At 71.9% G+C, this 186,149-nt stretch carries 149 protein-coding genes and 2 pseudogenes; 83 read left to right on the forward strand and 68 right to left on the reverse strand.

Annotated elements, in window-relative coordinates:
• The 4 genes and pseudogenes from ABZ342_RS15310 to ABZ342_RS15325 form a co-directional block, all read right to left on the reverse strand.
• Nucleotides 1-330: pseudogene (locus tag ABZ342_RS15310) on the reverse strand (ABC transporter permease); the annotation flags it as partial.
• Nucleotides 327-1,289, reverse strand: a complete 963-nt coding sequence (locus ABZ342_RS15315) for an ABC transporter permease (RefSeq protein WP_360473174.1) — start codon at nt 1,287-1,289, stop codon at nt 327-329. The pseudogene ABZ342_RS15310 and the gene ABZ342_RS15315, both read right to left, overlap by 4 nt.
• On the reverse strand, nt 1,282-2,847 hold the full coding sequence (locus ABZ342_RS15320) for a sugar ABC transporter ATP-binding protein (RefSeq protein ID WP_360473176.1): 1,566 nt from the start codon (nt 2,845-2,847) through the stop codon (nt 1,282-1,284). The genes ABZ342_RS15315 and ABZ342_RS15320 overlap by 8 nt, the downstream gene beginning before the upstream one ends.
• The gene (locus ABZ342_RS15325; protein WP_155544648.1) at nt 2,847-3,923 is read right to left on the reverse strand and encodes an ABC transporter substrate-binding protein; all 1,077 of its coding nucleotides are present in this window, start codon (nt 3,921-3,923) and stop codon (nt 2,847-2,849) included. Before ABZ342_RS15325 ends, ABZ342_RS15320 begins: the two co-directional genes overlap by 1 nt.
• A 153-nt stretch (nt 3,924-4,076) precedes the next feature.
• On the opposite strand from ABZ342_RS15325, the gene ABZ342_RS15330 reads away from it, so the two are divergent.
• The gene (locus ABZ342_RS15330; RefSeq protein ID WP_155544649.1) at nt 4,077-5,078 is read left to right on the forward strand and encodes a LacI family DNA-binding transcriptional regulator; all 1,002 of its coding nucleotides are present in this window, start codon (nt 4,077-4,079) and stop codon (nt 5,076-5,078) included.
• 3 nt (nt 5,079-5,081) lie between these two features.
• Here the strand turns inward: ABZ342_RS15330 and ABZ342_RS15335 are convergent, their stop codons facing one another.
• Both ABZ342_RS15335 and ABZ342_RS15340 read right to left on the reverse strand, forming a co-directional pair.
• The gene (locus ABZ342_RS15335; RefSeq protein ID WP_360473179.1) at nt 5,082-5,447 is read right to left on the reverse strand and encodes a hypothetical protein; all 366 of its coding nucleotides are present in this window, start codon (nt 5,445-5,447) and stop codon (nt 5,082-5,084) included.
• Nucleotides 5,448-5,717: 270 nt separating this feature from the next.
• Nucleotides 5,718-6,869 carry an AAA family ATPase gene (locus ABZ342_RS15340; RefSeq protein ID WP_360473181.1) on the reverse strand — a complete coding sequence of 384 codons (1,152 nt, stop codon included), beginning with the start codon at nt 6,867-6,869 and terminating at the stop codon, nt 5,718-5,720.
• 189 nt (nt 6,870-7,058) lie between these two features.
• Here ABZ342_RS15340 and ABZ342_RS15345 point away from each other — a divergent pair, with 189 nt between their 5' ends.
• The 7 genes from ABZ342_RS15345 to ABZ342_RS15375 are packed head-to-tail and all read left to right on the forward strand — an operon-like array spanning nt 7,059 to nt 16,121.
• Nucleotides 7,059-9,071: a CBM35 domain-containing protein gene (locus ABZ342_RS15345; protein WP_360473183.1), complete on the forward strand. Its 2,013-nt coding sequence runs from the start codon at nt 7,059-7,061 to the stop codon at nt 9,069-9,071.
• Nucleotides 9,049-9,936, forward strand: a complete 888-nt coding sequence (locus ABZ342_RS15350) for a sugar ABC transporter permease (RefSeq protein WP_360473185.1) — start codon at nt 9,049-9,051, stop codon at nt 9,934-9,936. Before ABZ342_RS15345 ends, ABZ342_RS15350 begins: the two co-directional genes overlap by 23 nt.
• A gap of 8 nt (nt 9,937-9,944) precedes the next feature.
• Nucleotides 9,945-10,823 (forward strand): carbohydrate ABC transporter permease, encoded by an 879-nt coding sequence (locus ABZ342_RS15355; protein WP_360473187.1) that lies wholly within the window; start codon nt 9,945-9,947, stop codon nt 10,821-10,823.
• Nucleotides 10,820-13,105, forward strand: a complete 2,286-nt coding sequence (locus tag ABZ342_RS15360) for a glycoside hydrolase N-terminal domain-containing protein (RefSeq protein ID WP_360473189.1) — start codon at nt 10,820-10,822, stop codon at nt 13,103-13,105. Before ABZ342_RS15355 ends, ABZ342_RS15360 begins: the two co-directional genes overlap by 4 nt.
• Complete coding sequence (locus ABZ342_RS15365) at nt 13,105-14,064, forward strand: acetylxylan esterase (RefSeq protein WP_360473191.1); 960 nt, start codon at nt 13,105-13,107, stop codon at nt 14,062-14,064. The genes ABZ342_RS15360 and ABZ342_RS15365 overlap by 1 nt, the downstream gene beginning before the upstream one ends.
• Before the next feature lies 1 nt (nt 14,065).
• The gene (locus ABZ342_RS15370) at nt 14,066-15,421 is read left to right on the forward strand and encodes a sugar ABC transporter substrate-binding protein (protein WP_360473193.1); all 1,356 of its coding nucleotides are present in this window, start codon (nt 14,066-14,068) and stop codon (nt 15,419-15,421) included.
• Nucleotides 15,422-15,449: 28 nt separating this feature from the next.
• Nucleotides 15,450-16,121: a GntR family transcriptional regulator gene (locus ABZ342_RS15375; protein ID WP_155544657.1), complete on the forward strand. Its 672-nt coding sequence runs from the start codon at nt 15,450-15,452 to the stop codon at nt 16,119-16,121.
• 60 nt (nt 16,122-16,181) lie between these two features.
• On the opposite strand, the gene ABZ342_RS15380 is transcribed toward ABZ342_RS15375, so the two are convergent.
• Both ABZ342_RS15380 and ABZ342_RS15385 read right to left on the reverse strand, forming a co-directional pair.
• Complete coding sequence (locus ABZ342_RS15380; protein ID WP_155544658.1) at nt 16,182-16,745, reverse strand: snapalysin family zinc-dependent metalloprotease; 564 nt, start codon at nt 16,743-16,745, stop codon at nt 16,182-16,184.
• Nucleotides 16,746-16,920: 175 nt separating this feature from the next.
• Nucleotides 16,921-17,412, reverse strand: coding sequence for a helix-turn-helix domain-containing protein (locus ABZ342_RS15385; RefSeq protein ID WP_360473196.1), 492 nt, complete (start codon nt 17,410-17,412; stop codon nt 16,921-16,923).
• A gap of 102 nt (nt 17,413-17,514) precedes the next feature.
• Here ABZ342_RS15385 and ABZ342_RS15390 point away from each other — a divergent pair, with 102 nt between their 5' ends.
• The 3 genes from ABZ342_RS15390 to ABZ342_RS15400 all read left to right on the forward strand — a co-directional run bounded on the left by ABZ342_RS15390 (nt 17,515) and on the right by ABZ342_RS15400 (nt 20,225).
• Entirely contained in the window at nt 17,515-18,216 is a 702-nt protein-coding gene (locus ABZ342_RS15390; RefSeq protein WP_360473198.1) for an SDR family oxidoreductase, read from the forward strand.
• On the forward strand, nt 18,182-18,931 hold the full coding sequence (locus ABZ342_RS15395) for a TetR/AcrR family transcriptional regulator (protein WP_360473200.1): 750 nt from the start codon (nt 18,182-18,184) through the stop codon (nt 18,929-18,931). Before ABZ342_RS15390 ends, ABZ342_RS15395 begins: the two co-directional genes overlap by 35 nt.
• A gap of 130 nt (nt 18,932-19,061) precedes the next feature.
• Nucleotides 19,062-20,225: a cytochrome P450 gene (locus ABZ342_RS15400; protein ID WP_360473408.1), complete on the forward strand. Its 1,164-nt coding sequence runs from the start codon at nt 19,062-19,064 to the stop codon at nt 20,223-20,225.
• Nucleotides 20,226-20,271: 46 nt separating this feature from the next.
• On the opposite strand, the gene ABZ342_RS15405 is transcribed toward ABZ342_RS15400, so the two are convergent.
• The 3 genes from ABZ342_RS15405 to ABZ342_RS15415 are packed head-to-tail and all read right to left on the reverse strand — an operon-like array spanning nt 20,272 to nt 24,243.
• Nucleotides 20,272-21,162, reverse strand: coding sequence for an aminoglycoside phosphotransferase family protein (locus ABZ342_RS15405; protein ID WP_230862646.1), 891 nt, complete (start codon nt 21,160-21,162; stop codon nt 20,272-20,274).
• Nucleotides 21,163-21,178: 16 nt separating this feature from the next.
• A complete protein-coding gene (locus ABZ342_RS15410) occupies nt 21,179-21,973 on the reverse strand; it encodes a siderophore-interacting protein (protein WP_360473202.1) in 795 nt (264 codons plus the stop codon).
• On the reverse strand, nt 21,970-24,243 hold the full coding sequence (locus ABZ342_RS15415) for an excinuclease ABC subunit UvrA (protein ID WP_360473204.1): 2,274 nt from the start codon (nt 24,241-24,243) through the stop codon (nt 21,970-21,972). Before ABZ342_RS15415 ends, ABZ342_RS15410 begins: the two co-directional genes overlap by 4 nt.
• Before the next feature lie 76 nt (nt 24,244-24,319).
• On the opposite strand from ABZ342_RS15415, the gene ABZ342_RS15420 reads away from it, so the two are divergent.
• The gene (locus ABZ342_RS15420) at nt 24,320-25,114 is read left to right on the forward strand and encodes a TetR/AcrR family transcriptional regulator C-terminal domain-containing protein (protein ID WP_360473206.1); all 795 of its coding nucleotides are present in this window, start codon (nt 24,320-24,322) and stop codon (nt 25,112-25,114) included.
• Here the strand turns inward: ABZ342_RS15420 and ABZ342_RS15425 are convergent.
• The 8 genes and pseudogenes from ABZ342_RS15425 to ABZ342_RS15460 all read right to left on the reverse strand — a co-directional run bounded on the left by ABZ342_RS15425 (nt 25,092) and on the right by ABZ342_RS15460 (nt 32,015).
• Nucleotides 25,092-25,844, reverse strand: a complete 753-nt coding sequence (locus ABZ342_RS15425) for a methyltransferase domain-containing protein (protein WP_360473410.1) — start codon at nt 25,842-25,844, stop codon at nt 25,092-25,094. The two genes, ABZ342_RS15420 and ABZ342_RS15425, sit on opposite strands and share 23 nt — an antisense overlap.
• Nucleotides 25,833-26,036, reverse strand: a pseudogene (locus tag ABZ342_RS15430) (ferrous iron transport protein A); the annotation flags it as partial. The gene ABZ342_RS15425 and the pseudogene ABZ342_RS15430, both read right to left, overlap by 12 nt.
• The gene (locus tag ABZ342_RS15435; RefSeq protein ID WP_360473208.1) at nt 26,033-26,263 is read right to left on the reverse strand and encodes a glutaredoxin domain-containing protein; all 231 of its coding nucleotides are present in this window, start codon (nt 26,261-26,263) and stop codon (nt 26,033-26,035) included. The gene ABZ342_RS15435 and the pseudogene ABZ342_RS15430, both read right to left, overlap by 4 nt.
• On the reverse strand, nt 26,260-28,368 hold the full coding sequence (locus ABZ342_RS15440; protein ID WP_360473210.1) for a phage holin family protein: 2,109 nt from the start codon (nt 28,366-28,368) through the stop codon (nt 26,260-26,262). The genes ABZ342_RS15435 and ABZ342_RS15440 overlap by 4 nt, the downstream gene beginning before the upstream one ends.
• On the reverse strand, nt 28,365-28,946 hold the full coding sequence (locus ABZ342_RS15445) for a VTT domain-containing protein (protein ID WP_155544666.1): 582 nt from the start codon (nt 28,944-28,946) through the stop codon (nt 28,365-28,367). Before ABZ342_RS15445 ends, ABZ342_RS15440 begins: the two co-directional genes overlap by 4 nt.
• Nucleotides 28,943-29,734, reverse strand: coding sequence for an MBL fold metallo-hydrolase (locus ABZ342_RS15450; protein ID WP_360473213.1), 792 nt, complete (start codon nt 29,732-29,734; stop codon nt 28,943-28,945). Before ABZ342_RS15450 ends, ABZ342_RS15445 begins: the two co-directional genes overlap by 4 nt.
• Before the next feature lie 75 nt (nt 29,735-29,809).
• Nucleotides 29,810-29,983 carry a hypothetical protein gene (locus tag ABZ342_RS15455; protein ID WP_155544668.1) on the reverse strand — a complete coding sequence of 58 codons (174 nt, stop codon included), beginning with the start codon at nt 29,981-29,983 and terminating at the stop codon, nt 29,810-29,812.
• Between the two features lies 1 nt (nt 29,984).
• On the reverse strand, nt 29,985-32,015 hold the full coding sequence (locus ABZ342_RS15460) for a germacradienol/geosmin synthase (protein ID WP_360473412.1): 2,031 nt from the start codon (nt 32,013-32,015) through the stop codon (nt 29,985-29,987).
• 202 nt (nt 32,016-32,217) lie between these two features.
• Between ABZ342_RS15460 and ABZ342_RS15465 the strand changes: the two genes are divergently transcribed.
• Together ABZ342_RS15465 and ABZ342_RS15470 are read left to right on the forward strand one after the other, a co-directional pair.
• On the forward strand, nt 32,218-32,511 hold the full coding sequence (locus ABZ342_RS15465; RefSeq protein WP_360473215.1) for a GNAT family N-acetyltransferase: 294 nt from the start codon (nt 32,218-32,220) through the stop codon (nt 32,509-32,511).
• Nucleotides 32,512-32,673: 162 nt separating this feature from the next.
• Nucleotides 32,674-33,690 (forward strand): S1 family peptidase, encoded by a 1,017-nt coding sequence (locus ABZ342_RS15470; protein ID WP_360473217.1) that lies wholly within the window; start codon nt 32,674-32,676, stop codon nt 33,688-33,690.
• A 60-nt stretch (nt 33,691-33,750) separates the two neighbouring features.
• Here ABZ342_RS15470 and ABZ342_RS15475 read toward each other — a convergent pair whose 3' ends face one another.
• Nucleotides 33,751-34,374 carry a methyltransferase domain-containing protein gene (locus ABZ342_RS15475; RefSeq protein ID WP_360473219.1) on the reverse strand — a complete coding sequence of 208 codons (624 nt, stop codon included), beginning with the start codon at nt 34,372-34,374 and terminating at the stop codon, nt 33,751-33,753.
• 76 nt (nt 34,375-34,450) lie between these two features.
• Nucleotides 34,451-36,031, reverse strand: coding sequence for a discoidin domain-containing protein (locus tag ABZ342_RS15480; protein WP_360473221.1), 1,581 nt, complete (start codon nt 36,029-36,031; stop codon nt 34,451-34,453).
• 173 nt (nt 36,032-36,204) lie between these two features.
• On the opposite strand from ABZ342_RS15480, the gene ABZ342_RS15485 reads away from it, so the two are divergent.
• From ABZ342_RS15485 to ABZ342_RS15500, 4 genes are all read left to right on the forward strand, one after another.
• Nucleotides 36,205-36,933, forward strand: coding sequence for an SDR family oxidoreductase (locus ABZ342_RS15485; RefSeq protein ID WP_360473223.1), 729 nt, complete (start codon nt 36,205-36,207; stop codon nt 36,931-36,933).
• A 97-nt stretch (nt 36,934-37,030) separates the two neighbouring features.
• The gene (locus tag ABZ342_RS15490; RefSeq protein ID WP_360473225.1) at nt 37,031-38,236 is read left to right on the forward strand and encodes a cytochrome P450; all 1,206 of its coding nucleotides are present in this window, start codon (nt 37,031-37,033) and stop codon (nt 38,234-38,236) included.
• A 10-nt stretch (nt 38,237-38,246) separates the two neighbouring features.
• Entirely contained in the window at nt 38,247-39,092 is an 846-nt protein-coding gene (locus ABZ342_RS15495; RefSeq protein ID WP_360473227.1) for a hypothetical protein, read from the forward strand.
• Between the two features lie 63 nt (nt 39,093-39,155).
• Complete coding sequence (locus ABZ342_RS15500) at nt 39,156-39,911, forward strand: SDR family oxidoreductase (RefSeq protein ID WP_360473229.1); 756 nt, start codon at nt 39,156-39,158, stop codon at nt 39,909-39,911.
• 44 nt (nt 39,912-39,955) lie between these two features.
• Here the strand turns inward: ABZ342_RS15500 and ABZ342_RS15505 are convergent, their stop codons facing one another.
• Nucleotides 39,956-40,363, reverse strand: a complete 408-nt coding sequence (locus ABZ342_RS15505) for a VOC family protein (RefSeq protein ID WP_360473231.1) — start codon at nt 40,361-40,363, stop codon at nt 39,956-39,958.
• Between the two features lie 72 nt (nt 40,364-40,435).
• Nucleotides 40,436-40,996 (reverse strand): TetR family transcriptional regulator, encoded by a 561-nt coding sequence (locus tag ABZ342_RS15510; protein WP_360473233.1) that lies wholly within the window; start codon nt 40,994-40,996, stop codon nt 40,436-40,438.
• Between the two features lie 112 nt (nt 40,997-41,108).
• Between ABZ342_RS15510 and ABZ342_RS15515 the strand changes: the two genes are divergently transcribed.
• Nucleotides 41,109-41,945: an oxidoreductase gene (locus ABZ342_RS15515; protein ID WP_360473235.1), complete on the forward strand. Its 837-nt coding sequence runs from the start codon at nt 41,109-41,111 to the stop codon at nt 41,943-41,945.
• Nucleotides 41,946-42,081: 136 nt separating this feature from the next.
• Here ABZ342_RS15515 and ABZ342_RS15520 read toward each other — a convergent pair whose 3' ends face one another.
• Nucleotides 42,082-42,645 carry a CGNR zinc finger domain-containing protein gene (locus tag ABZ342_RS15520; protein WP_360473237.1) on the reverse strand — a complete coding sequence of 188 codons (564 nt, stop codon included), beginning with the start codon at nt 42,643-42,645 and terminating at the stop codon, nt 42,082-42,084.
• Nucleotides 42,646-42,747: 102 nt separating this feature from the next.
• On the opposite strand from ABZ342_RS15520, the gene ABZ342_RS15525 reads away from it, so the two are divergent.
• Nucleotides 42,748-43,602, forward strand: coding sequence for an alpha/beta hydrolase (locus ABZ342_RS15525; protein WP_360473239.1), 855 nt, complete (start codon nt 42,748-42,750; stop codon nt 43,600-43,602).
• Between the two features lie 285 nt (nt 43,603-43,887).
• A complete protein-coding gene (locus ABZ342_RS15530) occupies nt 43,888-45,954 on the forward strand; it encodes a PQQ-dependent sugar dehydrogenase (protein ID WP_360473241.1) in 2,067 nt (688 codons plus the stop codon).
• On the opposite strand, the gene ABZ342_RS15535 is transcribed toward ABZ342_RS15530, so the two are convergent.
• The 5 genes from ABZ342_RS15535 to ABZ342_RS15555 all read right to left on the reverse strand — a co-directional run bounded on the left by ABZ342_RS15535 (nt 45,951) and on the right by ABZ342_RS15555 (nt 50,115).
• Nucleotides 45,951-46,352: a hypothetical protein gene (locus tag ABZ342_RS15535; protein WP_360473243.1), complete on the reverse strand. Its 402-nt coding sequence runs from the start codon at nt 46,350-46,352 to the stop codon at nt 45,951-45,953. The genes ABZ342_RS15530 and ABZ342_RS15535 overlap by 4 nt on opposite strands.
• Nucleotides 46,352-47,170: a heavy metal-binding domain-containing protein gene (locus ABZ342_RS15540; protein ID WP_230862648.1), complete on the reverse strand. Its 819-nt coding sequence runs from the start codon at nt 47,168-47,170 to the stop codon at nt 46,352-46,354. The genes ABZ342_RS15535 and ABZ342_RS15540 overlap by 1 nt, the downstream gene beginning before the upstream one ends.
• A gap of 9 nt (nt 47,171-47,179) precedes the next feature.
• Nucleotides 47,180-47,977, reverse strand: coding sequence for a heavy metal-binding domain-containing protein (locus ABZ342_RS15545; protein WP_360473246.1), 798 nt, complete (start codon nt 47,975-47,977; stop codon nt 47,180-47,182).
• A 387-nt stretch (nt 47,978-48,364) separates the two neighbouring features.
• On the reverse strand, nt 48,365-49,087 hold the full coding sequence (locus tag ABZ342_RS15550) for a heavy metal-binding domain-containing protein (protein ID WP_360473248.1): 723 nt from the start codon (nt 49,085-49,087) through the stop codon (nt 48,365-48,367).
• Nucleotides 49,087-50,115: a PfkB family carbohydrate kinase gene (locus tag ABZ342_RS15555; protein ID WP_360473250.1), complete on the reverse strand. Its 1,029-nt coding sequence runs from the start codon at nt 50,113-50,115 to the stop codon at nt 49,087-49,089. The genes ABZ342_RS15550 and ABZ342_RS15555 overlap by 1 nt, the downstream gene beginning before the upstream one ends.
• Before the next feature lie 113 nt (nt 50,116-50,228).
• Between ABZ342_RS15555 and ABZ342_RS15560 the strand changes: the two genes are divergently transcribed.
• Together ABZ342_RS15560 and ABZ342_RS15565 are read left to right on the forward strand one after the other, a co-directional pair.
• Nucleotides 50,229-50,972, forward strand: coding sequence for a DeoR/GlpR family DNA-binding transcription regulator (locus ABZ342_RS15560; RefSeq protein WP_155544686.1), 744 nt, complete (start codon nt 50,229-50,231; stop codon nt 50,970-50,972).
• The gene (locus ABZ342_RS15565) at nt 50,969-52,276 is read left to right on the forward strand and encodes a 6-phospho-beta-glucosidase (RefSeq protein WP_360473252.1); all 1,308 of its coding nucleotides are present in this window, start codon (nt 50,969-50,971) and stop codon (nt 52,274-52,276) included. The genes ABZ342_RS15560 and ABZ342_RS15565 overlap by 4 nt, the downstream gene beginning before the upstream one ends.
• On the opposite strand, the gene ABZ342_RS15570 is transcribed toward ABZ342_RS15565, so the two are convergent.
• Both ABZ342_RS15570 and ABZ342_RS15575 read right to left on the reverse strand, forming a co-directional pair.
• Nucleotides 52,237-52,965 carry a nucleotidyltransferase domain-containing protein gene (locus ABZ342_RS15570; protein WP_360473254.1) on the reverse strand — a complete coding sequence of 243 codons (729 nt, stop codon included), beginning with the start codon at nt 52,963-52,965 and terminating at the stop codon, nt 52,237-52,239. The two genes, ABZ342_RS15565 and ABZ342_RS15570, sit on opposite strands and share 40 nt — an antisense overlap.
• Before the next feature lie 10 nt (nt 52,966-52,975).
• Nucleotides 52,976-53,683, reverse strand: coding sequence for an SDR family NAD(P)-dependent oxidoreductase (locus ABZ342_RS15575; RefSeq protein WP_360473256.1), 708 nt, complete (start codon nt 53,681-53,683; stop codon nt 52,976-52,978).
• A gap of 205 nt (nt 53,684-53,888) precedes the next feature.
• On the opposite strand from ABZ342_RS15575, the gene kstD reads away from it, so the two are divergent.
• Entirely contained in the window at nt 53,889-55,619 is a 1,731-nt protein-coding gene (gene kstD / locus ABZ342_RS15580; protein WP_360473258.1) for a 3-oxosteroid 1-dehydrogenase, read from the forward strand.
• On the opposite strand, the gene ABZ342_RS15585 is transcribed toward kstD, so the two are convergent.
• From ABZ342_RS15585 to ABZ342_RS15605, 5 genes are all read right to left on the reverse strand, one after another.
• A complete protein-coding gene (locus ABZ342_RS15585) occupies nt 55,616-56,644 on the reverse strand; it encodes an LLM class flavin-dependent oxidoreductase (RefSeq protein ID WP_360473260.1) in 1,029 nt (342 codons plus the stop codon). The two genes, kstD and ABZ342_RS15585, sit on opposite strands and share 4 nt — an antisense overlap.
• A 39-nt stretch (nt 56,645-56,683) precedes the next feature.
• A complete protein-coding gene (locus ABZ342_RS15590) occupies nt 56,684-57,853 on the reverse strand; it encodes a Glu/Leu/Phe/Val dehydrogenase dimerization domain-containing protein (RefSeq protein ID WP_360473262.1) in 1,170 nt (389 codons plus the stop codon).
• 27 nt (nt 57,854-57,880) lie between these two features.
• Nucleotides 57,881-58,498 carry a TetR/AcrR family transcriptional regulator gene (locus tag ABZ342_RS15595; protein ID WP_360473264.1) on the reverse strand — a complete coding sequence of 206 codons (618 nt, stop codon included), beginning with the start codon at nt 58,496-58,498 and terminating at the stop codon, nt 57,881-57,883.
• Between the two features lie 50 nt (nt 58,499-58,548).
• The gene (locus ABZ342_RS15600) at nt 58,549-59,388 is read right to left on the reverse strand and encodes a hypothetical protein (RefSeq protein ID WP_230862650.1); all 840 of its coding nucleotides are present in this window, start codon (nt 59,386-59,388) and stop codon (nt 58,549-58,551) included.
• A 1,353-nt stretch (nt 59,389-60,741) separates the two neighbouring features.
• Nucleotides 60,742-62,487, reverse strand: coding sequence for a TIGR03086 family metal-binding protein (locus tag ABZ342_RS15605; RefSeq protein ID WP_360473267.1), 1,746 nt, complete (start codon nt 62,485-62,487; stop codon nt 60,742-60,744).
• 91 nt (nt 62,488-62,578) lie between these two features.
• Between ABZ342_RS15605 and ABZ342_RS15610 the strand changes: the two genes are divergently transcribed.
• Together ABZ342_RS15610 and ABZ342_RS15615 are read left to right on the forward strand one after the other, a co-directional pair.
• Nucleotides 62,579-63,208: a helix-turn-helix domain-containing protein gene (locus ABZ342_RS15610; RefSeq protein WP_360473269.1), complete on the forward strand. Its 630-nt coding sequence runs from the start codon at nt 62,579-62,581 to the stop codon at nt 63,206-63,208.
• Nucleotides 63,209-63,384: 176 nt separating this feature from the next.
• On the forward strand, nt 63,385-64,212 hold the full coding sequence (locus ABZ342_RS15615) for a DUF11 domain-containing protein (RefSeq protein ID WP_155544696.1): 828 nt from the start codon (nt 63,385-63,387) through the stop codon (nt 64,210-64,212).
• A gap of 63 nt (nt 64,213-64,275) precedes the next feature.
• Here the strand turns inward: ABZ342_RS15615 and ABZ342_RS15620 are convergent, their stop codons facing one another.
• Nucleotides 64,276-65,037 (reverse strand): serine protease, encoded by a 762-nt coding sequence (locus ABZ342_RS15620; protein ID WP_360473271.1) that lies wholly within the window; start codon nt 65,035-65,037, stop codon nt 64,276-64,278.
• A 91-nt stretch (nt 65,038-65,128) separates the two neighbouring features.
• On the opposite strand from ABZ342_RS15620, the gene ABZ342_RS15625 reads away from it, so the two are divergent.
• Nucleotides 65,129-65,908, forward strand: coding sequence for an alpha/beta hydrolase (locus tag ABZ342_RS15625; RefSeq protein ID WP_360473273.1), 780 nt, complete (start codon nt 65,129-65,131; stop codon nt 65,906-65,908).
• A 17-nt stretch (nt 65,909-65,925) separates the two neighbouring features.
• Here the strand turns inward: ABZ342_RS15625 and ABZ342_RS15630 are convergent, their stop codons facing one another.
• Entirely contained in the window at nt 65,926-66,582 is a 657-nt protein-coding gene (locus ABZ342_RS15630; protein ID WP_155544699.1) for a rhomboid family intramembrane serine protease, read from the reverse strand.
• Between the two features lie 184 nt (nt 66,583-66,766).
• Here ABZ342_RS15630 and ABZ342_RS15635 point away from each other — a divergent pair, with 184 nt between their 5' ends.
• From ABZ342_RS15635 to ABZ342_RS15645, 3 genes are read left to right on the forward strand one after another with little or no spacing between them, the layout of a single operon-like run.
• On the forward strand, nt 66,767-67,894 hold the full coding sequence (locus ABZ342_RS15635; protein WP_360473275.1) for a hypothetical protein: 1,128 nt from the start codon (nt 66,767-66,769) through the stop codon (nt 67,892-67,894).
• Entirely contained in the window at nt 67,891-68,802 is a 912-nt protein-coding gene (locus tag ABZ342_RS15640; RefSeq protein WP_360473277.1) for an ABC transporter ATP-binding protein, read from the forward strand. Before ABZ342_RS15635 ends, ABZ342_RS15640 begins: the two co-directional genes overlap by 4 nt.
• Entirely contained in the window at nt 68,799-69,641 is an 843-nt protein-coding gene (locus tag ABZ342_RS15645) for an ABC transporter permease (protein ID WP_155544702.1), read from the forward strand. The genes ABZ342_RS15640 and ABZ342_RS15645 overlap by 4 nt, the downstream gene beginning before the upstream one ends.
• Here the strand turns inward: ABZ342_RS15645 and ABZ342_RS15650 are convergent.
• On the reverse strand, nt 69,631-70,437 hold the full coding sequence (locus ABZ342_RS15650; protein ID WP_360473280.1) for a lipase: 807 nt from the start codon (nt 70,435-70,437) through the stop codon (nt 69,631-69,633). The two genes, ABZ342_RS15645 and ABZ342_RS15650, sit on opposite strands and share 11 nt — an antisense overlap.
• Nucleotides 70,438-70,571: 134 nt before the next feature.
• Between ABZ342_RS15650 and ABZ342_RS15655 the strand changes: the two genes are divergently transcribed.
• A complete protein-coding gene (locus tag ABZ342_RS15655; protein ID WP_155544703.1) occupies nt 70,572-70,754 on the forward strand; it encodes a hypothetical protein in 183 nt (60 codons plus the stop codon).
• Here ABZ342_RS15655 and ABZ342_RS15660 read toward each other — a convergent pair.
• From ABZ342_RS15660 to ABZ342_RS15670, 3 genes are all read right to left on the reverse strand, one after another.
• A complete protein-coding gene (locus ABZ342_RS15660; protein WP_360473282.1) occupies nt 70,751-71,944 on the reverse strand; it encodes a glycoside hydrolase family 64 protein in 1,194 nt (397 codons plus the stop codon). The genes ABZ342_RS15655 and ABZ342_RS15660 overlap by 4 nt on opposite strands.
• A gap of 109 nt (nt 71,945-72,053) precedes the next feature.
• Nucleotides 72,054-72,998, reverse strand: coding sequence for an MBL fold metallo-hydrolase (locus ABZ342_RS15665; RefSeq protein ID WP_155544705.1), 945 nt, complete (start codon nt 72,996-72,998; stop codon nt 72,054-72,056).
• A gap of 60 nt (nt 72,999-73,058) precedes the next feature.
• Nucleotides 73,059-74,321 carry a ricin-type beta-trefoil lectin domain protein gene (locus ABZ342_RS15670; RefSeq protein WP_360473284.1) on the reverse strand — a complete coding sequence of 421 codons (1,263 nt, stop codon included), beginning with the start codon at nt 74,319-74,321 and terminating at the stop codon, nt 73,059-73,061.
• Between the two features lie 397 nt (nt 74,322-74,718).
• Here ABZ342_RS15670 and ABZ342_RS15675 point away from each other — a divergent pair, with 397 nt between their 5' ends.
• Genes ABZ342_RS15675 through ABZ342_RS15690 form a run of 4 tightly spaced genes read left to right on the forward strand, consistent with a single transcriptional unit; the run spans nt 74,719 to nt 78,526 of the window.
• Complete coding sequence (locus tag ABZ342_RS15675; RefSeq protein ID WP_155544707.1) at nt 74,719-75,195, forward strand: PTS sugar transporter subunit IIB; 477 nt, start codon at nt 74,719-74,721, stop codon at nt 75,193-75,195.
• A gap of 6 nt (nt 75,196-75,201) precedes the next feature.
• Nucleotides 75,202-76,827 carry a PTS system mannose/fructose/sorbose family transporter subunit IID gene (locus ABZ342_RS15680; RefSeq protein ID WP_360473286.1) on the forward strand — a complete coding sequence of 542 codons (1,626 nt, stop codon included), beginning with the start codon at nt 75,202-75,204 and terminating at the stop codon, nt 76,825-76,827.
• Nucleotides 76,828-76,838: 11 nt separating this feature from the next.
• Entirely contained in the window at nt 76,839-77,222 is a 384-nt protein-coding gene (locus tag ABZ342_RS15685) for a PTS mannose transporter subunit IIAB (RefSeq protein WP_360473288.1), read from the forward strand.
• Nucleotides 77,219-78,526: a hypothetical protein gene (locus tag ABZ342_RS15690; protein ID WP_360473290.1), complete on the forward strand. Its 1,308-nt coding sequence runs from the start codon at nt 77,219-77,221 to the stop codon at nt 78,524-78,526. The genes ABZ342_RS15685 and ABZ342_RS15690 overlap by 4 nt, the downstream gene beginning before the upstream one ends.
• Here ABZ342_RS15690 and ABZ342_RS15695 read toward each other — a convergent pair.
• The 3 genes from ABZ342_RS15695 to ABZ342_RS15705 form a co-directional block, all read right to left on the reverse strand.
• The gene (locus ABZ342_RS15695) at nt 78,498-79,241 is read right to left on the reverse strand and encodes a hypothetical protein (RefSeq protein ID WP_360473292.1); all 744 of its coding nucleotides are present in this window, start codon (nt 79,239-79,241) and stop codon (nt 78,498-78,500) included. The two genes, ABZ342_RS15690 and ABZ342_RS15695, sit on opposite strands and share 29 nt — an antisense overlap.
• 60 nt (nt 79,242-79,301) lie before the next feature.
• Complete coding sequence (locus ABZ342_RS15700; RefSeq protein WP_155544712.1) at nt 79,302-80,069, reverse strand: GntR family transcriptional regulator; 768 nt, start codon at nt 80,067-80,069, stop codon at nt 79,302-79,304.
• A gap of 102 nt (nt 80,070-80,171) precedes the next feature.
• Nucleotides 80,172-83,255 carry a BTAD domain-containing putative transcriptional regulator gene (locus ABZ342_RS15705; RefSeq protein WP_360473294.1) on the reverse strand — a complete coding sequence of 1,028 codons (3,084 nt, stop codon included), beginning with the start codon at nt 83,253-83,255 and terminating at the stop codon, nt 80,172-80,174.
• Nucleotides 83,256-83,441: 186 nt separating this feature from the next.
• Here ABZ342_RS15705 and ABZ342_RS15710 point away from each other — a divergent pair, with 186 nt between their 5' ends.
• On the forward strand, nt 83,442-84,053 hold the full coding sequence (locus ABZ342_RS15710; RefSeq protein WP_360473296.1) for a thioesterase domain-containing protein: 612 nt from the start codon (nt 83,442-83,444) through the stop codon (nt 84,051-84,053).
• On the opposite strand, the gene ABZ342_RS15715 is transcribed toward ABZ342_RS15710, so the two are convergent.
• A complete protein-coding gene (locus tag ABZ342_RS15715; protein WP_360473298.1) occupies nt 84,002-84,265 on the reverse strand; it encodes a hypothetical protein in 264 nt (87 codons plus the stop codon). The genes ABZ342_RS15710 and ABZ342_RS15715 overlap by 52 nt on opposite strands.
• A gap of 47 nt (nt 84,266-84,312) precedes the next feature.
• Between ABZ342_RS15715 and ABZ342_RS15720 the strand changes: the two genes are divergently transcribed.
• The 3 genes from ABZ342_RS15720 (at nt 84,313) to ABZ342_RS15730 (ending at nt 86,519) form a co-directional block, all read left to right on the forward strand.
• Nucleotides 84,313-85,284, forward strand: coding sequence for a methyltransferase (locus tag ABZ342_RS15720; RefSeq protein ID WP_360473300.1), 972 nt, complete (start codon nt 84,313-84,315; stop codon nt 85,282-85,284).
• 618 nt (nt 85,285-85,902) lie between these two features.
• Complete coding sequence (locus ABZ342_RS15725) at nt 85,903-86,232, forward strand: hypothetical protein (protein ID WP_360473302.1); 330 nt, start codon at nt 85,903-85,905, stop codon at nt 86,230-86,232.
• Between the two features lie 23 nt (nt 86,233-86,255).
• Nucleotides 86,256-86,519 (forward strand): hypothetical protein, encoded by a 264-nt coding sequence (locus ABZ342_RS15730; RefSeq protein WP_360473304.1) that lies wholly within the window; start codon nt 86,256-86,258, stop codon nt 86,517-86,519.
• Between the two features lie 3 nt (nt 86,520-86,522).
• Here the strand turns inward: ABZ342_RS15730 and ABZ342_RS15735 are convergent, their stop codons facing one another.
• Nucleotides 86,523-87,434, reverse strand: coding sequence for a kelch repeat-containing protein (locus ABZ342_RS15735; protein WP_360473306.1), 912 nt, complete (start codon nt 87,432-87,434; stop codon nt 86,523-86,525).
• A 352-nt stretch (nt 87,435-87,786) separates the two neighbouring features.
• On the opposite strand from ABZ342_RS15735, the gene ABZ342_RS15740 reads away from it, so the two are divergent.
• From ABZ342_RS15740 to ABZ342_RS15775, 8 genes are all read left to right on the forward strand, one after another.
• A complete protein-coding gene (locus ABZ342_RS15740) occupies nt 87,787-88,761 on the forward strand; it encodes an ABC transporter substrate-binding protein (RefSeq protein WP_360473308.1) in 975 nt (324 codons plus the stop codon).
• Nucleotides 88,762-89,012: 251 nt separating this feature from the next.
• Nucleotides 89,013-89,834: an ABC transporter ATP-binding protein gene (locus ABZ342_RS15745; protein WP_155547216.1), complete on the forward strand. Its 822-nt coding sequence runs from the start codon at nt 89,013-89,015 to the stop codon at nt 89,832-89,834.
• Nucleotides 89,827-90,534: an ABC transporter ATP-binding protein gene (locus tag ABZ342_RS15750; protein ID WP_360473310.1), complete on the forward strand. Its 708-nt coding sequence runs from the start codon at nt 89,827-89,829 to the stop codon at nt 90,532-90,534. The genes ABZ342_RS15745 and ABZ342_RS15750 overlap by 8 nt, the downstream gene beginning before the upstream one ends.
• Nucleotides 90,535-90,569: 35 nt before the next feature.
• The gene (locus ABZ342_RS15755) at nt 90,570-91,421 is read left to right on the forward strand and encodes a branched-chain amino acid ABC transporter permease (RefSeq protein ID WP_155544722.1); all 852 of its coding nucleotides are present in this window, start codon (nt 90,570-90,572) and stop codon (nt 91,419-91,421) included.
• Nucleotides 91,418-92,488: a branched-chain amino acid ABC transporter permease gene (locus ABZ342_RS15760; protein WP_360473312.1), complete on the forward strand. Its 1,071-nt coding sequence runs from the start codon at nt 91,418-91,420 to the stop codon at nt 92,486-92,488. The genes ABZ342_RS15755 and ABZ342_RS15760 overlap by 4 nt, the downstream gene beginning before the upstream one ends.
• Nucleotides 92,475-93,788 (forward strand): ABC transporter substrate-binding protein, encoded by a 1,314-nt coding sequence (locus ABZ342_RS15765; protein WP_360473314.1) that lies wholly within the window; start codon nt 92,475-92,477, stop codon nt 93,786-93,788. Before ABZ342_RS15760 ends, ABZ342_RS15765 begins: the two co-directional genes overlap by 14 nt.
• Nucleotides 93,789-93,848: 60 nt before the next feature.
• Complete coding sequence (locus tag ABZ342_RS15770) at nt 93,849-94,415, forward strand: TetR/AcrR family transcriptional regulator (RefSeq protein WP_360473316.1); 567 nt, start codon at nt 93,849-93,851, stop codon at nt 94,413-94,415.
• 21 nt (nt 94,416-94,436) lie between these two features.
• Nucleotides 94,437-95,375: a helix-turn-helix domain-containing protein gene (locus tag ABZ342_RS15775; protein WP_360473318.1), complete on the forward strand. Its 939-nt coding sequence runs from the start codon at nt 94,437-94,439 to the stop codon at nt 95,373-95,375.
• On the opposite strand, the gene ABZ342_RS15780 is transcribed toward ABZ342_RS15775, so the two are convergent.
• On the reverse strand, nt 95,376-95,858 hold the full coding sequence (locus tag ABZ342_RS15780) for a hypothetical protein (RefSeq protein WP_360473320.1): 483 nt from the start codon (nt 95,856-95,858) through the stop codon (nt 95,376-95,378). It lies immediately after the preceding gene.
• 155 nt (nt 95,859-96,013) lie between these two features.
• On the opposite strand from ABZ342_RS15780, the gene ABZ342_RS15785 reads away from it, so the two are divergent.
• Nucleotides 96,014-97,051: an MFS transporter gene (locus ABZ342_RS15785; RefSeq protein WP_360473322.1), complete on the forward strand. Its 1,038-nt coding sequence runs from the start codon at nt 96,014-96,016 to the stop codon at nt 97,049-97,051.
• On the opposite strand, the gene ABZ342_RS15790 is transcribed toward ABZ342_RS15785, so the two are convergent.
• From ABZ342_RS15790 to ABZ342_RS15800, 3 genes are all read right to left on the reverse strand, one after another.
• Nucleotides 97,027-97,221, reverse strand: coding sequence for a hypothetical protein (locus ABZ342_RS15790; protein ID WP_360473324.1), 195 nt, complete (start codon nt 97,219-97,221; stop codon nt 97,027-97,029). The genes ABZ342_RS15785 and ABZ342_RS15790 overlap by 25 nt on opposite strands.
• Nucleotides 97,222-97,292: 71 nt before the next feature.
• A complete protein-coding gene (locus ABZ342_RS15795; protein ID WP_155544728.1) occupies nt 97,293-97,949 on the reverse strand; it encodes a response regulator transcription factor in 657 nt (218 codons plus the stop codon).
• Entirely contained in the window at nt 97,937-99,136 is a 1,200-nt protein-coding gene (locus tag ABZ342_RS15800; RefSeq protein ID WP_360473326.1) for a sensor histidine kinase, read from the reverse strand. Before ABZ342_RS15800 ends, ABZ342_RS15795 begins: the two co-directional genes overlap by 13 nt.
• A gap of 117 nt (nt 99,137-99,253) precedes the next feature.
• Between ABZ342_RS15800 and ABZ342_RS15805 the strand changes: the two genes are divergently transcribed.
• Both ABZ342_RS15805 and ABZ342_RS15810 read left to right on the forward strand, forming a co-directional pair.
• Nucleotides 99,254-99,994 (forward strand): ABC transporter ATP-binding protein, encoded by a 741-nt coding sequence (locus tag ABZ342_RS15805; protein ID WP_155544730.1) that lies wholly within the window; start codon nt 99,254-99,256, stop codon nt 99,992-99,994.
• A gap of 2 nt (nt 99,995-99,996) precedes the next feature.
• Entirely contained in the window at nt 99,997-102,522 is a 2,526-nt protein-coding gene (locus ABZ342_RS15810; protein ID WP_360473415.1) for an ABC transporter permease, read from the forward strand.
• Between the two features lie 100 nt (nt 102,523-102,622).
• On the opposite strand, the gene ABZ342_RS15815 is transcribed toward ABZ342_RS15810, so the two are convergent.
• Entirely contained in the window at nt 102,623-105,484 is a 2,862-nt protein-coding gene (locus tag ABZ342_RS15815) for a BTAD domain-containing putative transcriptional regulator (RefSeq protein WP_360473328.1), read from the reverse strand.
• 210 nt (nt 105,485-105,694) lie between these two features.
• Between ABZ342_RS15815 and ABZ342_RS15820 the strand changes: the two genes are divergently transcribed.
• Complete coding sequence (locus tag ABZ342_RS15820; RefSeq protein WP_360473330.1) at nt 105,695-106,288, forward strand: hypothetical protein; 594 nt, start codon at nt 105,695-105,697, stop codon at nt 106,286-106,288.
• Nucleotides 106,289-106,315: 27 nt separating this feature from the next.
• On the opposite strand, the gene ABZ342_RS15825 is transcribed toward ABZ342_RS15820, so the two are convergent.
• Together ABZ342_RS15825 and ABZ342_RS15830 are read right to left on the reverse strand one after the other, a co-directional pair.
• Nucleotides 106,316-106,522 (reverse strand): DUF397 domain-containing protein, encoded by a 207-nt coding sequence (locus tag ABZ342_RS15825; RefSeq protein WP_360473332.1) that lies wholly within the window; start codon nt 106,520-106,522, stop codon nt 106,316-106,318.
• Between the two features lie 34 nt (nt 106,523-106,556).
• Nucleotides 106,557-107,420, reverse strand: coding sequence for a helix-turn-helix transcriptional regulator (locus ABZ342_RS15830; protein WP_360473334.1), 864 nt, complete (start codon nt 107,418-107,420; stop codon nt 106,557-106,559).
• 149 nt (nt 107,421-107,569) lie between these two features.
• On the opposite strand from ABZ342_RS15830, the gene ABZ342_RS15835 reads away from it, so the two are divergent.
• The 7 genes from ABZ342_RS15835 to ABZ342_RS15865 all read left to right on the forward strand — a co-directional run bounded on the left by ABZ342_RS15835 (nt 107,570) and on the right by ABZ342_RS15865 (nt 115,411).
• Complete coding sequence (locus ABZ342_RS15835) at nt 107,570-108,289, forward strand: hypothetical protein (RefSeq protein WP_360473336.1); 720 nt, start codon at nt 107,570-107,572, stop codon at nt 108,287-108,289.
• A 127-nt stretch (nt 108,290-108,416) separates the two neighbouring features.
• The gene (locus ABZ342_RS15840; protein WP_155544738.1) at nt 108,417-109,070 is read left to right on the forward strand and encodes a glycoside hydrolase family 11 protein; all 654 of its coding nucleotides are present in this window, start codon (nt 108,417-108,419) and stop codon (nt 109,068-109,070) included.
• Nucleotides 109,071-109,073: 3 nt separating this feature from the next.
• Nucleotides 109,074-109,727, forward strand: coding sequence for a polysaccharide deacetylase family protein (locus ABZ342_RS15845; protein WP_155544739.1), 654 nt, complete (start codon nt 109,074-109,076; stop codon nt 109,725-109,727).
• Nucleotides 109,728-109,798: 71 nt separating this feature from the next.
• Entirely contained in the window at nt 109,799-110,026 is a 228-nt protein-coding gene (locus ABZ342_RS15850) for a response regulator transcription factor (RefSeq protein ID WP_360473338.1), read from the forward strand.
• A gap of 368 nt (nt 110,027-110,394) precedes the next feature.
• A complete protein-coding gene (locus ABZ342_RS15855; protein ID WP_360473340.1) occupies nt 110,395-111,324 on the forward strand; it encodes an ABC transporter ATP-binding protein in 930 nt (309 codons plus the stop codon).
• Nucleotides 111,321-112,661, forward strand: coding sequence for an ABC transporter permease (locus ABZ342_RS15860; RefSeq protein WP_360473342.1), 1,341 nt, complete (start codon nt 111,321-111,323; stop codon nt 112,659-112,661). The genes ABZ342_RS15855 and ABZ342_RS15860 overlap by 4 nt, the downstream gene beginning before the upstream one ends.
• A 5-nt stretch (nt 112,662-112,666) precedes the next feature.
• A complete protein-coding gene (locus ABZ342_RS15865; RefSeq protein WP_360473344.1) occupies nt 112,667-115,411 on the forward strand; it encodes an alkaline phosphatase family protein in 2,745 nt (914 codons plus the stop codon).
• A gap of 52 nt (nt 115,412-115,463) precedes the next feature.
• Here ABZ342_RS15865 and ABZ342_RS15870 read toward each other — a convergent pair whose 3' ends face one another.
• From ABZ342_RS15870 to ABZ342_RS15880, 3 genes are read right to left on the reverse strand one after another with little or no spacing between them, the layout of a single operon-like run.
• A complete protein-coding gene (locus tag ABZ342_RS15870; protein WP_360473346.1) occupies nt 115,464-116,831 on the reverse strand; it encodes a carboxylesterase family protein in 1,368 nt (455 codons plus the stop codon).
• The gene (locus tag ABZ342_RS15875) at nt 116,828-118,210 is read right to left on the reverse strand and encodes an FAD-linked oxidase C-terminal domain-containing protein (protein ID WP_360473348.1); all 1,383 of its coding nucleotides are present in this window, start codon (nt 118,208-118,210) and stop codon (nt 116,828-116,830) included. The genes ABZ342_RS15870 and ABZ342_RS15875 overlap by 4 nt, the downstream gene beginning before the upstream one ends.
• Nucleotides 118,158-119,612, reverse strand: a complete 1,455-nt coding sequence (locus tag ABZ342_RS15880; protein WP_360473350.1) for an FAD-dependent oxidoreductase — start codon at nt 119,610-119,612, stop codon at nt 118,158-118,160. The genes ABZ342_RS15875 and ABZ342_RS15880 overlap by 53 nt, the downstream gene beginning before the upstream one ends.
• A gap of 74 nt (nt 119,613-119,686) precedes the next feature.
• On the opposite strand from ABZ342_RS15880, the gene ABZ342_RS15885 reads away from it, so the two are divergent.
• The 3 genes from ABZ342_RS15885 to ABZ342_RS15895 all read left to right on the forward strand — a co-directional run bounded on the left by ABZ342_RS15885 (nt 119,687) and on the right by ABZ342_RS15895 (nt 122,627).
• Entirely contained in the window at nt 119,687-120,601 is a 915-nt protein-coding gene (locus ABZ342_RS15885; RefSeq protein ID WP_360473352.1) for an AraC family transcriptional regulator, read from the forward strand.
• 155 nt (nt 120,602-120,756) lie between these two features.
• Nucleotides 120,757-121,131, forward strand: a complete 375-nt coding sequence (locus ABZ342_RS15890; protein ID WP_155544747.1) for an STAS domain-containing protein — start codon at nt 120,757-120,759, stop codon at nt 121,129-121,131.
• 56 nt (nt 121,132-121,187) lie between these two features.
• Nucleotides 121,188-122,627, forward strand: coding sequence for a DUF222 domain-containing protein (locus ABZ342_RS15895; RefSeq protein WP_360473354.1), 1,440 nt, complete (start codon nt 121,188-121,190; stop codon nt 122,625-122,627).
• A 357-nt stretch (nt 122,628-122,984) separates the two neighbouring features.
• On the opposite strand, the gene ABZ342_RS15900 is transcribed toward ABZ342_RS15895, so the two are convergent.
• Nucleotides 122,985-123,386: an ATP-binding protein gene (locus ABZ342_RS15900; RefSeq protein ID WP_360473356.1), complete on the reverse strand. Its 402-nt coding sequence runs from the start codon at nt 123,384-123,386 to the stop codon at nt 122,985-122,987.
• A 179-nt stretch (nt 123,387-123,565) separates the two neighbouring features.
• Here ABZ342_RS15900 and ABZ342_RS15905 point away from each other — a divergent pair, with 179 nt between their 5' ends.
• The 3 genes from ABZ342_RS15905 to ABZ342_RS15915 are packed head-to-tail and all read left to right on the forward strand — an operon-like array spanning nt 123,566 to nt 126,073.
• Nucleotides 123,566-124,327 carry an alpha/beta fold hydrolase gene (locus ABZ342_RS15905; protein WP_360473358.1) on the forward strand — a complete coding sequence of 254 codons (762 nt, stop codon included), beginning with the start codon at nt 123,566-123,568 and terminating at the stop codon, nt 124,325-124,327.
• A gap of 49 nt (nt 124,328-124,376) precedes the next feature.
• On the forward strand, nt 124,377-125,900 hold the full coding sequence (locus ABZ342_RS15910) for an acyl-CoA carboxylase subunit beta (protein ID WP_230862930.1): 1,524 nt from the start codon (nt 124,377-124,379) through the stop codon (nt 125,898-125,900).
• Complete coding sequence (locus ABZ342_RS15915) at nt 125,900-126,073, forward strand: acyl-CoA carboxylase epsilon subunit (protein ID WP_360473360.1); 174 nt, start codon at nt 125,900-125,902, stop codon at nt 126,071-126,073. Before ABZ342_RS15910 ends, ABZ342_RS15915 begins: the two co-directional genes overlap by 1 nt.
• 7 nt (nt 126,074-126,080) lie before the next feature.
• On the opposite strand, the gene ABZ342_RS15920 is transcribed toward ABZ342_RS15915, so the two are convergent.
• Genes ABZ342_RS15920 through ABZ342_RS15930 form a run of 3 tightly spaced genes read right to left on the reverse strand, consistent with a single transcriptional unit; the run spans nt 126,081 to nt 129,183 of the window.
• Entirely contained in the window at nt 126,081-126,734 is a 654-nt protein-coding gene (locus ABZ342_RS15920) for a response regulator transcription factor (protein ID WP_155544751.1), read from the reverse strand.
• 17 nt (nt 126,735-126,751) lie between these two features.
• Complete coding sequence (locus tag ABZ342_RS15925; protein WP_360473362.1) at nt 126,752-127,861, reverse strand: sensor domain-containing protein; 1,110 nt, start codon at nt 127,859-127,861, stop codon at nt 126,752-126,754.
• A gap of 59 nt (nt 127,862-127,920) precedes the next feature.
• Nucleotides 127,921-129,183, reverse strand: coding sequence for a nucleotide disphospho-sugar-binding domain-containing protein (locus ABZ342_RS15930; protein WP_360473364.1), 1,263 nt, complete (start codon nt 129,181-129,183; stop codon nt 127,921-127,923).
• A 283-nt stretch (nt 129,184-129,466) separates the two neighbouring features.
• On the opposite strand from ABZ342_RS15930, the gene ABZ342_RS15935 reads away from it, so the two are divergent.
• Together ABZ342_RS15935 and ABZ342_RS15940 are read left to right on the forward strand one after the other, a co-directional pair.
• On the forward strand, nt 129,467-130,417 hold the full coding sequence (locus ABZ342_RS15935; RefSeq protein WP_360473366.1) for a proline iminopeptidase-family hydrolase: 951 nt from the start codon (nt 129,467-129,469) through the stop codon (nt 130,415-130,417).
• The gene (locus ABZ342_RS15940; protein ID WP_360473368.1) at nt 130,410-131,369 is read left to right on the forward strand and encodes an ACP S-malonyltransferase; all 960 of its coding nucleotides are present in this window, start codon (nt 130,410-130,412) and stop codon (nt 131,367-131,369) included. The genes ABZ342_RS15935 and ABZ342_RS15940 overlap by 8 nt, the downstream gene beginning before the upstream one ends.
• On the opposite strand, the gene ABZ342_RS15945 is transcribed toward ABZ342_RS15940, so the two are convergent.
• The gene (locus tag ABZ342_RS15945; RefSeq protein WP_360473370.1) at nt 131,362-131,607 is read right to left on the reverse strand and encodes a phosphopantetheine-binding protein; all 246 of its coding nucleotides are present in this window, start codon (nt 131,605-131,607) and stop codon (nt 131,362-131,364) included. The genes ABZ342_RS15940 and ABZ342_RS15945 overlap by 8 nt on opposite strands.
• A gap of 129 nt (nt 131,608-131,736) precedes the next feature.
• Between ABZ342_RS15945 and ABZ342_RS15950 the strand changes: the two genes are divergently transcribed.
• The 8 genes from ABZ342_RS15950 (at nt 131,737) to ABZ342_RS15985 (ending at nt 160,215) form a co-directional block, all read left to right on the forward strand.
• A complete protein-coding gene (locus ABZ342_RS15950; protein WP_360473372.1) occupies nt 131,737-133,191 on the forward strand; it encodes an AMP-binding protein in 1,455 nt (484 codons plus the stop codon).
• A 259-nt stretch (nt 133,192-133,450) separates the two neighbouring features.
• A complete protein-coding gene (locus ABZ342_RS15955; protein ID WP_360473374.1) occupies nt 133,451-134,899 on the forward strand; it encodes an AMP-binding protein in 1,449 nt (482 codons plus the stop codon).
• Nucleotides 134,896-136,104, forward strand: a complete 1,209-nt coding sequence (locus ABZ342_RS15960; RefSeq protein WP_360473376.1) for a type III PLP-dependent enzyme — start codon at nt 134,896-134,898, stop codon at nt 136,102-136,104. The genes ABZ342_RS15955 and ABZ342_RS15960 overlap by 4 nt, the downstream gene beginning before the upstream one ends.
• Complete coding sequence (locus tag ABZ342_RS15965) at nt 136,101-136,577, forward strand: cobalamin-dependent protein (RefSeq protein WP_360473378.1); 477 nt, start codon at nt 136,101-136,103, stop codon at nt 136,575-136,577. Before ABZ342_RS15960 ends, ABZ342_RS15965 begins: the two co-directional genes overlap by 4 nt.
• Nucleotides 136,574-137,845 (forward strand): methylaspartate mutase, encoded by a 1,272-nt coding sequence (locus ABZ342_RS15970; RefSeq protein ID WP_360473380.1) that lies wholly within the window; start codon nt 136,574-136,576, stop codon nt 137,843-137,845. The genes ABZ342_RS15965 and ABZ342_RS15970 overlap by 4 nt, the downstream gene beginning before the upstream one ends.
• Before the next feature lie 38 nt (nt 137,846-137,883).
• Nucleotides 137,884-139,041: a cytochrome P450 gene (locus ABZ342_RS15975; RefSeq protein WP_155544762.1), complete on the forward strand. Its 1,158-nt coding sequence runs from the start codon at nt 137,884-137,886 to the stop codon at nt 139,039-139,041.
• Nucleotides 139,042-139,150: 109 nt separating this feature from the next.
• Nucleotides 139,151-154,936 (forward strand): type I polyketide synthase, encoded by a 15,786-nt coding sequence (locus tag ABZ342_RS15980; RefSeq protein ID WP_360473382.1) that lies wholly within the window; start codon nt 139,151-139,153, stop codon nt 154,934-154,936.
• Nucleotides 154,933-160,215, forward strand: a complete 5,283-nt coding sequence (locus ABZ342_RS15985; RefSeq protein WP_360473384.1) for a type I polyketide synthase — start codon at nt 154,933-154,935, stop codon at nt 160,213-160,215. Before ABZ342_RS15980 ends, ABZ342_RS15985 begins: the two co-directional genes overlap by 4 nt.
• A gap of 171 nt (nt 160,216-160,386) precedes the next feature.
• Here the strand turns inward: ABZ342_RS15985 and ABZ342_RS15990 are convergent, their stop codons facing one another.
• Together ABZ342_RS15990 and ABZ342_RS15995 are read right to left on the reverse strand one after the other, a co-directional pair.
• Nucleotides 160,387-160,653, reverse strand: a complete 267-nt coding sequence (locus ABZ342_RS15990) for a hypothetical protein (protein ID WP_230862656.1) — start codon at nt 160,651-160,653, stop codon at nt 160,387-160,389.
• Between the two features lie 117 nt (nt 160,654-160,770).
• Nucleotides 160,771-161,490, reverse strand: coding sequence for an alpha/beta fold hydrolase (locus ABZ342_RS15995; RefSeq protein WP_360473386.1), 720 nt, complete (start codon nt 161,488-161,490; stop codon nt 160,771-160,773).
• A 211-nt stretch (nt 161,491-161,701) separates the two neighbouring features.
• Between ABZ342_RS15995 and ABZ342_RS16000 the strand changes: the two genes are divergently transcribed.
• Together ABZ342_RS16000 and ABZ342_RS16005 are read left to right on the forward strand one after the other, a co-directional pair.
• The gene (locus ABZ342_RS16000) at nt 161,702-164,287 is read left to right on the forward strand and encodes a LuxR C-terminal-related transcriptional regulator (protein WP_360473388.1); all 2,586 of its coding nucleotides are present in this window, start codon (nt 161,702-161,704) and stop codon (nt 164,285-164,287) included.
• Entirely contained in the window at nt 164,284-164,481 is a 198-nt protein-coding gene (locus ABZ342_RS16005; protein ID WP_360473390.1) for a hypothetical protein, read from the forward strand. Before ABZ342_RS16000 ends, ABZ342_RS16005 begins: the two co-directional genes overlap by 4 nt.
• A 37-nt stretch (nt 164,482-164,518) precedes the next feature.
• Here ABZ342_RS16005 and ABZ342_RS16010 read toward each other — a convergent pair whose 3' ends face one another.
• From ABZ342_RS16010 to ABZ342_RS16020, 3 genes are read right to left on the reverse strand one after another with little or no spacing between them, the layout of a single operon-like run.
• Nucleotides 164,519-165,481, reverse strand: a complete 963-nt coding sequence (locus ABZ342_RS16010) for an NAD-dependent epimerase/dehydratase family protein (protein ID WP_360473392.1) — start codon at nt 165,479-165,481, stop codon at nt 164,519-164,521.
• 13 nt (nt 165,482-165,494) lie between these two features.
• Complete coding sequence (locus tag ABZ342_RS16015; protein WP_155544768.1) at nt 165,495-166,787, reverse strand: nucleotide sugar dehydrogenase; 1,293 nt, start codon at nt 166,785-166,787, stop codon at nt 165,495-165,497.
• A 34-nt stretch (nt 166,788-166,821) separates the two neighbouring features.
• Entirely contained in the window at nt 166,822-167,505 is a 684-nt protein-coding gene (locus ABZ342_RS16020) for a PIG-L family deacetylase (protein WP_360473394.1), read from the reverse strand.
• 292 nt (nt 167,506-167,797) lie between these two features.
• Between ABZ342_RS16020 and ABZ342_RS16025 the strand changes: the two genes are divergently transcribed.
• Nucleotides 167,798-178,621, forward strand: a complete 10,824-nt coding sequence (locus tag ABZ342_RS16025) for a type I polyketide synthase (protein ID WP_360473396.1) — start codon at nt 167,798-167,800, stop codon at nt 178,619-178,621.
• Between the two features lie 69 nt (nt 178,622-178,690).
• Here the strand turns inward: ABZ342_RS16025 and ABZ342_RS16030 are convergent, their stop codons facing one another.
• Nucleotides 178,691-179,416, reverse strand: coding sequence for a TetR/AcrR family transcriptional regulator (locus tag ABZ342_RS16030; protein ID WP_155544771.1), 726 nt, complete (start codon nt 179,414-179,416; stop codon nt 178,691-178,693).
• A 76-nt stretch (nt 179,417-179,492) separates the two neighbouring features.
• Here ABZ342_RS16030 and ABZ342_RS16035 point away from each other — a divergent pair, with 76 nt between their 5' ends.
• The 6 genes from ABZ342_RS16035 to ABZ342_RS16060 form a co-directional block, all read left to right on the forward strand.
• Complete coding sequence (locus ABZ342_RS16035) at nt 179,493-179,924, forward strand: hypothetical protein (RefSeq protein ID WP_360473398.1); 432 nt, start codon at nt 179,493-179,495, stop codon at nt 179,922-179,924.
• Between the two features lie 110 nt (nt 179,925-180,034).
• Nucleotides 180,035-180,271: a hypothetical protein gene (locus tag ABZ342_RS16040; RefSeq protein ID WP_155544773.1), complete on the forward strand. Its 237-nt coding sequence runs from the start codon at nt 180,035-180,037 to the stop codon at nt 180,269-180,271.
• A complete protein-coding gene (locus tag ABZ342_RS16045) occupies nt 180,268-181,035 on the forward strand; it encodes an ABC transporter ATP-binding protein (RefSeq protein WP_360473400.1) in 768 nt (255 codons plus the stop codon). Before ABZ342_RS16040 ends, ABZ342_RS16045 begins: the two co-directional genes overlap by 4 nt.
• Complete coding sequence (locus ABZ342_RS16050) at nt 181,032-183,587, forward strand: ABC transporter permease (protein WP_360473402.1); 2,556 nt, start codon at nt 181,032-181,034, stop codon at nt 183,585-183,587. The genes ABZ342_RS16045 and ABZ342_RS16050 overlap by 4 nt, the downstream gene beginning before the upstream one ends.
• Nucleotides 183,588-183,685: 98 nt before the next feature.
• The gene (locus ABZ342_RS16055; RefSeq protein WP_360473404.1) at nt 183,686-184,519 is read left to right on the forward strand and encodes a nucleotide disphospho-sugar-binding domain-containing protein; all 834 of its coding nucleotides are present in this window, start codon (nt 183,686-183,688) and stop codon (nt 184,517-184,519) included.
• Between the two features lie 125 nt (nt 184,520-184,644).
• Nucleotides 184,645-186,149, forward strand: a 1,505-nt coding sequence (locus ABZ342_RS16060; RefSeq protein ID WP_360473406.1) for a polyketide synthase, incomplete at its 3' end; no start/stop codon positions are given.

A 186,149-nucleotide genomic window follows, 5' to 3' on the forward strand; every position in this document is an offset into this window, starting at 1 on the left:
CAGCGAACACACGGCCAGCGGCAACAGGATCGCGACGACCAGGCCGTACTGCGCGCCGTACGCGGCGAGGACGCCACCGAGCGCGTAGTTCGAACCGACCGAGAGGTCGATGCCGCCGGAGATGATCACGAACGTCATGCCGAGCGCGATCACGGCGAGGAACGAGCCCTGCAGCACGAGGCTGCGCAGGTTGTCCGCGGTGCCGAAGTGCGGGAACGCGAACCACGCGGCGGCGACGCCGAGCACGAGCACGACGGCCGCGCCCTGACGTTGCAGGACACCGGCGAAAGCGGCGTTGCGCGCGTTCGTCTGAGTACTGGTGGCGGTCATCGGCTGCTCCGCTCGCGCGCGACGTAGACCGCGACGACGATGATGGCCGCCTGGACCATCTGCGCGGTGGAGTCCGGCAGGTTGTGCTTGATCAGGGTGGCCTGGACGAGCTGCATGAGCAGCGCGCCGAACACGGTGCCGAGCACGCGGACCCGGCCGCCGGTCAGCGGCGTGCCGCCGACGACGACCGCGGTGATCGCGGACAGCTCCATGAGCAGGCCGACGTCGCTCGGGTCGCTGGCGGCCAGCCGCGACGTCGCCAGCACGCCGGCCATCGCGGCCAGTGCCCCGGAGATGACGTAGACGCTGATGAGCACGCGTTTCACCGGCAGCCCGGCCAGGGTGCTCGCGGCGCGGTTGCCGCCGACGGCGACCAGGTGCCTGCCGAACGTCGTGCGCTGCACGACCAGCCCGGCCAGCACCGCGAGCACGCCCGCGACGATGACCATGATCGGCACACCCAGGAAGTCACCGGTACCCAGCTCCAGGAACTCCTGGTTGTGCAGCTGGACGAGCTGGCCGTGGGCGATCACGAGCGCGAGCCCGCGGCCGCCGACCAGCAAGGCGAGTGTCGCGATGATCGGCTGGATCCCCAGGTACGCCACCAGGTATCCGCTGAACAGGCCGGAGACCACACCGGCGATGACGGCGACGACGATCGCCGTCAGGGGGCCGGCGCCGAGGTAGAGCGGGATGAGCGCGGCCGAGATCGACATCACCGAGCCGACCGACAGGTCGATGCCCTCGGTGCCGATCACCAGCGCCATGCCGAGCGCGACGATGCAGACCGGCGCCGCCTGCACCAGCTGGGTGCGGAAGTTGGCCGCGGACAGGAAGTTCTCGGTGAAGAAGACGTTGAACAGCAGCAGCACGACGACGGCCAGGTAGACGCCGTAGTTCTGCAGCCACGCCGTGACTTTCGCGCGGTCGGGGGTCTTCGTCAGGGTGGCGCTAGACATCGTTGTCAGCCTCGGCTGCTTCTGCTGCGATCGCGGTCAGGACGTTCTCCTCGGTGATGCGGTCGCCGGTCAGCTCGCCGACGACCGAGCCGTCGCGCAGCACGACCACGCGGTCGGAGCCGTCGATCAGCTCTTCCAGCTCGGACGAGATGAGCAGCACGCCGAGCCCTTCCTGCGCGAGCTCGTCGATCAGCGCCTGCACCTCGGCCTTGGCGCCGACGTCGATGCCGCGCGTCGGCTCGTCGAGCAGGAGGATCTTCGGACCGGTGGCGAGCCAGCGGGCGAGCAGTACTTTCTGCTGGTTGCCGCCCGACAGCTCCGACACCTTCTGCTCCGGGCTGGACGCCTTGATCCGCAGGCGTTCCATGAAGATCTTCACGACCTTGTCCTGCTTGGCCTTGCTGACCAGGCCGAACGGCGAGAGCGACGGCAACGCGGCCAGCACGATGTTCTCGCGCACGGACAGGTTCGGGATGATCCCGTCGGTCTTGCGGTCCTCGGCCAGCAGCGCGATCCCGGCGCGCATGGCGGCCTTGATCTTGCCCTTCTTGAGCGGTTTCCCGGCCAGCAGCACGGATCCGCCGTCGAGCGGGAACGCGCCGACGATGGCCCGCGCGGTCTCGCTGCGGCCGGAGCCGAGCAGGCCGGCGAGGCCGACGACCTCGCCGGGCCGGATGCTCACCGAGACGTCGTGCAGCTTCCGCATGCCGGACAGGTGTTCCGCCTTGAGCAACGGCTCGCGCTCGACGTCGTGTTCCTCGCCGAACGCCGTGACGCCCTCTTCGCGGATCTGCTTGATTTCGCGGCCGAGCATCTTGCTCACCAATTCGATGCGCGGCAGGTCCTTCAACGGTCCACTGTGGACGACCCGGCCGTCGCGCAGGACGGTGACGCTCTCGCAGACCCGGTACAGCTCGTCCATCCGGTGGCTGACGTAGACGATCGCGATGCCTTCCGCGTGCAGGCGGTTCAGCACCTCGAAGAGCGTCTCGACCTCGCGCGGCTCGAGCGACGACGTCGGTTCGTCCATGATGACGACCCTGGCGTCGGTCGAGACCGCGCGGGCGAGGGCGACCATCTGCTGCGCCCCGACCGCCAGGGTGTGCAGCGGGCGCTTGACGTCGTCGTCGATGCCGTAGCCCTTGAGCAGCTCGCGGGCATCGGCGTACATCTTGGACCAGTCGACGAGGCCGGCCTTCGTGCGCGGCTCGCGGCCGAGGAAGACGTTGCCGGCGATGCTCATCAGCGGGACGAGGTTGACCTCCTGGTAGATCGTGGAGATCCCGGCCCGCTGCGCGTCGATCGGCTGCTTGAACGTCACCGGCTCGCCGAGGTGGCGCACCTCGCCTTCGTCGGGCTGGTAGACGCCGGTGAGCACCTTGATGAGCGTGGACTTGCCCGCGCCGTTCTCGCCGACGAGCGCGTGCACCTCGCCCGGCCGGAGCGCGAAGCTGACGTCGTCGAGCGCGAGGGTGCCGGGGAACCGCTTGGTCACCCCGGCCACCTCGAGCACCGGTGCGGTCGTCATGGCGACGTCCTCTTCGGTGGCTGCCGTCATCAGTACGCGTTCCCGACCTTCTGGGACGCGTTGGTCTCGTCGTACTGGTCGTCGGTGATGACGACCGAGGCCGGAATGGCTTCGCCGCTCTCGAACTTCTGCAGCGTCTGGAAGGCCAGCGGGCCGAAGCGCGGGTTGGACTCGATCACGGCGTTGTAGCTGCCGTCGGCGATGAGCTGCACGGCGTTGCGGGTGCCGTCGATGGAGACGACCTTGACGTCCTTGCCCGGCGTCTTGCCCGCCGTCTTCAGCGCGTTGACCGCGCCGACGCCCATCTCGTCGTTCTCGGCGTACACCGCGGTGATGTCGGGGTGGCTCTGGATGAGCTGCTCCATCACGGCCTGGCCCTTGGAGCGGTCGAACTCGCCGGTCTGCTCGGCGACCACGGACAGCCCGGACGTCTTGGCCAGCTCGTCCTTGAAGCCCTTGGTGCGGTCGGTGGTCACGTTGTTGCCGGACGAGCCGAGCAGGATCGCCACCTTGCCGGTGCCGCCGGTGACCCGCGCCATCTCCTGCGCGGCGCGCTTGCCCTGCTCGACGAAGTTCGAGCCGATGAAGGTCAGGTAGTCGGTGCAGGGCTGCGACGTCACCTTGCGGTCGATGGTGACGACCGGGACCTTCTTGGCCTTCGCCGCGTCGAGCGCGGGCTGGAGGCCGTCGGAGTTCAGCGGCGCGACGACGAGCAGCTGCGCGCCGCGGTCGAGCATCGACTTGATGTCGCTGATCTGCTTGTTCAGGTCGCTCTGGGCGTTCGTGACGAGCAGCTTGTCGCTCGCGATGCCGAGCTTGGCGGCTTCGTCCTTGATGGACTGCGTCTCGGCGATCCGGAAGGGGTTGGCTTCCTTTTCGGACTGTGAGAAACCGACCACCGCGGTCTTCAGGTCGACCTTCGGGTAACCGGTCTTGTCGATGGTGCAGCCGTCGGCGCTCGGGGCGACGGACTGCGCGGACGCGGCCGGGCCACCCCCGTTGGAGGGGGCGGCCGGGGTCTCTTCCCGGCTGGTGCAGGAGGTGAGGGTGAGCGCGGCGGCGGCCGCGGTGACCAGGACCAGGCGGGGACGGGTGGACAGCGGCACGGTGACTCCTCGGGCAGCGACGGTGGGGCCCGCTCACCGGGGTGATCGGAGTCACCGCGGGAGCCTTGAGGTACTTTTTACATCGTTGGAACAACGTTGTAAACCGGCAAATTGTCGCTATGCTTCGGCCCACCATCTGAGAAGGAGCCGCCCGTGACCGTGACGCTCAAAGACGTCGCCACGCTCGCCGGAGTGTCGGTGAAGACGGTGTCGAACGTGGTGAACGGCTACGCGTTCGTCAAGCCGGAGAACCGCCGGCGGGTGGAGGAAGCCCTTGCGGCGACCGGGTACCGGCCCAACGTGGGTGCGCGCAACCTGCGTCGCGGCCGCACGGGGTTCCTGGCGCTGATGGTGCCGGAGCTGTCGATCCCGTACTTCGGCGAGCTGGCGGGCCTGGTCATCACGGCGGCGCAGAAGCGCGGCTGGAGCGTCCTGATCGAGCAGACCCAGGGGACGCGGTCCCGGGAGCGGGAGACACTGTTCTCGCTGGGCCCGCACCTGGTCGACGGGGCCTTGGTGCACCCGGAGGCCCTGGAGGCGGCGGACTTCCCGTCGCCGGGCGAGATCCCGCTGGTGATGCTGGGCGAGCACGCGGTCGACGTGCCGATCGACCACGTGGCGATCGACAACGTCCTCGCGGCGCAGACGGCGGTGTCCCACTTGGCGTCTTTGGGGCGCACACGGATCGCGGCGATCGGCCGAAACCCGGCTCGTGGGACGTCTTCGCAGCGTCTGGCCGGGTATCGAGCGGGACTTGCCGCGGCCGGTCTGTCCTATTCGGACGCATTGGTGGCACCGGCGGAGAAGTGGCACCGCTCGGTGGGGGCGGCGGCGATGCGGTCGTTGCTGGCGTCGTCATCGCCGCCGGACGCGGTGTTCTGCTTCAACGACCTGCTGGCGATCGGCGCGTTGCGGGCGGTGGCGGAGCTGGGGCTGCGGGTGCCGGAGGACGTGGCGATCGTGGGGTTCGACAACAACGAGGAGAGCGCGTTTTCGCTGCCGGCGTTGACGACGATCGCCCCGGACAAGACCGCCCTGGCCGAGGCGGCGATCGACCTGGTGCACCGGCGCATCACGGGGGACAAGACCCTGCCGGCGCAGGACATCCAGACGCCGTTCGCGTTGGAGATCCGGGAAAGCACCCAGGGCCGCTGAGCGTCAGCAGGGCGCGACTGCTCCGGTCGTGCCGACCGCGCACCAGCCGGGATGGGTCGCGAGCCAGGCGTCGCGTTCACGATCGACGTCCTCCTGCGACAGCCCGCGGGCCGCGTTCAGGCAGCCGCCGGTGGCGCAGTCTTCGGCCTTGGGGCGGGTCGTCTTGGGTGCGGGCTTCGCCTTCGTGACGGCTCTGGTCACCGTCGTGGGCACGGTTTCGGTCGTGGTGACGGTGGCCGTGACGGTCACTGGCTCGGCGGTGACGGTCGTCGGCACCGGCTGCGGAGTCTGCGCGGCGGGCGCGGCCGTGCAGCCGCTGGCCAGCACGGCGGCCGCCAGTATCCCGGCGGCGGTGGCGAAGTGACGCATGGTCAGGACTTTCGGGTGCGGCGGACGATCCACCCACCATCCGCCCGCCCCGGCGAGGTCACCAGGGCCGTTGGACCCGAGACGAACCGGCCGACTCGCGTACCCAGCTGGACGACTCGCGTACCCAGCCGGACGACACGCGTACCCAGGCGGACGACTCGCGTACCTGGGTGGACGACACGGCCTGGCTGTCTGCGGTGCGGCGTGTCGTCCGTTCCGGTGCGCGTGTCGTCCGCGCGAGTACGCGTGTCGTCCGCCTGAGTACGTGGGCTAGCGCTTGGGCCAGTGCCAGGAAGGGCGGTCCAGGCGGCCTTGGCCCACCAGCTTTGTCTCGCCGTTTTCCTTCTCCAGCTCCAAAGTCCCGACGTCGGCGATTTCGGAGAGAGCACGGATCAACGGCGAAGCGTGCGAAACCACCACCAGCTGGGTCTCCTTCGCCGCCGTGGCGATCAACGCCGCCAGGGCCGGGAGCAGGTCGGGGTGCAGGCTCGTCTCCGGCTCGTTCAGCACCAGCAGCTCCGGCGGCCGCGGCGTCAGCAACGCCGCCACCCACAGCAGGAAGCGCAACGTCCCGTCCGACAGCTCCGCCGCCGACAGCGGGCGCAGCAACCCGTGCTGGTGGAACCGGACCGACAGCGAACCCTCCGTGGAAACCACCGAAAGCCGGGATCCCGGGAACGCCGCGTCCACGAGGGACGCCAGCTCCGCGGCCCGGCCCACCTCGATGATCGTCTGCAACGCCGCCGCCAGGTCCGCGCCGTCGTGGGACAGGACCGGCGTGCGCGTTCCGATGCGGGGCTCGCGGGCCGGGGCCGACGCGTCCGTGCGGAAGTGGTCGTAGAACCGCCACGAGCGGATTCGCTCGCGCACCACCAGCAGCTCCGGGCACGCACGCGGGTCCGCGAACTCGCTCAGCATGCTGTCGGACAACCGGATCCGGTACGCGTCCGGATCCCACCCACCCGACGCGACCCGCGTGCGCACCGACGGGCCCGCCCGGTCGGCCAGCAGTGAAGCCGGTTTCAAAAAGGGCCCCGCCCACACCGCTTCCCGCTTGAACTCCGGGTCCAGGTTGAACATCGTCTCGCCCGGCACCGGCAACCCCAGGTCGAGGGCGTAGCCGAACTCGTCGCCGGCGAACCCCAGCCGCAGCCCGACCGCCTTCGTGCGCACCGTGCCCTGGACCCGCGCGCCCGGGCGCGCCCCGTTCTCCGGCCCCGCCCACAGCGTCGACGGCAGTCCGCCTTCGCGGGCCAGCGCCGCCACCGCGCCGTTGCGTGACGCGTCCGCCAGCAGCCGCAGCGCGCGGTACAGGCTCGACTTGCCGCTGCCGTTCGGACCCGTGACGACGGTCAGCCCGGACAGCGGCAGCACGAGGTCGCGCAGCGAACGGTAGTTCTCGACGGCCAGCGTGGTCAGCATGCCCCGAACCTAACCGTCACCTCCGACAGTTCGGATTCGTCCGATCTCTGTCCGGCGCAGCCGTTGACATCCGCGAACTCGACCAGCAAGAATCTGTCATCGTCGATCCTATAGGATCCGCGGCTGGCTGAATCGGGCCGTGGTCCTCCGATGTCTGACGAAGTCCCCACCGACCTCGAAGGAGTGGCCATGGCAGCACGCGGCAGACGGGCCCTGGGTGCCCTCGCCGGACTGACGGTGATCGCCGGCCTGCTCACGGCCCCAGCGGCCCCCGTGGCGACAGCGGCTCCAGCGGCGGCGGAACCCGCGGCGCGGCCCGTCGCCCAGAAGCCGTACCTGGGCTGGAGCAGCTGGAGCCTGGAGTCGACGAACTACCCGGGCGTCAACCCGACCGGCCCGGCCAGCTGGCTCACCGAGCAGCACGTCCTGCAGCAGGCCGACGTCCTCGCCGCGAAGTTCAAGCAGCACGGCTACACCTACGTCAACATCGACGCAGGCTGGGCGAACTCCTTCGACCGCTACGCGCGCCCGGTCGTCAACCCCACGACGTTCCCGGACGGCATGAAGTACGTCGCCGACTACGTCCACAAGAAGGGCCTGAAGCTGGGCTCCTACCTGGCCGTGGGCCTGGACCTCAAGGCGTACGACGACGGCAACTCCCCGATCGCGGGCACCACGAACTGCCACACCAGGGACCTCGTCTACCCGGACCTGCGCAAGACCAACGGCTGGGACTCCGCCTACAAGATCGACTTCGCGAACCCGTGCGCCCAGTCCTACGTGGACTCGGTGGCGCAGCTGCTGGCCGGCTGGGGCGTCGACTTCCTCAAGCTCGACGGCGTCGGCCCCGGCTCCTTCAAGGGCGGCGAGAACTACACCAACACCGCCGACGTCGAGGCGTGGCACCGGGCGATCGCCAAGACCGGCCGCCCGATGGAGTTCGTCGTCTCCTGGGCGCTGAGCCACCGCCAAGCCGACGCCTGGAAGACCAACACCAACGGCTGGCGGGTCGACACCGACGTCGAGTGCTACTGCGACACGCTCGTGACCTGGGACAACTCGGTCAAGCAGCGCTGGAACGACGTCGTGCAGTGGATCCCCGACGCCGGCCCCGGGCACTGGAACAACCTCGACTCGCTCGACGTCGGCAGCGGCAAGATGGACGGCCTCACCCCGGCCGAGCGCCAGAGCTACCTGACGCTCTGGGCGATCGAAGCCGCGCCGCTCTACATCGGCGACGACCTGACCCAGCTCGACGACTACGGCGTCAAGCTGCTCACCAACGACGAGGTCATCGCGCTCAACCAGGCCGGCGTCCCGGCCAAGCCCGTCAGCCAGACCACCGACCAGCAGGTCTGGTACAACCGCAACGCCGACGGCAGCTACACGGTCGCGCTGTTCAACCTCGCCGCGACGCCGGCTCGCGTCAGTGCCGACTTCGCGCAGCTCGGCATCACCGGTCCGGTCGAAATCCGCGACCTCTGGGCGCACGACACCGTCAGTGCCGCGTCGGCCGATCTGCCGGTGCACGGTTCGCGCCTGTTCAAGGTCACCCCGCGCGACCGCAACGCGCTGCGGGCGCCCGCTGTCGTGCACGGCACCGCGGCCACCGGCACCAGCGTCTCGCTCGCCTGGGACGCCTCGAAGGGCGCGCAGAGCTACGACGTCTTCGCCGGGACCAAGAAGGTCGCCACGACCGGCACCCCGAGCGTCACGGTCACCGGCCTCGAGCCCTCGACGAACTACGACTTCACCGTCGTCGCCGACCAGCGGTACGGACGGCCCTCGGCCGCGAGCAAGAAGATCAGCGTGACCACGCCCGCGGCGGACGGCCCGAAGTCCTACGAGGCCGAGAACGGCAGTCCCCAGGGCGGCGCGACGGTCTACGACTGCGCGTGCAGCAACGGCAAGAAGGTCGGCTACCTCGGCGGCAGCGGCTACGTCGTGCTGCCGGCGGTCACGACGGCCAAGGCGGGCACCTACCTGATGCAGCTGTCCTATGTGGACGGCGACTCCAGCCGCACCGGCATTGTCACGGTGAACGGGACGTCGTTCCCGCTGCCGGTCGCCGGGAGCAACGACAACGACTGGAACACGCCGCAGACGGTGACCGTCCCGGTGTACCTGCGGGCCGGGGCCAACACGATCCAGGTCGGCAACCAGGCCGGGTACGTTTACGATGTCGACAAGATCACCGTCTAGGGGTCGGGACGCGCCGGTCGCGTGGCTGCTCATCGCTCCCGCGCTCGCCGGGTTCGTCGTGTTCTTCGCCTACCCGACCCTGCGCGGGCTCTACCTCAGCTTCACCGAGTTCCACGTCCTCAGCGAGCCGCGCTGGATCGGCCTGGGCAACTTCCACGAACTGCTCCAAGACGGCGAGTTCTGGCACTCCCTGCTCGTGACGGTCTACTTCGTCGCGCTGTCGGTGGTCCTGGGCGTGCTGGTTTCGCTGGTGACGGCGGTGATTCTGCACCGGCTCGCGGTGTCGGCGACCGTCCGCGGGCTGATGATCCTGCCGTTCCTCATCTCCGGCGTGGTCACCGCGCTGGTGTGGTCGTGGATGCTCGACCCGCAGCTCGGCATCGTCAACATCCTGCTCACGAAGCTCACCGGCGAGCCGGTGCTGTTCTTCGGCTCGGGCGGCTGGGCGGTGCCGACGCTCGCCGGGCTCAACATCTGGAAGTCCATGGGCTACAACGCGGTGCTGATCTTCGCCGGGCTGCAGACCATTCCGTCCACAGTGTACGAAGCGGGCCGGATCGACGGCGCGAGCGAGCTGCAGATGTTCCGCCGGCTCACCGTCCCGCTGCTGCGGCCGATCCTGGTGATGGTCGTGGTGCTGACCGTGATCAGCTCGTTCCAGATCTTCGACATCGTGCAGGTGACCACCAAGGGCGGGCCGGCGAACGCGTCGAAGGTGCTGCAGATGTACATCTACGACAAGGCGTTCGGCCAGTTCGACTTCGGCTACGCCGCGACCATGTCGCTGGCCTTGTTCGTGCTGCTGGCCGCCGTGACCTTCGCCCAGCTCCGGATGGCTCGCGCCGGCGAGTCCGACACCGACTAGGAGGGACCGTGCGCCGGATCTCCCCGGGCCGGGTCGTCGCCTGGGCGTACCTCGTGCTCGTCCTGGTCGTCACGATCTTCCCGTTCTACTGGATCGTGCGGACCGCGCTGTCGAACAACTACGCGCTCGCGACGGACCCGTCGTCGCCGGGCCCGGTGGGCTTCACGCTGGGTGCGTTCGAACGCGCGCTCGGCCTGGCGACGCCCGCCGAAGCCGCGGCCCAGGGCGGGTCGGCGGCGTCGATCGACCTGTTGTCCGCGCTGCGGAACTCGATCGTCTACGCGGTGCTGCTCACCGTCTGCACGGTGTTCTTCTCCGCGCTCGCCGCGTTCGCATTCTCGCGGCTGCGGTGGAAGGGCCGCAACGCCGTGTTCGCCGTCCTGCTGAGCGCGCTGATGGTGCCGCAGGTGCTGACGCTGCTGCCGAACTTCGTGCTGATCAAGGACCTCGGCCTGCTCAACAGCTTCGGCGGGATGATCCTGCCGACGGCCTTCTTCTCGGCGTTCAACATCTTCTTCCTGCGCCAGTTCATGCAGGGGCTCAGCACGGAGATCGAGGAGGCCGCGATCATCGACGGCGCCGGCCCGCTGCGCGTCTGCTTCCGGATCGTGCTCCCGATGAGCGCCGCCCCGATCGCGACGCTCGCGCTGCTGACGTTCATCACCACCTGGAACGACTACCTGTGGCCGTTGCTGGTCACCAACGACGACACCGTCCGCCCGCTGACGCTGGCGCTCGCGGTGTTCAAGCAGTCCTCGCCGCAGGCGGCGCTGGACTGGGCCGGCCTGATGGCCGCCACGCTCGTCGCCGCGCTGCCGATGCTGCTGCTGTTCGTGGTGTTCGGCCGCCGGCTCGTCAATTCCATCGGCTTCACGGGGGTGAAATGACCGATCTCCTGCTCTCCTGGCCCCACCCGGCGATCGACTGGACCGAGGCGATGCCGGTCGGCAACGGCCGGCTCGGCGCGATGGTCTTCGGCGGCGCCGGCCGCACGCGGATCCAGGTCAACGACGCCACGGTCTGGTCCGGCACCCCGGGCGGCCCGGCCGCCGCGCTGGCCGGGATCGACGCCGGACCGGACCGGCTCGCCGAGGTGCGCGAGGCCGTGTTCGCGAAGGACTTCCGGCGGGCCGAAGAACTCCTGATGACGTTCGAAGGCCCGTACAGCCAGGAGTTCCTGCCCTATGTGGACCTCTGGCTGACGCTGCCCGAAGGCACTTCGCACGGCCGGACCCTGAACCTGGACAACGGCGTCGCGACCGAACGGCTGACCATCGACGGCCACGACGTCGTGCGGACGACGTGGGTGAGCCGTCCGGCTCAGGTCCTCTGCGTCGCGCTGTCCGGTCCGATCGACGTGGATGTCGATGTGTCGACACCGCTGCGGGAAGTCTCGCGTGACGGTCTCGACCTCGGCATCGAAATCCCGATCGACGGCGCACCACGGCACGAACCCCAGGTGGCGGAACCGCTGCGGTACGGGACTGCCGCGGGGTACGACCCGTTCGGTGCCGTCGCCGTTCGCGTGGCCCGGACCGACACGCGAGTCCTGATCGTCCTGGCCAGTTCGACCAGCGCGTACGACGCCTGGATCGGCGACCGGCAGCACACCCGGGACGAGCACCGTCGACGCGCTGCGGTCCTGGCCGAACGTGCCGCGGCGACCGGGATCGAGGCGTTGCGGCAGGCGCACGAGGCCGATCTTCGCCCGCTCCTCAGCGCGTCTTCGCTGCGAATCGGCGACCGGCGCGGCGGCACCCACGACGTCGCCGAGCTGCTGTCCGGAAAGGACGAGCAGCTCACCGCGACCGTCCTGTTCCAGTACGGCCGCTACCTCCTGGCGAGCGCGTCCCGGCCCGGCGCGCCGCCGGCGAACCTGCAGGGCATCTGGAACGACGACCTCCGCCCGGCCTGGTCGTCGAACTACACGATCAACATCAACACCCAGATGAACTACTGGGCCGCCGAGACGACCGGGCTCGGCGAGTGCCACCTCCCGCTGTTCGACCTGCTCGGCAAGCTCGCGGTCACCGGCGCCGAGGTCGCGCGCGAGCTGTACGGCACCCGTGGGTGGGTCACCCACCACAACACGGACCCGTGGGGCTGGGCGCTGCCGGCCGGGATGGGGCACGGCAACCCGTCGTGGGCGATCTGGCAGCTGGGTGGCGCCTGGCTGGTCCAGCACGCCTGGGAGCACTACGACTTCACCCGCGACCGCGCCTTCCTCGAAAGGACGGCGTGGCCGTTGCTGCGCGGCTGTGCCGAGTTCTGCCTGGACTGGCTGGTCGAACGCGACGGCGTCCTGGAGACGTGTCCTTCGACGTCCCCGGAGAACCTGTTCCTCTCCGAGGCCGGGACGAAGGAGTCGTTAACCCACTCGGTGACCATGGACGTCGCGCTGATCCGCGCGGTGTTCGAGCGCGGTCTCGCCGCGATGGACGCCCTGGAGGTGCACGACCCGCTGTACGCCGAGATCGAGGCCGCCCTGCCGCGGTTGCGCCCCCTGCCCGTCCTGCCCGACGGCCGGCTGGGGGAGTGGGCCGTCGACCTGCCCGAGGACGACTCGACGCACCGGCACCTGTCCCACCTCGTCGCGCTGTACCCGCTCGGGCTGATCGACGCCGTCGCGACGCCCGGCCTCGCCGACGCGGCCCGGCGGGTCATGGAGCGGCGTGGGCCGGGGGCGATGGGCTGGTCGTGGGCCTGGAAGATCGCGCTGCGCGCCCGCCTCGGCGACGGCGAGACCGCCCGGAAGCTGCTGAGCGAAGCCACGCAGCCGTTCACCGGTGACCGCCACCGCGACGCGCCGGTCGACGGCTCCGAGTGGGGCGGGCTGCTGCCCAACCTGTTCAGCACGCACCCGCCGTTCCAGATCGACGGCAACTACGGCTTCCCGGCCGGCCTCGCGGAACTGGTGCTGCAGAGCCAGAACGACGTGCTCTCGCTGCTGCCCGCCCTGCCCGCGGACTGGCTCGAAGGCGAGGCACGCGGGCTGCGCTGCCGCGGCGGGCTCGCGGCCGACCTCGAGTGGCGCGACGGCGAGCTGCGGTACGCCGTCGTGCGGCGGTTGTCCGGCGACCCGGCCGAACCGATCCGGGTGCGCTACCGCGGCCGCGAGACCGAGCTGCGGCTGCGGACCGGCGAGTCGACCGTCCTGAAAGGACTGTGATGCTGACCGATCTCGGCCTCGAAGCGCTGTGGGAGTACCGCAGCGACTACGCGGCACCACCGGACTTCGACGAGTTCTGGACGTCGACGCTCGCCGAAGCCCGCGACCACGACCTCGCTGTGACGCTGACGCCGGTCGAGACACCGTTGCGGACGCTCGACGTGTTCGACGTGACGTTCGCCGGCTTCGGCGGCCATCCCCTCCGCGCTTGGTTGCGGCTTCCGCGCGGAGCGGAAGGGCCGCTGCCGGCGATCGTCCAGTTCCACGGCTACGGCGGCAGCCGGGGGAGTGCGCTGCAGGAGCTGACCTGGGCGTCCGCCGGGTACGCGCACCTGCAGGTCGACGTGCGCGGCCAGGGCGGGGTGACGCCCGACCCGGTGGGCAGCGGACCGGCGTACCCGGGCCACCTGACCCGCGGCATCGAGAGCCGCGAAACCTACGTCTACCGGCGGATCTTCACCGACGCGGCTCGCGCGGTCGATGCGGTCCGGACGCTCCCGGGCGTCGATCCGGCGCGGGTGGCGGTGCTCGGCAACAGCCAGGGCGGCGGCATCGCGCTCGCCACGGCCGGGCTCGTGCCGGACGTGGCGGCCCTGCACGCCCAGGCGCCGTTCCTCTGCGACTTCCGGCGCGCGAGCCTGGTCGGCGGCGAACGGCCCTACGTCGAACTGTCCCGGTACCTCGCCGACCACCGGGACGCGGTCCCGCGGGTGTTCGAAGTGCTGTCCTACTTCGACGGTGTCGGGTTCGCCTCGCGCGCGACGGCGCCGGCCTGGTTCAGCGCCGGGCTGATGGACGGCATCGTGCCGCCGTCCACGGTCTTCGGCGCCTACCACGTCTACAAAGGACAGAAGCGACTCGCTGCCTGGCCGTACAACGGCCACGAAGCCGGTGGCGCCGACGACGTCCAGGCCGTGCTTGAAGGATTCCAGCCCATCCTGCGTCCCCAAGGGAGCTGACATGAAGATTCGCACGATCGCGGCCACCGGACTGGTGGCGACGCTCGGAGCGCTGGTGGCCGCCTGCGGCGGCGGGCCGGCGAGCGGCAGCGGGACCACCGTGAACTGGTGGACCTGGGACGACAAGCAGGCCGCGGCCTACCAGACGTGCGCGTCGGCGTTCGAAAAGGCGAACCCCGGCACCACGGTGAAGATCACGCAGTACAACGTGGACGACTACTTCACCAAGCTGACCGCCGGGTTCGTCGGCGGCACCGCGCCGGACGCGTTCCAGAACAGCGTCCAGTACTTCCAGGCGTACGCGTCCCAGCACCAGCTGCTGCCGCTGGACGACCTGATCGCCCGCGACAAGTTCGACCTGAAGCGGTTCTCCGTCGGCGTCGACGCGTGGAAGTTCACCGACGGCAAGCAGTACGGCCTGCCCCTCGACTGGTCCGCGACCGGCCTGTTCTACAACACCGACGCGATCACGAAGGCCGGCTACACCCCGGCCGACATCGCCGGGCTGACCTGGAACCCCGACGACGGCGGGACGTTCGAGAAGGTGGCGGCTCACCTGTCCGTGGACAAGAACGGCGTCCGCGGCGACCAGCCCGGGTTCGACAAGGACCACGTCGCGACCTACGGCACCGGGCAGCTCGCGTCGCGGGACTTCATCGGCGAATCGACGTGGAGCTCCTTCGCGATGACGACCGGCTGGCGGATGGCCGACAAGCAGTCGTGGCCGACGACGTTCACCTACGGCGACCCGGTGTTCGCCAAGACGCTGAGCTGGGTGCGGTCGCTGGCCGACCGCGGCTTCGCACCGAAGATCGGCACGTTCACCACCGGCGGCCAGGCGAGCATCAGCGACACCGACCTGCTCGGGTCGGGCAAGGTCGCGATGGAGACGGCGGGTTCGTGGACGGCGGGCACGTTCGCGAAGCTGCCCCGGGTGAAGGTCGGGATCGCGCCGACCGTGCTGGGGCCGTCCGGCAAGCGTGCGGTGCTGTCCAATTCGAACGGGAACAACGTCTGGGCCGGCACGAAGAACCCGGACCTGACCTGGAAGTGGGTGTCCTACATGGGGTCGCCGGACTGCCAGTCGGCCGCGGGCGCGAGCGGCACGTTCTTCCCGTCGATCCCGGCGTCGATGGACGCGGCGGCCGCGGCCATGAAGGGCCAGGGCGTCGACCTTTCGGTGTTCACGTCGATGCTGAAGAACGGCACGCTGGTCCCGGCGGTCGTCTACGGCAACGGCGCGGCGCTGCAGGACGCGGAGCGCCCGCTGTTCGAGGCGTACTTCGCCCACCAGCGCGACGGCGACGTGTTCGCCGAAATGGCGCAGAAGAGCCGGGACGTCCTGGGCAAGCAGTAGCCTGTGGTCACGACACGTGAGGGGAGTCATGGTGGAGGGTCGCCGCCTCGAAGCCCTGCCGGGCCGGCAGGTGCTGGCCGACGGCGTCTACGAGCAGATCCGGGCGCTGATCATGAACGACGGCATCGAGCCCGGCGCCCGGGTCAACATCGACGAGATCGCCCGCGAGCTGGGGGTGTCGGGCACGCCGGTGCGCGAAGCACTGGCCCGCCTGGAGTCCGAGGAACTGGTCAGCAGGCTCCCGTTGCGCGGCTACCGCGTGACGGAACTGCTGAACCGCAAGGAAGTCGACGACATGTACGCGCTGCGGCTGCTGCTGGAGCCCCCGTCGGCGGCGCTGGCGGCTTCCGCGATGTCGGATTCTTCCGTGGCCGCGCTGGAGGCGGAACTGGCGACCTGTCCTTCCGCGCCGGCCGAGGACGCTTACAGCGACTACAAGGCGTTGACGGCGCACGACGCGCGGCTGCACGAGCTGATCCTGCGGCTGGCGGGCAACGTGGCGGTCGAGCAGGCGTTCGCGCGGACCCACTGCCACCTGCACTTCTTCCGGCTTAACTACAACCAGCCGTTCGGGGAGCAGACGATCTCCGAGCACCGGGTGATCGTGGACGCGCTGGTGGCGGGAAACGCGGCGGGCGCCCGGAAGGCGATGACGGACCACCTCGAAGTGGCGCGGGACCGCCTACTGTCGAGGCTTTGACGTGCGAAGGCCGCACCGGGCGTACCCGGTGCGGCCTCCCCCGACGACGTCACACGCTGATCACTTGACCGGCATCGTCACTTCGTAGATGCGGTGCTGCTGGGCGGCCGCCGCGCGGAAGCCGTTGGCCCACAGGGATTCCACCTGGGCCGACTCCTCCGAGTTGGGGTTCGCGTTGGTGCACGACGGGCCGGGGCCGCCGCCGGACATCAGTTCCGAGCACGGGCCTTCGTAGTGGTCCGGCAGGCCCAGCGCGTGACCCGTCTCGTGGGCCGTGATGCGCGTCTGGTCGTACTGCTCGGCCTGCGTGTAGTCGATGAAGATCGTGCCGCTGCCGTGGCCGTCCGTCTGGGCGTACGAGCCCTGCGGGTCGTTGCCCTCCGTGTAGTGCAGCGTGGCACCCGAGGAGCTTTCCTGGAGCTTGACGTTCGACACCGCCGCGTTCCAGTTCGCCGCGCCCGCGTTGATCTGGGCGCGGAAGGTGGGGGCGTCCGAGGTGTCGTAGTAGACGATCGTGGCCGCCGCCGGAGCAGCCGGGGCCGCGAAGGCCGGGGCGGCGGTCAGCGGGGTCGCGATCATCGCCAGCGCGACGGCGGCGCCGGGCAGCAGGTACTTCCGGGACATCGGGACGACTCCTTGCCGTGGGGAATTTGCCGGGTTTGCGCGCGCTGGGTGTCGAACTTACGTAATCGCCCGGCTCTTGTGACCCGACTTTCGTACTGCGCTGCGAACGGTGATTTACCAACCATTTCGTCTGGTTGACATGCACGGCAGCGCATACGAGGATGCCCCGCCCGGGTCAGCCGACGGGGTCCGCCAGCGGGATCTCGCCCTCGGTGAGCCACGAGCCGCGCCACGCCAGGTCGTCCCTGACCAGCGGTTTTCCGCAGGCGTCGCACTTCTCGCCCGGCCGGGTCAGCTCGCCGCAGGAGCAGTGGACGAGCTGCATCGGGCCGTACGCGTTTTCCGTCGACGTGTGGGCGTCACCCCACGCGCCGAGCGCGTGCAGCACCGGCAACGCGTCCGAGCCGGCCTTCGTGAGGCGGTACTCGTACCGCGTCCGGCCGCCGTCGCGGTAGGGGAGCTTCGTCAGCAGCCCGCGCTCGACCAGCTTGGCCAGCCGCGTCGTCAGCACGTTGTCGGCGATGCCGAGCTGGGTGCGGAAGTCCTCGAACCGGGTGGTGCCCGCGGTCGCGTTGCGCAGGATCAGCAACGTCCACGGCTCGGCGAGGACGTCGGCGGCGCGGGCGATCGGGCAGGACGCGTCCTCCCAGGTGATGCGGCGGCTCATGACTGTGATCCCTCCTACCTGACTTGCTCCGAGCAAGTCTACGCCGTACAGTCGGCCGTAGCTAGCTTGCAACGAGCAAGCCAGGTGCGAGAGGAGTTCGTCATGGAGATCGCAGGTGCGGTGGCGCTGGTCACCGGAGCCAACCGGGGGCTCGGCCGGCGGTTCGCCGCCGCTCTCCTGGAGCGTGGCGCGGCCAAGGTCTACGCCGCCGCGCGCAATCCGGAGTCGATCGACCTGCCAGGGGTCGTTCCGCTGAAGCTCGACGTCACCGATCCCGAGTCGATCCGGGAAGCCGCCGCGCAGGCGGGCGACGTCACGCTGCTGGTCAACAACGCCGGCTCGTCGACCGGGGCGTCGCTGCTCGGCGGCTCGCTCGACGACATCAAGCTGGAGATGGACACGCACTACTTCGGCACGCTCGCCGTCACGCGCGAGTTCGCGCCGATCCTCGAGCGCAACGGCGGAGGCGCGGTCCTCAACGTCCTGTCGGTGCTGTCCTGGTTCACCGCGCCCCAGGTCGCGGCGTACTCCGCGGCGAAGTCGGCGGCCTGGTCGCTGACCAACGCGCTGCGCCTGGAGCTGGCGGCGCAGAAGACGCAGGTGACCGCGCTGCACGTCGGGTACATGGACACCGACATGGCCAAGCACGTCGACGGCCCGAAGATCGACCCGGCCCTCGTCGCCGGGCTCGCCCTCGACGGCGTCCGGCAGGGTCGTTTCGAGGTGCTCGCCGACGACCTCAGCAAGAACGTGCGGGCCGGGCTGTCGGGTGACCTCCCGGGGCTGTACCCCGCTCTCGCCTGACCGGCGTTTTTGTCAATTCCCGACAATTCCGGGGTTCTCCGGGACCCCGGAATACGGTCGTCGCCACGGCGGGCGTATGAATGGCGGGGTGCCGGAGAACGTCGAAGCCGGAAACGGCCGAACGAGGAACCGCTGGGGCGAAGGCGAACGGTTGCGCGGGGAGATCCTCGCGGCGGCCGGGCGGTTGCTGGCCGAGCTCGGCGGCGAGGACGGGCTGACGATCCGCGGCGTGGCGCGCGCGGTCGGCATCGCCCCGGCCAGCATCTACCAGCATTTTTCCGATCGTGCGGAATTGGTGCGCGGGCTGCTCGACCACGAATACGTGCGGCTGGCGGAATCGATGCGCGCGGCGGAGGAGACGCTCGGGGAAACCGACGTCGTCGGCCGCGTCCGGGCGCAGATTCACGCTTACTGCACGTTCGCCATGGAGAACCCCGGGCATTACCGGCTGATGCTCGCGAACGGCGCCTCCCGCGCCGAGCCCGGTGGTCGGGCGGAAGGCCCGCTGCTGGACGTGATCGACCGCTTGACGGCGGGTTTCGAGCGTTGCGTCGAGGCCGGGCACGGGCTGCGGGTCACCCCGGGCCGGGCGGCGGCGGTGGTGTTCGTCGGGGCGCACGGGCGGGTCGCGCTGTTCCACAGCGTGCTGAACCGGACGGGCGCCGAGCTGGTGGAGCCGTTCGTGGACGAGTTGGTGTCGTTGGTGTTCGCCTGACCCCCGGCTCGGGACGAATGCGCCGGATGGTGGAGCCCGGTGGCGAAGCACCGGAAAGATGCTTAGCATAGCTATGTAAATTTCCGGCGGCTCCGGGAGGTATCCGGTGGACGGTGTGCCCGCGTTTCCGATGGCCCGGGGGTGTCCCTTCGACCCGCCCGCCGAACTCGGCGAACTGCCGCCGGTTTCCCGCGTGCGGCTGTGGAACGGCAGCACGCCGTGGCTCGTCACGCGCTACGACGACGTCCGCGCCGTCCTGCGCGACTCGCGGATCAGCGCCGACTCCGACCGGCCCGGCTACCCGCACCAGAGCGCGGCTTCCGCGGCCCGACGCAAGCGCGCGAAGTCGTTCATCACCATGGACGGCGCCGAGCACGCGGCGCAGCGGCGCCTGCTCACCGGCGACTTCCTCGTCAAGAAGATGGAGGCGCTGCGGCCCGCGATCCAGCGGATCGTCGACGGCCTGATCGACGAGCTGCTGGCCGGCCCCAAGCCCGTCGACCTCGTGACGGCGTTCGCGCTGCCGCTGCCGTCGCTGGTGATCTGCGAGCTGCTCGGCGTGCCCTACGACGACCGCGAGCTGTTCCAGGACATCACGAAGGTCATGGTTTCGAGGACGGCGACACCGTCGGAAGCGGTCGAGGCCACCGAAGAACTGCTGGCGTACCTCGGCGGGCTGGTGGAGCGGAAGGCGTCGGCCCCGGGTGACGACGTGCTCGGCAAGCTGGCGGTCACGCAGTACGCGACCGGCCGGATGACCGCCGAAGACGTCGCGTCGATGGGGCAGCTGCTGCTGGTGGCGGGCCACGAGACGACGGCGAACATGATCGCCCTCGGCACGGTCGCGCTGCTGGAGCACCCGGACCAGCTGGCGCTCGTGCGCGCCGGCGACGCGGACGTGCACCGGCGCGCGACCGAGGAGTTGTTGCGCTACCTGAACATCACGCACACCGGCCGCCGCCGGGTGGCGGTCGAGGACATCGAAATCGGCGGCGAGGTGATCCACGCGGGCGAGGGCGTCATCGCGGCGGGCGACGTCGCCAACCGCGACGGCGCGGTGTTCGCGGAGCCGGACCGCCTGGACGTGACGCGCGAGGCCCGTCACCACGTCGCGTTCGGGTACGGCGTGCACCAGTGCCTCGGGCAGACGCTGGCGCGGGTGGAGCTGCAGGTGGTCTACGGGACGCTGTTCCGGCGCATCCCGGATCTGCGGCTCGCGGTTCCGATCGAGGAGCTGGCCTTCAAGGACGACATGCTGGTGTACGGGGTGCACTGCCTGCCGGTCACGTGGTGACCCTGAGCGGGACAGCGGGTTCCGGGCCGGCGGCTTCGCGACGTCATCACACCGTCCGCCGCAGGGCGTCGAGGTCCTCGGTCAGCCGGGCGCGGAGGAACCGCGCCCGGTCCGCGTCATCGTCCTTGCGCGGCACCATCTCCACCAGCATGATCAGGTCGAGGTAGACCCGGTACAGCCCGAGCCGCGCCCACGCCGGCATCCCGAACTCCGCCGGGCCGCCGCCCGCGCGGTAGCCGTCGAGCAGCTCGCGGTCCGGGTCGCCGAACAGCGTCAGCGAGACGAACTCCGCCATCGGGTCGCCCCAGAACGCCCGCTCGGCGTCGATGATGCCGGACACCCGGCCGCCGTCGAGGAGGATGTTGCCCCGCCACAGGTCGAAGTGCACCAGCACCGGCGTGGTGACCAGCTCGAGGAGCGGCTCGTGCCGGCGCACGAGGTGGGCGATCTCGGCGGCCGGCCGCGGCAGCTGCACCCCGTGGGTGACGGCGTCCGCGAGCACCGCGTCGGCCATCGCCGTGAACGCCACCGGCCACGTCGGACGCAACGGGTCCTGGAGGTAGCCGAACCCGTCGCCGGTCGTCTTGTGCAGGCCGGCGACGATCCCGCCCAGTTCGGTCCGCAGCCGCGGGCCGGCGTCGGGCACCTGGGACCAGGGCACGCCGGGCAGCTCCGTCATCAGCAGGAATCCGGGCCCGGCCCCGACCACCGACGGCAGGGGCCCGGAAACCCGGCGGTAGTACTCGGCTTCGGTGGCCAGGAGGTCGTGCTCGTAGGACAGTCCCGGCGCGACCGGCGCGAGCTTGAGCACCAGCCGCCGCCCGTCGGCGAGAGCCAGCCGGATCGCCGTGTTGTAGGTGCCGCCGCCGATGTCTTCGCTCGCCACCACCGAAGCCGGGTCGATGCCCGCCGCGGCCAGAGCCTCTTCCGTGCGCACGACGGCGAGTCTGCCACTAGGCGCCCGCTTTCTCCCGCGCGTCGGCGAGGTCCTCGGGGGTCGGCGCGTCGTCCTGGGTCAGTGCGCGCCGCCAGTAGCCGGTGAACTCGATGGCCTCCTTCTCGAGCCCCCGGTCCACGAGGTGGCGGCGCAGTGACCGGACCAGCCCCGCTTCACCGGCGAGCCAGGCGGCCGACCCGGGGGTGAGCGCAGCCCCGCGCACCGCTTCCAGCAGGCGGCTGCCGTGCGGCGCGCCGTCGCGGTGCAGCCAATGGACTTCGCCGGGCAGCGGCTGCTCCTCCGCCGCATCCGGGACCTCCACGAACACCACCGCGTTGTCCACTTCGGACACCAGGGTGGCGATGGCGGGCAGCGCGGTCTCGTCCCCGGCCAGCAGCACCGTGTCCGCTTCGGGCACGGGACGGCGGTAGGCCGCGTCCGGCCCGTAGCGGCCGAGGACGGCACCGGGCGACGCCGTCCGCGCCCACGCCGTCGCCGGGCCGTCGGTTCCCCCGGCGTGCAGCACGAAGTCGACGTCGATCGTCGCGCCGTCCCGGCCGCGCACGGTGTAGCTGCGCATCACCGGGCGCTCGTCTTCGGGGATCGCCAGGAACGCCTGGTACCAGCGCAGCACGTCGTCGTCGTCCGAGGGCAGCCGCACCGGACGGCCGGGCGGGGGGAACAGGAGCTTGAGCTGCTGGTCCGGCCACGCTTCGAGCGTGTCCAACCCCGCGCCGGTGAACGTGACGCGGACGGTGCGCGGGGTCGGCCGCCGCACCGCCGTCACTTCGAGGAGCCCGGCCGGGTTCACGGCTTGCCCAGGTATTCGCGCAGGTGGCGGGCGGTGAGCGTCGAGGCGTCGGCCACCAAAGAGGCCGGTGTGCCCTCGAACACCACGCGGCCGCCGTCGTGCCCGGCGCCGGGGCCGAGGTCGATCAGCCAGTCGGCGTGGGCCATCACGGCCTGGTGGTGCTCGATGACGATCACCGTGTTGCCCGCGTCGACGATCCGGTCGAGCAACGCCAGCAGCTGGTCGACGTCGGCGAGGTGCAGCCCGGTCGTCGGCTCGTCGAGGATGTAGGTCGAGCCCTTTTCGGCCATCCGGATCGCCAGCTTGAGCCGCTGCCGCTCGCCGCCGGAGAGCGTGGTCAGCGGCTGCCCCAGCGTCAGGTAGCCGAGCCCGACGTCGGCGAGGCGGTCGAGCACCCGCCGCGCGGTGCCGGTGGGGAAGAACTCGCGCGCCTCGGCGACGGACATGCCCAGTACCTCGCTGATGTTCTTGCCGCGCAGCAGGTGCGTCAGCACCTTGGCCGTGAACCGCCGGCCCTCGCACTCCTCGCAGACCGACGCGACGCCGGCCATCATCGCCAGGTCGGTGTAGATGACCCCGAGGCCCTTGCAGTGCGGGCAGGCACCCTCGGAGTTGGCGCTGAACAGGCTCGCCTTGACGCCGTTGGCCTTGGCGAACGCCGTGCGGATCGGGTCGAGCAGGCCGGTGTAGGTCGCCGGGTTGGACCGCCGGGACCCGCGGATCGCCGACTGGTCGACCACGACGACGTCGTCGCGACCCGCGAGGGAACCGTGGATCAGCGACGACTTCCCGGAGCCGGCCACGCCGGTGACCACGGTCAGCACGCCGAGCGGGACGTCCACGCTGACGTCGCGCAGGTTGTGCAGCTTCGCGCCGGTGATGGTCAGGTGCCCGGACGGCTGACGCGTCTCGGAGCGCAGGGTGACGCGGTGGTCGAGGTGGCGGCCGGTGAGCGTGCCGGACGCGCGCAGGCCGTCGACGCTGCCGGTGTAGCAGAGGCGGCCGCCGTCGGTGCCCGCGCCGGGGCCGAGGTCGACGACGTGGTCGGCGATCCGGATGGTCTCCGGCTTGTGCTCGACGACCAGGATCGTGTTTCCCTTGTCCCGCAAGCACAACAACAGGTTGTTCATCCGCTCGATGTCGTGCGGGTGCAGCCCGACGGTCGGCTCGTCGAAGACGTACGTGACGTCGGTGAGGCTGGATCCCAGGTGCCGCACCATCTTCACGCGCTGCGCCTCGCCGCCCGAGAGCGTCGCGGACTCGCGGTCGAGGGAGAGGTAGCCGAGGCCGATCTCGACGAGCGAGTCGAGGGTGTCGCGGAGGGTGCCCAGCAGCGGCCGGATCGACGGCGCGTCGAGGTTCCGGATGAACTCCGCCAGGTCGCTGATCTGCAGGGCGGCGCAGTCGGCGATGTTCTTGCCGTCGATCTTCGCGGAGAGCGCGGCCGGGTTCAGCCGGGCGCCGCCGCACGCGTCGCAGGTCTTGAACGTCGCGGCCTTCTCGATGAACGCGCGCAGCCGCGGCTGCAGCGACTCGGTGTCCTTCTGCAGGTAGAGCCGCCGGACCTTCACCGCGAGGCCCTCGTAGGTGAGGTTGGTCTTGCCGACCTTCACCTTGCACGGGCCCTTGTGCAGCAGGTCGTCGAGCTGTCCGGGGGTGAAGTCGCGGATCTTGGCGTCCGGGTCGAAGAAGCCGCACGAGAGGTAGGTCTGCACGTACCAGTTGTCCGGCGTGAAGCCGGGCACGAGGATCGCGCCGTCGTGCAGGGACCTGTCGAAGTCGAGCAGGGCGTCGACGTCGAGGTCGGACACCCGGCCGAGGCCCTCGCAGGCCGGGCACATGCCCTCGGGCAGGTTGAAGCTGAACGCGCCGGACGTGCCGACGTGCGGTTCGCCGAGGCGCGAGAAGGCGATCCGCAGCATCGCGTAGGCGTCGGTCGCGGTGCCGACCGTGGAGCGGGAGTTGACGCCCATCCGCTCCTGGTCGACGACGATCGCCGCGCTGAGGTTCTCGAGCAGGTCGACGTCCGGGCGCGCCAGGCTCGGCATGAACGACTGGAGGAAGGCGCTGTAGGTCTCGTTGATCAGCCGCTGGGACTCGGCCGCGATGGTGCCGAAGACCAGGGAGGACTTGCCGGAGCCGGACACGCCCGTGAACACCGTGAGCCGGCGCTTCGGGATGTCCAGGTCGATGCCGGTGAGGTTGTTCTCCCGGGCTCCCCGGACCTCGATCACGTCGTGGGTGTCGGCGGCCCGCCTGGGTGAGGTCATACCGTCCTTCTCGATAGTTTAGGCTGTAAAGTGATTGTTCAGCGTACATTACTTTAGGGTGTAAGGAGTCGGCAAGGTGGTCGTCTTCGCGGGTCAGGGCGACGCCCGGCGGTCCATGGAGCTGCTGTGGGGGCCGCGCGTGGTCGCGCCGCGCACGGGCCCGGGGCCCAAGCCGGGGCTGTCCGTCGAGGCGATCGTCGCGGCGGCGATCGACATCGCCGACGCCGAGGGCATGGCGTCGCTGTCGATGCGTTCGGTGGGGGAGCGGCTCGGCCGGACGGCGATGGCGCTCTACACGTACGTCCCGGGCAAGACCGAGCTGGTCGACCTGATGTACGACCGGACGCTGGGGGAGCTGCCGTCCTCGTTCCCGTCGTCCGACGGGTGGCGCCCGGCGGCTTCGGCTTTGGCCGACGCGCTGTGGGACCTGCACCTGCGCCATCCGTGGCTGCTGCAGGTCTCCCCGGCGCGCCCGGTGCTCGGGCCGGGGGAGTTCCACGTCCAGGAGACGTTGCTGTCGGTGCTGGCGGCCACGGAGTTGCCGCTCGCGCGGGTGCGGTGGGTGGTGTCGGCGCTGTTCAACGTCGTGCGCGGCTCGGTCCAGGCGGCGGCGGAGTCCCGGCAGGCGGCGCGCGAGACCGGACTGTCCGAAGAGGACTGGTGGGGCGCGCGATCGGCGTTGCTGGGGGAGCTGGTGCCGGACTTGACCGCCCGGTTCCCGACGGTGGCGAAGCTGGGCGCGTCGGTCGAGGTGGTGTCGTCCGATGAGCCTTACTTGGAGCGCGAGGCGCGCCTGTCGTTCGAAGCGGGCGTGGAGTTGTTGCTGGACGGCGTCGAAGCGGCGATCGTCAAGGCTTCCGGGCTTCGATGAGGAACCGCGTGGTGTGGGCGACGAAGGGGCCGTCGCGCTCGATCAGCTCGTGCAGTTCCTTCAGCTGCGGCCGGTACTGCTCGACCGTGAACCCCGGGACCATCCAGATCACCTTGCGCAGGAAGTACACCACCGCGCCGATGTCGAAGAACTCGGTCCTCAGCGACTCCGACCGCAGATCGACCACCTCCAAGCCCGCGTCGGCAGCGGCCGCCACGGCTCGGTCCGGGTGGCGGCTTTCGCGGGCCTCGGATGGTTGCGGGCCCAGGAAGAACTCCACCAGCTCGAACACGCTCGCCGGGCCGACCTGCTGCGAGAAGTAGCTGCCGCCGGGGCGCAGGACGCGTGCGATCCCGGCCCAATCAGTCGTCACCGGATGACGGCTGGAGACGAGGTCGAACACGTCGTCCCCGAAGGGGAGGTCGTCGGTGGCCACGACCACGACCCCGCGCGGGCGCAAGCGAGCCGAAGCGCGCGCGACGTTCGGCGGCCACGACTCGGTCGCCGCCGTCAAGGGCGGCAGCGAAGGACAGCCGTCGAGGACTTCACCGCCGCCGGTCTCGACGTCCAGCGCCGCCTCGACCCGGGCGAGCCGTGCACCCAGCAGGCGTTGGTAACCCCAGGACGGCCGCTGTTCGGTGGCGCGGCCGTCGAGCCAGGAGAAGTCCCAACCGTCCACCGAAACCGCTTCGGCTTCGGCGACCAACGCGTCGAACTTCGACTGCCGCACCGGCGGCGGAGGCACCGGCTTGGCCAGCGCGACGGCTTCGAACTCCACCACCACCGGGCCGCGCCGGGTCTCCACCGTGCACGTCGTCGAGTCGCGCGCCACCAGGTTGCCGAGCGCGTCGGTGAACCCGCCCTCGATCCGGTAGCGCACCACGACCCGCGTGCCGAGCGGCAGGTCCCGCAGCAGCTTCACAGCCGCGCGCTCAGCTCGTCGTCGGACGGTTCGACCAGGAAGCTGCCGTCATCCCACACGATCGTGGGAATCCGGCGCGCGCCGTCCTGCAGCTCGCGGACCCGGGCTTCGGCCGCCGCGTCCGCCGCGACGTCCACATAGGAATACTCGACGCCCTCGCGGTCGAGCAGCGCGCGGCTGCGCTTCACGTCCGGGCACCAGGAAGCGCCGTACACCGTCAAACTCACGAAACAACCTCCGAAACAGCGTCGGGAACGGGTGCGGGGTGCCCCAGCTCGGTCAACCACCCGCGGAACACGCGGTGCAGTGCCTCCGCCCCGACGACCTGGCCGAGCGGCGGCAGCTCCCGCGGGTGCACCACGAAACCGCGCTGCTGCGGCCCGCCCAGTCCGCCGTGCGAGCCGACGTGCGTCTCGAACGGGGAGGCCTGGTCGGACTCCGGGTCGTAGCGGCTGTTGATCATCACGTCCGCGCAGTGCGGGAACGTGTCGACGCGGCGGATCAGGTCCGCCGCGTGCGGGCCGTACGGCAGCAGCGGGTCTTCGCCGATCACCACGCCCGTCGCCAGCCGGTGCAGGCCGTCGCGGCCCAGGACCACCGGGCCGAACTCGTGGCTGCGGACCAGCAGGAACCCGACGCCGGGGTGATCCACCAGCGACGGCAGCAGGTCGGGGAACTCGCGCTCGATCGTCTCCAGCTCGACGCGGCCCTCGTGCTCGGTGAACGACACCATCGCCACGTGCCCGGACACCACCGCCACCACGCCCGGCGCCACGCGGGTCACCGCGCCCGGCGAACCGGACGTCGTGCGCGGCCGGTCGTCGGCGCACTCCGCGTTCTCCACCCGGGCGCGCAGCCGACGCGCGATCAGGCCGCCGCTCCTCGTCGCCTCCGCCAGCGCCGCGTTGATCTGCCAGCTCTCGGCCTGCCTCCGCTTCCCGGCGGACGCCGACGGTGAACCGCCGCACAGCCGCCCGACGTACGCCTCGATCGTCTCGCCGAACCGTTGCGAGAACGCCTGTCCTTGCGTCTGGCCGTGATCCGACAGCGCGACGACGTGGTAGCGGCGCGGGGCGAGCCGCGAAGCCCGGTGCAGCCGCGCGATCTGCTGGTCGATCGAGCGCAGCACCGCCAGCGTGTCGAACCGCTCGATGCCGGAGTGGTGCGCGACCTCGTCGTAGCCGAGGAAGTCCGCGTACACCACCGGGCGCCCGGCCAGCATGTCGCCGAGGATGGCCGACACGACGACGTCGCGCGCGATCACCGTCGTGCCCGGCCGCGCGAGCGGGTACCAGCCGCCGCGCGGGACCCGCGGCACGACGCCCGCGCGGCGCTGGCGCACCGACGCGCTGATCTCGCGGAAGACGTCGGCGAGCGCGACGACGAACGTGCGCAGCGCGTTGATCGGGTTCGCGAAGTAGGCGTAGTAGCCCGCGCCGAGGCGGTCGCGGCGGCGGTGGCGCAGGGTCTTCGGCACCAGCACGGGGATCGAGCTCATGGTGAGGCTGACGTGGTCGGCGTCGCCGGAGAACAGGTTCCCGTGGCTCGCCCCGCCGCCGGAGAGCAGGCCGTTCCCGTCCGAGTGACGCCGTTCGATCTCGGCCGCGTCGGTCGGGTGCGCGCACGCCATCACGTGGTCGCGATCCTTTTCGTACCAGCGGAAACCGAGGATGTCGTGGTTGGAGCCGTGCAGGATGCCGCAGACGCTCGCGCCGGTCTGCGAGCTCCAGTCGGTGTGCCACGGCGTCAGCGTGTGGCTGCCTTCGGCGAGCCAGGCGGCGAACGTCGGCATGTCGCCGTCGCGGATCGCGCGGCGGACGGTGTCGTGGCCGAGTCCGTCGATCTGCAGGAACAGCACGCCGGGCGGCTGTTCGCCGGCGCCGGGCGCGGGCGTGTGCCGACGGCGGCGGCGGTTGGCGCGGCGGAAGAAGATCTCGTCCTCGTCGATGGCCAGCACGGCCGAGATGAGCGCACCGACGCCGGCCATGGCGACGGTGACGATCACCGCCGTCCGGAAGCCGTCGAGCTCGACGCCCGGCACGGTCCCGAACACGGCGAGCGTCCCGGCGCCGAGCAGCAGGAAGCCGAAGAGGCCGAAGGTGAAGAAGGCCAGCGGGTAGGCGATGCGCATGACCAGCGGCCAGACGACGCCGGCGAGCAGGCCGAGCAGCAGCGCGCACACCGTCGGCTGCCACCAGTGCGTCATCCGGAAGCCGGGTAGGAGGACGTCGAGCAGGCGCAGCGCTCCGGTCACCGCGGCCCACACCAGCAGGACGCGGGCGACGGCCCGGCCACTCCGCAGCAGCCTGCCCTTCGGCGCGGACGTCGTCACACTCGCTCCTTGGTCTTGCGCCGCCACTTCGCGACCAGGTTCGCCAGCACGGTGACCAGCAGGACCAGCACCGTCGCCAGCACGGTCGCGATGATCGGCGAGTCGAAGATGCCTCCGCTGACGATGCCGAGCAAGCTGTACGCGCTCGCCCACAGCACGCACGCGACGAGCGCGGCGGGCAGCAGGCGCCGCCACGGGTAGCCCAGCGCGGCGGCGGCCAGCAGCACCGGGATCCGGCCGGCCGGGACGAGCCTGCCGATCACGACGAGCTGCCAGCCGCGGCGGGCGAACTGGTCACGGGCCTTCTCCAGCCGTTCGGCGGGCTGGCGGCGGCTGATCCAGCGGAACGCGGCTTCGCTGCCGAAGCGCGGGATCCCGAACGTCACGACGTCGCCGACGTACGCGCCCAGCGTGGCCACGACGATGACCAGCGGCAGGGACAGGTGGCCGGTGGTGGTCGCGACGGCGGCCGCGGCGCCGACCACCGCGCCGGTGGGCACGATCGGGATGATCGAGCCGAGCAGCACGCCGCCGAACAGCGCCGGGTACCCGATGGCGGCCGGGTCGGTCCAGTTCACGCGCGGTCCTCGCGCGCGGGGAGCACGACGTCGGCGCCGGGCTCGGTGAACAGGACTTCGGTGGCGACGCCCTGGTTGCGCACCTCGGCGGCGAACACCCGGGGCGGGTCGGCGAGCAGCCGCCGCATCCGCGCGGTGCGTTTCAGCCCGGGCACGGCGAGCGTGCCCCAGTGCACGGGCACGACGGCGCGGGCTCGGACGATCCCGGCGGCTGTCGCGGCGCGGGCCGGGTCCAGGTGACCCGGCCCGAGGTTCGGCCCCCAGCCCCAGACGGGCAGCAGGGCGACGTCCACCGGGCCGAAGTCCGCCATTTCGGCGAAGAGGTCGGTGTCGCCCGCGTGGTAGATCTTCGTGTCCCCGGTGCGGATCAGGTGCCCGATCGCCGGGCTCTGCGGACCGTGGGTGAGCCGCGGGCCCCAGCGGTGCCCGGAGTGGACGGCCTTCGTGGCGGTGATTTCCAGCGCGCCCTCGGTGAGGGTCTCGCCCGGCGCGATCTCCTCGACGTTCGCGAAGCCCTTCTTGGCGAGCCAGGCCCCGGCCCCGCGCGGGACGACGATGCGGGTGCGCCGGCCGAGCAGCTCGAGGGACGGCAGGTGCAGGTGGTCGCCGTGCAGGTGCGAGAGGAGGACGAGGTCGACGTCTTCGTAGGTCTCACGGGCCGGCACCGGCACGACGCGGGTCAGGCCCCCGACCCGCGCGGTGAGCACGGGATCGGTCAGCACCACCCGGCCGCCGAGGTCGAGCCGGACCGTCGAATGGCCGAGGAAACGCAGGTTGAAGCCGCTCACGCTGTCGAGTATCGCCCCCTCCCCGGACGAATGCCCGGCGGAGTGGCGCGAACGACGCTGCCCGGTGACGGCGGGTCAGCGCGGGTGTCGCCGTCGCGCCCGCGCGCGCCCGGCCCACCGGAGGCGCAGGCGCCGGCGGGTCCGGCGCCACCTCGCCCGGAGGTCCGTGCGGAGCGCTTGCTCGGCTTCGCGGTGCATGCCGATTTCGTGCAGCAGCTCGGCGACCCGGATCTGCTTGTCCGTCGGCACTTCAGCGACCGGCGGGCAGCAGCGAGGAGATCCGCAGCGACGACGTCCCGATGCCCGTCGGACCGCCGAAGCGGGGGTGGTGACCGAGCTCGGTCTCGCGGTACCGGCCGGCGTTCTCGTGCCAGTGCGCTGTCCCGGCCAGCCAGTTCCGGAGCGCCTCGACGTAGGCCGCCGGCAGGTCCGGGGCCGCGGCCGCCGCGTGCCGGAACTCCGCGAGCCGCGCCTCGGCCAGGTCCGCGACGATCCGGAGGGCCCGGTCCTCGGGGCAGCCGAGGAAGTTCCGCACCACCAGCACGCCGTTGTTCAGCTCGCCCTCGAACCGGATCTCCTTGCGGTGCGAGCGGAGGTCGTTGAGCAGCCCGGCGTAGTCGGCCGCGGTGTGCTCGAGGGTCTGCGCGGCCCGGCCGCCGCGCGCCCCGGGAGGCAGCGTGAGGCTCATCGAAAGCTCCACGCCGAACGTCCGGCGCCGCATCTCGACGTGGTCGATCGGGTCCGGGATCCGGTTCTGCGCCAGGTTCGTCAGCTTCCACAGCCAGCTCGACGTCATCGACGCGACCGCCCGGCGCACGGCGGGCAGGTCCGGCGTCCTCGGCCGGAGATCGGCGAGCGCGGCTTCGAGGGGGCCCAGTGGTGCGGGCGGGGCGTCGCCCAGGAGCAGCGTCAGGCGTTCGTGGCAGGCCCTGGCCGCGGCGAGGTCCCGCGTCGCGCCGAACACCTCCTGGAAGTGGTCGTCGGCGTACGTGCTCCAGGTCAGCCAGCCGGCGATGACGTCGAGCTCCGCCGCCGTCGCGTCCGGCCGGATACCCGCCGCGCACAGCGGCAGGTCGGCGGCGCGCAGCTTGCGTTCGTCCCACACGACACCGTCGAGGAGCCCGGTGCTCCGCGCCCAGTCGACGTTGCGGCGGCGGCCGGACTCCAGGTGCGGGCTCAGCCGCACCGGGAACGGCGGCTCCACGGCCGGCCGGGACGCCGAGACCGCGTCGAACGGCGGGTGGCTGTAGGCCCGCAGCCGTTGCGGAGCCGTCGTGAGCAGCGACGAGAGGATCGGCCCGCGGCCGTCGAGCGCGCCTTCGTTCATGTACCGGCCGGACCGCAGGTGCCACTCGTGGCCGCCGGACTGCCAGTCCTGGAGGCCCTTGACGTAGGCGAACGTCGCCGCGCGGGCGGCCGGGTCGACGCCGTGCTCGTCGAACAGTGCGGGCACCTCGGTGAGCGCGGTGTGCTCGAACTGGTGCAGGCGTGAGGTGATGAGGTCGTTGACGGCGTCGGCCGCCTCCTGCGTGGTGAGCCCGAGGAACTTCTCGACCACGAGCACGCCGTTGGACAGCTCGCCTTCGTCCTGCACTTCGCGTTGGTAGGAGAAGAGGTCGTTGCGCAGGTGGACGCCGTCGGCGAAGCAGTCGCGCAGGACTTCGAGGGGCCGCGACGCGGCGATCTCGTCCGGCACCTCGGCGTGCACCGAGTGCTCGACGAGGTTCGCCGACCACGGCGCGCCGCCGACCTTCCGCCGCATCTCGACGTACTCGATGGGGTTGGCGAGCCGGCCCTCGTTGATGTTGGCCAGCTCCCACAACGACTCTTCGAGCAGCGCCTTCGTGCTCTCGCCGAACCGGCGCCGCCACGCGGCCGAGCGGTGCGGGATCGTCCGGTCCCACAGGTCGGCCAGGCCGCGCTCGACCGGGTTCTCCGGTGTCGCGGTGATCTCGCCTTCGGCGGGCATGAACAGCGCGATCCGGTCGAGGTGGGTGCGCGCGCTTTCGATGTCGCCGGTGCGCTTGTACAGCTCGAGGAAGTGGTCGTCGAAGTAGAAGACCCAGACGTACCAGTCGGTGATCAGGTCGAGCTCGTCCGCGCCGGCGTCCGGGTGGGTGTACGCGCAGAGCAGCGCGTAGTCGTGGGAGTCGAGGTCGTGCTCGTCCCAGATGACGGTGCCGTGCTGCGGGACGCCGACCATGTCCATCCCGTACGCCCACGCCTTGCTGTGCGTGCGCGCCCGCTCGAGGTGCGGGTTCACCCGCGCCGGGTAAGGCATGTAGAACTCGGGGAGGACGAACGGCTGCTGAGGCACGCAGTGAGGCAACCAAACGAGGCCGGTGCCCGCCAAGGGAAGCAGCCCGGTTGCACACGAACGGGCCGCGCGCGTCCCCCGGCCGGCCCAGCGGTGTGCACGGGCCGGTCGGCACGCGGCAGCCCGCCGTCGCACGATGGAGGACGTACCCGACCGAGGAGAGCCGATGACCGAGACCCGAGTGGTCGACAACCCCGACGAAGGCCGCTACGAGATCTGGGCCGGGGACAAGCTGGCGGGGTCCGCGTTCTACGACCTGCGCGGCGACCTCACGGTGTTCACCCACACCGAGATCGACGACGCCTTCGCGGGCCAGGGGCTGGGCAAGGTCCTGGCCGCCGCCGCGCTGGACGACGTCGTCGCGAAGGGCCGGACGATCGTGCCGGTCTGCCCGTTCATCGCCGGATATCTGCGGAAGAACCCGGGCTACGAGGACCACGTTCGCTGGCCGAAAGGGTGATTGTTACGCCGAACGTGGCAGCGTCACTGGGCTGTTCGGGTCTGAGTTGAGAGGTATGTCCGGATCGATTGGTTATTAACCAACCTTAGTCGGTGGTGCGTTGGTTGCTCGGCAACGAAAGTGACCGGCGCAGGCTTCGAACCGGCAAACTGGAGGAAGTTGATGACTCCCCGGAAAACCGCCCTCAAGACCTTCGCCGTCTTGTCGGCCGCCGCGCTGACGTCCGGCGTGTGCGCGTCGGCGGCCACCGCGTCCCCCCAGGCCTTCGCCCAGGCGCAGGCCGCCGCGATCAGCAACGCCACCCAGGTCGCCGACTCGCTGGGTGCCACCTCGGGCGGCATCTACCTGGAGAACGGCAAGGCCGTCGTGAACGTCACCGACGACGCTTCGGTGCGGAAGGTCGAGGCCGCCGGCCTCACCGCGAAGAAGGTCAAGCACACCTTCGCGGCGCTGACCGGCGTCAAGAACCAGCTGGACGCGGTGAAGAACGTCCCGCAGACCGCGTGGGGCATCGACACCAAGACCAACCAGGTCGTGGTGAAGGTCTACGACGCGGCCAGCAAGGGCACCGCCGACAAGGTCGCCGCGGCCGCCGCCCGGTACGGCGACAGCGTCCGGGTCGAGCACCGCACCGGCAAGCTTTCGCTGTACATCGCCGACGGCGACGCGATCCAGAACGACCAGGGCCGCTGCTCCCTCGGCTTCAACGTGACGCGCGGCGGCGAGCCGTTCCTGCTCACCGCGGGCCACTGCACCAACCTCGGCGGTACCTGGGCCGGCGGCGACGTCTCCGGCGCGCAGGTCGTCGAAAGCGACTGCCCGGGAGCCGACTCCGGTCTGCTGACCCGTCCGAACGGCTCCGGCCCCGGCGAGATCAACACCGGCCAGGCGATCACGAGCGCGGCGACCCCGACGGTCGGCGAGCAGATGCAGAAGCAGGGCTCGACCACCGGTGGTGGCAGCGGCGAGGTCACCTCGGTCGACGAGTCGGTCAACTTCGACGTCGGTGTCCTGAACCACGAGTTCGGCACCACCGCGCACACCGACCACGGTGACTCGGGCGGCCCGGCCTACGACGGTTCGAAGGGCCTCGGCACGCTGTCCGGCGGCGACACCGTGACCAGCTACTTCTACCCGCTCACGCTGGAGCTGCAGAGCTACGGCCTCGAGCTCGCCTGACAAGACCCGCAGGGCCCCTTCACACGCGTCGAGGGCGCGTGAAGGGGCCCTGCTTCCCTTTCAGAGCCGCTTCGCGCGGTAGACGGCGTCGGTGTGGTGGCCCTCGCCGCGCGTCTCGCAGGTCTCGACGATCCACTCCCAGGCGTCGCCGAGGAAGTTCGTGATCTCCTCCGGCTCGAAGAACAGCTCCAGCGGCGGCGCCTGGCCGTCGAACTCGCGCATGGCCTTCGGCGAGTGCCCGACGACCAGCAGCGAGCCGCCGGGCCGGACGGCCGCCGCGGCCGCCGTGAAGACGTCGCGGCGCAGGTCCGGCGGCAGGTGCATGTACTGCGCGGAGATCAGGTCGTACTGCTCTTCCGGCTGCCACTTCAGGATGTCGCGGTGCAGCCAGCGGACCTCCACACCCGCTTCCTTCCCGGCTTCCTCGGCGCGGGCGAGCGCGATGGTCGAGATGTCGGCGCCGTCGACCGTCCAGCCCTGCTTCGCGAGCCAGATCGCGTCCCCGCCCTCGCCGCAGCCGAGGTCCAGGGCGCGCCCGGGTTTGAGCCCGGTGACCTCGGAGCTGAGGTTGCGGTTGACGTTCCCGCTCCAGATCCGGTGCTCGTCGCGCTGGTAGAGCGCTTCCCAGAAGTCCTGCTTGAGCATGTTCTCGACGGTCATCGGCTGGTCGTGCGTGTGCGCCATGGCTCCTCCTCGGTGACGTCCCCCAGCATGCGGAGGACGTCACCGAAGAGGCAAATCGTGTTGCCGATCCGGCAACTCAGGCCGTGCCGTACACCTGCATCTCGTACAGCGAGTAGCCGTACGACGTGCCGCGCGTGACGCCGTTCATCCGCACGTAGCGGCCGCTGCCGGCCAGGCCGGTGAGGTCGTCGGTGGCGCCGTTGCCGGTCGTGGTGCTGTAGATCGTCGTCCAGGTCGTGCCGTCGGCCGAGGTCTGGATGCTGTACGCCTTCCCGTACGCGGCTTCCCAGCTCAGCTTGACGTGCGAGACCGCCTTGGTGGCGCCGAGGTCGACGCGCAGCCACTCGTTCGCGGAGCCTTCCTTCGACGCCCAGCGCGTACTGGTCAGATTGCCGTCGAAGGCCGCGCTCGCCGGGTAGGACGACGACTCCGTCGACGACGCCGTCGCGGTCTTGCCTTGGGAGAGCAGGCTTTCGGTGCCGCCCCCGCCGGTGACCGTGACGCCGAGCGAAGCGGTCTTCGTCCCGCCGGTGATGGTGATCGTCGCCGAGCCCGGGGTCGCGGTCGCGACGGCGGTGACCGTGGCGGTCGAGGTTCCGCCGGCCGGCACCGACGCCGGGGAGAAGGACACGGTGACGCCTGCGGGAGCGCCGCTCGCGGACAGCGTGACGGCGTCCGTGGAGGTGACGGTGGCCGTCGCCGACGCCCCCGGCGCGACCGACACCGCCGACGGAGTCACGCTGAGGTCGCTCGAGGTGCCGGCCGCGGTGAACGTCCAGCGGGCCTGCGTGCCGGAGCAGCTGCCCGCGGTGAGGGTCGTGCCCGAGGCGCGGAAGCACTTCTTGCTCGTCTGGATGTCGGAAATGGTGCCGTCGGGGTTGATCGACCACTGCTGGGCCGGCCCGCCGGTGCAGGTCTGCAGCACGATCGAGCTGCCGGAGATGCCCGCGCACTTGTCGTCGATCACCAGGAAAGCGCCGTGGAAGGTGAAGCGCTGGGCGTCGGTTCCGGTGCAGGCGGCGACTTTCAGCGTCGTCCCGCTGCTCGGGGCTTCGAGGCACGTGCCGGTCGAGTTGTTCTTGTACTGGCCGACGGTCGTGTTCGGCTGGGCCCCGCCCCAGCACTCGCCGGTGCTGGTGTTGAAGATCGGCGTCGCGTCGTAGTCCTCGTTCGACGGCGGGTCGACCACCACCGGCTCCATCACCGGCGTGTTGTCGGCGTTGTAGTGCGTGAGCGCGTCTTCGCAGTCGATCGCGTCGAAGGCGCTGCCGCCCTTGCCGCCGAGCCAGAGGTCGATGTGCCGCAGGCCGGGGCCGCCGTTCGGGCCCTTGCTGTTCCAGTCGTCGGAACACTCGTCGCAGCCGTCCTCCATGATGAAGTACTTCTTCACCCGCGGGACCCAGACCTTGGTGCCGGGCTTCAGTTCGTCGCTGCTGGTGGCGAAGGTGATCGGGTCGGCGTAGCTGCCCTTGCCGCCCGCGGTGTCGTGGATCTTCGGGTAGGCGATGTCGCCGCCGGGCGGGGTGTTGTCCCACCAGCCGTAGAAGGTGAGGAAGGTGGGCTGCGTGGTGGCCGCGTTCGCGGTGGTCGCGCCGGCGAGGGCGGAGGCCAGTGCGAGGAACAGGGTCACGACGAGCACGAGAGCGCGCCGGGTCATGCTGCCTCCGGGAAGGGGTGGGCGGACGATGACGTGCGGCGTTCGTTCAGGTTCGCCGGATGGCGGCTCGCCGTCAAGACCTGTTCGTAAAGTTTCCTAACGAATCCGGTTCTCGTGTCCCGGTCGGCGGGAAAGTCGAGCGGGGGCCCGCTTTCGTCGGCGAAGATGGCGCCATGAGCGAACAGCGGGAAGTCGTGGTCACCGGGGGCGGCACGGGCATCGGGCTGGCGATCGCCGCCCGGTTCGCGGCGGCGGGCGAGCGGGTGACCGTCACGGGACGGCGCAAGGACGTCCTCGAAGCCGCGGCGGAACGGATCGGCGCGCGGGCGGTGGCGTTCGACGCGAGCGACCCGGCGGCGGTGCAGGCCGCCCTGGCGGAGCTGCCGGCCCGGGTGGACGTCCTGGTCAACAACGCCGGCGGCAACACCGATCGCGTCCGCGAAGCCCCGGCGCCGGGCGACCTCGCGGGGCTGGCCGACGCGTGGCGCGCCAACTTCGAGGCCAACGTCGTTTCCGCTGTTCTCGTGACGGCCGCGCTGAAGCCGCGCTTCGCGGACAACGTGCGGGTCGTGACGCTCGGCTCCATCGCGGCGAAGCAGGGCTCCGGCTCGTACGGCGCGGCGAAAGCGGCCGTCGAAGCGTGGAACACCGACCTCGCGCGGCAGCTCGGCGCCGGCGGTTCGGCCAACGTCGTGGCGCCCGGCGTCACCCTCGACACGGAGTTCTTCCACGGCACGGTCACCGAAGAATGGGTCGAGGCACGGGTTTCCGTCGCGTTCGACAAGCGCGCCGGGCGTCCGGAAGAAGTCGCGGAGACCGTGCAGTTCCTCGCGTCGCCGGGAGCCGGGCACATCACGGGACAGGTCGTGCATGTGAACGGCGGCGCTTACGGGGCCCGCTAGGCCATTCCGGTCGGAAGTGGGTCGATCGTCCCACGACGGCGCCGGTTCTCTCCATGGTGGAAGTGACCTGACCACCGCAAGAGAGGTGTGATCCGCCGTGACGGCAGCATCCGAAACCCCGGCCCTCCCCACGGCACGACCGGCCGGATGCCCGTACGACCCGCCCGGGAACTACGCCACCCTGCGGGAAACCGCGCCGACGTCGCAGGTGCGCTGCCCGGCGGGCATGGACGCCTGGCTGGTGACGCGCTACCGCGACGTCCGCGCGGTGCTCGCCGACCGCACGATGAGCTCGCGCGGCGCGTCCTCGGTGCACGTCAAGCCCGACGCCGACCTCGACGAGGAGGTCAGTCCCGGGTCCATCATCCAGCTCGACGGCGCCGACCACGCCCGCATCCGGAAGATGGTGATCGCGGAGTTCACCGTGCGGCGCGTGGAGGCGATGCGCGGCTACGTCCAGGAACTGGTGGAGAGCCACCTCGACGCGATGCTCGCCAAGCCGGGTCGCGCGGATCTGGTGCGGGACTTCGCGTTGCCGATCCCGTCGCTGGTGATCTGCGAGCTGCTCGGCGTCCCGTACGCGGATCGGTCGCGTTTCCAGCGGCAGAGCGGGTTCCTGGTCAGCACCGACGCCACGCCCGAAGAGGGGAAGCAGGCGTACGACGAGCTTTCCGGCTTCCTGGCGGAGCTGTTCACCGATCGGCAGCGGAATCCGCGGGACGACCTGTTCAGCAGGCTGATTTCCCGCGGCGCCGCCGCCGGTGACCCGCTCACGATGGAAGAGCTGGTCGTGCTCGGGCTGAGCCTCCTGGTGGCCGGCCACGAGACGACGGCGAACATGATCGCGCTCAGCGCACTGGTGCTGCTGGAACAGCCCGCCCAGCGCGACGTCGTGCTCGCCGCGCCCGAGCGCGCGATCGAGGAGCTGCTGCGGTACCTGTCGGTCGTCCAGTTCGGCGTGCTGCGCTACGCGACCGAGGACGTGCAGGTCGGTTCCCGGTCGGTGAAGGCGGGGGAGTGGCTGGTGGCGGCGTTGAACTCGGCCAACCGCGACGAGGAGCTGTTCCCCGGCGGTGACAAGCTCGACTTCCACCGCGAGTCGCCGCGCACGCACGTCGCGTTCGGGTTCGGCGCGCACCAGTGCGTGGGGCAGCAGCTGGCCCGCGTCGAGCTGCAGGAGGCGCTGACGCGGCTGTTCCGCCGGGTGCCGGACCTGAGGCTGGCGGTGCCGCGGGAGTCGTTGGCGTACAAGCACAACACACTGGTGTACGGCGTGCGGGAGCTGCCGGTCGCCTGGGGGTGAGAATGGCGGCATGAGCACATCACCGGCCCGGCGCTTGTGGGCGGCCGTGGAACCGTTGCACGCGGTCGTCTACTTCGCGCCGGAGACGGCGTCGGCGGCGAAGGAGGCCGGCCTGCGGGGGTACTGGATGGGGTACTTCGCGGGCCGCCTCGCGCCGCTGGGCCCGATCGGTCCCACGGCCGCGACGGCGGTGTTGTTCGGCTTCGCCCCGGCGATGGTGGCGCGGGCGCTGCCGGACGCGTGGTCGTTCGCCTCGCCTTCCGAGGTGCTTCGCGCTCGGCTTTCGTCCGTCGAGGCCGCTCTTTCGCGCGTCTTGGGGTCCGCGGGCCACTCCGAGCTGGCGTCGCTGCTGGAGCGGGCGGTTTCGGCGTGCCGGTTCGACGGGCGCCCGCTGGCGGCGGCGTGGTCGGCGGTGCCGCGGCCGCCGGGCGTGCTCGGCCGCCTGTGGCTGGCGGCGACGGTGCTGCGCGAGCACCGCGGCGACGGTCACGTCCTGGCGGCGGTCCACGCGGGGTTGACGGGCCTGGAGACGACGCTGACCCACATCGGCGACGGCGTGATCGAGCGTGGTGACGTCGAGCCCCACCGAGGCTGGACCGACGCGGAGTGGACGGCGTCGGTTTCGGCGTTGCGGACCCGCGGCCTGCTGGACGCGTCCGGCCGCCTGACCCCGGCCGGTGCGGCGGTGCGCCGCGGGATCGAGGAGGACACGGACCGGCTGGCGGCGGCCCCGGTGGAGGCACTCGGCCCGGCCGGCCTGGCGCGGCTGCTGGAGCTGGCGGTGCCGCTGGGCCGGGCGGTGGTGGACGCGGGGGTGGTCCCGGTCCCGAACCCGATGGGTGTTCCGCGTCCGTGAGTGTCGATTTCCGGCGGGCCTGTTCGACGCACCGGTGAACGCACCCGGACCTCGGAGGGACCCATGACGTTGCTCGCCGGCAAGAACGCGGTCGTGTACGGCGGCGGAGGTCGCATCGGCGCGGCCGTGGCCACGGCTTTCGCGGCGGAAGGCGCTCGAGTCTTCCTCGCGGGCCGCACCCGCGCACGGCTGGAGGAGGTCGCTTCGCACATCCGCGCGGAGGGCGGCTCGGCCGAGGTGGCGGAGGTGGACGCCCTGGACGAGCGGGCGGTCGACGACCACGCGTCCGCGGTCGCGGCCGAGGGCGGCCTGGACATCTCGTTCAACCTCATCGCTCATGGCGACGTCCAGGGCACGCCCCTGATCGACATGGCACTGGCGGACTACGAGCGCCCGGTCCTGACGGCGGTCAGAACCCAGTTCCTGACGGCCCGAGCGGCGGCCCGCCAGATGGTGAAGCAGGGGTCCGGAGCGATCTTGTTCTTCGGTGGCGCGGGCGAACCGGTCCGAGAGTTCGCGGTGGGTGGGCTCCAGGTGGCGTTCCACGCGCTCGAGGCGATGCGCCGCCAGCTGGCGGCCGAGCTGGGGCCGCAGGGGGTACGGACGGTGACGCTCCGAACGGGCGGAATCCCGGAGACCCTCCCGGCGGAGTTCCGGGGCCGCGAGGAGCTGGAGCGGAACATCGCGGGCAAGACAATGCTCGGCCAGGCGGCGACATTGGCCGACGTGGGCGCGGTGGCGGCGTTCGTGGCATCGGACCGGGCAAGGACGATGACGGCCTCAACGGTCAACATAAGCTGCGGCGCCCTGGTGGACTAGCGAGGGTCGCGGTGAGCCGGGGAGGGCCGGTCGTCAGCCCGCGCTCATCGGCGTGCCGTGATCTGCTGCACCGTCCATGCGTTGCCGTCCGGGTCGGCGAAGTGCACGAAACCCACGTTGTTCAGGTCCGCTTCTCCGTCCCAGGTGCCCATGCCGTGGACCTGGATCTCGCTGACCTCGACGCCGCGCTCGGTGAGCATCGCGTGCGCCTTCGGCAGGTCGTTGACCACCAGCTGGAGGCCCTTCAGCGACCCCGGCGGCATGTCGGGCACCGCGCCGCGGCCGAACACCACCGAGCAGCCCGACCCCGGTGGGGTCAGCTGCACGATGCGGACGCCCTCGGCGGGCGTCACGTCGTGGTCGAGGGTGAATCCGACCTGGTCCGCGTAGAAGGCCTTCGCCCGGTCCACATCGGACACCGGCACCACGACCACTTCGAGCGTCCACTCCATCGCGCGTCCTTCCGTCGGCCAAACCAGGCGGAGCACACGCTACCCGTGCCCGGGGTGTTCGCGTACCGCTCGTCAATCCTCCGCGATCAGCCGCCGCACCGCGTCCACCACGAGCTCGCGCCGTTGCTCGCGGGAGAGGGTGTTGCGCACGCCGAGTTCCGAATTGGTCGTCGCCCACGCCGTCGAGATCGACTGGATCAGCACCAGCAACTCCATGGGTGTGTAGTGCTTGGACAGTCTCCCTTCGTCCTGGGCTCGTTGCAGGTCGAACAGCCGGATCTCGTTGGCCAGCACGATCTCCGTGACCCACTTGCCGTCGGGGCGCTCCAGCCGGTGCCAGACCGCCAGCCGCAGCGTTTCCGGCTGCTCTTCGTACCGGTCGAAGAGCTTCCCGGCGTAGCCCGGCAGGTCGTCGGCGTCGACCGGGACTTCCATGACGAACTTGGCGACCGACTCGCCGAAGACCGTGTCGAACAAGCTGTCCTTGTTGATGAAGTACTTGTAGAGCATCGCCTTGTTGCAGCCGGCGGCGTCCGCGATCCGGTCCACGCGGGCGCCCGCGATGCCCCGTTCCGCGAACTCCTCCGTGGCGGCGGCGAGGAGTCGCCGCTTCGTCTCCGCCGCATCTCTCATGCCGGCCAATATAGCAACTAACTGGTTGGTTGACAAACTCGCTCAGCCGGTGTTTCCTGGAAGCAACCAACCGGTTGGTTAGCCGGTTCGAGCGAACGAGGAGAAGAGCGTCATGAGCAGGACTTGGCTGATCACCGGCAGTTCCCGGGGGTTCGGGCGGGAGCTGGCCCGGGTCGCGCTCGAGGACGGTGACCGGGTGGTCGCCACCGCGCGCCGGCCGGAGCAGCTGAAAGATCTGGTGGCCGAACACGGTGACAACGTCCGGGTGTTCGCGCTGGACGTCACCGACCCCGCGGCCGCGCGAGAGGCCGTCGCCTTCGCGGTGCGCGAGTTCGGCGGGCTCGACGTCGTGGCCAACAACGCCGGCTACGCGAACAGCGCGCCGATCGAGGACATGCCGGAGGACGACTTCCGAGCCCAGGTGGAGGCCAACTTCTTCGGCGTCGTCAACGTCACGCGCGCGGCGCTGCCGGTGTTCCGCGAGCAGGGCTCGGGGCACTTCCTGCAGTTCTCCTCGGTCGGCGGCCGGGTCGGCGGCTCGCCGGGGCTGGGTGCCTACCAGGCGGCGAAGTTCGCCGTGGAGGGATTCTCCGAGGTGCTCAACGCCGAGGTGAAGCCGTTCGGCGTCAAGGTCACGATCGTCGAGCCGGGCGCGTTCCGCACGGACTGGCAGGGCGTCTCGATGGAGCGCGCACCGGTCCGCCCGGAGTACGACGCCTCGGTCGGTGAGATGCACCGCCTCCGCGACGCGACCGACGGCAAGCAGGCGGGCGACCCGGCTCGCGGAGCCCGCATCCTCGCCGACGTGGTCCGGCTGGACGCGCCGCCGCTGCGCCTGTTGCTCGGCGCGGACGCGGTCGAAGCGGTGCAACGGTCGGACCGCGCGCGGGGAGCCGAGGTGGAGGAATGGGCCGAGGTGAGCCGGTCCGCGGGGTTCGCCGCGAACTGAGCGACCGGCGCGGACCGGGAGGGCGATGGGAGCTGACTGGGCGCACTGGGGAACGGCGCCGGGGTAGGCGAGTCGCGGCTCTTCGGCCACGCGTCGAGCCGGGCAGGACCTTGCCGAGCGCGCCGGTGAGCTGACCTCACCCCTGGGCTGACTCCCGTTGCTCGACCACCAGTCGCTGGTGACGGGCCGCGCGGACGCGGTCGCCGCAGGTTGTCGAGCACCAACGGCGGCGGGCGTGCTCGCGGAAGAAGAACCGTACGCAGCCGTGGGCCTCGCACGGGCGCACCAGGGGGCCGAGGTCGCCGGTGACCACCTCGATCGCGTCGCGGGCCAGGGCGGCCAAAGCCGCCGAAAGGGTGCCCGGGCTGGTGCTGTGCCACTCGCGGTGGGGCCCCGACGGCCAGGTGAGCTGGGGCGCCGCGGCGTCGGCGCTGGCCGCCGCGTTCACCGTCTCCACCGCGCCGGTGGACGGTGCGCGGTCTTCGGCCAGGGCGGCCAGCAGTTCGCGGACGGCCGCGCGGAGGTCCGTGACGCGGCTCAGGTCTTCCGCGTCGAGTGAGGTGGCCGGGGGGAGGCCCAGCCACGACGCGGCCGCGGGCGGCTCGGCCAGGTCGTCGACCTCGCCGCCGGCGCCGAGCCGGCGGGTGTTGACCAGCGCCAGCGCGGGGGAGCGCTCCTCGCCGGGTGCCGCAGTGACCACGTTCGCCTCCCGAAGTTCGGCCCTCATTGTCCAGATCCGTTGACAGTCTACGTCGTCTCATGGATAAATGAGCAAGTAAACATGAGACGTGAGGAGAGACCGATGGTCGCCGTGTATCACCGCTTTGCCACCGTTGCCGGGCGCCGGCTGTTCTACCGGGAGGCCGGGCCCGCCGACGCGCCCACGATCGTGCTGCTCCACGGGTTTCCGACCAGCTCGCACATGTACCGGCACCTCATCCCGGCGCTGGCCGACCGCTACCACGTCGTCGCGCCCGACTACCTGGGCGCGGGCGCGTCCGACGCGCCGCCGGTCGGCGAGTTCGCCTACACCTTCGACGCCCTCGCCGAGCTCACCCTCGGCCTGCTCGACGAGATCGGCCTGGACCGCTTCGCGCTCTACATCCAGGACTTCGGCGCCCCGGTCGGCCTGCGGATCGCGGCCGGGAACCCGGAGCGGGTCACCGCGATCGTCACGCAGAACGGCAACGCCTACGTCGACGGCCTGGGGGCCGGGCTGCCGCAGCGCCTCGCCGCCGGCACGCTGACCGACGAGGACCTGCGCGGCATGGTCAGCCTCGAAGCCACCAAGGCGCAGTATCTCGACGGCGTGCCCGACCCGGCGCTGGTCAGCCCGGACGTCTGGGTCCACGACCAGGCCCTGCTCGACCGGCCCGGCGGCGCCGAAATCCAGATGGCGTTGCTCGCGGACTACCACCACAACATCGGGCTGTACCCGAAGTTCCACGAGTACTTCCGGACCAGCCAGGTCCCGCTGCTGGCCGTCTGGGGCGGCAACGACGGGATCTTCATCGCCGACGGCGCCCGCGCCTACGCCCGCGACCTGCCCGACGCCGAGATCCACCTGCTCGACTCGGGCCACTTCGCGCTCGAAACGCACCTCGACGCCATCGCCGGGTATGTCCGCGGATTCCTCGGAAGGGTGGTGACGCCGTGAAATCCGTTCTCCCTCAACGGGTTCGGTGAGCGGGACACCGGCGCGGCGCCGGTTGACCGGTCCGGCGTCCCGCTCGTAGGGTCGTCCCGAGATCGCCCTGGCTCCAGGTCGGTCCCGGTCCCGGAGAACCCCGCCGTCGTCGTCAGGCATCCGCCTCTGCCTGTGCCGACGGGTCGTTCGCCGACGGGACCGGGCGCGCAGCGGATCGGAGCCTCGGCGGCCGGACGGTGTTCCGCGGAGGCGTGCCGAATCGTCGACCCTCCGCACCGGAAGCGTGGAGGACGGATGACCAGACGGATTCGGGTGGGGGCGATCGTGGTCGCGCTCGTCGCCGGGACGATCAGCACGGCGGGGCCGGTGCAGGCCGCCGACACCTTGCTGTCCCAGGGAAAACCGGTGACGGCGTCGTCGGCGGGCGGGTGCTGCCCGGCGCCGGCCGCCGTCGACGGCGACTCGGCCACCCGCTGGGCCAGCGCGGCCGGCGTCGATCCGCAGTGGATCTACGTCGACCTCGGCGCGGCGGCGCACGTCAGCCGCGTGCGGCTGCAGTGGGACGCCTCGTGCGCGACGGCCTACGAGATCGACACCTCCGCCGACCACGCCACGTGGACGCGGATCTACTCGACCACCACGGGAAAGGGCGGTGTCGAAGACCTGACCTCGCTCGACGGCACCGGCCGCTACGTGCGGGTGTACGGCACGAAACGCTGCCGCACCGACGCGTCGAAGGGCTACTCGCTGCAGGAGTTCGGCGTCTACGGCTCGACCGGGGACGTCGTGCCGCCGTCGCCGCCCGGCACGCCCACCCTCGACAGCGTCACGCCCACCAGCGCGACCATCTCGTGGACCGCGGCGACCGACGACAAGGGTGTCGCGGGCTACGACGTCTACCGCGACGGTCAGCTCTGCGCCAGCACGACCGGCGCTCTCACCGCGACCTGCGGCAACCTGAGCCCGAACGGCACCTACGGCTTCTACGTCAACGCGCGCGACGCGGCCGGGAACGTCTCGCAGGCCAGCGGCACCCTGTCCGTGAAGACGCCGCCGTCCGACGACCACACGCCGCCGTCGGTGCCGGCGAACGTGCACACCACCGCGGTCAACAGCACGTCGATCGGCCTGGCGTGGACCGCGTCGACCGACGAAAACGGCGTCACCGGTTACCGGATCTTCAACTCCGGTACGCAGATCGGCACGTCCGACACGGCGAGCACGACCCTCGGCGGCCTGACCCCGAACACCGCCTACCACCTGCAGGTGCGGGCCGTCGACGGCAACGGCAACCAGAGCGACCCGAGCACGCCGGTCCTGGACGTCACGACCACCGGCGGATCGAGCTGCTCGCCGTCGCAGGGGGTCTGCGGTGCCACCCAGGTCGGGACCGATGACGACGTCGTGTGGGGCCTGGTCACCCTGCCGGACGGCACGATCCTCTACAACCAGCGCGACGCGCACGCGATCGTCCACCTGAACCCCAAGACCGGGGCGAAGAAGACGATCGGCACCGTGCCGAACGTCCAGAGCACCGACGGCGAAGGCGGCCTGACCGGGCTGGAGATCAACCCGGCTTCGTTCGCCTCCGACCACTGGCTCTACATCATGCACACGTCGCCGAACGACAACCGGATCGTCCGGATCAAGTACGACCCGGCCGCCGACTCGCTGACCACGAGCACCGAGCAGATCCTGCTGACCGGCATCGCGCGCAACAAGTTCCACAACGGCGGCCGGCTGCGGTTCAGCCCGGACGGCCGCTACCTGTTCGCCGGCACCGGTGACGCGCAGAACGGCGCCAACGCGTCGAACACCAGCAGCCCCAACGGAAAGGTGCTGCGCATCAACCCGGACGGCTCGATCCCGGCCGACAACCCGTTCCACAACGCGGTGTGGAGCTACGGGCACCGCAACGTCCAGGGCCTCGCCTTCGACTCACAGGGCCGGCTGTGGGAGCAGGAGTTCGGCAACAGCGTCATGGACGAGACGAACCTGATCGTCAAGGGCGGCAACTACGGTTGGCCGTCGTGTGAGGGAACGTCGGGTTCGTGCGGCACCGCCGGGTTCATCGCCCCGAAGAAGACGTACCCGGTGGCGCAGGGTTCGTGCAGCGGCATCACGATCATCCACGACGCGCTGTACGTGGCGTGCCAGCGCGGCACGCGGCTCTACCGCGCGGTGATCAGCGGCAGCTCGCTGACGAACTTCCAGACGTTCTTCAACGGGACGTACGGCAGGCTCCGCACGGTGGAGCCGGCTCCGGACGGCCAGATGTGGCTGGCGACCAGCGTGGACGGTGACAAGGACAGCACACCGCACAACAGCCACAACAAGATCCTGCGCGTGACGGTCGGTTAACCGCCGAGGAGACGCGAGAGCGCATCCCGCGCTCTCGCGTCCTTCGCCGCCAACGCCGTCAACTCCTGCGCCAGCGCGGCTAGCCAGTCGTCGACCGCCGCTTCCTTCCGGCTGATCACCACTCCGCGCACCACCTGGTGGATCTCCGCCGCGACCCCGCCGTGCTTGCCCGTGCTCAGCACCAGAACCCGGTCCGGCGTCCGGACCCGCACCGCGACAGCCTGGCCGTCGCGTCCCGCGACGCGGTCGGCGAACGTGCGCCGCCGCTCGACCTCGACCATGCCCGGCGGCAGCGCGCTGCCCAGCGTGTCGGACAGGACGCGGTGGTAGGACTCGACGTCCGCGCGGTCCGTGCGCAGGGCCGCCGCCACCAGGTGGAAGTCCAGTTCGCCGCCCATCAGTCGGTCAGGGGCAGCACGAGCTGCGGCTTGGCGATGTGGTGGTCGTCGCGCAACGGCTTCACCGCCGTGCCGATCGCGAAGAACTCCGTCGTGTGGCCGCCCCAGCGGTGCGGCAGCGACAGCAGTTGCACGCCGACGATGCCTTCCGCTTCCAGCTGCTCGGCTTCCGCCTGCATCCGCGACATCGCGAGCTCACGCGCGTCGTACAACGCCTCCGTGTACTGCGGGATCTCGACGTTCTGGCCGATGTTGCCCATCATCTGCCGGAACCGCTGGTGCGCGATGTGGTAGACGCACGTGCCCATCACCATGCCCAGCGGCGCGTAACCGGCCTGCACCAGCGTCCAGAAGTCCTGTCCGGACAGGTCCGAGGTGAACGGCTTCCCGGTGTTGTTGCGCCATTCGCCGGGTTCGTCGGCCTTCACCGCGGTGCCGACGGCGATGAACTCGGCGAGGTCGCTGCCGAACTCCTTGAACTCGATCTCCAGGCGGACCGCGACGATCCCGTCGGCGCCGAGGACGTCCGCCTCCGCTTCCATCCGGGACATCGCGAGCTCGCGGGCGTGGTACATCGCCTGCGAAAGCCGGTCCATCTCCTGGTTCTTGCTCCACCGTCCCATCTGGAACCCGACGTGGTAGATGCTCGAGCCGAGCACGAGCCCGAGCGGCCGGAACCCGGCTTCGCGCACGAGGAGGAACTCGTTGACGCTCAGGTCGGACGTGAACAGGCTGGTCTTCTGGCCCGGCCGCATCTCGGCGAGCCGGCGCATCGCATCCTCGGGGATGTGCTGCGCGGCGGGGTCCGCGGTGGTCACGAAGCCTCCTCAGGAACGGTTCAACGGCAGGATCTTGAGCGCGCTGGTCGGGGCGGCGCGGCCTTCGTGGAAGCGGGCGATCGCGGTGCCGGTCACGGTGGCGATGCCGGCCACCGCGACTTCCTGCACCGGCCACGTCCGCAGCGTCATGCCCGAGACGATGCCGCCGTCGGCGCCGCAGTCGCGGATCGCGCGGGCGAACTCCGCCCGCGCCGCGCCTCGGACGTCGGTGACGACCTGCGTCGGCGCGTCGACTTCGGTGTTCCCCGCGAGCACGTTGACCTGGTACTGCATGTTGTAGTCGAACCGTGCGCGGCCGGCGACGCCGACCGCCATCCGCACCGGCACCCAGCCCGCCTGCATCAGCTTGCCGACGTCCTGGCCCGGCAGCTCGGTCGTGAACAGGCGCCGCGGCCGCTGGGTGGTTTCGGCGCGGACGGCCGTGCCGAGGGCGGTGAACTCCTGCATGACGTCGTCGAGCGCGGTGATGGTGACCTTGATACCGAGGACGCCGTCGGCGCCGAGGGCGGTGGCTTCCTGCCCGAGCCGGTCGAGCGCGGTCGCGTAGCCCTGGCGCAGCATGTCCGAGAGCAGCTTGACCTGGTCGGCGGCCCACGCGGCCGGCCCGGTCCAGCCGACCTGCTGCACGACGCAGCCCATGACCTCGCCGACGGGGGTGAAGCCGGCCACTTCGACACCGACGGCCCCGGGCACGCTCAGCAGGGAGGTCTTCAGCCCGGACGCGGCATAGCGCTCGACACGAGCCCGCGCAACCGGCGGCAGGCCACGACCGTCCCACTCGGGCACTGGCTGACCTCCTTCGACCGGCTCTCGCTCCCATCGTGGCACGGATCCGCGCGGGCAGTCGCCGGGCGCGGGGTGATCAACGGGGTATGTCCGGAAGGTCCGATCGCGCGACGGCGCGAGGCCCGGGGGCGGCGGCGCGGGCACGCCTGAGCTGCCGCGCCGCCCGGGCGGTCGCGGGGCGCTCGCGCCCCTGCGCGTGGCTGCCCGGCGGCCGCGGGGTGCTCGCGACCCTGCGCGTGGCTGCCCGGCAACCCGCGAGACGCTCGCGAACCTGTGCGCGGCTGCCTGGTGGCCGCGGGGTGCTCGTGAACCTGTGCGCGTGGCTGCCCGGCGGCCGCGAGGGCGTGACCGACCCTGCGCACGACCGCGCCCAGCGCCTGCAAGGCCTCACCAACCTGCGCGAGGCGGCTTCCCGTCCAGCGGCAGCACCGGAAGCGCCGCGGTCGGCGGCGGACCCTCGCCGAACCGGGCCACCGCCGTGCCGAACACGCTGGCCACCGCCGTTGCTCCCGTGTGGCCCAGTGCCCACGCTCGCAACGTCGTCGACGACACCAGCCCGCCGTCCGCTCCCGATTCGCGCACCGACTCCAGGAACTCCGCCCGCGCGCCCGCTCGGACCCGTGTCACCAGCGAGGTCGGCACCGGTGCCTCGGTGCCCGGCCGGTCCGTCATCGCGATGTCGTACGCCGTCGCGCTGGCGATGCCGATCGCCAGCGTCACCGGGATCCAGCCCGCCAGGACCAGCTTCGCCACGTCCGGACCGGACAGTCCCGTCGTGAACGGACGGACCCCGCGGACCCCGCGGACCGCGCGCACCGCCGTGCCGAGGACGACGAACTCGTGGACCGCCTTGCTCACCCTCGTCACCGTGCAGGCGATCGACAGGACGCCGTCCGCGCCCAGCGCGCCGGCTTCCTCGCGCAGGCGGTCCAGCGCCGTCGCGTAGCCGTGGCGCAGGCCCGAGGTCACGTCCTCGTGCCGCGAAACCACGCAGCCCATCACCTCGCCGATCGGTCGCAGCCCGACCGCCTCCGCGCCGACCGTCCCCGGCACCGACAGCAGCGACGTCCGCAGGCCCGACGCCGTGTAGCGGCCGGCGCGGGGGTGCACTAGCGCCAGCTGTCGTCGCCGAAGCCGAGGGTCACCGGGCCCCGGCGGGACGTCTCGGCGATCGTTTCGGCGGGCAGCACGTCGTCGAGGAACGCGTAGTCCGGGCGCCGGTTCCGCGCGTGCCACTCCGCGATTTCGTGCCAGCCCGGTGCGGCCAGCGCGCCGCCGAAGTGCTGGACCGACAGGCCGGCCGTGAGGCCCGCGAACCGGAGTCGGTCCGCCAGCGGCCAGCCGGTGAGGGTCGCCGCGACGAACCCCGCGCCGAACACGTCGCCCGCGCCGGTCGCGTCGAGCACGTTCACCGGCAGGGCCGGGATGTCCGCCGTCTCGCCCGTCGTTCCGTCGACCGCGAGCACGCCCGCCGCGCCGCGGGTGATCACCGCGACCGGCACCAGGTCGGCGAGCGCCGCCAAGGCCGCTTCCGGGGTGTCCGTGCGGGTGTAGCGCATCGCCTCGACGTCGTTGGGCAGGAACGCGTGGCAGCACGCCAGCTGCTCGAGCAGCGCCGCCGACCACGCCTCCGACGGGTCCCAGCCGACGTCGGCGAACACGAGACTCCCGGCCTGGTGCGCGGTGTGGACCCAGTCGGCCGTGTCGAGGCCGATGTGCGCGACGGTCGCGCGGCTCGGCGGCGGCGAGCCGGCCAGCTCGGCGACCGGGACGGGCGGCGGGTGGCCGTGCGTGACCATCGCCCGGTCACCGGCGTAGGCGAGTGAGACGGTCACGGGGGAGTGCCACTCCGGGAACCGCCGTGACCGCGAAAGGTCGATGTGCTCCTGCCGCGAAAGCACGTCCCAGCAGTAGCGCCCGTAGACGTCGGTGCCGAACGCCGCCGCCAGCGACGTCCGCAGGCCCAGGCGGCTCAGCGCCACCGCGAAGTTCGCGATGCCGCCCGGCCCCGAGCCCATGCCGCCCGTCCACACCTCCGTGCCCGGTTCCGGCGGTCCTTCCAGCCCGGTGAAGACCAGGTCGAAGAACAGCAGGCCGGACAGGAAGACATCGATGTCGGGTACGGACTCGGCCGGCACGGGCACCTCCCGGAATCGAGGATGCGCACGAGCGTGCTTCAGGTGCGCGGAATGCGCAAGAGACGCGCAAACTCGATCGCCTGGTGAGCGAGTTTGACTGCTATCGTCCCGGCATGCTGCCCCAGCGTCGTCACGAGCTGATCCTGCGGGCTCTCCGCGCGGAGGGGCCCGCGCCGGTCGGCGTGCTGGCCGAGCGGCTCGGCGTCAGCCAGGCGACCGTGCGCCGCGACCTGGTGCGGCTCGACCGCGAGGGCCGGTTGACTCGCGTCTACGGCGGCGCGATGGCGGCAGACGACGAGCCGTTCGCGCGCGTGGCCGCCGAACGGGCCGGGGAGAAGGACGCCGTCGCGCGGCGCGCGGCCGGCCTGGTCGCCGACGGCGACACCCTGCTCCTCGACATCGGCACCACCGCGCACCGGCTGGCGCGGCACCTGCGCGACCGCGCGCTGACCGTGATCACCAGCAGCCTCGCCGTCTACGACGAACTGAAGGACGCCGACGACGTCCAGCTCGTCCTCCTCGGTGGCGTCGTGCGGCGCAGCTATCACTCGATGGTGGGATTCCTGACCGAGGACGCGCTGCGCCAGGTGCGCGCCGACACCGTCTTCCTCGGCACCAGCGGCGTCCGCTGCGACGGGCACGTCATGGACTCGACGGTCGTCGAGGTGCCGGTCAAGCGCGCGATGGTCGCCGCCGGCGATCGCGTGGTGCTGCTCGCCGACGCCGGCAAGTTCCCCGGTACCGGCCTGGCCCGGGTCTGCGGGCCGGACGCGCTCGATGTCGTCGTCACCACCACCGGGGCCGACGAGCCGACCTGTTCGGCGTTGCGCGAAGCGGGCGTCGAGGTGCTGCGATGAGGCTCGCGATCCTCGGCGGTGGCGGGTTCCGCGTGCCGCTCGTGCACGGCGCGCTGCTGGCCGGCGGCGGGGTCACCGAGCTGGTCCTGCACGACGTCGACGCCGGGCGCCTGGCCGCGATCGAACGCGTGCTGGCGGAGCAGGCCGCCGGGGCGAAGACCGCGCCGCGGGTGCGGACCACCACCGATCTCGCCGCCGCACTGTCCGATGTGGACTTCGTCTTCTCCGCCATCCGGGTCGGCGGGCTGCGCGGCCGACGGCTCGACGAGCAGATCGCGCACGCGGAAGGCGTGCTGGGCCAGGAAACCGTCGGCGCGGGTGGGATCGCCTACGGGCTGCGGACGGTCCCCGTCGCCGTCGATCTCGCGCGAAAGATCAAGGAGCTGGCCCCGGAAGCGTGGGTCATCAACTTCACCAACCCCGCCGGGATGGTCACCGAGGCGATGGCCGCGCACCTCGGCGAGCGGGTGATCGGCATCTGCGACTCGCCGGTGGGGCTGTGCCGCCGCGTCGCGCGGGCCTTGAAGATCGACCCGGCGACGGCGTGGTTCGACTACACCGGGCTCAACCACCTCGGCTGGCTGCGCGCGGTCCGCGTCGGTGGCGAGGACGTCCTGCCGCGGCTGCTCGCCGACGCCGGCGCGCTGGAGTCGTTCGAGGAGGGCAAGCTCTTCGGCGCGGACTGGCTGCGCGCTCTCGGCGCCCTGCCGAACGAGTACCTGCACTATTACTACTTCGCGCGTGAGGCCGTGAGCCCGCAGTCGCGCGGGGCCCAGTTGCTGGAGCAGCAACGCGGCTTCTACGCGGAACCTTCGCTGGCTTCATGGGAACGCACGCGCTTGGAGCGCGAAGCGACGTACATGGCCGAGACGCGCGAAGGTGAGCGTGAGGATCTCGAAGGCGGCGGCTACGAAAAGGTCGCGTGCGCGTTGATGCGGGCCATCGCGTACGGCGAACGCACGACGCTGATCCTCAACGTCCGCAACGGATCCGCGCTTCCTGGCGTGCCCGGGGACGCCGTCGTCGAAGTGCCGTGCGTCGTCGACGCGAACGGCGCCCGGCCGCTGGCCGCCGAGCCCTTGCCCGGCCACGCACTGGGCCTGATGACGGCGGTCAAAGCCGTCGAGCGGGCGACGATCGAAGCGGCGACGACGGGTTCGCGCGAGGCGGCGTTGCGGGCGTTCGCGCTGCACCCGCTGGTCGACTCGGTCTCCGTCGCGCGGCGGCTGCTCGACGCCTACGCCGCCGCGCACCCGGAACTCGGTTACCTGGCCAGCTCGCGCAGCAGGGGCGCCAAGCGCTGAGCCAGGTCGGCGTCGACCAGCTCGATCTCGCCGACGAGCAGTTCCGTGACGGCGTGGAACGGCGTCCTGAGGTCGTCGAGCCCGCGGACGAGCGTCGCTTCGAAAGGCTTGGTGACGTCAGCGGGCAGCTGGTCGAGGCCGCGGCCTTCGACCGCCGGGACGTCGTGGCGCAGGCAGGCCAGGCCCAGGGCGTACTCCCGGACGCGGCCGATCATGTACTCGGCCTGCCAGCCGCGGCCGCGTTCGATGCTCGACCGCGCGTGCAGGGCGTGCAGCCAGGCCAGGTCGGCCAGCCGCCGCGCGTCCGGCGGTGACGACTGCGGGCGGTCCCGCGGCGTCCCGAACAGCAGCCGGAACTTCGGCGTCGTCGCGCCGAAGTCCGCTTCCGGCCAGAACGCCAGATCGACCTGCAACGTGTCCGCCAGCAGGAACACGCGGAACACGGTCCGCTCGAACACGACGTCCAGGTGGTGCACCGCACCGTGTTCGCGGTACATCCGCGCGGTGAAGTCCGCGAGCACCGGCTCGGTCTCGCCGGCGATCGCGAAGGCGAGGTCGATGTCCGACCACTCGTCTTCGGCGTCGAGCGCGGCGGAGCCGGTGAGCGCGGCGCCGGTGACGCGCTCGTCCGACCGGGCCGCCTCGACCAGGGCTTCGCGGAGCAGGTTCCGATCCCCCGGGGTGAACATGATCCCCAGGCTAGACGGCCGCCATCGCGGTGAACTCCGCTTCCGCGACGTCACGCTCGACGTACAGCGACCACGCCTTTTCGGCGATGTCGTCCGGGTCGAGGGTGCCCATCGCGAAACCGTGGTCCTGCTTGGTCAGCTCCCGGTGGATGTCGCCGCGCTCGATGAGCCCGCCGATCGTCAGCGCTCCCGCGTAGACGCCGGTTTCGCGCAGGGCCGCGTTGAGGGTCAGGACGTACATGCGCAACGCCGCCGAGGCCGGCGCCAGGCTGCCGAGCATCGGCATCGGGTACTTGCCGCTCAGGCCGCCGGCGAAGAGCAGCGAACCCGAGCCGCGCTCCAGCATGCCCGGCAGCACCGCTTCGACGAGCCGGGCCGCGGGCGAAACGATCGCGTCGAACGCCGCGCGCACGGCGTCCGCGCCGGCCGAAGGGAGGGGGACGGGGCGCGGGCCGGCGATGTCCGCCGGGCCGAAGTACACCGTGTCGAGCTCGCCGGCCTCGGCGGTGATGCGCGCTAGAACCGCTTCCACTTGGGCGGGGTCGGTCACGTCGGCCGCGTAGGTGTGCGTGGTGCCGCTCAGGGACTCGCGGTAGCTCGCGTGCCGGGTCTCGGTGCGCGAGACCAGCGCCGTCGTGAAGCCTTCACGGTCGAAGCGCCGGGCGATCGACAGACCGAGACCAGGGCCGACACCCAGGACGGCGATGACTTTCGGCAAAGGGTCCTCCTTGAGAGAAATTGAGACTGCCCTCAAGTTATCCATAAGATGAGGAGGTCGTCAACTTTCTCGCGGCGTGCGGCGAATGTCGTCATGGGTTGCGGCCACTGGCCTACCCGGCTGCTCCAAGCGTGTAGAACATGTTCCAGTTTCCCGAGTGGACCGACACCATGACCTTCGCCGTTCCGCGAGCGAGGAGTGCGCCATGGATGCCGACCTGACCCGCCGCCAGATCCTGCGCGGCACCGCGGCGGGCGTGGGCCTCGCCGCGACATCCGGGCTCTTCGCCGGGCCGGCCGGCGCGGCATCGCTGGTGGGGGAGTACGACGTCGTCGTGGTCGGCTCCGGCGCGGCCGGGATGACCGCGGCGCTGACGGCGGCCAAGCGGGGGCTGAGCGTCGTCGTGCTCGAGAAGGCGCCGACGTTCGGTGGGTCCGCAGCCCGGTCCGGCGCGGGGATCTGGATCCCGAACAACCCGGTGCTGCTCGCCGCCGGCGTGCCGGACACCCCGGCGAAGGCGGCGCAGTACCTCGCGGCCGTCGTCGGGCCGGACGTCCCGGCCGCGCGGCAGCAGGCGTTCCTGACCAACGGCCCGCAGATGATCGCGTTCGTCATGGCCAACAGCCCGCTGCGGTTCCGGTGGATGGAGGGCTACAGCGATTACTACCCGGAGCTGCCCGGCGGGCTGCCGAACGGCCGCTCGATCGAGCCGGACCAGTTCGACGGCAACCTGCTCGGTGCGGAATTGGCGAACCTGAACCCGGCGTACCTCGCGACGCCGCCCGGGCTGGTCGTCTTCAGCGCCGACTACAAGTGGCTGAACCTGGCCGCGGTCAACGCGAAGGGCGCGGCGGTCGCCGCCACCTGCCTCGCCCGCGGCACGGCCGCCGCGCTCGCCGGGCAGAAGCCGTTGACGATGGGGCAGTCACTCGCCGCGGGCCTGCGGGTGGGGCTGCAGCAGGCGAACGTGCCGGTGCTGCTGAACACGCCGTTGCTCGACCTGAACGTCGAAAACGGCGCGGTGACGGGGGTTCTCACGCCCGGCGGGCTGGTGCGCGCGCGACGCGGTGTGATCGTCGGCTCCGGCGGGTTCGAGCACAACGCCGCGATGCGCGCGCAGTACCAGCGGCAGCCGATCGGTACCGAGTGGACGGTCGGCGCCAAGGAGAACACCGGCGACGGCCACCGCGCCGGGCAACGCGCCGGCGCCGCACTCGACCTGATGGACGACGCGTGGTGGGGCCCGGCCATCCCGATCCCCGGCGACCCGTACTTCTGCCTGGCCGAGCGGACGCTGCCGGGCGGGCTGATCGTGAACCAGGCCGGCAAGCGGTTCGTCAACGAAGCCGCACCCTACAGCGACGTCGTGCACACGATGTACGACAAGAACCCGGCCGCGCCGGACATCCCCGCGTGGCTCGTCGTCGACCAGAACTACCGGAACAAGTACCTGTTCCGCGACACCCTGCCGCTGCTGCCGCTGCCGGACTCCTGGTACACGGCGGGCGCGGTCTTCAAGGCGTCGAGCATCCAGGCGCTCGGCTCGGCCATCGGCGTCCCGCCGGCCGCGTTGAAGTCCACTGTGGACCGATTCAACGGCTTCGCGTGGTCCGGGGTGGACGGTGACTTCCGGCGCGGCGCCAGCGCGTACGACCACTACTACACGGATCCGCTGGTGCTGCCCAACTCGTGCCTCGCGCCGCTGTGGGCGCCGCCGTTCTACGCGTTCAAGATCGTCCCCGGCGACCTCGGCACGAAGGGCGGCATGCGCACGGACGCCCGGGCGCGCGTGCTCCGCCCGGACGGCTCGGTGATCCCGGGCCTGTACGCCGCCGGCAACGCCAGCGCGGCGGTGATGGGCCACAGCTACGCGGGCGCCGGCTCGACCATCGGCCCGGCGATGACGTTCGGGTTCATCGCCGGGAACGACGTCTAGAACTCCTTCTCGACCAGCGGAAGGACTTCGGTGCCGAGCAGTTCGATGGCGCGCATGACCTTCTTGTGCGGGACGCCGGACCAGTCCATCTGCAGCGCGTAGCGGTCGGCGCCGGTGAGCTTCCCGACGGTGATCAGCCGGTCGGCGATCTCCTGCGGGCTGCCGACGAACAGCGCCTGCGCGTCGTGGGTGTACTGGTCGTACTCGGCGCGGGTCGGAACGGCCCAGCCGCGGGCTTTCGCGCCGTACTTCATCGTCTCGAGCCAGTACGGGTAGAAGGTCTCCTTGGCGTCCTGCGAGTTCTCGGCGACGAAGCCGATGGCGCTCATGGTGACGTGGAGGTCCTTTTCCGCGTGCTCGCCCGCCTCGGCGGCCCGCCGGTAGAGGTCGACGAGCGGGGCGAAGCGTTCGGGGCGCCCGCCGATCACGGCGTACACGACCGGCAGGCCGAGCAGCCCGGCCCGGATCGACGACTCGGGGTTGCCGCCGGTGCCGACCGAGATGCGCAGGTGGTCGCCGTAGGGGCGGGGGAGGATCCGCGCGTTCTCGAGGGACGGGCGGAACTTGCCGGACCAGGTCAGCGGGTCTTCGCGGTCGATGTGGAGGAGGAGGGCGAGCTTCTCTTCGAAGAGCTCGTCGTAATCGCCGAGGTCGTTGCCGAAGAGCGGGAACGACTCCGTGAACGACCCGCGGCCGGCGAGCAGCTCGGCCCGGCCGTGGCTGAGCTGGTCGAGGGTCGTGAACTGCTGGTAGAGGCGGACCGGGTCTTCGGTGCTCAGGACCGTGACCGCGGAGCTCAGGGTGATCCGGCTGGTGACGCTCGCCGCCGCGGCCAGGACGGTGCCCGGGTTGGAGATGGCGTACTGGTCGAGGTGGTGCTCGCCGAGGCCGTAGAAGCCGAGGCCCAGCTCGTCGGCGAGCTTGATGCGCTCGAGGGTGTTGGCCAGCGTCTGCGCGACGGACGGCTGGTCGCCGGTGCCCGGGTCCGGTGTGCGGTCGCCGAAGCTGTAGATGCCGAGTTTCATAGAGCGTTCAACTATCTGGAGGGTGGATTCGTTCCCGCCTCAGCCGAAGCGGGCCTGGATGGCGTCGAGGTTCTTCTCCGACAGCTGCAGGGCGGCGGCGCGGAGGCTGAGCCCGTCGAGGGTGGCGCGCTCGAACATGGCCGTCACCAGGTCGCACATCCGGGTCCGCACCTTGCCGAACGCCTCGTCGGCGTCCGCGCCGACGTCGCCGAAGAGGGTCCACCACCACCAGGAGTTCGTCGCCGAGTTGGCCACGAAGTCGGGTAGCACCCGGATGCCGCGGGCGGCGAGCAGCTCCTCGGCGTCGGACGTCACCGGCATGTTCGCGGCCTCGACGATGAGCTTCGCGCCGATCTTGGCCTGGTTGTCGCTGTCGACGCAGTACGAGATCGCGGCCGGCACGAGGACCTCCGCCGGGACGTCGAGCCACGCTTCGGGCGGGAGGAGCTCGTCGCCCGGTTTGAGGTTGTCGCGGTCGATGCCGCCGAAGCGGTCGCGGTGGCGCAGCAGGTTCTCGACGTCGAGGCCGTCCGGGTTGACGACGACCCCGCGCACGTCCGAGACGCCGACCACCTGGAGGCCGGCTTCGGCGAGGAACCGCGCGGTCGCGCCGCCCATCGAGCCGAACCCCTGGACGACCACCCGGTTCGGGCCGGTGAGGCCGAGCATCTCGAGGCCGGTGAGCGTCGCTTGGGCGACGCCGAGGCCGCCGACCAGCTCGTCGAGCCCCAGGCCGCCGACCTCGATGCGGAAGGCGTCCGCGAGCCGTTCGGTGGCCGCGTCGCGGTCTTCGAGCAGGGGGTACACCGCCTGGACCGAGCTGAGCAGGCCGATCTCCGCGATGACGCCGTCGATGACGTCCTGGCGCAGGCCGAGGTCCTCGCCCATGGTCCAGTAGCGCTCGATCAGCGGGCGCATCGCGTGCAGGTAGCGGGCGACCACGTCGCGGGCGCGCTCGTCGTACGGGTCGAAGTCGATGCCGCCCTTGGCGCCGCCCAGCGGGATGTACCGGCCGTCGGGGTCGTAGTTGAGGCCCTCCTTGAGCGTCATGCCTCTCGCCAGGCCCCGGACCTCGAAGAGCGTGCACCCGCGGCGCATCCGCAAGCCGCCGCTGGCCACGCCGCGAACCAGCCTGTCGATCACCAGGTAGCCCCGGCACCCGGTGATCGGGTCGGTCCACGCCACTTCGAGCAACGCCGGCTCGGTCATCGTCCTCCCTCGCTCCTGGACGGCCGGTCAATACCAGCCGCATTCCCCGGTTCCGTCAACCGCCGTGCCGAGCTCGTGCGCCGTCGCCTGCTCGACCCACCGGGCGCAGTCGGCGGCGGTGACCGTGCCCTCGCGCGCGACGACCTGCACGGCGAGCCCGTCGAGCAGCGCGGTGAGCCGCCACGCCGCGCCGTGCGGGTCGGGGCAACGGAACTCGCCGGCGGCGACGCCCTCGGTGATGAGCGAGACGACGGCGTCGCGCCACCGCAGGTCGAGCCGCTGGACGACCTCCCGCAGCTCGGCGTCGCGCATCGCGGCGGCACCGGCTTCGATCCACAGGTGCCAGCCGGCGACGGGCTTGGTCGGGCCGTAGAGGACGAGGACGGCGCGAAGCCGTTCGCTTGCCGTGCCGGGACGGGCCAGCTCGTCGCGCAGGACGGCGAGGTTGCGCTCGGCGGCCTGGCGGAAGGCTTCGATGATGAGGGCTTCGAGGGTGCCGAAGTGGTAGAAGATCAAGGCGGTGCTGATGTCCAGAGCCTTCGCGACATCGGCGGCGCGCACGCCGGCGATGCCGCGGGCCCGGACCTGGTCGAGCGCGGCGAGCACGATCTCTTCCCGCCGGACTGCCACCGCCTTGCGCGCCATGCGGCCACCGTACCCAGCGGCGCTCGCGGGGACAGGACCCGAACGTCGGGTCAGCAGCGAAGCTCGGTGACGAGCGCCCGCAGCCACGGCCCGGCGATCGCGGGCTCGGCCGAGATCGTCCGGACGAGCCTGTCCCGCACCTCCGCGGAGCGACCGGCGTCGACGAGCGCGAAGGCTTCGGCCAGTGCGCGGCGCGTCGCCTTGCCGTGGTCGGGAGTCCGGACGGTCTCGTCGGTCCACCGCTGCCGAGGGAAGGACGGGGTCAGCTTCGGCTGGTCGTTGCCGAAGTAGAACCAGACATCCCGAGCGAGCGACACGTTGCGCACCGCCGCGGCGGGCAGCTCGCGCGTCCAGGCGACGTCCTCCTGCCAGCGCCAGGCATCCGGCCGGATCGGCTGGCGGAGGGTGACGCCGAGGAACCGCAGCTTGCGCCGGATGACGTGCCAGGCTTCGCGGTCTTCGTCGATCCAATCGCGGAGCTGGACGTACAGCTCGGTGAAGGTGTCGCCTTCGTAGACGAGGTCGACGAAGACGGTCGGCCGCGTCCCGCGGGCGAGCGCGTAGGGGGTGATCCCGGCGGCGGCGAGGTTCTCGCGCAGCAGCTGGACATCCCGGCGCCCGAAACCGTTCCGTGGCTTGAGGGAGAGCGGCAGCTGCCGCACGCGATCCCGCCACGACGTCTGTTCGAGGGCACCGCCGAGGAGGTCGTGCATGCTGTCCAAGGAGCGGCCGACGAAGTGGAGTTCGCCGTCGCCGCAGCGGGCGAGGACCTTGGCGGTGCAGGTGGTGAGGTCGCCCAGGAACCAGAGGTGCGGCTGCGCGGTGTCGTCGAGCAGCGTCCCGACCTGGTCGGGACGCACCAGGTCCCACCGGAACGGTCGGTTCGTCATGGGGGTCAGGGTAGGTTCGGGATTCGTTGGGCGGCAACGGATTTTCGGGCTGGTTCGGGGCGCCGGGGTTGGGGAGTCCGGTGTGGTCGGTGGGGCGGGCGGCGGCTTTGCTGGGGGATGTCGTGGGGTTGGTGGGCTGCTTGTGGTTGGGGGGCTCGGGAAGTGGTGATGGGGGACTGCTGTGGTGGTGGGGGTTTGTTGGATCGGCCGGTCGGATTCGGGGTCGGGTCGCCGGTTGCGCGGTGGAGTGGAGTTGGCGGGGAGCTGGGCGCTGGGTGCGGGAGCCAGGAGTTGGTTGCCGGGCGGGGCGCTGGGAGCCGGGCGCGGGAGTTGTGTGCCAGGCGCGGGCGCGGGGCGCTGGGGAGCCCGAAGTTGGGTGCGGGAGCCGGGAGGTGAGCGCTGGGAGCTGGGTGCGGGAGCTAGGAGTTGGTTGCCGGGCGGGGCGCTGGGAGCTGGGAGTTGGTTGCCGGGCCGGAAGCCGGAAGCCGGAAGCTAGGACGTGAGCGCTGGGAGCCGGGCGCAGGAGCCAGGAGTTGCCGCGCGGGGCGCGGGGCGCAGGCGCTGGAAGCCGGGCGCTGGGAGCCGGGAGCCGGGAGGCGAGTGCTGGGAGCCGCCGTGCGCGGGAGTTGGGTGCCAGGCGCGGGCGGGGGCGCTGGGGAGCCGGAAGTTGGGCGCGGGAGCCGGGAGCGGGGAGCCGGGAGGTGGGTGCTGGGGGCCGTGCGCGGGGGCTGGGTGCCGGGCGCGGGGTGCGGGGCGCTGGGGCGGGATCCGTGAGATGAGCGCCGGAAGCCGGGCGCGGGAGCTGGGAATTGGGTGCCGGGCGGGGCGCTGGGAGCCGGCGGCCGGGAGCCGGGAGCCGGGAGCCGGGAGGTGAGCGCCGGGAGCGGGGCTGGGAGCGGAGCTGGGAGTCCGGTGCCCGGCGCGGGGGAGCCGGAAGTCGGGCGGGGGAGCGGGGAGTTTCCGGGTGGAACTGGGCTGTTGTAGAGAACCGGCCCGCCGACATCGAGGCGGTGCGGGGCCGGTCGGACCGGCTACTGCGACGCGGTGCACGAACAGACCGTTCGGCGCCCGAGAAGCTTGACGGGCCGGGTTGGTCGCTTGCCGTGAGATCGGCGAGCCGCTGGTGGCTGTGTTGAGGGACTCGTTGGAGAAAGGGGGGAGCCACCGGCGGCCGTGCCGAGAAACTGGGTGGTGGGAGCGGCTCGGTGAGCGGAGGGCCGGGCGGGGCGCGGGTATGAGGCGACTTCGCTGTGGTGGCAAGAGGTCCTGGGCGGCGCGGGTGGCGCCGCCGGGGGAATGGCCGGGCCGAGGGGCCGCCCTTGCGGTTCCTCGGCCCGGCCTTCGGTACGGCCCTCAAGCCGTCCACTTCGGATCGCGGCCCAGGTAGCGCAGCAGCTCCGCTGCCGCGTCGTCGTCGGGGTGGGGGGTCAGGGCCGGGGCGTAGGCGAATCCTCGCAACGGCTCCGCCAGTTGCTTCGCCACCGGCAGCAGCGCTTCCGCCATCTCCGTGGTCAGCGGGGACTCCTGGCCCGTCGCGATCGCGATGTCCCACGCGTGCACCGCCGCGTCCAGGGCTGCCGCTCCCATCGCCACCGCCGCCGGGAGGGCGCCCTGCGGGAGGGGAGTCGGCACCGCTTCCGCGTGCGGGGACACCGTCGCGAACGCCGCTGCCGCCGCGGCCAGCTTGGGCTCCAGGAACTCCGGCGCGTCCGCCAGCTCGCCCGACGGCGCGAACGGGTTGAAGTCCGGGCCCGGCTCTCCCGTGATCGAGGCCGCGTAACCCTGCTGGTCGCCGCCCGCGTGCTGGAGGACCTGCGTCACGTTCCACTCCGCGCACGGCGTCGGGAGGGACCAGTCCGTTACGCCCGCCGTCGCCGAACGCAATGCCTGGTGCGCCGAAGCCAGCAGCGGCCACGACGACGAAAGCGACGTCGAAAGCGGCGGCGAAACCGGCGATGAGACCGGCGAAGACAGACCCGCGAAGAACGCTCGGATGTCCGCCACAAGGACCTCCGGGGCCTCGTGCGCCGAGTAGTGGCCGGCCGCGTCGCGGGGGCCGCCGCGGCCCGAGCGGGTGTCGTACGCGTTCCAGCTGACGATGTTCGCGTGGTCGCGCTCGGCGAAGCGGCGGATCGACTGGAAGTCGCCCGCGAACATCGCCAGGCCCGTCGGCACCGTCGTCGGGCCCTCCGGGTGGGCCGTCGTGTGCGCGTCCTCGTAGTAGAAGCGGATCGACGAGCCGCCCGTGCCGGTCAGCCAGTACAGCGCCACGTTCGCGATGACGAAGTCCGCGTCGAGGTGCTCGCCGAACAGCTGCGCGTTCCACGCCAGCAGCGCCAGCGGGGAGTCGGCCAGCGCGAACGCGAGGGTGTGCGGCTGCTGGCTGTGCAGCGTGTTGAAGGAGAACATGTTCTCGTAGAACCACTGCAGGTGCGCGAGCGCGGCCTGGTCGGCTTCGCTCAGGTCCGCCATCTCCGCCGGATCGCCGGACGGGAACGAGAACAGCTGCGTGACGTGCACGCCGACGACCTTCTCCGGCGCGAGCCTGCCGATCTCCGGCGAGATCATCGACCCCGCGTCGTTGCCCGCCGCGCCGTACGACTCGTAGCCCAGCCGGCTCATCAGCTCCGCCCACGCCGCCGCCGTGCGGTGCGTGCCCCAGCCCGCCGACCGCGTCGGGCCCGAGAACCCGAAGCCCGGCAGCGACGGGATCACCAGGTGGAACGCGGGCGCGTCCGCCGACTCCGGCTCGGTCAGCGGGCCGATGACGTCGAGGTACTCGACGATCGAGCCCGGCCAGCCGTGCGTCAGCACCAGCGGCGTCGCGTCCGCGCGGGACGACCGGACGTGCAGGAAGTGGATCGTCTCGCCGTCGATCTCCGTGACGAACTGCGGGTACGCGTTGAGCCGCGCTTCGAACGCCCGCCAGTCGAAGCTCGCCAGCCAGTGCTCGGCCAGCGCCCGGACGCGCTCGTTCGTGACGCCGTACTCGGCGGGCAGGTCGTCCGGCCACAGCGCCCGCTGGAGACGAACCGCCAGGTCGTCCAGGGCGGACTGCGGGATCTCGGCGCGGAAGGGGCGAAGGGCGGGGACCGTCATGGCTGGCTCCTGGACTCGAACGCTGGAACGGAATGCTTCGTTCCGAACTGTACCAGAGCGGAATGATCCGTTCCAGTGGTAATCTCGATCCATGCCCGAGACCGCACTGCCCGGCCGCGCCGGCCAGGCCGCTCGCAACAACGTCGTCATCCTCGACGCCGCCCGCCACGTCTTCCTCGCCGACCCGAAGGCGCCGATCTCGCAGGTCGCCGAACGCGCCGGCGTCGGCATCAGCGCCCTCTACCGGCGCTACGCCAGCAAGGAGGTCCTGCTCTCCCGGCTCTGCCACGAGGGCCTCCGCACCTACATCGCCGAGGCCGAGGCCGCCGACGAGGAGCCGGACGGCTGGACGGCGCTCACCGGCTTCCTCGGCCGGGTGGTCGACGCCGACGTCCACTCGCTGACCGTCCACCTCGCGGGCACGTTCACCCCGACCGAAGAGATGGGCGCCGACGCGCACCGGGCGAACGAGCTGTCAGCGGCCCTCTTCGCGCGGGCGCGGGCGACCGGGCGGCTCCGCAAAGACGCCGTCACCGAAGACATCGGCATGATCCTGGAGTGCTGCGCGGCGATCCGCGTCGACGACGCGGAACGCACCACCGAGCTGCGCCGCCGGTACCTGGCGATGCTCGTCGAGGGCCTCGAAGCGGGAAAAGACCGTGCCCTGCCGGGTCCGCCGCCGCGCCCGGGTGAGATGAACGGCCGCTGGCGTCCGTCCTGACGGACCCTACGCGGCGCGTCCGGATGGCGGTAACGAATGTCGGGATTGCGACGACTGAACAGCGTCGGATGTCCACGAATACCACGCAGCATCAGTCAGAGCGGCATTCCCCGGACCGGAACAGCGAGACCACGACTATGCAAAGAACCTGGCGACGGATCACGATCCTGTCCTCGGTGGCCGCACTGGCCACGGCGTTCGTCGCGATGGCGCCCGCCGCGCAGGCGGAAACGCCCACGAGTGCTGTCGAAGTCAGCACCACCACCGTGGTGCCGGGACAGACCTTCACGCTCACGCAAACCATTCACAACGACCGCGATTTCACGGTGACTTTCGCGAAGGGCGCCATTTACGGCACCCCGACCCCGATCGTCGACGTCGTCGACGTCGTGTCCTGCACCAACACGACGGCGGTCGGCTGCTTCCAGGCCGGCGGCAGCTACCGCGCCGCGTTCGGCGACCTCGAGGCGGGCGGCACGAAGACCACGGTGTGGACCTTGCGCGTCAAGGACACCGCGACGCCGGGCCAGTTCACGCTGCAGCACCAGTTCGTCGGCGACAACTACTCCTTCGACACCTACGACGGCCCGGTCATGACGGTCGCCAACCCGGCGACCAACGCCGACGTCAAGGTCGCGCTCGCCGCGACCGGCCACGGCGGCCTCAGCGCGCGCATCGACTACACGCTGACCGTGACGAACAACGGCCCGTCCGCCGCGACCGGGATCCGCGTCGTGGCAACGTATGCGTCGGGCCTGTCGTTCGCCAGCGCCACCGGCTGCACCCGCGTCGGCACCACCCGGGCGCTGAACTGTGACGTCGCTTCGCTGGCGTCCGGTGCTTCGGCGACGGCGAAGTTCTCGGTCAACGGCGGCCTGCTGGCGCTCGGCTCGTACACCACGACGGCGGTGCGCACGGCCAGTTCGCCGACCGATCCCACCAGCGCCAACGACAGCGCGTCGAAGACGTGCTCGGCGCTCACCGGGCTCATCGTGACCTGCTGAGGGCTCGCGAGAGGTGAACCGGGCTCGTGTCCTCCGCCAGGGACGCGGGCCCGGTTCGCGTTTTCAGCCCGTGGCCGAGGCGTACAGCTTCGCGATGTCGTCGTCGAAGTACGCGCTGTAGGAGACGTCCGGGGTGTCGCCGCCGAGCTCGTAGCCGCCGATGACCCCGATGACCGCGCCGTCGGTCACCCACGGGCCGCCGCTGGTGCCGTCCGGGAACCCGGGGCACGCGACGCGCAGCTGGTAGGTGTCGGACCGCGTGGTGGCGCCGGTGCACACCACGGGGGAATCGGTGGTGTCGGGGTAGCCCGTCAGGGTGATCATGTGGTCGAATCCGCGGTCGGTTCCGAGCACATTCGCGCCGGTGAGGCTTTCCAGTGAAGCCGGGTTGCCGGGTTGCTGAACGGTCAGGAACGCGAAATCCAGATCCGGGTCAGCCGACGACGTCCAGCCGTCCGCGACGGCGACTCCCGTGACCGTCCACATTCCCAGCGGGGCGACGCCGTCGTGATAAGCCGGGGCGAACGACATTCCGTCCTTGACGCAGTGCGCGGCCGTCAGCACCAGATCGCCGGCCTCGGAATGCACGACGCTCGCCGTGCAGAAATGACTCCCGTTCGCGAACAACGCGCCGACCGGGGAAAGGGTTTTCGCCGGAGCCGGGGAAGCAGCGGAGGCCTGAGTGGACGGAGAAGTGACCGGGGCGCCCGCGGCGTAGGCGTCGTCGGCGGTCGTGCCCGTGCCGGCGACCAGGCCGGCGCCGAGCAGCACCAGCACCGCCGCCGCGCCCGTGAACGCGGGCCTCAGGAAGTTGATCGCCACCACCCCAGATCACCACACCGCGGCCGTGTCGGCAGCGCAACGAGGCGGATGCACAGCGACTTCACAGCGGTCGCGACGTCGTTAGCCTGGGGCCATGTCGAGTTCGGTCAGGTCGCCCGACGGCACGGTCATCGGGTTCGAGACGCTGGGTGCGGGCCCGCCCATGGTCCTCGTCCACGGCACCGGCGCGGACCACACGCGCTGGTCGGCGGTCCGCGAGCGGCTCGCCGAGCGTTTCCGCCTCCACCTCGTCGACCGCCGCGGGCGAGGGCTGAGCCGCGACGAAGCGGGCGCGTACGACATCCGGCGCGAGGGCGACGACATCGCCGCCGTCGCCGAGGCCGCCGGGGGCGGCGTCTACCTCCTCGCGCACTCCTACGGTGCCTTGTGCGCGCTGGAAGCCGTCGGGCGGACCGACGCCGTCACGCGGCTCGCGGCCTACGAGCCGCCCCGGCCGAAACCGGGCGAGCACGTGATCGGGCCGGACGCGCGCGAACGCATGCGAGCGGCCGGAACGCCCGAAGAGGTGCTCGTGATCTTCCTGCGGGAGGCGCTCCGGCTGAGCCCGGCGGACGTCGAGGCGATGCGCCGCACGCCGGTCTGGCCGGCCCGGGTGGCCGCCGCGCACACGATCCTCCGGGAGCTGGAGGTCGTCGAGCAGGCCGAGTTCGGCGCGAGCCTGGGCGAGATCGCGATCCCGGTCCGGCTGTTCGCCGGCACGGAGAGCCCGGAGTACCTGCGGCTCGCCGCCGACGCCGTGGCGGCGCGCGTGCCCGGCGCCGACGTCGTGCCGCTGCGGGGCCAGGCTCACCAGGCGATGGACTTCGACCCGGATCAGTTCGTCCGGGCGGTTTTCGACTTCGGCGAGGCGTGAGACCGGGGGTCGGCTGGCTAGGTGAGGTTCTTGGGCAGCAGGGTCGTCGTCGCGTCGGGGGCGGCGACCGCCTTGGGACGCTTGTCGCGGAACAGCCAGCCGCCGACGATGCCGCCGACGAACCCGAACATGTGGCCCTGCCAGCTGACGCCCTCTTCGGTCGGTAGCAGCGACACGAACTGGTAGGCGAAGCACAGGGCCATCACCAGCCCGATCACGATGTCGATCGGGTGCCGGTCGAACAGGCCGCGCACGATGATGTAGCCGAAGTAGCCGAAGACCAGGCCGCTGGCGCCGACGGTGACCGCCGACGTCGGCGAGATGAACCAGATGCCGAGACCACTGGCGACGATGATCAGCACGCTCACGCCGAGCCACTTCTTCACGCCGCGGTAGGCGGCGAGGAACCCGAACACGAACAGCGGGCCCGAGTTGGCTTCGATGTGGTCCCAGCCGTAGTGCAGGAACGGCGCGGTGAAGATCTCCGGCAGCGACGCCGGGTCGCGCGTCACGATGCCGAACTCCCGGCTCAGGTCGTAGTCGGTCGGGGCGTTGACGAGCTGGATCACCCACATCACGGCCAGCAGGCCGACCATCACCCAGAGGGCCTTCTTGGCCTCGGCGATCATCATCTCGGCTTCGCTGCGGGCCGGGCCCTCGCTGGTCGTGCTCATGGTCTCCCCCTGCTCGATGTGCGCCGAGGATATCCGGACGACGGGCGCGGACGCGGCGTTCCGGACCGAGCCGTGACCTGGCCGGGTGGCCGATCATTCCGGGAGCCGTGGGGGCCGTCGCGTCTTCCTGAGTCGTTCAGGTCGCCGGGACCATGGCGTACAAAGGACGAAGAGGTGATGCCGGATGACGCCCTCGGTGGTGCGGCACGCGAAGCGGCGCCGATGGGCGGTCGTCGCCGCCGTGGCCGCGGTGCTCGTGTCCGTGCCTTCGGTCGTCGCCGCGCTCGCCCCGGCCGGCGCGAGCGGCGACCCGGCCCGGCTGCGCGATCTCGTGCTGGGCTCCGCCGGAAAGCCGTACCAGGGCTATGCCGAAAGCGCCGGGTCGCTCGCCCTGCCGGAGCTGCCGAACCTCGCCCCCGTCACCGCGCTCTTCTCGATGCGGACGCCGATGCGCGCCTGGTACGCCGGGCCCGACCGCTACCGCGTCGACATCCTCGGCATCGCCGGTGAGCACGACGTCTACCGGCTGCCCGACGGCGAGTACACGTGGGACTACGGCGACAACACGCTGACCGAGCTGATCGGTGAGCCGGCCGTCCGGCTCCCGCGGGCCGGGGACCTGCTGCCGCCCGAGCTCGCCCGGCGGATCCTCCGGGCCGCGAAGGGCGACCCGGTGAGCGCGCTGCCGGGCCGCAACGTCGCCGGCGTCGCCGCGGCCGGGCTGCGGCTCGTGCCCGCCGATCCGGACACGACGATCGGGCGCGTCGACGTCTGGGCGGACCCGGCGACCGGCGTGGCCGTGCGCGTCGAGGTCACCGCCCGCGGGCAGGAGGCACCGATCCTGGTCACCGAGTTCCAGCAGCTCGAGCAGACGACGCCGGTCGTCGAAGCCCCGCGGCCCGTGCTCGGCTCGGGGCTCACCGTCGCGAGCGCCCCGGACGTCTCGAACGCGCTCGGCGCGCTGGGCCAGGTGCCGCTGCCGGCGACGCTCGCCGGCCGCCCGGTCGTGTCGTCGAAGTTCGGCGGCGTGGAGGGCGCCGCGCTCTACGGCACCGGGCTGGCGGCGTTCGCGGTCATCGCCGTGCCGCGGGCCGTCGGGAACGCGGCGAGCGACGCCGCCGGGAAGGCCGGCGGGGTGCTGACCAAGCTGGCGGCCGGCAGCGTGGTGCAGCTGTCGATCACGCCGTTGTCGCTCGCGATCGTCCGTGCCTCCTCCTTCCGCCGCTCCTACCTGCTGGCCGGCACGGTGACGCCGGACGTGCTCAAGGCCGTCGCGGAAGAGCTGTCCACGCTGCGCCGGGGTTTCCGATGATCGTGACGAGCGCGCTGACCAAGCGGTACGGCACCACCCTGGCGGTCGACGCCGTCGACCTGCTGGTCCGCGAAGGCGACCGCTACGGCTTCCTCGGCCCGAACGGCTCGGGCAAGACCACTCTCGTCCGGATGCTGCTCGGCCTGGTCTACGCCACCAGCGGGGAGATCGAGGTGCTCGGCAAGCCCGTCCCGAAGCGCGTTGCCGAGGTGCTGCCGCAGGTCGGCGCGCTCGTCGAGGGCCCGGCCGCGTACCCGCACCTGTCCGGGCGGCGCAACCTCTCCCTGCTCGACGCCGCCGGGCGCGGTGGCGGGCGGCGGACGCGGCGGCGGAGGATCGACGACGCGCTGGAGCAGGTCGGGCTCGGCGCGGTGGACCAGCGGCCGGTGAAGGCGTACTCGCTCGGCATGCGGCAACGTCTCGGGCTCGCCGGCGCGCTGCTGCGCAAGCCCCGGCTGCTGATCCTCGACGAGCCGACCAACGGCCTCGACCCGCAGGGCATCAAGGAGATCCGGGAGCTGCTCGTCGAGCTGAACGCGGGCGGCACCACGGTGTTCCTGTCCAGCCACCTGCTGGCCGAGGTCGAACAGCTCTGCACGCGCGTCGGCGTCGTCGACCGCGGCCGGCTCGTGCTGGAAGACGACTTGTCGACGCTGCGGGCGGCGACCGGGCGGATCCTCGTCGGCACGCCGGACCCCGCCGCGGCGGTCGCGGTCCTCGACGGCCAGCTCGAGTCCCGCGACGGCGACCGCCTGGTCATCCGGCACGGCGACCCGGCCGCGCTGAACGCGATGCTCGTCGGAGCGGGGGTGCGCGTGACGTCGATCCACGCCGAGCAGCGGACGCTCGAACAGGTCGTCCTCGACGTGACGGGTCCGGGCTCGGACCGCTTCGGGACCGCCGGATGATCGCCGTCGAACTGCGGAAGCTCGCCCTGCGGCCGCGGGTGTGGGTCAGCGTGGCGCTGTTGTGCCTGCTGCCCGCGATCGTCGGGGTCTTCCTGGCGACGGCCGACTTCGCGCCGCCACCGGGGCAGGGCGGGGCGTTCCTGTCGGCGGTCGTGAGCGACGGCGCGCTGTTCCCGGCGGCCGCGCTCGCGCTCGTCCTGCCGTTGTTCCTGCCGATCGCGGTCGCCGTCACCGCGGGCGACTCGATCGCGGGCGAGGCGTCCACCGGCACCCTGCGGTACCTGCTGGTGCGGCCGGTCGGCCGGACGCGGCTGCTCGGCGCCAAGATGGTCGCCCTCGCGGTGTACGTGACCGCGGCGATCGTGATCGTCGTGCTGACGTCGCTCGTGCTCGGGGTGATCCTGTTCGGCACCGGCGGGACGCCGGGCGTCGCCGGGCCGGGCGGGCAGCCGACCGGCGTGACGTCGCTGTCGGGGCAGTCGCTCAGCTCGTCCGGGCTGGGCCTGCGGCTGCTGGGCGCGGTCTCGTACATCGTGGTGTCGATGCTGGGGTTCGCCTCGATCACGATGTTCCTGTCGACGGTGACCGACTCGGCGCTGGGGGCCGCGCTGGGCGGGCTCGCGGTGCTGATCACCAGCTCGGTGCTGGAGACGCTGGACGCGGCCGCATCCGTCAAGCCCTACCTGCCGACGCACTACTGGCTGTCGTGGATCGACTTCTTCCGGGATCCCGTGCTGTGGCGCAACATCGACCACGGGCTGCTGCTGCAGGCGGGCTACATCGTCGTGTTCTTCGGGGCCGCGTGGGCGAACTTCGCGACCAAGGACGTCACGAGCTGAGGCACTCCGCCGGCGCTTCGAGCGGGCTGGTGCCGAGGGCTTGGAGGACGAGCTCGGTGACGGCGGGGTCGGTGGGGAGGTCGCCGTGGCCGGCCTGGTTGCCGGGGCAGATCTGCTGGAGGGCGACGTTGACGGCGCCGTCGAGGCGGGCGGACTCGGGCGGGGTGACCGTCTCGTCGCGTTCGGTCCACACCGAGAGCCACGGCAGGGTCGCCGGGATGGGTTCCTTCGCCAGCTCCCGCAGCAGCGTGCTGCCGGGGGCCAGCTGCACGCACGCGGTGGGGCAGCCGCCCGGGACGAGCGCGCCGCCGGCCGCGGCGAGCCCGGTGCCGTGCATCGGCGCGCCGAGCGTGATCACCCGGCGCGCCTGGTGGTCACCGCCGTCGCGGCTGACCCACAGCCGGGCCACGACACCGCCGGCCGAGTAGCCGATGACGTCGACCGAAGGTGCTCCGCGCGCGTAGGCGTTCTCGACGGCTTCGGCCAGGACGCCGGCCTGTTCGACCAGGTCACCGGTGCCGTCGTCGGCCAGGGTGAGGACCTCGGTGCTGCGGCCGGTGGCCTGCCGGATGCGGGCGGCCAGCTCGTTGAGGGCGCCTTGACCGCCGCCGTAGCCGGGGACGAGCAGGACGGGCCCGGGCTTGTCCTGGTCGGGCGTCCCGGCCCGCGGCGCGGCGCTGGTCCCGGTGGTGGCGAGGACGGCCGCGACGAGCACGGCCACCACGACGACGGCGACGCCGCCCATGAGCAACCGCCGCCGCGGGCTGATGCCGCGCCACCAAGCCGTGATCCGCACGCACCCATCATGACCCGGCCGGGCTGAAGAGGACGTGCGGTCGCGAAGAGCCTGTCACCCGTTCGGCTCTGAACCGGACCGTGACGGCCGCCGTGTGCCGGGTGGGAGTGTGGAGACAAACCGGGGTGAGCGATATGCGGATCCGGAAAATACTGCTCGTCATACCGTTGCTGGTCCTGGACCTCGCCGCCTGCGGGCAGCCGGCGGTCCTCGTCAAGGTGGGCAAGGCGGTGCCGGTGCCGCAGAGCACCGGCGTACCCGCCTGCGGCGCGTGGCTCGGGGATACACCGGTGCTGCCGGACGTCGTACGGCTCTAGTTGAACGGGTCGAGGGTCAGGTACGCCGTCGCCGGGTTGCCGTCGTTGACCAGGGACTCGTAGTGGCCCACGTCGTCGAAGGCGAACGCGTACGCCTTGCCGTCCGCCATCTGCGCGTGGATCTTCTTCGCGTACTGGTTCGTGACGGCGTCCAGGTAGAACCCGGCCGGGCTCGGGTCCGGCTGGTTCGCGTTCGTCAGCAGCGTCGAGCGGTTGAAGCCCGCGCACAGCGTGCGCGAGATCTGGCCGCGGACGTCGTTCGGGGCGTCGAGGTTCTTGTAGCAGCCGAAAACGCTGTCGGAGTCGGGTTTCTGGAACGCCGTCACGAACCCGCCTGACGTGTTCGTGAAGTTCATGACGTTGCCGGACACGCGGCCGGAGTACTTCACGTTCGGCTGGTCCGCGACGGGTGTCACGGTCAGCGTCGACGAGCTGTACTTCGTCCAGACGCGGTTGATGTAGTCCTGCAGCACGTTCGCGGGCAGCGCGCCGGCCTCGATGCCGTGGCCGGGCGCGAGCGCGCGCAGGACCGTGCCGTCGGAGCGGGTCCGGATGAGGTTGGCCCAGCCGCCGGCCTGTTCGCGCAGCGAGTTCAGGAAACCGTTGTAGCCGCCCGCTTTCAGGTGGCCGGTGTTCTTCGTGGTGCCGCCGACCGGCTGCACACCGACCGCGTACGGCGCGGAGAACATGTCGACCTGGGTGCTGTTGATCCAGAGCCCGCCGTCGTTGAGCGTGTACTCCGACCAGTTGAAGAGGATGTTCACGTTCGGGTCGGACGGGTTCTGGACCGCCGGCTGCACCAGCCCGCCGGTGGTGAGCTTGAAGACCAGCTTCTGCCCGTAGGAGAAGTAGATCCGGCCGGAGAACTTCGGGATCCGGATGGTGATCGACTGGCCGTTCGCGGGCCCGGCGATCGACGCGTCCGGCGCCGGGGTCGGCGGGTTCCCGCCGGCCGGCCAGGCGTGGAACGCGCCTCCTGCGTCGGCCCAGCCCTGCTGCCCGGTCGCGAGGTACGTGCCCAGGTCGTAGAGGTAGATCGGGTCGGCCCGGCCGGAGTTGTTGGTGATCTTCAACGGGATCGTGGCCGGCACGGCGTCGGCCGCCGGGGCGAGGGCGGTGGCGAGCCCGGCGGCGACGGCGGCCGCCGCGGCCAGGGTCGTCAGTCGCCGGAAGAACGGTCTGGTGCGCACGGGCGCCTCCTCGTCGAGGCCGGTGATCGCAAGTTGTCCAGACCATTGCACGGGGCGCCGGGAACGGTTGTCAAAGGCTGATAATTATCAGCCACCGTACGGAGCAGCGTCAGGAGATCCGGCGGACCGGCTCCCCGCCCAGCAGGCAGTCGAGGTCGATCCGGCCGCCCGCCGCCGCGAGGACGGCGTCGATCGCCAGGTCGACGTCCAGCTTCCGGCCGTGCTGGTCGGCGTACGCGCGCATCAGGTTGCCGATGTGGCGTTCGGGGTTGCGCCACGTCGGCCAGCGCATCGAGGCCCGGTTCGCCAGCTTCGTGAAGTCCGTCTGACGCTCCGTCACCTCGAGCAGCCACTCCAGGTAGACGCGCATCGCGTGCAGCGCGCTGTGGCCAGGGGTCGCCACCGGGCCGTGGCCGGGGACGACGGTCCGCGGGCGGAACGTGTCCTGCAACCAGGCGAGCGCGTCGAGCCAGCCCGTGATCGAGCCGTGCACGGCCAGCGGCGTGTCGCCGACGCTCACGAGGTCGCCGGTGAAGAGCGTGCCCGAGCGCGGCTCGTGCACCACCAGGTCGCCCGCCGTGTGCGCGACGCCCGGCACCGCCACGACGTCGGCGAACGCGCCACCGAGGTCGAGGCGCTGCCAGCCGGCCACCTTCCGGACGGCGGCCGGCTCCGGCGGCTCGAGCACGCCCCACTGGGTGTAGGTGAAGACGTTCCCGTAGGTCTGCGGGCCGGCCTTGACGAGGTCGACGCTGCCGGGGGCGGCCAGTGCCGTCCCGCCCTCGCGCAGCGCGACCCCGACGCCGTTGTGGTGCTCACCGTGCGCGTGCGTGATGGCTACGGTCAGCTCCTGCTCGCCCGCGTACTTGCGGACGTCGCGCATCAGCTCCAGCGTCGCCTGCTCGGTGCCGCACGTGTCGACCAGCACGACGCCTTCGCTGCCCTGGATCCAGCCGCAGTTCGAGACGAACCACTCCGCCGGGCTCTTCACGTACGCGACCACGCCCGGGCGCGCGTGCCGGAGCGGGACGATGTTCGATGTGACGGCCGGCATGGTTCCTCCCCTGGACTGACGAAGCGGTTAACGACGGGGGCGCGAGCAGGTTGCGGAGTTTTACCCGGCGATAACCCAGCGCTGGTTGGCCGCCGCCGAGCAGGTCCGGATCTGCAGCCGGGTGCCGTCGGCCGACGAGCTCCCGGTCGCGTCGAGGCACTTGCCCGACTGCGGGTTCAGCAGCGTGCCGTCCGACCGCGCCTGCCACGTCTGCGCGCCGGTGGCGTTGCAGTCCCAGAGCTGGACGAGGGTGCCGTCCGCGGTGCCGCTGTTGGCGACGTCGAGGCACTTGCCGAAGGCGCGGATCGTGCCGTTCTGCCTGGTCCAGCGCTGGGCGGGGGTGGTGTTGCACGTCCAGAGCTGCACGGCCGTGCCGTTGGCGGTGTTCGACGCGCTGACGTCGACGCACTTGCCGCCGAGCCCGGTGATGGTGCCGGCGGGGTAGGGCGTGCCGCTCGCGATGAGGTAGGCGCTGGTCGCGACGTTCCAGTGGGTCGCCAGGTAGCTGCCGGGCGCCGGATTGGTGTTGAAGTAGTCGTCGCCGAGGCAGTCGAACTGGTTCTCCGGCGCGCCCGGGCAGACCTTCACGAGGGTGCCCGGCGGGTTCGGGAGGCCGCCGTCGTCGTAGCACATGATGTCTTCGTCGTCCCAGCAGTGACCGAACGCGCTGGAGTGCGGCGCGCTGCCCTGGACGGCGCCGAGGGTGTGGAGCAGCTCGTGTCCGGTGGCCTGCCAGGACCAGCAGCCGGTGCCGACCGTGGCGTAGTGCGGGCCGGCGTTGTACGGGTTGGCCGAGCCGGGGCTGTCGTTGCCGCCGTTGCCGAAGGCGAGACCGCAGCCGTCCTCGTCGTACCAGACGATGTACTTGCGGTCGGCGCGGTTGTAGCCCTGCGCCTTGATGGCGTTGGTGATCGTGTCGACGGTCGCCATGTCGGACTGGGCGATGGTCACGTTGTTCACGGTGGCGCGGCAGCTGGAGTCGGTGACGTACCGGACGTGGCGCACGCCGCCGCCGAGCCGGCTCGCGGCCTCGACGAAGCCGTCGTCGATCTGGCTCGCGAAGGTCTGGAACTGGCCGGCGAACTGGGCGTAGCGGTCCGCCTGGGCGGCGCCGCGGACGTAGAGGGCCTGGACGCGCTTGCCGCTGGTGCCGTCGCCGTCGCAGACGGTGGACATCGGCGCCGCGGCGGCGGCTTGGTCCCGCAGGTGACCGGGCAGCTGTTCGGTGCCGTCGCCGCCGGCCGCGGTGGCCGAAGGCAGCAGTGCGGTGGCGAAGACCAGGGCGGTGCTGAGCGCGGCGAGGCGCCAGGTTCTCGCGGTCATGGGGGAGTTCCGCCTTTCCCGGTGCGACAGGGGACGAGAAGTGCGGTCTAGACCACTGAGGATGATAGGCAGCGGGTGAGCGGGCTGTCACTGACAAGAACGGACAGCCTGGGGTGAATCGCCCACGGGATTTTCGATCGTACGATTGAAAATGATCTTTCGGACCGCGGGGCGTCAAGGGTCTTGACAGTCGATCTCGTACGTTCATACTGGTATATACCTTTATGGGAGGGTCCGGGAAAACCGAGGGGGGCTTCGCGCTCGCGGGCCGACGGAAGGTCTGAGGGGTCCTTCCGTCGGCCGCGCGAAGCCGTCGTTGAAAACCTCCGGTCACAGACCGCGTTGACACAACTACTGGTACGAACCAGGATGGGTGCTGCCGGCCGGGAGGAGACACATGGCGGGGGCACACGTCCGGATCGACAACCGGCTGATCCACGGGCAGGTCACCGTCGCGTGGACGCGGCGGCTCGGCGTGCGCCGGCTGGTCGTCTGCAATGACGACGTCGCCGCCGACGACCTGCAGCGGGTACTGCTCCCGCAGGCCGCCCGCGGGCTGCCCACCGACGTCTGCACCGTCGCCGAAGCGCTCGAACTGACCGTCGGCGCGGACGTCATGATCCTCGCGAAAGACCCCGGGGACGCCTTTCGCCTGGTCGAAGGCGGGTTGCGGCCCGAAACGGTCAACGTCGGCAACGTCGCCCCGCGCCCCGGCACCGCCTACACCATGGTCACGCGCTCGATCGCGGTCACCGCGGACGAGGCCGACGCCTACCGCAAGCTCGCCGCCACGGGCGTCCCGCTGGTCACGCAGCTGATGCCGCACGACAAGCCCGCCGAATTCGTCCCGTTGCTCGACCGGAAAGGGCTCTAGCCCCGCATGCTCGTCGCGCTGGCCCTGACTCTGTGGGCGATCTACTGCACCTACGACGGGCTCGGCCCGTTCCTCATCTACGCCCAGCGTCCGCTGATCGCCGGCTCGGTCGCCGGGCTGATCGTCGGGCACCCGCTGCTCGGCCTGCTGATCGGCGCGACGCTGGAGCTGGCCGCCCTCGGCGTCTACACCTACGGCGGCGCGACCATCCCCGACTACCAGACCGGCGCGATCGTCGGCACCGCGCTGGCCGCGGGCGCCGCCGGGGACACGTCCGCCCAGGTCGCGATCGGGCTCGGCGTCGGGCTGCCGGCCGCGATCCTGCTCTCCGCGCTCGACCCGGTCGGCAAGATCATCACCACCGCGCTGGTCCACCGGGCCGACGGCTACGCCGCCGACGGCAACGCGCGCGGCCTCGCGCTGATCCACTGGATCAGCCTGGTGCCGTGGGTGGCGGTGCGCGCCATCCCGACGTTCCTCGCCGCGCTCGCCGCGTCCGGCGGCCTGGTCAAGGACATCACCGCGAGCATCCCGGCCGGGTTCGTGCAGGGCATGACGCTCGCCGGGTCGCTGCTGCCCGCCGTCGGGTTCGCATTGCTGCTCGGGATGATGGAGCTGTCGCGGTACTGGTACCTGCTGCTGATCGGGTTCGTCGCGTTCGCCTACCTCCACGTGCCGCTGCTGGGCATCGGGTTGATCGGCGTCGCGGTCGCGATGCTGTTCGTGACGCTGAAGCGCGACGAACCGGCGCTCGCCGTCCCCGAGACGGCCGAAGAGTCCGAAGAGGACACTGTGGACCCACGGCTGACCAAGCAGGACCTGCGCCGCGTGTTCCGCCGGTACTTCTGGTCGAGCCAGATCTCCTGGAACTACGAGCGCATGCAGGCGCTCGGGTTCGCGTACTCGATGGAACCGGTGCTGCGCCGGCTCTACCCGGAGAAAGCCGACTACGTCGCCGGCCTGCAGCGGCACCTGCAGTTCTTCAACACCTCGGTGCTCATCGGCGGCCCGCTGATCCTCGGCTCGAGCGTCGCACTGGAGGAAGCGGGCACGCCGAAGTCGGCCGCGAGCACGAAGGTCGCGCTGATGGGGCCGATGGCCGGCATCGGCGACACCGTCGTCTTCGCGCTGTACAACAGCATCATCTTCACCATGGGCGCGTCGTGGGCGCTGCAGGGAAGCTGGCTGGGCCCCGCCTTCGCCGCGGTGATGGTGCTCGTGCCGTACGCGCTGGTGCGGCGCTGGCAGTTCGGGTTCGCCTACCGCGAAGGGAAACGGCTGGCCGGCCACCTGGCCGCCGGCGCGCTCGCCCGGGTCGCGCAGGGGGCGACCGTGCTCGGGTTCGTCGTGCTCGGCGGGTTCATCCCGTCGATCGTCAAGGTCGTCACCACGCTGACCTACCGCCAGACCACGACGGTCCAGGGGCAGCCGGTGACGCAGGCCGTCGCGATCCAGGACCGGCTCGACGAGCTGGTCCCGTTCCTGCTGCCGGTGCTCGTCACCGCCGGGGTCTACCTGCTGACGGCCAAGGCCCGCCTGCGGCCCGTCTGGATCATCGCCATCGTCGTCGTCGCCGGGGTGGCCCTGGGGTGGCTCGGCTGGTTCGCGCCGTCGCCCCCGGCGAAAGGTTAGGAGACATCGCCATGTCCGTTCCGATCATCCTCGCCGGGCACGGGCGGCTGCCCTCCGGTGTGGGGGAAGCCGCCGAGATGATCCTCGGCCCGCAGTCGCGGCTGAAGGTGTGCGAGCTGAGCCCGCGCGACAGCCCGGAAGAGTTCGGCGCCCGGGTGCTCGCGCTGCTCGGCGACGCCACCGAGGCGCTCGTGCTCGCCGACCTGCACGGCGGCTCGCCGTTCAACGCCGTCCGCGCGCTCGCGCACCCGCGCCTCCAGCTGGTCTCCGGGCTCAACCTGCCGATGCTGCTGGAGGTCCTGCTGCACACGACCGACGACGTCTCCGAGCTGGCCGGGGTGGCTCGCGCCGCCGGCCGCGACGGCGTCGTCGACGTCCTGGAATCGACCTGGTGACCGCCGCGCTCCTGCTCGCCGCGCAAGACGTCCGGATCACGCCGGGACCCGGGCACCCGCTCGGCGGCTACCTGGCCAGGGACGGCGTCGCGACCGGCACGCACGACGACCTCGAGGCGTCGCTGATCTGGCTGTCCACCGAGGACGACCCCGGCGTGCTGTGGGTGGCGCTCGACGCGCTCGCGGTCGACGCCGGCCTCACCCGCACCCTGACCGACGCCGTCGCGGCCGCGGTGGGCATCGACCCGGCGCGGGTGCTCGTCTGCGCGTCGCACACGCATTCCGGGCCCGAGGGCTGGACCGGCCCGCTGCACCCCGGGCTGCCGGGCCGGCGCGACGCCGGGCTGGTCGGCCGCATGGCGGAGACGGTCACCGGCGCGGCGCTGCGGCTGCGCGCGTGCCGCGGCCGCGTCCGGGCCAGCTGGCACGCGGGGGCGACGGAGGCCGTCGGCGGCAACCGCTACCGGCCGGACGGGCCGCACGACACGTCGTTCGGGGTGCTGGAGCTGCGCCGCGACGACGGCACGCCGGCCGCGCTGCTGTTCGACTACGCCAGCCACCCGACCGTGCTGGGGCCCGACAACCTGACGTGGTCGGCGGACTGGCCGGGCGCGACGCGGCGCGAGCTGGCGGCGCTGATCGGCCAGCCGGTGGCGGCGTTCCTGCAGGGCGCGGCGGGCGACGCGAGCTCCCGGTTCGTCCGGCGCGGCCGCGACCACGCCGAAGTCCGCACCCTCGGCGGCCACCTGGCGACGTCGATCGCCCGCACGCTGGCGGCGGCCTCCGCGACGGCGGAAACCGGCCCGGTCCGGGTGTCCCGGTCGGCGCTGTTCCTGCCCTACCGCGAGGTGCCGTCGCTCGAGGACAGCCTGGAGCTGCGCCAGTCGGCCGAGCGCGAGTGGCAGAGCGAGCTGGCCCACCACGGCGAGGACCACCCGGCGGTCCGGATCGCGCAGACCCGTTACGAGGGCTGCGCGATGCTGGCGGCGATGGCGGCGACCGACCGCCCGACGGGCTGCGCGGAGGTCCCGGTCAGCGTGGTGACGCTGGGGGAGATCGCGTGGCTGCACACACCGTTCGAGCTGTTCGCGTCACTGGGGCTGCGCATCCGGCGGGGAAGCCCGTTCCGGCACACGCGGGTGATCGGCTACACCGACGGGTACCTGGGGTACCTGCCGGACGCGGAGGGACATCGGGGCGGGGTTTACGAGTCGTACGTGACGCTCTTCGGGCCGGACGCGGGGGATGTGCTGGTGGAGCACTGCCTGCGGCTGCTCAAGACGCATCACGGCCGCCCCACCTAGGCCACTCGAGGGGAAACCCGAAGCCGAGCACGGTGCCGGCCAGCATCCCGGCGCCCGCCAGGAAGAACACCGTGCCGAGCGAGGGGTTCACGTCTTCGGGCAGCGCCGGGCGGACGAACCGGCCGCGGTCGTACAACACGGTGAACCGTTCCCCCTCGACGGTGTCCGCGAAGCCGCGCAGATCACCGCGCAACGGCGTCGAGCCGCCCGGCAGGACGAGCGTTGCGTCGTGGGAGGGGCGCGCGGGCGCCACCTCGATCAGGATCGGCGCGCCGCGGTGGGTCAGGACCAGGTCGGTCACCAGGCCCGGCCCGGAGAAGGCCAGGACGAACAGGCCCAGCATGGTGAAGGTCAGCTGGCCGAAGTCGTCGCCCGGGGCCCAGGCGCCCCGCCGCCAGGCGACCGCCCACAGGACTGCGCCGAGCACGCCGAAGCCACCCACGAGGACGCCGCCTTCCCCGATCCGGGTTTCCTGGTGGGCGGCCCAGACGGAGATCGCCGCCGAGGCCACGAGGACGCCGGTGAACACCAGCCGCCGGTGCGCCTTCCGCCGGTGCCAGGCCGAATCGTCCTCCGGCGGGGGCGGGCTCGGCTTCGGACTCCGCTCGGGCTTCGGCTTCCGCTTCGCGCGGGGACGGCGGGTGGACCACGCCGCGAGCGCGGCCGTCGACCCCACGAGGGCGGCGAGTGCGAAGAACTTGCTCCGGCGTGCCATGCGGTCCTCCCCGGCGTCCGTGCCGGGGAACACGCCGGAGGAGGCACCGGGGTTGCCCGGTCAGACCGGGCTGCGCCGGGCCTGGGTGAACACCGTGTAGCGGTCGGCGCGGTAGAGCGAGCGGCCCGCTTCGATGACGCCGCCGCTCTGGTCGTGGAGCGTGCCTTCGATGATCAGGCACGGCTGGGTGGGTTCCATGCCGAGCAGACCCGCGTCGAGGGTGTTCGGCAGGACTGCGGAGATCGCCGTGTCGTTCCACTCCGCGTGCACGCCCCAGCGCTCCTCGAGGGTGCGGTGCAGGGACTGCGTCTCCCAGTCGAACAGCTCGATGTCGGGGAACCGGTCGACGGACAGGTTGGTGCGCTCGACCGCGAACGGCTCGTCGTCGACGTACCGCAGGCGCTCCAGCCGGAACACGCGCGCGCCCGGGGGGACGTTGAGGCGGCCGGCGATGCGCGGGCCCGCGCTCAGGACCTCGGCGTGCAGCACCTTCGTCTTCGGGATCACGCCGCGGGCCTTCATGTCCTCGGTGAACGACGTGAGCATGTCGATGTGCGGGGCCTGGCGGTCGGCGGTGAAGGTCGCGGTGCCGTGCTGGCGGTAGAGGACGCCGTCGGAGACCAGGCGGTTGATCTCCTGGCGCACGGTGCCGCGAGCGACGCCGAAGTGCTCGGCGAGGAACCGTTCGGACGGCATCAGCCGCCCGGGACCGGCCTCGGTCGCGACGGCTTCGATGATCTCGCGGAGCTGGTCGCCCTTGGGTCGCCCCGGCTGCAGCGCGTCCGGGAGCCGGAGATCGCTCGCGGGGACGTGTTTCGGACGAGGCATGGCTTCAGTATGTCGCGCGGACGGGCCGGAGGTAACACGCGCGGCGGGTGAGGTCCGGGAAAACGGCTTTCCCGCCGGGAGACGGCGTAATTCCGGCCGGTGTCACCCGGTCGCGCGGCGGGCGAAGTCCGCGAGGAACCGTTCGGCCAGCGCTTCTCCCGTCACGTGCCCGACCGACCGGTAGAGCCCCCGTGCTTCGCGCGCCGTCCCGTCGGCGAGCATCGAACGGCCGGCCGCGCCCTCGACCGCCGCCAAGCCGAGCAGTGCCTGTGCCTCCAAAAGCCGGTAACCGCCCGCGCGTGCGGCGTCCAGCGCCGTTCGCGCGTGCTCGCCCGCTTCCGGCACCCGGCCGGCCGCGGCCAGCACCCACGCCAGCGTCGCCGACGCCTCCGCCAGCTGACCCCGCAGACCCGACTCCGCGGCCAGTTCCCGGGCCTCGCTCAGCACGCGCTCGGCCGAGGCCAGGTCGCCGCCGGCTTCCGACGCCCGGCCCAGCGCGATCAACGCGGCCGCTTCCACCTGGCGGTCGCCGTCGCGGCGGACGCGGTCGAGGGCCTCTTCCGCCGTTCGCGCCGCCGCGTCGTGGTCGCCGCGGGCGCCTTGCAACGCACTCAACGCCGTGAGCGCGGTCGCCTCGCCGAAGCTCGAACCGAGGCCGCGGAACGCGCTCAGGGATCCCTCGACCGCTTCCGCGGCCTCGTCGAAGCGTCCCGTCTCCAGCAGCACCCAGCCGAGGTCGGCCAGGTTCGCGGCCTCCCAGAACCGCAGATCTTCCCGGCGGCACAGCGCGACGGCCTCGCACAGGCAGTCCTCGGCTTGCTCCAGCCGGCCCAGCTGCCGGTAGTGGCAGCTCAGCGAGTTCAGCGCGAGCGCCTCGCCCGAGGGGTTGGCCAGCTCGCGGAACAGCTGGATCGCACGCCGGCTGTGTTCGACGGCCTCCGACAGCCGGCCGGTCCACTCCAGCATCGACCCGAGGTTCGCGACCGCCGTCGCCTCGCATTCGCGCCAGGCGCACGCCCGGCTGGCCAGCACCGCCTTCTCCGAGTGCCGGATGCCCGCCTCGTGCTGGCCTTCGCGGAAGTACGCGCCGCCGATCGACAGGTGCACCAGCGCCTCGGCCGGCTGGGCGCCGTGCTGCTGGGCCGCGTGCAGGACGATCGGGGCCAGCTCCAGCCACTCCGCGCGGCGCCCGTGGTCGTGGAAGAACCGCCGCAGCGCGTCGGCGAGGTACCACGCGGCGGGGTACGGCCCCCGCGTCGCCGCCAGCCGCAGCGCCGCCGCCAGGTTCGGCACCTCGACGTCCAGCCAGGCCACGGCTTCCGCGGCGTCGGCGAACGCGATCGGGCTCGGCGCCGCCGGGGCGTCTTCGCGGGGGAGCTTCACGATCCGCGCGCCCAGCAGCGCGACGGCGGCGTCCGCGGCCGCGCAGTAGCCGGTGAACAGCCGCTCCCACGCCTTTTCGCGCGACGCTTCGTCTTCGTCGGCGCGGACGCACCGCTCGGCGTAGCGCCGGGCGAGGTCGTGGAACCGGTAGCGGCGGGGCGCGTGCGCCTCCAGGAGGTTCGCCGCGGCCAGCCCGCGCAGCCGCCGGGTCGCCTCCTCGGCCGGCACGTCCAGCAGCGCCGCGGCGGCGACCGCCGTGAAGTCGGCGCCCGGCACCAGCGCCAGCAGCCGGAACGCGTGCCGCAGCGCGGGCGGCAAGGCTTGGTAGGACACCGAAAACGCCTTCGCGACGGCGCTTTCTTCGCCACCGTCGAAGCCGAGCTGGGCCAGGGGGTCGCCGCGCAGCTCGTCGACGAGCTCGCCGAGGCTCGCGACCCCGGTGTTCGCCGCCGCGATCCGCAGCGCGAGCGGGTGGTGGCCGCAGAGCCGGGCCAGTTCGTCCGCCGCTTCGGGTTCGGCGGTGGCCCGCTCGCCGAGCAGGGCGGTCAGCAATGCGCGAGAGTCGTCCGCCGGCAGCTGCGTCAGGCCGAGCGACCGGGCGCCGGTGCGCGCGACGAGCTCGTCGAGCCGGTGGCGGCTGGTCACCAGCACCCGCCCCGACGACGGCAGCAGCGGCAGCACCTGGGCGGCGTCGCGGGCGTTGTCCAGCACGACCAGCGCCTGCCGGTCGGCCAGCAGCGACCGGTAGAGCTTGCTCTGGTCGTCGATGCCCGGCGGCACGTCCCGCAGGTCGACGCCGAGGGTGCGCAGCAGCTGGGCGAGCGCGGCGGCGGGGGTGAGCGGCTCGTCGTCGGCTTCGAAACCGCGGAGGTTGACGTACAGCTGGCCGTCGGGGAAGCCCGCCCGCGCGGTGTGGGCCCAGTGCACGGCCAGCGCGGTCTTGCCGACGCCGGCGGTGCCGGTGATCACCCAGACGTCGCCCGGCTCGTCGAGCGCGGCCAGCTCCGGTGCCCGGCCGGTGAACCCGCGGACGTCCAGCGGCAGCTCGGCGGGCCGCGGCACGACCGGGCCCGTGGCCGGCACCGGTTCGCCTTCGCCGCGCAGGATCCGCATCCGCAGGTCCTGCAGGGCCTGGCCGGGTTCGATGCCGAGCTCGTCGACCAGCAGCTCGTGCGCCCGCGCGTAGGTTTCGAGGGCTTCCGGCGTGCGGCCGCAGCGGTGCAGCGCGAGCATCAGCGCCGCCCGCAGCCGTTCCCGGAACGGGTGCTCCTCGACGATCCGGCGCAGCTCGCCGACGACCTCGCCGTGCCGCCCGGAAGCCAGTTCCTGCTCGTACAGCTCCTCCAGCACGACGAGCCGGCGTTCGGCCAGCGCCGGGCCTTCGTACTCGGCCAGCGGCTCGCTCACCCCGCCGAGCGGGGTGCCGTCCCACAACGCCAAGGCGGCCCGCAGGTGCGTGACGGCCGCCGCGCCGGACGTCGCCCTCGCCCGGGCGACCTCGTCGTCGAACACGTCGAGGTCCCGGTCACCGGGAGCGACCTCGATCACGTAGCCGGGCGCGCGCCGGACGATGACGTCACGGCCGAGGAGCTTCCGCAGCTCCGAGATGTGCACCTGGAGCCGGCCGCGGACGCTCGGCGGCGCGTTCTCGCCCCAGGTGAGGTCGATGAGCCGGTCCTCGCCGACCACGCGGTTCGGGTTCAGCAGGAGCGCGGCCAGCACGGACGTCTGCTTCTGGCCGCCGGGCCGGACGGCGCCCGCGTCGCCGAGGACCGTGACCGGCCCGAGCAAGCGGTAGCGCACGTGGAGCCCCCAGAAGGCCGACCGAAGCGGAACGGAAGTGCCGTGCCCGACCCTACTTGTGCCGTTCGTTGCCGATCCGACCGCAGTCACGGCCATCGCTCCCGAGCAACGGTTACGTGGTGCTCGAGGGGCGGCCTGCTTCCGGTCGGATCGGCAACGGCGGCCGAGGAGAAAAGGGGGCCGCGGGTGGACACCGACGACGGACGCCTGCTGTTCGTCTGCTTCCCGGACGCGGGGGAGGCAGCCGGCCGGTACCGGGCGTGGCGCGATCCGCGGATCGCCGTGCACGTCGTCGAGCTGCCCGGCCGGGGCGAGCGCCGGGAGGAGCACTCGTACCGGGACATGTGGCTGCTGGTGGAGTCGCTCGCGGCGGAGCTGGCCGGGGTGCTCGCCCGCCCGCACGTGCTGTTCGGCGCGGGGCTCGGCGCACTGGTGGCCTACCGGCTGGCGCAGCGGCGGGTGGCCGCGGGACTGGGGGTTCCGCGGGCACTCGTCGTGGCGCACCAGGCGCCGCCGGACCGGGCCGCGCGGGCCGTGCCGGAGCAGGCGGCCCGCGCGGACGTCAGCCTGCTGGCCAGCGACGCGCACGTGCCCGTGGCGCCGCCGCTGCCGTGCCCGATCCGCGGGTTCGGCGAGCCGCACGTGATGACGGGGTGGGGCGAGCACACGAACGCGGGGTTCGTGCTCGCCCCCGCCCGGGCGCGGGACAGCGGCGCGCTGCTGCGCGACGCCGTCCTGCGCGCCGGTCACTTGGTGTCGGCGCTGGCCGTCCCGGGCCGGGGCGAGTCGCCGATGTAGGGACCGACGCCGATGGACGGGCCGGTCTGAGGCGGCTTCTCGGCCGCCTGGGCGGCGGGCGCGAAGACGAGGGCAGCCACAAAGGCCGTGCCGATGACGGCCTGGAGCAGACGGGCGTTCATGGTTCGACTCCTCAGGTTCGGATTGCGGCCGATCTTGCCCGAACCGGCTTCCATATCGCTTCCCTTTGCGGCCAGTGCTTGACCGGTCACTAGCCGTCCCTTGTGGAGGAATCCTGGCGCTGGGACCATCGATCGTCATGGGGAGTGACGACGCGAACACGATTCTGCGCATGGCCGGCCTGGCGACCCCGATGGCGTTGCGGGTGGCGGTGACCCTCGGCTTGCCCGACCGGCTCCGCGGGTCCGGCGCCGACCCCGGCCGGCTGGCGGACGACCTCGGTGTCGCGCCGGTCCCGCTCGGGCTGCTGCTGGGTCATCTCACGACACTGGGGTTCTTCGAGCGGACGGCCACCGGCTACCGGACCACCGGGTACGGCGAGCACCTCTGCGGCGACACCCTGACCGGCGTGTTGCTGAACCTGGACACCGCGGGCGGGCGCGCCGAGCTGGCGTTCGTCGAGCTGCTGCACAGCGTCACCACGGGGGAGCCCGGCTACGACCGCCGGTACGGGCGCGACTTCTGGGGCGACCTCGCCGAGCACCCGCCCCTGCGCGAGTCGTTCGACCGGCAGATGACGCACCGGCTGCGCGCCGACGCCCCGCAGCTCGCGGCCGGGTACGACTGGGGCCGGTTCGCCACGGTCGTCGACCTCGGCGGCGGTCCGGGCACGCTGCTCGCCGCGATCCTGGCGGCCCACCCCGGGACGCGCGGCCGGCTGGTCGACCTCGACGTCTCCGCCGCCGCCCGGACCTTCGCCGCGGAAGAGCGGGCATCGGTGGTCGCGGGCAGCTTCTTCGACCCCCTCCCGGCGGGGGCGGACGCGTACCTGCTGTGCGACATCCTGCACGACTGGGACGATGAGCACGCCGGGCGCATCCTGGCCCGCTGCGTCGAGGCGGCCCGCCCGGACAGCCGGGTGCTGGTCGTCGAGGCGGTCGGCGGGCGCCGCGGCCGCACGGACATGGATCTGGCCATGCTCGTCATCTTCGGCGGCCGGGAGCGCCGGGTCGCCGAGTTCGAAGCCGTCGCGGCGCCCCACGGCCTGGTGCTCGACGCGGTGACGGACGTGAGCGAGGGGCGGTCCGTGCTGGAGTTCGGCATCGGATGAGTCTTGCGGTGTCTCTGACCGGCGCGTTCGTCGACTCGACCCCGCTTCGCGGGTCGCCGGCCTTTCGGCCGCTCTGGCTGGGAGCGGGGATCCCCGGCTTGCGCCGCTTCGCGACGCCCACCAAAGCTGCCGCGGAATAGGGGCGGCAGGCGAGTGCCGGGTCCCCTTGCGGGCGCGGGTGGTGCTGGGGTGCGGGCGTCGGGCGGTGCCGATTCGCCTGGCGGTGAGGGTGGTGGGCAGGTGCCGAGTCGCGTGACCGGGCCGCCGGACGGGGTGCGCGGCGGACCGCGGTGGCGCAACTCGCCACCCTTTCGGCAGAGCGGGGCGACGGTCGTGGCACCCGCGCTGACCCCGCGCGAATGCGCTGCGGCAGCGGATCCAGCGTGATCGCCGGGGCATCGCCCGTGCTTGGTGGGGCATCACGCGTGATTGGAGAGGCATCACGCGTGATTGGCGGGGCATCACGTCGTGGAGGGTGGCCGTAGGGCGCTGACCGGCGCCGGTGCACGGGTGGACCTGAACCGTGCACGCCCGGGCATGTCGTGGGCTTCCGCCGGATCCCGCGGCCCGGTAGTTCTTTCCTGACGGCACACCTTCGTCCGTCCGGAAAGGACCGAAATGATCAAGCGAATCCGCACGGCCGCACTGCTCGCGGTCGCCGCGGCGGGGCTCGTCGCCGCGCCCGCGCAGGCGACTGTCCAAAGTGGAAGCGGCACCATCGGCGACCCCTGGGTGCCGACCCGTGCCGCGCACATCACCTGCCAGACCGCCACCCTCTTCGGCAACTACACCGCCGGGCAGGGGCACTCCGACCCGATCGCGACGCTCGTCCAGGGCAACTACATCGGCGTCCGCTACATCACCTCCGACCACAACTCGGCCGACGTCTTCTGGCACGGCACCGGCAAGTGGGGCTTCCTGCTCCGCGACTGCTTCACCCTGAACTGAGCCTTGAACCGAAAGGGAAGCCGATGAAACGCGCCATCCTCACCACCACCCTCGCCGCCGCCGCGGCGATCGCCGTGGCCCCCGCCGCCGAAGCGGGCACCGTGCACGAAATCTGCGCCCAGGACCTCTACGTCCGGACGCAGCCCGCCGGCGTCATCGTCGGCACCCTCTACCGCGGCGACCACTTCGAGCTGTCGCGGTACTCGCCCAGCGGTGACTGGGCCGAGGGGTACGCGATGGGCCACGTGAACCAGCGCGGCTGGATCCAGGCCGGCTGGTTCTGCTGACGCTCAAGGGAGCTTGAGCGAGAGCACGTCCGGCACCGTCACCAGGCTGCCGTAGAGGTTCGCGTTCCCGCCGATGGCGAGGACCCGGTGCGCCGGGGTCGCCGCGCAGACCACCGACGCCCGGCCGTGGGGGAGCAGCGTGCCCAGCAGCACCCATTCCCCCGTGCGGACGTCGAGGACCTCGGTCGTGCGGTCCCGGGCGGTCGGGTCCTCGACCGGCGCGGGACCGCCGCCCGTCACCACGATCCGGTCGCCCACCCGGACGGCGCCGGGTGCGCCGCGCCGCTTGCGCATCGGCGCGACCGCCTCCCAGCGGTCGGCGTCCGGGTCGTACCGCTCCACCGAGTCGAGCGCGTTCTGTTGCCGGCTGGGCAAACCGCCGAGCGCGTACAGGTGCGTGCCGGTCGCGACGAGCCGGAACCGGGCCCGTGGCGTGAGCATCGGGGCCACCGGCGCCCAGTGCCGCGTCGCCGGGTCGAAGACGAGCACGGCGTCCGTGGCGTGCTCCTCCGGATCGCTGTCGCCGACGAAACCGCCTGCCACGTAGAGCTTTCCGCCCAGCCCGGCCGCCGACGCCGCACCGAGCGGCACGGGCATCGGCGGGCTCGCCCGCCATTCGTCGGCCGCCGGGTCGTACACCTCGACGACGTCGGTGGTGCGCTCGTCCGCGGTGATCCCGGCGGCGGCGTAGATCAGCCCGCCGACCACGCCGGCCGCGTGGTTGCCGCGCGGGGTGGGCATCGGGCTGACGTAGCGCCACGCGCCGCTGCCCGTGACCTTGCGCGTCTCCACCGAGCCGAAGCCCACGTTCCCGTCGGTCCCGCCGAGCACGAAGACGTCGTCCCCGACGGTCGCCACCTCGTGGGCGAACCTCGGCGACAGCATCGGCGGCCGGTACTTCCACGACACGTTCATCGCGCACCCCTCCATTCCGCCCGCCAGAGTCTCCGAAGACGATCTGTTTGTTACCGCTCCGGCCGAAATTGGTTTTTCGCTGCCCGGTGCGCGTGGGCGATTCCTTTCCCGATGGGTCATCCGCTGTAGTGCGCTCGGCTGGATGGCGTACATCGATCACGCTGTGTGGCGGCTTCTCGTGGGTTTGTTTCCCCTGGTGATCACCGTCCGGTCAGTGGATTACCCGTTTGTACGCCGTACAAGGTCTCCCGAATCGATATTTGCGGACCCGGAAAACGTCATCTACAGTCCGGCGATCACGGCTGTACGAGCCGGATTCCGTGATCGAAAAGATTCCTTTCCGAGGAGTGTCATGCTCAAACGCGCCTCGACCCGCCGGTTCGCCGTGCTCGCGCTCGTCCTCGCGCTGGTGAGCGCGTGCAGCCAGCGAGGCGGGTCCGGCAGCGGCGGTACCGTCGAAAAGCCGGCGATCCGGGTCGCCATCTTCTCCGCCGTCGACCTCGCCACCTTCTGGCTCGCCCAGGAAGGCGGCTACTTCAAGGCCGAAGGGCTCGACGTGCAGGCCGACACCGGGGCCAGCGGCCAGGAGGCGCTGACCCGGATGACGAACGGCCAGGACGACCTCGCGCTGTCCACCTACACCCTGTTCTTCCTGGCGAAGAACAACGGCACCGACGTGAAGCTGATCGCGGACGCCACCTCGGCCAGCCCGCGCAGCAACGAGCTGGTCACCGTGCCGAACTCGCCGGTCAAGACGGTCGGTGACCTGAACGGCAAGCGGATCGCCATCAGCTCGAAGAACGCCGCCTCGGACGTGCTGACCCGGTCGGTGATGCGCGACCACGGGGTCGGCTTCGACAAGGTGCAGTGGGTGCCGATGCCGTTGCCGGACATGGGGGCGGCGCTGGCGCAGGGCCGCGTCGACGCCGCCTACCAGCCGGAACCGTTCCTCACGCAGTCGGCGAAGGTCGCCGGCGCGTTCCCGGTCATCGACGCCGCCAGCGGCAGCACGCAGGCCTTCCCGCTCACCGGCTTCGGCGCGACGGGGAAGTGGGTCGAGGCCCATCCGAAGACGATGCTCGCGTTCCAGCGCGCGATGCTCAACGCCACGCGCGCCTCGGTCGACCGCGCGCGGATCGAGCCGCTCGTCGTCCGCAACGCCAAGGTGGACCAGGACATCGCGAGCCTGATGGTGATGCCCGCCTTCGGGTCCACCCTGGACGCCCGCCGCATCCAGCGGGTGCCGGACCTGTTGCAGCAGCTGGGCGTCGTCCAGACGAAGCTCGACGCTTCCTCGATGATCACTCCGCAGGCCAGTACCGGCTGACCGGGGACCGGCGGGAAAAGGGCGGGTGCGCTGAAGAGCGCACCCGCCCTTTTCGCGTTCGCGGCGCTTCTGACGTCGTGAGAACTTCCCCCGGCGCGCGGGCTTTCCGAAATTCACGGACCGCCCGCCTTGATCCGGTTTCCGGCGGTTCACACCTTGACACGCCCGGCGCCGCACTCCACCCTCTTCATACCGACCGCGCGGTACGGCCTGGTCCACATGGTGGGACAGGGGAGACGGGAGAGTCGATGATGACACTTCTCGGGGAGGCTCGGCCCGGCGAGCCTGTGCCTGGCGAGGACCTGCTCGTGGTCGACGGTCTCACCGTGCGGTTCGGCGGGCTCACCGCGCTCAACGACGTCCGCCTCGGCGTCGACGCGGGCACCGTCGTCGGGGTCATCGGGCCCAACGGCGCCGGGAAGACCACGCTGTTCAACGTCATCTGCGGCTTCGTCCGGCCCCAGTCCGGCCGGGTGCTGTGGCGCGGCGAGCCGCTCGTCCGCCACCGCCCCGAGCACCTCGCCGGACTCGGGATCGTCCGGACCCTCCAGGGCCTCGGCCTCTTCGCCGGCCTGACCGTGCTCGAGAACGTGATGGCCGGCGCGGGCCGCCACGCGAAGACCGGCCTGCTCCCCGCCCTCGTCGGCGCCGGGCGGTCGGCGCGCGACGAAGCCGGCCTCGCGCACCGGGCCCGCGTGACGCTCGGGGAGCTCGGGATCGCCGACCTCGCCGACCGGCTACCGGGCGTTCTGCCTTACGGCGTGCGAAAACGCGTCGCCCTCGCCCGGGCGCTGGTGGCCGAGCCCGACCTCCTGCTGCTCGACGAACCCGCCAGCGGGCTCTCGGCCGCCGAGCTCGTCGAGCTCTCGACGTTGATCCTCTCGCTGCGGCGGCACATGGCGGTCGTGCTCGTCGAGCACCACATGGACCTCGTCATGCAGGTCTGCGACCGGGTCGTGGTGCTCAACTTCGGCGAGGTGATCGCGGCGGGGTCCCCGGCCGAGATCCAGGCCGACCCCCGCGTGGCCGAGGCCTACCTCGGCGACCCCGCCGAGGAGGCGCCCGGTGCTTGAGATCGACGAGCTTTCCGTGGCCTACGGCGCCGTCCGCGCGCTCGACGGCGTCAGCCTGACGGTCGACCGCGGCGGGATCACCGCCGTGCTCGGCGCGAACGGCGCCGGCAAGACGACGCTGCTGCGCACGATCAGCGGCCTGCAGCCGGCCCGCGCCGGCCGGATCACCTGGGACGGCGAGGACATCACCGGCCGGGCACCCGACCGCATCGCCCGCGGCGGGGTTGCGCACGTGCCCGAGGGCGGCGGCGTGATCACCGAGCTGACCGTCGACGAAAACCTCCGGCTGGGCGCGCTCTGGCGCCGCGACCGCGCCGACCGCGAGGCCGCGCGCAAGGAGATGTACGAGCTCTTCCCGCCGCTGGCGGAACGTTCGGCGAAACCCGCCGCGACGCTGTCCGGCGGTGAGCGGCAGATGCTGGCCATCGGGCGCGCCCTGATGAGCCGCCCGGAACTGCTGCTGCTCGACGAGCCGTCGCTCGGCCTCGCGCCGCTGATCACCGCGCGGATCATGGGAATCCTGCGGGACCTGCGGACCTCGACCGGGCTCACCGTGGTGCTCGTCGAGCAGAACGCGCACAGCGCGCTGTCCATCGCGGACAACGGGTACGTCCTCGCGCTCGGCAGCGTGGTGGCGGTCGACACCGCGGCGGAGCTGCTGGCCGACGACGGCCTCCGCCACGCCTACCTCGGTTTCTGACGCTCTGACCGGTTAATGGAGGTGAACGGTCCGGTATGCGGGAATTCTTCGACCTGACCCTCGGCGGGATCTCCGCCGGCGCGGTCTACGCGGCCCTCGGGCTCGCGCTGGTCATCATCTACCGGGCCACCCGGGTGGTGAACTTCGCGCAGCCCGCCCTCGCCCTGATCTCGACGTACCTCGCGTACTCGGTGACGAAGGCGACGGGCAGCTACTGGCTGGGTTTCGCCGTCGCGATCGTGGCCGGGACCCTGCTGGGCGTCGCCACCGAACGGCTGCTGATCCGGCCGCTGCGGCACCGCTCCGAGCTGAGCTCGATCATCGTCACCCTCGGGTTGTTGCTGGTGCTGCAGGCGATCGCGGGCATGATCTGGTCCAACGAGCCGCTGGCGTTCCCGTACGCCTTCGACTTCGTCGGCCGGTTCTCCGCCAACGACCTGTTCGTGGTGCTGGTGGTGCTCGTGATCGCCGCGCTCGTGCTGGTGGTGTTCAAGTACACGCCGCTGGGCCTGCGGATGCGCGCGGCGGCGTTCGCCCCGGAGGTGGCGCGCACGCTCGGCGTGCGGGTCGGGCTGATGCTCACCGTCGGCTGGGGCCTGGCGGCGGCGGTCGGCTCGCTCGCCGGGCTGCTGGCCACTCCGCCGTTCCTCTTCCCGAACGTCCTCGACGGCGTCTTCGTCTACGCCCTCACCGCGGCGGTGCTCGGCGGCCTGGACAACCCCCTCGGCACCATCGCGGGCGGGTTCGTCCTCGGCGTCGGACTGTCCTACGTGTCCGGCTACCTCGGGCCGGAGATGGTGACGATCGCCGCGCTGGCGATCCTCGTCGTCGTGCTGATCGTGCGTCCCAGCGGGTTGTTCGGCCGCGCGAAGGTGAGGCGGGTATGACCGTGCGCACGAGTCTTCCGGAAACGCAGGTGGAGACGGCGGTGAAGAAGCGGACGCTGCCGCCGCTGCTCCGCCACCTCCTGTTCGCGCTGGCCGCGTTCGCCGTCGTCGTGGTGCTGACGCTGGTCACCGACGAGTTCACCAACCTGCGGATCGCGACGATCGGCTACTACCTGATCGCGGTCGCCGGGCTGACCCTGCTCACCGGCCTCACCGGGCAGGTTTCCCTCGGCCACGGCGCGTTCATGTTCATCGGCGCGTACACGGTGGCGCTGCTGGTGCGGCGCGTCCCGTCGTTCCCGCTGTGGGCCGACCTGCTGCTCGCTTCGGCCGCCGGCGGGCTCGCCGGGCTGCTGGCCGGGGCCGCCGCGGCCCGGCTGCGCGGCCCGTACCTCGCCGGGGCGACGCTCGCGCTGGCCGTCGGCCTGCCCGCGCTGACCCGCCGGTTCCAGGACTTCCTGGGCGGCAGCAACGGACTCAGCTTCACCGTCCACAGCAGACCGGCCGGGATCGCCGTCCCCGAGCTGCGCTGGCAGACGTGGGTCGTCTGGCTCAGCGTGCTCATCGCGCTGGTGCTCGTGGTCAACGTCGTGCGCGGCAAGCTCGGCCGGAACTTCCGGGCGGTCCGCGACGACGAGGTCGCCGCGTCGCTGAGCGGGATCGCCGTCGGCCGCACGAAGATCCTCGCGTTCCTCATCAGCGCGGTGTGCGGCGGCCTGGCCGGTGGCCTGCAGGCGTACCTGCTCGGCACCGCCGCGCCCGGCTCGTTCACGCCCGCGCTGTCGCTGAGCCTGCTGGCGGCCGTGGTGCTCGGCGGGCTGGGCTCCCTGTGGGGCGCGCTGTGGGGCGCGATCGCGCTCGTCTACTTCCAGGCCTGGTCCGAGGACCTCGCCGACGTCCTGCACCTGAACACCGACGTGGCCAACAACCTTCCGCTCGCGGTGTACGGCGTGATCCTCATCGTCGTCGTGCTCGCCTTCCCCCGCGGTGTCCAGGGCGGGTTCCAGCGGCTACGTGGACTTCTCCGTCGACCCGCCGAAAAGAAGGAGAACCATGAGAACCAGTAGGTACGGCGCGGGTTTCCTCGCTCTCGCCTTGACCCTGACCGCGTGCGGCGGTGCGGGGGAGAGCAACGGCGGCGGTCAGCAGGCCGCCGACTCGGCCGTCGGCGTCACGAAGGACACCGTCACCATCGGCACGCACCAGCCGCTGACCGGCCCGGCCGCGCCCGGGTACAGCAAGATCTCCGTCGGCGCCCGCGCGGTGTTCCAGGCGATCAACGACGGCGGCGGCATCAACGGCCGCAAGATCGACTACAAGGTCGAGGACGACGGGTACAACCCGACGAAGACCGTCGAGGTCGTCAAGAAGCTCGTCCTGCAGGACAAGGTGTTCGCGATCGTCGGCGGGCTCGGGACGCCGACGCACTCCAAGGTCGTCGACTACCTGAACACCGAGGGCGTGCCGGACCTGCTGGTGTCCTCGGGCGCGCTGGCCTGGGACAACCCGCAGAAGGCGCCGATGACCTTCGGCTACCAGCTGGACTACGCGCGTGAGGGCAAGATCCAGGGCAAGTACATCAAGGACACCTTCGCCGGCAAGAAGATCGGGTACTTCACGCAGAACGACGACATCGGCCGGGACACCCAGGCGGGGCTCGACCAGTTCATCAAGGACCAGACGGTCGCGCGGCAGGGCTACGACAGCGCCAACACCGACGTCACGCCGCAGCTGTCCGCGCTCAAGGCCGCGGGCGCCGAGGTCGTCGTCTGCGAGTGCATCCCGGCGTTCACCGCGCTGTCGATCCTGGCCGCGGCGAAGATCGGGTACAAGCCGCAGTTCGTCGTCAGCAGCATCGGCGCCGACCCGGCGACGCTGTCCGGGCTGCTGCAGGACTTCGCCAAGCGCGGCGGCGCGACCGTCTCGAGCGCGCAGCTGCTGTCCGGGCTGATCGGCACCGGCTACCTGCCCGACGTCTCGCAGACGTCCGACCCGTGGGTCGCCTACTTCAAGGGCATCCACGACAAGTACATCCCGAAGGAGCCGCTCACCAACACGCTGTTCTACGGGATGGTGCTGGGGTACACGTTCGGCCAGGCGCTGAAGGCCGCCGGGCCGGACCCGACGCGCCAGAAGATCGTCGAGGCGATGAGCTCCGGGCAGCTGAAGGGCCCGGGCCTCACGCCGTTCGGGTTCTCGAAGGACTCGCACTCCGGGTACACCGGCGGGTTCGTGTTCAAGATCAACCCGGACACCACGACGACGGTGATCCAGCCACCGTCGGTCACCGACCGGGGTACCGGGGCGATCACGCCGTACACCGGGGAACGCGCCACTCCGGAGCAGGTGAACCTGCTGGGCAAGTGAGGACCGGGTCGGTCCGCGGCGCCGCGCGGGCCGGCCCGCCCGCTCACATAGGGTGGTCTCATGACGGTCAGGGACAAGGTCGTGCGGGCGGCAGTGCGCCTGTTCGCCGACAAGGGGTTCGAGGCCACGACGGTCCGGGAGATCGTCGAAGGGGCCGGCGTCACCAAGGGTGGGCTGTACCACTACTTCGAATCCAAGGACGACCTGCTCCTGGAGATCTACACCGCGATGCTGCGGATGCAGGCGCAGCGGATGCGGACCATCGCGGAGTCGGACCTGCCGCTGCCGGAACGGCTGCACGCCATCATCGCCGACGTCGTGACGACCAGCATCGCGGACCTCGACGCGGCGACGGTGTTCTTCCAGTCGTTCCCGCTGCTGGAGAAGAGCAAGCAGAAGCAGGTGCGAGCCGAGCGCCGCCGCTACCACGAGCGCGTGCGCGACCTCGTCGCCGAGGGGCAGCGCGCGGGGGTCTTCCGCGACGACGTCCCCGCCGACCTGGTGATCAACTACCACTACGGCGCGATCCACCGGCTCCACATGTGGTACCACGCGGACGGCCCGCTGTCGGGCGAGCAGGTCGGGGAGCACTTCGCGAACCTGATGCTGCGCAGCCTCCGTCCTTAGTGGACGATCTATCGTGGTGCCATGCACATCGTGGCGGTCCTCGCGCTGGACCAGGTCGTCCCGTTCGACCTGGCGACGCCCATCGAGGTCTTCTCGCGGACGCTCCTGGGCAGCTCACCGGCCTACGAGGTCCGGATCTGCGGCCCCGCGCCGGAGCTGGACGCGGGCATGTTCACCCTGCGGCCGCCGTGGGACCTGTCCGGGTTGGCTGACGCCGACACGATCGTCGTGCCGGGCCGGGCGTCGAACCCGCCGCTGCCGCCGCCGGTGACTTCGGCTTTGCGGGCTGCCGCGGCCCGGGGCACGCGGATCGCGTCGATCTGCTCGGGAGCGTTCGTGCTGGCCGAGGCGGGCCTGCTCGACGGCCTCCGCGCGACGACCCACTGGGCGGCCGCGCCCGAGCTGGCCCGGTTGTACCCGGCGGTCGACGTCGACCCGGACGTGCTGTACGTCGACAACGGGCAGATCCTGAGCTCCGCGGGCGCGGCGGCCGGGCTGGACCTGTGCCTGCACCTGATCCGCCGCGACCACGGTTCGGCGGTGGCGGCTTCGGCGGCCCGCCTCTCGGTGATGCCCCTGGAACGCGAGGGCGGCCAGGCCCAGTTCATCGCGCACGACGCGCCGCCGACGCCGCGCGGGTCCGAGCTGGAGCCGGTGCTGGCGTGGATGGAGGAGAACTGCGCGGCGGAGCTGACGCTGTCCGGCGTCGCGGCGCAGGTGGGGATGAGCACCCGCACGTTGAACCGGCGCTTCCGCGAGCAGACGGGCACGACGCCGTTGCAGTGGCTGCTGCGGGCCCGTGTCCGGCGGGCGCAGCACCTGCTGGAGGCGACGGGCGAACCGGTGGACCGGATCGCGACGCAGGTGGGGTTCGGGTCGCCGGGGGCGTTCCGCGAGCGGTTCAAGCGGGTGGTGGGGACGAGCCCGCAGGCTTACCGGGCCAGCTTCCGGGGGCTGTGACTACCCGGCGGCGCGGAGCAGGATGTCCCGGATCGAGCCCATGCCGTACTTGTCCACCGTGCTGGAAAGTCCGGCGACTTCGCGCAGGAGTGGCTTGATGTCGACGCCCGCTGTCCCCGCTTCGGCGCAGATGTCGTTCAGCGCCAGGATTTCGTCGCGGGTGTCGCGGCCGTGGTCGCGGGCCGAAAGGTGCAGGAGCCGGGTGCGGAAGCCCGCTCCCGGGAGGTGGACCGCCCAGCGGAACGACGAGTGCCGGTCGAACAGCGCGCGGACGGCGGCCCGCGTCTCGTCGTCGCCGTGCTCGTAGCGGTCGAGCAGCGCCCGCAGTGCTTCTTCGGCTTCGGCCCGGATCCCGGCTTCGTCCACCGGCTCGGCGGCGCGCAGCTTCTCCGCCCACGCCGGGTCGGAGAGGTCGACCGGGCGCTTCACGATCGGTTCCAGGCACAGGTCCAGCCGCGCGACCGTCTCCTCGAGTTCCGCCACAGCTCACCGTAACCGGTAAGGTCGGGATCATGTCGAGCCCCGAAGCGTCCAGGGCGGGGCTGCCGGTCATCCCGGCGGCCCGGTAGCTCCCGCCTTCCCGGGCTCCCCGGGTGACCACGAAGCGTCCACCGCGTTCGTGATCCCTGGAGTTCCTTGTGTCCCGGTACTTCCTCGCCCTCGGCGTGTTCGCCATGGGCACGTCCGAATTCATGCTCGCCGGGCTGGTGCCCGGCATCGCCGCCGCGCTCGACGTCTCCGTCGTGCGGGCCGGCTACCTCACCTCGGCTTTCGCCGCCGGGATGGTCGCCGGGGCGCCGCTCATGGCCGCGCTCGCGCGGACCTGGCCGCGGCGCACCGCGCTCAAGACCTTCCTGGTCCTCTTCGTCGCCGCCCACGTCGTCGGCGCGCTTACGACGTCCTTCGCCGTCCTGCTCGCGACGCGGGTGGTCGCCGCCGTCGCCTATGCCGGCTTCCTCGCCGTCGCACTGACCGTCGCACGCCGGGGACGCGCGGTCGCCGTCCTCCTCGGGGCCACGACCCTCGCGTGCGTCGCCGGCATCCCCGGTGGGGCGCTGCTCGGCTGGCCCACGGCCGCCTGGACCGTCGCCGGGCTGTGCCTGCCGGCCTTCGCCGCGGTGTCGCGCATCGCCGACACCCCGGCCGGCGGCCGGGCCGACCTGCGGGCCGAGCTCCGGGAACTGCGCGGCTTGGCCGGCGTCCTCCTGGTCGGTGCGCTCGTCAACGCCGCGACGTTCGGCGTCTTCACCTACCTGGCGCCGATCGCCGACGGCGTCGCGCCGGTGCCGGTGGTGCTCGCCGCGTTCGGTGCCGGGTGCTTCGCCGGCATCACGGCGGCCGGACGGCTGGCCGACCGGTGGCCCGGCCGGGTCGTCGTCCTCGGTGGGTTGTTGCTGTTCGTCGGCTGGGTCGTGCTCGCCCTCGTCCCCGCGGTGCTCGTCGGCGGAGCTTTCGTGCAGGGCGCGTTGTCGTTCGCGGTGGGCGGCACGGTGATCACCCGGATCCTGCGCCTGGCCACCGGCGCCCCGACGATGGCGGGGTCGTACGCCACCGCGGCCCTGAACGCCGGCGCGACGGCGGGCCCGGTGCTCGCCGGCGCGCTGAACCCGTTCTGGGTGGCCGCGGCGCTGGTGGCGGCGGCGCTGGCGGTTCACGCCCTCCGGCGCCGGACGTAGTGGACGATCAGCAGGACAAAAGCGACCGTCGCGATCGCGCCCGCCGTGATGCGGAACGGGTCGGCCATGTCGGTGGAGGACCCGACCGCGTTGACCGCGGCGCTCACGATCAGGACCGGCCAGAGGACGAGGGGCGCCGCGGTGCGGGCGGGAGCGTTGGTGTTGGTCATGGCGGAAACGTTAGGCGCGGCCGGGAGCCGGAACGATGCCGTGCGCACCCGGATCCGGGGTGGTGCCTGCGCTACCCCGCGTCGCGGCCGAGGTAGGCGAGCACCGCCAGCACGCGGCGGTGGCCGCCGCCTTCGTCCGACGGGAGGCCGAGCTTCGCGAAGATGTTGCGGATGTGCTTGAGCACCGCGCCGTCGCTGACGACGAGCAGCTCGGCGATCGTGCCGTTGTTGTAGCCCTCGGCCATCAGCGCCAGCACCTCGCGCTCGCGCGCGGTCAACGCGTCCAGCGGGTCCTTCGCACTGCGCCGGGACATCAGCTGGCCGATGACCTCCGGGTCCATCGCCGTGCCGCCCTTCGCGACCCGCTCGAGCGCGTCGAGGAACCGCTCGACCTTGCCGACCCGCTCCTTGAGCAGGTAGCCGACCGCGCCGACGCCGTCGGCGAGCAGCTCGACCGCGTAGCTCGTCTCGACGTGGGCCGAGAGCACCAGCACCGGCAGGCCCGGGTGGATCTCGCGGGCGCGCACGGCCGCGCGCAGGCCCTCGTCGCGGTGGGTCGGCGGCATCCGGACGTCCATCACGACGGCGTCCGGCCGGTCGCCCTCGACGAAGGCGAGGAAGGCCTCGGCGTTGTCGAACGTGGCGGCGACCTCGATGCCCGCCGTCTTCAGCAGCAGCGCGAGACCTTCGCGCAGCAGCGCGTCGTCCTCGGCGATCACGACCCGCATGGCAGCTCCACTCGCAGCACGGTCGGCCCACCGGGTGGGCTGGTCAGGGTGAGGGTCCCGTCGAAGGCTTCGGCGCGGCGCCGGATCCCGGCGATCCCGCTGCCGCGCCTCTCGTCGGCGCCGCCGCGGCCGTCGTCGCGGATTTCCAGGCGCAGCAGGCTCGCCGTGCCGCCCAGCAGTATGTCCACTTGGGACGCGTCGGCGTGCTTGGTGACGTTGGCCAGCACCTCGGCGACGACGAAGTAGGCGGCGGCTTCGACGGCGGCCGGGCGGCCGGTTTCGTACTCGACGGTGACCGCCGTCGGCACCGGCGTCCGCTCGGCGAGCGCGCGCACCGCGCCGGCGAGACCGCGTTCGCTCAGCAGCGGCGGGTAGATGCTGCGCACGACCGTCCGCAGCTCGGCGAGCGCGTCGGTCGCGGTGTCCTGCGCCTTGACCAGCAGGTCGCGCACCGTGTCCGGGTCGCGGTCGTAGAGCTGACCGGCGATGCCCAGTTGCAGGACGACGGCGGCGATCCGGGCCTGGGTGCCGTCGTGCAGGTCACGCTCGATGCGGCGCAGCTCGGCACCGTGCGCCTCCAGCGCCGCCGCCCGCGTCGCGGTCAGTTCCGCGACCCGGTCGGCCAGGACGACGCCGGGGGCCGGCCGCAGCAGCTTCTGCGCGGTGCGGGCCTGCCAGCGCGCGGTGCGGGGCAGCAGGAGCGTCGCCGCGGCCATTCCCGCGGCGACCAGGAAGTCCAGTCCCGCGCTCGGCCACGAATTCACCATGATGCCGAGCGAGCCCTCGACGCCGCCGGGCACCAGCGGCCAGATCAAGACCGTGACGACCTGCTGGACCGCGCCGAGCGGCAGGCCGAACGCCAGGCTGCCGAGGATCAGTCCGGTCGCCGCGTGGATCGCGAGCCACGCGAGGTCGCGGCGCGTCGCCGGGTCCTTCAGCGGCGAGCCGTCCCGGTACGGCTCGGGGATGGCCTCGCCGAGCTTGCGCGCCGCGCGCCGCCGGTCGACCCGGACCGGCCACCGCGACAGCTTGATCGCCGGGGCCAGCGACGGGATGCCGACGCCGAACGGGCACAGCAGCAGGACAGCGAAGAGCCCGGCGAGGGCGAAGATCGACAACAGCGACGTGCCGGCGCCGACCACGAGGTAACGAGCCGCCGACCAGCACTCGCGCAGGCGGGTCGTCACGCCGACAGTGTCCCACCCCACCCCGGTGGTGGTGCTGGCGCTACCCCGGATCCACCCCTCCACGGGATCGAAGCCGAGGCCCCGCCGCCCTAGTTTTCCTTACAGAGAACGAAGGGGATCACGATGACGACAGCGAATGCGCTGGAACTGGCCGGGGTGCGGAAGGTGTACGGCTCCGGTGACGGCGCCGTCACCGCGCTCGACGGCGTGACGGCGGACGTGCGGCGGGGGACGTTCACCGCCGTGATGGGCCCGTCGGGCTCGGGCAAGAGCACCTTCCTGCACTGCGCGGCCGGCCTGGACCGGCCGACCTCGGGGAAGGTGCTGCTCGGCGGCACCGAGATCGGGCGGCTGAAGGAGAACGAGCTGACCCGGCTGCGGCGCACCCGCGTCGGGTTCGTGTTCCAGGCCTACAACCTGCTGCCGTCGCTGAACGTGCTGCAGAACATCACGCTGCCGCTGCGGCTGGCCGGCACCAAGCCGGACCCGCAGTGGCTGCGCGAAATCGTCGAAGGCGTCGGGATGGCGAAGCGGCTGGAGCACCGCCCGGCGGAGCTGTCCGGCGGGCAGCAGCAGCGCGTCGCGATCGCCCGGGCGCTCATCGCCCGGCCCGACGTCGTGCTGGCCGACGAGCCGACCGGCGCGCTCGACACCCGCACCGCGCGCCAGGTCCTCGACCTGCTCCGCGCCGTCGTCGACGGCATGGGCCAGACCGTGCTGATGGTGACCCACGACCCGGTCGCCGCCTCGGCCGCCCACGGCGTGCTGTTCCTCGCCGACGGCCGGCTGGCCGGGCACCTCCCGCACCCCACGCCCGAGCGCGTGGCGGAGCGCATGACGCACCTCGGGGAGTGGTGACCGTGCTGTCACTGGCCTGGCAGACGATCCGGACGCGGCTCGGCGGGTTCGCCGGCGCGTTCATCGCGATCCTGTGCGGCACCGCCCTGGTGGCGGGCTGCGGGGTCCTCATGGAGTCCGGCCTGCGCGCCGGCGTCCCCACCCAGCGTTACGCCGCCGCGGCGGTCGTCGTCGGCGGTGCCCAGAGCGTGCGGCCCCCGGGGGCCGACGCGCTGTCGTCCGAGCAGGTCGGCGAGCAGCCGTCGGTGCCTTCTGAGCTGGCTGGGCGGATCGCCTCGGTGCCCGGCGTCCGCGCGGCGGTGGCCGAGCAGAGCTTCCCGGCCCAGGTCGTGACGGCGTCCGGCGAGGTGCTCGGCGGCGCGCAGTCGCTCGGCCACAACTGGGATGCGGCCGTGCTGGCGCCGTTCACGCTGCGCTCCGGTGCGGAGCCCACGGCTCCCGGCGACGTCGTCTTGGACGCCGACCTGGCCCGGCGCGCCGGCGTGGACGTCGGCGGGCAGGTGCGGATCGCGACCCGGTCGGTACCGATGACGTTCCGGGTCAGCGGCGTAGTCGACAGCCTGTCGCGGCAGTCGGCGCTGTTCTTCACGCCGCAGCGGGCCGCGGAGCTGACCGCGCAGCCCGGCCGGGCCCACGCGATCGGCGTCCTGGCCGCCCCCGGGGTGGCGCCGGAGACGCTCGCCGAACGGATCGGCGCGGTCGTGGACGGCGCCGAGGTCACGACCGGTGTCGAGCGCAGCACGATCGAGTTCCTCGACGTCAGCCAGACGCGGCTGCTGCTGCTCACCATCGCCGGCTCGTTCGGCGGGTTCGCCCTGCTCGTGGCCGTGTTCGTGGTGGCGAGCACGCTCGCGCTGACGATCAACCAGCGGCGCCGGGAGTTCGCGCTGCTGCGGGCGGTCGCCGCGACGCCGAAGCAGATCCGCAAGCTCATCGGCATCGAAACGACGCTGGTCGCGCTCGTCGCCGGGGTGCTCGGCGGCGCTTCGGGCCTCGCGGTGGCGTCGGGGCTGCGGGACGCGTTCGCGGCGATCGGCGTGATCCCGGCCGACTTCGAGCTGGCGATCAGCCCGCTGCCGCCGCTCGCCGCGCTGCTGCTCGGCCTGGGCGCGGCCCGGCTGGCGGCGTGGGCGGCGTCGCGGCGGCCGTCGATGATCCGGCCGGTCGAGGCGCTCGGCGAGGCGGCGGTCGAACGCCGTGAGCTGGGCCGGGTCCGCCTGCTCACCGGCTGGGCGCTCGTCCTCGTGGGCCTCGGGGGCGCGATGGTGCCGCTGTTCCTGCGCGGCGACATCGGGACCGCGATCTCGACGATGGCGACGCTGGTCGTCGTCATCGGGCTGGCGGTGGTCGGCCCGCAGGTGACCGGGCTGGTGACGCGCGTGCTCGCACCGGTGCTGGGGCGGGTCTGGCGGATCAGCGGGTACCTGGCCGGCGCGAACGCCCAGGCCAACACCCGCAGGCTGGCGGCGGCGGTGACCCCGCTGATGCTGTCGGTGGCGTTCGCGCTGGCGACATTCTACAGCCAGACGTCGTCGACGGCGGCCGCGGCGGAGGAGACGGCCCGCTCGACGACGGCCGACTACGTGCTGAGCGGCCCGGCGGGGGTTTCGCCGGAGGTCGCCGCGGCGCTGGCCAGGGTGCCGGGGGTCGCGACGGCGACACCGGTGGTGCGGACGTCGGTGATCACGGTGTCGTCGATGGGCGACAGCGTGGACGTCCAGCGCAAGCCCGCCCAGGGCCTGGCGGGAGATCAGACCCGCGGAGCACTGGAGCTGGGCGTCGACTCGGGGCGGCTCGCGGACCTGGCCGGCGACACGGTGGCGTTGAGCCGATCGGAGGCCGACTGGCTGGACAAGAAGCTGGGCGACGAGGTGACGTTCTACTTCGGCGACGGCGCCCCGGCGAAGCTGCGCCTGGTGGCGACGTACACGCACGACCTGGCGTTCGGCGACTTCGTGCTGCCGGTGGCCCTGGCCCGCGAACACAACGGCGGCCGCCTGGACGATTCGGTGCTGGTCCGCCGTTCCCCCGACGCGGATCCCACGGCGGTCGCGGCGGCGTTGCGTTCGTTGCCCTACCCGGGCTTGACGGTGGCTCCGTCGATGTCGGCCCCGGAGGGCGGAGAGCGGCAGGCGCAGTTCTACCTGAACCTGGTGGCGGTGGGCGTGATCGTCGGGTACCTGGCGATCTCGGTGGCCAACACGCTGGTCCTGACGACGGCCCAGCGGTCCCGCGAGTTCGCGCTGCTGCGGCTGATCGGGACAACCCGCCGCCAGGTGACCCGCATGATGCGGCTCGAGGCGTTGGTGACGGTGGGGACCGCGGTGGTGGTGGGGACTGTGGTCGCGGTGGTGCCGTTGGGTTTGCTGAACGCGGGGCTGCGAGGGAGCCCGGTGCCGTCCGGACCCTGGTCCGTCTACTTCGGAATCATCGGCGGCGCGGTGCTGTTGGGGCTGCTGGCGATGGGGCTGTCGACGTGGGTGGCCCTGCGGGCCCGCCCCATCGACGCGATCGGTTTGAGGGAGTAGCGCGGTGCGGGTGAGCCGGGTCCGGCTCACCCGCACCGGTTTCAGCAGGCGGCGCCGGTGTCTTCGCCCCTTGATCTCGGTGGCCGCGGCCGGGAATTCCCTAATCCGGCGGCCACAACCCCAGCCTGGTGAACTGCTCCCGGACGTGCTCCCGCACCGGGTCGCCGACGTCGGCGACGAGCGCGATCGTCTGGCGGGACTCGTTCCACGCCTCGACCTGCCGGCCGGTCGCGGCCAGCGACCGCACCAACGCCACCAGCGCGCGGACGACCGGGACGTGGTCGGAACGGGAGACGCCGAGGGCCTTCCGGGCGAACAGCAGGACGTCACCGTGCTCTTCGGCGTCGCAGGCGGCCTCGCTCAGTTCGACCAGCGCGGCGAGCGTCTGCTCGTGGCCGGCCGGGTACCGCTCGTGCAGCTCGACGGCTTCGGTGAGCTGCCGGATGGCCTCCGAGGTCCGGCCGGCGCGGCGGTTCAGCAGGCCGAGCTCCAGCGCCATCGCGGCGTGGCGCCGGTGGTCGCCCAGCTCGGCGTAGAGCATCTTCGCGTGCGACAGGTGCGTCTCCGCTTCTTCGACCTCGTCCCGAAGACGCAGGTGCGTGCCCAGGGCACCGTGAGCCGCGGCGCACTGGGCCGGCTCGTTCAGGTTGTGCTGGATTTCGAGGGCCTGGCGCAGGCAGGATTCGGCGCGCGTCCGGTCGCCGGAGTCTTCCGCGTGGCGGGCGAGCAGCAAGAGGACTTCGGAGCGGTCACGGCTGTTGCCGGTGTTGCCGAAGATCGCGCTCGCCAGCTCGAGGGACTCCTCGGTCTTCTCCGGATCGCCGAGGGCGTGGTGGATCCGCGCCAGGCTGGTCCAAGCCTGCCCCTCGGCGTCCAGGTCGTTTTCGGCCCGGGTGGCGAGCAGGACCGCCTGAACGGCCTCGCGCCATTCGGACGCGGTGTCGCCGACGCTCAGGTGGGGCCGCACCAGCCGGAGCAACGTCACCGCCCGGGACAGGTTGCCGTCCGCCGCACGGCGGATCGCGGCGCACAGGCTCGGCTCCTCGTCGGCCAGGAAGGCTTCCGCCGCCGCGAAATCGGGGAGCCGTCCGGCCTGGGGCAGCTCGGCCGTGCGCCGCAAGGCGGGCGCCAGGACTTCGGCGGCGTCCGTGACCCGGGAGATGTACCAGTCGAGGAGCCGCGCCTCGGCCTGCCGCCGATCGGCGGGGGAGTCGTGGGCGAGCGCGAGCCGTTCGCCGGCCGCGCGGGTGAGAGCGTCCATCCGGTACCGGCCGTCTTCCCGGGCGACCAGGTACAGGGAGCCGAGCGCGGTGATCGCGCCGCGGGAGGTCTCGTCGTCAGTCCCGTCGAGCGCGCGGATCCCGTCCGGGGAGAGGCCGGGGCCGACGTGGAGCGCGAGCAGCCGGAAGAGCCGGGCGGCCGGCGGATCCAGGGCGCGGTAGGACCACAGCACCGAGGTCAGGATCGTCCCCGACGCCAGTTCGCCGGCCAGCAGGAGTTCGGCCGGGCTGGGCGCGCCGCCGGGCAGGAGCTCGGCGAGCGTGCGGACGGCCTGCGGGCTGCCGCCCGTCAACGCGAGCGCCGCCGCCGGATCGGGTGGCTCGGCCGGGGAGTCGCGGAGCAGGCTTTCGAGCAGGGGAGCGATCTCGGCTTCGGTGAAGGGGCCGACTTCCAGCCGGTAGGCGCCGTGGTGGGTCACGAGGTCGCTCAGCCGATGCCGGCTGGTCACGACGACGACGGAGTGCGCGCTGCCCGGCAGCAGGGGTACGACCTGCCCGGAATCCTTTGCGTTGTCGAGGAAGAACAGCACCCGGCGGTCGTCGAGCAGAGTCCGCAGCATCCCGGCGCGGGCGCTCAGGCTCGCGGGTACGGCGGTGACGCCGAGCGCGTCGAGGAATTCGGCGAGCACGTCGGCGGGGTCGCGGGGCGGGCCGGTGGCGTACCCGGAAAGGTCGGCGTGCAGCTGGCCGTGCGGGAACCGCTCTCGGACGGCGTGCGCCCAGTGCAGCCCCAGCTCCGTCTTGCCGACGCCGGCGGGCCCGGTGATTGCGATGATGAGGGTCGCGGGCGGGCCGCCGACCCGCGAGCGCAGGAACAGCGCGTTCAGCCGGCCGAGGTCTTCGTCGCGGTCGACGAACTGGCTGACCGTCGACGGCAGCTGGGCGGGCGGCAGCGCGCGGAGGGCCGCCTGCGTGCGGTGCAGGTCGTCCGGCGCGAGCGAATCCCGTGCCTGCAGCAGCCGCTGGTGCAGTTCCTGCAGCTCGCGCGAGGGGCCGGTGCCGAACGACCGGACCGACCGGTCGTAGACCTGTTTCCAGTAGGCGTCGAAGACCTCGTAGCGCCCGAGCCCGTTCAACGCGGTGAGCCGCTGCGCGATGTACTCGGGGTCGAGCTCGTGGTCGACCATGGCTTCGTCGAGGATCCTCAGCACCTCGCGGTAGTTGCGACGGTCGAGCTCGACGGCGCACAGGGCCTGGTAGGCGGCGACCCGGTCGTAGAGGTCGAGGTCTTCCCGTTTCTGCTCCATCCAGACGGTACCGAGGTCTTCGATCACGGGTCCGCGCCAGAGCGCCATCGCCTCCCGGAGGGCGTTGGCGGCATCGTCGAGCCGCCCTGCTTCGCGCGCCTTCTCGCCGTCGCTGATCAGCGCCTTGAAGCGCGCGAAGTCGACGTCGTCGTCCCCGGGCAGGAACTGGTAGCCGGCGCGCTGGGTGACGATGTGCGCGGAAACCCCGAAGCGGCGCAGGCACGCCCGCAGCCGGCTGACGTAGGTCTGGAGGTCGTTCCTGGCGTGCTCGGGCGGGTTGTCGTCCCAGAGTGCTTCGGTGACGGTCCGGACGGTGACGACCTTGCCGTGGTTGAGCATCAGCACGCCCAGCAGCGAACGTTCCTTGGCCCGCCCGAGCGCGACCTTCCGGTCGCCGAGGAGGAGCTCCACAGGCCCCAGGATCCGGAATTCCATCGGGTTTCCCGTCCACCCCCGGCCGGTCTGCCTGACCAGCACCGTAACCCGGCAACCGGCGGGTTTCAGCGCAGGTCGAGCGGCTGTCAAGGTTTTGTCCAGCAAGCGGCAAGCGAAGTGTCCACCGGGGGAGTTCACGATCTCGTCATGTCGTGGACGGAAGTGTGGCGGTGGCTTCGGGGGAGTTCGCCGCCTTCGGTTGCCGAGCCGGTGGCGGATCCGGTGCACCACACCATTCTCGCGGTCGGGATCGACGGTTTCTCGTCTTTCGACCGGACGAACCTGCACCGGCTGGCGCAGCGGGAGGGGCTGTACCGCGCATTCCAGCGGGCTCTGGCGGAGAGCGGTGTCGCGTGGGATCACTGCCACCAAGCGGACTTCGGCGAAGGGGTGCTCCTGCTGGTTCCCGCGGGCTATCCGAAGGCGGTGTTCAGCGAGCTGGTCCCGGACGCTTTGACGAGATCCGTGGCCGACCACAACAGTACTCATCGGCCACCGGAGCGCATCCGGCTCCGCATGGTGCTCCACGCGGGAGAAGTGAGTTATGACGGTTACGGCACGACGGGATCGGCGATCGTGCACGCGTTCCGACTGCTCAATTCCGTGGTGCTGAGGAAGAGGCTGGCCTGGTCGGACAGCGATCTCGCGGTGATCGCCTCGGGGTGGTACCACGACGAGATCATCCGCCACAGCCCGTCGAGCGGGTGTTACGAGCCGGTGGTGGTCCAGGAGAAGGAAACCACGACACGAGCTTGGATTCGGTTGGTCGGGTCGGCGGAGCCGGACTATCGCGCTCTCGGGTGAGGGGCCCTGCAGTTACCCCTCACCTGATCAAAGGCCCGACATCGAACCATCCTCCGGCGAGATCAGCTGGAGAAAAGATGTCCAGGCAGTGGCCGAAAACTCGATGACCGGTTGACCGGGCCGGCGGTCCTTGGTGTCACGGACCAGGGCTGCGTCCGTCGTCAGCCGAGTCTCGACGCAGCTGCCACCCGCGTTGGAATAACTGCTCTTGAACCATCCGTCGCGACGGGACACGGGCGCAGGGGAGAAGTCTTCAGTCAACTGTGCCTCAAAGTTCTTTCAAATGGTCATGAATGGCCTGCAGGGTTTCGTGACGAGGCTGCGCACGCCCATACGCGTCCTCGTAGGTGGTGGCGATGTTCCGGATCTGCAGCGGATCGTCGATGATCCCCCAGGCAGTCACGGTCTCTTGCCAGGCCAAAGTGGGGAGCCGGGGGTTGCCGAACTCGATGAGGTGCACGGTCGCGGCACCGAAGAGTCCGCACGCGGTGGTGGTGAACGGAATCACGCGAACGTCGAGCTTCTGCGGATGATTCTCGATCAGCTCGGTCAGGTGCACGAGCTGTTGCCTGAGCACCGCCCGCCCACCGATCTGCTGCCGCAGGGCGGCTTCGCTGATGATGGCGGTCAAGATGAAGGGATCGGTCGCGTCCGCGATCCGGGCCTGACGACGTTGCCGGGCTTCGACGCGCTGGTCGACCTCGACCCGGGGCAGCGTCACCGCGGGCGTCATGATCGCCCGGATGTAGTCGGCGGTCTGCAGGAGCCCGGGGATGAGCAGGCTTTCGTAGTCCCTGACCGCGCGGGCTCCCTGCTCGAGACCGAACAGGCGCTGGACGTCGGCGTCGAAGAGCGCTGAGTAGCTCGACCACCAGCCCCGTTCCTTGGCTGCGGTGCGCAGCGCCAGGAGCTCGGCTTTTTCCTCGTCATCGAACTCGAAGAGGTCGAGGACCCGGGCCAGGGCTTCCGGAGAGAGCATCTTGCGCTCGTTCTCCACGGCGGACCAGTAGTTGCGCGTGAACCCCAGAGCCTCGGTGATCGTCTTGACTTCGATGCTCAGCCGTTCCCGCTGCCGTTTCAGGCGCAGGGCGAGTTCCCACGATGCGACGACGGGCGACGACGGCGCGCTCATTTCGGGGACAGTCCTCCGCACTGGTTACGGTAACCAAACTGTATTCAGTTGCGGAGACCCGACGCCACCGGGTTCAGCTAACCTACTGGTAACACTTCTCATCGGGGACGCGACCCGCCGAGGGTGAGCACCCCGAACGGATGAATGCCATGGCAGAGCCCCAGGCGCGACCCAGTGGACGGACCCGCAGGGCCCGCCCACGGTCGGCGGCCCTGCCGGGGGCGATCGGGGTCGCTCCGGCGAGGCCGTCGGCCGACGAGGTCGACTGGCGGGGCAGCGTCGAGCTGAACACGGCGCACTGCACCATCGTCGTGATCGACGTCGAGGGCTTCGGGCGCTACTCCCGGACGAACCCGAACAAGATCAGGATCCGCCGCGGAATGTACCGCGCACTTGAGCGTGCCTTCGCCGCGGCCGGCATCCCGTGGGGCGTCTGCCAGTACTCGGACCTGGGTGACGGTGTGCTCGTGCTGGGCCCGGCCGCCGTCTCCAAGACGCCCTTCGCCGAGCGGCTCCCCGGTGCGCTCGCCGAAGAGCTGGCGTGGCACAACGGCGCGCACCCGCAGCAGGAGCACATCCGGCTGCGGCTCGCGTTGCACGCCGGTGAGGTGACCTACGACGCCCACGGCGTCACCGGCTCCTCCATCCTCGACGCGCAACGGCTCGTGGACGCGCCCGCGCTCAAGCGCGCCTTGGCGGGCACCTCGGCGGTGCTGGCCACGATCGCGTCTTCCTGGTTCTACGAGGAAGTCGTGCGGCAGAGCGAGGGAGGGGACGCCGGTGACTACCGCCCGGTCGACGTCGTGGGAGACGACTTTCCCGTCTCCGCTTGGGTTCGGCTGCTCTTCGCGTCCGCGCCGCGCCGGTGAGCGCTGATCAGGACGCGGCTCGGTTAAGGGAAAGCCTTCCGTAGTCCCGAAACTTTCCGAAAGTTATTGCCCCACCGAACACCCCGAACGCATGCTTTCGCCATCCCAGCCTCAATGAGGAGGAAGCATGCTCACCAAGATCAGGGTGTTCGCCGGTGGGACCGTTCTTGCGCTCATCGCCGCGCTCGTTCCCGGGGTGGCCCGGGCCGATACCGTCATCACCACCAGCCAGACCGGGAACAACGGTGGCTACTACTACTCCTTCTGGACCGACGGCGGCGGCTCCGTCCAGATGACGCTCGGCTCCGGCGGGAACTACCGGATGAACTGGAGCAACGTCGGGAACTTCGTCGGTGGCAAGGGGTGGAGCAACGGGAGCCGGCGGACCGTGAACTACTCCGGCAGCTTCAACCCCTCCGGCAACGGCTATCTCGCCCTCTACGGCTGGACCTCCAACCCGCTCGTCGAGTACTACATCGTCGACAACTGGGGCACCTACCGGCCCACCGGCACCTACAAGGGCACCGTCACCAGCGATGGTGGCACCTACGACATCTACCAGACCACCCGCTACAACGCGCCGTCCGTCGAAGGTACCAAGACCTTCAACCAGTACTGGTCCGTGCGGCAGCAGAAGAAGACCGGCGGGACCATCACCACCGGGAACCACTTCGACGCCTGGGCGCGCTACGGCATGCGCATGGGCAGCTTCAACTACTACATGATCCTCGCCACCGAGGGCTATCAGAGCAGCGGCAACTCCAACATCTCGGTGGGCTGACCGATGCGCACGTTGATCCTCGCGGCCGCCCTCGTGATCACGGGCGCGGTCGGTGCCACGCCCGCGCACGCCGCCGCCTGCAACGGCTATGTCGGCCTCACCTTCGATGACGGACCCTCGAACGCGCACACCCCCGGGCTGCTCAACGCCCTGCGGCAGAACGGTTTGCGCGCCACCATGTTCAACGAAGGCCAGTACGCCGCCGCCTATCCCGCTCAGGTGCGGGCCGAGGTGAGTGCCGGGATGTGGGTCGGGAACCACAGTTACACCCACCCGCACCTCACGCAGCAGAGCCAGTCCCAAATGGACTCCGAGGTTTCCCGGACGCAGCAGGCGATCTCGGCCGCCGGCGGTGGGACGCCGAAGCTGTTCCGGCCGCCGTACGGGGAAACGAACGGAACGTTGCAGGCGGTCGAAGCGAAGTACGGCCTGCGGCAGATCATCTGGGACGTCGACTCGCAGGACTGGAACAACGCGAGCGTCGACGCGATCGTGCAGGCCAACGCCCGTCTCGGCAACGGCCAGGTCATCCTCATGCACGAATGGCCCGCCAACACCCTCTCCGCCATTCCGCGGATCGCGCAGGGCCTGGCGAGCCGCGGGCTGTGCGCGGGCATGATCTCGCCTCAGACGGGCCGGGCGGTGGCTCCCGGCTGAGGCCTCCGGGTGGCGCGGCGGCCCCGAACCCGCCGCGCCGCCATTCCCCCGGCGAGGGCCTGGTCGCGCTGATGGGCCTGCTCGACGACGTCGATGTCGTCGGCTCGGCGGCCGACGGTGCGCAGGCGCTCGAGCTGGCCGGGCGGCTCGACCACCTCGACGTCGTGCTGATGGACCTCACCATGCCCGTCATGGACGGCGTCGAAGCCGCCGGACGCCTCGCGCGCGAGCACCCAAACGTCGCCGTCCTGGTCCTCACGACCTACTCGGACGACGAGTCGATCGCCGGGGCGCGGTGATCACCACCCCGCCTTCTTCGCGATGACAGCGATCACCCCGAGCACGAACCGCAGCAGCATGAACTGGACGACTTCACCCATGTCCGTTTCCCTTCCCGTGTTCCGACGAGGGGAACGCCAGGGCGGCACCCGGGTGGAGCAGGACCTCCGCGGGGTGGAAATCCGGGTGGAGACCCGCCGGAAGTCCACTGTGGACAGACTAGCTGTCGGTTAACTCACCGTAAGGAACCTCCTTAACCCGGACATTTCACCACTCCGGCGGCCGTCGGTCGGCTCCCGTTCGGGCTGCGTTCACCCCGCTCGCCCGCCGCCGTAATTTGCGGTGCCTAAGTTTCCTGCTCGAGCCGCAGAGTGAAAGCAAGGAACCCATGGACGCACCCCTGGCCGTCAGAGCGCGCGAGATCACCAAGTGCTTCGGTGACGTCGTCGCGCTCGACGGCATCGACTTCGACGTGGCCCCGGGCCGGATCCACGGCCTGGTCGGCCCGAACGGCGCCGGCAAGACCACCCTGCTCGGACTGCTGCTGAGCCTGGCCGTCGCCGACGAGGGCACGCTGGAAGTCCTCGGCGGGCCGGTCGGCAGGACCCTCGGCGACGTCGCCGGGTTCGTCGACGGCCCCGGCCTCTACCCGTCGCTCACCGCCCGGCAGAACCTCGCCGCGCTGGCCGCCCTCCGCGGCCTCGACCGGCGGACCCCGAAGATCGACGACGTCCTCGGCGAGGTCGGGCTCACCGACGTCGCCGACGACCGCGTCCGCGGCTTCTCCCTCGGCATGCGGCAGCGGCTCGGGCTGGCCGCGGCGCTGCTCACCGAGCCCCGCCTGCTGGTGCTCGACGAGCCGGCCAACGGCCTCGACCCGGCCGGCAAGAAGCACGTCCACGGCGTCCTCGCCCGGCTCGCCGCCGAGGGCACCACCGTCGTGCTCTCGAGCCACCGGATGGACGACCTCGAGGCGCTGTGCTCCGACGTCACCATCCTGGCCACCGGCCGCGTCGTCTTCACCGGTCCGCTCGGCAAGCTCTCCGCCGAGAACGGCGAGCTCGGCTACCGGCTGCGGACGTCCGACCCGCGGGCGGCGCGTCCCCTGGTCGCCGGCGCGCCGGGGATCCGCCTCGCCGACTCCGACGACGACGTGCTCGTGGTCCGCGCGCTGGTGCCCGCGCTCGACGAACTGGTGCTGCGGCTGGCGAAGGAGGGCATCGCGGTACGCGAGCTCGCGCCCGTCGTGTCCCCGCTGGAAGCCGCGTTCCTCGCTCTCACCGAAGCTCAAACCGAGCAGCCGGAGGCCGGTCGATGACCGTCATCACCGAGACCGCCCGTCCCGTCCCTGTGTCCCGCGGCTACCGCTTCGAACTCGTCAAGCTGTTCGCCGCCTGGCGCGTCCGCCTGCTGGTGCTGGCCTGCTGGATCGCGCCCGCGTTGTTCGTCGCCGTGGTGAGCGAGCAGAGTTCGCTGCCCGTCGACACGCTCTTCGGCCGCTGGATGAACGCGACCGGCTGGGCCGGGCCGCTGGTGATGCTCGGGTTCGCGGGCACCTACGCGCTCCCACTGCTGACCTCGGTCGTCGCCGGGGACGTCTTCGCATCCGAGGACCGGCTCGGCACCTGGCGCCACCTGCTCGTCGCGGTCCGCTCCACCCGCCGGATCTTCGCGGCGAAAGCGCTGGCCGGCCTCAGCGTGCTCGTCGTCCTCGTGGCCGGGATGGCCGTTTCCAGTGCGGTGGGCGGGGTCCTGGCCGCCGGGAACCGGCCGCTCGTCGGCCTCGACGGCCACCTGCTGACGTCCGGCGACGCCGCGGTGCGGGTCCTGCTCGCGTGGGTCTGCGTCTTGGCCCCGACGCTGGCGCTCGGGGCGATCGGGCTGCTCGGCTCGGTCGTCTGGGGCCGCTCGCCGATGGGCCTGCTGCTGCCCGCCGTCGTCGCGCTCGTGCTGGCGCTGGCCCAGCTGCTGCCGCTGCCCGTCGCCGTCCGCCTCGCCCTGCCCAGCTACGCCTTCATCGCGTGGAACGGCCTGTTCACCGACCCGGCCCAGCTCGGGCCGCTGCTGATCGCGGTCGGCGTCAGCCTGGCCTGGGCCGTCGTCGCGACCGCGCTGGCGTACCTGCTGTTCGTGCGCCGCGACTTCACCAACCCGGCCCACGACGGCTCGGGCCGCCGAGCGCTCACCATCGGTGTCCTGCCGCTGGTCGCGCTGCTCGCCGCCACGGCCGGGATCGTCGCCGTCGCGACGCCGGCCACCGGCTCCGGGATCGAGCTCGACAAGGTCCAGCGCTCGGTCGCCACCGCGTTCGCCCACCTCTACCGGCTGCAGGCCGGGCAGCTCAACCGGCCCGACGTCACCGAGGAGCAGCTGGCCGCCACGGCCGCGTGCACCAAGGGCGACGGCCTGGTCGAGCCCGACGGTCCCGGCAACGACTGGCGGTGCGTCGTCTCCTGGCACCTGCCGGGGATCGACGCGACGGGACAGGCGATCTACCAGCTGGACATCACCTCGGACGGGCGGTACGTCGCCGACGGCGACGGACCGAAGGAAGTGAACGGCTACTTCCAGGTGCGGACCCCCGCGGGGGACCAACCCAACCCGCTTTGGCAGTTCGACGGGAACGTCGAGCTGCTCACCACCACGAAGGGATAACCCCGATGCAGGTAACACGCCGCAGACGGCGTGCCGGGAACCGCCGGAGCAGCAGCCATCGGCTGCGCTACGCGACGGCCGGCTCCGCCACGCTCGTGCTCGTAGCCACCGGCACCGGCGTCGGTGTCGCGTCGACGGCCCAGTTCGGGAAGGACCAGGTCGGCCAGGTCACCGAGAACGGCCAGGTCGTCTCCGCCGACCAGTACATCAAGCCGATCGGCGACCGGCTGGTCGTCAACAACGGCAAGATCATGGCGTCGTCGGTCAGCCCGGACGGCGCCCACCTCGCCGCGCTGACCACCGACGGCGGCATCGCGCTCACCATCGTCGACCTGAAGAGCTGGAAGGTGCAGCAGCTCGTCGGCAACTCCGCGACGGCGAACCTGCGCATCGCCGGCAACGACGTCGGCCAGGAAGGGCCGACGTACTCGCCGGACGGCAAGGCGCTGTGGCTGGCGCAGACCGACGGCTACACGAAGTTCACCGTGAACCCGGACGGGACCGTCGCCACCCCGGTGCCGGTCAAGATCCCGGCGGACGGCGCGAAGCACGCCCTGGTCGCGCAGGCCGTGTTCTCGCCGGACGGGTCCACTGTGTACTCGGCCGTCAACGGCCAGAACCGGGTTGTCGCGCTCGACGCGGCGACCGGCGCGATCAAGCAGAGCTGGGCCGTCGGCAACGCGCCGCGTGACCTGGTGCGCGTCGGCACCAAGCTGTACGTCAGCAACGAAGGCGGTCACCCGGCGAAGCCCGGCGAGCCGACGCTGAACTCGTACAATACGCAGGTGCCGGCCAGCCAGTTCACCGGCGCCACGACCAGCGGCACGGTCAGCGTCATCGACCTGGCGAACGCGGCCGCCGCGCCGAAGAGCGTCGACGTCGGCCTCCACCCGACGGCGGTGTACTTCAAGAACGGCGCGCTGTTCGTCACGAACACCGCGAGCAACACCGTCTCCGTCATCGACACCGGCCGCGACAAGGTCGTCCAGACCATCGCGACGCAGCCGTGGCCGCAGGCCTCGGTCGGGTACGAACCGGACGGCGTCACGCTCACCGACGACGGCCACCTGCTGGTGACGCTCGGGCGCGCCAACGCCGTCGCCGTCTACCGCTACCAGCGGGCGCAGGAGCCGGTGAGCTACGTCGGCCTGCTGCCGACGGACTACTTCCCGACCGCGATCACCACGGTCGGCAAGGACGTCGTCGTCTCCAACACCCGCGGCATCGACGCGCGCCGCCCCACCACGGCCGCCGGGCACGGCACGCACGACACGACGTCGAGCGTGCAGAAGTTCCGGCTGCCGGACGACCGCGCGATCCGCGGCTACACCGGCCAGGTCTTCAAGCAGAACGGCTGGACGAACGACTCGGTCCAGGTGGCGCAGGACAACGGCCACCGCAGGGCCGTCCCGGTCCCGGCGCGGCTCGGCGACCCGTCGACGATCAAGCACGTCTTCCTGCTGGTCAAGGAGAACCGGACCTACGACCAGGTCTTCGGCGACGACGCGCGCGGCAACGGCGACCCGTCCGTGACGCAGTTCGGCGAGAACGTCACGCCGAACCAGCACGCGCTGGCGAAGCAGTTCGGGTTGTACGACAACACCTACGACATCGGCACGAACTCCGCCGAGGGCCACAACTGGCTGATGCAGGCCGACAACCCGGAGTACACCGAGTCGTCGGCGGGGGAGTACCTGCGCAGCTACGACACCGAGGACGACGCCCTCGGCCACCAGAGCTCCGGGTTCCTCTGGACCGGCGCGCAGGCGGCCGGGAAGTCGGTGCGGGACTTCGGCGAGTTCCAGCAGTTCCTGACCAAGCCCGCCGGGGCGAGCTGGCAGAACCTGTACTGCGACGCCAAGAACATGGCGGCCACGGGTGAGCCGACGGCCTACCCGCTGGTCTCGTCGTCGCCGATCCCGTCGCTGAACAACGTGTCGGTGCCGGGCTTCCCGAAGTTCGACACGTCGGTGCCGGACACCTACCGGTACCAGATCTGGAAGAACGACTTCGAGAAGAACGGGCCGGCCAACCTGAACATGTTCTGGCTGTCCAGCGACCACACCGGCGGCCCGCCGAACGCGGCCGCCCAGGTCGCCGACAACGACCTCGCCGTCGGCCGGATCGTCGACGAGATCTCGCACAGCCAGTACTGGAAGGACTCGGCGATCTTCGTCGTCGAGGACGACTCGCAGGCCGGTCTCGACCACGTCGACGGCCACCGGGCGCCGGTGCAGATCATCAGCCCGTACGCCCAGCACGGCGTCGTCGACAGCCACTACTACTCGCAGATCACGATGATCCGGACGATCGAGCAGATCCTCGGGGTCAAGCCGATGAACCAGAAGGACAGCGCGGCGACGCCGATGGCCGCGGCGTTCACGCCGAAGCCGGACTACACGCCGTTCACCGCACTGCCCAACCGCACGTCACTGACGGACGGCCTGGCCACCCAGCCGTCCTGCGGCCCGGACACCCCGGCCGCGGCGAACCCGGCAGCGGCCCCGGTGCCGTCGTCGGCGGTGCCGGCGGACAAGAAGCAGCTGGCGGCGCAGTGGCAGGAGTGGACGACGCACCAGCGTCTGACCGGCCCGAACGCCGTCGCGGACTACGCGAACCCCGCGCAGATGAACCACTTCACGTGGTACCAGACGCACGGGTGGCAGCAGCCCTACCCGGGTGAGAACCAGGTGTTCGCACCGGATCAGGTGCCGGGCGCGTACCTCCCGTCCGCGGAATCGGACGGCTGATCACCCGCCGGGAGGCCTCCGGTCCGGGGGCCTCCCGGTTTTCCGTTTGCCGTCAGCCCAGGCGTTTGGTCTCGCCCTCGGCCCAGCCGGGGTCGCCGGTGGCCGCGAACCGCGTCCACGCCGCATTGACCTCGCGAGCCAGTTCCACCGGCGGACTGTCCCCGACGAGCCCAGTCGACGCGGCCAAAGAATCGAACACGAACGGCAATTCCATCCCGTGGCACGCCCCGAGCCGCGGCGCCCGCCACTCGAACTCGTACCGGAACGTCCGGCCCCGGTGGTTCTCGACCAGCTCCTCGACGCCGTCGCGGAACACGAGGTCCGTCATGGCCTCGACGAACACCTCGCCCGCCTTGCGCCCGTCGCCGAGGCCGTAGCTCTTCAGCACGCCCGCCGCGTCCGGGTGCGATGCCGACAGCATCGCCACCGCCTGCTCGTCGGTCAGCACGTCGAGCAGGCCGGTCGGGCCGAAGTACAGCAGCATCTCCTCGCGGCAGGTACCCGCGATCAGGTCGACGCCGTCGCGGATCGCCGAACCCGGGTGCTCGGGCAGGACGTCGTCACCCACCAGCGGCAGGAACGGGCTGAGGCCGAAACTGCGGTCCAGTCCGTCCTCCCCGCGAAGGTCGGGGGCACCGCCGGGCTTCAGCACCGCGTCCTGCGCGCCGAGCAGCTGCTCGGTCGAGAGCGTCCGGAACGCCTCGGCGGTGGGCTCGACGCCGAGGCCGTCGGCGATCTTCCGGACGAGCCGGTCCGCCTCGGCCCGCCCGCGCACCATGTTCGCATGTCCACTTTGGACGATCGCGCGCCGGAAGAGGCCGGTCGAAAGCGGCGAACCGAGCAGGCACGCAACGCTGATCGCGCCCGCGGACTCGCCGAAGAGCGTCACGTTGGCCGGGTCGCCGCCGAACGCCGCGATGTTGTCCTTGACCCAGCGCAGCGCGGCGAGCTGGTCGCGCAGGCCGAGGTTGGTCGCGCCGCCGTCGAGCGGCAGGAAGCCGTCGATGCCGAGCCGGTACTGCACGGTCACCAGCACCTCACCGCCGCGGGTGAACGCCGTGCCGTCGTACACCGGGGCCGAGCCCGTGCCGCCGATGAACGCGCCGCCGTGGAGGAACACCAGCACCGGCCGGTTTCCGGCGCCGGGCGTCCAGACGTCGGCCGTCAGGTACTCCGGCCCCCGCCGCCAGCCGGTGCCGACGACGGCGGACAGGTCGAGGCCGGGGATCGTCCGTTGCCGTTGCGGCGCCGTGGGTCCGGGCTCGCGGGCGTCGCGCACGCCGTCCCAGGCCGGCGGCGGGACCGGCGCGGCGAACCGCAGCTCACCTTCGGGCGCGGCCGCGTAGGGGATGCCGCGGAACCGCACACCGGTGGCGATCGGCTCGCCGCGGACCTCGCCGGCGGTGGTGCGGACGATCATGCGGGCGTCCCTTCGGGGAAGACCTTGCCGGGGTTGAGGATGTGGTGCGGGTCGAGGGCGTTCTTGACCGCGCGGTGCATTTCCAGGACTTCGGGGCCCAGCTCGCGGGTGAGGCCGGGCTGCTTGAGCAGGCCGACGCCGTGCTCGCCGGTGACGGTGCCGCCGAGGTCGAGCGCGTCGGCGATGATGTCGTCGAACGCCGCCTGGGCGTTCTTCCGGGCCGTCTCGTCGCCGGTCGGCGTGACCAGCAGCGGGTGCAGGTTGCCGTCGCCGATGTGCGCGATGTTCGCGATGTGGACGTCGTGGCGCCGCCCCGCCGCGTCGATGCGGGCGAGCATCTCGGGCACGGCCTGCGTCGGGACGCAGACGTCCTCGGTGAGCAGCGGGCCGAGCCGTTCGAGGGCGGGGTAGGCGAGGCGGCGGGCGGCGAACAGCGCGTCGGCCTCGGCCTGGTCGGTCGACTGCGCGGCCCAGGTCGCGCCGGCCTGCTCGAAGCAGTCCAGGATCTCCGCGGCTTCGTGTTCGCCGAGCGCGCCGGGGGAGTCCGTGCGGGCGAGCAGGACGACGTTCGCGTCGGCGCTCAAGCCCATGTTCTTCCACTGGTCGACCGCGGCGAGGCAGTGCCGGTCGACCAGCTCCAGCGCCGAAGGCAGGACGCCCCGGGCCGCGACCGCCGCGGCGGCCTGCCCGGCGGCGACCGTCGTGTCGAAGTAGCCGGCGACCGTGCGTTCCGCGGCGCGGGCGGGCCGCAGGCGGACGGTGACCTCGGTGATCACGCCGAGCGTGCCCTCCGAGCCGACCAGCAGCCCGGTCAGGTCGTAGCCGGCGACGCCCTTGGCGGTGCGGCGCCCGAGCCGGACGAGCTCGCCGGTGCCGGTGACGACCTGCAGGCCCAGGACGTAGTCGCGGGTGACGCCGTACTTGACGCAGCAGACGCCGCCGGCGTTGGTGGCGACGTTCCCGCCGATGGTCGACCACGGCGAGCTGGCCGGGTCCGGCGGGTACCAGAGGCCGCGTTCCGCGCAGGCGGCGCGCAGGTCATCGTTGACTACGCCGGGCTCGACGACGGCGTACCGCTCCCGCTCGTCGATCTCCTTGATCGCGGTGAGCCGGTCGGTGACGAGGACGACGCAGCCGCCGACCGCGTTCGCCCCGCCGGACAAGCCGGTGCCCGCCCCGCGCGTGACGAGCGGGGTCCGGTGCTCCAGGCAGGCCCTGACCACGGCCTGGACCTCTTCGGCGGTGTGCGGCCGGACGACCACGGCGGGCAGCGCGTAGGGCGCCCATTCGGCCTCGTCGTGGGCGAAGCCGGCCAGCACGTCCGGGTCACGGACCAGCCGGTCCTTCGGCAGCCGGGCGGCCAGGTCGTCGATCAGCATCCGCGGGAACCTCCTCGTCACCTGCTCCCACGCTAGCCGTGCCGAAGACCTCGTTGAAAGCTTCGGTCGAGCTGGGGTGCGTGTAGATCGAGTTCCGCAGCTCGGTCGCGGTGATGTCGTGGCGGATGGCCAGCGCGACGGTGTTGACGACCTCCTGCGCGTCGATGCTGAGCAGCGCCGCGCCGAGGATCAGGTCGGTGTCGGCGTCCACGACGAACTTCATCATCCCGCGCGTCTCCTCGACCGTGTAGGCCCGCGGCATGGCGACGATGTCGGCGACCTTTTCGCTCGCCACCTTGATGTTCAGGCCCCGCGCGCGGGCTTCGCGCTCGGTCAGGCCGACGGTCGCCAGCGGCGGGGTGGTGAAGAGCGTGTGCGGCACGGCGACCCGGTCGGCCGTGGTGCGCTTGCCCTCGCCGAGCAGCTGGTCCAGCACGATCCGGGCGTCGTCGAGGGCCACGTAGGTGAACTGCGGGCCGCCGTTGACGTCGCCGACGGCGTAGATGTGCGGCCGGCTCGTGCGCAGGTGCTCGTCGACCTCGACGGCGCCGTCCGGGGTGGTCCGGACGCCGGCCGCGTCGAGCCGCAGGCCGTCGGTGACCGGACGGCGGCCCGTGGCCGGCAGGAGCGCGCTCGCTTCGACGCTGTGCGTCTGCCCGTCTTTTTCGTAGCTGACCTTCGCGACGGCGCCGCTGTCTTCGACCTGGGTGATCTTCGCGCCGGTGATGATCCGGACGCCGTCGCCTTCGAGGATTTCCCGGACGGTGCCGGCGATGTCCTCGTCTTCGCGGGGCAGCAGCCGTTCCGCTCCTTCGAGGACGGTGACGTGCGTGCCGAAGTGCTGGTAGATCGACGCGAACTCGAGCCCGAGGTAGCCGCCGCCGACGACGATCAGGCGCTCCGGCAGCGTCGCCGCCTGCGTGAGCTCGGTGCTGCTGACCAGGTGCTTGCTGGTGGCCAGGCCCGGGATCGGCGCGATGACCGGCGCGGAGCCGGTGCTGAGGATGATCGTCGGCGCGGTGACCGTGATGAGGTCGTCGCCTTCGCCGACGGCGACGGTGTGCTGGTCGACGAACCGGGCGGTGCCGGTGATGACGGTCGCGGTGTCCTTCCCGTCGAGCGACGCGAAGTTGCCCGCGCGGAAAGCGCTGGTCAGCGCACGGACGCCGGCGATCGAGTGGGCGAAGAACTCCTGCGCGTCGTCTTCGACGCGGCGTCCGTTCGAGTAGTGGACGAGCATCTTGGTCGGCACGCAGCCGACGTTCGGGCAGGTGCCGCCGTACATGTTCGCGGACCGCTCGACGAGGACCACGCGCCGGCCGGCGTCGCTGAGCGCGTGTGCGGCGGTCTTCCCGCCCTTGCCGAAGCCGATGACCAGGACGTCCGCGGTGAGCTTTTCCATGCGGTCGAGTGTGCTTCGGCGAAGATGAGACGAACAGGCTTGTCAGTATCAGTTTTCTACCCGAAAGTATCACCGTGGACACTGTCAGCCGATTGCTTCGCATGGCCGACCTCGCGGCTTCGCTCGAGAAGCACTGCCTGCTCGGGGCGGGCACGCGCATGGACGTCGCCCGGTCCCGGGCGCTGAGGGTGCCGTTCCACGTGCTGCTCGAGGGGGAGTGCCGGCTGCACGTCGGCCGTCAGGTGTTCGAGCTGCGCCCCGGCGACGTCGTGCTGATCCCGAGCGGCGCCGGGCACCGGGTGGTCACGGCCGGGGCGGGCCGGCCGCGGGGCACCGTCGAGACCGTCGGCGAGGCATTCGCGACCCGGCACAGCGAGCGCGGCGGCGACCCGGTCATCGACTTGTTCTGCGGCCACTACGCGGTCAACGCGGGCGCGGGCGCGCTGCTGTTCCGGAGCCTGCCGGGCGCGATCCACGTGTCGTTCGGGCAGTCTCCCGAGACGGACGAAGTCCTGCGTGGGCTGAGTTTCCTGTTGCGGGGGGAAGCGCGCCGCGAGGGGCCCGGGACGGCGGCGATCCTGTCCGCGCTGAGCACGGTGCTGCTGGCGATGGTGCTGCGGACGGCCCGCGGCGCGGCCACGGCAGACGTGCTGTGGACGGCGGTGACCGACGAAGGGATCGCGGAGGCCGTTGCCAGCGTCCTGGACGACCCCGGGGCGGACTGGACGATCGAGCGGCTCAGCCGTCAGGTGGCGATGTCCCGCGCGACGTTCCTGCGACGGTTCGCCCGCGAGACGGGAACGACGGCGGGGGAGTTCGTCACCCGCGCCCGGATGATGGCGGCGGCCCACTTGCTGTCCACTTCCGAGGCGACGGTCGCCGTGGTGGCGGGCCGCGTCGGCTACCAGTCGGAGTCGGCGTTTTCCCGCGCGTTCCGGGCCGAACTGGGGACGACGCCCGCCCGATTCCGCCGTGACCAGCGGGTTTGATCTACTGTGCATCGCTTGCGCATCGGTTGTAGGGTAGGGGGAGCGGTTCAGCCTGCAGCCGTCGTGCCTCGATCCCCCGCAGCCCCCCACCCGGGCTGCCGTGGGCCCGGACCGGCGTCCGGCCTCACGGTGTTTTCGCCAAGGAGGCCTTCGCGATGCTCATCCCTGCCCCGCGCACCCGCCGATCCGCGACGTTCGAAGTGACCACGACATCCGAAGCGACGGTGGTGACCGCGACCGGCGACCTCGATCTGGCGGTCACCGGCCGTCTCGCCACGGTGCTGCAGGAGGAAATCCGGCTGGCCCCGCAGGCATTGGTGTTCGACGCATCAGCGGTGACGTTCTGCAGCGCGCGTGTGCTGACGATCCTGCTGGACGCGGCGACGTCCGCGGTGCCGTTCGCGGTCGCCGGCCGGTGCCGTCCGCTGCTGCGGCCGATCACCGTTCTCGGGCTGGATTCCTTGCTGCCGGTGCATTGGAGTGCCGAGGAGGCTTTGGCTTGGTTGAAGCTGGTGCCGTTGTTGTCTTAGGTTTGATCACCTGTTCGTGTGATGAACATGCGTTCGGGTGCCGGTAATCTTGGTTTGTGGACAGCGAAGCGGTGTGGCGGGCGGATGCGGTGGCTTTGGCCGACCGTATCTCCGCTCTGCTGACTGTTGTGCGGTCTGCGGAGGCGGAGATCGGTTCGCTGCTGGCGGAGATCGAGTCGCGCGGGGTTGTGGAGCTGTTCGGATATCGTTCCGTGGCGCGGCTTTTCGAGCATCTGGCTGATGTTCCCAAGGCTGCGGCTGAGGCTGTGGTGAAACGTGCCCGGGCTCTCACCTCCGGTCGCACTCTCGACGGCGTTCCCGCTGTCGCTCCTGCCACCGGTGTTGCTGCTTTGGCTGGCCGGTTGAGCACTCCGATGATCGACACGATCGTCGGGGTCATGACGCAAGTCCCACTCGAACACCGCGCCGACGCCGAGCAGCATCTGCTGTCCTTCGCCTCCGATGCTGGGCACAAGCAGGTCGCGGCGTTGGGTGCGCGGATCCTGGCGCACCTCGACCCCGACGGTGCCGAACCTGACACGACCGAACCGGCCATCCCTCGCCGCGAACTCTCGTTGCGGCGCAAAAGAACCGGGACCTGGGAGCTTCAGGGCCGGCTTGACGACGAGACCGGCACCCGGGCCAGTGCCCTGCTGGATTCTCTGGCGCAACGCCGTAGTAGTGAGGAAGGCGCGGACTTGCGTTCGCCGCAGGAACGTTACGGCGACGCCTTCTCCGACGCGATCGACTTGGCGTTGAGCTGTCCGGAGTTGCCGATGCAGGCCGGGGAGCGAGCGCACGTGATGGTCGCGGTGTCGTTGGAGGACTTGAAGTCCAGCCTCGGCCAAGCGATCCTCGGCGACACCGGTGCTTGCACCGGCCACGCAGTGCCCGGCGACACGGGAACCATGCCTGCGGCTGGCATCGGGCCAGCGATGCGCGGCGATGGAACCTTGCCCCGGGGTCGCGGCCCAGCGACGCTCGGCGGCAATAGGAGCATGTCCCAGGCTGGCAGCGGCGAAGCGATGCTCGGCGGCCGTAGGACTCCGGCCAAGGCCGGCCGCGCCACCCTCGGCGATCTTGGCAAGATTTCCGCGGCCGAGGCCCGGATCCATGCCTGTGACTGCATGCTCATCCCCGCCGTCCTGGGCGCTAAGAGCGAACCTCTCGACCTCGGCCGTCAACGCCGCCTGGTCCCGCCGGGAATCCGCCGCGCGCTCTACCTGCGCGACCGCGGCTGCGCCTTCCCTGGCTGCCACCGCCCGCCCCGGCACTGTCAGGGCCACCACATCCGGCACTGGGCTGATGGTGGCCCGACCGAGTTGGGCAACCTGGTCCTGATGTGCGCCCACCATCACCGGCTGCTGCACCGTTCCGGTTGGCAGGTCCGCATCGCCGCCGACGGGTTGCCCGAGTTCCTGCCACCGGTGTTCCTGGACAAACGCCGAAAACCCAGGCGCAACAACCTTCATCAACCCTTACCGTTCGCGGCCTGAACACGACAGGGGGAAGGCCCGCAGCCACCGGCTGCGGGCCTACACCCACGCCCGAGCAACCCGCCAACGTTGGCGGCAGCCGTTTCGCGGTTCAGCAGGCGTCCACACTCGACACTGGCGGCGGGTTCCGCCTAGCGGTTCATAGCCGTTGGCACCAGGCCTATCCGTATCTCAGAAGGCTGCCGACGCTACCGAACCTCGAACCCGGCACTGCTCACCGGACGAGGCACTGCGCCGATCTGGTGCTCGGCGGACAGCTTCCGAAAGCAACTCCGTCGACCTGGCACCAGCCGATTCGGTATCCACCCCCGCCACGACCGGCCGAGCAAGCGCGAGCCGATGAACAAAGCCCCCGAGCTAACCCTCCGAACACCCCACCCGAGCCCAAACCAGCTTCCCGTCGTCGTGACGGCTGACACCCCAGTCCAAGCAAAGCTGATCCACCAGCAACAACCCCCGCCCGCCCATGCTGTCCGGCGCTCGCAGCTTCGGCTCGCCTCCGCCGACGTCCGCTACCGCCACCGTCACCTCGCAAGGGTCGTGCGCGTGGTGGATCCGCAGCTGGCGGGGCCCTCCGCCGTGGACGTAAGCGTTCTCCAGCAGCTCGCAGACGATGATCAGCGTGTCGATCAGGTCCGTCTCGCGGATCGTGCCCAGTTTGGCCTCGGCCCAGCGGCGGGCCGCCGTCAGGCCGGGCCGGTCGGTGCCCGCCACGTCCAGCACCTGCCAGCCTGGCTGGTCGGCTCCGTTCCAGCTCACGCGCACCGTTCGACCTCCTGCCGCCGCGTTTTCCCCCGATTGCGGCACCCATCCCAAAGGGACTACCCGGAACTGCCGCTTTTACCCGCCGCGTTAGGGGGGCTTAGGGGTCGTTGCCCAGCTCGCGCGCTGGCTAGCTTGGCCGGAGGAGCCTCCGAGACCGAAGGGCGGTGGACGACATGGTCGCCCACGTGGACAACGCCGGGGAGAACTGGTTCCGCCGGTTCGCCGCGTCACCCGAGGCGAAAGCGCGGCTCGTCTGCCTTCCGCACGCCGGGGGGTCGGCACCCTTCTACTTCCCCGTCGCCAAGGCGCTCGCGCCGGCCGTCGAAGTGCTCGCCGTCCAGTACCCGGGGCGGCAGGACCGGCGGCACGAACCCTTCCTGACCAGCATCGATGCCATGGCCGACCGGGTCGCCGACCTCCTGCGGACGCACACCGACCGGCCGCTCGCCCTCTTCGGGCACAGCATGGGCGCCATGGTCGCCTACGAGACCGCCCGGCGGCTCGAGCGGGCCGGTCACGAAATCGCCGCCCTGTTCGTCTCCGGGCGGCGTGCTCCCTCGCGAGTCCGCGATGAAAGCGTGCACACCCGGACCGACGACGGCATCGTCGCCGAGCTGCGGCGGCTCAGTGGCACCGAGGCGGACCTGCTCGGCGACGACGACGTCGTCCGCATGATCCTGCCGGTCGTGCGCAACGACTACCGGGCCGTCGAGACCTACCGGTACACCCCCGGCGTCCCCCTGACCGCGCCGATCGTGGCCTTCACCGGCTCCGACGACCCGATGGCCACCATCGACGAGGTCGCCTCCTGGGCCGACCACACCGCCGGCGGCTTCGAGCTGGTCGAGCTGGCCGGCGGGCACTTCTTCCTCACCCGGCACCAAGGCGTGATCCTCCGGCGCCTCGCCGACGAGCTGGGAGGCGTCCGTGTCTGAGGCAGCGTTGTCCGAAGCGCCGGCCGCGTTCGCCAGCCGGCTCGGCGAACTGCGGGAGATCAAGGAGGCCGCGCGCCGCGGGCCCGACGACGCCGCGACGCAGCGCCAGCACGACCGCGGCAAGCTGACCGCGCACGAACGCATCGAGCTGCTCCTCGACCCGGGCTCGTTCACCGAGCTCGAAGCCCTGCGCCGGCACCGCGCGACCGGGTTCGGGCTCGAACAGCGCCGTCCGCACTCCGACGGCGTCGTCTGCGGCTGGGGCACCGTCGACGGCCGGACGGTCTTCGTCTACGCCCACGACTTCCGGATCTTCGGCGGCGCGCTCGGCGAAGCGCACGCGCAGAAGATCCACAAGGTGATGGACCTCGCCGAGGCCGCGGGCGCGCCGCTCGTTTCGCTCAACGACGGCGCCGGCGCCCGGATCCAGGAGGGCGTCACGGCGCTCGCCGGCTACGGCGGCATCTTCCGGCGCAACACCCGGTGCTCCGGGGTCATCCCGCAGATCTCCGTGATGCTCGGCCCGTGCGCGGGCGGCGCGGCGTACTCGCCCGCGCTGACCGACTTCGTGTTCATGGTCCGCGAGACCTCGCAGATGTTCATCACCGGACCCGACGTCGTGCAGGCGGTGACCGGCGAGGAGATCACCCAGAACGGCCTCGGCGGCGCCGACGTGCACGCCGAGACCTCCGGCGTCGCCGCGTTCGCCTACGACGACGAGGCGACCTGCCTGGCCGACGTCCGCTACCTGCTTTCCCTGCTGCCGGCCAACAACAACGAGGCACCGCCGCACGTGCCGGCCGACGACTCGCCGAGCCGCCGCACCGACCGGCTGCTCGACGTCGTGCCCACCGACCCGGCCCGCGCCTACGACATCTGCGACGTGATCGCGGAGATCGTCGACGACGGCGAGTTCCTGCAGGTGCACGCGGGCTGGGCGACCAACGTCGTGTGCGCGCTCGCCCGCCTGGACGGGCACGTCGTCGGGATCGTCGCGAACCAGCCCGCCGTCCTCGCCGGGGTGCTCGACATCGAGGCGAGCGAGAAGGCCGCCCGGTTCGTGCAGACCTGCGACGCCTTCAACATCCCGCTCGTGACGCTGGTGGACGTCCCCGGCTTCCTGCCCGGCGTCGACCAGGAACACGGCGGCATCATCCGCCACGGCGCGAAGCTGCTCTACGCCTACTGCAACGCCACCGTGCCGCGGGTGCAGGTGATCCTGCGCAAGGCCTACGGCGGCGCGTACATCGTGATGGACTCGCGGTCGATCGGCACCGACGTCTCGCTGGCGTGGCCGACGAACGAGATCGCCGTGATGGGGGCCGAGGGCGCCGCGAACGTCATCTTCCGCCGCGAGATCAAGGCGGCCGACGACCCGGAAGCCGTGCGGGCGCTGAAGATCAAGGAGTACCGCACCGAGCTGATGCACCCGTACTACGCGGCCGAACGCGGTCTCGTGGACGACGTGATCGAGCCGGGCGAGACGCGCGAGCTGCTGATCCGCTCGCTCGCGATGCTCCGCACCAAGCACGCCGACCTCCCGGCGCGCAAGCACGGGAACCCGCCGGTCTGATGGGCGAACCGGTGGTGCGGGTCCTGCGCGGCGCACCCGACGAGACCGAGCTGGCGGCGCTGATGGCGGTCCTGGCCGCCATCAGCGCCCAGCCGTCCGCGCCCGAACCGCCGAAGCCCGCGCGTCCTCGCCGCCGGCTCCGGTTCCGGCCGGCGACGAGCTGGCGCAGCTGAGCCTCGGTCAGGTGCGGACCGTCGTGCTGTCCAAATAGGTGAGCACCGCGCGGATGCGGCGGTTCTGGTCACGGCTGGCTTCGAGGCCGAGCTTCGCGAAGATGTTGCTGATGTGGTTCTCCACCGCGCCCTGGGTGACGACCAGGTTCTTCGCGATGGCCGCGTTCGACAGCCCCTGCGCCATCTCGCCGAGGACCTCCGTCTCGCGGGCGGTCAGGCCTTCGAGGGGGCTGCGGTTGCGCGACAGCATCTGCGCGACGACGTCGGGGTCGATCGCCGAACCGCCGCCGGCCACCCGGCGGACCGCTTCGAGGAAGTCGGCCACGTCGGCGACGCGCTCCTTCAGCAGGTAGCCGACGCCGGAGGTGCCTTCGGCGATCAGCTCGACCGCGTAGCTGCCCTCCACGTACTGCGAAACCACCAGCACCGGCAGGCCGGGAACCTCCTTGCGGGCCGCGATCGCGGCCCGGATGCCCTCGTCGGTGAACGTCGGGGGCATCCGGACGTCGGCGATGACGAGGTCCGGCTGGTGCTCCCGCACGGCGACCAGCAGGTCGTCGCCGTTGGACACCGCGGCCGCGGTCTCGATGCCGACGTCCGCGAGCAGGCTCTGCACGCCCGCCCGCAGCAGGACGGAGTCTTCGGCGATGACGACACGCATTTCGCTCTCCCGGGAGTTCACCAGCGGACGGGCAGGTCGGCGCGCACCACCGTGGGGCCGCCCACCGGGCTGACCACGGTGAGCACGCCGTCGATCGTGGCGGCGCGGTCGGCGAGCCCGGCCAGGCCGCCACCGGGGCGGACGGAGGCGCCGCCGTGACCGTTGTCGAGGATCTCGACGACCACGGTCTCGTCGTCGCGGGTCACGCGCACCGACGCGCGGTCGGCGCCGGCGTGCTTGGTGATGTTGGTCAGCGTCTCGCTGACGATGAAGTACGTCGTGGTCTCCACCGGTGCCGGCGGGCGCGGGTCGACGTTCACCTCGACGACGACCGGGATCGGCATCCGCGCGGTGAGCGACGACAGCGCCGCGTCGAGGCCGCGGTCCTGCAGCACCGGCGGGTAGATCCCGCGGGCGAGGTCGCGCAGCTCGGACACCGCGAGCTTGGCGTCCGCGTGCGCCGCGCCGATCAGCTCGCGGACGGCGACAGGGTCGTCCAGATCGAGTTTCAGCTGTGCCCGGCCCAGGCTCATCGCGACGGCCACCAGCCGCTGCTGCGCGCCGTCGTGCAGGTCGCGTTCGATGCGCCGGCGCTCGGCCTCGACGGCGTCGACGCCGCGGGCGCGCGAGTCGCTCAGCTGCCGGGTGCGGGCCTCCAGCTGCTGCGTCCGGTCCGGTCCCAGCATCGACGCCGTCAGCGCGGCGTGCATGGCCCCGATCCGCGGCGCGACGAAGATCCCGAACGGCGGCACGGCGACCGAGACGATCCCGGCCACGAACTCCACGATGCCCAGCGGGAAGGCGAGCAGCACGTAGTTCACCTCGCGCCAGGTGGCCTGGTCGACCAGCCGGACCTGCCACGTCTGCAGCAGCCCGGGCCCGTGTTCGCGCCGGCGCGGCGGCGGGACGTCGACGCCGAGCATGGTGTGGACCCAGCGGCGCTCGAAGGCGGCGAAGTTCTGGACCATCGAGGTGGCGGTGATGAGGATCGGGATGCCGACCCACAGCATGGTGGTGGCGATGCCGAGCAGCATGGTGACCAGCACGAGCACAAAGGCGGCGATCCGCATCGGCAGGCTCCCGATGAGGAACCCGATGGTGCGCACCACCTTCGGCCGCGCGCTCACCGGCAGCTTTTCGGGGGTTCGGGTGGCGGAGCCCCCGACCTGGGGCGGAGCCCCAGATGTTACTGCCATTGTGCGATCCGTTCCAGCTCCGGCACGAGGTCGTCCAACGTCGGCGTCGCCAGCATCTCGTCGCGGACCTCGAGCGCGCAGTCCCGGAAGGACGGTTCCTCGAGCAGCCGGAGGAGTCCACTTCGGACGGACTGCGGCGTGACGTCCTCGAGGTCGAGCACCAGGCCGTTGCCGCGCTTCTCCTGGGCGACGGCGGACACCCGCTCGCTCCAGGTGGTGCCGGGGATGACCAGCTGGGGGACGCCGTTGACGACCGCGTTGCCGATCGTCGCGCCGCCGCCCTGGTGGATGATGGCCGAGCAGCTCGCGAGGAGCTCGTTCATCGGCACGAAGTCCACCGCGCGCACGTTGTCCGGGATCTTCTTCACCGACGCCAGCTGCGCGGCGTTGAGCGTCGCGATCACCTCGACGTCGAGGTCCGCGAGACCGTCGAGCAGGTCGGCCACCGACGTCTCCTCGACGCCGAGCACCTGCCGGTTCGAGATGCCCAGGGTCAGCATCACGCGCCGCCGCTCGGGCTTTTCCAGCACCCACGAAGGAATCGCCATCGGCTTGTTCTGCGGGATGAACCGCGCCGGCACGTAGTCGACGTCGACGCCGTCGTAGCGCAGGTAGGACGGGTGGCAGTCGAGGGTCTTGACGCCGTGGCGCAGCGCCTCGTCGTACGACGCGCCGAACCGGCCCACGGCGGCGGACATCCACTCGACGAAGGGGTCCGGCGTCGTGTCCTCAGGGTGGCTCGCGCGCAGGTCCCGGTACTGCGCCGCGATCCGCGCGGTCTGGTCCGCCGCGTACATCATCCGCAGGTGCGGGACGCCGAGGGCGTGCGCGACGATCGGGGCGGCGTAGATCATCGGGTCCCACACGACCAGGTCCGGCTTCCAGCCCTTCGCGAACCGCACCAGCTCGTCGAGCAGCGAGTCCGGGGTGGTCCAGCGGAAGACCTCGACCCAGTGCTCGTAGACCGTGCGGACGTACTCCTCGGTGTAGCGCTCCGGCCGGCTTTCGGAGATGCGGAAGCCGCCCTGCATGGCGTTGTCGCCGTCCATCTGCAGCTGCCGGTGGCGGGCGATGTCGAGCTCCTCGCCGAACCACATCGCGTCGAGGCCGGTTTCGGCGAACGACGCCACCTCGCGCGGGTTGCACTGGCCGACGAAGCGCACCTCGTGCCCGGCCGCGGCGAGCGCCCAGCCCACCGGGGCCATGCTGTAGACGTGCGTCCTCGTCGGGAACACCATCATCATGACGCGCATCGACGCACTCTCCGAACTCGGGGGCGAAACACCGCTACAAGGGAAAAGGTAGTGCCGGCACGCCGCCAGGCCGACCCGGCAACGCGGCGGTAGGGGTCGCGAACCCCTGTTCCGGCGCGGATTCCTTCCCCGGCGCTGCGCCGTGCGCTAGGCAGGTCGAGCAGGGTTTGGACCGGCTTTAGACGCCCCTTAGGGGCTGGCTCCGGCGGGCTCGCGGCGACTAGACAGGAACGTGGGTCCGGCCGCGTGTGCCGGGTGCGAGGGAAACGAAGAGGTGATGAGCATGGCCGTGGCACCCATCGCGAAGGGCTGGGTTCCCTTCGGCGGGTACCGCACCTGGTACCGGGTCACCGGCACCGCCGGGGGCGAGCTGCCGGCCGTCGTCGTGGTGCACGGCGGGCCGGGGAGCACGCACGACTACCTGCTGAACCTCTGCTCGCTGGCCGAGCACGGGTTCCCGGTCGTGCACTACGACCAGCTGGGCAGCGGCGGTTCGACGCGGCTGCCGGGCAAGGGCGCGGACTTCTGGACGCCGGAACTGTTCGGCGACGAGCTGGACAACCTGGTCCAGCACCTGGGCATCGAGGACAACTACGTCCTCTTCGGACAGTCGTGGGGCGGGCTGGTCGTCGCGCGGCACGCCGCGCAGCGCCCGGACGGCCTGCGCGGGCTGGTGATCGCCGACTCGCCGGCGTCGTACCCGCTGTGGCGCCAGGAGATGGACGTGCTGCGCGCGCAGCTGCCGCCCGGCGTCGACGACCAGCTGCGGGCGCACGAAGCCGCGGGCACCACCGGCGCGCCGGAGTACTTCGAGCTGATGCGCGCGTTCTACGACCGGCACGTCTGCCGCGTGCTGCCGTGGCCGGCCGACTACCTGGCCTCGTTCATGGAGATGGCCGACGACAACACCGTCTACGCCACGATGAACGGGCCGAGCGAGTTCACCGTCACCGGCACGCTCAAGGACTACTCGGTGACCGAGTACCTCGACGACATCGAGGTGCCGACGCTGCTCGTCTCCGGCCGTCACGACGAAGCCACCCCCGTCACGATCCAGCCGTACTTCGACCGGATCCACGACGTGCGCTGGGAGATCTTCGAAGACTCCAGCCACGTCCCGCACCTCGAGGAACCTGAACGGTTCCGCGAAGTCCTCCTGGGTTTCCTCCAGGACATCCAGCCCACCGCACCCGCGAGCCGGGTCGCCGAACGAGAGGTCGCCAGCCATGGATGAGGCCACCCGGCCGGGGTCGGCGGTCGTCTTCCCCGGGATGAGCCCCTGTCGCTTCGCCGACTTCGGCAAGTTCCTCCTCATCAACCCCTTCGCCCGCAAGCTGATCTCGCAGGCGAACGACCGGCTCGGCTACTCGCTGGTCGACCGCTTCCGCGAGACCGAAGGCGACTACTCGGCCTACGCCCAGGTCGGGTTCATGCTCACCTGCGTCGCCCTGGCCCAGTGGGCCGAGGAGGAGCAGGGGATGAGCCCCGACTACTGCGCCGGTCCGAGCTTCGGCGAGAAGCCGGCCAGCGTGTATGCCGGTTCGCTCACCTTTCCGGACGCGGTGTGGATGACGGCGGAGCTCGCCCGCTGCCTCACCGAGTTCTTCGCGACCGAGTACACCGACGTCGTGACGCACTCGTTCGTCCGCACGCCGGAGGAGAAGCTCACCGATGCCCTGTCCCAGCTGGAGGGAAAGGGCGAGTGGTTCGACATCTCGTGCTACATCGACCACGACTTCTACATGGTCTCGCTGCGCGAGCGGAACCTCGACTGGCTGAAGCAGACGGTCCGGAGCATGGGCGGGCTCTCCCTCTACACGATGCGGCCGCCGTTGCACTCGCGGGCGTTCGGTGCGCTGCGCCGCAAGGCGGAGGACGAGGTGCTCGGCGGGCTGGACTTCCACGACCCGCTGCTGCCGATCGTCGCCGACCAGGACGGTGAGATCCTGCGCAGCGGCGAGCAGGTGCGCACGATGCTGCTCGACAGCATCGTCAAGCCGCTCCGCTGGCCGGACGTCGTCTCGACGCTGGCGGACAACGGCGTGGGCAAGCTCTGGATCGCGGGGCCGGACACGCTGTTCGGGCGCGTCCGCGTCACCACGAGCCGCTTCGAGGTGGTCACGGTGAACCCGCGCCTGGCCCTGCAGCCCCGCCGCCGGGGCGCAGGACCCTCGCGGGTCAGCTAGCGGGCTGCAGCCGGGCCAGCGTGCTCCACAGCCGGCCGGGGTTCTCGAACGTCTCCAGGTTCAGGGCGTCGTCCTCGAACCGCACGTTGTAGCTCTGCTCCAGCACGGAAAGCAGCTCCACGGTGGCGAGGGAGTCCAGCCCGTACTCCCGCAGCGGCGTCTCGGCGGTCAACGCCTCCTCGGCCGGCAGGAACGGGAGGTACGAGCGCAGCGTCTCGTCGAAAGTGCTGTCCCACATGGCTACTCCGGATCGCTAGGTTGGGATCTACCGAGAGGAAACCGACCGCCCGGTTCGGTTTTGGACTCTACCGCGCGTCACCGTCCCGGATCGACGCATCGGCACCCCTATTTCACGCGGAGGACTTCGATGAACACCGTGCTCACGGGCGGACCGCACACGCGGTTCCTGCGCGGCCTGGAGCTTTCCGGCGGCGGCGTGGCCGTCCACGTCGGCGACCAGGCTCTCACCTACGAACAGCTGCACGAGCTGGCCCTGCGGTGGGGCGGCGCGCTGGCCGAGCGCGGCGCGCGCACGGTAGGGGTGCTGGCGGGCAAGGGGGTCACCGCGTACGCGGGCATCCTGGCCGCGTTGTACGCCGGGGCAACGGTCGTGCCGCTGCGCCCGGACTTTCCGGCCGCGCGGACGGCCCAGATGGTCGAGGCCGCGGGCATCGACGTCGTCATCGCCGATGGGCAGGCCCCGGCGGGGGTGCCTGTTCTCGACCAGCGTGCCGGTCGGGCTCTCTCGGCGCCGCTCGCGCCGGCCGACACTTCGTACGTGCTGTTCACCTCGGGGTCGACCGGGCGGCCCAAGGGCGTCCGGATCGGGCGCGCGGCGCTCGACCACTACTTCGGCCTGCTCGACGCGCGGTACGACTTCGCCCCGGACGACGTCTTCTCGCAGACGTTCGACCTGAACTTCGACTGCGCGATGTTCGACCTGTTCTGCGCGTGGGGCGCGGGCGCGCCGGCGGTCGTGCTGCCGGGCGGGGCGTACCGGAACCTGCCGCGGTTCGCGGCCGAGCGCGGGCTGACCGTGTGGTTCTCCACGCCGAGCGCCATCGACCTCGTCCGCCGCACCGGCGGCCTGACGCCGGGCGCGCTGCCCGGGCTGCGGTGGAGCTTCTTCGCGGGGGAGGCGCTGACGGTGCGCGACACGGCAGACTGGCGCGCCGCGGCGTCGTCGTCGATCGTGGAGAACCTCTACGGGCCCACCGAACTGACGGTGACGGTCTCGGGGTACCGCTGGGATGACGTCGAGACGCCGCGGGTCGCGGTCAACGGTGTGGTGCCGATCGGTGAGGTGCACGCGGGGCACGACTACCTGCTCTTGGACGAAGACGCCGGCGAAGGCGAGCTGTGCATCGCCGGACCGCAGATGACGCCGGGCTACCTCGACCCGGCCGACGAGCAGGGCCGGTTCCTGGACCGCGACGGCCAGCGCTTCTACCGCACGGGCGACCGCGTCCGCCGTCTTCCCGACGGGCTGGCGTACCTCGGGCGGCTGGACTCCCAGGTGCAGGTGCTGGGCTGGCGCATCGAGCTGACGGAGGTCGAGCACGCCCTGCGCGACTGCGGCGTCCAGGACGCGGTGGCGCTGGGCGTCGCCGGGGACGCGGGCACCGAGCTGTTCGTGTTCTACACCGGCGGCGAGCGCCCGGTGCTGGAGCTGGTGCGCGCGTTGCGGGCGGTGTTGCCGGAGGGCGTGATCCCGCGGCACTACCGGCACGTCGAGGAGTTCCCGCTGAACTCCAACCGCAAGATCGACCGCAAGACCCTGGCCGCCCGCGCGGCCGACCTCCTGGCCCCGGCGCCCGCCTGAGCCGTACCCAGCCGGACGACACGCGTACCCAGGCGGACGACACGCGTACTCAGGCGGACGACACGGCCGCGGGCGAGTGTCGTCCGCTCAGGTACGCGTGTCGTCCGTGCGGGTGCGCGTGTCGTCCGTCCGGGCGGTGGGGGTTAGGGGCCGTTAGGGGTGGGGATCCGCAGCTCGGCGCGGCTAGCTTTTCGAAGGTCTCCAGGTGTGTCTTCCACGCCGGCCCGGTGATCCTTCGAGTCCATACGGAGTGGCAGTCGTGAACGATTCCTTGGTCCATTCTCTGCTCGACGCCGCGGTGGGCGACGCGGCCGGGGCGACGGCCGTCCGCGACCGCGCCGGTGCGTGGACCTACGCGGAGCTCGACGCGTGGAGCCACGCCGTCGCCGTGGTGCTCGCGCGCCGCGGGGTCGGGCACGGCGATCGCGTCGTCGTGCAGCTGCCCACCGATCGGGCGCTCGTCGCCCTCTTCTACGGCACTTCGCGGCGCGGGGCGGTGTTCGTGCCGATCAACCCGGCGATGAAGAAGTTCCACTTCGACTCCGTCGTGGCCAACGCCGAACCCGTCCTCGTGCTGACCCCCGAGGAGTTCGGTCCCTTGTGGACGGAAGTCGAGGAAGCTCGCGGTAGCAAAGCGGAACCCGTCGACATCCACGAAGACGACATCGCCGTCCTCGTCTACACCTCCGGCAGCACCGCCGCGCCGAAGGGCGTCATCGGCCCGCACCGGCAGGTCACCTTCGCCACCCGCGCGATCCAGGAAGTCCTCGGCTACCGCCGCGACGACGTCGTCTTCTGCCGGTTCCCGATGTCCTGGGACTACGGCCTCTACAAGGTCCTGATGTCCACAGTGGGCCGAAGCGAGATCGTGCTCGCCGACGCCGAGTCGGATCTTCGGCTGCTGCAGCGAATGCGGGAGGTCGGCGCCACCGTCGTGCCGATCGTGCCGTCGCTGGCCACCATGATCGCCACGCTCGCCGCGCGTGACACCGAACCGGCGGCACCGGTCCGGCTGTTCACCAACACCGGCGCCGCCCTGCCCGACGCCACCATCGCCCAGCTGCGCGCGGCCTTCCCGGAAGCCAAGGTCGTCCGCCAGTTCGGGCAGACCGAGTGCAAGCGGATCACGATCATGCCGCCCGGCGAGGACACCGAGCGCCCCGGTTCGTCCGGGCTGCCGCTGCCGGGCACCTCCGTGCTGATCCTCGCCGCCGACGGCAGCGAGCTGCCGGCCGGGGACATCGGTGAGATCGTCGCCGCCGGCCCGCACGTGATGCCCGGCTACTGGCGGGCCCCCGAGATCTCCGCCCGCGCGTTCCGCCGCGACGAGACCACCGGCGAGCTGCGCCTGCACACCGGCGACTACGGCCGCCTCGACGCCGACGGCTACCTCTACTTCGAGGGCCGCCGCGACGACATGTTCAAGCGCAAGGGAATCCGGATGTCCACTTTGGAGATCGAAGCCGCGGCGATGGACATCCCCGGCGTCCGCGCGGCCGGCGCGATCCCGCCGAGCGACACGCGGGACCTCGCCATCTGCGTCGAGACCGACCTGCCGCCCACGACGGTGCTGCGCGAGCTGGCCAAGCGGCTGGAACCGCAGAAGGTCCCGTCACTGTGCCACGTCGTCGAGGAGTTCCCGCTCACGGCGCACGGCAAGAACGCCACCAAGGAACTCGCGCTGCTCGTGGAAGGGGCCCGCCGATGAGCATCGACATCGCCGGTGAATACGGCACGCCCACTTACGTCTACGACCTCGACGTCGTCGCCGAGTCGCGTGACCAGCTGTTCGGCCTGCTGCCGGAAGGCTTCCACCTGTTCTACGCGCTGAAGTCCAACCCCCATCCCGAGATCGCCCGCGAGCTGCGTCGCGGCGGCTGCCGCGCGGAGATCAGCTCCACCGGCGAGCTGGCCAACGCGCTGCAGGCCGGGTTCGACCCGGCCGGGATCCTCTACACCGGACCCGGCAAGACGAACGACGAACTCGAGCACGCGATCGCGACCGGCGTCCGGCTGTTCTCCGTCGAGTCGCTGACCGACCTGCAGCACGTCGGAGCCGCGGCGGAGAAGCACGGCGTCACAGCGTCCGCGCTGCTGCGCGTGAACACCACCGCGAGCAGCGGCGGCACCGGTATCCGGATGATGGGCCGCCCGTCGCAGTTCGGCATCGACGCCGAGACGCTGCCCGAGATCATGCCCGCGCTGAAGGCGGTACCCGGCGCCCGGGTCGTCGGCGCGCACTTCTTCACCATGAGCAACGCCCAGGACGAGGACGCCCTGCTCGGCGAGTACGAGTTCGTGCTCACCTCGGCCGCGAAGCTGCGCGACGAGGTCGGGCTGCCCCTGGAGGTCCTGGACATCGGCGGCGGGTTCTCCTCGCCGTACGCGGTGCCCGGCCCGCGCACCGACTACCCGAAGCTGCGCTCGGGCCTCGAGACGCTGCTCGACCTGCACCTGCCCGAGTGGCGCGACGGCGGGATCGAGCTGGCCTGCGAGTCGGGCCGCTACCTGTCCGGCAGCTGCGGATCGCTGCTGGCCGGCGTGGTGAACGTCAAGGAAAGCCGCGGCAGTCGGTTCGTCGTGCTCGACGCCGGGATCAACGTCGTCGGCGGCCTGTCCGGGATCGGCCGGCTGCTCCCCGCGGCCGTCGGCATCGAGGAAACCGGCGACGCGACGGGCAGCCTCGTCGGTCCACTGTGTACTCCCGGCGACTCGCTCGCCAAGGCGGCGAAGCTGCCCGAGCTGGCTTCCGGCGACGTCGTGACCGTGCCCAACGTCGGCGCCTACGGCGTCACCGCGAGCCTCATCAGCTTCCTCGGGCGGCCGGCACCGACGGAGGTTGTGGTACGCGGCGACGAGGTCGTCTCGGTGTCGCGGTTGGACTACCAGCGCGTCTACGAGGTTTCGCCATGACGGAAGAACTGCACTCCTACGCGGGCGGGGTCGTCACCGAGCCGTCGCGGCGGACGGTGATCGTCAGCAGCATGGCCTCGGACTCCCACACCTGGAACCTGGTCTACCTCGAGCTGCTCGTCGGCGAGCTGGGCTTCGACGTCGTGAACCTCGGAGCCTGCGTGCCCGACGAGCTGCTGGAGTCGGAGTGCCTGAGCCGCCGCCCGGCGATGCTCGTGCTGAGCAGCGTCAACGGCCACGGCCACCAGGACGGCCTGCGCGTGATCCAGCGGCTGCGGACCTTCCCCGGGCTGCGCGCCATGCCGGTGGTGATCGGCGGCAAGCTCGGCGTCGGCGGGGCACTCAGCGCGGAGGAGACCGCGCAGCTGCTGCTCGCCGGGTTCGACGCGGTCTTCGACGACCAGCAGGGCGCGGCGTCGTTCCGCCGGTTCGCCGCGACGCTCTCGGCAGGCGCGACCCAGGTGGAGGCGTGAGTTTCGAGGAGTTCGTCGCGCGTCGCCACGCCGCGGGCGAGCTTGTCGTCCAGCCTCGCATGGGCTTCGCCGACCCCGCCGCCATGCGCGCCGGGCTGGCCGCGACCAGGTCGGCGGCCGCCGCGACCGTCGGCACCGTCACGCTCGACAGCTACACCCGCGTCTGCGACACCGCGTCCGTCGCGCACGCGCTGCGCAACGGGATCGCCCTCAACGGCTACCCGATCGTCAACCACCCGGCCGACGTCACGCGCGCGATGCTCGACGGCCTCGAAGGCCCGGAGTTCCCGGTGCAGGTGCGGCACGGTTCGGCGCGGCCCGCGGACATCTTCCGCGCCATGATCGCCGCCGGCCTGCACGCCACCGAGGGCGGCCCGGTCTCCTACTGCCTGCCCTACAGCCGCACGCCGCTCGACGAGTCCGTGCGCAACTGGGCGCACTGCTGCGACCTGCTCCTGGACGCCGAGCACCCGGCCGGGCGCCCGCACCTGGAGACGTTCGGCGGCTGCATGATGGGCCAGCTGTGCCCGCCGAGCGAGCTGGTCGCGCTGTCGGTGCTGGAGGCGTTGTTCTTCTACCGCAAGGGCGTGCGCAGCATTTCGGTCAGCTACGCGCAGCAGACGAACATGACGCAGGACCAGGAAGCCGTCTCCGCGTTGCGCCGGCTGTGCGCCGAGCTGCTGCCCGAGGCCACCTGGCACGTCGTGATCTACGCCTACATGGGCCTGTTCCCCCGGACGTCCGACGGCGCGCGGGGCCTGCTCGGGACGGCGGCCGAGCTGGCCGTGAGCACCGGGTCGGAACGGCTGATCGTCAAGACCACCGCCGAGGCGCACCGGATCCCGACGGTGGCCGAGAACGTGGCGGCGCTGGAGCACGCGGGCGCGGTGGCGCGGTCGGTCACCGGCCGGGCGACTGTGGAGCAGGACAACCAGGTCTACCGCGAGGCGTACGCGCTCGTCGACGCCGTGCTGAACAGCCACGCCGACCTCGGCCGCGCGATCGTGGTCGCGTTCAAGCGCGGCCTGCTCGACGTCCCGTACTGCCTGCACCCGGACAACGCCGGGCAGGCGCGCAGCTACCTCGACCCCGCGGGCCGACTCGGCTGGTCGGAGCTCGGGTCGCTGCCGCTGCGCCGCGTGGTGGAGAGCCACCACGCGGCCCGGATCACCTCGTCGACGCTGATGTCGGCGCTTTCCCACATCCAGAACGCCTACGACGCCGAGGCGCTGGAACAACCGATGAGAGCGATTGGGGGCGAGTCGTGACGAGTTCACGCCGGACAGTCCGTGCGTATCCGTTCGACATGCACGAGATCTCCGTTTCCGAGCAGTACCACGTCCTGCAGCGCGAAGAGCCGATGAGCCGGGTGCAGATGCCCTTCGGCGAACCGGCCTGGCTGGCGACGAAGTACGCCGACGTCAAGCTGGTGACGACCGACCCGCGGTTCAGCCGGGAGCTCGCGCAGGGCCTCGACCAGCCGCGGATGCGCCGTCAGCAGATGGGCGACGGCATCATGGGGATGGACCCGCCGGACCACTCCCGCCTGCGCCGCCTGGTCGGCAAGGCGTTCACCGCGCGTCGCCTGGAGCAGATGCGCGACGGCGTGAAGGACCTGGTCAACCGCCTGCTCGACGACATGCAGGCGCACGGGAACAGCGCCGACCTCGTCGAAGAGCTGGCACGGCCGTTGCCGGTCACCGTGATCTGCGACCTGCTCGGGGTGCCGCAGGAGGACCACAAGATCTTCCGCGAGTGGACCCAGGCGCTGGTCAGCGACGCCACGGCGAAGGGCGACGTGCTCGACGTCTACGGCGACCAGCTCGACAACTACGTCGCCGGGCTGGTGGCCCAGCGCCGCGAGGAGCCGACCGACGACCTGCTCGGCGCGCTGGTCTACGCCCGTGACGCCGGTGACAAGCTGACCGAGAACGAGCTGATCTCGATCGCCGGCGCCGGCCTGCTGACCGGTGGCGTGGAGACGGTGTCGACGGCGCTGCCCAGCTTCGTCTTCACGTTGCTCACGCAGCCCGAGCTGCTGGCCCAGCTGCGCGCGGACCCGGACCTGATGCCGACGGCGATCGAGGAACTCCTGCGGTACGTGCCGATCAACACCGCGGCGATGTTCGCGCGCTACGCCACCGAGGACATCCGCTTCGGCGACGTCGTGGTGCGCGCGGGGGACCCGGTGCTGCCCGCGCTGCACGCGGCCAACCGCGACCCGGAGGTGTTCGCCGACCCGGACCGCATCGACCTGACCCGCAAGCCGAACCCGCACGTGGCGTTCGGCCACGGCCCGCACCACTGCATCGGTGCGCAGCTGGCGCGGCTGGAGCTGCAGGAAGCGCTGAAGGCGATTCTCGCGCGGTTCCCGGACCTGCGGTTCGCGGACGGGCGCGAGGGCGTCAAGTGGGAGTACGGCGTGATCGTGCGCGGGCCTTCGCTGCTGCGCATCGCCTGGTGATTTCCCGCCCCTAGAAAGCTTTTCAGGGGATTCCGGCCGCGGTGCGCGCCGACCTACGATCGAAAAAGACGACCATGAGTGCTGGCTTGCTACAGCGGTGGAGTGCGGAATGCGTGAGTTTGAAACCGAATCGAATCGGGCGTCCGGGTTCGCGGAGCGGCTGACCGAACTGCCCTCCGGTGACCGCTCGGCATTCCTGGCCGACGTCGTCCACGACGCCACCCGGGCCGCGCTGCTGGCGGCGCGCCCGGACGTCCCGGCGGTGCTCGACCCCGAAAAGGCGTTCTCCGACCACGGGTTCGACTCGCTGGCCGCGGTCGAGCTGCACGCGCGGCTCACCGAGGCCACCGGGCTCGACCTGCCGGTCACCCTGGCCTTCGACCACCCGACGCCGGTCGCCGTCGCGCGCTTCCTGCACGCGGCGGTGTTCGGGGCCGAGGTCGTCCACAGTGGACTCGCGAACACGAGCGACCCGGACGAGCCGGTCGCGATCGTCGGCATCGGCTGCCGCTACCCGGGCGGGGCCGCCTCGCCCGAGGACCTCTGGCGGCTCGTCGCCGAAGAGGTGCACACCATCACCGGGTTCCCGACCGACCGCGGCTGGGACCTCGACGGCCTCTACGACCCGGACCCGGACCGCCCGGGCAGCAGCTACGTCACCTCCGGTGGCTTCCTGCCCGACGCGGGCGAGTTCGACGCGGGCTTCTTCGGCATCGCCCCGCGCGAGGCGTCCGCGATGGACCCGCAGCAGCGGCTCGTCCTCGAGACGGCGTGGGAAGCGCTCGAGCGCGCCAAGATCGACCCGACGACGCTGCGCGGCACGCCCGCCGGCGTCTTCATCGGCGCCGAGGCCCAGGAGTACGGCCCGCGCCTGCACGAGGCCCCCGACGGCCTCGACGGCTACATGCTCACCGGCAACGCGCCCAGCGTCGTCTCCGGTCGCGTCGCCTACGCGCTCGGCCTCGAAGGCCCGACGCTGACCGTCGACACCGCGTGCTCCGGCTCGCTCGTCGCACTGCACCTCGCCGTGCAGGCCCTGCGCCGCGGCGAAACCCCGCTCGCGCTCGCCGGCGGTGTCGCCGTCATGGGCGGGCCCGGCACGTTCACCGCCTTCAGCCGTCAGCGCGGCCTCGCCGAGGACGGCCGCTGCAAGGCCTTCGCCGCGGCCGCCGACGGCACCGGGTTCGCCGAGGGCGTCGGTGTCCTGGTGCTGGAACGGCTGTCCGACGCCGTCGCGAACGGGCACACCGTCCTCGCGATCGTCCGCGGCACGGCCATCAACTCCGACGGCGCGTCCAACGGCCTCACCGCCCCCAACGGCCCGTCGCAGCAGCGCGTGATCCACCGCGCCCTCGCCGACGCCCGCCTGGAAGCGTCCGAAGTGGACGCCGTCGAGGCGCACGGCACCGGCACCCGGCTCGGCGACCCGATCGAGGCGCAGGCGCTGCTCGCCACCTACGGCCAGAGCCGTGAGACGCCGCTGCTGCTCGGCTCGATCAAGTCCAACATCGGCCACACCCAGGCCGCGGCCGGCGTGGCCGGCGTCATCAAGATGGTCGAGGCGATCCGCCGCGGCCGGCTGCCGAAGACCCTGCACGTCGACGCGCCGACCCCGCACGTCGACTGGACCGCGGGCGACGTCGAGCTGCTGACCGAGGCCCGCGAGTGGCCCGCGGTCGAGCGTCCGCGCCGCGCGGGTGTCTCGTCGTTCGGCGTCAGCGGCACCAACGCGCACGTCATCATCGAGCAGGCGCCCGAGACCGCCGACGAGACCGTCGACACCCGGCCGCTGCCCGTCGTGCCGCTGCTCGTCTCGGCCCGCAGCGAGGAAGCCCTGCGGGCGCAGGCCGAAAAGCTCGTGTCCACAGTGGAGTCGGCGGACCTCACCGAGGTGGGCTTCTCGCTCGCCGGGACGCGGGCCGCGCACGACCACCGCGCCGTCGTCGTCGCCGAGAGCACCGAGGACGCCGTCCGCGGCCTGCGCGCGCTCGCCGCGGGGGAGCCGGACAGCGCGGTCGTCACCGGCGAACGCACGCCGGGCAAGCTCGCCATGCTGTTCACCGGCCAGGGCTCGCAGCGCCTCGCCATGGGCAAGGAGCTGTACCTGGCCCACCCCGTCTTCGCCGAGGTCTTCGACGAGGCCATCGACCACCTCGACGTCCAGATGGACCGCCCCCTGCGCGACGTCCTCTTCGGCGACGACGCCGAGGAGCTGAACGGCACCCAGTACGCGCAGTGCACGCTGTTCGCGATCGAGGTCGCGCTGGCGCGGCTGCTGGAGTCCTGGGGCGTCAAGCCGGCCGTCCTGCTCGGCCACTCGATCGGCGAGCTGGCCGCCGCGCACATCGCCGGTGTCTGGTCGCTGGAGGACGCCTGCCTGGTCGTCGCCGCACGCGGCCGGCTCATGCAGGCCCTGCCCGAGGGCGGGGCGATGGTCGCCATCGCCGCGACCGAGGACGAGGTCGGCCCGCTGCTCACCGACGGCGTGAGCATCGCCGCGATCAACGGACCCACGTCGGTCGTCGTCTCCGGCGAGCGCGCCGAGGTCGAGGCCGTCGCCGAGGTGTTCCGCCTGCAGGGCCGCAAGACGAGCGAGCTGCGCGTGTCGCACGCGTTCCACTCGCCGCTGATGGAGCCGATGCTCGCCGGGTTCCGGGAGGTCCTGGAGGTCGTCGACTACGCGCCGCCGTCGATCCCCCTCGTCTCGAACGTCACCGGCCGCCTGGCCACCGCCGAGGAGCTGTGCTCGCCCGGCTACTGGCTCTACCACGTGCGACGGCCGGTCCGGTTCGCCGACGGCGTCGCCGCGCTCGCCGCGGCCGGCGTCACCACCGCCCTCGAAGTCGGCCCGGACGCCGTCCTGGCGGCGATGGCGGCCACCGGCCCGCACGGCCGCGACATCGCCTTCGTGCCCGCGCAGCGCCGCGGCCACGCCGAGGTCCCGGCCCTCGCCGGCGCGCTCGGCCGGCTGCACACCCGGGGCGTCCCGGTCGACTGGACCGCGTTCTTCGGCCCGGCCAACGCCGTCGACCTGCCGACCTACGCCTTCCAGCGCAAGCACTTCTGGCTCACCGCGCGCGGCGCCACCGACTTCGGCCAGCTCGCCTCCGGCCACCCGCTGCTGGCCGCCGAGATCGGCCTGGCCGACCACGACGGCCTGGTCCTGACCGGCCGCATCGGCCTGCGATCGCACCCGTGGCTCGCCGACCACACCATCGCCGGCACGGCCCTCCTGCCCGGCACCGCGTTCGTCGAAATGGCCCTGCACGCCGCCGGGCGCGCGGGCTGCGACGTCGTCGACGAGCTGACCCTGCAGGCGCCGCTCGCCGTGCCCGAAGGCGCCGGCGCCGAGGTGCAGGCCGTGGTCGGCCCGGTCGAGGACGGCCGCCGCACCATCGAGTTCTACTCGCGGACCACCCACGACGTCGCCTGGACCCGCCACGCCGTCGGCGTGCTGGCCGAGGCTCCGGCCGCCGAGCCCGCGCCGATCACCGAGTGGCCCCCGTCCGGTGCCGAGGTCGTCGCCACGCACGAGCTGTACGAAGAACTGGCCGCGCACGGCTACGGCTACGGTCCGCTGTTCCAGGGCCTGCGCACGGCGTGGAAGCGCGATGATGTCGTGTACGCCGAGGTCGCCCTGCCGACCCGGGACGACTCCTTCGGCATCCACCCCGCGCTGCTCGACGCGGTCCTGCACGCCACCGACTTCGCTCCCGGCGAGGCCCGGGAGGCCGACGAGATCCGCCTGCCGTTCGCCTGGACCGGCGTGCGGCTGCACGCCTCCGGCGCGGCCGAGGTGCGCGTCCGGATCACCTCGCCCGCCACCGGCGGTGTCTCCCTCGAGGTCACCGACCCGGCGGGGACGCCGGTGCTGTCGGTCGAGTCGTTCCGCTCCCGCCCGGTCAGCGGCGCCGACCTGGGCCCGCGGGCCCAGGACCTGCTGCACACCGTCGAATGGACGCCAGTCGCGACGGCCGACGGGGACATCTCCGTCACCGAGGTCACCGACGTGGCCGAGCTGACCGAGGTGCCGGACACGATCGTTGTGCCGGTCGCCGCGAAGGGCCGCAGCATCCCGGCGGCGGCCAAGCAGGTCGCCCACCGCGTGCTGGCCGTCCTGCAGGAGTTCCTCGCCGACGACCGGTTCGCCGCGGCCAAGCTCGTGCTCCGGACTCCCGGCTCGCTCGCCGACTCCGTCGTGCGCGGGCTGGTGCGCTCGGCGCAGGCCGAGCAGCCGGGCCGGATCGTCCTGATCGAGGGCGACACCACCGCCGCGACCCTGGCCACCGCGCTCGCGTCCGGCGAGCCGGAGCTGCGCGTCGACGGTGACCGGGTGCTGGCCCCGCGGCTCGTCCGCCTGCACACCGACGCACCGGCCTGGCAGCCCGACGGCACCGTGCTGATCACCGGCGGCACCGGCGGCCTCGGCGCGCAGGTCGCGCGCCACCTCGTCACCACCCACGGCGTCCGGCACCTGGTGCTGCTCAGCCGCCGCGGAAGCGACGCCCCGGGCACCGCCGAGCTGGTCGCGGAGCTGGCGGAAACCGCGACGGTGCAGGTCATCGCCTGTGACGTCACCAAGAAGCGGTCGCTGTCGGCCGCGCTGAAGAAGATCGAGCAGCCGCTGACCGCGGTCGTCCACACCGCCGGTGTGCTCGACGACGCCCTGATCGGCTCGCTCACCGAAGAGCGCCTCGACACCGTCCTCGGCCCCAAGGTCGACGCCGCGTGGGCGCTGCACGAGCTGACTTCGGACCTGGCCGCGTTCGTCCTGTTCTCGTCCTCGGCCGGCCTGGTCGACGGCGTGGGCCAGGCCAACTACGCCGCGGGCAACACCTTCCTCGACGCGCTCGCCGAGCACCGCCGCGAGCAGGGTCTCCCCGCGACGTCTCTGGCCTGGGGCCTGTGGACCGACGACGGCGCCGCGCTCGGCATGAGCGCCGGACTGTCCGAAAAGGACCTGAGCCGGATCGGCCGGCTGGGCCTCGCCCCGCTGACCTCGGCCGAAAGCCTGGCCGCGCTGGACGCCGCGATCGCCTCGGACACGGCCACCGTCGTGCCCACCCGCGTCGACCGCGTCGCCCTCGGGGCCCGCGACGACATCCCGGCCCTGCTGCGCGGCCTGGCCCCGGCCGGACGCCGTCGGGTCGCCGCCGCGGCCGCCGGGGAGCTGACGCCGGAGCGGCAGTTCGCCGAGCGGTTCGTCTCCCTGTCCGAGGCCGACCGCGACCGCGCGGTGCTCGACCTGGTGCGCACCCACGTCGCGGCCGTGCTCGGCCACGACGGCCCGTCGGCGATCAGCCCGTCGCGTCCGTTCGGCGAGATCGGCTTCGACTCGCTCGCCGCGGTGGAACTGCGCAACATCCTCGACTCCGTCACCGGCCTGCGGCTGCCCGCGACGCTCGTCTTCGACCACCCGACCCCGCGGGCGCTGGCCGGGTACCTCGTGACGCGCATCGCCGGGCTGGCCCCGGTCAAGCCGATCGCGCCGGTGACCACGGCCGACCCCGAGGAGCCGATCGCCATCGTCGGCATCGCCTGCCGCTACCCCGGTGGCGTCGCGACGCCGGAGGACCTGTGGCGGCTCGTCTCGGGCGGCGAAGAAGCGCTGACGCCGTTCCCGGCCGACCGCGGCTGGAACGTCGACGCCCTCTACGACCCCGAGCCCGGCAAGCCCGGCCACTCCTACGTCAAGCACGGCGCGTTCCTGCACGACGCCGCCGAGTTCGACGCGGACTTCTTCGAGATCAGCCCGCGCGAGGCGGCCGCCATGGACCCGCAGCAGCGGCTGCTGCTGGAAGTGTCCTGGGAGGCGTTCGAGCGGGCCGGCATCGACCCGGTTTCGTTGCGCGGCAGCGCGACCGGTGTGTTCGCCGGCGTCATGTACCACGACTGGGGCACCCGCCTCGGCACCGTCTCCGACGACATCGCGGGCTACCTCGGCAACGGCAGCCTCGCCAGCGTCGTCTCCGGCCGCGTCTCGTACGCCCTCGGTCTGGAGGGCCCGACGGTCACCGTCGACACGGCGTGCTCGTCGTCGCTGGTCGCCCTGCACTGGGCGGTCCAGGCGCTGCGCCGCGGCGAGTGCACGCTCGCCCTCGCCGGTGGCGTCACCGTGATGTCCACTCCGGACACCTTCGTCGACTTCAGCCGCCAGCGCGGCCTGTCCGCCGACGGCCGCTGCCGCTCGTTCGCCGACGCGGCCGACGGCACCGGCTGGGGCGAGGGCGCGGGCATGCTGCTCGTCGAGCGGCTTTCGGACGCCAAGCGCAACGGCCACCCGGTCCTCGCGCTGCTCAAGGGCTCCGCGGTCAACCACGACGGCGCGTCCAACGGCCTCACCGCCCCGAACGGTCCCTCGCAGCAGCGCGTGATCACGAAGGCCCTGGTCGATGCTGGTTTGAAGCCGTCCGAAGTGGACGCCGTCGAAGGACACGGCACCGGCACCACGCTGGGCGACCCGATCGAGGCCCAGGCCCTGCTGGCCACCTACGGCCAGGACCGGGCCGAGGACCAGCCCCTGTGGCTCGGTTCGATCAAGTCGAACATCGGTCACACGCAGGCCGCGGCCGGCGTCGCGGGCATCATCAAGATGGTCATGGCGCTGCGCAACGAGCAGCTGCCGCAGACCCTGCACGTCGACCGTCCGTCCACTGTGGTCGACTGGGACACGGGCGCCGTTCGGCTCCTGACCGAGGCGCGCGACTGGTCGCCCAACGGCCACCCGCGCCGCGCGGCCGTCTCGTCGTTCGGCATCAGCGGCACCAACGCCCACGTCATCATCGAGCAGGCCCCGGCCGACGCCGAGATCACGCAGCCGGCCGAGCCGCAGCCCGAAGCCGTCGTCCCCGTCGCGCTCTCCGGCCGCACCCCGGCCGCCGTGCGCGGCCAGGCCGCCCGGCTGCGGGAGTACGTCGCCGACCACGCGGACGTCACCGTCGCCGAGCTGGCCCGGTCGCTGAACTCGACCCGGGCGGCCCTGGAGCAGCGGGCCGTGGTGATCGCCGGGACCCCGGCCGAGCTGGCCGACGGCCTGGACGCGCTGGCGACCGGCGAGCCCGGCACCGACGTCGTCACCGGCACCGCCGGCGAGGGCAAGCTGGCGTTCCTGTTCTCCGGTCAGGGCGCCCAGCGCGTCGGCATGGGCCAGGCACTGCACGCCACCTACCCGGTGTTCGCCGAAGCCTTCGACGCCGTCTGCGCCGCGATCGACCCGCTGCTCGACCTGCCGCTGCGCGACGTCGTCTTCGACACGACCGCGCTGGCGAACCGCGGCCTGCTCGACCAGACGCAGTACACGCAGACCGCGCTGTTCGCCGTCGAGGTCTCGCTGTTCCGGCTCGCCGAGGCGTGGGGGATCGTCCCCGACGCCTTGGCCGGGCACTCCATCGGTGAGCTGGCCGCGGCGCACGTCGCCGGGGTGCTCTCCCTCGAGGACGCGGCGAAGCTGGTCGCGGCTCGCGGACGCCTGATGGGTTCGCTGAGCGAGCCGCCGGGGGCGATGGTTTCCCTGGCCACGACCGAAGAGGCCGCGCGGGAGCTGCTGCGCGGGCACGAGGACGAGGTCAGCATCGCCGCCGTCAACGGCCCCGAGTCGATCGTCGTCTCCGGCGTCGCCGAGGTCGTCGCGCGGATCGAGCGGGCGGCCACGGTCGCCGACATCCGGACGCGCCGGCTGCGCGTGAGCCACGCGTTCCACTCGCCGCTGATGGCCCCGATGCTCGACGAGTTCCGCGAGATCGCCGCCGGGCTGACGTTCCACGCGCCGCAGATCCCGATCTTCTCCACGGTTTCGCCCGGCGCGGACCTGACTTCGCCGGAGTACTGGGTCACCCATGTCCGCGAAGCCGTGCGCTTCGGGGACGCGATCACGGCCCTGGAGGCCGACGGCGTCGAGACGTTCCTCGAGCTGGGCCCCGACAGCGTGCTCTCGGCGCTCGGCCCGCAGAGCGTGGCGAACCCGGACGCGGTCGCGTTCGTGCCCTTCGGCCGCCGCGACCGGGACGAGGTCCGCACCGCGCTGGCGGCGCTCGGCCGCCTGCAGACCCGGGGTGCCGCCCGGCTGGACCGCGTGCTCGGTGCCGGCCCGATCCGGCTCGACCTGCCGACGTACGCCTTCCAGCACAAGCGTTTCTGGCTCGACGCGACGCCGTCCGGCGACGTGACGGCGGTCGGCCAGCAGCCGCTGCCGCACCCGATGCTGGGCGCGGTCGTGCCGCTGTCCGGCTCGGACACGACCGTGCTCACCGGCCGCCTGTCGGCCGGGTCGGTGCCGTGGGTGGCGGACCACGTCGTCAAGGGCGCGATCCTGGTGCCCGGCACCGGGTTCGTCGAGCTGGCCATCGCGGCCGGCGACCAGGTCGGCCACTCGACGGTCGAAGAGCTGACGCTGCAGGCGCCGCTCGTCCTGCCGCCGGACGGCGCCGTCGCGCTCCAGGTCGTGGTCGGTCCCGCCGACGGCGACCGCCGCCCGGTCACCGTGTTCTCCCGCCCGATCGACGGCGAGGAGTGGACCCAGCACGCGCTCGGCACGCTGTCCGCGGCGCCGCGGCCCGAGCCCGCCGGGCTCACCGAATGGCCGCCGGCGGGCGCGAACCGCATCGAGGTCGAAGGCGCGTACGACCTGCTCAGCGAGCGTGGGTACGGCTACGGCCCGTCCTTCCAGGGGCTCACGGCCGCCTGGAAGCGGGGCAACGAAGTCTTCGCCGAGGTCGCGCTGCCGGAACCGGCGGCGTCGACGGCGAGCCTCTACGGCCTGCACCCGGCGTTGCTCGACATCGCGATGCACGCCGACCTCCTCGGCGACCCGGGCGGCGCGACGCTGCTGCCGTTCGTCTGGAACGGCGTCACGCTGCACGCCGCCGGCGCTTCGGTGCTGCGGGTGCGGATCGAGCGGCTGAACGGCGACGAGGTGTCGGCCATCGAGGTGGCCGACAGCGAGGGCCGCCCGGTCGCGACCATCGACTCGCTCGTCTCGCGACCGGTCCGCCGGGAGCTGACGGCGTCGGCCGCCGAGACCGACGGCTCGCTGCTGAAGATCGCCTGGCAGCCCGTTTCCGTGCCGCAGTCCGACGCCGCGGTGGTCGCCATCGGCCGCGGCCGCGTCGGGGTGGCCGCCACCTACGCCGGGTTCGCCGACCTTGTCGCGGCCATCGACCGCGGCGAGCCGGTGCCGGCCCTGATCACGGTGACCGTGCCCGGCGCCGAAGGGGATGTCCCGGCGGCGGCCCGCGAGAACACCGCGTGGCTGCTCGCCGAGCTGCAGGCCTGGCTGGCCGACGCCCGGTTCGGGATCACCAAGCTGGCTGTGGTCACGCAGGACGCGGTGCCCGCCGGTGAGTCCACTGTGGACGTAACGCAGGGGCTGCTGTGGGGCCTGGCCCGCGGGGCGCAGGCCGAGCACCCCGGGCGCGTGTTCGTCGTCGACGCCGATTCCGGCACGGCGGCCGCCTCGATCGCGGCGGTCATCGCCTCCGGGGAGCCGGAGGCCGCGATCCGCGAAGGCGCGGTGCTCGTGCCGCGGTACGTCAAGACCGAGTCCACCGGCGCTTCCCCCTGGGGAGCGGGCAGCGTGCTGATCACCGGGGGTACCGGCGGGCTCGGCAGCCTGCTGGCCCGCTACCTGGTGGCCGAGCACGGCGTCACCGACCTGGTGCTCACGAGCCGTCGCGGGCTCGGCGCGCCGGGGGCCCGGCAGCTGGTCGAAGACCTGAAGGACCTGGGGGCCCGGGTGCGGGTCGCCGCGTGCGACGTCACCGAGCGCGCCCAGGTCGAGAGCCTGCTCGGGGCGATCGAGAACCTGACCGCCGTGGTGCACGCGGCGGGCACGGCCGACAGCGGAGTCTTCGACTCGCTGACTCCCGAACGGCTCGACTCGGTCCTGCGGTCGAAGGTCGACGCCGCCTGGCACCTGCACGAGCTGACCCAGGACCTGGCCGCGTTCGTCCTGTTCTCGTCGGCCGGCGGGCAGGTGCTGCCGGCGGGCCAGGCGAACTACGCCGCGGCCAACGCGTTCCTCGACGGCCTCGCCGCGCACCGGCGGGCCGCGGGCCAGCCCGCGACGGCGCTGGCCTGGGGGCTGTGGGCCGAGAACACCGGCCTCGGCGGCGAGCTGGCCGAGGCGGACCTCGCCCGGATGGCGCGGCTCGGTCTCCCCGCGGTCACCGCGGAGCAGGGGCTCGCGCTGTTCGACGCGGCGACCGCCACCGAGGACGCCGTGATCGCCCCGCTGCGGGTCGACGTCGCGGCGCTGAGGGCCCGGACCGACGACCTGCCCGCGTTGCTGCGCGGGTTCGTCCCGCCGAAGGCCCGCCGGACCGCCAAGGCGGCGAAGGCGGCCGACAACGCGCTCGCCGCGGAGCTGGCCTCCTTGGCCGACAACGAGCGTGACCGCGTGCTGCTGGACATCGTCCGCACGCAGGTGGCCACCGTGCTCGGCTACGCGGACAAGTCCGAAGTGGACGGCACCCGCGCGTTCAAGGAGCTGGGCTTCGACTCGCTCGCCGCGGTCGAGCTGCGCAACCTGCTCGGCACCGCGACCGGCCTGACCCTGCCCGCGACGCTGATCTTCGACCACCCGACGGCCAAGGCGGTGGCGGACTTCGTCAAGGGCAAGCTGCTCGGCGCCGTCGCCAAGGTCCCGGCCACCACGACCCGGACCAACGCGTCGATGCAGGAGCCGATCGCGATCGTCGGCATGGCCTGCCGGTACCCCGGCGGCGTCCGGTCGCCGGAGGACCTCTGGCAGCTGCTGGTCGACGAGGTCGACGCCGTGTCGGAGTTCCCGACCAACCGCGGCTGGGACATCGACAGCATCTACGACCCCGAGCGCGGCAAGCGCGGCAAGACCTACGCTCGCGAAGGCGGCTTCCTCCACGAAGGCACCCTGTTCGACCCGGCGTTCTTCGGCATCGGCCCGCGCGAGGCGCTGGCCATGGACCCGCAGCAGCGGCTCCTGCTGGAGACGGCGTGGGAGGCCATCGAGCGGGCCGGCATCGACCCGACCGCGCTGCGCGGCAGCATGACCGGCGTCTTCACCGGCGCGATGTACGACGACTACGGCAGCCGCGTCCCCGGCGCGCCCCTCGACGTCGCCGCCTACATCCCCAACGGCAGCTCGGGCGCGGTCGTCTCCGGCCGCATCTCCTACCTGCTGGGGCTGGAAGGCCCGTGCATGACGGTCGACACCGCGTGCTCGTCTTCGCTGGTCACGCTGCACCTCGCGGTGCAGGCGCTGCGGGCGGGGGAGTGCGGGCTGGCCCTCGCCGGCGGCGTCACGCTGCTCTCGCAGCCGGACCTGTTCGTCGACTCCAGCCGCCAGGGCGTGCTTTCGCCCAACGGCCGGTCGAAGTCCTTCTCGGCGGCGTCCGACGGCGTCGGCTGGGCCGAGGGCGCGGGCCTGCTCCTGCTGGAGCGGCTGTCCGACGCCCAGCGCAACGGGCACGAGGTCCTCGCCGTGGTCCGTTCCAGCGCCGTCAACCAGGACGGCGCGTCCAACGGCCTCACCGCACCGAACGGGCCTTCGCAGGAACGCGTGATCCACGCGGCCCTCGCGGCGGGCGGGCTCACGCCGTCCGAAGTGGACGCCGTCGAAGCCCACGGTTCGGGCACGAAGCTGGGTGACCCGATCGAGGCGCAGGCGCTGCTGGCCACCTACGGCCAGGACCGTCCGGACGGGCGGCCGCTGTACCTGGGCTCGGTGAAGTCCAACATCGGCCACGCGCAGGCTTCCGGCGGTGCGGCGGGGGTCATCAAGGTCGTCCAGGCGATGCGGCACAACACGCTGCCGAAGTCGCTGCACATCGACGCGCCGTCGCCGGTCGTCGACTGGACCACGGGCGACATCGAGCTGCTGACCGAGGCCCGGCCGTGGCTGCCCAACGGGCGTCCGCGCCGCGCGGGTGTCTCATCGTTCGGCATCAGCGGGACCAACGCGCACATCATCATCGAAGAGGCGCCTCCGTCCACTGTGGAACGTCCGCGCCGGACGGCGCCGGTGTTGCCGTCGGTGCCGTTGCCGATCGCCGGGACCACGGCCGCGGCCCTCGCCGGCCAGGCCGCCCGGATGGCCGCGTGGATCCGGTCGAACCCCGAGCTGGACCTCACCGACGTCGGCTACTCGCTCGCCATCGGGCGGGCCGCGCTCGACCACCGCTCGGTGGTCCTGGCGGCGACCCGTGACGCCGCTTTGAAGGCGCTTGACGGCCTCGCCACCGGCGGGACCCCGGCGGGCACGGTGACCGGCACGACCAGCGCGGCCGACCTGACCGCGTTCCTGTTCACCGGCCAGGGCGCCCAGCAGCCGGGCATGGGCCGCGAGCTGTACGAGGCCTTCCCGGTCTTCGCCGGAGCCTTCGACGAAGCGTGCGGCCTGTTCGACACCGAGGTCCCGCTGAAGCAGGTCATCTGGGCCGAGAAGGGGTCCGAGGACGGCGAGCTGCTGAACAAGACCGCGTACACGCAGTGCGCGCTGTTCGCGATCGAGGTCGCGCTCTACCGCCTGGTCGAGTCGTGGGGCCTCACGCCGGACTACGTCGCCGGGCACTCGATCGGCGAGCTGGCCGCGGCGCACGTCGCCGGGGTGCTTTCCCTGGCCGACGCCTGTGCCCTGGTCGCCGCCCGCGGCCGGCTGATGCAGGCCCTGCCGGCCGGGGGCGCCATGGCGGCCATCGCGGCCACCGAGGACGAGGTGCGCGCCGCGCTCCCGGCCGACGTGGACGTCGCGGCGGTCAACGGCCCGCGTTCGGTGGTCGTCTCCGGGCCCGAGGCCGCGGTGAAGGCGGCGATGGCGGCCTTCAAGAACGCCGGACGGCGGACGAAGCAGCTGGTCGTCTCGCACGCCTTCCACTCCTCGCTGATGGAGCCGATGCTGGCCGACTTCGCCGTGGTGGCGGAGAAGCTGACGTACTCGGCGCCGGGCATCCCGGTCGTTTCGAACGTGACCGGCCGGATCGCCACCGCCGAGCAGCTCTGCTCGCCGGAGTACTGGGTGAACCACGTGCGGGAGGCCGTCCGGTTCGCCGACGGCGTCGGCACGCTGCTCGCCGCCGGGGTGACCCGGTTCGTCGAGCTGGGCCCGGACGCGGTGCTGACCGGCATGGCCCGCGAGTGCGACACCTCGGCCGCCGACCGGCCCGACCGCGTCGTGGGCGTGCCCGCGCTGCGCCGGGGCCGCGACGAGGTCCCGACGCTGTTCACCGCGCTGGCCACGCTGTACTCGCGGGGTGCGAAGCCCGACTGGGCCGCGGTGTTCGCCGGCCGCGGTGCGTCCACTGTGGACCTGCCGACCTACGCCTTCCAGAACAAGGAGTACTGGCTCAACGCGACGAAGCGGGCCGGCGACGTCGGCTCGCTCGGCGCCAAGGCCGCCGGGCACCCGCTGCTGGGCGCACTGGTGGAGCTGCCCGACGGCGGCGCGGTCCTCACCGGCCGGCTCGCCGTCGACCGGCAGACCTGGCTGGCCGACCACGTGGTGCTGGGCCGCACGATGCTGCCGGGCACCGCGTACGTCGAGTTGGCCCTGCACGCCGGCGACCAGGTCGGCTGCGACGTCTTGGAGGAGCTGACCCAGCAGGCCCCGCTGCTGCTGCCCGTGGAGGGCGGCGTCGACATCCGCGTCGTCGTCGGCGCTCCCGGCGCGGACGGCCGTCGTGACCTGTCGGTGCACTCCCGTACCGAAGACGTGTGGACGCAGCACGCGGCGGGCACCCTCGCCACGGGTGCGCGGCCGGCGGAGTTCGACCTCTCGGTGTGGCCGCCGGAGAACGCCGAAGCCGTCGACCTCACCGGCCTCTACGACGACCTGGCCGGGCTCGGCTTCGGCTACGGCCCGGTGTTCCGGAACTTGCGTGCGGTGTGGCTGCGTGACGGCGAAGTCTTCGCCGAGGTGGCGCTGCCCGAGGGCACCGATTCCAGGGAGTTCGGGCTGCACCCGGGTCTGCTGGACTCGGCGCTGGGTGCGACGGACTTCCTCGTCCCCGGCGGCCCGAAGGCGCTGACCGAGACGACGATCCCGTTCGCCTGGAACCAGGTCTCGCTGCACGCTTCCGGTGCCACGACGCTGCGGGTGCGGGTCCGCAAGGAAGGCACAGCAGGGAAGGACGCCTCGCTCGCGCTGGCCGACGCGACCGGTTCGCCGGTCGCCTGGATCGAGTCGCTGGTGACGCGGCCGGTGTCGGAGGGCCAGCTGGGCGCGAAGGTGCCCGACTCGCTCTACCGGATCGACTGGCAGCCCGCGGCCGGTGTCCGCCTGGTCAAGTCCCTCGAGGGCTGGGCCGTGCTCGGCGCCGACGACCTCGGCCTGGGCGTGCCGACGCACGACGAGCCGGTGGCGGCCGACGTGCTGGTCCTGCCGGTCGTGTCCGGCGCCGGGGACGTGCCGGCGCAGGTCCACGCGACCGTCCGGAAGACGTTGGCGCAGCTGCAGACCTGGCTCGGCGGTTCGTCCGACGGCAAGCTCCTGGTCGTCACGCGCAACGCCGTGGCGGACCGCCCGGACCTCGCGCAGGCACCGGTCTGGGGACTGGTGCGGGCCGCACAGGCGGAGAACCCCGGCCGGATTCAGATCGTCGACGTCGACGACCTGTCCCAGTCGATGCGGGCCCTGCCCGCGGTGGTTGCCTCCGGTGAGCCGGAAGCGACCGTCCGGGTCGGCGAGGTCCGGGTGCCGCGGCTGGCCAAGGTCACCACGGTCGGCGACCCGGTCGAGTGGGACGCCGACGGCACGGTGCTCATCACCGGCGGCGCCGGCCTGCTCGGCGGCCACCTGGCCCGGCACCTCGTGGCTCGCGGCGCCCGGAAGCTGGTCCTGACCAGCCGCCGGGGCCTGGACGCGCCGGGTGCTCGTGAGCTGGTCGACGAGCTGGGCGCTTCGGTGACCGTCGCGGCCTGCGACGTCACGAACCGGGACGAGCTGGCGACGCTGATCGGGTCGCTGCCCGACCTCACCGCCGTGGTCCACGCGGCCGGGCAGATGGACAGCGCGGTGCTGAGCGCACTCACTCCGGCTCAGGTCGAGAACGTCCTGCGGCCCAAGGTGGACGCGGCCTGGCACCTGCACGAGCTGACCGCGTCGCTGGACCTCAAGGCGTTCGTCCTCTACTCCTCGGCGGGCGGCCTGCTGCTCGCCGCCGGGCAGGCGAACTACGCCGCGGGCAACGTCTTCCTGGACGCGCTGGCCGAGCACCGCGCGGCGCTGGGCCTCCCGGCGACGGCGCTGGCCTGGGGTCCGTGGGAAGGCAGCGGCGACGCGGTCGACCTGACGCACATCGCCCGGTCCGGGGTCGCGGAGCTGACCGTCGCCGACGGTCTCGCGCTCTTCGACGCCGCGCTCGCGGCCGGCGAACCGGCCCTGGTGCCGGTCAAGCTCGCTGACCTGCGTGAGGCCGACCGGATCGCGCCGCTCCTGCGCGGCCTGGTCACGGCCACTCCGCGACGCGCCGCGGCGGCAGCGGGCAGTGTGACGGCGGCACCCGAAGCCGGGTTCGCCGAGAAGCTGACCGGGATGTCGGCCGACGAGCGGGAAGCGGCGCTGCTGCAGCTGGTCTGCGAGCACGCGGCGGCCGTCCTCGGCTACGACGACGCGTCGGCGGTCGGCGTCGAGAAGGGCTTCACGGACCTGGGCATCGACTCGCTGGCCGCGCTGGAACTGCGCAACCGGCTCGGGGCGGCCTGCGGGCTGCGCCTGCCGGCGACGCTGATCTTCGACTACCCGAGCCCGCTGCCGCTGACCCGCTTCCTGCTCGGCGAGCTGCTGCCCGAACTGGGCGAGCCGGTCGAAGAGGTCGCCGAGGCCAACGGAACCGACGAAGTGGCCGCGATCGCCGGGATGGACCTGGCCGACCTGGTCAAGTCCGCGATGGCGGGCACCCAGACCGATGGAGGGGACTCCCAGTGACTCAGGCGCCGTCCACCGAGCAGATCGTCGCCGCGCTGCGTCAGTCCATGATGGACAACGAGCGGCTCAAGGCGGACAACCAGAAGCTCACCGCGGCGATGAGCGAGCCGATCGCCATCATCGGGATGGGCTGCCGGTACCCCGGCGGCGTCACCACGCCGTCGGAGCTCTGGGACCTCGTCGCGGGCGGCACCGACGCCATCGGCGAGTTCCCGGAGGACCGCGGCTGGGACACTGCGTCGATCTACGACCCCGCGGGCCGGCCCGGGACGACGTACTCGAAGGAGGGCGGCTTCCTCCTCGAAGCCGCCGACTTCGAGCCGGAGTTCTTCGGGATCTCGCCACGCGAAGCCAAGACGCTCGACCCGCAGCAGCGGATCGTGCTGGAGACGGCGTGGGAGGCCGTGGAGCGCGCCGGGATCGTGCCGTCGACGTTGCGCGGCAGCAAGACCGGCGTCTTCGCGGGCGTGATGTACCACGACTACGGCGCCGGGAGCAGCGACGGCAGTCTCATCTCCGGCCGCATCTCCTACACCCTCGGCCTCGAAGGCCCGTCGGTGTCGGTGGACACGGCGTGCTCGTCGTCGCTGGTCGCCCTGCACTGGGCGGCGCAGGCGCTGCGCCGCGGCGAGTGTTCGCTGGCGCTGGCCGGCGGCGTGACCGTGATGGTGACGCCGGACATGTTCGTCTACTTCAGCGAGCAGCAGGGCCTCGCCCCGGACGGCCGCTGCAAGGCGTTCGGCAGCGGCGCCGACGGCGTCGGCTGCTCTGAAGGCGCTGGGATGCTGCTGCTGGAGAAGCTGTCCGACGCACGGCGCAACGGTCACCACGTGCTGGCCGTGCTGCGCGGCAGCGCGGTGAACTCCGACGGCGCGTCCAGTGGCATCACCGTGCCGAACGGGCCCGCGCAGCAGCGGGTGATCCGCGCGGCGCTGGCCGACGGCGGGCTCGAACTGTCCGATGTGGACGCCGTCGAAGCGCACGGCACCGGCACCAAGCTGGGTGACCCGATCGAGGCGCAGGCGCTGATCTCGACCTACGGCAAGGCGGCGACGCCCGAGCGGCCGCTGCACGTCGGGTCGTTCAAGTCGAACGTCGGCCACACGCAGGCAGCCGCCGGCGTCGGCGGCGTCATCAAGATGGTGGAGGCGCTGCGGCGCGGGGTTCTCCCGCGCACGCTGCACGCCGAGGAGCCGTCACCGCACGTCGAGTGGACGGACACGGTCTCGCTGCTCAGCGCGGAACTGCCGTGGCCGGAGACCGGGCGGCCGCGCCGCGCCGGGGTGTCGTCGTTCGGCATCAGCGGGACCAACGCGCACGTGATCGTGGAGCAAGGCGACCCGGTGGCTCTTTCGTCGTCGGACGAAGGGCCGGTGACCTGGCTGCTGTCCGCCAACGACCCGGACGCCCTGCGGGCCCAGGCCGGCAAGCTCGCCTCTTCCGTCGGCGACGCGTCCACTGTGGACGTCGGATACTCGCTGGTCACCACCCGCACGCTCGCCGAGCACCGCGCCGGGGTCGTGGCCGCCGACCGGGCGGGTGCTCTGCGCGCCCTCACCGAGTACGCGGCCGGACGTCCGGCGGGGGTCGTCGAGGGCGTGGCCGGGCCGGGGCGCACGGCGTTCCTGTTCACCGGCCAGGGCGCGCAGCGGGCCGGGATGGGCCTGGAGCTGGCGGCCGCGTTCCCGGCGTTCTCCGAGGTCTTCGACCTGGTGGCCGCCGAACTGGACAAGCACCTGGACGTTCCCCTCAAGACCGTGCTCGGCTCCGACGACACCGGGTACACGCAACCCGCGTTGTTCGCCGTCGAGGTCGCGGTGTTCCGCCTGCTGGAGTCGTGGGGCGTCCAGCCCGACTACCTGCTCGGGCACTCGATCGGCGAGCTGGCCGCGGCGCACGTCGCCGGGGTGCTCTCGCTCGAGGACGCGTGCACGCTGGTGACCGCCCGGGCGCGATTGATGCAGGCTTTGCCGACGGGCGGTGCGATGGTCGCCGTGGCGGCGACCGAAGCCGACGTCCTGCCGCTGCTGACCGAGGGCGTGTCGATCGCCGCGGTCAACGGGCCGTCGTCGGTGGTGCTCTCCGGCGACGAGGACGCGGTGCTCGCCGTGGCTTCGAACTTCTCGAAGACGACGCGGCTGAAGGTGTCGCACGCGTTCCACTCGGCGCTGATGGAGCCGATGCTGGCCGACTTCGCCTTCATCGCCCGGAACCTGACCTATCGCACGCCGGAGATCCCGATCGTCTCGACGGTTTCGCCGGACGCCGACCTGACCTCGCCGGAGTACTGGGTGAGCCAGGTGCGCGACGCCGTCCGGTTCGCCGACGGGATCCGCACGCTGCTCGACGCCGGCGTCACGACGTTCGTCGAAGTCGGCCCGTCGGCGGTGCTCACCGCGATGGGCCAGACGTGCCTGGGTGCGGACGACTCGGCGACGTTCGTCCCGGTGCTGCGCAAGGACCGGCCCGAAGCCGAGTCGGCGGCCACCGCGGTCGCGTCGCTCTTCGTGACCGGGTCCACTGTGGACTTCTCGGCGTTCTACGCCGGTGGCTCGGTGGTGGAGCTGCCGACGTACGCCTTCCAGCGCAAGCGTTACTGGCTGGAGAACCCGACCGGCGCCCGCGTCCGCGGCGTCGCCGAGATCGGGCAGCGCGACGCGGAGCACCCGCTGCTGGGTGCCGTCGTCGTCGCGGCCGACTCGGGCGGGGCCGTGCTGACCGGCCGGCTTTCGGCGCGGACGCAGCCGTGGCTCGCCGACCACGTCGTGCAGGGCTCGCTGGTTTTCCCCGGGACGGCGTTCGTCGAGCTGGCGGTCCGCGCGGGCGACGAGGTCGGCTGCGGGCGGCTCGACGAGCTGACCCTGGCCGCGCCGCTGATCCTGCCGCCGGACGGGGCGGTCCGGCTGCAGGTCGTCGTCGGTGCTCTCGAAGCAGAGCAGCGCTCTCTTGGCATCTTCTCGCAGGCCGAGGACGCCTCGGAGTGGGTCCAGCACGGTTCCGGCCGGTTGTCTGTTTCGGCTGGTATTCCGGCTGTGCTGACCGAGTGGCCGCCCGCGGGGGCGACCGAGATCGACGTGACCTCCCGCTACGACGACCTCGCCGCGCAGGGCTTCGACTACGGGCCGGTGTTCGCCGGGCTGCGCCGGGTCTGGCAGGACGGCGACACGCTGGCCGCCGAAGTCGCGCTGCCGGAGGACGCGGACGCCTCGGCGTTCGGCCTGCACCCGGCGCTGCTCGACGCCGCGCTGCACACGATCGGCCTGGCCGGGCCGACGGAGGACAAGCCGGTGCTGCCGTTCGCGTGGTCGGGCGTGTCGCTGCACGCCGCCGGGGCGGCCGAACTGCGGGTCCTGATCTCTTCGGACGTCGAGAACACCGTGTCGCTGAGCGCGACGGACGCCACCGGCGCGCCGGTGCTCAGCGTCGAATCGCTGTCGCTGCGGCCGATCGCGGCCGACGCGTTCCGTGCCACGCGCTCGGCAGTGGACGACTCGCTCTTCCGCGTCGAGTGGCAGCCGTTCGCGGGTGACGCCGTCTCGGGTGTCTCGTCCGCGGTGCTCGGCGCCGGGTTCGGACTGCCGGGGGAGTCCTATGTGGACCTTCCCGCACTGGTTGCCGCCGGGGTGGCGCCGGATGTCGTGTTCGCGCCGTTCGAAGCGCCCGTCTCGGCTTCGCCGGTCGCGGCCCGCGAGGCGACGCATCGGTTGCTGGCCCTGGCCCAGGCTTGGGTCGCCGAGGAGACTTTGGCGTCGTCCCGGCTGGTCGTGGTCGCGTCCAGGACGATCGGGACGCGTCCCGAGGAGGGCGTCGACGATCTGACGCACGCCGCGCTGTGGGGCGTGATCCGGACGGCGCAGCTGGAGTATCCGGACCGGTTCATGGTCGTGGACGTCGACGGTGGTGACCTGCCCCTCGACGCGGTGCTCGGGGCGATGTACGCCGACGAGCCGGGTGTCGCGGTGCGGGACGGCTCGGTGCTGGTGCACCGGCTGGCGAAGTTCGTGCCCACGTCGGAACCGGTCCGCCTCGATCCTGACGGAACCGTGCTGGTCACGGGCGGTACCGGCGTGCTGGGGCAGCTGATCGCGCGGCACCTGGTGACCGAGCACGGTGTCAAGAACCTGCTGCTCACGAGCCGTCGCGGTGCTTCGGCGCCGGGAGCCTCGGAGCTGGTTTCGTCGCTGACCGAGCTGGGGGCCACGGTCTCTCTGGAAGCCTGTGATCTCGCCGATCGCGACGCGGTGGCCGGGCTGCTCACGGGTGTCGACTTGTCGGCGGTCGTGCACACGGCGGGCGTCGTCGACGACGGCGTGCTGCTCGCGCTGACGCCGGAGCGGATGGACGCGGTGCTGCGGCCGAAGGTCGACGCGGCGTGGAACCTGCACGCGCTGACCGCGTCGCTGGACATCCCGTTCGTCCTGTACTCGTCCGCGGGCGGCACGCTCGGCGCGGCGGGCCAGGCGAACTACTCGGCGGCGAACGTCTTCCTGGACGCGCTGGCCCACCACCGCGCGGCCACCGGACGGCACGCGGTGTCGCTGGCGTGGGGGCTGTGGTCCGAGGGCGGCATGTCGGGCGAGCTGGCCGACACCGACCTGATCCGGATGGCCCGCTCGGGCGTGCTGGGCTTGTCGTTCGCGGACGGGCTTTCGCTGTTCGACGCGACGTTCGGGACCGAGCAGCCGTCGCTGGTGCCGGTCCGGCTGGACATGTCCGGGGTGCGTGCCGACGCGCACAGCGTCCCGGCGATGCTGAGGGGCCTGGTCCGCGGCGGTGTCCGTCGCCGGGCCGAGGTGGTCGACGACTCGTGGGCCCGGGTGGTGGCGTTGCCGGTGGCGGAGCGCGGACGTGCGTTGCTGGACCTGGTGTGCGGCACGGCGGCGGTGGTACTGGGCCACGAGCGCCGGGACGCGATCGACCCGCGCAAGGGCTTCATCGAGCTGGGTTTCGACTCCCTGACGGCGATCGAGCTGCGCAACCGCCTGGAATCCCTGACGGGGCAACGCCTCCCGGCCACGCTGATCTTCGACCACCCGTCGGCCGGCGCGCTGGCTGCCTTCCTCGGCGACGGGCTGGCCGAACCGCCGTCCGCGGTGGAAGTCCGGCTGAGCGACCTGGAGACCGAGCTGCGCGCGCTGGACTCCGCCGGGCGGGCGTCGGTCGTGGGCCGCCTCCGCGAGCTGGTGGCGACGTTCTCCCCGGCCGACCGGGAACTCGAGGAGGCCGGCGCGGACGAGCTGTTCGCGATGCTGGACGAGGAACTGGAGTCGCAGGGCTGAGTCTCCCGGCCGCCTCCCCCGGCCGGGATCAGGGACCGCTTCCGCCAACGGCGTCGGAGGCGGTCCCTTTCGTTGTGCGTGCCGTGCCGGTCACCGGAACCGGAAGGTCCGTGAAGACAGCAAAAAGGCGGTGTACGGCGACCCGAGCCGTGCACCGCCTCTTCCAGCCCGTCACACCTCGGCGAGCAGCCCCAGGGAGCACAGGGAACCCGCCAGCAGCATCATGTCGTACCGCGTCTCCTCGACGTCGGTCTCCCACAGCGCCGCCAGCACCGCGCTGGCGCGGTCCACGTCTCCGTTGTGCTGCTTCAGGGCGATCCACATCGCCGCCGCCACGGGCTCGCACTCGACCTGGCGGCTCGTGTTGCGGCAGCTCAGCCGGAGGTGGCCGTTGGGGAGCATCCGCTGGGTGACGCCGGGAACGGTCTGGATCGCCATCATGACTACCTCCGAGGGGCGGGTCGTTTTCTCGATGTACCAAGTTTCGCGGACCGGGCCCTCCCGGACCATGGGGTCCGCACCTGAACTCCGCCTGGGGTTTCCTCACCCCACCCCCTAGGGGATCCAGTCACCCAGCCGGGCCTTGACACTGGCCAGGACGCCCGCCAGCTGCGCGTTCAGGTAGAAGTGCCCACCGGGGAACACCTCCACGACGCACTCGCCGGTCGTGTGGGCGCGCCAGGCGTCCGCCTCGGCGATCTCCGTCACCGGGTCGTCGTCGCCCACCAGCACGTGGATCGGGCACTCCAGCTCACGTCCCGGGCGGTGCCGGTACGTCTCCACCGCCGTGTAGTCGCCGCGGATCGCCGGCAGCACCATGCGCAGCAGCTCGTCGTCGCCCAGCACGGCGCTGTCGGTGCCGCTGAGCTCGCGGATGGCCGCGATCAGGCCGTCGTCGTCGCGCTGGTGGACGTACTCGATCCGCTGGGCGGACGGCGCCCGGCAGGCGGACGCGAACAGGCCCAGGGGCCGCGCGCCCCGCGCTTCGAGACGGCGGGCGACCTCGTAGCCGAGCGTCGCGCCCATGCTGTGGCCGAAGAGCGCCACGGGCCGGTCGAACCACGGGCCGAGGTCGTCGGCGATCGCGTCGGCCATGGCGTCGACGTCGTCGTAACAGGCTTCGCCGAGGCGGTCCTGACGGCCGGGGTACTGGACGGCGACGATGTCGGCGTCCAGCCCGGCTCCGGCGGCCGCGCGCGAGAACGGGAAGTACGCCGTCGCGGACCCACCCGCGTGCGGCAGGCAGACCAGCCGCACGGCGGCGTCGTCGGCCACGTGGAAGCGCCGGATCCACCGGCTCGTTCTTTCGTTCAGGGCTGTCACAGTTTCCGAAGTGTTCGGGGCTTTCCCCGCTCTGGCAACCCCTACCGAAACTGTGTGCGATTCACTCCGTTGGGTGACTTTAGGTTGCGGTTGGCCCTGCTTAGGCGCCTGCTGCGAACGTCGTAGGGGCAGGAAGACAACCGCCTGCTTCGAGGAGCTTGCGATGGGCGCGATCTGGGGGCAGAACCGCCGCGAAAATCCGCAGGGGGCCTTGGCTTTTCTCGAGGACCTGTTGATCGAATGCGACGCCGGCACAGGAGAAACGGTGCTGGTCGGTGGGGGACCGGCCAGCGGGAAGACACACTTGCAGCACCAGGTGGTGGTGCGGGCCAAGGAGCTGGGCATCGTCACGCTCGCCGCGGCCGGTGCCGCCGACGAGCGTGACGTGGACGGTGGCGTGATCGACCAGCTGCTGGCGAGCCCGCTGCTGCCGCCGTCACTGACCGGCCACCCGGCCGGCGGGGACGGTGGCGACACGGATGAACGGATCGCCGCGCTGTGCAGCGCGATCCACCGGCTGGCCCGCGAACGCGCGGTGCTGGTGGCGGTCGACGACCTCCACCACGTGGACGAGACCTCGGCGCGGCTCCTGCTGCGCCTGCAGCGACGGGCGCCGTCCGCGGCGTTGCTGCTGGTCCTCAACCACACCGACGGGTCGTACGCCGATTCGCCGTTCACCTCGCTGCCGCACCGGCACGTCGAGCTGACGCCGCTGTCGGTCCAGGCCATCGCGGAACTGGTGGAAGGGGACGGGCTGCCGGAGCGGATCCACGAGCTGAGCGCCGGGAACCCGCTGCTGGTCCGGGCGCTCGTCGACGCCCACCGCGGCAGCGCGGACACCGGCTCGGCGTACTCCGAGGCCGTCCAGCGGCTGCTGCACCGCTACGGCTCGCCGCTGCGCGAGGTCGCGACCGCGATCGCGGTGCTGGACAGCGACGTCACCACCGAGGCCGTCGCGATCGTCGCCGGGGTCGACCCGCTGGAGGCCGAGACGTCCACCGGGCGGCTCGCCGAGGCGGGCCTGGTCGCGGGCTTCCGGTTCCGGCCGCCGGCCGCCGCCGCGGTGGTGTGCGGGCTGCGCGGGCCGGAGAAGGTCCGGCTGCACGTCCGGGCCGCCGAGGTCAAGCACGCCCGCGGGCTGAGCCCCGCCGAAGTCGCCCGGCACCTCGTCGCGGCCGGAGAGGCCGAGGCCGACTGGGCGCTGCCGGTGCTGGTCGCGGCGGCGGAGCAGGTGATGCTCGGCGACGACATCGACTTCGCCACCCGCTGCCTCAAGCTCGCCGCGTCGGTCTCGACGGCGCGCTGGGAGCAGCAGACGATCTCCCAGCTGCTCGCCAAGATCACCTGGCGCGTCAACCCGGCGGCCGCCGCGCCGCACCTGAGATCGCTGCGCGAGGCGGGTTCGCTGGACTCCTCCGACCGGCTCGGGCTCGCCCGGCAGTCGCTGTGGCTCGGCGACCGGGACACCTTCGAGCGCTCGTTCGCCGCGCTCGAGCACGACGTCGAACCGCTCGACCCGCGGACCTCGGCCGAGCTCGTCCTCGCCGGCTACTGGCACTACGGCGTCTCGACGACGACGGCCGAGCCCGGCGATCCCTGGCTGCACACCGCCAGCTCGCTGGCCGCGATGTGGCGCACCGGAGGCACCGAGACGACGTCGGCGTGCGCGGAACGGATCCTGCAGAACTGCCGGCTTTCCGACACCTCGCTGGAGGCGCTGGCGACGGCGATCCTCGCGCTGGCCCACGACGACAAGGCCGACCGCGCCGAAGGCTGGTGCACCTCGCTCAGCGAGGAAGCCGAATACCGGGGCGCGATCACGTGGAAGGCGATGCTCGACGCGATCGGCGCGAGCCTGCGGCTGCGGCGGGGCGACGTCCCCGGCGCCGTCGACCTCGGGACCCGGGCGCTGGGCATGCTGGACGCGCCGAACTGGGGCGTCGCGATCAGCTACCCGCTGGCCACGCTGCTGATCGCGCACACCGCGGCCGGGGCGTTCAAGGACGCGGCGGCGATCCTGCGGCACCCGCTGCCGGACGCGGCGTGGGGAACCCTGGGCGGCGTCCGGTACCTGCGGGCCCGCGGGCACTTCCACCTGGCGACCAACCGCGGCCTCGCGGCCGTGAGCGACCTGCAGCAGTGCCGCCGGATCCTGCACGAGCAGGACCTGGAGCTGCCGGCGGTCCTGCCGTGGCAGGCCGACCTCGCGGAGGCGAACCTCGGGCTGGGCAACACGGCCATCGCCGTCGAGCTGGCCCGGCAGTCACTGGCCGGCCCGGTCGACGCGTACTCGCGCGGGTCCGCGCTGCGGGTGCTGGCCCTGGCCGGCGACGCGGCGGCCCGCCCGGGGCTGCTGAACCAGGCGGCGGAGGCGTTCAAGGCGTCCGGCGACCGGCTGGAGCTGGCGAAGACGATGCGCACGATCAACCACCTGAGCCAGCGCGCGGAGCGAGCGGGGAGCCTGGTGAAAGCGGTGCACGTGCCGCGCCAGGGCCGGTCCCGGCCGACGGTTCCCCGCCCGGTGGCGCGCCCCGAGCCGGCGTCGCCGTCGGCGTCCGTGCTGAGCGAGGCGGAGCTGCGGGTGGCCGAGCTGGCCGTGGAGGGCCGGACGAACCGGCAGATCGCGGAGACGCTGTACATCACGGTGAGCACGGTGGAGCAGCACCTGACCCGGGTGTACCGCAAGCTGGGCGTGGCTGGCCGGGCCGCGCTGGCCGGCGAGTTCGCCGACGCCGAGGGCGGACAGTGAACGTGCTGCTGACCGAGGCCGAGCTGCGGGTCGCCGAGCTGGCCGCGGACGCGACGGGCATCGAGGCGATCGCGGAGGCACTGGGGCTGCGGCCGGCGGAGGCAGCCGGGATCTTGGAGACGGTGTACCGCAAGCTGGGTGCGGCGACCAGTGCCGTCCCGAAAAGCCGAGAGGGGCACCTTCACGGCTCTTAGGCCATGAAGATGCCCCTCACGGGCACCGCAACCGGGGTCAGGAACCGCGCTGGTCCGCCACCACCGCGGCGATGATGTCGTCCAGCGTGCGGGTCGGGGAGAACCCGATCTGCCCCAACGCCTTCTCGCAGTTCGGGATCCGGCGCTGCATGTCCTCGTACCCGTCGCCGTACGCCTCCTCGTACGGCACCTTCGCGATCGTGCTCGCCGAGCCGGTCGCCGAGATCACGCGCTCGGCGAGCTGGGCGATCGTCGTCTGCTCGGTGCTGCCGAGGTTGAACACGTTGCTGTACGCGGATTCGTCGGACAGCAGCGCCACCAGCGCCGGGACGACGTCGTGGACGTGGCAGAAGCAGCGCGTCTGCTGGCCGTCGCCGAAGACCGTGATCGGTTCGCCGGCCAGCGCCTGCTTCACGAACCGGGGGATGACCATGCCGTAGCGGCCGGTCTGGCGCGGCCCGACCGTGTTGAACGGGCGGACGATCACCGTGCGCAGGCCGTGCTCGACCGCGTACAGGTACGCGAACGTCTCGTCCAGCGCCTTGGCCTCGGCGTAGGACCAGCGGTTCTTCAGCGGCGAGCCGATGATCCGGTCGGCGTCCTCGGTGAGGCCGTCGGCGGTGTTCTTGCCGTAGATCTCGCTGGTGGACGCGACCAGGATCGGCACGTCGTGCTGCAGCGCCGCGTCCAGCATGGTCTCGGTGCCGTGCAGGTTGGTGCGCAGGCTTTCCATCGTCTTGTCGAGGATGGTGAAGACTCCGACGGCGGCCGCGAGGTGGAAGATCGCGTCGATGCCGGCCATGCACGCCTCGACCGCCGAAGGGTCGGTCACCGAGCCGCGCACGAAGCGGAAGCCGTGGTGGTCGCGCACGCCGGCGAGGTTGTCGAGCGTGCCGGTGCTGAGGTTGTCGAGCGCGACGACCTCGTGGCCGCGCTCCAGGAGGTGCTCGGTCAGGTGGGAGCCGATGAAGCCGGCGCCGCCGGTGATGAGGTAACGCACGTCGGGTGTCCTCTCAGTTCGCGAACAGCGAAGGGTCGAAGCGGTAGGTGGCGTCGATGACGAGCGGGCACTCGCCGAGCCAGTCGTACCCGTGGCCGGGCTGGATGGTGTGGATCAGCGCGACGTCCCAGTCTTCACCGTCCGGCTCCGCGACGTTGTCCAGCTGGCCGCCGGTGACGCGGATGGTCGACACGAGCGGGTCGTGGTAGCCGACCTTCGCGCCCTTCGCCGCCAGCAGGTCGATGATGTCCAAAGCGGACGACGACCGGACGTCCTGGACGCCGGGCTTGTACGTCACGCCGACGACCAGCACGCGCGTGCCGGCCAGGCCCTTCCCGTTGCGGGACAGGGTGTTGCCGATGCGCTCGACGACCTGCTTGGGACGTTCGGCGATGGCGTGCATGGCCTGCGTGACGAGCGGCGCGTTGTGCTGCGTCGCGCGCAGCTGCCAGAGCAGGTAGTGCGGGTCGCAGGGGATGCAGTGCCCGCCGACGCCCGGGCCGGGGTGGAAGGCCATGAAGCCGTACGGCTTGCTCGCCGCGGCGTCGATCACCTCGATCGGGTCGATCGAGAAGCCGTCGCTGATCTCCGCGAACTCGTTGGCCAGCGCGATGTTCACCGCGCGGAAGGTGTTCTCGTACAGCTTGGTCAGCTCGGCGACCTCGGCGGAGCTGACGCAGTGCACCGCCGGGGTCAGCAGGTTGACGACGCGCTGCGCCATCGCGGTGCACGCCGGCGTCACGCCGCCCAGGACACGCGGGGTCTCCTGCTGCGTGTGCGTGACGTTGCCGGGGTCGATGCGCTCGGGGCTGGACGCGACGAAGATGTCGCGGCCGATCTTGAAACCCTTGGCGACCAATGGTTTCACCAGCAACCGGCCGGCGGTGCCGACGTAGCTGGTGGAGGTGAGGATCAGCGTCTGGCCGACCCGGGCGTGCGCGATCAACGCCGCGCAGGCGCTCTCGAGCGGGCCGAGGTCGGGCATCAGGTACTCGTCCAGCCCGGTCGGCACGCACACCAGCACCGCGTCGGCCTCGGCCATCCGCGCCAGGTCGGCGGTGAGCTGGAAGTCCTCCTGATGCACGGCTTTCTCCAGCCGGCGGTGGTCGGCCTCGATCAGGTCGACCTCGCCGGAGCGGATCGCGTCGAGGCGGTTCTGCGAAAGGTCGATGCCGATGATCCCGACACCGCTCTCGTGCAGGCCCAGGGCGGTCGGCAGGCCGACGTACCCCATCCCGATCACCGCGACGGAGGTCAGTTCGTTCAGTTCGGCCAGGATTTCGTGTTCGGCGACAGTACTCGTCATTGTGGTTCACCCGTCTCTTGCACGGTGGAAGGGGTCAGTACACGACCCGGACGATTTCGAAAGCTTCGGCGAGCTCGGTGGAGATCTGCGAGCCGCGGTATTCGGCCAGGGCGCGCACGCCCCGCTCGCTGCGCGGGTGGGGCCACGGCTCGAGTTCCTTGCCGTACGCGCGCAGCGCTTCGACCTTGCGCTCGATGTGCGTCTCCTCGAGGCGCTGCCAGCAGTTGGGGCGGAAGGTGACCGGCAGCCCGGACGCCTCGCCGACGTCGGTGGCGGAACGGATCTCGAACGTCCGCACCTCCTGCACGCTGCCCTTGCCCGGCCGGCCCGCGACCCGGGCGGCCCGGCTGACCAGCGCGTGGTCGGTGCTCAGGTCGCACATGCTGGTGGTGAGGATCGTGTCGGGCTCGAAGTCCCGGACCTCGTTCTCCACCGTCCGGTTCAGCGCGAGGTGGCTGACGGTGTCGAGGCGGTTGTCCCCGAACTCGTGGATGCGCACGCGTTCGATGCCGAGCGTCTTCGCGGCCAGCTCGATCGCGGCGGTGCGGTTGACGACCCCGGCCCCGTTCGCCGAGCGCGAGCCGTCGTCGTTGGTGAGGATGCAGAGCGAGATCGTCACGCCCTCGTCGGCGAGCCGGGCGATGGTGCCGCCCGCGCCGAGGGTCTCGTCGTCGCCGTGCGCTCCCACGACCAGCAGCTTGCTTATTTTCCTGTGCATAGCGGATCCCCAGTCTCGGTGCTGATGGAAGTGCCGTCGCACGGCATCACGAGCAGCGGAAGTGTCTTCGCAGAAATCTGACATCCGCCGGTCGCGACCGACAACCCCTAAAGACCGTCTAAAGCGGACCTTGGCGGGGCAGCGGACGCCCGGCTTAGGGGCGCGATCGCCGTGTCATCCGGGGCCATTAGGGGTGGGTGCGCCCGCGGTGCGCTCGTATCGTCAGCCGTATTGCTGTGGGGGTGCGCGATCCCCCTTTCCAGCGCAGGCGACGTGGAAGGAAAGAGGACTCGTGGGCAACTCCGAAGACAAGCTGGTCGGTGCGCTCCGTGCCTCCCTCAAGGAGAGCGAACGGCTGCGCGAGAAGAACCGGCGGCTCACCGAAGCCGCGCGGGAACCGATCGCGATCATCGGCATGGCCTGCCGGTTCCCGGGCGGCGCCACGACCCCGGAAGAGCTCTGGCGGATCCTCGACGGCGGCGTCGACGCCATCGGCGAGTTCCCGGCGAACCGCGGCTGGGACCTGGACCGCCTCTACGACCCGACCGGGGAGCGCGCGGGTTCGAGCTACGTCCGCGAAGGCGGTTTCCTCCACGACGCCCTCGACTTCGACGCCGACCTCTTCGGCATCAGCCCGCGCGAAGCGCTGCTGATGGACCCGCAGCAACGGCTCCTGCTGGAAACCTCCTGGGAGGCCTTCGAACGCGCGGGCATCGCGCCGCATTCGGTGAAGGGCAGCCCGACCGGCGTCTTCGCCGGCACGATGTACCACAACTACCAGGGCAGCTACGGCTCGTCCGGCGTCATCTCCGGCCGGCTCGCCTACACCTTCGGTCTGGAAGGGCCGGCCGTCACCATCGACACGGCGTGCTCGTCGTCGCTCGTCGCGCTGCACATGGCGGTGCAGGCCCTGCGCTCCGGCGAGTGCTCGCTCGCCCTCGCGGGTGGCGTTTCGGTGATGTCGACGCCGCGCACCTTCGTCGAGTTCAGCCTCGACGGCACGCTCGCCCGCAGCGCCCGCTGCCGTGCCTTCGCCGACTCCGCCGACGGCACCGGCTGGTCCGAGGGCTGCGGGATGCTGCTGGTGGAAAAGCTTTCCGACGCCCGCCGCAACGGCCACCCGGTCCTCGCCATCGTGCGCGGGACCGCGATCAACCAGGACGGCGCGTCCAACGGCATGACCGCGCCCAACGGTCCCGCCCAGCAGCGCGTGATCCGCCAGGCCCTCGCCAACGCCCGCGTCGGCGCCGACGAGGTCGACGTCGTCGAAGCGCACGGCACCGCCACCAAGCTCGGCGACCCGATCGAGGCGGGCGCGCTGCTCGCGACCTACGGCCAGGAGCGGACTTCGCCGCTGTGGCTGGGTTCGGTCAAGTCCAACCTCGGCCACACGCAGGCCGCGTCCGGCGTCGCCGGCGTGCTGAAGATCGTGCTGGCGTTGAACAACGAGGTGCTGCCGCAGACGCTGCACGTCGACCAGCCGACCCGGCAGGTCGACTGGAGTGCCGGGCAGGTCGAGCTGCTCACCGAGCGACGGCCGTGGGAACGCAACGGCCACCCGCGCCGCGGCGCCGTTTCGTGCTTCGGCCTGAGCGGCACCAATGCCCACGTCATCCTCGAAGAAGCCCCGGACCCCGAAGACGCCGAAGAGACGCCGCGCGACGACGCCGCGATCCCGTTCGTCCTGTCCGGACGGACGCCGCAGGCGCTGCGCGCGCAGGCCGCGCGGCTGCTGACGGCCCTCGACGAGAACCCCGCCGAACTGCTCGACGTCGCCCGCACGCTGGCCGCCGGGCGCACGCACCTCGACCACCGCGCCGCTTTCGTGGCCTGCGACCGTGACGAACTGCTCGCCGCCCTGCGCGGGTTCGCGGACGGCGAGCCGGGCGCGCTGACCGGCGTCGCCCGCGGGGAGACGACCACCGCGTTCCTGTTCTCCGGTCAGGGTTCCCAGCGTCCCGGTATGGGCCGCGAGCTGGCGAAGTACCCGGTGTTCGCGCAGGCGTACGCCGAGACCTGCGCCGAGCTGGACCAGCACCTCGACCGCCCGATCCGCGAAGTGATCGACACCGACGCGGACGCCCTGTCCCAGACCGGGAACACCCAAGCCGCCCTGTTCGCCTTCGAGGTCGCGCTGTTCCGGCTCGTCGCGTCGTGGGGCCTGGTGCCGGACGCCGTCTGCGGTCACTCCATCGGCGAGCTCGCCGCGGCCCACTGCGCCGGCGTGCTTTCCCTCGCCGACGCGGCGAAGCTCGTCGCCGCGCGCGGACGGCTGATGCAGGCCCTGCCCACCGGCGGCGCGATGGTCGCCGTCGAAGGGACTCCCGAAGAGGTCGCCGCCTACGATCCACAAGGGACGGTCGACGTCGCCGCCGTCAACGGCCCGCGATCCGTCGTCATCTCCGGCGACGAAGCCGCGGTCATCGCGATCGGCGACAAGTTCGTCGACGCCGGCCGCCGGACGACGCGCCTGAAGGTCTCGCACGCGTTCCACTCGCGGCTGATGGACCCGATGCTCGCCGAATTCCGTGCGGTGGCGAAGAGTCTCACGTACGCGCAGCCCGAGCTGACCGTCATTTCGAGCGTCACCGGCGGCGAGGTTTCCGCCGAGCTGACCGACCCGGAGTACTGGGTGCGCAACGTCCGGCAGCCGGTCCGGTTCGCCGACGCCGTCCGCGCGCTGGCCGCCGAGGGCGTCAACCGGTTCCTGGAGCTGGGCCCGGACGCGCCGCTGACCGCCGCCGTCCCGCAGTCCGCCGACACCGCGGTCGCCGTCGCGGCGCAGCGCCGGGACGTCCCCGAGGACGTCGCCCTGACCACCGCGCTCGCGCACCTGCACGTCCGTGGCGTCGTCCCGGACTGGGCCGCGCACTTCGCCTCCCGCGGCGCGGGCCGGGCGGACCTGCCGACCTACGCCTTCCAGAACCAGCGGTACTGGCTGGAGGTCTCGTCCGAGTCCGGCGACCTCGCCTCGATCGGTCTCGACCCGGTCGACCACCCCCTGCTCGGCGCGGCCACGCTGCTGGCCGACGCCGACGGCCTGGTGCTGTCCGGCCGGATCTCCGCCACCACCCACCCGTGGCTCGACGACCACGTCGTCGGCGGCGCGATCCTGCTGCCCGGCACGGCGTTCGTCGAGCTGGCCGTCCGCGCGGGCGACGAGGCCGGCTGCGGCCGCGTCCGCGACCTGACCCTGCACGCCCCGCTGGTGCTGCCCGCGAAGGGCGCCGCGCGGATCCAGGTCCGGATCGGCAAGCCCGCCGCCGACGGGTCACGCCCGATCAGCGTCCACTCGCGACCGGACGACCTGGCCGTGACCGCCGGCTGGACCCGGCACGCCGACGGCACCCTCGCTCCCGCCACGGCCGGGACCACGTTCGACCTGAGCGCGTGGCCGCCCGCCGGTGCCGAGGTCGTCGACCTCGACGGCATGTACGACCTGCTGGCCGAGGCCGGCATGGCGTACGGCCCGGTCTTCCAGGGCCTGCGCGCGGCCTGGCGGGCCGGCGACGACATCTTCGCCGAAGTCGCCCTGCCCGAGCAGGACCGCCTCGGCGCGGAAGCGTTCGGCCTGCACCCCGCGGTCTTCGACGCGTCCCTGCACGCCGTCGGCCTGAGCAGCGCCGCCGGCGAGGGCACGACCCTGCCGTACTCCTGGTCCGACGTCGAGCTGCTGGCCGCGGGCGCGGCTTCGCTGCGGGTGCACGTCCGCCCGACCGGCGACCAGACGGTCGAGCTGCGCCTGGCCGATTCGGCCGGGGCGCCGGTCGCCCGCGTCGGGCAGCTGGGGCTGCGCCGGATCAGCGAGGAACAGCTCGCCGCGGCCCGCGCCAAGCCGGGCGGCACCGACTCCCTCTACCGCGTCGACTGGGTTCCCACGACGCTGCCGGAATCGTCCGAAGTGGACTTCTCGGTGTACGAGGTCAAGCCGGGAACGACCGCCGCCGCGGCGAAGAAGGCCGTCCACAGTGCACTGCTGGAGATCCGGGAAGCCGACGGACGCCTGCTCGTGGTGACCTCCGGTGACCTGGCCGGTGCCGCCGTCGCCGGGCTCGTCCGCTCGGCGCAGGTCGAGAACCCCGGCCGGATCGTGCTCGTCGAAGGCACCGCGACGCCGGAGCAGCTCGCCGCGATCTCCGCCGCGGACGAGACGTCCGTGCGCGTCACGGGCACCGAAATCGCGGTCCCGCGCCTGGTCCGCGCCACCCCCGAGGCCGGAGAAACGCCGGAGTGGGGCACGGTGCTGCTCTCCGGCGGTACCGGCGCGCTGGGCAGGCTCGTCGCGAAGCACCTCGTGCGGCAGCACGGGGTGAAGGACCTCGTGCTCGTCAGCCGTCGCGGCCCGGACGCCGAGGGCGCCGCGGAACTCGTCGCCGAACTGGCCGAGCTGGGCGCCGAGGCGGTCGTCGTGGCCGCCGACCTCGCGAACCGCGCGAAGGTCCGTGCCCTGCTCAAGAAGTACCCGGTGAACTCGGTCGTCCACGCGGCCGGTGTGCTCGACGACGGTGTCCTCGCTTCGATGACGTCCGAGCGCATCGACGGCGTCTTCGACCCGAAGGCCCTGGCCGCCTGGCACCTGCACGAGCTGGCCGGCGACCTCACCGCGTTCGTCACGTTCTCCTCGGCCGCCGGCGTGCTGGGCGCGCCGGGCCAGGCGAACTACGCCGCCGCCAACGCCTTCCTGGACGCGCTCACCGCGGCGCGCCGCGCCGAGGGCAAGCCGGGGCACTCGCTCGCCTGGGGCATGTGGGAGTCGGCGGCCGGCATGGCCGGCGAAACCCACGGCAAGCGCGGCCTCGGCGCCTTCGGCGTGGACGAGGGCCTGGCCCTGTTCGACGCGGCGGTCGGCGCGGCGGGGGACGAGTACGTCCCGATCAAGCTCGACCTGCCCGCCCTGCGCGAGGCGGGCGGCGGCGTCCCCGACCTGCTGCGCGGCCTCGTCCCGGCGTCCCGGCGGACGGTGTCCGACCGCGAGGCGGGTGCGGACTCGCTGCTGGGCAAGCTGATCCGGCTGCCCGCGGAGAAGCGCCTCGGCCACCTGCTCGACCTGGTGGTCCAGCACTCGGCCGCGGTGCTCGGCCACGGCTCGGCCGACCTGGTCGACGCCGACCGCGCGTTCAAGGACCTCGGGTTCGACTCGCTGACCGCGGTCGAGCTGCGCAACGCGCTCAACGAGGCCACCGGCCTGACCCTGACCGCGACGCTCGTCTTCGACTACCCGACCGCGGGCGACCTCGCGGCGCACCTGCACGAGTCGCTGCTCGGCGAACTCGGTGACGCGGGAGAGCCCGAAGAGACCGCGACGGCGGCGGGTACCGACGAGCCGATCGCGATCGTCGGCATGGCCTGCCGGTTCCCCGGTGGCGTCACGACCCCGGACGAGCTGTGGGAGCTGGTCGCGGCCGGCCGCGACGGCACTTCGCGGTTCCCCGAGGACCGCTCATGGGACCTCGACTACTGGCTCGGCATGGCGGCCGCGGCGGGCAAGGAGCCCAACGGCGGGTTCGTCACCGGCGCCACCGACTTCGACGCCGGCTTCTTCGGCATCAGCCCGAACGAAGCCGTGATGATGGACCCGCAGCAGCGGATGCTCCTGGAAGCGTGCTGGGAGGCGTGCGAATCCGCGGGCATCGACCCGTTGTCGCTCAAGGGCACCGACACCGGCGTGTTCGCCGGCGTGATGCAGTCCGACTACGACCCGGGCCCGCTCGGCACGGTCGAGCACAACGGCCTCTTCCGCGGCTCCGGCGCGCTCGGCAGCGTCGTGTCCGGCCGGGTCGCCTACACCTACGGGCTCGAGGGGCCCGCGGTGTCGATCGACACCGCCTGCTCGTCTTCGCTGGTGGCGCTGCACCTGGCCGTCCAGGCCCTGCGCCAGGGTGACTGCTCGCTGGCTCTGGCCGGCGGCGTGGCCGCGCTGGTTTCCCCGGAACCGTTCGTGCACTTCGACAACAGCGGTACCGCCACCGACGGGCGGACGAAGGCCTACTCGGCCGCGGCCGACGGCGTGGGCTGGGCCGAAGGCGTCGGCCTGCTGGTCGTCGAGCGGCTCTCCGACGCCCGGCGCAACGGGCACGAGGTCCTCGCCGTCGTCCGCTCGAGCGCGGTGAACTCCGACGGCGCGTCCAACGGCCTCACCGCCCCGAACGGCCCGTCGCAGGAGCGCGTGATCAAGCGCGCGCTCAAGATCGCCGGCCTTCGCGCGGCCGACGTCGACGCCGTCGAGGGCCACGGCACCGGGACCACGCTGGGCGACCCGATCGAAGCCAACGCCCTGCTCGCCACCTACGGCCGCGACCGGTCCGACGACGAGCCGCTGTGGCTGGGGTCGGTCAAGTCCAACATCGGCCACGCGCAGGCCGCGGCCGGCGTCGCCGGGGTGATCAAGATGATCCTCGCGATGCGCCACGGCGAGCTGCCGATGACCCGCCACGGCGACGACCCGTCGCCGCACGTCGACTGGTCCGCGGGCGCCGTCCGGCTGCTCGCCGAGACGATCCCGTGGCCGGACCGGGGACACCCGCGTCGCGCCGGTGTGTCGGCTTTCGGCTACAGCGGCACCAACGCGCACGTGATCCTGGAGCAGGCCCCGCCGGCCGAAGCGGCCGAGCCGGTGCGCGCCGCGGGAGAGCGGCCGTCGGTGCTCCCGCCGTGGCTGCTGACCGCCCGCACGCCGGAAGCCCTGCCACTGCAGGCCGCCGCGCTGCTGACCCATCTGGACGAGCACCCGGACCTGGATCCCCTGGACGTGGGGTTCTCGCTGGCCGTGCGCGAGCCGGTGCTGCCCTACCGCGCCGCCGTGGTCGGAGACGACTTCGTCGCTGGTCTGACCGCGTTGGCCGCGGGTGAGGACTCGCCGATCGTCGTGCGGGGAACCGCCCGCGGCGGCAAGACGGCGTTCCTGTTCCCCGGCCAGGGCACCCAGCGGCCCGGCATGGGCCGCGAGCTGTGCGCCGCGTTCGGCGTCTTCGAGCACGCCTTCACGCAGACGAGTGCGCTCTTCGACGGCCACCTCGGCCGGTCGCTGCGCCAGGTGATGTTCGCCGAGGAGGGCTCGGCCGACGCGCAGCTGCTCGACCGGACCGCGTTCACCCAGGCCGCGCTCTTCACCATGCAGGTCGCGCTCTACCGCCTGGTCGAGTCGTGGGGCCTGCGCCCGGACGTGCTGATGGGCCACTCCGTCGGCGAGATCGCCGCGGCCCACGTTTCCGGGGTGCTCTCCCTGAAGGACGCCGTCAAGCTGGTCGCCCACCGCGGTCAGCTCATGGGGGAGCTGTCCGGCGGTGCCGTCGTCGCGGTGGAAGCCGCCGAGGACGAGGTGACGCCGCTGCTCACCGCCGCCTGCGGCATCGCGGCGATCAACGGCCCCACGTCCCTGGTGGTCTCCGGGGGCGAGTCCGACGTCCTCGCGATCGCCGAACACTTCAAGGCACAGGGCCGCCGCACCAAGCGGCTGGTGATCAGCCAGGCGATCCACTCACCGCTGCTCGACGAGATCCTGGACGAGCTGCGCGAGATCGCCGAGGAACTGACTTACGAACCCGCCCGGATCCCGGTCGTGTCCACAGTGGACGGCACCGCGGTCGCTCCGGAGCGGTGGGCCGACCCGGAGTACTGGGTGGCCAACTGCCGGAACTCCGTCCGGTTCCTCGACGGCGTCCGCGCCCTCGAAGCCGCCGGAGTCAGCCGGTACGTCGAGCTGGGCACCGACGGCACCCTCGCCGCCATGACCCAGGGCTGCCTGGCCGGTGACCCGCGCGACGCCGTGGTGATCACGCTGCGGGCCAAGACCCAGGACGAGGTCCGGGGCGCGCAGCTGGCGGCGGGACGCTTCTTCGCCCACGGCCTCGGCCTGGCCGGCGCGAAGCTGTTCCGCGGCGCCGAGCGCGTCGCGCTGCCGCCGTACGCCTTCCACCGCAGCCGGTGCTGGCCGGACGTCGACATGGAAGCCCTGCACGCGACCGGCGACCTCGCCGCGACCGGGCTCGATTCGACCGAGCACCCGCTGGTCTCCGCCGCGCTCGCGGTGGCGGGGTCGACGCAGGTGGTGCTGACCGGGCAGATCTCGGTGCACACGCACCCGTGGCTGGCCGACCACACCGTCGGTGGCACGATCGTCTTCCCGGGCGCGGGATTCGTCGAGGTGGCTGTCCGGGCCGGCGACGAGACCGGCTGCCCGCGGCTCGACGAGCTGACCCTGGAAGCGCCGCTGGTGCTGCCCGAACTGGGCAAGGTGCGGCTGCAGGTCGTCGTCGACGAGCCGGCGGCTTCCGGCCACCGCGCGGTCGCGGTGTACTCGCAGACCGACAGCGACGACCCCTGGGTCCGGCACGCCGCTGGTGTCCTGGCGCCCGCCGCGGGTGCTGAGCCGGGTGGGCTGACGGCCTGGCCGCCCGCCGACGCCGAGCCGGTTTCCCTGGACGGGCTGTACGAAGGATTCGCCGCCGCCGGGCTCGGCTACGGGCCCGCGTTCCAGGGCCTGTCCGCGGCTTGGACCCGCGACGGCGAGGTGTTCGCCGAGGTCGTCGCGGCCGAGGCCGTTGCCGGGTTCGGGCTGCACCCGGCCGTCCTCGACGCGGCCCTGCACGCGATCGGCCTCTGCGACACCGTGACGGTCGCGGGCGGGTTGCCGTTCGCGTGGACGGGCGTCGAGCTGCACGCGGCGGGCGCGTCCCGGCTGCGGGTGCGGGTCGTCCCGCTCGGCGCCGACTCGGTGTCCCTCGAACTGGCGGACCAGACGGGCCGCCCGGTCGCTTCGGTCGGCTCGCTCGTGCTGCGGGCCGCGGCGACGGGCGTCGCGGTGACGCGGCCGCCCAAGTCCTTGCACGGCTGGGCGTGGCAGCAAGTGCCCGTGCCCACCGGTCCGGTCGCCGACGTCGAGATCCTGGATCTGTCCACTTCGGACTCGGTGGCGGAGACCCTGTCCCGGGTGCTCGACCGGGTGCGGGACCGGCTGAGCGGGTCGCAGGCCACGGTGGTGGTGGTCACCCGCGGCGCGGTCGCGCTCGACGGCGAGGACGTCACCGATCTGGCCGGCGCGGCCGTGTGGGGCCTGATCCGCTCCGCGCAGTCCGAGAACCCCGGCCGGTTCGTGCTCGCCGACATCGACGCGCACGCCGGTTCGGCGGCCGTCCTGCCGCGGCTCGTGGCCACCGGGGAACCGCAGCTCGTCGTCCGCGACGGCGTCGCGTACGGCGGCCGGCTGACCCGGCTCGCGCCGTCCACCGAAGGGCCCGCGTCGGAGTTCGACGGCACCACGCTCGTCACCGGAGCGACCGGCGCGCTCGGTTCGCGACTGGTGCGGCACCTGGTCACCGAGCACGGCGTCCGGAAGCTGGTGCTCGTCAGCCGCCGGGGCGCGGCTCCCGGCCAGGTCGAGGAGCTGACCGAGCTGGGCGCGGACGTCACGGTCGCCGCGTGCGACGCCGCCGATGCCGACGCGCTGGCGGAAGTGCTCGCCGAGCACCCGGTGACCGCGGTGGTGCACCTGGCGGCCGTGGTGGACGACGCGACCCTGCCGTCCCTGACCCCCGAGCGGCTGGCCGCCGTCCTGCGGCCCAAGGTCGACGCGGCGCTCAACCTGCACCGGCTGACGTCGAACCTGAAGGCGTTCGTGCTGTTCTCGTCGGTCGCCGGGCTCCTGGGCAACGCCGGTCAGGGTGCGTACGCCGCCGCGAACAGCTTCCTCGACGGACTGGCCGCGCACCGGCGTGCCCAGGGAATGCCCGCGCAGTCCCTCGCGTGGGGGCTGTGGGAGGCGACCGCGGGGCTGTCCGAAGTGGACCGGACGCGGATGGCGCGCACCGGTCTGTCGCCACTGTCCACAGAGGAAGGGTTGGCGCTGTTCGACGCGGCCGTCGCCCGGCCGGAGGCCCTGCTGGTGCCGATGAAGGTCGACACCGGTTCGGAGGCGGGCGACGTCCCGCCGGCGTTCCGGGCGCTGGTGCCGCAAACGCGGCGGACGGCGTCAGGAACGTCGGTGGGTGGTCCGTCGCTGAAGGAGCGCCTGGCCGGGCTCGAACCGCTGCGGCGGGAGCGGGCCGTGCTCGACCTCGTCCTGGACCGGACCGCGGGCCTGCTCGGCTACGCCGGCGGCAGCGCGATCGAGGCACAGCGGCACTTCCTGGAGTCCGGTTTGGACTCGCTGACCGCCGTCGAGCTGCGCAACGGGCTCAACGAGGACACCGGGCTGCGGCTGCCGCCGACCGTCGTCTTCGACCACCAGACGCCCGCGGGGCTGGCCGCGCACCTGCTGTCCGAACTGGACGGTGACGTCGTCGTGGCGGTGCGGGCCGCGGAACCCGACGCGCTGGCGGACGTCTTCGCCGACGCGGTGCGGGCCGGTCGCGTCGAGGACGGGCTGAGCATGCTGGCCGCGGTGGCCAACCTCCGGCCGGCGTTCACCTCGCCCGCCGACATCGACGGCCTGCCGGCCCCGGTGCGGCTGAAGGAAGGCACGGCCGGGGCCGAGCTGTTCTGCTTCAGCACGCCGGTCGCGACCGGCGGGGTCTACCAGTACGCGAAGCTGGCCGCCGGCTTCGGCGACGACCGGGAGCTGCACGCCGTGCCGATGCCCGGTTTCCTGCCGGGAGAAGCACTTCCGGCGACGTCGGAGGCGATCGTCGAGGTGCTGGCGGAGAGCCTGCGCAAGTCCGCGGGCGACCGGCCGTTCGCGCTGCTCGGGTACTCCTCGGCGGGCATCCTGGTGCACGCGGTGGCGGAGTGCCTGGAACGCGGCGGAACCCCGGCGGCGGGCATCGTCCTCCTGGACACGTACGTGATCAACGGCGACGACGCGATCGGCGACGGCGCGGCGGACCTGGCGAAGGGCATGCTGGCGAACGAATCCCAGTACGGCTCGTTCGACCGGGCGAAGCTGACGGCGATGGCCCGCTACATGGACCTGCTGCCCGGCATCGCGATCGGCGGCATCTCGACGCCGTCGTTGCTGGTCCGCGCCGGGGAGCCGTTCGACGCGGAGGCCCGCAACTGGCAGACGACGTGGTCGCACGCGGACGACGTGCGCATCGCGAAGGGGCACCACTTCACGCTGATCGACACCGACGCCCCGACCACGGCGGCCACGGTGGCCGACTGGCTCGCGGGCCTGGACTGACGCGGTCGTGAGTGAGAAACAGTGTTAGAACCCTGTTTCTCACTCACGACAAGCCGCGGCAGACCCGGGTCAGAAGATGCTCGCCATCCCGGCCACGCCGGCCAGCACGGGCTCGAGCCCGGCCGTCAGGAACGCTTCGCGGTCCTCGGCGGTGACCGGGTACCGGCCGTCGGACACCAGGGCCGCCAGCTCGTCCGACCCGTGCCGGGGCAGGTGGAGCGCCAGGTGGTCGCGCACGGCCGCCGCTTCGGCGGGCGCCGCCGGGGTGGCCAGGCGGACGGCCGCGGCGGTGGCGAACCCCGTCACCATCGTTTCGCAGCCGAGCAGGTGCTCACCGCGGACACCCGCGGCGGCACACGCCCGCAGGAGGAGCTCGGTCCACGCCAGGCGGTTCGGGGTCACCGGGTCGCCGCGCATCGGCAGGTCCAGCAGCCAGGTCCGGCTCAGCAGCCGGTCGAGCACCGCCCGCGTCCAGTCCCGGACGTCGGCACGCCAGTCGCCCGACGACGCGAGCCCCTCGGGCGGCGGGCCCCAGCCCGCGTCGGCGAGCAGGACCGTCAGCTCCTCCTTGGAGCTCACGTACCGGTACAGCGCGTTGGTCGTCACGCCCACCTCGTGGGCGATGTTCGGCAGCGAGGCGTTCGCCACGCCCTCGGCGTCGGCGAGTCCCACGGCCGCCGCGACGATCTGCGCCACCGAGTGCGACGGCTTGGGCCCGCGGCGGGGCGGCGGCGTGCCGCCCCAGGCCAGTGTCATCCCGGGGGGCAGCTCCGGGGTGGTGTCCCTGTCCAGCATGGTGCGTCTTCCCTGGCGAGTGCTCCGGCAGTAAACTGTGAGAGTCTTACACTGATTTGGGCGGAGGGCGAGCGACGTGAGCGAGAACAGGCCGGTGGCCACGGCCGTCGGCCGGCTCCTGTGGCCGGAGCGTACGCGGGTCACCGAGCTGGATCGCAAGCTCGCCCTCACGCGGATCGAGCACGACCGCGCCGAGGGCCGGTGCCCCGACGCCGAGGTCAGGCTCGCCCGCGTGCGGCTGGCCACGACGCAGGCGGCGCTGGACAGCGCGGTCGCCGGCCGGTCCGAATCCGCGGTGCCGCCCATCCTGGAAGCCGCCCCGCGGGTCGGGCTCGCGGTCTGGGCCGTGGTCAGCGTGGTCAACCTGGTGGTCTACCTGGTCCTCGGGATGGCGAACGGCCAGTGGGACGGGCCGTGGGTGCTGTGGCCGGTGCTCGGCGGCGGCCTGCTGGTGCTCGGCCTGTGGTCCACGCGGGAGCGGGACCGCCGGATGCGGCTGGGCGAGTAGGGGCGACCCCTGTTCCCGGTCACCGGGGTCCGGGTTCCCCTCGGCGCGGGACTGCGTTAAACTATGCAACCCATACACAGTTTTGTTCGTACCTGAGATCGGGGGCCGAGATGGCCGAGACGACAGACGGTTCCACGACCGGGGGGCGCACGGCCCTCAAGGTGGTCACGATCGTGTGGCTCGCCGGCACCGGCATTCACCTGCTGATCTGGCTGATCATGTGCTTCGCGACGCTCAGCCTGCACTCGCCGTTCTTCATCTGGCCGCTGATCGGCGGCGCGGTCATCGTGGTGCCCTGGTACCTCGCGACCCGCAACCGCTCGACCGAACGGATCGCCCGGGGATGACTACCTTGACGACCACCGGTTCGCCCGTCCGGCTGGACTCGGTGAAGAAGACGTACGGGCGCGGCGAGAGCGGCGTGGTCGCGCTCGCCGGGGTCAGCGTGGAGTTCCCCGCCGGCAGCTTCACCGCCGTGATGGGGCCTTCGGGGTCCGGCAAGAGCACCCTGCTGCACTGCGCCGCCGGGCTCGACCGGCCCGACGAGGGCAGCGTCACGCTCGTCGGCGTCGACCTCAAGGGCCGCAACGAGACCCAGCTGACCGAACTGCGCCGCGAGCACGTGGCGTTCGTTTTCCAGTCCTTCAACCTGATGCCCGCGCTCAACGTCGAGGAGAACATCACCCTCCCGATGCTGCTGGCGGGCAAGGAACCGGACCGGGCGTGGATCGCGCAGGTCGTCGAGCGGGTCGGCCTGTCGCAGCGGGTCGGGCACCGTCCCGGCGAGCTGTCCGGCGGCCAGCAGCAGCGCGTGGCGATCGCCCGCGCGCTCGCCGGCCGCTCGGCGGTGACCTTCGCCGACGAGCCGACCGGCGCCTTGGACACGACCACCGCGCTCGAGGTGCTCGGGCTGCTGCGCGAGCTGGCCGACGCCGGCCAGACGATCGTCATGGTCACCCACGACCCGGTCGCCGCGTCGTTCGCCGACGAGGTGCTCTTCCTGGTGGACGGGCAGATCGTGACCAAGATGGCCACCCCGGCCGTCGAGATGGTCGCCGCGGAGCTGGCGCGTCTCGGTGCCCAGGCCAAGCAGGCGAGGGGGCGGCAGTGAGCCCGCGGCGGGTGGTCCTGCGGATGGCGCTGGCCAGCCTGCGGTTCCGCGCGGCCGCCTCGCTGGCGACGCTCGTCGCGGTCCTGGTCGGCTGCTCGCTGCTGATCGCGTGCGGCGGCCTGTTCGAAACGGCGCTCTCGCTCGACGCCCAGCCGCAGCGGCTGGCGGCCGCGCCGGTCGTCGTGACCGGTTCGGCCGGGTTCAAGCTGCCGGACGAGGAGTCGCAGGTCGTTCCCTACGGAGAGCGCTCCGGCATTCCGGCCGGGCAGCTGGCCCAGCTCGCGTCGGTGCCGGGCGTGCGGCAGGTCGTGCCGGACACCACGTTCGCCGCGGTCGTCGTCACCGGGTCCGGTCCGCAGAGCGCCGACGCTCCGCTCGCCGGGCACGGCTGGGACTCCGCCGCGCTCGCGCCTTACTCCCTTGTGGACGGTGCGCAGCCGCACACCCCGGGCCAGGTCGTGCTCGACGAGGCTTCGGCCCAGGCCGCGGGAGTCCGCACCGGGGGCCAGGTCCCCATCGCCGTGAACGGCGCGCCGCCACGGGACTTCGTGGTCACCGGGATCGCGCACGCGGACACGGTCGGCCCCGCCTTGTTCTTCTCACCCGCCGACGCCCAGCAGTTCTCGGTGCACCCCGGCACGGTCGACCTGGCCGGGATCTTCCCCGCCGACGGCGTGGACGCCGGTGAGCTCGCCGCCCGGATCGCCGAGCGCGTGCCCGGGCTGAACGTGCTGACCGGCGCGGACCGCGGGTCCGCCGAGTTCCCCGGCATCGACGGCGCCCAGCTGCCGCTGATCCTGCTCGCCGGCGTGTTCGGCGGCATGGTCCTGGTGGTCATGGCGCTGGTGGTGTCGGCGACGATCAGCCTCACCGTGCGGCAGCGGCAGCAGGAGCTCGCGCTCCTGCGGGCGACCGGCGCGACCCCGCGTCAGGTGCACCGGATGGTGCTCGCCGAGACGATGGTGGTGGCGGCGCTGGGTGCTCTCGCCGGGCTGGCCGGCGGCCGTTTCATCGGCGCGGAGATCTTCAGCTTCACCACGGGCAACGGGATGCTGCCGCCCCAGCTGGAGTTCCAGCAGGGGATCATCGCCTTCGGCGGCGGTCTCGTGCTTTCGCTCGCGATTTCGTTCGCCGCCGCGTGGTTCGCCGCGCTGCCGGCGGCGCGGGCCCGGCCGCTGCAGGCGCTCGTCGAGGCGTCCATCCCGCCCGCGAAGGTGAACGACGTCCGCCGCTTCGGCGCGAAGGTGTTCGCCGGGGTGACCGTGCTGCTGGCCGTCGCGACCCTGTTCATGCCGGTCGACATCGCCTCCGCCGTGTGCGGTCCCGCCGTGCTCACCGGCTCGATCGCCGTCGCGCTGATCGGCCCCGAGCTGATGGCGTTCGTCGCGACCCGCTTCGGCCCGCTGATCCGGCGGGTCGGCGGCCGGGACGCGGTGCTCGCGGTGATCAACTCGCGGACCCGGGCGGTGACGTTCGCCGCCGTGCTGACCCCGATCACGCTGGCCACCGCGGTCGCGCTCGGCAACGTCTACGCCGAAACCACGCAGCAGCACGCGATCATCGGTGCCTACGCCGACCAGTTGCGGGCCGACGCGGTGGTGACCAGCGGCACCGGCGCCGTCTCGCCCGCGCTGGCCGACGCCGTCCGGCAGGCGCCGGGCGTCGGGTCGGTGTCGCCGCTGGTGACCAGCCAGGGCTGGATCGAAGAGCCCTACGACGGCAACGGCAGCGACCCGGGCCGGCTGCTCGGCCTCGACGTCCGTGACGCGAACGGCGTGCTGGCGACGCCGGTGACGTCCGGCTCGCTGGGGGAGCTCACCGGGGAGACGGTGGCGCTGCCCGAAGGCATCGCGGACGACCTCGACCTGAAGCTCGGCGATCAGATCACCATGCGCCTCGGCGACGGCGCGCAGGCGAAGGTTCGCATCGTCGCGTTGCTGGACAGCCCGTCGGGCTACCCCAGCATCGTGCTGCCGGCCGCGCTGCTCGCCCCGCACACGACGTCGGGCGTGGCGAACCGGCTGCTGGTCCGCGCGGCCGACGGACAGGACGCTGCCGCGGTCGTCTCGGCGGTCACCACGGCGACGGCGAACTGGCCGGGCGCCACCGTCGGCGACTCCGACGCGGTCACCGAAAGCTTCGCGGCCAGTGCCGACATCGAGGCGATGATCCACTACCTGCTGGCCGTGCTGGCGATCGCGTACGCGGCGATCGCGGCGGTGAACACGCTCGCCGTGGCGGTGCTTTCGCGGCGGCGCGAGTTCGGCGTGCAGCGGCTCGCGGGTGCGCGGCGGGGACAGGTCCGGTCGATGCTGATGATCGAGGGCGGCATCCTCGCCGTGCTCGGCCTGGTGCTCGGCACGGGGATCTCGCTGTTCACGGTGATTCCCATGGCGCTCTCGTCCGGCACCATCGTGCCGGTCGGCCCGCTGTGGGTGTTCCTCGCGGTGATCGCCGCGGTGTTCCTGATCGTCTGGCCGGTCACCGCGCTCTCCTCGCGGCTGGCGATGCGGCGCAGCCCGATCGAAGCGGTGACGCTGCCGGGGCAATAGCGATTCATAGGGGTTAGCGGGCCGGCCCGGTGCGGATAGTGTCGAAATCGACTATCCGCACCGGGCCGGCCCGGTTTCCTTTTCTGGAGTGGATCCCCATGCGCGTACTCCTGGCCGCCCCGCCGTCGCCCGCGCGGCTGCACAACCTCGTTCCCCTCGCGTGGGCACTGCGGACCGCCGGCCACGACGTGAAGATCGCCGGACGGACATCGTTCGTCGACGAGATCCTTCGCACGGGGTGCGTCGCCGTCGACCTCGGCACCTCGGAGTCCGCGGCGCTGACCGAGTTCGCCGAGCTGTGGGGGCCCGACGTCGTGGTCTCCTCCCCGGGGGCCCCGGCTTACGGTGGCGACACGGTCCGGGTGCTGGGCCCGCTGGACGAGACCGGCCCGGGCGCGTTCGACACGGTGCCACCGTCGCTGAGGGACGCTTCGGACGCCCGCCCGGTCCGGCACGTGCCGTACTTCGGCCCGGTCGTGGTGCCGGAATGGTTGCGCCGCAAGGCAAGGCGCGACCGGGTGCTGCTGTCTCTGGCCGACGCGACCCTGGCCGGTCCGGTGTTCGACGCCGTCGCCGGTCTGGCGGCCGAGGTCGTCTGGGCGACGGAGTCCGCCCCGGCCGGTGTGTCGATGCCGCCGAACGTCCGCCTGGTCGACACGGCGCCCCCGGCGGCACTCCTGCCGACGTGCTCAGCGGTCGTCCACGACGGCGACGCATCCCTCGCCCTCGCGGCGGCGACGCACGGTGTGCCGCAGCTTTCCCTGACGGAGACGGCGATCGGCGCTCGCATCGCGGCGGTCGGCGCCGGGCTGGTGGGGTCCGCGGACGGCGTCGCGGAGCTGGCTGCGCTGAGTGCCGCGGCGACCGCGTTGCGGGACGAGATCGCCGCCCTGCCGGCGCCGCGCGAGCTGGTCGGCGCGCTGACCCGCTGATTGTGGGGCCGTTAGGGGTGGGGCGGCACAAAGACCGTCGGTAGCGTTTTCGGCGTGGCACCTTCCACTCTTTTCCGCGGTCAGGTGGTCGATTACGTGAATACCGTTTTCCAGGGGGTAATGGCGTGAGCGCCGAAAACGAGCGGAAACTGCTCGACTACCTCAAGCGCGCGACCGCCGACCTGCGCGAGGCCAAGGGCGCCCTGCAGGAGGTCCGGCGGCGCGACAGCGAGCCGATCGCGATCGTCGGCATGGACTGCCGCTATCCCGGCGGCGTCTCCTCCGCCGACGACCTCTGGGAGCTGGTCGGCACCGGGACCGACGCCATCGGCGCGTTCCCGGCCGACCGCGGCTGGCCCCTCGACCGCCTCTACGACCCGGCGGGGGAGCGGCCCGGCACCACGAACACGCGCGAAGGCGGCTTCCTGCGCGACGCCGCGGAGTTCGACCCCGAGTTCTTCGGGATCTCGCCCCGCGAAGCGCTCGGCATGGACGCCCAGCAGCGGCTGCTGCTGGAGACGTCGTGGACGGCGCTGGAGCGGGCGGGCATCGTCCCGGAAACCTTGCGCGGCAGCAGCACCGGCGTCTTCGCCGGCGTGATGTACCACGACTACCTCGGCCACGCGGCCGCCGGCAGCGTCGTCTCCGGCCGGGTCGCCTACGCGCTCGGCCTGGAAGGCCCCGCGGTCTCGGTCGACACCGCCTGCTCGTCGTCCCTGGTCGCCCTGCACTGGGCCACGCAGGCGCTGCGCCGCGGCGACTGCTCGCTGGCCCTCGTCGGCGGCGTCACGGTGATGGCCACCCCCGAAACGTTCGTCTACTTCACCGAGCAGCGCGGCCTGTCCGACGACGGCCGCTGCAAGGCCTTCGCCGCGGGTGCCGACGGCACCGGCTGGGGCGAAGGCGTCGGCGTGCTCGTCGTCGAGCGCCTCTCCGACGCCCAGCGCCTCGGCCACGAGATCCTCGCGGTCGTCCGCGGCAGCGCGGTCAACTCCGACGGCGCTTCCAGCGGCCTGACCGTCCCCAACGGACCGGCCCAGCAGCGCGTGATCCGCCAGGCCCTTGCCACCGCCGGACTGTCCACAGCGGACGTCGACCTCGTCGAAGGGCACGGCACCGGCACGAAGCTCGGCGACCCGATCGAGGCGCAGGCGCTGCTGGCCACCTACGGCCAGGACCGCCCGGCGGACCAGCCCCTGTGGCTCGGCTCGCTCAAGTCCAACATCGGGCACACCCAGGCGGCCGCGGGCGTCGGCGGCGTGATCAAGGTCGTGCAGGCCATCCGGCACGGCGTCCTGCCGAAGACCCTGCACGTGGACACGCCGTCGCCGCACGTCGACTGGTCGGCCGGCGCGGTGGAACTGCTCACCGAGGCCCGCGAGTGGCCCGCGGCCGACCGGCCCCGCCGCGGCGCGGTGTCGTCGTTCGGCATCAGCGGCACCAACGCCCACGTGATCATCGAGCAGGCCGAACCCGCCGCCGAAGCGCCCTCGGGAGCTGACGTCCCGGTGGTCGCGTGGCCCGTCTCGGCGGACACCGCGGACGCTGTCGCCGCTCAGGCCCAGCAGCTCGTGGACCACGAGGGAGACCTGGCGGACATCGGGTTCTCGCTGGCCACGACCCGCTCGGC

Origin of the sequence: Amycolatopsis sp. NPDC005961 (genome assembly GCF_040629235.1) — a bacterium.
Lineage (GTDB): Bacteria > Actinomycetota > Actinomycetes > Mycobacteriales > Pseudonocardiaceae > Amycolatopsis > Amycolatopsis camponoti.

Bases quoted from the DNA above. Each gene is read 5' to 3' on its own strand.
- ABZ342_RS15315 (WP_360473174.1), bottom strand. From the start codon at position 1,289: ATGTCTAGCGCCACCCTGACGAAGACCCCCGACCGCGCGAAAGTCACG.
- ABZ342_RS15320 (WP_360473176.1), bottom strand. From the start codon at position 2,847: ATGACGGCAGCCACCGAAGAGGACGTCGCCATGACGACCGCACCGGTG.
- ABZ342_RS15335 (WP_360473179.1), bottom strand. From the start codon at position 5,447: ATGCGTCACTTCGCCACCGCCGCCGGGATACTGGCGGCCGCCGTGCTG.
- ABZ342_RS15340 (WP_360473181.1), bottom strand. From the start codon at position 6,869: ATGCTGACCACGCTGGCCGTCGAGAACTACCGTTCGCTGCGCGACCTC.
- ABZ342_RS15345 (WP_360473183.1), top strand. From the start codon at position 7,059: ATGGCAGCACGCGGCAGACGGGCCCTGGGTGCCCTCGCCGGACTGACG.
- ABZ342_RS15350 (WP_360473185.1), top strand. From the start codon at position 9,049: ATGTCGACAAGATCACCGTCTAGGGGTCGGGACGCGCCGGTCGCGTGG.
- ABZ342_RS15360 (WP_360473189.1), top strand. From the start codon at position 10,820: ATGACCGATCTCCTGCTCTCCTGGCCCCACCCGGCGATCGACTGGACC.
- ABZ342_RS15365 (WP_360473191.1), top strand. From the start codon at position 13,105: ATGCTGACCGATCTCGGCCTCGAAGCGCTGTGGGAGTACCGCAGCGAC.
- ABZ342_RS15370 (WP_360473193.1), top strand. From the start codon at position 14,066: ATGAAGATTCGCACGATCGCGGCCACCGGACTGGTGGCGACGCTCGGA.
- ABZ342_RS15375 (WP_155544657.1), top strand. From the start codon at position 15,450: ATGGTGGAGGGTCGCCGCCTCGAAGCCCTGCCGGGCCGGCAGGTGCTG.
- ABZ342_RS15380 (WP_155544658.1), bottom strand. From the start codon at position 16,745: ATGTCCCGGAAGTACCTGCTGCCCGGCGCCGCCGTCGCGCTGGCGATG.
- ABZ342_RS15385 (WP_360473196.1), bottom strand. From the start codon at position 17,412: ATGAGCCGCCGCATCACCTGGGAGGACGCGTCCTGCCCGATCGCCCGC.
- ABZ342_RS15390 (WP_360473198.1), top strand. From the start codon at position 17,515: ATGGAGATCGCAGGTGCGGTGGCGCTGGTCACCGGAGCCAACCGGGGG.
- ABZ342_RS15400 (WP_360473408.1), top strand. From the start codon at position 19,062: ATGGCCCGGGGGTGTCCCTTCGACCCGCCCGCCGAACTCGGCGAACTG.
- ABZ342_RS15415 (WP_360473204.1), bottom strand. From the start codon at position 24,243: ATGACCTCACCCAGGCGGGCCGCCGACACCCACGACGTGATCGAGGTC.
- ABZ342_RS15460 (WP_360473412.1), bottom strand. From the start codon at position 32,015: ATGCCTTACCCGGCGCGGGTGAACCCGCACCTCGAGCGGGCGCGCACG.
- ABZ342_RS15465 (WP_360473215.1), top strand. From the start codon at position 32,218: ATGACCGAGACCCGAGTGGTCGACAACCCCGACGAAGGCCGCTACGAG.
- ABZ342_RS15470 (WP_360473217.1), top strand. From the start codon at position 32,674: ATGACTCCCCGGAAAACCGCCCTCAAGACCTTCGCCGTCTTGTCGGCC.
- ABZ342_RS15475 (WP_360473219.1), bottom strand. From the start codon at position 34,374: ATGGCGCACACGCACGACCAGCCGATGACCGTCGAGAACATGCTCAAG.
- ABZ342_RS15480 (WP_360473221.1), bottom strand. From the start codon at position 36,031: ATGACCCGGCGCGCTCTCGTGCTCGTCGTGACCCTGTTCCTCGCACTG.
- ABZ342_RS15485 (WP_360473223.1), top strand. From the start codon at position 36,205: ATGAGCGAACAGCGGGAAGTCGTGGTCACCGGGGGCGGCACGGGCATC.
- ABZ342_RS15495 (WP_360473227.1), top strand. From the start codon at position 38,247: ATGAGCACATCACCGGCCCGGCGCTTGTGGGCGGCCGTGGAACCGTTG.
- ABZ342_RS15500 (WP_360473229.1), top strand. From the start codon at position 39,156: ATGACGTTGCTCGCCGGCAAGAACGCGGTCGTGTACGGCGGCGGAGGT.
- ABZ342_RS15505 (WP_360473231.1), bottom strand. From the start codon at position 40,363: ATGGAGTGGACGCTCGAAGTGGTCGTGGTGCCGGTGTCCGATGTGGAC.
- ABZ342_RS15510 (WP_360473233.1), bottom strand. From the start codon at position 40,996: ATGAGAGATGCGGCGGAGACGAAGCGGCGACTCCTCGCCGCCGCCACG.
- ABZ342_RS15515 (WP_360473235.1), top strand. From the start codon at position 41,109: ATGAGCAGGACTTGGCTGATCACCGGCAGTTCCCGGGGGTTCGGGCGG.
- ABZ342_RS15525 (WP_360473239.1), top strand. From the start codon at position 42,748: ATGGTCGCCGTGTATCACCGCTTTGCCACCGTTGCCGGGCGCCGGCTG.
- ABZ342_RS15530 (WP_360473241.1), top strand. From the start codon at position 43,888: ATGACCAGACGGATTCGGGTGGGGGCGATCGTGGTCGCGCTCGTCGCC.
- ABZ342_RS15535 (WP_360473243.1), bottom strand. From the start codon at position 46,352: ATGGGCGGCGAACTGGACTTCCACCTGGTGGCGGCGGCCCTGCGCACG.
- ABZ342_RS15560 (WP_155544686.1), top strand. From the start codon at position 50,229: ATGCTGCCCCAGCGTCGTCACGAGCTGATCCTGCGGGCTCTCCGCGCG.
- ABZ342_RS15565 (WP_360473252.1), top strand. From the start codon at position 50,969: ATGAGGCTCGCGATCCTCGGCGGTGGCGGGTTCCGCGTGCCGCTCGTG.
- ABZ342_RS15570 (WP_360473254.1), bottom strand. From the start codon at position 52,965: ATGTTCACCCCGGGGGATCGGAACCTGCTCCGCGAAGCCCTGGTCGAG.
- kstD (WP_360473258.1), top strand. From the start codon at position 53,889: ATGGATGCCGACCTGACCCGCCGCCAGATCCTGCGCGGCACCGCGGCG.
- ABZ342_RS15585 (WP_360473260.1), bottom strand. From the start codon at position 56,644: ATGAAACTCGGCATCTACAGCTTCGGCGACCGCACACCGGACCCGGGC.
- ABZ342_RS15590 (WP_360473262.1), bottom strand. From the start codon at position 57,853: ATGACCGAGCCGGCGTTGCTCGAAGTGGCGTGGACCGACCCGATCACC.
- ABZ342_RS15595 (WP_360473264.1), bottom strand. From the start codon at position 58,498: ATGGCGCGCAAGGCGGTGGCAGTCCGGCGGGAAGAGATCGTGCTCGCC.
- ABZ342_RS15600 (WP_230862650.1), bottom strand. From the start codon at position 59,388: ATGACGAACCGACCGTTCCGGTGGGACCTGGTGCGTCCCGACCAGGTC.
- ABZ342_RS15605 (WP_360473267.1), bottom strand. From the start codon at position 62,487: ATGACGGTCCCCGCCCTTCGCCCCTTCCGCGCCGAGATCCCGCAGTCC.
- ABZ342_RS15610 (WP_360473269.1), top strand. From the start codon at position 62,579: ATGCCCGAGACCGCACTGCCCGGCCGCGCCGGCCAGGCCGCTCGCAAC.
- ABZ342_RS15625 (WP_360473273.1), top strand. From the start codon at position 65,129: ATGTCGAGTTCGGTCAGGTCGCCCGACGGCACGGTCATCGGGTTCGAG.
- ABZ342_RS15630 (WP_155544699.1), bottom strand. From the start codon at position 66,582: ATGAGCACGACCAGCGAGGGCCCGGCCCGCAGCGAAGCCGAGATGATG.
- ABZ342_RS15635 (WP_360473275.1), top strand. From the start codon at position 66,767: ATGACGCCCTCGGTGGTGCGGCACGCGAAGCGGCGCCGATGGGCGGTC.
- ABZ342_RS15640 (WP_360473277.1), top strand. From the start codon at position 67,891: ATGATCGTGACGAGCGCGCTGACCAAGCGGTACGGCACCACCCTGGCG.
- ABZ342_RS15645 (WP_155544702.1), top strand. From the start codon at position 68,799: ATGATCGCCGTCGAACTGCGGAAGCTCGCCCTGCGGCCGCGGGTGTGG.
- ABZ342_RS15655 (WP_155544703.1), top strand. From the start codon at position 70,572: ATGCGGATCCGGAAAATACTGCTCGTCATACCGTTGCTGGTCCTGGAC.
- ABZ342_RS15665 (WP_155544705.1), bottom strand. From the start codon at position 72,998: ATGCCGGCCGTCACATCGAACATCGTCCCGCTCCGGCACGCGCGCCCG.
- ABZ342_RS15670 (WP_360473284.1), bottom strand. From the start codon at position 74,321: ATGACCGCGAGAACCTGGCGCCTCGCCGCGCTCAGCACCGCCCTGGTC.
- ABZ342_RS15675 (WP_155544707.1), top strand. From the start codon at position 74,719: ATGGCGGGGGCACACGTCCGGATCGACAACCGGCTGATCCACGGGCAG.
- ABZ342_RS15680 (WP_360473286.1), top strand. From the start codon at position 75,202: ATGCTCGTCGCGCTGGCCCTGACTCTGTGGGCGATCTACTGCACCTAC.
- ABZ342_RS15685 (WP_360473288.1), top strand. From the start codon at position 76,839: ATGTCCGTTCCGATCATCCTCGCCGGGCACGGGCGGCTGCCCTCCGGT.
- ABZ342_RS15695 (WP_360473292.1), bottom strand. From the start codon at position 79,241: ATGGCACGCCGGAGCAAGTTCTTCGCACTCGCCGCCCTCGTGGGGTCG.
- ABZ342_RS15700 (WP_155544712.1), bottom strand. From the start codon at position 80,069: ATGCCTCGTCCGAAACACGTCCCCGCGAGCGATCTCCGGCTCCCGGAC.
- ABZ342_RS15720 (WP_360473300.1), top strand. From the start codon at position 84,313: ATGGGGAGTGACGACGCGAACACGATTCTGCGCATGGCCGGCCTGGCG.
- ABZ342_RS15725 (WP_360473302.1), top strand. From the start codon at position 85,903: ATGATCAAGCGAATCCGCACGGCCGCACTGCTCGCGGTCGCCGCGGCG.
- ABZ342_RS15730 (WP_360473304.1), top strand. From the start codon at position 86,256: ATGAAACGCGCCATCCTCACCACCACCCTCGCCGCCGCCGCGGCGATC.
- ABZ342_RS15735 (WP_360473306.1), bottom strand. From the start codon at position 87,434: ATGAACGTGTCGTGGAAGTACCGGCCGCCGATGCTGTCGCCGAGGTTC.
- ABZ342_RS15740 (WP_360473308.1), top strand. From the start codon at position 87,787: ATGCTCAAACGCGCCTCGACCCGCCGGTTCGCCGTGCTCGCGCTCGTC.
- ABZ342_RS15745 (WP_155547216.1), top strand. From the start codon at position 89,013: ATGACACTTCTCGGGGAGGCTCGGCCCGGCGAGCCTGTGCCTGGCGAG.
- ABZ342_RS15755 (WP_155544722.1), top strand. From the start codon at position 90,570: ATGCGGGAATTCTTCGACCTGACCCTCGGCGGGATCTCCGCCGGCGCG.
- ABZ342_RS15760 (WP_360473312.1), top strand. From the start codon at position 91,418: ATGACCGTGCGCACGAGTCTTCCGGAAACGCAGGTGGAGACGGCGGTG.
- ABZ342_RS15765 (WP_360473314.1), top strand. From the start codon at position 92,475: ATGAGAACCAGTAGGTACGGCGCGGGTTTCCTCGCTCTCGCCTTGACC.
- ABZ342_RS15770 (WP_360473316.1), top strand. From the start codon at position 93,849: ATGACGGTCAGGGACAAGGTCGTGCGGGCGGCAGTGCGCCTGTTCGCC.
- ABZ342_RS15775 (WP_360473318.1), top strand. From the start codon at position 94,437: ATGCACATCGTGGCGGTCCTCGCGCTGGACCAGGTCGTCCCGTTCGAC.
- ABZ342_RS15790 (WP_360473324.1), bottom strand. From the start codon at position 97,221: ATGACCAACACCAACGCTCCCGCCCGCACCGCGGCGCCCCTCGTCCTC.
- ABZ342_RS15795 (WP_155544728.1), bottom strand. From the start codon at position 97,949: ATGCGGGTCGTGATCGCCGAGGACGACGCGCTGCTGCGCGAAGGTCTC.
- ABZ342_RS15815 (WP_360473328.1), bottom strand. From the start codon at position 105,484: ATGGAATTCCGGATCCTGGGGCCTGTGGAGCTCCTCCTCGGCGACCGG.
- ABZ342_RS15830 (WP_360473334.1), bottom strand. From the start codon at position 107,420: ATGAGCGCGCCGTCGTCGCCCGTCGTCGCATCGTGGGAACTCGCCCTG.
- ABZ342_RS15835 (WP_360473336.1), top strand. From the start codon at position 107,570: ATGGCAGAGCCCCAGGCGCGACCCAGTGGACGGACCCGCAGGGCCCGC.
- ABZ342_RS15840 (WP_155544738.1), top strand. From the start codon at position 108,417: ATGCTCACCAAGATCAGGGTGTTCGCCGGTGGGACCGTTCTTGCGCTC.
- ABZ342_RS15845 (WP_155544739.1), top strand. From the start codon at position 109,074: ATGCGCACGTTGATCCTCGCGGCCGCCCTCGTGATCACGGGCGCGGTC.
- ABZ342_RS15850 (WP_360473338.1), top strand. From the start codon at position 109,799: ATGGGCCTGCTCGACGACGTCGATGTCGTCGGCTCGGCGGCCGACGGT.
- ABZ342_RS15855 (WP_360473340.1), top strand. From the start codon at position 110,395: ATGGACGCACCCCTGGCCGTCAGAGCGCGCGAGATCACCAAGTGCTTC.
- ABZ342_RS15860 (WP_360473342.1), top strand. From the start codon at position 111,321: ATGACCGTCATCACCGAGACCGCCCGTCCCGTCCCTGTGTCCCGCGGC.
- ABZ342_RS15865 (WP_360473344.1), top strand. From the start codon at position 112,667: ATGCAGGTAACACGCCGCAGACGGCGTGCCGGGAACCGCCGGAGCAGC.
- ABZ342_RS15870 (WP_360473346.1), bottom strand. From the start codon at position 116,831: ATGATCGTCCGCACCACCGCCGGCGAGGTCCGCGGCGAGCCGATCGCC.
- ABZ342_RS15875 (WP_360473348.1), bottom strand. From the start codon at position 118,210: ATGCTGATCGACGACCTGGCCGCCCGGCTGCCGAAGGACCGGCTGGTC.
- ABZ342_RS15880 (WP_360473350.1), bottom strand. From the start codon at position 119,612: ATGGAAAAGCTCACCGCGGACGTCCTGGTCATCGGCTTCGGCAAGGGC.
- ABZ342_RS15890 (WP_155544747.1), top strand. From the start codon at position 120,757: ATGCTCATCCCTGCCCCGCGCACCCGCCGATCCGCGACGTTCGAAGTG.
- ABZ342_RS15905 (WP_360473358.1), top strand. From the start codon at position 123,566: ATGGTCGCCCACGTGGACAACGCCGGGGAGAACTGGTTCCGCCGGTTC.
- ABZ342_RS15915 (WP_360473360.1), top strand. From the start codon at position 125,900: ATGGGCGAACCGGTGGTGCGGGTCCTGCGCGGCGCACCCGACGAGACC.
- ABZ342_RS15920 (WP_155544751.1), bottom strand. From the start codon at position 126,734: ATGCGTGTCGTCATCGCCGAAGACTCCGTCCTGCTGCGGGCGGGCGTG.
- ABZ342_RS15930 (WP_360473364.1), bottom strand. From the start codon at position 129,183: ATGCGCGTCATGATGATGGTGTTCCCGACGAGGACGCACGTCTACAGC.
- ABZ342_RS15935 (WP_360473366.1), top strand. From the start codon at position 129,467: ATGGCCGTGGCACCCATCGCGAAGGGCTGGGTTCCCTTCGGCGGGTAC.
- ABZ342_RS15940 (WP_360473368.1), top strand. From the start codon at position 130,410: ATGGATGAGGCCACCCGGCCGGGGTCGGCGGTCGTCTTCCCCGGGATG.
- ABZ342_RS15945 (WP_360473370.1), bottom strand. From the start codon at position 131,607: ATGTGGGACAGCACTTTCGACGAGACGCTGCGCTCGTACCTCCCGTTC.
- ABZ342_RS15950 (WP_360473372.1), top strand. From the start codon at position 131,737: ATGAACACCGTGCTCACGGGCGGACCGCACACGCGGTTCCTGCGCGGC.
- ABZ342_RS15960 (WP_360473376.1), top strand. From the start codon at position 134,896: ATGAGCATCGACATCGCCGGTGAATACGGCACGCCCACTTACGTCTAC.
- ABZ342_RS15965 (WP_360473378.1), top strand. From the start codon at position 136,101: ATGACGGAAGAACTGCACTCCTACGCGGGCGGGGTCGTCACCGAGCCG.
- ABZ342_RS15975 (WP_155544762.1), top strand. From the start codon at position 137,884: ATGCACGAGATCTCCGTTTCCGAGCAGTACCACGTCCTGCAGCGCGAA.
- ABZ342_RS15980 (WP_360473382.1), top strand. From the start codon at position 139,151: ATGCGTGAGTTTGAAACCGAATCGAATCGGGCGTCCGGGTTCGCGGAG.
- ABZ342_RS15990 (WP_230862656.1), bottom strand. From the start codon at position 160,653: ATGGCGATCCAGACCGTTCCCGGCGTCACCCAGCGGATGCTCCCCAAC.
- ABZ342_RS16000 (WP_360473388.1), top strand. From the start codon at position 161,702: ATGGGCGCGATCTGGGGGCAGAACCGCCGCGAAAATCCGCAGGGGGCC.
- ABZ342_RS16015 (WP_155544768.1), bottom strand. From the start codon at position 166,787: ATGACGAGTACTGTCGCCGAACACGAAATCCTGGCCGAACTGAACGAA.
- ABZ342_RS16020 (WP_360473394.1), bottom strand. From the start codon at position 167,505: ATGCACAGGAAAATAAGCAAGCTGCTGGTCGTGGGAGCGCACGGCGAC.
- ABZ342_RS16030 (WP_155544771.1), bottom strand. From the start codon at position 179,416: ATGCTGGACAGGGACACCACCCCGGAGCTGCCCCCCGGGATGACACTG.
- ABZ342_RS16040 (WP_155544773.1), top strand. From the start codon at position 180,035: ATGGCCGAGACGACAGACGGTTCCACGACCGGGGGGCGCACGGCCCTC.
- ABZ342_RS16045 (WP_360473400.1), top strand. From the start codon at position 180,268: ATGACTACCTTGACGACCACCGGTTCGCCCGTCCGGCTGGACTCGGTG.
- ABZ342_RS16055 (WP_360473404.1), top strand. From the start codon at position 183,686: ATGCGCGTACTCCTGGCCGCCCCGCCGTCGCCCGCGCGGCTGCACAAC.